This window comes from Pedobacter nutrimenti, from assembly GCF_003208655.1.
GTDB lineage: Bacteria > Bacteroidota > Bacteroidia > Sphingobacteriales > Sphingobacteriaceae > Pedobacter > Pedobacter nutrimenti.
Window position 1 is genome coordinate 115,343 of sequence record NZ_QKLU01000006.1, and the last position, 230,686, is coordinate 346,028.

General features: G+C 42.2%; 198 protein-coding genes and 6 tRNA genes (2 of these 204 cut by a window edge). 129 read left to right on the plus strand and 75 right to left on the minus strand.

Translation table 11 applies throughout. The annotated features are described in order from the left end of the window. Positions 1 to 1,260, minus strand: the 5' portion of a protein-coding gene (locus tag B0O44_RS17175) for a DNA polymerase III subunit gamma/tau (RefSeq protein WP_110833242.1). It extends 540 nt beyond the left edge of the window; only the first 1,260 of its 1,800 coding nucleotides appear in the window; the start codon lies at positions 1,258 to 1,260; its stop codon lies beyond the left edge, outside the window. A 147-nt stretch (positions 1,261 to 1,407) separates the two neighbouring features. Here B0O44_RS17175 and B0O44_RS17180 point away from each other — a divergent pair, with 147 nt between their 5' ends. The 4 genes from B0O44_RS17180 (at position 1,408) to rplI (ending at position 3,827) form a co-directional block, all read left to right on the plus strand. After that, a complete protein-coding gene (locus B0O44_RS17180; protein WP_110833245.1) occupies positions 1,408 to 2,658 on the plus strand; it encodes an outer membrane beta-barrel protein in 1,251 nt (416 codons plus the stop codon). A 92-nt stretch (positions 2,659 to 2,750) separates the two neighbouring features. Further along, the gene (gene rpsF, locus B0O44_RS17185) at positions 2,751 to 3,110 is read left to right on the plus strand and encodes a 30S ribosomal protein S6 (RefSeq protein WP_110833247.1); all 360 of its coding nucleotides are present in this window, start codon (positions 2,751 to 2,753) and stop codon (positions 3,108 to 3,110) included. Next, positions 3,110 to 3,373 carry a 30S ribosomal protein S18 gene (rpsR, locus tag B0O44_RS17190; RefSeq protein ID WP_110833249.1) on the plus strand — a complete coding sequence of 88 codons (264 nt, stop codon included), beginning with the start codon at positions 3,110 to 3,112 and terminating at the stop codon, positions 3,371 to 3,373. The genes rpsF and rpsR overlap by 1 nt, the downstream gene beginning before the upstream one ends. 10 nt (positions 3,374 to 3,383) lie before the next feature. Beyond that, the gene (gene rplI, locus B0O44_RS17195; protein WP_110833252.1) at positions 3,384 to 3,827 is read left to right on the plus strand and encodes a 50S ribosomal protein L9; all 444 of its coding nucleotides are present in this window, start codon (positions 3,384 to 3,386) and stop codon (positions 3,825 to 3,827) included. Positions 3,828 to 3,894: 67 nt separating this feature from the next. Here the strand turns inward: rplI and B0O44_RS17200 are convergent, their stop codons facing one another. After that, on the minus strand, positions 3,895 to 4,188 hold the full coding sequence (locus B0O44_RS17200; RefSeq protein WP_110833254.1) for a hypothetical protein: 294 nt from the start codon (positions 4,186 to 4,188) through the stop codon (positions 3,895 to 3,897). Positions 4,189 to 4,292: 104 nt separating this feature from the next. Here B0O44_RS17200 and mtgA point away from each other — a divergent pair, with 104 nt between their 5' ends. Continuing rightward, positions 4,293 to 5,015, plus strand: a complete 723-nt coding sequence (gene mtgA, locus B0O44_RS17205; RefSeq protein ID WP_110833257.1) for a monofunctional biosynthetic peptidoglycan transglycosylase — start codon at positions 4,293 to 4,295, stop codon at positions 5,013 to 5,015. Between the two features lie 2 nt (positions 5,016 to 5,017). On the opposite strand, the gene B0O44_RS17210 is transcribed toward mtgA, so the two are convergent. After that, on the minus strand, positions 5,018 to 5,497 hold the full coding sequence (locus tag B0O44_RS17210) for an ABC transporter ATPase (RefSeq protein ID WP_110833259.1): 480 nt from the start codon (positions 5,495 to 5,497) through the stop codon (positions 5,018 to 5,020). Positions 5,498 to 5,548: 51 nt separating this feature from the next. Here B0O44_RS17210 and B0O44_RS17215 point away from each other — a divergent pair, with 51 nt between their 5' ends. Further along, entirely contained in the window at positions 5,549 to 6,025 is a 477-nt protein-coding gene (locus tag B0O44_RS17215) for a hypothetical protein (RefSeq protein ID WP_110833261.1), read from the plus strand. On the opposite strand, the gene B0O44_RS17220 is transcribed toward B0O44_RS17215, so the two are convergent. Genes B0O44_RS17220 through B0O44_RS17230 form a run of 3 tightly spaced genes read right to left on the minus strand, consistent with a single transcriptional unit; the run spans position 5,937 to position 8,894 of the window. Further along, positions 5,937 to 6,788 (minus strand): MBL fold metallo-hydrolase, encoded by an 852-nt coding sequence (locus B0O44_RS17220; RefSeq protein WP_110833263.1) that lies wholly within the window; start codon positions 6,786 to 6,788, stop codon positions 5,937 to 5,939. The two genes, B0O44_RS17215 and B0O44_RS17220, sit on opposite strands and share 89 nt — an antisense overlap. Further along, positions 6,778 to 7,578: a (Fe-S)-binding protein gene (locus B0O44_RS17225; RefSeq protein WP_110833265.1), complete on the minus strand. Its 801-nt coding sequence runs from the start codon at positions 7,576 to 7,578 to the stop codon at positions 6,778 to 6,780. Before B0O44_RS17225 ends, B0O44_RS17220 begins: the two co-directional genes overlap by 11 nt. A gap of 20 nt (positions 7,579 to 7,598) precedes the next feature. After that, positions 7,599 to 8,894, minus strand: coding sequence for a 4Fe-4S dicluster domain-containing protein (locus B0O44_RS17230; protein ID WP_110833267.1), 1,296 nt, complete (start codon positions 8,892 to 8,894; stop codon positions 7,599 to 7,601). Positions 8,895 to 9,128: 234 nt separating this feature from the next. Here B0O44_RS17230 and B0O44_RS17235 point away from each other — a divergent pair. Further along, positions 9,129 to 9,201, plus strand: a tRNA-Phe gene (locus B0O44_RS17235). Positions 9,202 to 9,261: 60 nt separating this feature from the next. Here the strand turns inward: B0O44_RS17235 and B0O44_RS17240 are convergent. Then, positions 9,262 to 10,737 (minus strand): aminotransferase-like domain-containing protein, encoded by a 1,476-nt coding sequence (locus B0O44_RS17240; protein WP_110833270.1) that lies wholly within the window; start codon positions 10,735 to 10,737, stop codon positions 9,262 to 9,264. 79 nt (positions 10,738 to 10,816) lie between these two features. Here B0O44_RS17240 and B0O44_RS17245 point away from each other — a divergent pair, with 79 nt between their 5' ends. Then, the gene (locus B0O44_RS17245; RefSeq protein WP_110833272.1) at positions 10,817 to 11,254 is read left to right on the plus strand and encodes a carboxymuconolactone decarboxylase family protein; all 438 of its coding nucleotides are present in this window, start codon (positions 10,817 to 10,819) and stop codon (positions 11,252 to 11,254) included. A gap of 63 nt (positions 11,255 to 11,317) precedes the next feature. On the opposite strand, the gene B0O44_RS17250 is transcribed toward B0O44_RS17245, so the two are convergent. Continuing rightward, entirely contained in the window at positions 11,318 to 13,054 is a 1,737-nt protein-coding gene (locus tag B0O44_RS17250; RefSeq protein ID WP_110833275.1) for a thiamine pyrophosphate-dependent enzyme, read from the minus strand. A gap of 174 nt (positions 13,055 to 13,228) precedes the next feature. Between B0O44_RS17250 and B0O44_RS17255 the strand changes: the two genes are divergently transcribed. After that, a complete protein-coding gene (locus tag B0O44_RS17255) occupies positions 13,229 to 14,569 on the plus strand; it encodes a PepSY-associated TM helix domain-containing protein (protein WP_110833277.1) in 1,341 nt (446 codons plus the stop codon). Here the strand turns inward: B0O44_RS17255 and B0O44_RS17260 are convergent. Continuing rightward, entirely contained in the window at positions 14,562 to 15,800 is a 1,239-nt protein-coding gene (locus B0O44_RS17260; protein WP_110833280.1) for an MFS transporter, read from the minus strand. The genes B0O44_RS17255 and B0O44_RS17260 overlap by 8 nt on opposite strands. Positions 15,801 to 15,899: 99 nt before the next feature. On the opposite strand from B0O44_RS17260, the gene B0O44_RS17265 reads away from it, so the two are divergent. Further along, the gene (locus tag B0O44_RS17265) at positions 15,900 to 16,772 is read left to right on the plus strand and encodes a LysR substrate-binding domain-containing protein (protein ID WP_110833283.1); all 873 of its coding nucleotides are present in this window, start codon (positions 15,900 to 15,902) and stop codon (positions 16,770 to 16,772) included. Here B0O44_RS17265 and B0O44_RS17270 read toward each other — a convergent pair. Continuing rightward, positions 16,767 to 17,357 (minus strand): thymidine kinase, encoded by a 591-nt coding sequence (locus tag B0O44_RS17270; RefSeq protein WP_110833287.1) that lies wholly within the window; start codon positions 17,355 to 17,357, stop codon positions 16,767 to 16,769. The genes B0O44_RS17265 and B0O44_RS17270 overlap by 6 nt on opposite strands. 101 nt (positions 17,358 to 17,458) lie before the next feature. On the opposite strand from B0O44_RS17270, the gene B0O44_RS17275 reads away from it, so the two are divergent. After that, positions 17,459 to 18,553, plus strand: coding sequence for a hypothetical protein (locus B0O44_RS17275; RefSeq protein WP_146229864.1), 1,095 nt, complete (start codon positions 17,459 to 17,461; stop codon positions 18,551 to 18,553). On the opposite strand, the gene rodA is transcribed toward B0O44_RS17275, so the two are convergent. The 8 genes from rodA to B0O44_RS17315 form a co-directional block, all read right to left on the minus strand. After that, the gene (rodA, locus tag B0O44_RS17280; protein ID WP_110833294.1) at positions 18,546 to 19,811 is read right to left on the minus strand and encodes a rod shape-determining protein RodA; all 1,266 of its coding nucleotides are present in this window, start codon (positions 19,809 to 19,811) and stop codon (positions 18,546 to 18,548) included. The two genes, B0O44_RS17275 and rodA, sit on opposite strands and share 8 nt — an antisense overlap. Then, positions 19,808 to 21,760 (minus strand): penicillin-binding protein 2, encoded by a 1,953-nt coding sequence (gene mrdA, locus B0O44_RS17285; protein ID WP_110833295.1) that lies wholly within the window; start codon positions 21,758 to 21,760, stop codon positions 19,808 to 19,810. Before mrdA ends, rodA begins: the two co-directional genes overlap by 4 nt. Further along, on the minus strand, positions 21,760 to 22,275 hold the full coding sequence (locus B0O44_RS17290; RefSeq protein ID WP_110833296.1) for a rod shape-determining protein MreD: 516 nt from the start codon (positions 22,273 to 22,275) through the stop codon (positions 21,760 to 21,762). Before B0O44_RS17290 ends, mrdA begins: the two co-directional genes overlap by 1 nt. Continuing rightward, positions 22,268 to 23,107: a rod shape-determining protein MreC gene (mreC, locus tag B0O44_RS17295; RefSeq protein WP_110833297.1), complete on the minus strand. Its 840-nt coding sequence runs from the start codon at positions 23,105 to 23,107 to the stop codon at positions 22,268 to 22,270. The genes B0O44_RS17290 and mreC overlap by 8 nt, the downstream gene beginning before the upstream one ends. A gap of 78 nt (positions 23,108 to 23,185) precedes the next feature. Continuing rightward, positions 23,186 to 24,208, minus strand: coding sequence for a rod shape-determining protein (locus B0O44_RS17300; protein ID WP_048907325.1), 1,023 nt, complete (start codon positions 24,206 to 24,208; stop codon positions 23,186 to 23,188). Between the two features lie 97 nt (positions 24,209 to 24,305). Then, positions 24,306 to 25,832, minus strand: a complete 1,527-nt coding sequence (purH, locus tag B0O44_RS17305; RefSeq protein ID WP_110833304.1) for a bifunctional phosphoribosylaminoimidazolecarboxamide formyltransferase/IMP cyclohydrolase — start codon at positions 25,830 to 25,832, stop codon at positions 24,306 to 24,308. A gap of 60 nt (positions 25,833 to 25,892) precedes the next feature. Next, positions 25,893 to 26,471, minus strand: coding sequence for a phosphoribosylglycinamide formyltransferase (gene purN, locus B0O44_RS17310; RefSeq protein ID WP_110833306.1), 579 nt, complete (start codon positions 26,469 to 26,471; stop codon positions 25,893 to 25,895). Between the two features lie 273 nt (positions 26,472 to 26,744). Beyond that, positions 26,745 to 27,332 (minus strand): LURP-one-related/scramblase family protein, encoded by a 588-nt coding sequence (locus tag B0O44_RS17315; protein ID WP_110833308.1) that lies wholly within the window; start codon positions 27,330 to 27,332, stop codon positions 26,745 to 26,747. Positions 27,333 to 27,676: 344 nt separating this feature from the next. On the opposite strand from B0O44_RS17315, the gene rpsT reads away from it, so the two are divergent. The 15 genes from rpsT (at position 27,677) to B0O44_RS17395 (ending at position 48,364) form a co-directional block, all read left to right on the plus strand. Then, positions 27,677 to 27,931, plus strand: coding sequence for a 30S ribosomal protein S20 (gene rpsT / locus B0O44_RS17320; protein WP_110833310.1), 255 nt, complete (start codon positions 27,677 to 27,679; stop codon positions 27,929 to 27,931). 60 nt (positions 27,932 to 27,991) lie between these two features. Next, a complete protein-coding gene (radC, locus tag B0O44_RS17325) occupies positions 27,992 to 28,690 on the plus strand; it encodes a RadC family protein (RefSeq protein ID WP_110833312.1) in 699 nt (232 codons plus the stop codon). Positions 28,691 to 28,727: 37 nt separating this feature from the next. Further along, entirely contained in the window at positions 28,728 to 31,127 is a 2,400-nt protein-coding gene (gene pheT / locus B0O44_RS17330) for a phenylalanine--tRNA ligase subunit beta (RefSeq protein WP_110833314.1), read from the plus strand. 42 nt (positions 31,128 to 31,169) lie between these two features. Then, positions 31,170 to 31,460, plus strand: a complete 291-nt coding sequence (locus tag B0O44_RS17335) for a hypothetical protein (RefSeq protein WP_110833317.1) — start codon at positions 31,170 to 31,172, stop codon at positions 31,458 to 31,460. A 32-nt stretch (positions 31,461 to 31,492) separates the two neighbouring features. Beyond that, entirely contained in the window at positions 31,493 to 31,783 is a 291-nt protein-coding gene (locus B0O44_RS17340) for a cell division protein ZapA (RefSeq protein ID WP_110833320.1), read from the plus strand. A gap of 288 nt (positions 31,784 to 32,071) precedes the next feature. After that, the gene (gene rny / locus B0O44_RS17345; protein WP_110833321.1) at positions 32,072 to 33,625 is read left to right on the plus strand and encodes a ribonuclease Y; all 1,554 of its coding nucleotides are present in this window, start codon (positions 32,072 to 32,074) and stop codon (positions 33,623 to 33,625) included. A gap of 114 nt (positions 33,626 to 33,739) precedes the next feature. Next, positions 33,740 to 34,240: an Mpo1 family 2-hydroxy fatty acid dioxygenase gene (locus tag B0O44_RS17350; protein WP_110833323.1), complete on the plus strand. Its 501-nt coding sequence runs from the start codon at positions 33,740 to 33,742 to the stop codon at positions 34,238 to 34,240. A gap of 287 nt (positions 34,241 to 34,527) precedes the next feature. After that, the gene (locus B0O44_RS17355; protein ID WP_110833325.1) at positions 34,528 to 37,827 is read left to right on the plus strand and encodes a TonB-dependent receptor; all 3,300 of its coding nucleotides are present in this window, start codon (positions 34,528 to 34,530) and stop codon (positions 37,825 to 37,827) included. Positions 37,828 to 38,019: 192 nt separating this feature from the next. Next, positions 38,020 to 39,273, plus strand: a complete 1,254-nt coding sequence (locus B0O44_RS17360) for a C40 family peptidase (RefSeq protein WP_110833327.1) — start codon at positions 38,020 to 38,022, stop codon at positions 39,271 to 39,273. Beyond that, a complete protein-coding gene (locus B0O44_RS17365; RefSeq protein WP_110833329.1) occupies positions 39,270 to 40,409 on the plus strand; it encodes a dipeptide epimerase in 1,140 nt (379 codons plus the stop codon). The genes B0O44_RS17360 and B0O44_RS17365 overlap by 4 nt, the downstream gene beginning before the upstream one ends. Before the next feature lie 50 nt (positions 40,410 to 40,459). Beyond that, positions 40,460 to 43,654, plus strand: a complete 3,195-nt coding sequence (locus B0O44_RS17370) for a SusC/RagA family TonB-linked outer membrane protein (protein WP_110833331.1) — start codon at positions 40,460 to 40,462, stop codon at positions 43,652 to 43,654. A gap of 9 nt (positions 43,655 to 43,663) precedes the next feature. Then, on the plus strand, positions 43,664 to 45,082 hold the full coding sequence (locus B0O44_RS17375; protein WP_110833333.1) for a SusD/RagB family nutrient-binding outer membrane lipoprotein: 1,419 nt from the start codon (positions 43,664 to 43,666) through the stop codon (positions 45,080 to 45,082). A gap of 429 nt (positions 45,083 to 45,511) precedes the next feature. Next, positions 45,512 to 46,222 carry a hypothetical protein gene (locus B0O44_RS17385; protein ID WP_110833340.1) on the plus strand — a complete coding sequence of 237 codons (711 nt, stop codon included), beginning with the start codon at positions 45,512 to 45,514 and terminating at the stop codon, positions 46,220 to 46,222. A gap of 9 nt (positions 46,223 to 46,231) precedes the next feature. Beyond that, positions 46,232 to 47,341 (plus strand): hypothetical protein, encoded by a 1,110-nt coding sequence (locus B0O44_RS17390; protein ID WP_110833342.1) that lies wholly within the window; start codon positions 46,232 to 46,234, stop codon positions 47,339 to 47,341. Positions 47,342 to 47,368: 27 nt separating this feature from the next. Beyond that, positions 47,369 to 48,364, plus strand: a complete 996-nt coding sequence (locus B0O44_RS17395; protein ID WP_110833344.1) for a hypothetical protein — start codon at positions 47,369 to 47,371, stop codon at positions 48,362 to 48,364. Positions 48,365 to 48,602: 238 nt separating this feature from the next. Here the strand turns inward: B0O44_RS17395 and B0O44_RS17400 are convergent, their stop codons facing one another. Further along, entirely contained in the window at positions 48,603 to 50,354 is a 1,752-nt protein-coding gene (locus tag B0O44_RS17400) for a lysophospholipid acyltransferase family protein (protein WP_110833346.1), read from the minus strand. A gap of 181 nt (positions 50,355 to 50,535) precedes the next feature. Here B0O44_RS17400 and B0O44_RS17405 point away from each other — a divergent pair, with 181 nt between their 5' ends. The 4 genes from B0O44_RS17405 to B0O44_RS17420 all read left to right on the plus strand — a co-directional run bounded on the left by B0O44_RS17405 (position 50,536) and on the right by B0O44_RS17420 (position 54,215). After that, complete coding sequence (locus B0O44_RS17405; protein WP_110833348.1) at positions 50,536 to 51,429, plus strand: ComEA family DNA-binding protein; 894 nt, start codon at positions 50,536 to 50,538, stop codon at positions 51,427 to 51,429. A 2-nt stretch (positions 51,430 to 51,431) separates the two neighbouring features. Then, positions 51,432 to 51,959, plus strand: coding sequence for an adenine phosphoribosyltransferase (locus B0O44_RS17410; protein ID WP_110833350.1), 528 nt, complete (start codon positions 51,432 to 51,434; stop codon positions 51,957 to 51,959). Between the two features lie 189 nt (positions 51,960 to 52,148). Next, positions 52,149 to 53,321 carry an acyl-CoA dehydrogenase gene (locus B0O44_RS17415; protein ID WP_110833352.1) on the plus strand — a complete coding sequence of 391 codons (1,173 nt, stop codon included), beginning with the start codon at positions 52,149 to 52,151 and terminating at the stop codon, positions 53,319 to 53,321. Between the two features lie 276 nt (positions 53,322 to 53,597). Continuing rightward, positions 53,598 to 54,215, plus strand: a complete 618-nt coding sequence (locus B0O44_RS17420; protein WP_110833355.1) for a porin family protein — start codon at positions 53,598 to 53,600, stop codon at positions 54,213 to 54,215. Positions 54,216 to 54,277: 62 nt separating this feature from the next. Here B0O44_RS17420 and B0O44_RS17425 read toward each other — a convergent pair whose 3' ends face one another. Further along, positions 54,278 to 54,667, minus strand: coding sequence for a hypothetical protein (locus B0O44_RS17425; RefSeq protein ID WP_110833357.1), 390 nt, complete (start codon positions 54,665 to 54,667; stop codon positions 54,278 to 54,280). Between the two features lie 192 nt (positions 54,668 to 54,859). Between B0O44_RS17425 and rpsU the strand changes: the two genes are divergently transcribed. The 18 genes from rpsU (at position 54,860) to B0O44_RS17515 (ending at position 70,290) form a co-directional block, all read left to right on the plus strand. Beyond that, positions 54,860 to 55,054, plus strand: coding sequence for a 30S ribosomal protein S21 (rpsU, locus tag B0O44_RS17430; protein WP_110833360.1), 195 nt, complete (start codon positions 54,860 to 54,862; stop codon positions 55,052 to 55,054). Between the two features lie 146 nt (positions 55,055 to 55,200). Beyond that, positions 55,201 to 56,085 carry a tyrosine-type recombinase/integrase gene (locus tag B0O44_RS17435; RefSeq protein ID WP_110833363.1) on the plus strand — a complete coding sequence of 295 codons (885 nt, stop codon included), beginning with the start codon at positions 55,201 to 55,203 and terminating at the stop codon, positions 56,083 to 56,085. A 14-nt stretch (positions 56,086 to 56,099) separates the two neighbouring features. After that, complete coding sequence (hpf, locus tag B0O44_RS17440) at positions 56,100 to 56,447, plus strand: ribosome hibernation-promoting factor, HPF/YfiA family (protein WP_110833366.1); 348 nt, start codon at positions 56,100 to 56,102, stop codon at positions 56,445 to 56,447. 200 nt (positions 56,448 to 56,647) lie between these two features. After that, positions 56,648 to 56,720 (plus strand) — tRNA-Thr (locus B0O44_RS17445). Positions 56,721 to 56,759: 39 nt separating this feature from the next. Further along, positions 56,760 to 56,842: transfer RNA gene (locus B0O44_RS17450), tRNA-Tyr, on the plus strand. Between the two features lie 11 nt (positions 56,843 to 56,853). After that, a tRNA-Gly gene (locus B0O44_RS17455) sits at positions 56,854 to 56,926 on the plus strand. 82 nt (positions 56,927 to 57,008) lie between these two features. Next, positions 57,009 to 57,080: transfer RNA gene (locus B0O44_RS17460), tRNA-Thr, on the plus strand. A gap of 120 nt (positions 57,081 to 57,200) precedes the next feature. Beyond that, complete coding sequence (tuf, locus tag B0O44_RS17465; RefSeq protein WP_086545150.1) at positions 57,201 to 58,388, plus strand: elongation factor Tu; 1,188 nt, start codon at positions 57,201 to 57,203, stop codon at positions 58,386 to 58,388. A 102-nt stretch (positions 58,389 to 58,490) separates the two neighbouring features. Continuing rightward, positions 58,491 to 58,561: transfer RNA gene (locus B0O44_RS17470), tRNA-Trp, on the plus strand. Positions 58,562 to 58,574: 13 nt separating this feature from the next. Beyond that, the gene (gene secE, locus B0O44_RS17475; RefSeq protein WP_110833369.1) at positions 58,575 to 58,772 is read left to right on the plus strand and encodes a preprotein translocase subunit SecE; all 198 of its coding nucleotides are present in this window, start codon (positions 58,575 to 58,577) and stop codon (positions 58,770 to 58,772) included. Positions 58,773 to 58,785: 13 nt separating this feature from the next. Continuing rightward, the gene (gene nusG / locus B0O44_RS17480; RefSeq protein WP_110833371.1) at positions 58,786 to 59,328 is read left to right on the plus strand and encodes a transcription termination/antitermination protein NusG; all 543 of its coding nucleotides are present in this window, start codon (positions 58,786 to 58,788) and stop codon (positions 59,326 to 59,328) included. Between the two features lie 101 nt (positions 59,329 to 59,429). Further along, complete coding sequence (gene rplK / locus B0O44_RS17485) at positions 59,430 to 59,873, plus strand: 50S ribosomal protein L11 (RefSeq protein WP_110833373.1); 444 nt, start codon at positions 59,430 to 59,432, stop codon at positions 59,871 to 59,873. Between the two features lie 23 nt (positions 59,874 to 59,896). Next, on the plus strand, positions 59,897 to 60,595 hold the full coding sequence (rplA, locus tag B0O44_RS17490) for a 50S ribosomal protein L1 (protein WP_110833375.1): 699 nt from the start codon (positions 59,897 to 59,899) through the stop codon (positions 60,593 to 60,595). 2 nt (positions 60,596 to 60,597) lie between these two features. Next, complete coding sequence (gene rplJ / locus B0O44_RS17495) at positions 60,598 to 61,119, plus strand: 50S ribosomal protein L10 (protein ID WP_110833378.1); 522 nt, start codon at positions 60,598 to 60,600, stop codon at positions 61,117 to 61,119. 61 nt (positions 61,120 to 61,180) lie between these two features. Further along, positions 61,181 to 61,555 carry a 50S ribosomal protein L7/L12 gene (rplL, locus tag B0O44_RS17500; protein ID WP_110833381.1) on the plus strand — a complete coding sequence of 125 codons (375 nt, stop codon included), beginning with the start codon at positions 61,181 to 61,183 and terminating at the stop codon, positions 61,553 to 61,555. 155 nt (positions 61,556 to 61,710) lie between these two features. After that, on the plus strand, positions 61,711 to 65,514 hold the full coding sequence (rpoB, locus tag B0O44_RS17505; protein WP_110833383.1) for a DNA-directed RNA polymerase subunit beta: 3,804 nt from the start codon (positions 61,711 to 61,713) through the stop codon (positions 65,512 to 65,514). Positions 65,515 to 65,586: 72 nt separating this feature from the next. After that, positions 65,587 to 69,873 carry a DNA-directed RNA polymerase subunit beta' gene (gene rpoC / locus B0O44_RS17510; protein ID WP_110833385.1) on the plus strand — a complete coding sequence of 1,429 codons (4,287 nt, stop codon included), beginning with the start codon at positions 65,587 to 65,589 and terminating at the stop codon, positions 69,871 to 69,873. Positions 69,874 to 69,975: 102 nt separating this feature from the next. Then, complete coding sequence (locus B0O44_RS17515) at positions 69,976 to 70,290, plus strand: DUF3467 domain-containing protein (protein ID WP_110833388.1); 315 nt, start codon at positions 69,976 to 69,978, stop codon at positions 70,288 to 70,290. Between the two features lie 6 nt (positions 70,291 to 70,296). Here B0O44_RS17515 and miaA read toward each other — a convergent pair whose 3' ends face one another. The 6 genes from miaA to B0O44_RS17545 all read right to left on the minus strand — a co-directional run bounded on the left by miaA (position 70,297) and on the right by B0O44_RS17545 (position 75,954). Next, entirely contained in the window at positions 70,297 to 71,208 is a 912-nt protein-coding gene (gene miaA / locus B0O44_RS17520; protein ID WP_110833390.1) for a tRNA (adenosine(37)-N6)-dimethylallyltransferase MiaA, read from the minus strand. A 9-nt stretch (positions 71,209 to 71,217) separates the two neighbouring features. Further along, a complete protein-coding gene (locus B0O44_RS17525; RefSeq protein ID WP_110833393.1) occupies positions 71,218 to 71,880 on the minus strand; it encodes an IS1096 element passenger TnpR family protein in 663 nt (220 codons plus the stop codon). A 60-nt stretch (positions 71,881 to 71,940) separates the two neighbouring features. Further along, a complete protein-coding gene (locus B0O44_RS17530) occupies positions 71,941 to 73,344 on the minus strand; it encodes a CCA tRNA nucleotidyltransferase (RefSeq protein WP_110833395.1) in 1,404 nt (467 codons plus the stop codon). A gap of 91 nt (positions 73,345 to 73,435) precedes the next feature. Next, complete coding sequence (locus tag B0O44_RS17535) at positions 73,436 to 74,002, minus strand: L-threonylcarbamoyladenylate synthase (RefSeq protein ID WP_110833398.1); 567 nt, start codon at positions 74,000 to 74,002, stop codon at positions 73,436 to 73,438. Beyond that, a complete protein-coding gene (locus tag B0O44_RS17540; RefSeq protein WP_110833401.1) occupies positions 73,996 to 75,135 on the minus strand; it encodes a glycosyltransferase family 4 protein in 1,140 nt (379 codons plus the stop codon). Before B0O44_RS17540 ends, B0O44_RS17535 begins: the two co-directional genes overlap by 7 nt. Continuing rightward, on the minus strand, positions 75,136 to 75,954 hold the full coding sequence (locus tag B0O44_RS17545) for a 2,3,4,5-tetrahydropyridine-2,6-dicarboxylate N-succinyltransferase (protein WP_211321403.1): 819 nt from the start codon (positions 75,952 to 75,954) through the stop codon (positions 75,136 to 75,138). Positions 75,955 to 76,110: 156 nt separating this feature from the next. Here B0O44_RS17545 and B0O44_RS17550 point away from each other — a divergent pair, with 156 nt between their 5' ends. Continuing rightward, positions 76,111 to 76,512, plus strand: coding sequence for an RNA-binding S4 domain-containing protein (locus B0O44_RS17550; protein ID WP_110833403.1), 402 nt, complete (start codon positions 76,111 to 76,113; stop codon positions 76,510 to 76,512). A 46-nt stretch (positions 76,513 to 76,558) separates the two neighbouring features. Here B0O44_RS17550 and B0O44_RS17555 read toward each other — a convergent pair whose 3' ends face one another. Beyond that, the gene (locus tag B0O44_RS17555) at positions 76,559 to 77,041 is read right to left on the minus strand and encodes a nucleoside deaminase (protein ID WP_110833405.1); all 483 of its coding nucleotides are present in this window, start codon (positions 77,039 to 77,041) and stop codon (positions 76,559 to 76,561) included. 77 nt (positions 77,042 to 77,118) lie between these two features. Continuing rightward, positions 77,119 to 77,724, minus strand: a complete 606-nt coding sequence (locus tag B0O44_RS17560) for an OmpH family outer membrane protein (RefSeq protein WP_110833407.1) — start codon at positions 77,722 to 77,724, stop codon at positions 77,119 to 77,121. A gap of 222 nt (positions 77,725 to 77,946) precedes the next feature. Here B0O44_RS17560 and gyrB point away from each other — a divergent pair, with 222 nt between their 5' ends. Then, positions 77,947 to 79,905, plus strand: a complete 1,959-nt coding sequence (gene gyrB / locus B0O44_RS17565) for a DNA topoisomerase (ATP-hydrolyzing) subunit B (RefSeq protein WP_110833409.1) — start codon at positions 77,947 to 77,949, stop codon at positions 79,903 to 79,905. Positions 79,906 to 79,959: 54 nt separating this feature from the next. On the opposite strand, the gene B0O44_RS17570 is transcribed toward gyrB, so the two are convergent. Both B0O44_RS17570 and B0O44_RS17575 read right to left on the minus strand, forming a co-directional pair. After that, on the minus strand, positions 79,960 to 80,397 hold the full coding sequence (locus B0O44_RS17570) for an aspartyl protease family protein (RefSeq protein ID WP_110833411.1): 438 nt from the start codon (positions 80,395 to 80,397) through the stop codon (positions 79,960 to 79,962). A 5-nt stretch (positions 80,398 to 80,402) separates the two neighbouring features. Next, positions 80,403 to 81,341: a malate dehydrogenase gene (locus tag B0O44_RS17575; protein WP_110833413.1), complete on the minus strand. Its 939-nt coding sequence runs from the start codon at positions 81,339 to 81,341 to the stop codon at positions 80,403 to 80,405. Between the two features lie 152 nt (positions 81,342 to 81,493). On the opposite strand from B0O44_RS17575, the gene B0O44_RS17580 reads away from it, so the two are divergent. The 4 genes from B0O44_RS17580 to B0O44_RS17595 all read left to right on the plus strand — a co-directional run bounded on the left by B0O44_RS17580 (position 81,494) and on the right by B0O44_RS17595 (position 87,961). Then, entirely contained in the window at positions 81,494 to 81,976 is a 483-nt protein-coding gene (locus B0O44_RS17580; protein WP_110833415.1) for a lipocalin family protein, read from the plus strand. 90 nt (positions 81,977 to 82,066) lie between these two features. Next, positions 82,067 to 86,500 carry a DNA polymerase III subunit alpha gene (gene dnaE, locus B0O44_RS17585; protein WP_110833417.1) on the plus strand — a complete coding sequence of 1,478 codons (4,434 nt, stop codon included), beginning with the start codon at positions 82,067 to 82,069 and terminating at the stop codon, positions 86,498 to 86,500. Between the two features lie 139 nt (positions 86,501 to 86,639). Further along, positions 86,640 to 86,957 (plus strand): thioredoxin, encoded by a 318-nt coding sequence (gene trxA / locus B0O44_RS17590; RefSeq protein WP_110833419.1) that lies wholly within the window; start codon positions 86,640 to 86,642, stop codon positions 86,955 to 86,957. A gap of 83 nt (positions 86,958 to 87,040) precedes the next feature. Then, positions 87,041 to 87,961, plus strand: coding sequence for a DUF58 domain-containing protein (locus B0O44_RS17595; protein WP_110833422.1), 921 nt, complete (start codon positions 87,041 to 87,043; stop codon positions 87,959 to 87,961). Here the strand turns inward: B0O44_RS17595 and B0O44_RS17600 are convergent. From B0O44_RS17600 to B0O44_RS17650, 11 genes are all read right to left on the minus strand, one after another. Further along, entirely contained in the window at positions 87,958 to 88,407 is a 450-nt protein-coding gene (locus B0O44_RS17600) for a hypothetical protein (RefSeq protein WP_110833425.1), read from the minus strand. The two genes, B0O44_RS17595 and B0O44_RS17600, sit on opposite strands and share 4 nt — an antisense overlap. A gap of 43 nt (positions 88,408 to 88,450) precedes the next feature. Further along, entirely contained in the window at positions 88,451 to 88,969 is a 519-nt protein-coding gene (locus B0O44_RS17605; protein WP_110833427.1) for a hypothetical protein, read from the minus strand. A 34-nt stretch (positions 88,970 to 89,003) separates the two neighbouring features. Continuing rightward, a complete protein-coding gene (locus B0O44_RS17610) occupies positions 89,004 to 89,564 on the minus strand; it encodes an RNA polymerase sigma factor (RefSeq protein ID WP_110833430.1) in 561 nt (186 codons plus the stop codon). A 6-nt stretch (positions 89,565 to 89,570) separates the two neighbouring features. Then, positions 89,571 to 90,524: a transketolase family protein gene (locus B0O44_RS17615; protein ID WP_110833432.1), complete on the minus strand. Its 954-nt coding sequence runs from the start codon at positions 90,522 to 90,524 to the stop codon at positions 89,571 to 89,573. Positions 90,525 to 90,575: 51 nt separating this feature from the next. Continuing rightward, the gene (locus tag B0O44_RS17620) at positions 90,576 to 91,421 is read right to left on the minus strand and encodes a transketolase (protein ID WP_110833434.1); all 846 of its coding nucleotides are present in this window, start codon (positions 91,419 to 91,421) and stop codon (positions 90,576 to 90,578) included. Between the two features lie 160 nt (positions 91,422 to 91,581). Next, the gene (locus tag B0O44_RS17625; RefSeq protein WP_110833436.1) at positions 91,582 to 91,836 is read right to left on the minus strand and encodes a hypothetical protein; all 255 of its coding nucleotides are present in this window, start codon (positions 91,834 to 91,836) and stop codon (positions 91,582 to 91,584) included. Between the two features lie 4 nt (positions 91,837 to 91,840). Then, positions 91,841 to 92,584 (minus strand): ParA family protein, encoded by a 744-nt coding sequence (locus B0O44_RS17630; protein WP_110833438.1) that lies wholly within the window; start codon positions 92,582 to 92,584, stop codon positions 91,841 to 91,843. Between the two features lie 361 nt (positions 92,585 to 92,945). Next, positions 92,946 to 93,407, minus strand: a complete 462-nt coding sequence (bcp, locus tag B0O44_RS17635) for a thioredoxin-dependent thiol peroxidase (RefSeq protein WP_110833442.1) — start codon at positions 93,405 to 93,407, stop codon at positions 92,946 to 92,948. A gap of 11 nt (positions 93,408 to 93,418) precedes the next feature. Continuing rightward, on the minus strand, positions 93,419 to 95,140 hold the full coding sequence (locus B0O44_RS17640; protein WP_110833446.1) for a M23 family metallopeptidase: 1,722 nt from the start codon (positions 95,138 to 95,140) through the stop codon (positions 93,419 to 93,421). Positions 95,141 to 95,145: 5 nt separating this feature from the next. Next, positions 95,146 to 95,757, minus strand: a complete 612-nt coding sequence (locus B0O44_RS17645) for a fumarylacetoacetate hydrolase family protein (protein WP_110833448.1) — start codon at positions 95,755 to 95,757, stop codon at positions 95,146 to 95,148. Positions 95,758 to 95,804: 47 nt separating this feature from the next. Next, positions 95,805 to 96,314 (minus strand): T9SS type A sorting domain-containing protein, encoded by a 510-nt coding sequence (locus B0O44_RS17650; RefSeq protein ID WP_245943693.1) that lies wholly within the window; start codon positions 96,312 to 96,314, stop codon positions 95,805 to 95,807. A gap of 198 nt (positions 96,315 to 96,512) precedes the next feature. On the opposite strand from B0O44_RS17650, the gene B0O44_RS17655 reads away from it, so the two are divergent. Beyond that, on the plus strand, positions 96,513 to 98,465 hold the full coding sequence (locus B0O44_RS17655) for a KUP/HAK/KT family potassium transporter (RefSeq protein WP_110833452.1): 1,953 nt from the start codon (positions 96,513 to 96,515) through the stop codon (positions 98,463 to 98,465). 34 nt (positions 98,466 to 98,499) lie between these two features. Here B0O44_RS17655 and B0O44_RS17660 read toward each other — a convergent pair whose 3' ends face one another. From B0O44_RS17660 to yihA, 6 genes are all read right to left on the minus strand, one after another. Then, positions 98,500 to 98,868, minus strand: coding sequence for an HMG-box domain-containing protein (locus B0O44_RS17660; RefSeq protein ID WP_211321404.1), 369 nt, complete (start codon positions 98,866 to 98,868; stop codon positions 98,500 to 98,502). A gap of 11 nt (positions 98,869 to 98,879) precedes the next feature. Then, positions 98,880 to 99,431, minus strand: coding sequence for an RNA polymerase sigma factor (locus B0O44_RS17665; protein WP_110833454.1), 552 nt, complete (start codon positions 99,429 to 99,431; stop codon positions 98,880 to 98,882). A 311-nt stretch (positions 99,432 to 99,742) separates the two neighbouring features. Then, positions 99,743 to 101,698 (minus strand): amino acid permease, encoded by a 1,956-nt coding sequence (locus B0O44_RS17670; RefSeq protein WP_110833456.1) that lies wholly within the window; start codon positions 101,696 to 101,698, stop codon positions 99,743 to 99,745. Between the two features lie 103 nt (positions 101,699 to 101,801). Beyond that, positions 101,802 to 103,517, minus strand: coding sequence for a M3 family oligoendopeptidase (locus tag B0O44_RS17675; protein WP_110833459.1), 1,716 nt, complete (start codon positions 103,515 to 103,517; stop codon positions 101,802 to 101,804). Between the two features lie 11 nt (positions 103,518 to 103,528). Next, positions 103,529 to 104,389, minus strand: coding sequence for a 4-hydroxybenzoate octaprenyltransferase (locus B0O44_RS17680; RefSeq protein WP_110833461.1), 861 nt, complete (start codon positions 104,387 to 104,389; stop codon positions 103,529 to 103,531). Positions 104,390 to 104,411: 22 nt separating this feature from the next. After that, positions 104,412 to 105,047, minus strand: a complete 636-nt coding sequence (gene yihA, locus B0O44_RS17685; protein WP_110833464.1) for a ribosome biogenesis GTP-binding protein YihA/YsxC — start codon at positions 105,045 to 105,047, stop codon at positions 104,412 to 104,414. Between the two features lie 53 nt (positions 105,048 to 105,100). Between yihA and ubiE the strand changes: the two genes are divergently transcribed. The 14 genes from ubiE (at position 105,101) to B0O44_RS17755 (ending at position 118,835) form a co-directional block, all read left to right on the plus strand. Further along, positions 105,101 to 105,832 (plus strand): bifunctional demethylmenaquinone methyltransferase/2-methoxy-6-polyprenyl-1,4-benzoquinol methylase UbiE, encoded by a 732-nt coding sequence (ubiE, locus tag B0O44_RS17690; RefSeq protein WP_110833465.1) that lies wholly within the window; start codon positions 105,101 to 105,103, stop codon positions 105,830 to 105,832. Positions 105,833 to 105,853: 21 nt separating this feature from the next. Beyond that, positions 105,854 to 106,618 carry a type IX secretion/gliding motility protein PorT/SprT gene (gene porT, locus B0O44_RS17695; RefSeq protein WP_110833468.1) on the plus strand — a complete coding sequence of 255 codons (765 nt, stop codon included), beginning with the start codon at positions 105,854 to 105,856 and terminating at the stop codon, positions 106,616 to 106,618. A 47-nt stretch (positions 106,619 to 106,665) separates the two neighbouring features. Continuing rightward, positions 106,666 to 107,430, plus strand: a complete 765-nt coding sequence (locus tag B0O44_RS17700) for an SDR family NAD(P)-dependent oxidoreductase (protein WP_110833471.1) — start codon at positions 106,666 to 106,668, stop codon at positions 107,428 to 107,430. Then, positions 107,430 to 107,876 carry a GatB/YqeY domain-containing protein gene (locus tag B0O44_RS17705; protein WP_110833605.1) on the plus strand — a complete coding sequence of 149 codons (447 nt, stop codon included), beginning with the start codon at positions 107,430 to 107,432 and terminating at the stop codon, positions 107,874 to 107,876. Before B0O44_RS17700 ends, B0O44_RS17705 begins: the two co-directional genes overlap by 1 nt. Positions 107,877 to 107,984: 108 nt before the next feature. After that, positions 107,985 to 108,749: an alpha/beta fold hydrolase gene (locus tag B0O44_RS17710; protein WP_110833474.1), complete on the plus strand. Its 765-nt coding sequence runs from the start codon at positions 107,985 to 107,987 to the stop codon at positions 108,747 to 108,749. Continuing rightward, complete coding sequence (locus tag B0O44_RS17715; RefSeq protein ID WP_110833476.1) at positions 108,749 to 109,411, plus strand: CBS domain-containing protein; 663 nt, start codon at positions 108,749 to 108,751, stop codon at positions 109,409 to 109,411. Before B0O44_RS17710 ends, B0O44_RS17715 begins: the two co-directional genes overlap by 1 nt. Positions 109,412 to 109,632: 221 nt before the next feature. Then, the gene (locus B0O44_RS17720; RefSeq protein ID WP_110833478.1) at positions 109,633 to 110,514 is read left to right on the plus strand and encodes an NAD kinase; all 882 of its coding nucleotides are present in this window, start codon (positions 109,633 to 109,635) and stop codon (positions 110,512 to 110,514) included. A 1-nt stretch (position 110,515) separates the two neighbouring features. Continuing rightward, positions 110,516 to 111,298, plus strand: a complete 783-nt coding sequence (porG, locus tag B0O44_RS17725) for a type IX secretion system protein PorG (RefSeq protein WP_110833480.1) — start codon at positions 110,516 to 110,518, stop codon at positions 111,296 to 111,298. A gap of 95 nt (positions 111,299 to 111,393) precedes the next feature. After that, on the plus strand, positions 111,394 to 112,134 hold the full coding sequence (locus B0O44_RS17730) for an isoprenyl transferase (protein WP_110833482.1): 741 nt from the start codon (positions 111,394 to 111,396) through the stop codon (positions 112,132 to 112,134). Between the two features lie 62 nt (positions 112,135 to 112,196). After that, positions 112,197 to 114,764: an outer membrane protein assembly factor BamA gene (gene bamA, locus B0O44_RS17735; RefSeq protein ID WP_394340875.1), complete on the plus strand. Its 2,568-nt coding sequence runs from the start codon at positions 112,197 to 112,199 to the stop codon at positions 114,762 to 114,764. An 8-nt stretch (positions 114,765 to 114,772) separates the two neighbouring features. Then, on the plus strand, positions 114,773 to 115,303 hold the full coding sequence (locus B0O44_RS17740) for an OmpH family outer membrane protein (protein ID WP_110833486.1): 531 nt from the start codon (positions 114,773 to 114,775) through the stop codon (positions 115,301 to 115,303). Between the two features lie 43 nt (positions 115,304 to 115,346). Then, positions 115,347 to 115,916: an OmpH family outer membrane protein gene (locus tag B0O44_RS17745; RefSeq protein WP_110833488.1), complete on the plus strand. Its 570-nt coding sequence runs from the start codon at positions 115,347 to 115,349 to the stop codon at positions 115,914 to 115,916. 63 nt (positions 115,917 to 115,979) lie between these two features. Next, positions 115,980 to 116,810 (plus strand): glutamate racemase, encoded by an 831-nt coding sequence (gene murI, locus B0O44_RS17750; RefSeq protein WP_110833490.1) that lies wholly within the window; start codon positions 115,980 to 115,982, stop codon positions 116,808 to 116,810. 123 nt (positions 116,811 to 116,933) lie between these two features. Next, positions 116,934 to 118,835: an amidophosphoribosyltransferase gene (locus B0O44_RS17755; protein ID WP_110833492.1), complete on the plus strand. Its 1,902-nt coding sequence runs from the start codon at positions 116,934 to 116,936 to the stop codon at positions 118,833 to 118,835. Between the two features lie 83 nt (positions 118,836 to 118,918). On the opposite strand, the gene B0O44_RS17760 is transcribed toward B0O44_RS17755, so the two are convergent. After that, a complete protein-coding gene (locus B0O44_RS17760) occupies positions 118,919 to 119,545 on the minus strand; it encodes a LysE family translocator (RefSeq protein WP_110833494.1) in 627 nt (208 codons plus the stop codon). A 149-nt stretch (positions 119,546 to 119,694) separates the two neighbouring features. Between B0O44_RS17760 and B0O44_RS17765 the strand changes: the two genes are divergently transcribed. The 5 genes from B0O44_RS17765 to B0O44_RS17785 all read left to right on the plus strand — a co-directional run bounded on the left by B0O44_RS17765 (position 119,695) and on the right by B0O44_RS17785 (position 125,732). Further along, entirely contained in the window at positions 119,695 to 121,302 is a 1,608-nt protein-coding gene (locus B0O44_RS17765; RefSeq protein ID WP_110833496.1) for an MFS transporter, read from the plus strand. A 100-nt stretch (positions 121,303 to 121,402) separates the two neighbouring features. After that, the gene (locus B0O44_RS17770) at positions 121,403 to 121,849 is read left to right on the plus strand and encodes a deoxycytidylate deaminase (RefSeq protein WP_170123364.1); all 447 of its coding nucleotides are present in this window, start codon (positions 121,403 to 121,405) and stop codon (positions 121,847 to 121,849) included. Positions 121,850 to 121,859: 10 nt separating this feature from the next. Then, complete coding sequence (gene guaA / locus B0O44_RS17775) at positions 121,860 to 123,389, plus strand: glutamine-hydrolyzing GMP synthase (RefSeq protein WP_110833499.1); 1,530 nt, start codon at positions 121,860 to 121,862, stop codon at positions 123,387 to 123,389. Continuing rightward, positions 123,346 to 124,572 carry an ABC transporter substrate-binding protein gene (locus B0O44_RS17780; protein WP_110833501.1) on the plus strand — a complete coding sequence of 409 codons (1,227 nt, stop codon included), beginning with the start codon at positions 123,346 to 123,348 and terminating at the stop codon, positions 124,570 to 124,572. Before guaA ends, B0O44_RS17780 begins: the two co-directional genes overlap by 44 nt. Next, positions 124,569 to 125,732: an RsmB/NOP family class I SAM-dependent RNA methyltransferase gene (locus B0O44_RS17785; protein WP_110833503.1), complete on the plus strand. Its 1,164-nt coding sequence runs from the start codon at positions 124,569 to 124,571 to the stop codon at positions 125,730 to 125,732. Before B0O44_RS17780 ends, B0O44_RS17785 begins: the two co-directional genes overlap by 4 nt. A gap of 157 nt (positions 125,733 to 125,889) precedes the next feature. On the opposite strand, the gene B0O44_RS17790 is transcribed toward B0O44_RS17785, so the two are convergent. The 4 genes from B0O44_RS17790 to B0O44_RS17805 form a co-directional block, all read right to left on the minus strand. After that, positions 125,890 to 126,459, minus strand: coding sequence for a MarC family protein (locus B0O44_RS17790; protein ID WP_110833607.1), 570 nt, complete (start codon positions 126,457 to 126,459; stop codon positions 125,890 to 125,892). A 105-nt stretch (positions 126,460 to 126,564) separates the two neighbouring features. Beyond that, on the minus strand, positions 126,565 to 128,040 hold the full coding sequence (locus B0O44_RS17795; RefSeq protein WP_110833505.1) for an amino acid permease: 1,476 nt from the start codon (positions 128,038 to 128,040) through the stop codon (positions 126,565 to 126,567). Between the two features lie 52 nt (positions 128,041 to 128,092). Continuing rightward, on the minus strand, positions 128,093 to 129,568 hold the full coding sequence (locus B0O44_RS17800; protein WP_110833506.1) for an amino acid permease: 1,476 nt from the start codon (positions 129,566 to 129,568) through the stop codon (positions 128,093 to 128,095). Positions 129,569 to 129,713: 145 nt separating this feature from the next. Further along, complete coding sequence (locus B0O44_RS17805; protein WP_110833507.1) at positions 129,714 to 131,960, minus strand: sodium-translocating pyrophosphatase; 2,247 nt, start codon at positions 131,958 to 131,960, stop codon at positions 129,714 to 129,716. Between the two features lie 204 nt (positions 131,961 to 132,164). Between B0O44_RS17805 and B0O44_RS17810 the strand changes: the two genes are divergently transcribed. Beyond that, positions 132,165 to 133,613, plus strand: a complete 1,449-nt coding sequence (locus B0O44_RS17810; protein ID WP_110833510.1) for an APC family permease — start codon at positions 132,165 to 132,167, stop codon at positions 133,611 to 133,613. Between the two features lie 77 nt (positions 133,614 to 133,690). Here B0O44_RS17810 and B0O44_RS17815 read toward each other — a convergent pair whose 3' ends face one another. Both B0O44_RS17815 and B0O44_RS17820 read right to left on the minus strand, forming a co-directional pair. Beyond that, a complete protein-coding gene (locus B0O44_RS17815; RefSeq protein ID WP_110833512.1) occupies positions 133,691 to 136,132 on the minus strand; it encodes a TonB-dependent receptor in 2,442 nt (813 codons plus the stop codon). Positions 136,133 to 136,222: 90 nt separating this feature from the next. Further along, positions 136,223 to 137,044, minus strand: a complete 822-nt coding sequence (locus tag B0O44_RS17820; protein ID WP_110833515.1) for an NHL repeat-containing protein — start codon at positions 137,042 to 137,044, stop codon at positions 136,223 to 136,225. Between the two features lie 351 nt (positions 137,045 to 137,395). Here B0O44_RS17820 and B0O44_RS17825 point away from each other — a divergent pair, with 351 nt between their 5' ends. The 6 genes from B0O44_RS17825 (at position 137,396) to B0O44_RS17850 (ending at position 141,223) form a co-directional block, all read left to right on the plus strand. Beyond that, positions 137,396 to 138,028 carry an NAD(P)H-dependent oxidoreductase gene (locus tag B0O44_RS17825; RefSeq protein ID WP_110833517.1) on the plus strand — a complete coding sequence of 211 codons (633 nt, stop codon included), beginning with the start codon at positions 137,396 to 137,398 and terminating at the stop codon, positions 138,026 to 138,028. 25 nt (positions 138,029 to 138,053) lie between these two features. Then, on the plus strand, positions 138,054 to 138,293 hold the full coding sequence (locus B0O44_RS17830; protein WP_245943694.1) for a putative quinol monooxygenase: 240 nt from the start codon (positions 138,054 to 138,056) through the stop codon (positions 138,291 to 138,293). A 157-nt stretch (positions 138,294 to 138,450) separates the two neighbouring features. Further along, positions 138,451 to 139,044: a hypothetical protein gene (locus B0O44_RS17835; RefSeq protein WP_110833522.1), complete on the plus strand. Its 594-nt coding sequence runs from the start codon at positions 138,451 to 138,453 to the stop codon at positions 139,042 to 139,044. Between the two features lie 5 nt (positions 139,045 to 139,049). Continuing rightward, entirely contained in the window at positions 139,050 to 139,577 is a 528-nt protein-coding gene (locus tag B0O44_RS17840; RefSeq protein WP_110833524.1) for a hypothetical protein, read from the plus strand. Positions 139,578 to 139,650: 73 nt separating this feature from the next. Next, positions 139,651 to 140,391: a hypothetical protein gene (locus tag B0O44_RS17845; RefSeq protein WP_110833526.1), complete on the plus strand. Its 741-nt coding sequence runs from the start codon at positions 139,651 to 139,653 to the stop codon at positions 140,389 to 140,391. Then, entirely contained in the window at positions 140,339 to 141,223 is an 885-nt protein-coding gene (locus tag B0O44_RS17850) for a formylglycine-generating enzyme family protein (protein ID WP_211321405.1), read from the plus strand. The genes B0O44_RS17845 and B0O44_RS17850 overlap by 53 nt, the downstream gene beginning before the upstream one ends. Before the next feature lie 108 nt (positions 141,224 to 141,331). On the opposite strand, the gene B0O44_RS17855 is transcribed toward B0O44_RS17850, so the two are convergent. Both B0O44_RS17855 and B0O44_RS17860 read right to left on the minus strand, forming a co-directional pair. Then, positions 141,332 to 142,222: a DMT family transporter gene (locus B0O44_RS17855; protein WP_110833530.1), complete on the minus strand. Its 891-nt coding sequence runs from the start codon at positions 142,220 to 142,222 to the stop codon at positions 141,332 to 141,334. Between the two features lie 4 nt (positions 142,223 to 142,226). Then, the gene (locus B0O44_RS17860) at positions 142,227 to 143,120 is read right to left on the minus strand and encodes an ATP-grasp domain-containing protein (protein ID WP_110833532.1); all 894 of its coding nucleotides are present in this window, start codon (positions 143,118 to 143,120) and stop codon (positions 142,227 to 142,229) included. 98 nt (positions 143,121 to 143,218) lie between these two features. Between B0O44_RS17860 and pdxR the strand changes: the two genes are divergently transcribed. The 4 genes from pdxR to creD all read left to right on the plus strand — a co-directional run bounded on the left by pdxR (position 143,219) and on the right by creD (position 147,201). Further along, a complete protein-coding gene (pdxR, locus tag B0O44_RS17865; RefSeq protein ID WP_110833534.1) occupies positions 143,219 to 144,700 on the plus strand; it encodes a MocR-like pyridoxine biosynthesis transcription factor PdxR in 1,482 nt (493 codons plus the stop codon). 133 nt (positions 144,701 to 144,833) lie between these two features. Further along, on the plus strand, positions 144,834 to 145,454 hold the full coding sequence (locus tag B0O44_RS17870) for a hypothetical protein (RefSeq protein WP_110833535.1): 621 nt from the start codon (positions 144,834 to 144,836) through the stop codon (positions 145,452 to 145,454). Next, positions 145,451 to 145,753 (plus strand): winged helix-turn-helix domain-containing protein, encoded by a 303-nt coding sequence (locus tag B0O44_RS17875; RefSeq protein ID WP_262512048.1) that lies wholly within the window; start codon positions 145,451 to 145,453, stop codon positions 145,751 to 145,753. Before B0O44_RS17870 ends, B0O44_RS17875 begins: the two co-directional genes overlap by 4 nt. 53 nt (positions 145,754 to 145,806) lie before the next feature. After that, positions 145,807 to 147,201, plus strand: coding sequence for a cell envelope integrity protein CreD (gene creD, locus B0O44_RS17880; protein ID WP_110833536.1), 1,395 nt, complete (start codon positions 145,807 to 145,809; stop codon positions 147,199 to 147,201). Between the two features lie 41 nt (positions 147,202 to 147,242). Here the strand turns inward: creD and B0O44_RS17885 are convergent, their stop codons facing one another. Next, positions 147,243 to 147,797 (minus strand): GNAT family N-acetyltransferase, encoded by a 555-nt coding sequence (locus B0O44_RS17885; RefSeq protein WP_110833537.1) that lies wholly within the window; start codon positions 147,795 to 147,797, stop codon positions 147,243 to 147,245. Between the two features lie 93 nt (positions 147,798 to 147,890). Here B0O44_RS17885 and B0O44_RS17890 point away from each other — a divergent pair, with 93 nt between their 5' ends. The 4 genes from B0O44_RS17890 (at position 147,891) to B0O44_RS17905 (ending at position 152,745) form a co-directional block, all read left to right on the plus strand. Then, positions 147,891 to 149,315 carry an aminotransferase-like domain-containing protein gene (locus B0O44_RS17890; protein WP_110833538.1) on the plus strand — a complete coding sequence of 475 codons (1,425 nt, stop codon included), beginning with the start codon at positions 147,891 to 147,893 and terminating at the stop codon, positions 149,313 to 149,315. Between the two features lie 192 nt (positions 149,316 to 149,507). Then, complete coding sequence (locus B0O44_RS17895) at positions 149,508 to 150,671, plus strand: retroviral-like aspartic protease family protein (protein ID WP_110833539.1); 1,164 nt, start codon at positions 149,508 to 149,510, stop codon at positions 150,669 to 150,671. An 8-nt stretch (positions 150,672 to 150,679) separates the two neighbouring features. Next, positions 150,680 to 151,744: a serine hydrolase domain-containing protein gene (locus B0O44_RS17900; protein WP_110833540.1), complete on the plus strand. Its 1,065-nt coding sequence runs from the start codon at positions 150,680 to 150,682 to the stop codon at positions 151,742 to 151,744. A gap of 122 nt (positions 151,745 to 151,866) precedes the next feature. Next, positions 151,867 to 152,745: a hypothetical protein gene (locus B0O44_RS17905; protein WP_110833541.1), complete on the plus strand. Its 879-nt coding sequence runs from the start codon at positions 151,867 to 151,869 to the stop codon at positions 152,743 to 152,745. Between the two features lie 13 nt (positions 152,746 to 152,758). On the opposite strand, the gene B0O44_RS17910 is transcribed toward B0O44_RS17905, so the two are convergent. The 3 genes from B0O44_RS17910 to B0O44_RS17920 all read right to left on the minus strand — a co-directional run bounded on the left by B0O44_RS17910 (position 152,759) and on the right by B0O44_RS17920 (position 154,304). Beyond that, positions 152,759 to 153,226: a tetratricopeptide repeat protein gene (locus tag B0O44_RS17910; RefSeq protein ID WP_110833542.1), complete on the minus strand. Its 468-nt coding sequence runs from the start codon at positions 153,224 to 153,226 to the stop codon at positions 152,759 to 152,761. Between the two features lie 53 nt (positions 153,227 to 153,279). Next, a complete protein-coding gene (locus B0O44_RS17915) occupies positions 153,280 to 153,618 on the minus strand; it encodes an FEKKY domain-containing protein (RefSeq protein ID WP_211321406.1) in 339 nt (112 codons plus the stop codon). Positions 153,619 to 153,722: 104 nt separating this feature from the next. After that, on the minus strand, positions 153,723 to 154,304 hold the full coding sequence (locus B0O44_RS17920; RefSeq protein WP_110833544.1) for a hypothetical protein: 582 nt from the start codon (positions 154,302 to 154,304) through the stop codon (positions 153,723 to 153,725). A 560-nt stretch (positions 154,305 to 154,864) separates the two neighbouring features. Here B0O44_RS17920 and B0O44_RS17925 point away from each other — a divergent pair. The 6 genes from B0O44_RS17925 (at position 154,865) to B0O44_RS17950 (ending at position 163,785) form a co-directional block, all read left to right on the plus strand. Further along, positions 154,865 to 155,326, plus strand: a complete 462-nt coding sequence (locus B0O44_RS17925; protein ID WP_110833545.1) for a hypothetical protein — start codon at positions 154,865 to 154,867, stop codon at positions 155,324 to 155,326. 20 nt (positions 155,327 to 155,346) lie between these two features. Continuing rightward, entirely contained in the window at positions 155,347 to 157,794 is a 2,448-nt protein-coding gene (locus B0O44_RS17930; RefSeq protein WP_110833546.1) for an outer membrane beta-barrel family protein, read from the plus strand. 157 nt (positions 157,795 to 157,951) lie between these two features. Continuing rightward, positions 157,952 to 159,409, plus strand: coding sequence for an aminoacyl-histidine dipeptidase (locus B0O44_RS17935; RefSeq protein WP_110833547.1), 1,458 nt, complete (start codon positions 157,952 to 157,954; stop codon positions 159,407 to 159,409). A 5-nt stretch (positions 159,410 to 159,414) separates the two neighbouring features. Beyond that, positions 159,415 to 160,350, plus strand: coding sequence for a ketopantoate reductase family protein (locus B0O44_RS17940; protein ID WP_211321407.1), 936 nt, complete (start codon positions 159,415 to 159,417; stop codon positions 160,348 to 160,350). Positions 160,351 to 160,387: 37 nt separating this feature from the next. After that, positions 160,388 to 161,263 (plus strand): hypothetical protein, encoded by an 876-nt coding sequence (locus tag B0O44_RS17945; RefSeq protein WP_110833548.1) that lies wholly within the window; start codon positions 160,388 to 160,390, stop codon positions 161,261 to 161,263. A gap of 146 nt (positions 161,264 to 161,409) precedes the next feature. Next, on the plus strand, positions 161,410 to 163,785 hold the full coding sequence (locus tag B0O44_RS17950) for an ABC transporter permease (protein ID WP_110833610.1): 2,376 nt from the start codon (positions 161,410 to 161,412) through the stop codon (positions 163,783 to 163,785). 2 nt (positions 163,786 to 163,787) lie between these two features. Here the strand turns inward: B0O44_RS17950 and B0O44_RS17955 are convergent, their stop codons facing one another. Next, positions 163,788 to 165,002: a dipeptidase gene (locus tag B0O44_RS17955; RefSeq protein ID WP_110833549.1), complete on the minus strand. Its 1,215-nt coding sequence runs from the start codon at positions 165,000 to 165,002 to the stop codon at positions 163,788 to 163,790. A 139-nt stretch (positions 165,003 to 165,141) separates the two neighbouring features. On the opposite strand from B0O44_RS17955, the gene B0O44_RS17960 reads away from it, so the two are divergent. The 3 genes from B0O44_RS17960 (at position 165,142) to B0O44_RS17970 (ending at position 172,378) form a co-directional block, all read left to right on the plus strand. Beyond that, a complete protein-coding gene (locus B0O44_RS17960) occupies positions 165,142 to 171,531 on the plus strand; it encodes an alpha-2-macroglobulin family protein (RefSeq protein WP_110833550.1) in 6,390 nt (2,129 codons plus the stop codon). Between the two features lie 76 nt (positions 171,532 to 171,607). Beyond that, positions 171,608 to 172,006: a hypothetical protein gene (locus B0O44_RS17965; protein WP_146229866.1), complete on the plus strand. Its 399-nt coding sequence runs from the start codon at positions 171,608 to 171,610 to the stop codon at positions 172,004 to 172,006. A gap of 75 nt (positions 172,007 to 172,081) precedes the next feature. Continuing rightward, positions 172,082 to 172,378: a Dabb family protein gene (locus B0O44_RS17970; RefSeq protein WP_110833552.1), complete on the plus strand. Its 297-nt coding sequence runs from the start codon at positions 172,082 to 172,084 to the stop codon at positions 172,376 to 172,378. Between the two features lies 1 nt (position 172,379). Here the strand turns inward: B0O44_RS17970 and B0O44_RS17975 are convergent, their stop codons facing one another. Then, positions 172,380 to 173,807: an aminotransferase-like domain-containing protein gene (locus tag B0O44_RS17975; RefSeq protein ID WP_110833553.1), complete on the minus strand. Its 1,428-nt coding sequence runs from the start codon at positions 173,805 to 173,807 to the stop codon at positions 172,380 to 172,382. 110 nt (positions 173,808 to 173,917) lie between these two features. On the opposite strand from B0O44_RS17975, the gene B0O44_RS17980 reads away from it, so the two are divergent. The 4 genes from B0O44_RS17980 (at position 173,918) to B0O44_RS18000 (ending at position 182,204) form a co-directional block, all read left to right on the plus strand. Continuing rightward, complete coding sequence (locus tag B0O44_RS17980) at positions 173,918 to 174,433, plus strand: GNAT family N-acetyltransferase (protein WP_110833554.1); 516 nt, start codon at positions 173,918 to 173,920, stop codon at positions 174,431 to 174,433. Between the two features lie 65 nt (positions 174,434 to 174,498). Continuing rightward, on the plus strand, positions 174,499 to 174,951 hold the full coding sequence (locus B0O44_RS17985) for a DinB family protein (protein ID WP_110833555.1): 453 nt from the start codon (positions 174,499 to 174,501) through the stop codon (positions 174,949 to 174,951). Positions 174,952 to 176,076: 1,125 nt separating this feature from the next. Continuing rightward, positions 176,077 to 181,272 (plus strand): T9SS type B sorting domain-containing protein, encoded by a 5,196-nt coding sequence (locus tag B0O44_RS17995; RefSeq protein WP_110833557.1) that lies wholly within the window; start codon positions 176,077 to 176,079, stop codon positions 181,270 to 181,272. An 11-nt stretch (positions 181,273 to 181,283) separates the two neighbouring features. Next, the gene (locus B0O44_RS18000; protein ID WP_170123366.1) at positions 181,284 to 182,204 is read left to right on the plus strand and encodes a PorP/SprF family type IX secretion system membrane protein; all 921 of its coding nucleotides are present in this window, start codon (positions 181,284 to 181,286) and stop codon (positions 182,202 to 182,204) included. A gap of 55 nt (positions 182,205 to 182,259) precedes the next feature. Here B0O44_RS18000 and B0O44_RS18005 read toward each other — a convergent pair whose 3' ends face one another. After that, positions 182,260 to 183,582: a S41 family peptidase gene (locus B0O44_RS18005; RefSeq protein ID WP_110833559.1), complete on the minus strand. Its 1,323-nt coding sequence runs from the start codon at positions 183,580 to 183,582 to the stop codon at positions 182,260 to 182,262. 90 nt (positions 183,583 to 183,672) lie between these two features. On the opposite strand from B0O44_RS18005, the gene B0O44_RS18010 reads away from it, so the two are divergent. Next, positions 183,673 to 184,494 (plus strand): helix-turn-helix domain-containing protein, encoded by an 822-nt coding sequence (locus tag B0O44_RS18010; protein WP_110833560.1) that lies wholly within the window; start codon positions 183,673 to 183,675, stop codon positions 184,492 to 184,494. Between the two features lie 8 nt (positions 184,495 to 184,502). Here the strand turns inward: B0O44_RS18010 and B0O44_RS18015 are convergent, their stop codons facing one another. Beyond that, the gene (locus B0O44_RS18015; protein ID WP_110833561.1) at positions 184,503 to 185,147 is read right to left on the minus strand and encodes an START domain-containing protein; all 645 of its coding nucleotides are present in this window, start codon (positions 185,145 to 185,147) and stop codon (positions 184,503 to 184,505) included. Between the two features lie 234 nt (positions 185,148 to 185,381). Between B0O44_RS18015 and B0O44_RS18020 the strand changes: the two genes are divergently transcribed. The 14 genes from B0O44_RS18020 (at position 185,382) to B0O44_RS18085 (ending at position 201,644) form a co-directional block, all read left to right on the plus strand. Continuing rightward, positions 185,382 to 186,629, plus strand: a complete 1,248-nt coding sequence (locus B0O44_RS18020; RefSeq protein ID WP_110833562.1) for an efflux RND transporter periplasmic adaptor subunit — start codon at positions 185,382 to 185,384, stop codon at positions 186,627 to 186,629. Between the two features lie 11 nt (positions 186,630 to 186,640). After that, entirely contained in the window at positions 186,641 to 188,110 is a 1,470-nt protein-coding gene (locus tag B0O44_RS18025; RefSeq protein ID WP_211321408.1) for a TolC family protein, read from the plus strand. A gap of 23 nt (positions 188,111 to 188,133) precedes the next feature. Beyond that, positions 188,134 to 188,799: an ABC transporter ATP-binding protein gene (locus B0O44_RS18030; protein ID WP_110833563.1), complete on the plus strand. Its 666-nt coding sequence runs from the start codon at positions 188,134 to 188,136 to the stop codon at positions 188,797 to 188,799. A gap of 9 nt (positions 188,800 to 188,808) precedes the next feature. Further along, a complete protein-coding gene (locus B0O44_RS18035) occupies positions 188,809 to 190,044 on the plus strand; it encodes an ABC transporter permease (protein WP_110833564.1) in 1,236 nt (411 codons plus the stop codon). Between the two features lie 23 nt (positions 190,045 to 190,067). Then, a complete protein-coding gene (locus B0O44_RS18040; protein ID WP_110833565.1) occupies positions 190,068 to 191,252 on the plus strand; it encodes an ABC transporter permease in 1,185 nt (394 codons plus the stop codon). Between the two features lie 45 nt (positions 191,253 to 191,297). Continuing rightward, on the plus strand, positions 191,298 to 192,671 hold the full coding sequence (locus B0O44_RS18045; RefSeq protein ID WP_110833566.1) for a sigma-54-dependent transcriptional regulator: 1,374 nt from the start codon (positions 191,298 to 191,300) through the stop codon (positions 192,669 to 192,671). Continuing rightward, a complete protein-coding gene (locus B0O44_RS18050; RefSeq protein WP_110833567.1) occupies positions 192,655 to 193,920 on the plus strand; it encodes a sensor histidine kinase in 1,266 nt (421 codons plus the stop codon). The genes B0O44_RS18045 and B0O44_RS18050 overlap by 17 nt, the downstream gene beginning before the upstream one ends. 124 nt (positions 193,921 to 194,044) lie before the next feature. Then, a complete protein-coding gene (locus B0O44_RS18055) occupies positions 194,045 to 195,355 on the plus strand; it encodes a TolC family protein (RefSeq protein ID WP_110833568.1) in 1,311 nt (436 codons plus the stop codon). Between the two features lie 232 nt (positions 195,356 to 195,587). Next, complete coding sequence (locus tag B0O44_RS18060; protein ID WP_110833569.1) at positions 195,588 to 196,790, plus strand: efflux RND transporter periplasmic adaptor subunit; 1,203 nt, start codon at positions 195,588 to 195,590, stop codon at positions 196,788 to 196,790. After that, the gene (locus B0O44_RS18065; RefSeq protein ID WP_110833570.1) at positions 196,790 to 197,536 is read left to right on the plus strand and encodes an ABC transporter ATP-binding protein; all 747 of its coding nucleotides are present in this window, start codon (positions 196,790 to 196,792) and stop codon (positions 197,534 to 197,536) included. Before B0O44_RS18060 ends, B0O44_RS18065 begins: the two co-directional genes overlap by 1 nt. Before the next feature lie 12 nt (positions 197,537 to 197,548). Beyond that, entirely contained in the window at positions 197,549 to 198,772 is a 1,224-nt protein-coding gene (locus tag B0O44_RS18070; RefSeq protein WP_110833571.1) for an ABC transporter permease, read from the plus strand. Positions 198,773 to 198,812: 40 nt separating this feature from the next. Further along, on the plus strand, positions 198,813 to 199,880 hold the full coding sequence (locus B0O44_RS18075; RefSeq protein ID WP_110833572.1) for a sensor histidine kinase: 1,068 nt from the start codon (positions 198,813 to 198,815) through the stop codon (positions 199,878 to 199,880). Further along, positions 199,859 to 200,587: a LytR/AlgR family response regulator transcription factor gene (locus tag B0O44_RS18080; protein ID WP_245943696.1), complete on the plus strand. Its 729-nt coding sequence runs from the start codon at positions 199,859 to 199,861 to the stop codon at positions 200,585 to 200,587. Before B0O44_RS18075 ends, B0O44_RS18080 begins: the two co-directional genes overlap by 22 nt. Before the next feature lie 103 nt (positions 200,588 to 200,690). Further along, complete coding sequence (locus B0O44_RS18085; RefSeq protein ID WP_110833612.1) at positions 200,691 to 201,644, plus strand: TIGR01212 family radical SAM protein; 954 nt, start codon at positions 200,691 to 200,693, stop codon at positions 201,642 to 201,644. Here the strand turns inward: B0O44_RS18085 and B0O44_RS18090 are convergent. Next, positions 201,626 to 202,105, minus strand: coding sequence for an SRPBCC family protein (locus tag B0O44_RS18090; protein ID WP_110833574.1), 480 nt, complete (start codon positions 202,103 to 202,105; stop codon positions 201,626 to 201,628). The two genes, B0O44_RS18085 and B0O44_RS18090, sit on opposite strands and share 19 nt — an antisense overlap. A 361-nt stretch (positions 202,106 to 202,466) precedes the next feature. Here B0O44_RS18090 and B0O44_RS18095 point away from each other — a divergent pair, with 361 nt between their 5' ends. Beyond that, entirely contained in the window at positions 202,467 to 203,840 is a 1,374-nt protein-coding gene (locus tag B0O44_RS18095; protein ID WP_110833575.1) for an ammonium transporter, read from the plus strand. A gap of 51 nt (positions 203,841 to 203,891) precedes the next feature. After that, a complete protein-coding gene (locus B0O44_RS18100) occupies positions 203,892 to 204,929 on the plus strand; it encodes an outer membrane beta-barrel protein (protein WP_110833576.1) in 1,038 nt (345 codons plus the stop codon). Between the two features lie 65 nt (positions 204,930 to 204,994). Here B0O44_RS18100 and B0O44_RS18105 read toward each other — a convergent pair whose 3' ends face one another. Both B0O44_RS18105 and B0O44_RS18110 read right to left on the minus strand, forming a co-directional pair. Further along, positions 204,995 to 205,522: a TlpA family protein disulfide reductase gene (locus B0O44_RS18105; protein ID WP_110833577.1), complete on the minus strand. Its 528-nt coding sequence runs from the start codon at positions 205,520 to 205,522 to the stop codon at positions 204,995 to 204,997. A gap of 35 nt (positions 205,523 to 205,557) precedes the next feature. After that, a complete protein-coding gene (locus B0O44_RS18110) occupies positions 205,558 to 206,031 on the minus strand; it encodes a ribonuclease H-like YkuK family protein (protein WP_110833578.1) in 474 nt (157 codons plus the stop codon). Positions 206,032 to 206,293: 262 nt separating this feature from the next. Here B0O44_RS18110 and B0O44_RS18115 point away from each other — a divergent pair, with 262 nt between their 5' ends. The 9 genes from B0O44_RS18115 to B0O44_RS18155 all read left to right on the plus strand — a co-directional run bounded on the left by B0O44_RS18115 (position 206,294) and on the right by B0O44_RS18155 (position 218,032). Further along, a complete protein-coding gene (locus B0O44_RS18115) occupies positions 206,294 to 207,715 on the plus strand; it encodes a DUF3943 domain-containing protein (RefSeq protein WP_146229867.1) in 1,422 nt (473 codons plus the stop codon). A 191-nt stretch (positions 207,716 to 207,906) separates the two neighbouring features. Continuing rightward, positions 207,907 to 208,125, plus strand: a complete 219-nt coding sequence (locus B0O44_RS18120) for a hypothetical protein (protein WP_110833580.1) — start codon at positions 207,907 to 207,909, stop codon at positions 208,123 to 208,125. 86 nt (positions 208,126 to 208,211) lie between these two features. Further along, positions 208,212 to 209,519 (plus strand): DEAD/DEAH box helicase, encoded by a 1,308-nt coding sequence (locus tag B0O44_RS18125; protein WP_110833581.1) that lies wholly within the window; start codon positions 208,212 to 208,214, stop codon positions 209,517 to 209,519. Next, positions 209,519 to 209,755 carry a DUF1456 family protein gene (locus B0O44_RS18130; RefSeq protein WP_110833582.1) on the plus strand — a complete coding sequence of 79 codons (237 nt, stop codon included), beginning with the start codon at positions 209,519 to 209,521 and terminating at the stop codon, positions 209,753 to 209,755. The genes B0O44_RS18125 and B0O44_RS18130 overlap by 1 nt, the downstream gene beginning before the upstream one ends. 108 nt (positions 209,756 to 209,863) lie before the next feature. Next, positions 209,864 to 210,469 (plus strand): RNA polymerase sigma factor, encoded by a 606-nt coding sequence (locus B0O44_RS18135; protein WP_110833583.1) that lies wholly within the window; start codon positions 209,864 to 209,866, stop codon positions 210,467 to 210,469. A 70-nt stretch (positions 210,470 to 210,539) separates the two neighbouring features. Beyond that, entirely contained in the window at positions 210,540 to 211,532 is a 993-nt protein-coding gene (locus B0O44_RS18140) for a FecR family protein (protein WP_110833584.1), read from the plus strand. A gap of 93 nt (positions 211,533 to 211,625) precedes the next feature. Beyond that, positions 211,626 to 214,259, plus strand: coding sequence for a TonB-dependent receptor (locus tag B0O44_RS18145; RefSeq protein WP_110833585.1), 2,634 nt, complete (start codon positions 211,626 to 211,628; stop codon positions 214,257 to 214,259). A gap of 40 nt (positions 214,260 to 214,299) precedes the next feature. After that, the gene (locus tag B0O44_RS18150; protein ID WP_110833586.1) at positions 214,300 to 215,100 is read left to right on the plus strand and encodes a DUF4249 domain-containing protein; all 801 of its coding nucleotides are present in this window, start codon (positions 214,300 to 214,302) and stop codon (positions 215,098 to 215,100) included. Between the two features lie 253 nt (positions 215,101 to 215,353). After that, entirely contained in the window at positions 215,354 to 218,032 is a 2,679-nt protein-coding gene (locus tag B0O44_RS18155; RefSeq protein WP_170123367.1) for a TonB-dependent receptor, read from the plus strand. Positions 218,033 to 218,087: 55 nt separating this feature from the next. Here the strand turns inward: B0O44_RS18155 and ettA are convergent, their stop codons facing one another. Further along, the gene (gene ettA, locus B0O44_RS18160) at positions 218,088 to 219,767 is read right to left on the minus strand and encodes an energy-dependent translational throttle protein EttA (RefSeq protein WP_110833588.1); all 1,680 of its coding nucleotides are present in this window, start codon (positions 219,765 to 219,767) and stop codon (positions 218,088 to 218,090) included. Positions 219,768 to 219,952: 185 nt separating this feature from the next. Here ettA and B0O44_RS18165 point away from each other — a divergent pair, with 185 nt between their 5' ends. Then, on the plus strand, positions 219,953 to 222,487 hold the full coding sequence (locus B0O44_RS18165) for an ATP-dependent Clp protease ATP-binding subunit (protein ID WP_110833589.1): 2,535 nt from the start codon (positions 219,953 to 219,955) through the stop codon (positions 222,485 to 222,487). Positions 222,488 to 222,537: 50 nt separating this feature from the next. Here B0O44_RS18165 and B0O44_RS18170 read toward each other — a convergent pair whose 3' ends face one another. From B0O44_RS18170 to coaBC, 7 genes are all read right to left on the minus strand, one after another. Then, positions 222,538 to 223,611, minus strand: a complete 1,074-nt coding sequence (locus B0O44_RS18170; protein ID WP_110833590.1) for a PA0069 family radical SAM protein — start codon at positions 223,609 to 223,611, stop codon at positions 222,538 to 222,540. Positions 223,612 to 223,649: 38 nt separating this feature from the next. Further along, a complete protein-coding gene (locus B0O44_RS18175) occupies positions 223,650 to 224,879 on the minus strand; it encodes a carboxypeptidase-like regulatory domain-containing protein (protein WP_110833591.1) in 1,230 nt (409 codons plus the stop codon). 40 nt (positions 224,880 to 224,919) lie between these two features. Beyond that, positions 224,920 to 226,584: a DNA repair protein RecN gene (gene recN / locus B0O44_RS18180; protein WP_110833592.1), complete on the minus strand. Its 1,665-nt coding sequence runs from the start codon at positions 226,582 to 226,584 to the stop codon at positions 224,920 to 224,922. Between the two features lie 108 nt (positions 226,585 to 226,692). Continuing rightward, entirely contained in the window at positions 226,693 to 228,696 is a 2,004-nt protein-coding gene (locus B0O44_RS18185) for a M56 family metallopeptidase (protein ID WP_110833593.1), read from the minus strand. Positions 228,697 to 228,700: 4 nt separating this feature from the next. Beyond that, a complete protein-coding gene (locus tag B0O44_RS18190) occupies positions 228,701 to 229,084 on the minus strand; it encodes a BlaI/MecI/CopY family transcriptional regulator (protein WP_110833594.1) in 384 nt (127 codons plus the stop codon). Between the two features lie 89 nt (positions 229,085 to 229,173). After that, positions 229,174 to 230,073, minus strand: coding sequence for a type IX secretion system protein PorD (gene porD, locus B0O44_RS18195; RefSeq protein WP_110833595.1), 900 nt, complete (start codon positions 230,071 to 230,073; stop codon positions 229,174 to 229,176). Positions 230,074 to 230,165: 92 nt separating this feature from the next. After that, positions 230,166 to 230,686: the 3' portion of a bifunctional phosphopantothenoylcysteine decarboxylase/phosphopantothenate--cysteine ligase CoaBC gene (gene coaBC / locus B0O44_RS18200; protein WP_110833596.1), read on the minus strand. 679 nt of this gene lie beyond the right edge of the window; 521 of the gene's 1,200 nt are visible here — the last part of the coding sequence; its start codon lies off the right edge, out of view; the stop codon is at positions 230,166 to 230,168.

Genomic DNA, 230,686 nt, shown 5'->3' on the forward strand with positions numbered 1-230,686 from the left:
GGGTTGTACAGGGGCTGCGGGCTTTTCCACTGGTTTTTCAGCCGGTTTTTCAACGATCGGCTGTGCGGCTTTAGGGGCCGGCTCAGCGGTTTTTACATCAGTTTTTTTTTTAATCTGATCTTGGTCAGTTAAGGAATTGGAAGCTGGTAATTGGGCCAGTTGCAAAACTGAAGGGATATGGCACATTTTCAGCAGGGCCAGCTCCACTTGCAGGCGTTGGTTTTTGCTGTTTTTGTAAACCAGGTCACATTGATTGGCCAGGTTCAGCGCGGTTAGCAAAAAGGAGGCAGAGGTCTGCTGGCTTTGGCTAATGTATTTTTGCCGGATGTTTTCGCTTACTTCCAGCAGTTTTAAAGTCTGCGGGTCTTTTCCAACCAACAGGTTGCGCAGGTGACTGGCAAGTCCGTTGATAAAGTTGTTGCCATCGAAGCCATTGTTCAAAATTTCATCAAAAAGGATCAGGGTCTGGCTGACATTGGAGGCGCAAAGGTATTCTACCAGTTTAAAATAGTAATCGTAATCCAGAATGTTCAGGTTGTCGATTACAGATTTATAGGTTAAATTTTTATTGGTATAGCTGACAATCTGGTCAAACATTGAGAGCGCATCCCGGAGTCCGCCATCGGCCTTTTGGGCAATAATGTGCAGGCCGTCGGCTTCCACATTGATGTTTTCCCTTTGGGCAATTTTGTTCAGGTGCGAGGCAATGTCTTCCACCTGGATCCTGTTGAAGTCAAAGATTTGACAACGGGATAAAATAGTGGGAAGAATTTTATGTTTTTCTGTTGTTGCCAGAATAAAAATGGCATAAGAAGGGGGTTCTTCCAGGGTTTTCAGAAAGGCATTGAAGGCATTTGCAGAAAGCATGTGCACCTCATCTATAATATAGATTTTATATTTTCCGGCCTGGGGCGGGATCCTTACCTGTTCAATAAGGCTCCTGATGTCGTCTACAGAGTTGTTGGAGGCCGCATCGAGCTCATGAAAGTTAAAGGAATGACCCGTCTGAAAGGAAACACAGGAATCGCAGGTACCACAGGCCTCCTGATCGGGGGTCAGATTGGTACAGTTAATGGTTTTGGCCAGAATTCTGGCGCAGGTGGTTTTACCAACACCCCTGGGGCCGCAAAACAGGAAGGCCTGGGCAAGCTGGTTGTTTTTAATGGCGTTTTTTAAGGTGCCGGTAATGTGATGCTGGCCAACAACGGTTTCAAACGTTGCAGGACGGTATTTACGGGCCGATACAATAAAGTTTTCCATTCGCCAACGAAATTATAAATTTTTTACCGAGCAGAGGTGCTTTGTTGGAAAATAAATGCTCAAAAAAAATAACAACCCTATTTTCGCAATGAAAATGTGTTTTTTTTTAGTTTTGAGCTCAAATAATTATAATCTAAAATAAACTAAATGAAACGTTTTCTTTTTGTCCTTATCCTGGGACTTCCTATGCTCTGTTTTTCACAATCTAATTTTAAGGAAGGTTATATCGTAAAGAATAATCAAGATACTTTAAAAGGATACATTAATTTTAAAGAATTGAACCTCAATCCCGTTTCTCTGGAGTTTAGGTCTTCTAAAAGTGCTCAAACCCAAATGTTTGATCTGGAAAGTTGCAGCGCCTTTGGCATAGACAGAGAAGAAGTTTATCGAAGGTTTACAGTGAATGTGAGTCAAAGTAGTACACATACTGAAGGCTTATCCCTTGTAGAAGATACAACTTCATTAAGAAAAAAAGTTTTTTTAAAAGTATTGGTCCTTGGAAAAAATGTAAATCTATTTACCTATGAAGATGAGATCAAAAGAAGATTTTATCTGCTTGAAAACGGTCAAAATGAACCCTATGAATTAATCAAAAATGTTTATTTAGATTCCCGGAAAGCGAATACAATCGTTAACGATAAGAGGTATATACAACAATTATGGTCCGCCAGCCAACGCTATGATGTGAATAATGTCCGGGGAGTAGGAAGATTCAAATCTCTGGACTACAATGCGGGTGATCTGGCAAAAATAGTGGCATTGATTAATGAAGAGACAATCGTTAAGTTCAAAGATAAAAAAGATTTAAGATTTTTTATTGGAACTGGATTGAGTATAAGTAAAGCGGCATATAAGGAAAATAGTGAAGTTCCAAAAGTATCAACTGACGGGAAAAGTTCTTTAATGCCCTTTTTGACAATAGGGGCTGATCTTTTTGCAAATTCCGTAATGAAAAAAATAGTATTCAGAGCCGAGATGTCATTTTTTATAAGCAAGTATGACATTTCTGCCAATACACCTTTGCCATCTAAAACCTTTGTCAGTAATACATTTAACCAATATTCCGTTGCTTTAAGCCCCCAGTTGATTTATAGCTTTTACAAAAGCCCGGAATTTCAGGCTTTTGCTGGTGCAGGATTGAGGTTTAGCATTTCTAAGTATAGCAACAGTGTATCTGGTCGTGTGTCCTACCCTTTGCCGATTAAGTATACCGAGAATGAAGCCAGACTGGATCCATTTAACTTTTCTTTACCCTTTAAAGCTGGAGTGATTTTAAAAAACAGATTTGAGATTTCAGCTGGATATGTTTTGCCTTCAGTTGTGGGAAACTCTGCAAGCTTTCATCTTACTACACAACGAATTACTGCAGGAGTTAATTACCTGTTTGATAAGAAATAAGTCTTTTGATTATCTGTTTGATTAATAGAAAATTATTGCTAGATTTGCAGCCCCGTATTTATGCGGAAAATAAATTAAAAAAATAAATAACAATGAATCAGTACGAAACTGTTATCGTTCTAACCCCGTTGTTGTCAGAAGAGATTGCTAAAGAGGCTATTGCCAAATACAGCAAAATTTTATCTGATAGCGGAGCCGAAATTGTTCAAGAGGACAATTGGGGTTTGAGAAAATTAGCGTATCCGATTGAAAAAAAAGCAAGCGGATTTTTTCACCTTACAGAGTACAAATCTTCAGGTGAAGTTATTAGTAAATTGGAGTTGGAGCTTAAACGCGATGAGCGTGTTTTGCGTTTCTTAACTGTAAGATTAGACCGTCACGCGGTGGCTTACAACGAGAAAAAACGTAGCGGAGCTTTTAACAAAAAACCTAAACAGGAGGCTGCAGTATAATGGCAAAAGATCAAATACAATATGTTACCGCTCCAAAAGTGGACGATAACAGAAAAAAATATTGCCGTTTCAGAAAAAATGGTATTAAATATATCGATTACAAAGACGCAAACTTTTTGTTGAAATTCATTAATGATCAAGGTAAAATTTTACCTCGCCGTTTAACTGGTACTTCATTGAAATTCCAACGTAAAGTGTCTCAGGCTGTAAAACGTGCCCGTCACATCGGTTTGTTACCTTTTGTTGCTGACCAATTAAAATAGGAACTGAGAGATGGAAATTATTTTAAAACAAGATATCAAATCCCTAGGGGAAAAAGATGATATCGTAACAGTAAAGCCAGGTTATGGCCGTAACTACCTGATCCCTCAAGGATTTGGTCAGTTGGCTACGCCTTCAGCAAAAAAAGTATTGGCTGAAAACCTGAAGCAAGCTGCTTTTAAACAAGATAAAATTAAGAAAGATGCTGAAGGTATCGCAGAACGTTTAACTGAAGTTAAATTGACTATCGGTGCTAAAGCTGGCGAGACAGGCAAAATTTTTGGTGCTGTAAACACTATTATGATTGCTGATGCATTAAAACAACAAGGTTTTGATGTTGACCGTCGCCGTATTACTTTCGAAACTGAACCTAAATTTGTTGGTGAGTATATTGCCAACTTAAACTTACACAAAGAAGTGAAAGTTAAAGTTCCTTTCGAAGTTGTTGCTGAGTAATCTTTCAACACACATAAAAAAAGCGGCCTGAATTTCAGGCCGCTTTTTTTATGGCATTTTTTGAGGTTTAACGACCTCTTCTTTTGCTCCGGGCCTCGTCAATAATTTTTCTGATCTGCTTGATGTCGCTTTTGGAAAAACCATGAACTTCAATTTTATTGCCGTTCAGGAACAACCTCAGCGTTGAAAAACCGATCATTGGGGAGTCGACCTCTATGGATGTAATGTCTTCGTATTGAAGATATTTGGAGTCTCCGCTAAACAGGCCCGGTGATTTAATTTCTATACTGTTTTCCTCCAGGTAAATTTCTGTAGGGAAAACTTTATTGCCTTCAGATAGTCTTGATGCTGTAAATTTCATTTTTTGTGTATTTCTATGCGAATGTAGAGAATTTATTTAATTCTTTTAAAATGGAGGTGTCAACAGATGTTAAGGTAAATTAATGTTTTTATTACCTTTGGCTAATGGCAAAGAGAAAGCGCTCGGTAAGCAGATCAAAACAGCCCCTGCTGAAAAAAATTACTTCTTTATTGGGAAGGATCCTGATCTGGTTTTTAGCAGTAAGTATTTTATGGGTACTGGCTTATCGTTTTATCAATCCTCCGATTACCCTTTTAATGATCGAAAGGAACATAGAGCGTAAATCGGATGGAAAGTCTTTTAAAACGGCAAAAAAATGGGTGGCTTTTGATGACATCTCTGACAACATGAAAAGGGCTGCGGTATCGGCCGAAGACCAGCTTTTTTTAAAACATATGGGCTTTGACATTAAGGCCATAGAAAAGGCTTATGAAAGCAATGAAAAGGGCAAAAAAGTAAAAGGAGGAAGCACCATTTCCCAGCAAACAGCCAAAAATGTGTTTTTATGGCCGGGACGTTCCTGGATCCGTAAAGGCTTTGAGGCATATTTTACTTTGCTGATCGAAATGCTCTGGAGCAAGGAGCGCATTCTGGAGGTTTACCTGAATGTGATTGAAATGGGCGATGGCATTTATGGTGCCGAAGCCGCTTCGCAGGAATATTACGGTAAATCCTGCTCTTCGCTCAGCAGGGCAGAGGCTGCGCTGATTGCTGCCTGTTTTCCAAATCCCTTACGCTGGACGCCTAAAAACCCGACCAGGTACATACAACACCGCCAGTACCTGATTATGCGCAACATGCGCCGTCTGGGGCCTTTGGATTTTTAAGGTTATAAAAGGTGCGAAAATAGGGTATTGTGCCAGCTTTTTTCAAACGGAATTTCCCATTTGGTGTTGAATTCCTCGAGGTTTTGGACCAGGTTGTTGAACACAATGGTTTTAGGACCTATCTTTTTAATGTTTACCAGGGTTTCAAAATCTTCTTTATTGCTGACAATCACCTGCCCGTCGATTTTATAGGCCATATTGAACCTGTTGAACAGGTCTACATGATAGGTTTGTTCAATGTCTTTAAGGATGCGCACAGATGCATCAATTGAACAGCCTGTTACCCCTGACGCAGTTTCATCTACGGTAAGGACAATAAAAAAATTATAAAGGACTTCGGCTTTGGCTTTCAGCTGATGTCCGTGCGCCTTCCATTGCTCTGTAAAGGCATTCAATTGTTCTTGAATTGCTGCAACCTCTGTGCTGCTGAATTCACGGTCGCTCTGGTAAACCCAGACTTTAGATTGTGGAGAAAAACTCATATCACAAATTTAACATTTTATTTAAATTAGGTTGAGTAAATGACAAGCGCAATGAAAAAGTTTACAAAAAACTTAAGATCCTTGTTATTGGCCGCTTCAGGGCTTGTTTTATGTGCGTTTAGTCTGGAAGGCCTCTTGAATGAGGATGCAGTATATGTTCAGAAAAAGTTAAGTGACCATTATGATGTCGCTGCTCAGGGCGCTGACATTAAGCGTTATGAGCTGAATGTTACCAACACTGGCTTTTGCCGGTACAAGCGGCATTTTGCAAATGGCAAGGTCGAATATTTTTCTTTCAACTTCAGCAAGTTCAAAGACCTGGACTATTATGGAACAGTTAAAAACGGCAGGCTTTTTTTACGTACCAAAGGGGAAGATGTGATTGTGCAAACCTATAACGATAAGAAAGGCGACATCGACAGCATGTCTTCTTATCTGTCTATCCCATTGAGGGATATGGAGCCTGAAGACCTGACTGATTTTTTGGAGAAATTTCGCCGGATAAATGTTCAGCTGGCTGCCCGATAGTAAATACCGCACTTTCTTCTTGCCTGGAGGCGACCACCACATGAACATTGGTTTCCTGAGCTTCAAAAAGATCCAGAACCAGCTGAGGGTCGTTGTTGTCCCTGGAAAGGTGGGAGAGCAGCAAATGGGTCATGTGTGCCGGCCGGTGGGTCAAAAACAAGTCCAGGGCCTGCTTGTTGGATAAGTGTCCCTGGCCGCCGCTGATGCGTCTTTTCAGGTAAAAAGGGTAGGCGCCTTTAAACAACATTTCCTCATCGTAATTGGCTTCCAGAAAAGCGGCGTCACATTGTTTAAAGTGATGGATCAGTTGATCACAGACAGCGCCCAGATCAGTAAATATGCCCACTTTTGTAGGACCGCAGGAAACGGTAAAACTATGTGGTTCTGCAGCATCGTGAATTTTTAAAAAGGAACGTACACACAGATTGCCTATACAAATGTCCTGCTCCTGGCTTAGTGGCCGGATGAGCTCTTCTTTTAATTTAGCGCTGCAGTTTAACAGGGTGCCTGGTGTAATGTACACCGGCAGCTGGTATTTTTTTGCCAGAACGGCCAGTCCGCGGATGTGGTCGGAATGTTCGTGGGAAATGAAAATGGCTTTTACACTGTGCATGGACAAACCTATTCTGGCCATACGGATTTCGGTTTCTTTACAGGAAATTCCGGCATCAATGAGTACTGCTTCCTGCTGGTTGCCCACATAATAGCAGTTCCCGTTGCTCCCGGAATTTAAAGAAGCGATAAACAGGGTATTACAATCCATTTGCCCTTGCAGTGATCTCGGCAATATCCAGTACTTTCACCTTGTCCGACTGGTCCTTTAACTTCACGCCATCGTTGAGCATGGTCATGCAAAACGGGCAGGATGCGGCAACAATCTGGGGGCTGGTTTCCAGGGCCTCTTCAATGCGTTCTATATTGATGTCTTTGTTTCCTTTTTCGGGCTCTTTAAACATCTGTGCGCCGCCGGCTCCACAGCAAAGGCCATTTGATTTGCAGCGTTTCATTTCCACCAGCTGGGCATCGAGTATTTCCAGTGCCCTGCGGGGAGCTTCATACACATCATTTCCACGGCCCAGGTAACAAGGATCGTGATAGGTGATCTTTTTGCCTTTAAAACTCTCTCCGCCTTCGGCCTTGAGTTTTCCCTGGTCAATTAACTGCTGGATCAATTGGGTATGGTGGATGACCTCATAGGTTCCGCCCAGGCCCGGATATTCATTTTTTATGGTATTGAAGCAATGCGGGCAGCCGGTTACAATTTTTTTGATGTTGTAGGCGTTCAGGACCTCTATATTGGTCATGGCCTGCATCTGGAACAGGAATTCGTTACCGGCCCTTTTGGCAGGGTCTCCGGTACAGCTTTCTTCTGTGCCCAAAACTGCATATTTTAAACCAACATGGTGCAGGATTTTACAAATGTCCCTGGTGGTTTTTTGTGCACGTTCGTCGTAACTTCCGGCACAGCCCACCCAGAATAAGATTTCAGGTTCTTCGCCCCTGGCGATCATTTCTGCCATGGTTGGCACTTCAAAATTTAGTTGCTCGCTCATCTTTCAGCTCAAATTTTTTATTAGTTTTCTTTTGCCCAGTTGAAACGGTCTGCAGGAGAATATTTCCATGGTGCACCATTGTTTTCTATATTGCCCATCATGGCGTTCAGACTGGCTGGGGACTGGGATTCTTCCATTACAGCATATCTTCTCAGTTCGGTGATAATGGCCAGGGGATCTATATTGATCGGGCAGGCATTGGTACAGGCATTACAGCTGGTACAGGCCCAGATTTCTTCCCGGCTGATGTAGGTGTCAATTAAGGACTTTCCATCGTCAAAACCATTGCCCGTTTTGTCTATATTTTTTCCAACCTCTGTGAGCCTGTCGCGGGTATCCATCATAATTTTACGCGGAGAAAGCAGCTTACCGGTCAGGTTTGCAGGGCATACGGAGGTGCAGCGCCCGCATTCGGTACAGGTATAGGCATTCATCAGATTTACCCAGCTCAGGTCATTGACATCTTTGGCCCCAAAACGTCCTGGCTCGGCAGGCTCGGGTGTAAAGGATGGGTCCAACATGGCTTTAACCTCATTGGTTACACTTTTCATGTTGCTGAATTCCCCTTTAGGTTCCAGGTTTGAAAAATAGGTATTTGGAAAAGCAAACAGGATGTGAAAATGTTTGGAGTAGGGCAGGTAGTTCAGGAAGGCAAATATACCGACAATGTGGAACCACCAGCAGCCTCTTTCGATCATCACCAGCGCCGTAGCACTGTCAGGTAAAAGGTTTTGAAGGAACTGGCTGACCGGAAAGGCACCTGCAGAAATATAATGTCCGTAACCCATGGCCTGTAATTTGGCATCTGCGGCATTCATGATCAAAAATGCGCTCATGAGCAGGATTTCGGTGATCAGGATATAATTGGCATCGGATTTTGGCCAGGAAGTCATTTCCACCCCACTGAAGCGTTTTAATTTTAAGATGTTCCTGCGGACCAGGAACAGGGCACAGGATACCCATACGCCCAGGGCCAGGATTTCAAAGGATCCGATCAGTACATTGTACAGGGCGCCCAGACCGCCAAAAATACGGTGGGTACCAAAAATACCGTCGATCATAATTTCCAGCACTTCGAGGTTGATGATCACAAAACCTGCGTAAACCAACAGGTGCAGGAAAGCGGGAATAGGACGGAAAAACATTTTTGTTTGTCCGAAAGCCACCTTGAGCATGGTCATCAGTCTTTTTTGTGGCTGATCTGTGCGGTCTGCTGCCTTACCCAAACGGATATTGCGTATAACTTTCTTTGCATTATAGCTGAAAAGGGCTACGGCCGCAAGGCATAAGGCTATAAACAGGATTTGTGCTATCATTCTTTAAATTATCTTTAGAGTAACGCTAAGTTAAGTTAATTCGGGCAAAACCATATTATTATGCATGCATAAAATATAAAATTTAGAAAAGTTTTAAATAACTTATTCTGATTATCAATGGCTTATTAAAGATGCTAAAAAGTATTTTAATTTTTTTTGAAATATAATTTGGAGTTCAAAAAAAAGAAACTACATTTGCACTCCCAACCGAAAGGAACGGCACAAAAATAAGATGGTGCGGTAGCTCAGTCGGTAGAGCAAAGGACTGAAAATCCTTGTGTCGCCGGTTCGATCCCGGCCCACACCACTGCAAAAAGCCTTAGATTTCTCTAAGGCTTTTTTGTTTTAAATCATTTGTTGTTTTTGCTCAACCAAAAATAGCCTGCTTTAAAATTTGTACAGCTTCTTCCATTTCTTTTGTATTCAGGGAGGCAAAGCCAATCCTCACGGCATTGTAACTGGTCTGCTCGGTATTGTAAATTTCTCCGTTGCTCAGGTACAGGCCTTTGGCCGAGGCTCGGACGGAAATGTCTTTTAAAGGATATTCCGGGTTAAACTTTACCCATACGGCCATTCCGCCATCTGGTTTTTTATAATTAACTGCGCCTTTTAGCTGCTGGTCCATGAGCTCGCAGAGTTTGTCCCTGCGATGGTGATAAATTTTATTGGCTTTTTTAACATACCTGGCCAGGTCGCCATTATTGATCAGGGCGGCCAGGGAGTCGCCGAGCAGGTGGTCACTTCTAAGGTCTATCAATACTCTTAAGCGCAATACCTGGTCAATAAAATCCTTGTGGGCAATCATAAAGCCTGCCCTGACGCTGGTCGAGAGTAATTTAGAAAAAGAGCCCAGGTAAATGATCCGTCCATTGTGTTTACTGCCGGCCAGCGGCAGATAGGGGGTAGAGCTGTAGTGGAAATCATAATCATAATCGTCTTCCAGGATGGCAAAATTGTATTTGGCGGAAAGCTCCAGCAATTGCATTCTGCGTTCGGGACTTAAGGTTACCGTTGTGGGGTGGTGATGGTGCGGAATAACATACATCATGCTGATCCGGTGTTTTTTGCAGCAGATTTCTGCGGCCTGAAGGTCTATACCCTGGTCATCGGCCGGAATTTTTAACAGTTTGGCCCCCAGTTGTTCAAAAACCTTGTTGGCCAGAAAGTAATTGGGTTCTGCGACCAACACATAATCTCCGGGACGGATCAGCAGGCTGGCGGCAAGGTAAATGCTCATCTGGGCCCCCTGGGTAATCAGGATATTGGAAGGCTGGATCGATAAGCCCCTGGTTTCTCCGAAATAGGGGACAAGACTTTCCCTGAGTAAGGGAGAGCCTGCGGCCAGGGCACCCTGTACAGTCCGGTTGGTATAGGAATGTTTAAGCCTGCTCCTATATTCCCGGAACAATAAGTCCAGCGGGGCCAGCCTGTTGTCGGCAATGCCTTCATCGAGAATCAGGTGCGGCGTAATGACCGGATGCATGGGCGTAAAGGGACTGGGCGGGGGCATTTTGTAAAAAGGGACGGTTATGGTGCCTTCAAAACTGGAATCGGGTTCTTTGCTCCAGGTTTTTGCTTTGATTTCCGGAAGGTTTCTGGCCACCCGGGTGCCTTTCTGTGGTAAAACTTCTGTCCAGCTCTGTGCGTAAAGTTCGTTGTAGGCTGCAATAACCGTTTTGCGGTGTACTTTAAGCTGTTTGGCCAGTTCCCGGGTCCCGGGCAGCTTTGAGCCAGGTAATAGATGGCCCGAGCGGATGGCACTAACCAGGCTGTTGGCAATTTGTAAATACAGTGGGCTGCTGGTATCCCTTTGGGGCGCTAAGAGTGAAATGAATGGCTGCATCTGGACTATTTACTTTTTAGAAACTGGATGCTAATTTAGTCCATAAGAGCCTTAATTTTGTAGGGTAAATTTTAATAAAATGTCAAAAAGAAAAACACTACCTGAAGCAGATCCTAAAGCCTACAGGACTATGCAGGCTTTTGAAAAATACCTGGCCGAAAGTTCGTTGGATAAAATCCACGTTGAACTGATTAAAATCAGGGTATCTCAAATTAATGGCTGTGCCTTTTGTTTAAATATGCATACGGCCGATGCCCGTAAACTGGGGGAAACCGAACAACGTATTTATTTACTGGATGCCTGGCGTGAGGCTACTTTTTATTCTAAAGAAGAACGTGCTATTTTGGCTTTGGCTGAAGAAATGACCGTACTTTCAAAACACGGTATTGCTGATGCGGTATATGACCATGCCCTGGAGGTTTTAGGCCAGCAATACCTGACAGAAGTGATTATGGCGATTGTGACCATGAATTCCTGGAACAGGATCGGAATTGTAACCGGACTGCATGCAGAATAAATTTAAGCGGTAAATTTGTGAAAAGGGACAACATTTTTTATATGTTGTCCCTTTTTTATTGGACTAAAATAACTCTTTGAGGTGTTTGTAATTGGATTTTACAGTTTCCAGTACTTCATCCATTTTGCCGCCCAGGATCATTTTTCCCATGGTAATGGCATAACCTTTCATTTGTTCAAATTCTATTTTGGGTGGCATGGCCAATGCCTCGGGATCGGTCATTACATTCACCAGTACCGGGCCCGGCTGTGCCAGGGCTTGGGTTAAAGCGTTCCGGACTTCTTCAGGATGGTTAACGGTGATCCCCGGGAAACCCATGGCCTGTGCGACCAGGGCAAAATCGGGGTTGATCATATCGGTTTCATTGTCGGGCAAACCGGCAACTTCCATTTCCAGCTTCACCATGCCCAGGGTCCTGTTGTTAAAAACAACAAGTTTTACCGGCAGGTTGTATTGTTTTATGGTGGCTAAATCACCCAGCAGCATGGAAAGGCCCCCATCACCGCAAAGGGCAATGACTTGTTTTTCAGGGTGGGCCAGGGCTGCCCCAATGGCCATAGGCATTGCATTGGCCATAGAGCCGTGGTTAAAAGAACCCAGTAGTTTGCGCTGGCCGGTCGCATCAATATAACGTGCCCCCCAAACGCAGCACATACCGGTGTCTACAGTAAATATCGCATCCCTGGTGGCCAGTTCATTGAGTACCGAAGCCACAAATTCGGGGTGTATGGCATCTTTTTTACCAGCGTCATGAACATAGGTGAGCAGGTTTTCCTTCACTTTTGCATAGAGCTGCAGGTGGGCTTTTAAAAAACTTTCGTCGGTTTTAGCTTTCAGCAGGGGGAGCAGTGCTGTAACACTGTCTTCGATTTTTCCGCATAAACCCATTTCCAGTTTTGCCCTGCGTCCCAGTTTCTCGGGTTTTTCATCGATCTGGATAATTTTTTTATCATCAGGAATAAAAGGGGCATATGGAAAATCTGTGCCCAGCAGCAACAGCACATCGGCTTCGTGCATGCTGTGGTAAGCTGCAGGTAAACCGAGCAGACCGGTCATGCCAACTTCATAGGGGTTATCGTATTGCATGCCCATTTTTCCCCGAAAAGAATAACCAACGGGAGCTTTGAGTAAGGCCGCAAGCTGAACGACTTGATCGTGGGCTTTTTCGGCGCCAATGCCGCAAAAGATGGTGATTTTGTGGTGGTCGTTCAAAAGTGCAGCCAGATTGCTCAGTTCTGTGTCCGAGGGCCTGAGTACGGGATTGTTGTAATAGTTTTTTGAAGTGTATATATCCTGCTGGGCATCAAGTGCAGCCACATCGCCCGGAAGTCCAAAGACTGCTACTCCTTTGCGGTGAACGGCATGCTGGATAGCGGCCTGCAGCATTCTTGTGGCCTGTTTTGGGGTGGTGGCAATTTGATTGTAATGACTGCAGTCGTCAAATAATTTAATGGTATTGGTTTCCTGAAAGTAATCTGTGCCAAATTCGTAAGTTCCGCAGGTGGAGGCAATGGCCAAAACAGGGACGCCCGACCGGTGTGCATCGTAAAGGCCGTTGATCAGGTGTACATGACCTGGGCCGCTGCTTCCTGCGCAACAGGCCAGACCATCGAGCTCTCCTTCTGCTGCTGCTGCAAAGGCACCGGCTTCTTCATTACGGACATGGATCCAGCGGATGTTTCCATTTCTGCGTACTGCATCATTTAATTCGTTCAGGCTGTCTCCTGTAACGGCATATATTCTTTTAACGCCATTATCTACCAGTGTTTCTACAATTTGGTCTGCTACCTTTTTGCTCATAACCCTATTTTTAAGGTGAAAGTTCTTTGAATAGAAACGGTATTTTGGGGCATATTGTTTGCCTTTGATGCGGGCTAAAACGGAAATCCTGCACTGTATTTTAAATTAAGTTTATTTATTTTGATTCCAAATAGTATTTTTGCCCTTTAATCACTTATACACCAGGCAAACACAATGAAGAAAAATCTTAGCGGATGGGCCAAAACCCGTGAATTTATAAATCAGATGCATTTATGGGTAGGACTTGGAATAGGATTAATTGTGATTTTGGTATGCCTTAGTGGTACCATTTATGTTTTTAATGATGAAATCAGGGAAGCCGCAACACCCGAACTGTTTAAGGTAAAAGCCGAAGGAAATCAAAAGGCTTTGTCTGCCGAACAGTTAATTGCCCTGGTGCAAAAGGAAAGTGGCGGAAAGGTGGTTTCGGTCAGGGTGCCTGGGGATGCAGACCGTTCCTGGCAGTTTGGTGTAAAAAAGAAAAAAAGCAAAGAAGAAAAAGCAATGTCCGCAAAGCATGACCAGGGCTCGGGGGCCGGGCATGGGGAAAAGAAAAAAGAAGGCAAGGACAAAAAAGATAAAAAAGAGGGGAAAGCGGTTGTTTATTACGTGAACCCTTATACCGGCCAGATATTGGGTAACTCCAAAGACCTTAAGTCTGCAACGGTTCAATTTATGACCACGATGTTTAGCCTGCACCGCTGGCTATTGCTGGACAAAATAGAAAAGCCAATTTTCGGTGAATTGGAAAACAGAACACTGGGTGGCTACATTACCGGTGCTTCTGCCATTCTTTTTACTTTTGGTGTACTTTCGGGGGTGGCACTTTGGTTTCCGCGAAAATGGAAATCCTGGAAACAAGGTTTGAAAATTAAAACCGGAGGGAGCTGGAAACGGACCAATCATGACCTGCACAACAGCCTGGGTTTTTATGCCTGTATTTTTCTGTTTTGCATGAGCGCTACCGGACCACAGTGGTCTTTTGACTGGTACCGGACCGGTTTGCGAAAAACATTGGGAACCTATAAACCCGAAGAAAAGGGAGAAGAGAAAAAAGGACCTTTTTCTGAAATACCTGCCCAAAAAGGACCAAAGCTTTTGATTGCAGATTATGTGGCCGCGAGTGATAAAGTTTTGAATTATAAAGGAGATTGCCAAATCAGCTTGGCGGCAGATTCTGCAGGGACGGTCAATGTGAGTAAGTTTAAGGCAGGCTTTTTTGATGCTCCTTCTGCCGACCGTTTGGTGCTGGACCAGTATTCTGCCAGGGTGATCCAGGCGACTGTTTTTGCTCAGTTGCCCTTCAATGAGCGGGTTAGCGGATCCATCAAGGCGATCCATACAGGGGGCGTGTATGGTCTTCTGACCAAAATCCTTTATTTTATGGCCTGTCTGATCGCCACCAGTTTACCGGTTACCGGAACGCTGATCTGGATCAATAAAATGAAAAAGAAAAAGACAAAGCCTGCAAAAGCATTAAAGCTGGAAAAACTTCAGCCTGCCGCTGTTATCTGAGGTGCAGTAATTTGAGCATGCTGAGGTGACCGCGAGGGCTTTTGGTTTTGTAAGCCACAAATGCGGCAGTTGCACAAAGGCCTATTATTCCGGCCAGACAAACCGCCAGTCTTGGTCCGAAAGCCTGGGCGGTCCAGCCGATAATTAAACTTCCGATTGGGATCATGCCCTGATAAGCCATAATGTAATAACTGATTGCCCTTGCCCTCATGGCCGGAATGGTATGGGTTTGGATATAGGTATTAATGGCTGAAGTTTGGGCCATCATGCCCAGGCCGCTAAAGGTCATGAAAACAAGGGCCAGGGAAAGGATTCCTGAATAGGCCAGAAAGATCAGGCTCAAACCGAAAATGGTACTGGCAATGATCATAATGCGCAGAAGCGGTTTTGCCGAGCGGAGGTTGGCCAGGTACATGGCGCTGATCACAGAACCCAGTCCGGCTGCGCTTTCAAACCAGCTGAAGGTACCTGCATTTCCATGAAAAAGGTCCTTGGCAAAAATAGGCATAAGGGTATTAAATGGGATCACAAACAAACTGCTGATGCCGATCATCAGGATCATACTGCTCAGCTCCCGGTCCCGGGACACGTATTTAAAGCCTTCTTCCAGCTCCAGCCAAATGCTTTTTTGTGGTTTTTCCAGTACAGTGAGGTTTAGTTTCATTAAAAACAAACAGGCCAGTACAGGAATGTAGCTTAAAAAGTTGCCGATAAAACAGAAATCCTCCCCAAAGGTGCTCAGTATGACCCCTGCAAATGCCGGCCCCACTATTCTGGCCATATTGGCCATGGTGGAGTTGAGGGCAATGGCGTTGGGCAGGTCTTCCTTATGATCGACCATTTCTACCATGAGCGATTGTCTGCAGGTTACATCAAAAGCATTGATGATGCCCTGGATGAGGCTTAAAAAAATAATGCAGGGAATGTTGTAGAATTTAAAAAAGATAATGGCTGCAAGTGCACCGGCCTGTAGCATGGAAATCACCTGGGTGATCATCAGGATTTTGTAACGGTTGTGGCGGTCAATTAAGCTGCCTGCATATGGAGAGAGGATCAGTGAAGGGATCAGACTGGCGAAGGCCACCAGGCCCAATAGCATTGCTGAGCCTGTAAGGCGGTATACGAGCCAGCTGACCGCTGTTTTTTGCATCCATGTCCCAATCAGGGAAATGCTTTGTCCGTAAAAGAAAAGTTTGAAATTGCGGTATTTTAAAGATCTGAATATGTTCATTGTGGTAGATGCCCTGAAGGACTGCACAAATTTCGGTATAAAGAATTGAGTTGTAAAATTGATTGTTTTAATGATATTGATTAATTTTAACGATTAATTATGGAGCTTAGACAACTAAATTATTTTGTGAAAGCAGCCGAACATCTTCATTTTACAGAAGCTGCGGGCGCCTGTTTCGTTACCCAATCGACCCTTTCCCAGCAAATCAAACAGCTGGAAGAAGAGCTGGGGATGCTGTTGTTTGACCGGATCGGGAAACATGTAAGGCTCACCGAAGCAGGCAATGTTTTTTTGAAACATGCCCGGCAGATCCTCAGGGATGTTGCCAAGTCCAAAGAGGCGATATCTGAGCTGAACAGCCTTGCGGCCGGTGATTTGAAAATTGGGGTAACTTATGCTTTCAGTTCTATGGTCCTGCCGGCACTGACGCCCTTTTCTTTCAAGTATCCCGGTATTAAAATTTATGTGGAATATGGTCCGCCAGAGGTGCTGGAATTGAAGCTCAAAGGAGCAGAGCTGGACATCATTCTGACTTTTCATGAAGAATCGGATAATGAGGGTTTGGAAATGCAGCCGCTGTTTTCTTCCCGGATTATGATGGTGGTCTCCAAAAAGCATCCCCTGGCTGCTTTAAAGAAAATTACCGTCAATGAACTGGGGGCCCTGGATTTGATCCTTCCCGGGAAGGGTTTTAGTTCCAGGGATTATGTAAACGAAATTTTCAGAAAGAAAAACATTTTGCCCCGGGTCCGGATAGAAATGAACGAGGTCAATTCTTTGCTGAGCCTGGTAGAAAATACGTCCTGGGTGACCGTGTTGAACGAAAAGGCAATTATGACCTGGGACAGCCTGGTGGCCATTCCTATTGCCGGAAAAGAAAGGTACAAAAGGGCCTTTATTTTATGGCAAAAAGGCGTGTATAAAAAGAAGGCCGCAACCCTTTTTATAGAAGAACTGAGTAAGGTTTTATAAACAGGCTTTGTCTTTCAGGTTATAACAGTACCTGCAACGGGGCTCATAACTTTCTTTTTCACCCAACAGTACTTTGGCTTCGCTGGCCACCTTACGGAAAGAATACATGGCTGGGCTGCCACAGCATACACAAACGGCATTGACTTTGGTGACCAGTTCGGCAATGGCCATCAGGGCGGGCATAGGCCCAAAGGGTTTTCCGCTAAAGTCCATGTCCAGTCCGGCCACAATGACCCGGATGCCTTTTGCGGCCAGTTTATTGCAAACCTCTGGCAGGTCTTCATCAAAGAACTGGGCTTCATCAATACCCACCACCTGGGTTTCGGCTTTCAGGAACAGAATGGCCGAGGAATTTTCAACAGGGGTAGAAGAGACCGAATTCTGATCATGGGAAACCACAGCAGTTTCATCGTAACGGATGTCTGTTTTGGGTTTGAAGATCTCGACATTTAATTTGGCAATTTCTGCCCTTTTTAGCCTTCTGATCAATTCTTCTGTCTTTCCGGAGAACATAGAGCCGCAAATCACCTCAATGCTTCCGCGATAGGCGGTTCCCTGTCTGTAATTTTGTTCGCTGAATAACATCCTGTATGCTGAATCTTTAGAGCCCGCTAATATCGAAATTTTGTAGTACTTTTGAGTGTCAAGTTACCAACATAAAACACCCATTTTTCCGTTATTAGTTTATGATGAACCAAGAGGATCTTTTTAAAAAAATCGGACTGATACTTTCAGAACTTCAGGATCAATATCAATTTCTTTCGCAAAACCCTCAAAACCTCAATGAGTTAGAGCTGGAGTTGTTTCTTGCCAATGCAAACTTTTTAACGGATCATGTGCAGATTGTTAAAAAGGCAAACAGTGGTCCTGCGGCTAAAGCTGTACCTGACTTGCAGGAAACGAAAAAGCCGGATGTGGTAGCGTTGGCTGAAGAAGCTGGGGCACCTGTGCCCGAGGAAAAAACAACTGAACCTGAGCTTCCTGCGGTGAAGGAACCTGAAGAAACAGAAGTTCCGGCCGCAGTTCTAAATGAAGAAATTTTTAAACTGGACAAAGAGCCGCCTGCCTTTGAGTTTATCCTTAAAGACCATGCGATAACCGATAAATTTGAGTTTGAAGAAAAAGAAGTCGGGGAAATATTTGACCGCCCGCTGAGCAAGGAAGAAGAGCAGATTATAGCGCAGAAACAAAAACTAAAAGCCCAGCAGGAAAACACGGACCAGGAGATAGAAAAAGAAGAGGACGATGAGATAGGGCCAGAACCTTTTCTGGTTTCAGCAGAGCAGGAGCAAGAAATTGCTGCTGTGGAAGCGTTTAGTCCGGAAATACATCCGGTTAAAGAGGAAATGGTACAGCAAAGGGATTTGTTTGAAGAAAAAACAATAACGCCTCCCCAGCCGCTTAAACCAGAGCCTGTTCAGATTCCGGAAGCACCTGCCACGCCTGCTGCTATTGCTGATCAGCCTTTAAAACCGACGCTTAACGAGCTTTTGGGGAATCACTTGGGGGCAAACCTGAATACAGAATCTTACCGTACAGAGATCACAGACCTGAAGAGCAGCATTAGCCTGAACGACAAATTGTTGTACATTAAGGATCTTTTTAACGGTTATAACCTTGCTTATGCAGAGGTGATCGACCTGATCAATAAAATGCCTGATTTTAAGACGGTTGATGCTTTTCTTCAAAAGAACTATGCTGGTAAAAATGACTGGGCTTCCAAACAGGCCACCGCAGATCGCTTTTATGAACTTTTAAACAGACGTTTTCCGGCTAAATAAAGCCCATCCGGTTAGAATCCAGTTTTAGAAAAATAAACAGCAGGACCGTAAAACTCCATAGGGAGGATCCACCGTAACTGATAAAGGGCAGGGGGATGCCAATAACCGGAATGATGCCTATGGTCATACCGATGTTGATAAAGACGTGGAAAAAGATAATGCTGGCCACGCAGTAACCATAAACCCTGGAAAAGGTAGAGCGCTGCCGCTCTGCCAGGTTGATGACCCGGAGTAAAAGAAAAACATAGAGTCCAATTACCACGGTACAACCCGCAAAACCCCATTCTTCGCCGATCGTGGAAAAGATGAAATCGGTACTTTGTGCGGGTACATAACCATATTTGGTTTGTGTGCCGAGCAGAAAACCGCGGCCCAGGGCCTGACCGGAACCGATGGCAATCATAGACTGGTTTACGTTGTAACCTGCTCCTTTCGGGTCTGTTTTTAGCCCTAGCATGATCTCAATCCTGGTCCTTTGGTGCGGTTCGAGCACTTTATTGTAAATCAGCTTCACCATAAACAGGTAACAGATGGCCAGAATGGTTGCAATGGTGATGGAAAACATCATTTTTTGCTTTCGCTTGTTCTGGTAAATGAAAAAGCAGCCCACCAGGATGATTGCAGGAATGGTGATATATAGTGGCAACAGGAAATGGGCAATAAAAAGTACAATCAACCCCAGAAAAATGACCAGGAAATAACCGGAAAGCCCTTCTCTGTACAATGGGAACATAAAAGAAAGGAACACCAGGGCAGAACCGGTATCGGGCTGCAGCATAATAAACAACAGGGGCAAACCGACAATCAGCCCTGCAAACATAATCGATTTAAAGTCTTTGAATTTGGGGTTAAAGGTCGCTACATACCTGGACAGGAGCAGTGCGGTTCCAAATTTGGCCAGCTCAGAGGGCTGGAGCCTGAAGCTGCCTATGGCAATCCAGGCCTGGTTTCCGGCCACCTTTCGGCCTATAACCAGTACGGCGAGCAGCAGCAGTAAGGTGAGCCCATACACAATAGGAGAAAAGACACTGAAAAACTTCGCGTCCAGTAATAAAATGGAAAGGCCTAAAATTAAGCCCAAAATAATATAAATGAGCTGTTTCCCGTAATTGCTGCCAAAGTTAAAGAGGTCACTTTTTTCGGGATTATAAATCGAGGCATAGATGTTTACAAAGCCAATGGTACACAAAGCCATATAGATCAGTACGGTGATCCAGTCTACATTAAAAAAGAAACGGTTGCTTTGTGTGTTGCTCATTTTGTTGTTTCTCCGCTTTTAAGGTGGTTAGCTGCTGTATTTTTTTTAGGGTCTGCTGCTGTAGGTGCGGCCTCTTTGGCTACTGAATCTGTCGTTTTAGGGGCCAGTTTTATTTTTGGCTTTGGGACCTCCGGTAAAACGCTTTGTTTTTTCATCCATTCTACCTGGGCCATTCTGCCACCGCTGATGTTTCCGGTCAGGTATTTTTCGGTCAGGTAACTGGCAATAGGTGCGGCATAAGCACCTCCATAACCTGCATTTTCCACGACCACGGCAATGGCAATTTTCGGATTGTCCCTTGGTGCAAAACCAATAAACACAGAGTGGTTTTTGCCGTGCGGGTTTTGTACCGTACCTGTTTTTCCGCACATCAATACATTCGGAATCCGGGAGGCATTGGCCGTTCCCCATGGGCTGTTCACCGCATCCTGCATCCCGTCAATAACAGGTTCAAAATGTGCTGCATCTATGTCTACATAGTTTTTTTGAACATAATCCTTTTTGATGATCTTTTTATCCCCTATGGATTTGATCAGGTGGGGTTTAATATAATACCCTTTATTGGCAATAATGGCCATAATATTGGCCATTTGTAAAGGGGTGGCGCTCATTTCACCTTGCCCGATGGCCAGGGAAATAACGGTGGTATAGCGCCAGTATTTGCCAAATCTTTTGGTGTATTCGTCGGAAGTAAATAAAATGCCTTTACGTTCGTAAGGCATGTCGATGTCCAGCTTTTGTCCAATGCCAAATTTGCGGACTTTGCTTTCCCATTCGTCATAAGCCAGTTTTTGGTTTTTAAACCGGGTCTGGGTCATCAGTTTCTGAAACACGTAACAGGCATAGGTGTTGCAGGATCGGGCCAGGCCCCTGCGCAGACTGATGGTTCCGTCCACGTGTTCGCACCGTACAAAGTGGTTTCCGGCCCAGTAACCGCCCGGACAATTAAAAGTCATGTCGGGCGTAATCACCCCTTCCTGTAAGCCGATCAGGGCATCCAGGGGTTTAAAAGATGAACCCGGAGAATAATATCCGGATATGGGTCTCACCAGAAAAGGGCGGTTGGCTTGTCCAAAAATATCCATGTAGTTGTTTCCCTGTTGGCGCCCGACCATTCTGTTCGGGTCGTAACCAGGGCTGCTCACAAAAGCAAGGACTTCACCCGTGGCGGGTTCTATGGCCACAATACTGCCTACTTTGTTTTGCATCAGCTGTTCACCCAGTTTCTGGATTTCCATGTCCAGCGAGGAGACTACTTTTTCTCCGGACCTGGCCAGGGTATCGAATTTTCCTTCCTGGTAACTGCCCTGGGGAACATTCCTGGCATCGTAAAGCATATTCTTTACCCCTCGTTCCCCTCTTAAAATATCGTTGTACTGCTTTTCTACACCAGATTTCCCAATATAGTCACCGGGGCGGTAATAGCCCTCGCTGTCCTCTATGTCTTTTGGGGAGACCTCTTTAACATAACCAAAAAATTGTCCCGCTACGCTGTCCGGATAATGGCGGACGGTCCGTCCCTGAACCAGAAAACCCGGAAAGTTGGAAAGCTTTTCCTGTAATGCGGCATAGGTTTGTACCGAAAGCTGCTTTTCAAACGTAGAAGGCTGGTACCGGGATTGCACTACGGCTTTGTGAAAACGTTTTCTGAAACCTGCGGTGTCAATTCCAATCGTGTTACAAAGGTCCAGTGTGTCAAATTCTTTCACCTGATTGGGGATCACCATCAGGTCGTACACCGGTTCGTTTTGTACCAGCACCCTTCCCTTACGGTCAAATATCACCCCACGGGCCGGAAAAGTATAAATTTTGCGAAGGACGTTACTGTTGGACAAAAGGAAATATTTGTCACTGACAATTTGCATGTAAAACAATTTGCCGACAAGGATCAGGCACACGATCAGGAAAAGTCCCTGAACTGTATATTTCCGGTTAAACAGATTGTCCATTAGCGAAGCCTCCTGTTGTAAAATATAAACTCTGTAAGCAGGATGACCAGCCAGGTCGCTGCACCGCTCATCAAACAGCGCAGCAGGGTATAGGAAAGTTCGCTGAACTTAAATGCTTCCAGCAGGAAGAACACCAGATGATGCGCAAAAATACAAAGCAGGGCATAAAGAGAAAACCATTTGAAGCCCATATTGCCCAGGGTAGGTTCGGGCTCATCAAATCCATCGCGGTTTACCGTAACGGATATAAACAGGATCCTCACAAAAACCAGGGCTACACAAGCCGCGGTATGAACCCCCAGGGTGTCATAAAAAGCATCGAGGGTTAAGCCTGTCCCGAAAGCAAGCAAATAAAGCAAAATGTTGGGAATTCCAAATGGGAGCAACAGCAGAAACAGCACGTATACAAAAGGTGTGGCCAGGTTGTAAAAGCTCAGGTTCCTGAGCAGCAGGATCTGGACAAACAGTAGTATGAACCACCGGAGGATATTGATCAGGATTAGTCTGCTATTCATGGGGCGATTTTGACTCTAAAGCTTCTTGTTCCTTGGCAAATTTATTTTTAACTACATAAACATATTGCAAGGCACTGAAGTCATTAAACAAGCTAATTTCTATGGTCAGGAAATTGTCTCCTGTTGCGACTCCGGCATTACTGATGCGGCCTACCGGAATACCGGAAGGAAAAGCGCCTAAACCGGAGGTGACAATGGTGTCTTTTAGTTTGACCTTAAAGTGGTTAGGGATGTCTTTGACATAGGCCTTCTGATAATCGTAATTTTTTTCTCCCCAAACCAGCGAGCCAAAAGCTGTCGGTATATTTTTAACAATTACACTGACTTTGGTGTCTTTATTGAGCAGGGAGCGGACCGTTGCCAGGTGTTCAGAAACATTGTGCACAAAACCAACTACACCATATTGAGGAGAAATGACCGGCATTTTTTCCTCTATGCCGTCTGCACTTCCTTTATTGATGGTGATAAAGTTGTTGCGCAGTGTGATGGAGTTTTTGATCACCCTTGCCGCAAGGTAAGTGTATTGCTGTTTGTTCAGCGTGTCTTTAACCAGTACATTTTTTGCACTGTCAATATTTTTAAGGTTCAGCAGCTGGGTATAGAGCTTTGCATTTTCTGCAGCTAAGCTGTCATTCACCTGGCCCAAATTGAGGTATTTTTTTAGAACATTCAAGTCCTCATACGCGCGGCCAACCACCTGGTTGGTTGAATTTAGGGTAACACTGCGCTGGTAATCATTGTTTTTTACGGTGAGGATAATACCCAGCGTAAAAAAAATGATAAATAGAAAAAATGCGTTGTATCTGTTTATAAATATCCAAAGGTTACGCATAATTTTCGTTTGTCCTGTTTTGAGCTGCTGACGGTGCCTGGAATTTGTAGCCTTGCAAAGTCAGCAGCTGAAAGCTAATTATTGCATTAAAAATTTAAAACCGCCAATGTTTTTAAGTGCGATACCTGTACCGCGTACAACAGCCCTAAGCGGATCTTCTGCAACGTGCACCGGTAATTTTGTTTTTGCGGCAACACGTTTATCCAGGCCACGCAGCAAGGCACCTCCACCGGTTAAATAAATACCAGTCTGGTAAATATCGGCCGAAAGCTCAGGAGGGGTAATCTCCAGGGCTTTGAGGATGGCTTCTTCAATTTTAGAAATGGATTTGTCCAGACAGTGCGCGATCTCTGTATAGGAAACTGTAATTTGTTTTGGTACGCCGGTCATCAGGTCCCTTCCCTGTACGGCAAAGTCCGCAGGTGGGTCTTGTAATTCAGGCAAAGCCGCACCAACTTCAATTTTGATCTTTTCTGCGGTACGGTCACCGATCATAATGTTGTGCTGACGGCGAATGTAGTTGACAATGTCGGAATCGAAGTTGTCTCCGGCAACGCGGATCGACTGGTCGCAAACAATACCGGATAAAGCGATAACGGCAATTTCGGTTGTACCACCACCGATATCGATGATCATATTCCCCATAGGCTCTTCCACATCGATACCAATACCGACTGCTGCAGCCATAGGTTCGTGGATCAGGTAAACCTCTTTTGCGCCTGCAATTTCTGCAGAGTCACGCACCGCACGTTTTTCAACCTCAGTAATCCCCGAAGGAATACAGATCACCATTCTTAAGGAAGGGAACATCCATCCTTTTCCACCGTTAAGCATTCTGATCATTCCTTTGATCATCGCTTCAGCGGCATTGAAATCGGCAATTACACCGTCTTTCAAAGGTCTTACTGTTCTTATGTTGTCGTGGGTTTTGCCTTCCATTTGCATGGCCTGCCTCCCTATTGCTATGATTTTGTTCGTTTGTCTGTCAAATGCCACGATAGAAGGTTCGTCAACAACCACTTTATCGTTATGTATAATCAGGGTATTAGCGGTGCCCAAATCGATGGCAACCTCTTGTGTAAACCAGTTAAATAAACCCATTTATAGGTGATAATTATTATATTAAAAAATCTGTGTATTATACTAATGTAAAACTACGTCTTTTTATTGTATTTGCAGATAAAAATAATTGTTTACACTAGTGTTTAAAATGTCTTACACCGGTGGTTACCATTGCAATGCCTTTCTCATTTGCCTTGTTGACAGAATCGGCATCTTTAATAGAACCGCCTGGCTGAAGTACGGCAGTTATTCCTGCTTCAGCAGCGATTTCCACGCAGTCCGGGAATGGGAAAAATGCATCTGAAGCCATTACTGCGCCTTCTAAACTAAAGTTAAAAGCATGGGCCTTTACAATAGCTTGTTTCAGGGCATCTACTCTTGAAGTTTGTCCTACACCGCTTGCAATTAAACAATTATTTTTCACAAAAACGATAGTATTGGACTTGGTATGTTTAACAATTTTATTAGCGAAGAACAAATCCTGCAATTCTGCCGGAGTTGGTGCTTTTTCTGTAACGGTTTTCATTTGCTCAGGACCTTCTACAATCAGGTCTTTATCTTGTTCTATCACGCCGTTCAATAAAGTTTTAAATTGTTTTTTAGATAATTCTACTTCATTTCTTTGCAGAATTACCCTATTCTTTTTGGCCTTAAAAAGCTCAACTGCCTCGGCCTGGTAGGATGGGGCAATCAGGACTTCAAAAAACAGTTTGTTGATCTCTTCTGCAGTCTGCAGGTCAATTTCACGGTTGGCAATCAGTACACCGCCGAAAGCAGATACCGGATCACAGGCCAGTGCATCGTTCCAGGCATCCAGGATCGTCGCCCTGGAAGCCAGGCCGCAGGCATTGGTGTGTTTCAGAATGGCAAAAGTTGGCTCCTGGAATTCATCAATTAAGGCTACTGCTGCATCCACATCGACCAGGTTGTTGTATGAAAGTTCTTTGCCATTCAATTTGCTGAACATTTCTTCCAGGTTGCCATAAAATACACCTTGCTGGTGCGGGTTTTCTCCGTAACGCAGGCTTTGTGCCACCGGGATACTTTGTTTGAAAACGTTTAAAGGCTCTTCTGTATTGAAGTAATTGAAAATCGCTGTATCGTAATGGGAAGAAGTATGGAAGGCCTTTTTGGCATAGGCTTTACGCTGGGCCAGGGTCGTTGTTCCGTTTTGTTCTTCGAGTTGCTGCTGAAGGGTGCTGTAGTCATCTTTGGAAGCCAAAATCACCACATCGTTAAAGTTTTTGGCAGCTGCCCGGATCAGGGAAATACCACCGATATCTATTTTCTCTATGATTTCGGCCTCTGAACCATCAGCTTTAAGGGTTTCTTCAAAAGGGTAAAGGTCAACGATCACCAGATCTATTTCCGGGATCTCATACTGGCCGATCTGTGCTTTGTCTTCTTCCAGGCTCCTGCGGTTTAAAATACCTCCAAATACTTTCGGGTGAAGCGTTTTTACACGGCCACCTAAAATAGATGGATATCCGGTCAGGTCTTCCACGGCGGTAACAGGCAGGTTTAAGTCTTTTATAAACTGTTCTGTTCCTCCGGTAGAGAATAACTGAACACCCTGTTGTGCAAGCAGGCGAACCAAAGGTTCTAAACCGTCTTTGTAATAAACTGAAATTAAAGCGTTTTTGATCTTTATTGAATGGCCCATTAGAGAAAAATTTTGAGCCGCAAAATTAGGGTTTTTAAGCGATAATTTTTATGTAGAATATTACTTTTTTATCTTTTTTAAAATACCCTCTACAATACGGGGATAATGCTGGTGTTCGAGCTGTTGTCCTTTGAATTTCAGCATCTCCAGGTTATCCTCTTTATCTACACGGTACCGCGCCTGGTAAATGTACTCGCCTTCATCATAATTTTCGTTCACATAATGAATGGTAATACCACCTTCGCTTTCCCCGGCTTCCAGTACGGCCAGATGGACATGGTCACCGTACATGCCTTTGCCGCCAAACTTTGGCAATATGGCCGGGTGGATGTTAATGATCCGGCCCGGATATTCGTGGATAAGGTTTTTAGGGATCAGCCATAAAAAACCGGCCAGCACGACCAGGTCAATGTCGAGATTTTTCAACAGGTCTGTAATATGATCTGTATGATAAAATTCCTTCCTGTCAAAAACATGGCTGGGAATTTCAAAATTATCTGCGCGCTGCAATACGTAAGCATCTGGGTTATTGGTCAGTACCAAAGCGATTTCTACCTCAGCACTGTTTTTAAAGTGCTCCATGATTTTCTGGGCATTAGATCCTGATCCTGAGGCAAATATTGCAATGCGTTTTTTCATGCTATAATTATTTTGTTTTGGTATTCAAGCAGGCTTCGCCGGTTTTCATGCTATGTCTAATTTTGTTTTGGTATTCAAGCAGGCTTCGCCAGTTTTCATGAGTGTCTATTTTGTTTTGGTATTCAAGCAGGCTTCGCCGGTTTGTTGGTATTCCCCTATATACGTCAATCTAGCTTCAAAAATAGCATTTTATGTGTTGAGATACAAAAACAGGAGTAGCTCTGCAGGAAAAATGATCAGGTATTTTAGCTATACCTGATCATTATGAGGGGTTTAGCTTTCCTTTAAAACCATATCTATGGTAATGGCAGAAGAAAGAATGGCTACTTTATGCTGGTTTTGGCTATAGTTTGGATCTATATGAACATTGTATTTATCGGCGGTGGTAAAGATTTCTTTTAAAGCACCCGCCCATTTTTTGCTGATAGAGCCAATTTCAATCTGGTTGCTGTCTTTGATGACAAAATTCCAGGCCTTCCAGTCGCCGGTAATTTCTGCGATCGGGTTTCCATCGGGGTCTTCAATTTTAAAAGTCGGTTTAAAGAACTTGAATTTTTGTTTAATGGTGGCCAGTGGATTCCCGTAAGCGTCGTTGATGAGTATTTTCGACATAAAAAAGGTAAAACCCCGTGAAATGCTGGCCTGAATTTCATCGTCGTTGTTGACAATGTTAAGCTTAAAGGGCAGCATTCTTTTGTCGACCAGAAGTCTTAGCATTTTTTGTCCAAAGGTCAGGACCTGTTTAACTGCGCCAATGTTTTCGCCTTTTTCGTCAAAAACTTTGTAAGCATTTTCAAATTTGAACATATTTACTTTTTCATCGATAAAGTAATCTTGTCCGTCAAAAAAATTGGAATTCATATGTAGGTTTTATTGTTTTTTCAATTGTCATATGGATCCTTTGAGGTTTAAAATAATCTTGTACTATGTTTTTAATGATTATTTTAAACCTGTTGGATTCATAGTTGTAGGTGTGATGTTTGTTTGATGTTTAAGGGGGCCGAAGATAATAAAATCAGCGAAGTTTAAGCACCCAAGGAAAGCATGGCCAGAGGAAGTGGGCTTAACAAATTGATTAATAGGCTTATGGTTACAGCAGGAAAATAACATAAAGATGAAAAATAATTGCGTAATGATTTTGCAATTAAAAACATAAGTTCTATATTTGCAGTCCGAAAAAAATAGAAAACAAAGGCTAAAGAACAATGGCAAATCATAAATCAGCTTTAAAAAGAATAAGAGCAAACGCAACTAAACGTCTACGTAACAGATATCAGGCAAAAACTACACGTACTTTTATCAAAAGACTACGTGCTGCTGAAGATAAAAAAACTGGACTTGAATTACTTCCTAAAGTAGTTTCAATGTTAGATCGTTTAGCTAAGAAAAACGTTATTCATAAAAACAAAGCTGCAAACAACAAGTCAAAATTGACTAAATTTGTTAATGGCTTAAAATAGATATAGCTTTACGATACTGAAACGGGACAAGGTCATACTTGTCCCGTTTTTTTTGTTTCTATGATTACATATAAACAAAAAAAAGGTATAAAGTTATGGGCGGCAGAAGATCGCCCCAGAGAAAAACTCCTTTTGCAAGGCAGAAGGTTTTTGACGGATGCAGAGCTCCTGGCGGTACTGATTGCTTCGGGCAACAAAGAAGAGACGGCGGTGGATCTGGCCAAACGTATTCTTGATTTTTTCAAAAATGATCTGGATGCGTTGGGCAAGACCGGAGTAGCAGAACTTTCTGGTTTTAAAGGCATAGGGCAGGCAAAAGCAATAACCATCATGGCTGCCCTGGAGCTGGGTCGAAGGCGTAAAGAAAGCCCGCAGCCAAAAGTGTATAAAATTAAAACGGCCAGAGATGTCATTGGAACCCTGAGGCCTCTTTTGTCCGATCTGGACCAGGAAGAACTCTGGTTGCTGGTCCTGAATGGGGCCAGTCACCTGAAGGCCAAGTATCTGGTCAGTAAAGGAGGGCAATCGGATGTCACTGTGGATGTTCGGGTTATTTTCAGGGTGGCCCTGGAGCATAGGGCGGCAAAGCTAATCCTGGCACACAACCATCCTTCCGGAGAGGTGACTCCAAGTCCTAGTGATAAGGCATTGACCAAAAAAGTTGTTGAGCTGGGAAAAATGCTGAATATTCCCCTTTTGGATCATATAATTGTAACAGACCGCTCATTCTTTAGTTTTGCAGATGGGGGATTGATTTGATATTTTATATCTTTGCGTTTTATACGGATAATAGAATATGAAGATCTCTTATAGCTGGCTTAAACAATTCATTCAAACAGATAAAACACCACAGGAACTTTCTTTGATCTTAACCAATATTGGTTTGGAGGTTGAAAGCCTTGAAAAAGTACAGCCTGTTGCTGGCGGACTGGAAGGTCTGGTGATCGGGGAGGTGCTGACCTGTGTTCAGCATCCCAATGCAGATCGTCTGAGGGTAACCACGGTGAATGTTGGCGGGGCTGAAACCCTGCAGATTGTTTGCGGGGCACCTAATGTTGCTGCAGGACAGAAAGTGGTGGTGGCAACCGTGGGTACAACCGTATACCCGAATGAAGGCGAGCCTTTTAAGATCAACAAATCAAAAATAAGGGGAGAGGTGTCTGAAGGCATGATCTGTGCAGAGGACGAAATTGGCCTGGGTGGATCACATGCAGGAATTATGGTTTTGGCCGAGGATACTGTAATTGGTGTTGCCGCAAAAGACCATTTTAAAATGGAAGACGATTACCTTTATGAAATTGGTCTGACCCCTAACCGTGCAGATGCGGCTTCTCATTTGGGTGTGGCGAGGGATCTTGCCGCGTATTTTCGGTTGAACTTAACGATGCCCGATGTATCCGCTTTTAAAGCGGATAACGAAAATTTAAACATAGAGGTTGAAGTACAGGATCAGGAAGCCTGTCCAAGATACAGCAGCGTGAGCATTAGCGGTGTAACTGTAAAAAGTTCACCAGACTGGCTGCAGGATAAATTGAAAGTAATCGGTATCCGTCCGATCAATAATATTGTGGACATTACCAATTATGTTCTTCATGAGCTGGGCCAGCCTTTACATGCTTTTGATGCAGATCAGATTAGCGGTAAAAAGGTCCTGGTAAAAAAATGTGCAGAAGGAACGCCTTTTGTAACCCTTGATGGTGTAGAGCGTAAACTGTCTGCAGAAGACCTGATGATTTGTAATGCTGAAAGCCCAATGTGTATTGCAGGGGTTTTTGGTGGTAAAAATTCGGGCGTAAGTGAACAAACGACCAATGTCTTTCTGGAAAGTGCCTATTTCAATTCGGTTTCCGTTCGTAAAACGTCTAAAAGACATGGTTTAAAAACAGATGCCTCCTTCCGCTATGAACGTGGAACAGATCCTGAAATTACAGTATATGCTTTGAAAAGAGCAGCCTTATTGATTCAGGAACTGGCTGGTGGTACCATTTCATCTTCTGTTTCAGACCTGTACCCTGTGCCGGTAAAAGCATTTGATGTGGAAGTTTCTTATGTGAACATCAATAAGCTGATCGGTGCAAATATCCCTGAAGACGAAATTAAGTCCATTATTACTGCTCTTGGAATTAAAGTGGTCAAAGAGCAGCAGGGACAGTTGTCTCTGGAGGTTCCGACTTTTAAAGTGGATGTGACCAGGGAATGCGATGTGACCGAAGAGGTATTGCGGATTTACGGATACAACAATATTGAAATACCTTCAAAAATCAATGCATCCCTGTCTTATAGCGCCAAGCCAGACAAAGAGCAGACCCAGCATGTGATTGCTGATATGCTTACTGCAAACGGCTTTTTGGAAATCTGGTGCAATTCACTGACCAAAAGCAGTTATTCAAAAAATATAGAAGAGGCCGTACACTTGCTGAACCCTTTAAGCTCTGATCTGAATGTCATGCGTCAAAGCTTGCTGATGCCGGCCCTTGAAAGTGTGGTGTACAACCAGAACCGGAAAAGTGCGGACATTAAGTTTTATGAATTTGGTAAAACCTACCACCTGATCGGCTCTGGTTATGTTGAGCGTCCGCGTTTACTGATCCTGTTGTCGGGGGCAAAACAAAGCGAACAATGGAACCATAAAGACAGTCAGGTGAATTTTTATAACCTGAAGGCTGCTGTGGATGCGGTGATGGGCAGATTGGGCATTGCGAACTTCCAGACCGAAGAGCTGAATAATGAAGATTTTGCTTATGGGCTGAAATATTTCAGGGGCGCGCAGACCCTGGTCAGTTTCGGTGCGGCTACAGCGGCAGATAAAAAGAAGGCCGATGTGGACAAGGAAGTCTATTATGCAGATTTTGACTGGGCATTGTTGCTGGATATTGTGAAAAAGAACAAAATCGTCAACAAGGAAGTTCCAAAGTATCCGGCCGTAAGAAGAGACTTGTCCATGCTGGTGGATACAGCGGTTACTTTTGAGGAATTAAAAGGTATTGCTTTTAAAACAGAAAAGAAACTGATTAAAAATGTACAGATCTTTGATGTTTATGTAGGGGATAAGCTTCCTGCCGGCAAAAAGTCCTATGCATTGAATTTTACCCTGCAGGATGAGGAGCAGACCCTAACCGATAAGCAGATTGATGCGGTTATGCAAAAGATTATAGCTAACTTAGCGCAAACTGCCAAAGCAGAGATTAGAAAATAACTTAATTGAGTAGAATTTTAGATAAAATAAAGGTTTAATAACATGTCTTCCGTTGCAGAACAATTAAATTCAGTACTCCATAAAACCGCTCGTTTAATCGAGTTGTGCAATGCGTTACAGGAAGAAAATGAGTTGTTAAAGGTTGAAAATCAATCTATAAAGGCTACTTTAGATGCTTCTAAAGTAAAGAACACAGACTTGGAAGAAAAGCTCAGAGTACTTAAATTAGCAAAAAGTATTGAGGGTACTAGTGAAAAGACTCTTGATATAAAGCAAAAAATTAACGATTTTGTGCGTGAAATAGATAAGTGTGTTGTGTTGCTTAAGAAATAAGGAATACTGGAATAGTGAAACAAAGCTAAGAAATGGGAGAAATCTCGATAAAAATAACTATCTCGGACCGGATTTATCCCTTAAAGGTAAATACAGAAGAGGAAGAAATTGTAAGGCGGGCAGCCAAGATTATTAACGAACGCATAAAGGACTATCAGGAAAATTATGCGGTAAGAGATAAGCAGGACTTACTCTCTATGGCAGTATTGCATTATGCAACAGCTGTATTGAGGGTAGAAAACAAGGTCCAGGATCAGGATACTGCCGTAGCCGATAAGGTGGAAGAGCTGGATAGTTTATTAAACGATTTTTTTTCAAAATAAGTACGTTCTTTATATTATATATATTAGCAAAAAGTATAGCCGCAGCTAGATTTTAAGTTTCATTATTTTTTAAACTTAACACTTCAATATCCATAGGGTTAAGAGCGTACATTTCATTTGCATCCGCACCTGAAAACAACGTAAATCCTAATTATAATTCGTTGAAGTTTTTAACATATGGAACGAAAAAATTAGCTGCGGTTTTTTTATGGCAATTGGATAAGAATTGCACATGACCTTATAACCCGGAACGTTTTTGAAGGTCATGTGTACTTAATATATATATAAATGGAAATAGTTGGATATGTACTTACCGGCCTGGTTGTCGGTATATTAATAGGGAGATACCTGCTGCGCAGTTTACTAAAGAAACAGGAAATTGCAGCGCAGACGAAAGTTAAAAAAATCCTCAAAGATGCAGAGAGCAATGCAGAGATCCTGAAAAAGGACAGAATGCTGGAAGCCAAAGAGAAGTTCCTGCAAATGAAAGCAGAACACGAACAAGAGGTAAATAATAAAAACAACCAGGTCAACCAGCGTGAAAACGCCATCAAACAAAAAGAACAAAGCCTGAACCAGCGTATGGAAAACCTGAACCGTAAGGAACAGGAGCTCGATGGTCAGAAAAAGAACCTGGAAAAACAAACCGATATAGCCGTTAAGAAACAGGAAGAAGTTGATGTGCTGAAAAACCAGCATGTGAAACAACTGGAAGCGATTGCCGGATTAAGCGCAGAAGAGGCGAAAAATCAATTGGTAGAAAACATGAAAGAGGACGCCCGGTCCCAGGCCATGATCCAGGTTAAAGACATTGTAGACGAAGCCAAACTGACTGCAGGTAAAGAAGCGAAAAAAGTGGTGATCCAAACCATTCAGCGTACTGCGGTGGAAGCTGCTATAGAAAATACGGTATCTATATTTCATATTGAAAGTGATGAGATTAAAGGCCGTGTAATTGGTCGTGAAGGACGGAACATCCGTGCACTGGAAGCGGCAACAGGCATTGAAATTATTGTAGACGATACACCGGAAGCCATTATCTTATCGGGTTTTGACCCGGTTAGAAGGGAAATTGCCCGCCTGGCCCTGCACCGTCTGGTTACCGATGGTCGTATTCACCCGGCCCGTATTGAAGAGGTTGTAGCCAAAACCAAAAAACAAATTGAAGAAGAGATTGTAGAAATCGGTGAGCGTACGGTTATTGACCTGGGCATCCACGGCCTGCACCCTGAACTGATCAGAATGGTTGGGCGTATGCGTTACCGTTCTTCTTACGGACAAAACTTATTGCATCACTCTCGTGAGGTGGCCAATTTCTGTGCAACCATGGCCGCTGAACTGGGCCTGAATGCTAAAATGGCAAAAAGGGCTGGATTGCTGCATGATATAGGAAAAGTTCCTGATGACAACCCGGAATTGCCACACGCCATTTTGGGGATGCAGCTTGCAGAAAAGTATAAAGAACATCCTGAAATCTGTAATGCCATCGGTGCGCACCACGATGAAATTGAAATGACCTCTATGATTTCACCGATTGTACAGGCTTGTGATGCGATTTCCGGTGCCCGTCCAGGTGCAAGACGTGAAGTCGTGGAAAGCTATATCAAGCGCTTAAAAGAACTGGAAGAACTTGCACTTTCTTATCCTGGGGTAGAGAAAACTTTTGCCATCCAGGCCGGTAGAGAGTTAAGGGTTGTGGTTGAAAGTGAAAGGGTAACTGATCAGCAAGCGGAATTGCTGGCAGCGGATATCTCTAACCGCATCCAAACGGAAATGACCTATCCGGGTCAGATCAAAGTAACGGTAATCAGGGAAACCAGGTCCGTTGCTTTTGCAAAATAAAACCTAAGGCCCCAGGGGGCCTAAACAGAATACAAAAAGCGGTAGTTTATTCTGCCGCTTTTTTTTTATTTTTACATGGCGTAAAGCAATGCCCTCTAACTAAACCACCCGGTCATGAAAGCAGAAGAAAAGAAACAGGTTGATGTACTTTTTGACAAGTATGCAGAAAGCCACCAGAACCACTCCAATGAAATTATCCATTGGATCTGTGTGCCTTTGATTGTATTCAGTTTGCTTGGGCTGGTTTGGGCCATTCCTTTTCCGCACCTGGAATTTATGGGCCGTTATAACGGTTACCTGAACTGGGCCTCTTTTCTAATTGCTTTTTCTGTGTATTATTATTACCGGCTTTCACCGGTGATGTCTTACCTGATGCTGATTATCATTTTCCTGATGTGTATGGTGGTGGTGAAAATTGAACAGGCAGCTGCAAACGGTGGGCCGGCTTTATGGCTGGTTTGTGCAGTGATCTTTGTGCTGGCCTGGATCGGGCAATTTATCGGACATAAAATAGAGGGTAAAAAGCCATCTTTTCTCGACGATGTCAAATTTCTGCTCATTGGGCCCATCTGGTTGCTGCATTTTATCTGCAAGAAAGTCGGCATAAGATATTAGGCATTTTATTGCTTTTTAATGCAGTTTATTTCTACAGGTTTCATAAATTCTCTTTTAGGGACTGTTAACATAAACATAACATTTGTTTAATGTATTTGTAGCCTTTTCTATAAAGAATTTCCCGCTTGTCTTTCCATTTGAAAGCCCTTAGATGTTGTCAGAACCTATATTTTCGAAAACGTGGGGGATGCCATTTGCTTAATGTTAATTACATTCTGCATTAATCAATTCTTAACATTAAGATCATGTTGCCTGTTTAGCTTTGCCAAAAAAATAAACAGTAAACGATGAAAAGACAGTTACTAACCAATCCTATTTCTTACGTTGTCATGCTGATGTTCCTCCTTTTTGGAATTGGAGCACAGGCCCAGGTGACAACATCAAGCGTTAACGGAAAAGTCCGGGATGCAAAGGGCATCGCCATTCCCGGAGCCAGTGTGCTGATCGTACATGTACCAACTGGTACCAAGTATGGCGCAATGACTACTGCCGAAGGTTCTTACCGGGTCAATAACTTAAACCCAGGCGGACCTTATAAAATTACCGTTACCTATATAGGTTACAACAAACAGGAAAAAGACAATTTGAACCTGAGCCTTGGCGCAGACCAGCGTATGGACTTTACCCTGTTGGATGAAGGACAGCAGCTGTCTGAAGTGGTTGTAGCAGGTACCAGAGGCGGAACCAAAATGGGAACAGGAACCCGTATTGGCGAAGAGCAAATCAAAAACTTGCCTACAGTGAGCCGCAGTTTAACGGATGTAACCCGTTTAACCCCTCAGGGCAGCAAAGACAACTCTTTTGTAGGAACCAACTTCAGGTACAATAACGTTACTATTGATGGTGCCATCAATAACGATGCGATCGGTTTTAGCCCTTCTTTAGGTGGACAGAGCGGTAGTTCAGGTATGCCTGGAAGCAGTACAAGGACCAACCCGGTTTCTTTGGATGCGATTCAGGATGTAACTGTGTTATTGGCCCCTTACGACGTAAAAATCGGTAACTTTACCGGTGGTAGTGTCAACGCAGTAACCCGTTCCGGTACAAATGATGTAACCGGATCGATTTATGGTTACGGACGTAATGCAGCCTTAATTGGAAGAAATAAAATTGGAGACAATTCTAAAGAGCCTTCTGCTTTCCACGATTATCAGACTGGGGTAAGGGTAGGTTTCCCAATTATTAAAAATAAATTATTCTTCTTCACCAACGAAGAGATTACCCGTCGTCAGGATCCGGTAATCCTTGGAGCAGGTTCAGCAGATATGAAAATCATTACTGCAGATGAGGCCAACTCCATTACCAACTACATGAAAAACAGTTATGGCATTGATCCGGGATCTTCAGGTGATTATAACATCTACGCAAAATCCAATAAATTCTTTAACCGTTTGGACTGGAACATCAACGACAACAACCAGTTGACCATTCGTAACAACACCATCACTTCTACAGCGACAAACTTAGAGCGTGATCAGGCCAACTTCAGGTTTGGTGGTATTGACTTTAAACAAACCAATAACCAGAGTTCTACAGTTGCCGAATTGAAAAGCCGTTTGTCAAACTCTGCTTCCAATAGTTTGGTCATTGGTTATTCCAATATCCACGATTACAGGGATCCGACATCCAACCCGGCAATTCCTCAAATTGAGATTTCTTCCCGTGGGGGTACCATCTTTTTGGGTACAGACAGGGAGGCGAGTATCTTCAACATGAAGCAAAAAACCTTCGAGTTTACAGATAACTTTACCCTGACCAAAGGAAAACATACTTTTACATTTGGTACACATAATGAGTTGTACAACATTACTTATGGTTTTGTAAACTCATGGAACGGCCGTGTGGCTTATGGAAGTATTGATGATTTCTTGAAAAATCAACCAAAACGTGTCCGGACCAATTATAACTATACCAATAATACCAGGGATTATATTTTGGATAACCCTCCGGCACAGTTCAGGGTAAATATGTTCAGCTTGTATGGAGAAGATCAGTTTCAGATTACTGACCGTTTTAAACTGACTTATGGTGTGCGTTTTGATTTGGCCGATTTGCCAAACAAACAACCTTTAAGTGATAAAACCACCAATGCACCGGTGGATCCGAATTATGGTAATACCTTTACCTACACCAAACCAAAAGACATTAAAAATGATTTCTTAGGTCAGGTACAGGTATCCCCACGCATTGGTTTCAACTATGACATCAATGGTGATCAGAAAATGATCTTGCGTGGTGGTAGCGGCTTGTTTACTGGCCGTGTTCCCTTTGCCTGGTTGGGTTATGCATATTACAACAATGGGGTAACTTATGGTTCTCAGGACTTTAATAAATATAGTTACGATCCAACTAAGCCTATTGTAGGTCCTGTTGCTGGATCAGATCCAATCAGGGATGCTTTAAATGGAAATGGAGAAGCAGGTTATGCCGCTAAACAAGGCGTGAATGTAAACGATGCTAAAGGTGCAACCCAGGTCGATTTAATTGACAACAATTTCAAAATGCCAAAAACCTGGAGAACCAGCTTAGCGTTTGATTATAAAACAGATGATCAGTGGAAATTTACGGTAGAAGGTATTTATACAAAAGTAATCCATGATTTGAAATTCCAACAAGTAAACTATGTGGATAATGCCTTTTATTATCCTTATGATGTAAACCATCAGCAACCTATCTACACTAAAGCGGCGATCAATCCTCTTTATAGTAATGCTTATTTGCTGTCCAATACCAATCAGGGATATCGTTACAGCATTACTGGTCAGGTAAGCAAATCTTTCCCGTTTGGCTTGGATGTAATGGCAGCCTATACTTATGGACAGTCTAAAGACATCACCAATGGTATCCGTAACTCTATGGAATCCAATTGGCAGTTGAACCAGGCTTTAAATCCAAATAACCCTGGACTGGCTTATTCTAACTTTGACATCCGTAACCGTATTGTGTCTACCATCAACTACAGACATGCCTGGGATAAAGACAATAAATATGTATCTAACTTCTCTTTATTCTTCAGTGCACAATCTGGTTCTCCATATTCTTATGGTATGTTAAATGGAACAATCAACGGAACAGGTCAAAATGTAAGTTTAATGTATGTTCCTAATGTTGGTGAAACTTCTAAATTTATTGTTGCTGACTTGAAAGATAGCAAAGGTGCTGTTGTTGCAACCGTGGCACAACAAATTGCAGCATTTGATGCATTCATTGATGGTGATAAATATCTGAAAAATAGAAGGGGTCAGTTTACTGAGCGTAACGGAGCACGTACACCATGGAATGTTCAGGCAGACTTCCGTTTTAGCCAGGATATTGTGGTTACAGGCAACGGTCCTAAAAAACAAACGCTTACTTTCACTTATGATATCGTGAACTTAACAAACCTGTTGAACAAAAACTGGGGTGTACAGTATTTCTCTCCAAACACTTACAACTCTATGGCAAGTATTGGTCTGATCAATGCTAAAGCAGGTTCCGCAACTGCATATCCTACCTATAACTTCGATAACAACAGTACTTCAACTTATTCAAAAGACTTCTTTGCATCACGTTTCCAAATGCAGTTTGGTCTGAGATACACTTTTTAATAAATAGAATACATTCATAATTTTTTTTAAGCCTGAGACGATTGTCTCAGGCTTTTTTGTGTTAAAAGTGGTTTAGTTTGTGTTTTGCGGGTTTATGCGGTTTTGATTGCAATAAAACTGCGTGAATTTGCAATATTTAGGAATAAAAATTACATTTAGGTTCGCTTAAACTTTATTTTTCAGACCAACCAAATGAAATTAGTATCTCCTAAACCAAAAAAACACCTCTTTTTTTTTCTGCTGCTGTTTTCTGTTCAAGGATTATATGCAGCCCTTCCCAGCGACAGTACTTTAATCTATAAAATTAAAGCCATTGCAGAGGGAATCCGGAAAAAAGAAGCCCCCGATAAAAGAACAGATATTTTTCAGCTGGACGTGCAGGGTGAAAATAACCCTGTACTTGAACTGGAAACCACCTTGCCGCTGGCAGCAGAACAGTTTAAAAAAGAGCTATTGCAGGCAGGCCTGGGCACAGCTGTGCAGGTTAAAATATTACCTGATGCACAGGAACTGAAAGGGGCGGTATATGGCGTGGTTAGAATTTCTGTATCCAACAACCGGAAAAATCCGGAGCATGCCGCCGAAATGGTCACGCAAATGATTCTGGGAACACCGGTGCAGATTTTAAAAAAACAAAAGGGCTATGCCCTGGTCCGCTCTCCGGACAGGTACATCTCCTGGGTAGATAACGCTGCGCTGGCCGAAATGAACCAAAACGATTTTGAAGCCTGGAAAAAAGCAGACAAACTGGTGTACACCGAAGATTACGGATCGGCCTATACCAGTCCGGACGTTAAATCTTTAAGGGTATCTGATCTGGTTAAAGGGGACATTGTCCGATTACTGGAAAAACAGAAAGGCTTTTATAAAATTGCTTATCCCGATGGAAGAACAGCCTATATTCCCCTTGCCTGTGCGCAGGACTATAAAAGCTGGGTATCCAGGCCAAATCCGGATGCACAGCAAATTCTCAGTACGGCAAAAACGTTATTGGGGACCCCTTATTTATGGGGAGGAACTTCTATGAAAGGGGTCGATTGCAGTGGTTTTACCAAAACCAGTTATTTTCTGAACGGGATCATTTTGCCAAGAGACGCCTCCCAGCAAGCCCTGGTTGGGGAGGCTGTAGACATTTACCAGGCCGATACGGTGAACCTGGACAAATGCCTGAAAAACCTGAAAGCCGGAGACCTTTTGTTTTTTGCTGCTGCAAAAGGCAAAAGACCCGATCCTAAAATTACCCATACTGCCATTTATATGGGCGATGGTGAATTTATCCAGTCGGCAGGAATGGTGCGCATCAACAGCATGGTGCCAGGCGCACCTGGTTATGCCGATTTCGAATCCAGGACCCTGGTGAGTGCACGCAGAATGCTCAACTCTATTGGCAAAGCCCAAATTACACGTATTGATCAACACGAATTTTATACCATAACCAAACCATGAACAACAGGAGAGACTTTATCAAATCATCTACCTTACTCGCCGGAAGTACCCTTGTTTTAGGTACTTCGCCTCTTTTAAGTACTGCAAGCCAGAAATTCGGGGGCAAAGGAAAGCTCAAGCTGCGCTTTAAGCCTTATACCCTTCAGCTGAAACATGTTTTTACCCTGGCCACCAGTTCCAGGTCTACCACGCCGGTAGTACTCACCGAAATTGAATACGATGGGGTAATTGGTTATGGAGAAGCCTCCATGCCGCCTTATCTTGGGGAATCACATGAAACGGTCCTTAAGTTTCTGGCTAAAGTAGACCTGTCGAAATTTGACGATCCTTTTGAAATGGAAAACATTCTCAATTATGTGGACCATCTGGAGGCGGGTAATAAAGCAGCCAAAGCATCGGTAGACATTGCCCTGCATGACCTGGTCGGCAAAATCATGAAACAACCCTGGTACAAAATATGGGGTTATGATCCTTCAAAAACACCCAATACCTCCTATACCATAGGGATAGATACGCCCGAGGTAGTCCGTCAGAAAGTAAAAGAAGCCGATCCCTACAAAATCCTTAAAGTAAAGCTGGGCCGGGAAACCGATAAAATGATGATCGAAACCATTCGTCAGGTAACGGATAAACCCTTATGTGTAGACATTAACCAGGGCTGGAAAGACAGGGCATTTGCATTGGATATGGCGCATTGGTTAAAAGAAAAGGGTGTTGTTTTTCTGGAACAGGCCATGCCTAAAGAACAGGTAGATGATAATGCCTGGCTGACCGAACACAGCCCTATTCCAACTATTGGTGATGAGGCGGTGCAGCGCTTGGATGATGTTTTAAAAGCCCATAAAGTGTATAGCGGCATCAACATCAAGCTGATGAAATGTACCGGAATGCGGGAAGCGCATAAAATGCTGGAGCTTGGCCGTGCGTTGGGCATGAAAATGATGATTGGTTGTATGACCGAAACTTCCTGTGCCATTTCCGCTGCTTCACAGCTGGCCCCAATGGTCGACTGGGCAGACCTGGATGGTGCGCTGCTGATTGCCAATGATGTATATAAAGGTATGGAAGTACTAGATGGTAAAGTAACCTTAAATGCCCTTCCGGGGCTTGGCCTTAAAAAGATCCGTTCTTACTGATCAAAAGCTTAAATTCAAAACTCAATTAAACCTAACCTAACCCAACAACTATGAAAAAAACCATTACCTTACTCATTTTACTGCTGATCTCCACGCTCACCTTATGGGCACAGGAGAAAACCATCAGCGGTAAAATCACTTCAACCGAGGACGGACTGCCCATTCCCGGTGTGAGTGTAACCGTAAAAGGAACAAACAAAGGGACCTCAACAGACGGAAACGGAAGTTATTCCATTCAGGCCGCTCCCGGAGCGGTACTCTGGATCAGGTCCATCGGCTTCCAGCCGAAAGAAATTACCGTTGGCAGCGGGGCTGTGATCAATGTAAGCCTTTCTCCCGACAGCCAGAACCTCAATGAAATTGTGGTGACGGCTTTGGGCATTAAACGAAGTGAGAAATCACTGGGTTATTCTGCTCAGCAGGTTAAAGGAGATGACCTGACCTTAACCAAACAACAAAACGTATTGGGTACCCTGGCAGGGAAAATTGCCGGTGTGCAGGTGGTGGGTTCCTCGGGGGCAAGTATGGGCGGGACCCAGAAAATTAAAATCCGTGGGGCCAATTCCCTGACAGGAAAAGACCAGCCTTTAATGGTGGTTGATGGTACACCGATTTCCAATCAGAATTTTTCCAACAGTACCTCTAATGGTGCGGATTATGGAAATGTGGGACAGGACATCAACCCTGACGATATTGAATCTGTGAGTGTGCTCAAAGGTCCGGCCGCCTCTGCCTTGTATGGCCTTCGTGGGCAGTATGGGGTGATTATGATTACCACCAAAAAGGGTAAGAAAGGACCTAAAGAATTGACCGTGCAACTGAGTTCAGCTTTTGCCATTGAAAAAACGGGAAACTTTATGCCTTTGCAGAATATTTATGGGGTGGGGAATGCGCAGACTTTCCTGACTTTACCTAATGGACAAAAATACCTGGATGGAAATGACGAAAGCTGGGGACCAAAAATGGATGGTACACCCGTAAGGATGTATTATAGTTTTTACAAGCAGGACCCGCGTTATGGGCAATTGACCCCTTTTGTTCCGCAGCCTGATAACATCAAAAATTTATATCAGACCGGGTATAACCTGAACAACAATATATCTGTTGCAGGTGGTAATGAAAACTCGGCCCTGCGCTTCAGCTACAACAATGGTTATATTGGTGGGGTACTGCCAAATACCTGGCTGAAAAGGAACAATCTTGCGGTAAACGGATCTCTCGACCTGACTAAAAAACTCAGCGTAGGTGCCAATATCAATTATGCCAACAACAGTGCCCAACGGCCAACAGAGGGCTATCAGGGCTCTGGAACTGGATCGGTTCAGTGGTTTCAACGAAACATTGACATGAACGAACTTCGTAATTACAAATACCCTGATGGGACGATCAAAAACTGGAACGTGAACCCGGACAAAACCCTGGCGACCATTACGCCTGATGGCAATAAACCCAGTGACTGGAACAATCCGTTCTTTGACTTGTATGAAAATCTGAACAAAGACAGCAGGGACCGTTTTTTTGGAGATGTGAACATCAGCTATCAGGTCCTGCCAGAGTTGAAGCTGAGTGCTTTTGCCAGGTCAGACCGCTTTACCCAGAACATTTCACATCAGGAAGCCCTGGGTGGGAGAAATTTGGACGGTTACTGGGTAGGTAAATACCAGAATACGGAAAACAACTACGAATTTTTAGGCCAGTTCAACAAAACCTGGGGCGAGCTTTCCCTGAACGGAAATTTTGGGGCAAATTTACTGACACAAAATTATAGCTACCTCAGACAGGAAACACAGGGTGGGTTGTCGAGCCCGGCATTTTATAATATCGAAGGCTCAGTAGACCGTCCGCTGGTGACCTCATACCTGCGGCGAAAAGAGGTACGGAGTATGTATGCAACGGCTTCTTTTGGTTATAAAGACACCTATTTCCTGGAGGGAACCATTCGGAATGACAATTCTTCAGCCCTGCCAAAAAATAATAACTCTTATTGGTATCCTTCGGTATCCGGAAGTTTTGTTTTTAATGAACTGCTTAAGTGGGAGCCGCTGAGTTATGGTAAGGTCAGATTGGGTTATGCTATTGCCGGATCAGATTTATCTCCTTATCAGACAGGGTACTATTACGAGATCGGAAACACCTATAAAAATGACCTGGTTAACATTAATACTCAATATGTACCTGACCAGCTGAACAATCCGGCTATAAAGCCCTCTTTTGCCCATTCTATGGAGGCCGGGATTGACCTGAGGTTTTTAAAGAACAGGGTAGGTCTGGAGTTTACCTATTACAATCAGGAAAATCAGAATGAGATCATTCCTTTAACCGTTCCGGGAGCAACAGGTTATTCCAGTTTTATTGTAAATGCCGGAAAAATCCAGAACAAAGGAATAGAAGTCACCCTTACGGGAAAACCAGTAGTGTCCAAATTTTTTAGCTGGGATGCTACACTGAACTTCAGCCGGAACCGGAGCATGATCAAAGAACTTTACCCGGATGTAAACACGTACAGACTGGATTACAATACCTATTCAAAAGTCGATATTTTCCTGAATGCCGAAGTTGGCAAACCTTTTGGAAACCTGGTCGGTCAGGCTTATCAGCGTGATGCGGCAACGGGCAAAATTCTTCTGGATAAGAATAATCTGCCAATGTATGAAGCCAATCATGATTTCGGCACGGTACTGCCTAAATTTACAGGTGGTTTTGTGAATAATTTTCACATTGGTTCTTTTGACCTGAGTGCAATGATTGATTTCCAGTCAGGGGGTAAATTCTTTAGCTGGACCAAAATGCTTGCCGTGAAATCTGGTCAGGCTGCAGAAACTGCTGCTTTAAACGATAAAGGTTTTAATGTGCGTGATGCAGTGGCGAACGGTGGTGGTGTAAAAGTAAGCGGAATTTCTTCGGTAACCGGGCAGGAAGTAACGGCATACGTAGAAGCAAGGAATTATTACCGCAACCTTTTAGGAACACAGGTTTATGAAGAATGGCTGATGGATGCTTCCTATGTAAAATTGCGTGAAATCAGTTTGGGCTATAACCTGAGCCAAAAAACCTTGAAAAAACTGCCTTTCAGATCGGCTAAAATTGCATTGGTGGCGAGAAATCCATTAATGATCTGGCAGAAAGCGCCTAAGGGGCTGGATCCCTCAGATCTTTCGGCAGGAAGTGCTTCCATTAGCTGGATTGAAAAAGGACAGTTGCCAACTGTTCGTTCTTATGGGATCAATCTAAACTTAACCTTTTAACTACAAGTCATGAAAAGAATACATACATTAACGGGATTGCTGGCAATGGGCTTGTTTTTTAGCTCCTGTTCGAAATTTAATGACGACATTAACACCAACCCCAATAAACCCACTGTGGCCTCTGGAACGAAATTGATTGCCAATGCAGAGTTTTATCTGCAGGACATGAGCTCCAATGCCTATGGTAACCTTTATCCGCAGTATTTATCCAACACCACATTTACGGAAGATGCGCGCTATTCGACCGTATATTTTAATTATTATACCTGGTATACGGGCCCAATGATGAACCTGGAAACGGTGATCAACTCTGGTTCTCTGGATATAAAAGAGGGACCGATTGTCAATCAGATTGCGGTGGCTAAAATTTTAAAGGCTTATTTTTTATGGCATGTGACCGATCGCTGGGGGAACCTTCCGTTTTCTCAGGCGCTAAAAGGTAAGGACCTGGTCAATCCGGTTTATGATAAGCAGCAGGATATTTATACCGGCATTTTTAAATTATTGGACGAGGCCAACGCAAGTATTGTGGTTGCAGGAGGTAACATTAAAAATGACTTTATGTACAACGGGGATATGACCAGCTGGAAAAAATTTGGGAATACCATTCATATGCTCGCAGCATTGCGTTTGTCTAAAGTCGATCCTCAACTGGGTAAGACAGAATTTAACAAAGCGCTAGCAGCTGGGGTAATAGACAATAATAACCTGAATTTTACTTATCGTAACCTTTCAGATGCGGTTAATCAGAATTACTGGTACAATTCCTTTTCCATACTTAAAAGAAAATGGTATGCGGTGAGTAAAACCCTGGTGGATAGAATGAAACCCTTTAATGACCCGCGCTTGGCGATTTATGCAGATAAAAACCTTGCAGGAAATTATGTCGGACTGGATTATGGTTTAAACAGTTCGGTTGTGGTGGATAATTACTCTCTACTTGGTGCGGCCATTCGTCAACAAAATTCACCAGTGTATCTGGTGACTTATGCACAGGCTTTGTTTGCGCAGGCAGAAGCGGCAAAAATTACCTGGATTCCCGGGGGAGATGCAACCGCCCAAAGCAATTATGATTTGGCCATTGAACAGTCTATCCGTCAATGGAACAACAATGATGTGAGTGGTTTGGCGGCATTTAAAGCCAATCCGGAAATTGCCTATGATGCGACAAACGGTTTGGCTAAAATTGCAACCCAGCGCTGGGTGCATTTGTTTATGAATGGTTATGAGTCCTGGGCAGAATGGCGCCGGACAGGCCTTCCTGTTTTAAATCCTCCGGCCGATCTGGGTAAGCCGATTCCAAGAAGAGAAGCTTATCCAACCCTGGAGCGCTCCGTAAATACTGCCAATTACAACGCAGCTGTTGCTGCTTTTCCATATGGCGGGGCAGATGACCTGAACGCCAGGGTCTGGTGGGATAAACCTTAATTTTTAATTTGTTTGTTTTGATTTGGGAAGCCCGGCTGAAAAGCCGGGCTTTTTTGCAAAAAAAAACGAGGTGAAAATTTCCAAAACCCCTCAATTAGCCGGGAAGTGATTTTGTGCTTCCAGAGCAGATGAGTCCGGTATGAGTCCGGTATGAATCCGACATGCGTCCGGATTTCTGATAAAAAATCCGGATACATATCGGAAAGATTATGTACTGATAACAGATTCATTATAACCTTTTTTCAGCTACCGGTTGAAAATTCAATTTCCTGAAGTTTTTCATTTTCCTGTTGACGGACTGAAAAAGCCTCCTGTCCCGCTGGGGGAAAAGAAATGAAAAAAAATCCTGTTTTAATCGGGAACTAGCGCAAACAAGTGGGGGCGATCTAGCTGTTTTTTTATTATTTTAGCAACAGATAATAGTCAGACATGAGCGAGGAACCTGTAAACAACTCTTTTGGAATTTTAAAAAGTCTTAAAAAATTAATTTTTGAGGATAGCCCGGAACCAGCTGTGCCTGAGCCTAAAACAAGTGTTGCCCAAGCTGCACCTGAAGTTAAGGCCGCAACACCTGTAACGAAAAACCCGCAAACGAATCTAACCCAAAATACTTCGGATCTTCCTGTGGGGGACGTAAAGCAAATGAAGCTGAAAGTACTGGAAATCCTGGAAAGGATCAATGAACCAGGTGTTGATTTTTTTGAGGTTTGGAATGCCGCTGCGGCAATGGGCGCAGTAGATGCCGGATCGCTTAAAGCAGCCTTTACTTCTTTGAAATATGCAGATAAGACACTGGATAAGGACAAGCTGATCCGCACCGGAGAAAGTTATGCGGCTGAACTGAAAAGAGTCATTGACAAAGAAACTGCTCAGAAACAGGCGCAAAAGGAAAGCATTGAACAAAGCCAGGTGGCCGAAAAAGCGAACCTGAGTACAGAAGTAGAAAAACTGCAGCAGGACATTGAGGCCCTGAAGGAAAAGTTAAGTGCCAGACAAAAAGAGCTCAAAGAGATCAACAGTAAATATGAACCCCAATTGAAAGATATCGATGCTAAAATTGCACTTGGCAATACTGCAGTCACCGAAGTGATTACAGATATTGAAAATGCACTTCAAATAATTGAAACCAATATAAACTAAAACCCCGCTATGGAAAACAAGAACCAATTTGTAAACATACCTTCAGAACTGAAGAGCCAGCTGCCGATTTTCCAGGTGCTGGGTGACCACCTGCCGAGTCAGCTTCAGACACCAGAAGCTAAAAAAACCATTTCAAGCATTTTCTTTTGGGCGCTTATTTTGGGCGGTGCCTTTGCCTTTTTCAAGTTCCTGCCCATTATGCTGGAATATGCAGCCAAAAGCATTTTATTGGTTGTTTTTAGTATTGTCCTGATTGTCTTGCTGTTGCTTGCACCAAAAATTATTGCCATGCTGCACAGGCTTGGGACCATTTTGATTTTTAAAGGAGAGAAAGCCATTATCCGCAACAACCCCATTGAAACGCTTCAGTTGTTGTCCAAAGATGCCAAGGACACTTTAAAAAGGGTCAAAGATAAAATTGCCAATGTGGACGGTGTTCGCATTGATATGATCCAAAGTGGTGAAACGGCACAAAAAACTGCCGAAGAAAAATATACTTATGCCAAACGTTTTACCGTGGAGGCTGCAAACCTGGATGAAAAATCGAAGCAGGAAAGTGCGAATAACAATCCTGAAAAAGCAAATGATTATACCCGGGATGCGAAAGAAACCCGTACCAAGGCTTTCCTGCTGGGGAAAGAAGGAGAAGCCGAAGAGCAGAACGCCAGAAGCTATGTGCAGTATGCAAATCAGTTTGCCAAAGTATTGGAGGTGCTCAAGGACAATGAAAGTGCTGCCCGTATTTATGTGAGTACGCTCGACAGCAGCATTTCCATTATTTCCAAAAAACTGGAAGCCACTCAGAAAATGAAAAATGCAACCGAGGGCCTGGCCGAAGTGTTTAACATCAAAGACGGATGGGTATTTCAGGAAGCCATGGATGCAGCAACTGGAGCCATCAGCCAGAATATTGCTTCTATCCGTTCCAATCTTGATTTTCTGGATCAGAACAACAACATCACCGTGGGCGGTGCTCCTTCACAGGGCGAACTGGAAGAGTTTATCAAAAAAGTGGATGAGCGCAATCTAAAAATGCTTAATGTCAGTAAAATGGCCGACTCTTATTATGAACTGAAACCGGAAGAAAAAGTAGATAAAGGTTTCTCTTTACTGGACTAATCAATAACATCAAATAGATCAATACTTATGGAAGAAAAATCAACATGGGCCCGCTTACGCTGGCCGATAAAAGCAATTATCATTGCCATTCCCATTATCGGAATCGGTTACTGGGGTTTTGAAAGTGGAAAATTTGAAGGCATTTCGACTAAAAATGATGCTGCCAAAGAGGCAGCCGCTGCGGTAGATGCCAGTCCTGCGGTAAAAAGCAGCGATGACAAAAGGGTGTTTAACTATACACCGGAAAAACCGGTTAATGGTGAATATAAAGGTGTCGTGGAGGTGGGTGCTTCTGGTTTTAACTCTTTTGTGGTAAACATTGACAAGGAAAAACGCTGGGAGATCATTTCCAAAGATTTTGGTAAATCCTTTGTATACGAAGGGATGGCCAGTACTGAGGACATCCGTAAAGGCCTTAAAGATTATATCGGAGCCATGTTTGACAAAGGTGTGAAATCTAAAAACATTCACTTTGTGATCAGCTCGGGTGCGCAAAAAGAACCAAAAACAGCGGCCATTACTTCTGAACTAAAAAAAATGGGTTATGTGGTGAACCTGGTGACTGCAGAACAGGAAGGCAAACTGGCCCTGAAATGTGTATTGCCTGCCAGTTATTATGACAATTCTTTTGTAGTGGATATCGGCTCAGGTAATACGAAAATTTCCTGGATGGACGGTGAGGTGAAATCGGCTGAAGCACCAGGCGCAAAATATTACGAAAAAGACCTGAAAGACCAGCTGGTATATGACCTGGTTAAAAAATTAGCCGGAAAGATCCCTGCGGCCAAACGTGAAATTTGCTTCATCATTGGCGGGGTACCTTTTGAACTGGCCAAACAAGGCCGTACAGGTGAAGAAAGGTTTACCGTGCTGCAAAATCCGGATAAATATGCAACAGATAAAGTGAAAATTAAAAGTGGGGTAAACATTTATAAGGCCATTAAAGACGCCACCAATTGTGATACTTTTGTATTCGACTGGGATGCGAATTTTACCATCGGCTTTTTACTGGCCATGAAATAATTTTTTAAAAGAAACAACCAAGGCAGCCGTTTTCCGATCAGGGGAGCGGCTGCTGTCGTTTACTGACCTTTTAACCCTGAAAGTTAAAAGCTGTGTTAATTTTATTCATTTATAACGCCTAATTAACCTACCCTTAACAATGCACCTGTACATTTGTGGTGTAAATATTTGGTTAGTATTTATAAGTTTAGGTTTAGTTGATAACAAAAAGCCACGATGGATGTCGTGGCTTTTCGTTTTAAAAGTTTTTTCCGATTTTTTCCAGCATTTCCGGCGGAATATTTTGGGTATCCACCAGCAGGAAGCCATCCAGGCAATCTGAAAACTTGGGATCTATATTGAAGCAAATGATTTTTGCATTCAGGTTCATATACTGCCGGAGCAAAACCGGTATTTTGATATGGGTGTTTTCTATATCCGAAATCAGGCTGTCCAGGTCTTTCAAAGATTCACTGCTTTCAATAAGCAGGTCTTTATCAATAGGGGTCAGGTCGGCCTTAAATTTATTTTTTGGTTTTACATAATGCGCCAGCTCGTAGTCGAAATGATTTTTGGTAATGTAATCCACAATCAGCGACTTGGAAAACTTGGAGAAATTATTACTAATGCTCACCGGGCCGAACATGTACCTGTATTGCGGGTTGTCCAGCAGATATTTCAGGATCCCTTTCCACAATAAAAACAGGGGCAACGGTTTTTGCTGGTATTCTTTGCGGATCCAGGAACGTCCCAGTTCAATACCTTTACGTAAAATAGGGTAAAATGGCTCCTTAATTTTAAACAATTCAGAAAGGTAAAACCCCCTGCGGCCCATGGTGTTCAGGATTTCATCCCCTTTACCGATCCGGTAAGCCCCTACAATATTCTGCTGTTCTTTATCCCAGATGAATAAATGATGATAATAGATGTCATAATTGTCCAGGTCAATCTTTTTATTGGTCCCTTCTCCGACTTCCCTGAAGGTAATCTCACGCAGGCGGCCGATTTCTTTCAGGATATTGGGAATAATGGCTGTCGGGGTAATATACACCTCATAATTTTTTTCGGCCCATACCCGGAAACTTTCCAATTGCTCTACTTCTTCTACAATCAGTTCCCTTGGGGTTTCCTCAATAACTGGTTCTGGTTTTTTCTTGATCTTGAACAGGTTAATCGGATTGAACAGTTTACGTTCCTGTTCAAGTCCTGTACCCAGTGCATAGGTGCGCGCCCTTAAAAAGTCAAGCAATTTATTGGTGTTGTTCCGGTAAGAAATATCTTCTATTTGTATGGGTTTACCAATGCGGACTTTCATTTTAAGCCCTTGTTTGTTCAGGAACTCAGAAGGCAGCTTGGCTGTACGCAGGGTCGGGTGTATAAAACTCAGGATGTTAAACAATATTCCGTTATTTCCGTGAAAATAAATCGGTACCACGGGAACTTTGGCCCGGGCAATGAGTTTCCCTACTACAGGATGCCATATGCGGTCCGTAATTTCCTGTTTGTCCAGACTGAAGGTAGATACTTCGCCTGCAGGAAAGATTCCGATAGGGGTGCCGCTTTGCAGCAGGTCGAAGGTGGCTTTTAAGCCACTGATGCTGGAAGAATGCTGTACATTTTCAAAAGGGTTAACGGCTACAAAAAACTCATCCAGGTTTGGAATCTTTTTTAAGATGAAATTGACCATCACTTTGGCCTCAGGTCTTACTGTGCACAGTAATTTGACCAGGGCAAGCCCTTCCACACCACCATAAGGATGGTTGGCAATGGCAATAAAACCCCCTGTTTTAGGGATGTTTTTCAGGTCATCTTCATCAAAATCTATGCTGACGCCAATTGTCTCCAGTATCTTGTCAACGAATTCCAGCCCGCTGAAATGTTTGTTCTGAGAGAAAACTTTATTGATGTCGTTGAGCTTCATCACTTCCATAAGCAGTGCCGCCAGGCCAGGTACACCTAATTTGTCTATTTTGGTGGCCTTGGCGAATTCTTTGGTGGTTATGATCTTCATTTAAAAATTGGTTTTTGGATTTATTACTGCCTCCGGGAACAAGCAGTAAACGCAACACCAAAAATATGATTTATATTTCTAACAAGTGTTCAAAATTTAAATACAGATGTCCTGCTTATTTAAACAGGGGTTTAAAAGTTTTTTAACCAGTTTTTGAAAGGACTGAACGACATTGGCTGCAATGAAAAATCGTTTAATTGCCCGTTTTAACTTTAGTAAAAAAGAATTCAACGGTTTGGTCCTTTTGCTGGGCTTGCTGCTGGCCCTGATGTTTTTTCCTTATGCCTTTAAATGGTGCTTTCCGGTAAAGGACAATCCCCGGGAAGATGAACTTGCCCTGTTGGAACTGAGGGCCAGGCTGGAAAAACAAAGCTTTTCCCGGCAGACAAAAGAAAAGCTGTTCTTCAAAAAACCAAAACCGGGAGCGCTGTTTTCTTTTGATCCGAACGCTATTGGACTTGAACAATGGCAACAGTTGGGTTTTTCCGAAAAGCAGGCCTTATCTATCTTAAACTACCGGAGCAAGGGAGGCCGGTTCAAAAGAGCGGAAGACCTGCAGAAAATATATGTGGTCTCTGCCGGTCAGTACCAGCGGCTTTATCCTTATATAAAAATCTCATCCGCGCCTGCAGACAGTTCCCCAGGGCAAACAAAGCGGGGCTACACTGCTCCGGTGAAAGTATGGATAGAGCTCAATGCGGCCGACAGTATGGAACTGGACAGGGTCAGGGGAATAGGGCCTGCCTTTGCCAGACGAATTGTGAAGTACCGGGACCGTTTGGGTGGTTTTTATAAAAAGGAACAGTTGTTGGAGGTTTTTGGCCTGGACTCGGCTAAGTTTATGGAAATCAGGGACCAGGTTTGGGCAGACAGTACAGCCGTCAAAAAACTGAATATCAATACCGCGGTTATGGAAGATTTTAAATACCATCCCTACCTGAGGTACAAACAAGCAAATGCGATTATAGAATATCGGAAACAACACGGAAATTATGTTAATATTGCAGACTTAAAAAAGGTTGCTATTCTTACACCCCCGCTGGTGGAGATACTAAGCCATTATATTTCTTTTTAATCATGATTGAATCAAAAATAAAGCAGACGGTAAGAGATGTTGCCGATTTTCCAAAACCGGGAATCGTTTTTAAAGACATTACCCCGATTTTAAAAGATGCGGAACTTTGTAAAGAGATTACGGCCGCTCTGGCCGCCCAGGTGGAAAATTTACAGGTTGATGTGGTGGCAGGTATTGAAAGCCGTGGCTTTTTGTTTGGAATGCTGTTGGCGCAGGCCCTTAAAATTCCTTTTGTTCCCATTAGGAAGGCCGGAAAACTGCCTTTTAAAACGATACAGCAGGCTTGTAACCTGGAGTACGGGAGCGCGATACTGGAATTGCACGAAGATGCCCTTCAAGCTGGCCAGCGGGTACTGATCCATGATGATCTTCTGGCTACAGGGGGTACAGTGGTTGCCGCTTCCAAACTGGTCGGTCAACTGCAGGCAGAAGTGGTTGGCTGTTCTTTTATTATTGCACTGGACTTTTTAAAGGGTAGGGAGCGTCTGGCAGAATATAGCCCGGCCGTGTTTTCCCTGGCTTCTTATTAATTTTGTTTCTTCCGGCAGGAAAAAAATATTAAAATATTTTTGGCTTGCCGGAACTGTGATTTTATAGCTTGAAACTGACATCATCAGGTTAATGAACTAAATACCATTTTGTTCTGTTTTAAGGAGAATATTTTTCTGCATATGCTGTTGAATTATTTGCCTATAATTGCTCAAATTCAATAGAAAAACATGCATGAAGTACTAGATAATCCGCTGGGATACAATTTCACAGTTTCCGAAAATCAGGAGATGGTGAGGAAGATGGTGAAAGATTTTGCGGAAAAAAATATCCGGCCAAATGTAATGGAATGGGATGAATCACAATATTTTCCGGTAGAGGTTTTTAAGAAATTAGGTGAGCTGGGTTTAATGGGCGTTTTGGTCCCTGAAGAATTCGGTGGTTCGGGTTTCGGCTATCAGGAATATGTTGATGTGATTGTGGAAGTTGCAAAGGTCTGCGGTTCTGTGGGCCTGTCTGTTGCCGCACACAATTCGTTGTGTACAGGACACATTATGACCTTCGCCAATGAAGAACAGAAAAGAAAATGGCTTCCAAAACTGGCCACTGCCGAATGGATCGGTGCCTGGGGATTAACAGAAGCCAACACCGGATCTGATGCCATGCGAATGATGACCACAGCTGTGCGTGAGGGAGATGAGTATGTGATCAACGGGGCAAAAAACTGGATTACCCATGGTAAATCAGGTGATGTTGCCGTGGTTATGGTCCGTACAGGTGAAAAAGGCGATTCTAAAGGAATTTCTGCTATTGTGGTAGAGCGCGGCACACCGGGTTTCTCTGCTGGCAAAAAGGAAAATAAACTGGGCATGCGTGCTTCGGAAACAACTGAAATGATTTTTGACAACTGCCGGGTTCCTGTAGCGAACCTGCTGGGTAAGGAAGGGGAAGGTTTCAAACAAGCCATGAAGGTACTTGATGGTGGCCGGATTTCCATTGCTGCTTTATCTTTGGGAATTGCAAAAGGCGCTTATGAAGCAGCAGTGGCTTATTCTAAAGAACGTCACCAATTTGGTCAGCCGATTTCCAGCTTTCAGGGCATTAGTTTTAAACTGGCGGATATGGCCACCGAAATTGAAGCGGCAGAATTGCTGATCCGTCAGGCTGCCGATATGAAGAACCGTGGGGTGAAAATGACAAAAGAATCTGCGATGGCAAAATATTTTGCCTCTGAGGTTGCTGTCAGGGCGTCTACCGAAGCGGTCCAGATTTTTGGTGGTTATGGCTATACAAAGGATTTTCCGGTAGAGAAATTTTACAGGGATAGTAAATTATGTACTATTGGTGAGGGAACTTCCGAAATTCAGAAAATAGTTATTGCAAGAGAAGTTTTAAATGCTTAACTTGTAACCACTTTAATTCAAAACAAGCATATTCTAACCAAATATAAAACTAGAGCCGCCGGTGACCTCAGTCACCGGCTTTTTTATGTTTCATCCATTTCAGGACAGCTGGATAATGATTTAAATATAGGTTGAAGCCGGTCAAGTCGTCTAAACGCCCCGCATATGGCCTCGTTGTAACTGCTCCTGCAAAATTACAACAATGTTGTTTGTTTTCTGGCTGCTTTTTGATCCGGATTTATATCTTTGCCGCCTTCTAATTAACAATCAAAAAACATGAAAAAATTATTTACAATTTTACTCTTTACCCTATGCAGTTTCGCGGCCTTTTCACAACAAAAGGGCAGTTTTGAATTTGGATTTAATGTGGGTTATAACATTGCAACAGTGCAAAGCGGCTCCCTAACCAATACTGAATTTAGGAGCGGGGTGAACATTGGGGCCTCTGGTGATTACTTTTTTTCTGACAGGTGGAGTCTTAAAGCAAAACTAAGTTATGATCAGAAAGGCTGGAACAAAGGATTTATTACCGATTTAGATAAAAATCAAAGTGCTGTGACCAATTATCATTTTGATTATTTGACCATTCCTGTAATGGCCAACTGGCATTTTGGTAAGACCAGAAACTGGTACCTGAATTTCGGTCCTTATGCCGGAGTTTTACTTAGTGCAAAAGAGACTGCTTTTCATAAAGATTTAAAAGACTTTTCAAATGGCCTTGATCTGGGCTTTGCCTTGGGTATCGGTGTAAAAATACCTGTTGCAGATAAAATTAAAATTGTACTGGAAGCCGATGGACAAGGTGGTTTGACAGACATCCTGAAAAACAACCAGGGCTCTAGTCTCAGGAATTCCAGGACCAGTTTGAATGCCGGTGTGGCTTTTGCACTTTAGGATTTAAATTACAGTAATAAAAAGAGGGCATCATAAAGATTGCCCTCTTTTTATTTTTTAAGCTATGGCTGCGGCGCGTTGCGGGAAGATACAATGCTATCGACCACAAAAGTGCTGAAACCCCGCCAGGGCAGTTTGGCATTGTATTCCTTATAATGAAGTTCGTACACCTTTCCGCTATTGGACATGAGCTGCTGGGCGAGCTTTTCATCGGCAATAGAAAATTCAAATTCATTGGATTGTATACTGCCGGCCTGCTTGGACTGAACACCCGACTGGATCAATTTCCCTTCATAAGTTTTGAACAGATATCCTTTTTTGACTACATAATTGAGTTCTCCGGATTTAACCCCTTCCCCGAAAACAAAATAGTACCGGTAATACACCAGTCCTGCAAGGATTACAACGGCAGCAAGGATGCCATAGGTAAGTGCTTTTTTTCCTGTTGTCATATTTTAGATGATATTAAGTAATTAGCCTCTATGTAAGTAAAACTGTGCCAGATATTTAAATGTCTTTCTGCCCGGCCAAAGCAAACCGCTAATATTTTAAAATATATTTTATAGTTGCTGGAATTATACTTACATTTGCATCCCCTGATAATAAGGGAATTAAAAAGAACCGAGAGGAGGTATTTTAACGTTATGATTATAATTAATATTAAAGACGGCGAATCATTAGATAAAGCGCTGAAACGTTTCAAAAAGAAATTTGAAAAAACAGGAGTGTTGAGAGAACTACGTAGCCGTCAAGCATACGAGAAAAAATCCGTTACTCGCCGCACGCAAGTTAAACACGCTATTTACAAGCAAAATATGCAACTGGAAGGCACAGTTTAAGCCCGATAGTTCTACCATAAAAAAAACGCAGCTGAAGAATTCGGCTGCGTTTTTTTTATGGTCATTTTTGTCATTATTTCAAATAAAACTTGTTTGTTTCCTTCGTTTTTGTATATTCAACTTATCGGTTTTTATAAGCAGCATCTATGGCAATAGAAACATTTTTAGCCCATTTGACCAACGAGAAACGTTATTCGCCTTATACGGTCACTTCCTATCAGACAGACCTGCTGCAATTCAGTGATTACCTGCAGGAAACATTTGAAATGGGATTGCTGGAGGCCGAGCACCTGCACATCAGAAATTACATTGTGTACCTGATGGAGCACCAGATCGGGGCAAGCTCGGTGAACCGGAAACTTTCTGCGCTACGGAGTTTTTATAAATATAACCAGCGCATGGGCCTGCTGTCTGCCAACCCTGCAGCCAGAATCAAAGCACCCAAAGCCGCAAAACATTTACCCGTATTTATTGACGATCAGAAACTGGATGAACTGCTGGATTCTGACGTATATTTTAATGACAGTTTCCCTTCGGTAAGAGATAAAATGATCATAGAAGTGTTTTTTGGTACAGGGATGAGGTTATCTGAGCTCCTGGGGCTTAAAGAAGCAGATCTGGATCATTATAACCAGACCGTTAAAGTGCTGGGCAAGGGAGGAAAGGAACGGATCATTCCGATAGCAAGGCCTCTGGCCGGACAGCTGAAAGATTATATTATGTTAAAATCATTACAAAATTTTAATAACAAAACAGAGGTCTTATTCGTTAATGATACAGGTAAGCCTGCAAGCCGGAACTTTATTTATGGACAGGTCAGAAACTACCTGGCATTTATCTCTACGCAGGATAAAAAAAGCCCGCATGTACTGCGGCATTCCTACGCCACCAGCCTGCTGAACAGGGGAGCGGATTTAAATGCAATAAAAGAATTACTGGGGCATGCCAGCTTGGCGGCCACCCAGGTGTATACGCACAATTCAATTGAAAGATTAAAAACTATATATAAACAAGCCCATCCAAAGGCATAAAAAAGGAGGACAACATGAAAATCACAGTTCAATCGATCCATTTCAGTGCAGACAAGAAGTTGTTGGATTTTATTCAAAGAAAGGTTGATAAACTGGACCAGTTTTTTGACCAGATCATCAGTGGGGAAGTTTACCTGAAACTGGAAAATGTGGATGACGAGGCGAATAAAATCAGCGAAATTAAGCTGATGGTTCCCGGAGGAACTTTGTTTGCAAAAGAGCAGTGCAAAACATTTGAAGAAGCGACAGATTTGTCGATTGAATCCTTAAAAAAACAAATTACGAAACATAAAGATAAGACCAGAACAAAATTAAGCGAACATAAAGCAATTTTAACCGCGAATGAAGTGTCTGATTATTAGATACATCGTTTTAAAAGAAGATTGACGGCCCAAAAGCCGTCAATTTTTTTTTAAAAATAATTTTGCATAGAAGATTTATTCTTGTAGATTTGCATTCCATTTCGGAACAGGCGTTAAGCTTTTAAGATTTGGAAAGGTTCTGTGAAAGTTTTAGAATAACATAAAATACATTAGTTTTGCAACACAAAATGTATGTATAAGCCTCCTTAGCTCAGCTGGTAGAGCAACTGACTTGTAATCAGTAGGTCATTGGTTCGATCCCGATAGGAGGCTCTTTTAATAGAGCGCAGCAATGTGTTATGGTTAAAAGATGGGGAGATACCAGAGTGGCCAAATGGGACAGACTGTAACTCTGTTGTCGCAAGACTTCGAAGGTTCGAATCCTTCTCTCCCCACAATAAAAGAAGCGGAAGTAGCTCAGTTGGTAGAGCGATAGCCTTCCAAGCTATAGGTCGCGAGTTCGAACCTCGTCTTCCGCTCTTAAATGGAAAAGTTGGGCTTCGGCAGGAATTGTGTTTTTTAGATCTTTAAGGTCTAACGATTACGCTGCTGAGATTAAAAGCCGAAGTAGCTCAGCGGTAGAGCACTTCCTTGGTAAGGAAGAGGTCGTGGGTTCAAGTCCCATCTTTGGCTCAGGAAATAAGAAACTTTGTTAAATCTGTAATAGAACAGAGTGAACAAGGTTTTTTGTATTGAAATAGTATCAAAACAACAAATTAAAATAAAAGTTAACCTACTAATAAGTATAAAAACATGGCAAAAGAAAAGTTTGACCGCAGTAAGCCGCACTTAAACATCGGTACAATCGGTCACGTTGACCACGGTAAAACAACCTTAACAGCAGCTATCACTAAGGTCTTGGCTGATGCTGGTTTAACTGAGGCTCGTTCATTTGATTCGATTGACTCAGCTCCTGAGGAAAAAGAAAGAGGTATCACCATTAATACAGCACACGTTGAGTATTCAACTGCTAACCGTCACTATGCTCACGTTGACTGTCCAGGTCACGCGGATTACGTGAAAAACATGGTTACTGGTGCTGCGCAAATGGATGGAGCTATCATCGTAGTAGCTGCTACAGATGGTCCAATGCCACAAACTCGCGAGCACATCCTATTGGCTCGTCAGGTAGGTGTTCCTTCATTAGTTGTATTCATGAATAAAGTGGATATGGTTGATGATCCTGAATTATTGGAATTAGTAGAAATGGAAGTTCGTGAATTGTTATCATTCTATGAATTCCCTGGTGATGATATTCCTGTTATCCAAGGTTCTGCTTTGGGTGGTTTGAATGGCGATCCGAAATGGGTTGGTAAAATCATGGAATTAATGGATGCTGTTGATAGCTATATTCCAATTCCTCCACGTTTGACTGATCTTCCATTCTTAATGCCTGTTGAGGACGTATTCTCGATCACTGGTCGTGGTACTGTTGCAACTGGTCGTATTGAGCGTGGTGTAATCAACTCTGGTGATCCTGTTGAGATCCTGGGTATGGGTGCTGAAAATCTTAAATCAACTGTAACAGGTGTTGAGATGTTCCGTAAGATCCTTGATTATGGTGAAGCTGGTGATAACGTAGGTTTATTGTTACGTGGTATTGAGAAAACTGATATCCGTCGTGGTATGGTTATCTGCAAACCAGGTTCTGTAACTCCTCACACTGATTTCAAAGCTGAGATCTATGTATTGTCAAAAGCAGAAGGTGGTCGTCACACTCCGTTCTTTAACAAATACCGTCCTCAATTCTATTTCCGTACCACAGACGTAACAGGTGAAATTTCACTTGCTGAAGGAACTGAAATGGTTATGCCAGGTGATAACGTTACCATCACTGTAAAGTTGATCAACGCTATCGCAATGGAAAAAGGTCTTCGTTTCGCTATCCGTGAAGGTGGTAGAACTGTAGGAGCTGGTCAGGTAACTGAAATCCTGAAATAGTAAAAACGTCCTAAGTACATCGTATTTAGACAGTATACGACTTAGTACTTAAACAAAGAAGTTTAATTTAACCGAAGGTTTAAGTACTAAGTTATTTTATACACGGGCATAGTTCAATGGTAGAATAGAGGTCTCCAAAACCTTTGATCAGGGTTCGAATCCTTGTGCCCGTGCAAAAACTTAAATATGGCTAGCGTAGTTCAATTTATTAAAGAATCATATGAAGAAATGACCCAGAAGGTTACCTGGCCGGCATGGGGAGAATTGTTGAATTCTGCAGTGTTGGTTCTTGTAGCTTCTCTGATTATTGCAGTCGTTGTATTTGCAATGGATAAGGGCTCTACTTTTGTTTTAGATACTTTTTATAAATCACTTTCTAATTAATATATAAAGCTAAATGAACGATCAGTTAAAGTGGTATGTAGTTAGAGCTGTTAGCGGAAAAGAGAAGAAGGTTAAACAGTATATCGATTCTGAAATTAGTCGTTTAGGTTTTTCACATCTTGTTCCTCAGGTATTGATCCCAATGGAAAAATACTACCAGATGAAAGATGGCAAGAAAATTGCTAAAGAACGTAACTTCTATCCTGGTTATGTTTTGATTGAAGCAATACTTGACGGAGAATTGGAGCACATTATTAAAAATGTTAATAGTGTGATTGGTTTTTTAGGGGATAAAGGTGGAAACCCGGTACCTATGCGTCAGGCAGAGGTTAATCGTATTTTGGGTAAAGTTGATGAGATGAGCCAGCAAGGCGAAACCATGAACGTTGCTTATTATGTTGGAGAGAACGTTAAAGTAATGGATGGACCTTTTAATGGTTTCACCGGCGTGATCGAAGAGGTAAATGAAGAGAAAAAGAAACTAAAAGTTATGGTTAAGATCTTTGGACGTAAAACGCCATTGGAACTTAACTACATGCAAGTAGAAAAAGAATAAAATAATGGTCAGTATTGACCGTTATTTATATCTATATAAGAGCTTAAATGTTACATGCTTCCAATATTTAACATTGAGTATTACAATTAACAAAACAAAAAATGGCAAAAGAAGTCAGTGCGCTTGTTAAATTACAAATCAAAGGTGGAGCTGCAAACCCATCGCCTCCGGTAGGACCTGCATTAGGTGCTAAAGGGGTGAACATTATGGAGTTTTGCAAGCAATTCAATGCTCGTACCCAAGATAAGCCAGGTAAAGTATTACCAGTTGTAATTACTGTTTATGCTGACAAGTCTTTCGAATTTATCATCAAAACCCCTCCGGTAGCTATCCAGTTAAAAGATGCTACTAAATTACAGAGTGGTTCTGCTGAGCCCAACCGTAAAAAAGTTGGTTCGGTGACTTGGGATCAGGTTAAATCGATTGCTGAAGATAAGATGACTGACTTAAACGCTTTCACTATCGAATCAGCAATGAGTATGGTTGCCGGTACAGCACGCAGTATGGGAATCACCGTTAGCGGTGACGCACCCTGGAAAAATTAATTAACAAAAAACAGTTTACAACAGTGGCTAAATTAACAAAAAATCAAAAAAAGGCACATGCTAAACTAGAAGCCGGTAAATCGTATTCTTTAAAGGATGCGGCTGCTTTGGTAAAAGAGATTACTACAACTAAATTTGACGCTTCGGTTGATATCGACGTTGCTTTAGGTGTAGATCCACGTAAAGCCAATCAAATGGTACGTGGTATCGCAACTTTACCTCACGGCACTGGTAAAACTGTACGCGTTTTAGTTCTTTGTACTCCTGATAAGGAAGAAGAAGCTAAAGCTGCAGGTGCAGATTTCGTAGGTTTAGACGAATATGTAGCCAAGATTGAAGGTGGATGGACTGATGTTGACATTATTATCACTACTCCTGCTTGTATGGCAAAAGTAGGTAAGCTAGGACGTGTTTTAGGTCCTCGTAACCTTATGCCAAACCCGAAATCAGGTACTGTAACCAACGAAGTTGGTAAAGCGGTAACTGACGTAAAAGGCGGAAAAATTGATTTTAAAGTTGACAAAACAGGTATCATACACGCTTCAGTAGGAAAAGTATCATTCCCAGCAGATAAAATATATGAAAATGCATTAGAAGTACTTCAGGTAATTTCTAAGCTAAAACCATCTGCTGCAAAAGGAACTTATTTTAAGAGCATTCATGTTTCTTCAACAATGAGTCCTGGAATAGCAGTCGAAACTAAATCAGTAGCGGGGATCTAATTATGAACAGAGAAGAAAAACACGAACTAGTTTCAGCTCTTCAAGAGAAAATGCAGGAGTTTGGCAACTTTTATATTGCTGATACTTCAAGCTTATCTGTTGAGAAAGTTAATAATATCCGTCGCAAATGTTTCGAAAGCGGAATCGAAATGCAGGTAGCTAAAAATACTTTGATCAAAAAAGCGATCGAAGGATTAGAAGGCGATGCATCAGAGATCTTTGCTGCCCTTAAAGGTCAATCAGCCTTATTATTCTCTGCAACTGGTAATGCTCCGGCAAAACTGATTAAAGCACTGAGAAAAGGATCTGATAAACCAGTACTTAAAGCGGCTTATATTGATTCATCAGTTTATGTTGGTGATAACCATTTAGATGCATTGGTAAGCTTGAAATCAAGAGAAGAGCTTATTGGAGACATCATTGGATTATTACAATCGCCAGCTAAAAATGTTGTTTCTGCCCTTAAGTCGAGCGGTGGTAAAATTGCAGGAATTGTTAAAACTCTTCAAGAAAGAGAAGGTTAAGGAACACCTTATAAGTTCATATTATTAAATTATTTTACGTAAATTTTTAAAAATCTATAAAATGGCAGATTTAAAAGCGTTTGCTGAGCAATTGGTAAACTTAACAGTTAAAGAAGTTAACGAATTAGCTCAAATCTTAAAAGACGAGTATGGTATTGAACCAGCTGCTGCTGCAGTTGCTGTTGCAGGTCCTGCTGCTGATGCTGCTCCTGCAGCTGAAGAGAAATCAACTTTTGATGTAATCTTAAAAGAAGCTGGTGGTCAGAAATTAGCAGTTGTTAAATTGGTAAAAGACTTAACTGGTCTAGGTTTGAAAGAAGCTAAAGATTTAGTTGACGGTGCACCAAAAGAATTAAAAGCTGGTGTTGCTAAAGACGAAGCTGAAGCTCTTAAAAAACAATTAGAAGAAGCTGGAGCTGTAGTTGAAATTAAGTAATCACTTAATTTTAATATAACTTTAACATAGACTCCGACTATTACAGTCGGAGTCTATACCTGTTTATAAACATTTCATTTAGTTTGATTGATGAAATGCATTTAACGGCAAATCAAACAAATAGTTTATTCTTAAAGTAAATTAACTTTAGTCCATTGGCAAATAAAGTCGACCAAAGAGTAAATTTTGCACGTAGTAAGCACATTATAGATTACCCTGATTTTCTTGATGTACAGTTGCAATCATTCAGAGAGTTTTTTCAGATAGAGACCACTTCAGATAACCGTCACACAGAGGGTTTGTTTAAAGTATTTGCTGAAAATTTCCCAATCACTGATTCCAGGAACATTTTTGTTCTGGAGTTCCTTGATTATTTTATTGACCCGCCGCGTTATGATATACCAGAGTGTATTGACCGTGGGTTAACTTATAGTGTTCCGTTAAAAGCGAAGCTGAAACTTTCCTGTAACGATGCAGAACACGAAGATTTTGAAACCATCATTCAGGATGTGTATTTAGGAACCATACCATATATGACGCCTAAAGGTACATTCGTGATCAATGGGGCAGAGCGTGTTATCGTTTCACAGCTGCACAGGTCGCCTGGTGTATTCTTCGGTCAGAGCCGTCACACCAATGGTACTAAACTTTATTCTGCGAGGGTAATTCCTTTCAAAGGATCATGGATCGAATTTGCAACGGACGTGAACAACGTCATGTATGCTTACATCGACCGTAAGAAAAAATTCCCGGTAACCACTTTATTGCGTGCAATCGGTTACGATTCTGATAAAGACATCCTGGAACTGTTTGACCTGGCTGATGAAGTGAAGGTAAGCAAGTCCGGTCTGAAAAAGTATATCGGCCGTAAATTAGCAGCAAGAGTCCTGAGAAAATGGGTTGAGGATTTTGTAGACGAAGATACTGGTGAGGTAGTGTCTATAGATCGTAACGAAGTGATCCTGGACAGGGATACTGTTTTAGAAGACGAACACATTGATATGATCATTGATGCCGGTGTTAAAACCATTATTCTTTCTAAAGATGATGGAGCAAGCCAGGCAGATTATACCATTATATATAATACATTACAGAAAGATACTTCTAACTCTGAAAAAGAGGCTGTTGAAAACATCTACCGTGCTTTGCGTAATGCAGAACCACCTGATGAGGAAACTGCAAGAGGTATCATTGAGCGTTTGTTCTTCTCGGATAAACGTTATGACTTGGGTGATGTTGGTCGTTACCGCATCAACCGTAAGTTGAAAATGGATACACCGGACGATGTAAAAGTATTGACAAAGGCAGATATTATTGCAATTGTTAAATACCTGATCAAGTTAATCAACTCTAAAGAAGAGGTGGATGATATCGATCACTTGTCCAACCGTCGTGTACGTACTGTAGGTGAGCAGCTTTACGCCCAGTTTGGTGTAGGTCTGGCACGTATGGCCCGTACCATCCGTGAACGTATGAACATCCGTGACAACGAGGTGTTTACACCAACAGATTTGATTAATGCCCGTACTTTATCCTCGGTGATTAATTCCTTCTTTGGAACCAACCAGCTTTCGCAGTTTATGGACCAGACCAACCCTCTGGCAGAGATTACGCACAAGCGTCGTCTTTCAGCTTTAGGTCCAGGTGGTCTTTCCCGCGAACGTGCAGGTTTCGAGGTGCGTGACGTTCACTATACACACTACGGTCGTTTGTGTACGATTGAAACACCAGAGGGACCAAACATCGGTTTGATTTCTTCTCTGTGTGTCCATGCGAAGATCAATAACTTAGGTTTTATTGAAACACCATATAAGAGGGTAGAAAATGGGGTCGTTGTTGTAGATGAGCCTGTTATTTATCTTTCTGCAGAAGATGAGGATGGTAAAACCATTGCTCAGGCAAATGCTGAATATGACGATAAAGGTAATTTCAATACGCCGCGTGTAAAAGCACGTTACGAAGGTGACTTCCCGATTATTGAACCAGAAAAACTGGATTTAATGGACGTAGCACCAAATCAGATTACCTCTATTGCAGCTTCACTGATTCCTTTCCTGGAGCATGATGATGCGAACAGGGCCCTGATGGGATCTAACATGCAACGCCAGGCCGTACCTTTGTTACGTCCTGAGGCGCCAATTGTTGGTACTGGTCTGGAAGGCCGTGTTGCACGTGACTCCAGAACACTGATCAATGCAGAAGGAAACGGTGTGGTTGAATATGTAGATGCCAATGAAATCACCATTAAATACGAAAGAAATGACGGTGACCGTTTAGTTTCTTTTGAAGGTGACAGCAAAACATATAAATTAATTAAGTTCAAAAAAACCAACCAGAATACCTGTATCAACTTAAAACCAATCGTTAAGAAAGGACAAAAAGTTGTAAAAGGACAGGTATTGTGCGAAGGTTATGCTACTGAAAATGGAGAGCTGGCTTTAGGAAGAAACTTAAAAGTGGCCTTCATGCCTTGGCAAGGATATAACTTTGAGGATGCGATTGTAATTAACGAACGTATTGTCAGGGAAGATATCTTTACTTCACTGCACATTGAAGAGTTTGAACTTGAAGTGCGTGATACCAAACGCGGAGAAGAAGAACTGACACCAGATATTCCTAACGTTTCTGAAGAGGCTACAAAAGATCTGGACGAAAACGGTATCATCCGCATCGGTGCTGAAGTGAAAGAAGGAGATATCCTGATTGGTAAAATCACACCTAAAGGAGAGTCTGATCCTTCACCAGAAGAAAAACTGCTTCGTGCGATCTTTGGTGATAAAGCAGGTGATGTAAAAGATGCTTCTTTGAAAACACCTCCTTCCATTAAAGGGGTGGTTATTGACACTAAATTATTCTCAAGAGCTAAGAAAACGACCAAAGCGGAAGAAAAATCTGCAATCGAAAAATTAGACAAGAAATACAATTTAGCAGTTGAGAACCTTAAAAACGAACTGGTAGATAAATTGTTCCAGATTGTAAACGGCAAAACATCTCAGGGTGTATTTAACGTCTACAAAGAACTGTTGTTCCCTAAAGGTGCCAAGTTTACACAGAAAAGTTTAGCTGAACTGGAGTATGCACACATCAATCCATACAAATGGACTACTGATGATGATAAAAACGAACAGATCAAAATGTTGTTGCACAACTATGGTATTCGTGTGAACGAAGAACTGGGTGCTTACAAACGTGATAAGTTTGCCATCAGTGTAGGAGATGAGCTTCCTTCAGGTATCGTTCAGATGGCTAAAGTTTATGTGGCTAAAAAACGTAAGCTGAAAGTAGGGGATAAGATGGCTGGACGTCACGGTAATAAGGGTATTGTTGCCCGTATCGTTCGTGATGAAGATATGCCGTTCCTGGATGATGGAACACCGGTTGATATCGTGTTGAACCCACTGGGTGTACCTTCACGTATGAACCTTGGTCAGATCTATGAAACTGTATTGGCATGGGCCGGTAAAGAACTGGGAGTGAAATTTGCAACCCCGATTTTTGATGGTGCCAAGCATGATGAAGTGGAAGAGTGGATCGCTAAAGCAGGTGTACCGGCTTCAGGAAGAACCTATCTGCACAACGGTTTGACTGGTGAGCGTTTTGACCAGCCAACAACAGTAGGTATTATCTATATGCTGAAATTAGGTCACATGGTTGATGATAAGATGCACGCCCGTTCAATCGGACCGTACTCTTTAATTACGCAACAACCATTGGGTGGTAAAGCTCAGTTCGGTGGTCAGCGTTTTGGTGAGATGGAGGTTTGGGCATTGGAAGCATTTGGTGCAGCCAATATCCTTCAGGAAATCTTAACCGTGAAATCTGATGATGTAATCGGTAGAGCAAAAACCTATGAGGCAATTGTAAAAGGTGAAAACCTTCCTACACCAGGTGTACCGGAATCATTCAATGTATTGGTTCACGAGTTACGCGGATTAGGTTTGGATATTACGTTAGACTAAAAGTTTTAAGTTATATGTGCTGCACTTTTAGTGCAGCACTCTATTACTTATCACTTACAACTCAAAAAAGATATGTCTTACAAAAAGGATAATAAATTAAAAAGCAACTTCACTTCAATTACCATTAGCCTGGCCTCTCCTGAAGCAATTCTGGAGCGTTCAAGTGGTGAAGTGTTGAAACCGGAAACCATTAACTACCGTACTTACAAACCTGAACGTGATGGTTTGTTCTGTGAGCGTATTTTTGGTCCTGTTAAAGATTACGAATGCCATTGCGGTAAATACAAACGCATCCGTTATAAAGGAATCGTTTGTGACCGTTGCGGTGTGGAGGTAACAGAGAAAAAAGTACGTAGAGAGCGTATGGGTCACATCAATTTGGTGGTTCCTGTTGCGCACATCTGGTATTTCCGTTCTTTACCAAATAAAATCGGATACTTACTGGGCTTGCCTACAAAAAGACTGGACCTGATCATTTACTACGAGCGTTATGTAGTGATCCAGGCTGGTTTAATGGCAGAACAGGGTATTCAGTATATGGATTTTCTGACTGAAGAAGAGTATCTGGATATTCTGGATAAATTACCGAAAGAGAACCAATACCTGGATGATAAAGATCCTAACAAGTTTGTCGCCAAAATGGGGGCTGAAGCTTTAGAGGACCTTTTAAAACGTATTGATTTGGATACTTTATCCTATAACTTACGTCACCAGGCTGCAAACGAAACTTCTCAGCAACGTAAAAACGAGGCCTTAAAACGCCTGCAGGTTGTAGAGGCTTTCCGTGGTTCAAGAACACGCATTGAGAACAATCCGGAATGGATGATCATTAAGATCGTTCCCGTGATTCCTCCTGAATTGCGTCCGTTAGTGCCTTTGGAAGGTGGTCGTTTTGCAACTTCAGATTTAAATGATCTTTACCGTCGTGTAATTATCAGGAACAACCGTTTAAAACGTTTGATCGAGATTAAAGCACCAGAGGTTATTTTACGTAACGAAAAAAGGATGCTTCAGGAAGCTGTAGATTCTTTATTTGACAATTCACGTAAAGTAAATGCGGTAAAAACTGAAGGTAACCGTGCCCTGAAATCCCTTTCTGACATTCTGAAAGGTAAACAAGGTCGTTTCCGTCAGAACTTATTGGGTAAACGTGTGGATTATTCTGCCCGTTCGGTAATTGTCGTAGGTCCTAACCTGAAATTACACGAGTGCGGTTTACCTAAGGATATGGCAGCCGAGCTGTTCAAACCATTCATCATTCGTAAAATGATTGAAAGGGGTATTGTGAAAACGGTTAAATCTGCAAAGAAAATCGTGGACAGAAAAGATCCCCTGGTTTGGGACATCCTGGAAAATGTATTAAAGGGTCACCCTGTATTGCTTAACCGTGCACCTACGTTGCACAGATTGGGTATCCAGTCTTTCCAACCAAAATTGGTTGAAGGTAAAGCGATCCAGTTGCACCCCTTAGTTTGTACGGCCTTCAACGCGGATTTTGACGGTGACCAGATGGCAGTCCACTTACCTTTAGGTAATGCTGCAATTTTGGAAGCCCAGGTTCTGATGTTGGCTGCACACAATATTTTAAACCCGGCGAACGGTACGCCAATCACAGTACCTTCGCAGGATATGGTTTTGGGTCTTTACTATATTACTAAAGGCCGCAGAACGGATGCAACCAGAGTGGTTAAAGGACAAGATTCTACTTTCTATTCTCCTGAAGAGGTAATTATTGCTTACAATGAGAAGCAAATTGACCTTCACGCCTTTATTAAAGTTAAAGTAAATGTAAAAGAGAACGATGGCAGTATTGTCAATAAACTGATCGAAACTACTGTAGGACGTGTATTGTTCAACCAGATGGTTCCTGAAGAGGTAGGGTATATCAATGAACTGCTGACCAAAAAATCTTTAAGAGATATTATTGGTGAGGTGGTAAAAATCACTGGTATGGCGCGTTCTTCAAGGTTCCTGGATGACATTAAGGAATTAGGTTTCCAAATGGCCTTCAGAGGTGGTCTGTCCTTTAATTTACAGGATGTGAACATCCCTGTGGAAAAACATGCTTTACTGGAGCAGGCTTCCGCAGAGGTAGAAGAGGTAAAGAATAACTATAACATGGGATTCATTACCTTCAATGAGCGTTACAATCAGATCATCGATATCTGGACCCGTATCAATAACCGTCTGACCTCTTATGTAATGACGCAGTTATCGAGCGATAACCAGGGCTTTAACTCTGTGTACATGATGCTTGATTCAGGGGCACGTGGTTCCAAAGAGCAGATTCGTCAGCTTTGCGGTATGCGTGGTCTGATGGCGAAACCTCAGAAATCAGGTTCAGGTGGTGAGATTATTGAAAACCCGATCTTGTCGAACTTTAAAGAAGGATTGTCGGTATTAGAGTACTTTATCTCTACACACGGTGCCCGTAAAGGTTTGGCGGATACGGCTTTGAAAACGGCCGATGCTGGTTACCTGACCCGTCGTTTACACGATGTGGCCCAGGATATGATCGTGAACTCCGAAGATTGCGGTACTTTAAGAGGTATGTATACTACAGCCCTTAAAGATAATGAGGACATCGTTGAGCCATTATACGACAGGGTTCTTGGACGTATTTCTCTGCATGACGTATTTAACCCGCTTGACGGTTCTCTTTTAGTAGGTGCCGGACAGGATATTGATGAGGATATTGCCAGGGCGATTGAAGAATCTCCTTTGGAAGGTATCGAGATCCGTTCTGTACTGACCTGTGAGAACAAAAGAGGTGTTTGTGCATTGTGCTACGGACGTAACCTTGCGACAGGTAAACGTGTTCAGAAAGGGGAGGCAGTTGGTGTAATTGCTGCACAGTCTATCGGTGAGCCGGGTACACAGCTGACTTTACGTACTTTCCACGTGGGTGGTACGGCATCTAACATTGCTGCTGAATCTCAGATCATTGCTAAATTTGATGGTATCATTGAATTTGAAAATGTACGTACTGTAGAGAATGTAACAGAAGAAGGTGTGAACCAGATTGTTCTTGGCCGTTCAGGTGAATTCAAAATTGTTGAGCCTGGAACTGGTAAGATCATCATGACCAATAACATTCCTTACGGTTCATTCTTATATGTTGAAGATGGTGCTAAAATTGCCAAAGGAGACAGAATTTGTTCATGGGATCCATATAACGCGGTAATTATCTCTGAGTTTGCCGGTAAAATTGAATTTGATGCGATTGTTGAAGGGGTTACCTTCCGTGAAGAATCAGATGAGCAGACCGGTCACCGCGAGAAAGTAATTATCGATACACGTGATAAAACTAAAAACCCTTCTGTAAGGGTAGTAGATAAAAAAGGTGAACTGATCAGATCTTACAACATCCCTGTTGGTGCACACATTGCCATCGATGAAGGTGATGCTGTAAAAACAGGACAGATCCTGGTTAAGATTCCTCGTGCAACTGGTAAAACCAGGGATATCACGGGTGGTTTACCTCGTGTAACGGAGCTTTTTGAGGCACGTAACCCTTCTAACCCGGCTGTAGTAACCGAGATTGATGGTGTGGTGACTTTAGGCGGTGTGAAACGTGGTAACCGTGAAATGACCATTGAATCTAAAGATGGTGAAGTTAAAAAGTACTTGGTTCCATTGTCTAAACACATCCTGGTACAGGATAATGACTTTGTAAAAGCAGGTATGCCTTTATCCGATGGTTCAATTTCTCCTGCTGACATCCTTGCCATTAAAGGACCTGCAGCAGTTCAGGAATACCTGGTAAATGGTATCCAGGAAGTGTACCGTTTACAAGGGGTGAAAATTAATGATAAGCACTTTGAAGTGATTGTTCACCAGATGATGCAGAAAGTTCATATTGAAGATCCGGGAGATACGATTTTCTTAGAGAACAACTCTGTTGACCGTTGGGACTTTATGGTAGAGAATGACGAGATCTATGACAAAAAAGTTGTTGTAGAAGCTGGTGATTCGGCAACCATGAAACCTGGTCAGATCGTTTCTTTACGTAAATTAAGAGATGAAAATTCTCAGTTGAAACGTAAAGATCTGAAACAGGTGGAAGTTCGTGATGCAAGACCTGCAACTGCAAGCTCTATCCTTCAGGGTATTACCCGTGCTTCATTAGGAACCAAATCATTTATTTCGGCAGCTTCCTTCCAGGAAACGACCAAAGTATTAAACGAAGCGGCCATTGCCGGTAAACGTGATGAAATGCTTGGACTGAAAGAAAACGTTATTGTGGGGCACCTGATTCCTTCAGGTACCGGAGTACGTGGTTACGAAAGAATCATTGTGGGTTCTCAGGAAGAGTACGATAAATTACTGGCTTCTAAACAAGAAGAAATAGAAGCTTAGTATTTTATATAAATTCATAAAAGTCCCTCTGGCGTTTTGTCCGGAGGGACTTTTTTTTTGCCAGATGATACAGGGTTAAAATTAAAAAACTAGTTTTGCTGTATGGAAGAAACAAACCACGAAAACCAATTGAATATAGAGCTTTCTGAGGATGTGGCAGAAGGGATATTTTCTAATCTGGCCATCATTACGCACTCTAACACAGAGTTTGTCCTGGATTTTATCAGGGTGATGCCAGGCGTACCAAAAGCAAGAGTGAAATCAAGGATCATATTGACACCTGAGCATGCCAAAAGACTGATGAAGGCCATGCAGGAAAATATAGAAAAATATGAAGCTTTGAACGGACGCATCAAAACCCAGGAAGAGCCTCCGGGTTTCCCGATGAACTTTGGTGGCCCTACTGCACAGGCTTAATACAAATTACCCGAAAATTCTTTCTTTGAGATAAGCAAGGATTTTTGGGTAATCATCTGGTTCAAACCATTTGGTGTCCTGGTCTTTACGAAACCAGGTGAGTTGGCGCTTGGCAAAGCGGCGTGTATTTTGTTTGATGGAGCTAATGGCATGTTCCAATGTGCTGTGGCCATCCAGGTAATCAAATATTTCTGAATAACCGACTGTACGCAAGGCATTGAGCGTTCTGTGAGGAAGAAGATTTTTGACTTCTTCAACAAGTCCCGCTCCGATCATTTGATCCACACGGAGGTTAATTCTTTCATATAGTTTTTCTCTTTCTGTATGAAGACCAATTTTTATGATGTTGAAGGGCCTCTGTTTTCTGCTGTTGGTTAAGTGGGCAGAAAGTTTTGAACCTGTAGAGAGAAAAAACTCCAGTCCTCTGACCATGCGTTGGGGGTTGGCCTGATCTACTTTTGCAAAATATTCAGGATCGGCCTGCTGAAGTTGTCTTTTGATTTCTTCAATTCCCTGGTGCTGCAGAATTTCATTCAATTTGGCCCTTATGGCCAGGTCTGTATCAGGAAGATCGTCCAGGCCGTAACAAACGGCATTTATGTACAATCCGGACCCGCCTACCATAATCACCTGATCGTGTTGTTTGAAAAGTAAATCCAGGGTATTGATGGCCTCATTTTCAAAATCTCCGGTGCTGAAAAACGTATTTATGCTATGGGAATTAATGAAATGATGTTTTGCGGCCTGAAGTTCTTCGGGGGAAGGTTTTGCGGTTCCGATTTCCATTTCTTTAAAAAACTGTCTGGAATCGGCAGAGATAATTTCGGTGGAGAATTGCCGGGCCAGCTGTATGGCTAAAGAAGTCTTGCCAATAGCAGTTGGTCCGACAATTACAATAAGGTCTTTTTTAAGACGCATTACAGGCTATTAATAGTCCTCTTCTTTGTGACCATAATCTTCATCACTGTAATTTTCATTATCTGAAAATTCGTCTTCTTCATCTTCCTGGTGGTGGTCATCACTTTCGCTTTCCTCGTCCTCTTCTTTGGCATTGATCCCACTGCCACCCATGGCCTCGAGCTCATCGGTATCTTCGGGAACAAAGTCCATTTCATTTAGAAAATCGAATTCATCTGAAACCGGATTAGAAGAGACCGCAACCGGATTGCTGTTCTTATCAATGATTTTTGGTGCCTCTCCTGTACTTTTAAACAGAAAGGGATATTCTATGCCCGGATCGGTTTCCAGGATAATACGAATCAGCTCTACATGAAAGTCAAAGGGACGTTCAAAATTGTAGGTATAATAGAATTTCTGATGCGGGTCTTCAATAAAGCTGCTCAATTTTGAGGTTTCCATTAAAGCGACCCCACGGTCTGTTTTCCGCTGGTTCGGTAAATAGGCAATTTCGTCTCCTTTTATCCAATTGTCTGCGCTCACATAAAATGAAGAAGATTTCTCGGCATTGTAGCCGGTAGAGCGATGAATTGCACGGTGTAAATCTTCGAAATTCTGGGTAGATTTGATGTCTATTTCCCTAACGACTTCGTCGAAATCTTCAAAACTTATTCTAAATCTATAAATTGCCATTTGAGCCTTATATTTCTCTATAAAATTAAAAAATAAAAATATATTAATTCTGTAAATGTCTTATTTAACGGGTTCAAGTCCGTATTCTTTTGCCTTGGTCAGCATAAACTGTAACGCTTCTTCGTAAGTATTTCTTATCTCCCCTTCCAGTATGGCCTCACGGATCGCATTTTTGATCAAACCAACTTCTTTTCCTGCACCCAGACCGAAAATGCGCATAATGTCATTGCCGGTAACCGGGGGCTGCCAGTTCCTGATCTTATCCCGCTCTTCCACATCTTTGAGCTTCTGTTTAACGAGCTCGAAGTTATTGCGGTATTTTTTTACTTTATATTCATTTTTGGTCGTTACATCTGCATTACACAGCATCATCAGGCTTTCAATATCTTCTCCGGCATCAAAGAGTAACCTCCGCACCGCCGAATCAGTCACCACTTCCTGCGCAAGGACGATAGGACGAAGATGGAGCTGCACCAGTTTTTGCACATATTTCATTTTCTCATTAAGAGGGAGTTTGAGTTGTGCAAAAATCTGTGGGACCATCCGGGCACCCCGGTCTTCATGGCCATGAAAGGTCCAGCCATGGTGTTCGTCAAAACGCTTGGTTGGGGGTTTGGCAATGTCATGCAAAATTGCTGCCCACCTTAACCAGAGGTCAGTGGTGTGCACGCAAATGTTGTCCAGCACCTGTAGGGTATGGTAGAAATTATCCTTATGACCCTTTCCGTTGATGATTTCCACGCCATAGAGGTTGGCCATTTGCGGAAAGATGATTTTAAGCAGGCCTGTATCGAAAAGATATTTGAAACCAACAGAAGGTACTGGGGAGAGGATAATTTTATTCAGTTCATCCGTAATCCTTTCTTTGGACACAATACTGATCCTTTCTTTTTGTTTTTGTATGGCCTTTAAAGCTTTTTCATCGATGCTAAATCCCAGCTGGGAAGCAAAGCGAATGGCCCGCATCATTCTCAGCGGATCATCTGAAAAGGTAATTTCAGGATCAAGCGGGGTGCGGATGAGTTTCTGCTGAAGATCTGTTATCCCGGCAAAAGGATCAACCAGTGTACCGTAGTTTTGCTGGTTTAAAGAAATGGCAAGGGCATTGATGGTAAAGTCCCTTCTCAGCTGATCGTCTTGTATGGTCCCGTTCTCGACAATAGGTTTACGGGAATCGGCCCGGTAGGATTCTTTTCGGGCCCCAACGAATTCTATTTCAAGGTCCTGAAATTTAAGCATGGCCGTACCGAAATTTTTAAAAACAGCTACTTTGGTTTTCAATTGCTGACCAGCCAGTTCTGCAAATTGAATTCCATTGCCCAGTACAACAATGTCAATGTCCTTTGAGGGACGATTTAAAAAAATATCACGAACATATCCTCCAATTACATAGGCTTCAATCTGATGTTGAACCGCAATATCCGCCAGCACCTTGAAAACGGGATGTTTTAAGTGTTCTTTCATTCGTGTTTTTATATTAATCGCTATGAAGCCGGCCTGGAAACTGGTTTCTTAGACAGAAGTACGGGTTTGAGTTTGTGCAAAAGTAATAAATTTACCTTCTAATAAAGGAAAATTGACCACCAGAACCTAATTTCATTATGGTTGATGGCGTTTTGACTGTTCTTAATTCCTGTTCCCAGTCTACTACATAGTCTACCTGCGAAAGGATTTCAGGATCGATTTCATCGAAATACCTGGGGGCGGCTTGTCCGGACAGGTTTGCTGAAGTAGAGGTGATGGGTTTGCGGAAACGCTGGATCAGCTGCTGACAAAAATCATGCTTTGCAATCCTGATGCCGACACTTCCGTCTTCGTTAATGACATTTTTTGCCAGGTTTTTTGCCCCGTCAAAAATAAGGGTCAGCGGTTTTTCTGCATACTCGATCAGATCATAAGCAATTTCAGGAACTTCTGAAACGTAACTTTGAAGCTTGGCATCTGTATCCAGCAAAATGATAAAGCTTTTATCGGCCGGCCGGCCTTTGATCTGATTGATCCTGGCTGCTGCGGCTTCATTGGTGGCATCACAGCCCAAGCCCCAGATGGTATCTGTAGGATAGAGGATAACGCCTCCTTCTTTAAGGACAGCAAGTGCTTTTTCTATTTCAGTTTTTAGCATGGGGCAAAGTTACCATTTAGTGTCTTTAAATAACAATCCATCATGGTTTTTGCCAATAAATGATTTTCAAATTTCTGCACATAATTCAGGCCTTTTTCCCTCATTTGCTGTCCAAGTAAGGGATTTGTCAGGATTTTATTCGCAGCAGCTGCCAGGGAAGCAGGATCCTGGGGATGAACATACATGCTGTCTGGTCCTCCCGCTTCTTCCAGACAGGAACCTGTGGCGGCAATCACCGGAATGCCCGAATATAAAGCCTCTATGATAGGAATTCCAAAACCTTCATAAAAAGAGGGGTAAAGAAAAAGGGCTGCCATCTGATAAACAGAAGGTAAATCTGCAAAGGGCAGGCCCTGCAAAAAGATAACCCTGTCGTTAAGTCTTAGGGTCTCTATTTCCTGCCAGACTTCTTTGATATAAGGCTGGTGTTTTCCTACGGCAACTAGTTTATAATCTGCAGGGATATCTTTTAATGCCCGGATAATTTGCAGCAGGTTTTTACGGGGCTCTATGGTGCCTACGTTAAGGAGGTATTTTTCTGGAAGTTTATATTTTTTGCGGACAGTTTCATTGTGTACCTGTGTTCTGGGTTGTTTGAAGGAATCGTCACAACTTTGATAAACCACATCTATTTTTTTTTCATCCACCTGGTACAGCGAAATAAGGTCTCTTTTGGTACATTCACTAATGGCAATAATGCGATCGCTGTTTTTGCAGGCATACTTACCTTTAAGATCATAGATGTAACGGTCTATGGGCTTGTAATACTGAGGATAACGAAGGTAGATGAGGTCATGAATGGTCACCAGGGATTTGATGTCTTCTTTTTTCAAACCAACAGGGATTTCATGACTCAGGCCATGGAACAAATCAATTGCATCTTTTTTGATCTGTTTTTTTACGCCCATAGTTCTCCACATCAATTTAAGACTGCCTTGTTCAGGCAGTTTCAAAAAGACCTGTTTTTGCTTGAAAAAAGAAAGAATTTGTAGGTGCTCCTTTATTTTTGGAGTATAGACAAAATATTGGTTTTGAGGGAAAGCTTCTGCAAGTTGCGCAATTAAAGAACGGCTATAATTTCCAAGGCCGGTCAGGTTATTTGCTGCTCTCTTTCCATCAAAACCAATTTTCATTTAAACAGCAACGTTATTTTCTCTCAAAGCGTCGTTAAGAGAAGTCTTTTTATCTGTTGATTCTTTACGTTTACCAATGATTAGTGCGCAGGGTACCTGATACTCACCAGCAGGGAATTTTTTTGTATAGCTGCCTGGAATAACTACTGAACGTGCAGGAACAATGCCTTTATGTTCAACTGGGGTACTACCGGTTACATCTATGATTTTTGTAGAAGCCGTAAGCACAACATTTGCGCCTAGAACAGCTTCACGTTCTACACGGACGCCTTCTACCACAATTGCCCTTGAGCCCAAAAAACAATTGTCTTCGATAATTACAGGAGCAGCCTGGATGGGTTCTAAAACACCTCCGATGCCTACACCGCCACTCAAATGAACATGTTTTCCAATCTGTGCGCAGGAGCCTACTGTAGCCCAGGTATCCACCATAGTACCTTCATCAACATAAGCACCAATATTTACATAAGAAGGCATCAGGATTACACCTTTAGCCAGGAAGGCACCATATCTTGCGATACCATGAGGGACCATTCTTACACCTTGTTCTTTGTAATTGGTTTTTAATTTCATCTTATCATGAAATACAAAAGGGCCAACTTCGATTTCCTTCATTTCCCGGATCGGAAAATAAAGGATTACGGCTTTTTTCAGCCATTCATTTATTCCCCAGGAATTCAGCACAGGTTCTGCGACGCGGAGTTCACCACGGTCCAGCATCATAATTGTGGTTTCTATGGCTTCACAATACTGGCTGTACTCCAGTAAGGTTCTGTCTTCCCAGGCGGCTTCTATCAGCTTTTTTAATTCTGCGATCATGATTAAATTTAATTTTTGACAAAATAAATGAAAATTATGTATTGAGCGATGTTTTTCAATAGATATTTGTTGTTTTTTGTATGGAAAGGACCCTGGATTTGTGTTTTTTACCCCCTGATGTGAATTCTTCTCTGTTCTTGTGTATTTTTGCTTTTTATGGCAGAACAAGAAAAACTTAGGATCGATAAATATCTATGGTCAATACGTTTGTTTAAGACCAGAAGCCTGGCCACAGAGGCTTGTAAGGCAGGCAGGGTTAAATTAAACGGACAGAACATCAAACCTTCGGCTATCGTTAAGCCAGGGGATGTTTACCAGGTATCAAAAGGAATTGAGAAAAAGGTAATTGAAGTGTTGGAACTGCTATACAACCGGGTAGAATCAAAAATTGCCGTCACAAAGTATAAAGATATTACTCCCCTGGAGGAAACACATGCTTTTAAATCTATGTTTCATGCACCTGTGCTCAAAAGAGACAGAGGGGCAGGCCGGCCGACCAAAAGGGACCGCAGAGAAATTGATGATCTTACTGAAGGTCTTTTTGAGGAAGATAAATAAAGCAGCAATTCCGGCAAAAGAAATACTTTACCGGAATTGTGGTTTTTTAGTAATCTGTACGCATTTCCGATTGTTCCCACAGCCTGAAAGCTTGTGCGGCTTCATCCCTCATGAGCTGATGAACAGGTAAACTTCTTTTTTCCATGGGCTTGTCCAGTTCATCATAAATAAATTGATCGTCAAAGCCTATATGGCCTGCGTCGGCTTTGGTATTTCCATAATAAATGGTGCTGATTCTTGCCCAATAAATGGCACTCAGACACATTGGGCAGGGTTCACAACTGGTGTACACCACGCAGCCACTCAGATCGAATGTATTCAATGCTGTACAGGCCAACCGGATGGCAGAAACTTCTGCATGAGCAGTTGGGTCGTTGGTAGAGGTTACTTTATTCCCGCTTTGGGCAATAATTTGTCCGTCTTTTACAATAACGGCTCCGAAAGGACCTCCTATATTTTCCTGAACATTTTTTTCGGACAGTTCGATGGCAATGCGCATGAACTTTTCGTGTTGTGCTGAGTTTTCCATATCAGATGATTTAAATTATTAACTGCAAAAAAAATGCCCCGAAATTCAGGGCATTTCAATGATGCTGAATAAAATGATTATTTCTTTTCTGCTTTATAACCTTCGTTAAGACCTTTGATCACTTCGCTGGTTACATCCAGGCTTTCATCTGCAAAAAGAATTGCACTGTTGCCTTTTGAATAGGTAAGAACCATTTTGAAGCCTTTTTTCTTGGCATACACTTTTAAATAGTCTGCTACTTTATCGTAAAGTTTTTCCTGTTCTGCAGCCTGATCACGTTGCAATGCAGAACCTGCATTTTGTTGGTAAGCTTGTAATTCCTGTTGTTTACGGGCCAGTCTTTGTTCAGTTGCCGCACGCTGATCTGCAGGAAGTGTGTTTTGCTGTTGTTGGTACTGGGCAACTTCTCTTTGGAAAGCTTGTGTTTTTGCGCCCATATCACCTTGTGCAGCTTTGGTTTTGGTTTCCATTTTTGCTTGCAGATCTTTGAAATACTGGTATTTGGTAAGTAAAGAGTCAGAGTTTACATAAACGATCTGATCTTTGCCTGCAACGGCTGCGGTCTCTGTTTTTGCAGTAGTGGCAGTGTTCGTTGCGCCTTCTTTGTTACTGCAAGAAGCCATAACGGAAACTAAGGCAACAGCAGTGGCCAGGCCGCCTAGTTTTAGTGTGTTCATTTTCATGTATCTTAATTAATTGTCTGTTCTTATTTGTACGCTTTTTCGCAGCTTTTGTATAAAGCAGGGCTGCTAAAGTTCAGCAAATATAAAATTTCAAATTTAGTATCCTAAATAAAGTGATTTTAAGGCCGTTTTTATGTCATTTTCAGCTTAAATAGTTATCCACATTTACGGTAAATTGGCCATAAATCGTTATTTTTGTATTTATATTTTTTATTAAAATTTATGAGCGAAGAAAAAGATCCAAAGTCAAATTATTCGGCAGATAATATACAGGTATTAGAAGGTTTAGAAGCGGTGCGTAAGCGCCCTTCGATGTATATAGGAGATACCGGAGTTAAAGGTTTGCACCATTTGGTTTATGAGGTAGTCGACAACTCAATTGATGAGGCATTGGCAGGACATGCTGATACCATCTATGTAAATATTCTAAAAGACAACTCGATCCGGGTTGAAGATAATGGACGTGGTATTCCAACAGGAATCAATACTAAAGAGCAAAAATCAGCACTGGAAATTGTAATGACCGTTTTACATGCCGGTGGTAAATTCGATAAAGATACCTATAAAGTTTCCGGAGGTCTGCACGGGGTAGGGGTAAGTTGTGTGAACGCTTTATCCACACACCTGAAAGCCGAGGTACACCGTGAAGGCAAAATCTGGGTACAGGAATACAACATTGGTAAGCCTTTGTATGATGTAAAATCAATTGGCGAAACGGATAAAAGAGGTACAATTGTAACTTTTACACCCGATGCAAGTATTTTTACCCAAACAACGGAATATCGTTATGATACCCTGGCTTCGAGGTTAAGAGAACTTGCTTTTTTAAATAAAGGAATTAAACTGACTTTAACAGATGAGCGCGAAACAGGAGAAAACGGAGAGTTTCTTTCGGAAGTATTCCATTCTGAAGGTGGCTTGAAGGAGTTTGTTCAGTTTCTGGATGGTAACCGCCCTTCACTAATTGAAGAACCAATTTATGTAGAAGGCATTAAAAGCGGTATCCCGGTAGAACTTGCTCTTCAGTATAATGACAGTTATACAGAAAATGTACATTCCTATGTGAATAACATTAATACGCATGAGGGGGGTACGCATATCGCCGGTTTCAGAAGGGGGCTTACCCGTACGCTGAAGGCTTATGCAGATAAATCTGGTTTGTTGAAAAACGTAAAGTTTGAGATTACCGGAGATGATTTTCGTGAAGGATTAACCGCTGTTGTTTCTGTGAAGGTACAGGAACCTCAGTTTGAGGGGCAGACCAAAACCAAATTGGGTAACTCAGAGGTAATGGGTGCGGTAGATGTCGCTGTGGGCGAGGCCTTAAATAATTATCTGGAGGAAAATCCAAGGGAAGCTAAACTGATCATCAACAAGGTGATTCTTGCTGCAACTGCACGCGCAGCAGCACGTAAAGCCCGTGAGATGGTTCAGCGCAAGAGTGTAATGGGTGGTTCAGGACTTCCTGGTAAACTGGCTGATTGTTCAGACAGCGATCCGGAAAAATGTGAAATATACCTGGTGGAGGGAGACTCTGCGGGTGGTACGGCGAAACAAGGCCGTGACCGTAATTTCCAGGCGATCCTTCCTTTAAAAGGAAAAATCCTGAATGTGGAAAAAGCAATGGAACATAAGATCTATGAAAATGATGAGATCAAAAATATGTTTACGGCTATTGGAGTAAGTATCGGTACCCCTGAGGATGATAAGGCTTTAAACTTAACCAAATTGCGTTACCATAAGATTGTGATCATGACCGATGCGGATATCGACGGATCTCACATTACTACCCTGATTTTAACTTTCTTTTTCAGGTATATGAAAGCCCTGATTGAAGCGGGCTATGTATATATTGCAGCTCCGCCACTATATATGGTTAAAAAAGGGAAAGAGTTTGAATACTGCTGGAATGATCAGCAGCGTGATGCCGCCGTTCAGCGTTTAAAAGGTGCTGGTAAAGAGGAAAGCGTACATATTCAGCGCTATAAAGGTTTGGGCGAGATGAACGCAGAACAATTGTGGGATACCACATTAAATCCTGCAACACGTACCTTATTACAGGCTACTATTGAAAATGCTGCAGAGTGTGACCATACTTTCTCTATGTTAATGGGGGATGAAGTGGCACCAAGACGTGATTTTATTGAGCGTAATGCAAAATATGCTAAAATTGATGCTTAATCGTAAAGACGATTAGACTAAGATAAAAAGGCTGGTGATCATCACCGGCCTTTTTTATTTATACAATTTGAGTGTAAGTTTTTTGTAATTGATCACACCGCGGTACTGTACCAGAATATCCCCTCCAATAATTCCGGCAATAACCGGATGTCCAAGTTGCTGATAGGTTTCGTTGACGCTTTGCAGGTCCAGTCCGACAGCCGCATATTTTTTTAGTTTCAGGCTGCCCAGTTTTAAAACCGGAACAGTTGCAGTTAAAGTATTGGAGGTACTGAATAGCGTGGTTGCATAACTCTCATCGGTACTAGGCTCCTCAGCGGAAGGGTTTTCTGTAAGGTGTTGCTCCAAAAGGGTTTTGTCAAATACAGATCTGGAAGCTCCTGTATCCAGAACAGCTAAATGACTTTGCTTAAAAATGACAATTTCCACCAGGAGGTGGAAACCGTCATCTTGTAAGTTGATCAATTTTAAAGGGATGGTGATGCTGCTCATTACAATCAGATCAGTTTCATCTCTGTCAGTACGCTGTTCATGTTGCGGACTGCATCTGCACTTTTGTTGAATGCAGCCTGTTCGGTTTCATTTAGTTTATAATCAATAATGGATTCCCAGCCATTGCGGCCAATCACTACAGGGACGCCAAGACAGATGTCTTTTTGACCATATTCACCATCTAAAGCTACAGAACAGGTAAATAATTTTTTCTCATCGCGCACAATGCTCTCCACCAGGGCGGCTCCGGCAGCTCCGGGAGCATACCATGCTGACGTACCGATTAAGCCTGTCAGAGTGGCCCCGCCCACCATGGTGGCTGCTGCAACTTTAGCCAGGGCAGCCTCATCGAGAAGATTGCTGACCGGTAAACTTTGATAAGTGGCAAAGCGGGTCAGTGGAATCATGGTGGTGTCTCCGTGGCCTCCAATGACAAATGCCTGAAGGTCATTGGCACTACAGTTTAATGCTTCGCTGAGGTAATATTTAAAACGGGAATTATCAAGGGCGCCGCCCATTCCGATAATTTTGTTTTTAGGCAATCCAAGAGATTTTAAGGCCAGATAGGTCATCGTGTCCATTGGGTTGCTGATCACGATAATGATGGCATCCGGAGAGTACTTAAGGATGTTTTCTGCAACACCTTTGACAATGCCTGCATTGATCCCAATGAGCTCTTCCCTGGTCATTCCAGGTTTACGTGGCAGGCCCGAGGTAATTACGGCGACTGCAGAACCGGCTGTTTTACTATAATCAGCAGTTACACCGGTAATTTTGGTGTCAAAGCCTAAAAGAGCGGCAGTCTGCATCATGTCAATCGCTTTGCCTTCTGCAAAACCTTCTTTAATATCTAATAGAACAAGTTCCTGTGCTAATTCTTTTCTGGCAATATTATCAGCGCATGTGGCGCCAACGGCTCCTGCCCCTACAACAGTTATCTTCATATCGTATATGTTTTATTGGAATTCCATTAATATGTGAACAAGTTAGAAATTTACTCCTTTATAAAAAATGCTTTTTAAAACTTTATGTTTGCTTGCTGGTTTTATGATAAAGAATTTACATTTGCTTAATACTAAATAAATAAGCCCTGGATATGGATAATATACCCGTTGAAAAAGTCGATGTGCTCTCCTATGCCGGAAAATGGTACTCACTTTATTCCATACCAACTTTTATGGATAAACATTGGCGTCAAACCACGGAAACCTATGTGATACATCCCGATGGATATTACGCTGTATTTACAACCTATAAGGTAATTGGAGAGAACAAACAAAAGTATTTCAGATCAAAGCTGTTCACAGTACGCAAAACAGGGAATGCCAGATATAAAGCGCAGCTGGTCTGGCCATTTAAGGTTGATTATTGGGTAATAGAGCTGGCCGACGATTATTCTTACGTCGTGGTAGGACATCCAAAGCATAAATATCTTTTTATTATGGCCAGAAAGCCTTTCATGGAAAAAGAACTGCTCGACAGTATTATTTTCCGTTGCCATCAAAAGGGTTATGCCACTTCAAAGCTGGTTTCACAGGAACATAAACAGACTGCAAAACAAAAAATGATGGCGCATTAAAAAATCTAAATTACAAGCATGGGATTTAAAAAATCCGTAATTTTGAAAGGTCTTATCGTTTTTTAGAGCAAGGAGTCTTAATTATCCCATATGTATTTGATTTTTGATACCGAAACTACTGGTTTACCAGGTAATTTTAATGCGCCTATAACCAATACGGATAACTGGCCGCGTTGTATACAAATTGCCTGGCAGCTTCATGATGAGTTTGGGGTATTGGTCGAACACCAGGATTATTTGGTTAAGCCAAATGGCTTTAATATTCCTTATGATGCGGAACGTATACACGGGATTTCTACTGAACTTGCACTGGAACAGGGAATAGAGCTGCAGGAAGTTTTGGCAAAGTTCAATATTGCTTTGTCAAAGGCCGATTACATAGTCGGACAGAACATTGGTTTCGATGTGAACATCATGGGCTGCGAATTTTATCGCTACAGCGTAGACAACCGCCTGGCAGATATGCCAGTCCTGGATACCTGTACCGAGCTGACAGCAGACCTTTTAAAACTTCCGGGAGGTAGGGGTGGTCGTTTTAAACTGCCAAATTTAACAGAACTTCACCAGTATTTATTTGGTGAGCCTTTTGCCGAAGCGCATAATGCGACTGCCGATGTGGAGGCCACTACAAGATGTTTTTTGCAGTTGCTCAAAATCGATGCGTTTAAACCAGAGCAACTACAGAAATCCCCGGATTATTTAAAGGAATTTAAAGAACGGAATCCGGGTGTCATTCAAAGGGCAGGACTGAAGCATGTTAACCTCAAAGCAGCCTCTGATGACATCAGGGCGAGACTAAAAAAAGCAGAGGGCGACGGGCCATCGAAACAAACTTTAAAGGAAAACCAGCAGGAACTTAAAGAGGCTACTTTTGTTCATTTGCACAACCATACCCAATTTTCTGTATTACAGTCAACAATCAACATTCCTGATCTTATTAAAGCTACGGCCGCAGATAAAATGCCTGCTGTAGCCATGACCGATCATGCGAATATGATGGGGGCTTTTCACTTTGTGAACCAGGTACTCAATTACAATAAAGGTGCCGAGGCCAGAAATCAGGCCGCTGTGGAAAAGGGAGAGGAACCATCGGATGTCATTATTAAGCCCATAGTAGGTTGTGAATTCTACGTTTGCGAAGACCACCAGGACAAGAGCAGGAAAGATAATGGTTTCCAGATTGTTTTAATGGCCAAGAATAAAAATGGCTACCATAACCTGGCTAAAATGTCCTCTATCGCCTATACAAAAGGTTTTTACTATGTTCCACGGATTGACAGAAGGGTGATAGAACAATACAAGGAAGATATTCTGGTCCTTTCTGGTAATTTATACGGAGAGATACCAAGTAAACTTTTAAATATTGGAGAGAAACAGGCCGAAGAAGCTTTACTTTGGTGGAAGGAGCAGTTTAAAGACGATTTTTATATAGAATTGCTTCGTCATAACCAGGACGATGAAAATATTGTAAACAAATCACTGATCAGCCTTGCTAAAAAACATGAAGTTAAGCTGGTCGCCACCAATAATACCTATTACATTAATAAGAAGGATGCCAATGCACACGACATTCTGCTTTGTGTAAAAGATGGTGAAAAACAGGCTACGCCAATAGGCCGGGGGCGTGGCTACCGTTATGGCTTACCTAATCAGGAGTATTATTTCAAATCTGCTGAAGAAATGAAGGCACTCTTTGCAGACCTTCCGGAAGCCATTGTGAACATTCAGGAAATTGTAGATAAATTCGAAAGCTATAAGTTGGCCAGAGAAGTCCTGTTGCCCAAATTTGATATTCCTGAGGAATTTTTGGTTGCCGAAGATGAACAGGATGGCGGAAAAAGAGGAGAGAATAAATACCTGGCCCATTTGACTTATGTGGGGGCCGGAAAACGGTATGGGGAAATTACGCCGGATATCCGGGAGCGTTTGGATTTTGAATTACAAACCATAGAAAAAACAGGTTATCCGGGCTATTTTCTTATCGTACAGGATTTTATCGCTGAAGCGAGAAACCTGGATGTTTCTGTGGGGCCGGGAAGGGGCTCTGCGGCTGGCTCTGCGGTTGCCTATTGTCTGGGTATTACCAATATAGATCCAATTAAGTACGATTTGCTATTTGAGCGTTTTCTTAATCCGGATCGGGTATCCATGCCCGATATTGATATAGATTTTGATGACGAGGGCCGTGGAAGGGTGATGGATTATGTGATTAAGAAATACGGTTCTAATCAGGTTGCCCAGATCATCACCTATGGTACTATGGCTGCCAAATCTTCTATTAGGGATACAGCAAGGGTTTTGGACTTGCCACTGTTTGAAGCAGATAAAATTGCCAAGCTGATTCCGAACATGAAGCTGGCAAAGATCTTTAACCTGGATGAAAAAAACCTGAAAGAAGCTTTAAGGGCAGACGAGTACGAAAAGGTGGTAGAGTTAAAGGCGATGGCGGGGTCTAAAGACCTTAGTGCCGAAACGATACAACAGGCTAAAATTCTGGAAGGCTCTCTTAGAAATACCGGTATTCATGCCTGCGGGGTAATTATTACACCCGACGACATTACCAATTTTGTGCCTGTAGCTACGGCGAAAGACTCCGATCTGTATGTTACCCAGTTTGACAACTCTGTGGTGGAAAGTGCCGGATTACTTAAAATGGACTTTCTGGGTTTAAAGACTTTAACCCTAATTAAAGATACGGTAAAACTGGTCAAGCTAAGAAGTGGGATAGAGATAGATCCAGATCAGATTCCTATTGATGATGTGAAAACTTATGAATTGTTCCAGAGGGGAGAGACCATAGGTATTTTTCAGTACGAATCCAGTGGGATGCAGAAGTACATGAAAGAACTGAAACCAACGGTTTTTGGGGACTTGATTGCGATGAATGCCTTGTACCGTCCCGGACCACTGGAGTATATCCCAAGCTTTGTCAGGAGGAAAAATGGTGAAGAGGAAATTCAGTATGACCTGGACGCCTGTGAGGAATACCTTAAAGAAACGTATGGAATTACTGTTTATCAGGAACAGGTGATGCTTTTGTCCCAGAAACTGGCTGGCTTTACCAAAGGTGAGGCAGACGTTTTGCGTAAAGCGATGGGTAAAAAACAAAAGGACGTTCTGGATAAGATGAAACCTAAATTTGTTTCCCAGGCGGCGGAAAAAGGACATGCCGCCCAGACTTTAGAGAAAATCTGGAAGGATTGGGAGGCTTTTGCCTCCTATGCGTTTAACAAATCGCACTCGACTTGTTATGCCTGGATTGCGTATCAGACGGCCTATTTGAAAGCACACTATCCTGCCGAATATATGGCAGCTGTTCTTTCAAATAATATGAGTGATATTAAGCAGGTGGCTTTTTTTATGGAAGAATGCAGACAGATGAACGTGCAGGTACTAGGTCCAGATGTCAATGAGTCGGATATTAAATTCTCTGTAAACGACAGGGGAGAAGTGCGTTTTGGCTTGTCAGGTGTTAAGGGGGTAGGAGAAAAAGCGGTAGAAAGTATTATTGAAGAGCGTAGTGAAAAAGGTCACTTTGCAACGGTATATGATTTTGCCAAACGTTCCAATACCCGTACAGTAAATAAAAAAGCATACGAAAGCTTTGTCTACAGCGGAGCTTTTGACAGTTTCGGATTTCACAGGGCACAATATTTCCACGTCGGAATTAACGATAAACTGAATGGAATTGAGAAGCTGATTAAGTATGCGAATGATTTCCAGAATAATGAATCTTCTTCGCAATCCTCCCTTTTTGGAGGAACGGTAGCTGATCTTATTCTTGAACCAGCATTGCCCGTCGCTCCGGAATGGGGATTGATCGATAAACTTAAATACGAGAAAGATGCGATTGGTATCTTTTTAAGCGGTCATCCGCTGGACAATTATAAGTTTGAGCTGGATAATTTTTGTATTCATAAGGTGAAGCACATGAGCATCATCAATAAAATACGGACCGGTGACACCAACGAAGAAGTCCTTGCCGAGTTTGAAAGCCTCAAGAACCGGGAACTGGTGATTGGAGGTTTGGTGGTGATGGCTGCCCAGCGTATGACTAAAACCGGTAAACCCTTTGGTACTGTGGTTTTCGAAGATTACGATGACAGTAGTGAACTGGCTTTGTTTGGTGAAGACTTTATTAAATTTAAACAATTTCTCACTGAGGGTTACTTTTTACAGATTCGCGGCCGGGTAGGTGAACGGTTCAGGAAAGAAGGAGATTGGGAGTTTAAAATTACATCGATCGCTTTGTTGTCCGACCTGAGGGATAAACTGGCCAAATGCCTGACCATTCAAATTCCCATAGAAGGGATTAATGAAAACTTTTTACGAAATATGGATGCAATTCTGGAAGAAAACAGGGCCAGTACGGAGCAGCAGAATTGTAAACTCCATTTTGCGGTTTATGACCGGGAGCAGAATATTTTGTTGGACCTTCCGTCAAAGTCTTTAAAGATCAATCCAAGTAATCAGTTTTTGGAACAATTGACTGCTTTGAATGTTGTCAATTATAAGTTGAACTAATGTCATTTTGGCATTGTATGTAGGATGGCATTAGTATTGATTATATATATTTGTAATGAAAAAAGGCACAACAGATTAAAATCCTGCTCATTCTGCCTTGTATAAGCATTAAGAACCAATTAAATAAAAATAAAAAATTATGGCTTTAGAAATCACAGATGCAAACTTCGAGGAAGTTGTATTAAAATCAGATAAACCCGTTTTAGTTGACTTTTGGGCAGAGTGGTGTGGTCCGTGTCGTATGGTTGGCCCGGTAGTAGATGAAATTTCAAGAGAATACGAAGGAAAAGCAATCGTAGGAAAAGTAAATGTAGACAACAACCCTCAAATTTCCACTCAGTTTGGTATTCGTAATATCCCTGCTTTATTGTATTTCAAAGGCGGTGAGGTTGTAGACAAACAAGTTGGGGCAGTGCCTAAATCTGTTCTTGCAGGTAAATTGGATAAGCAATTGTAATCCATTATATACATTAAACAAAAAGCGCCATCCTTTTAGGATGGCGCTTTTTGTTTAATGTAATTCTTTCTTAGATTTACAGTATGCAGCCACCCATAGATCATCAGTACCTGAGTGCCCTGGACAACCTGGAATTATTGGCCAGACAGGTGGTAGAGGGGTTTATAACTGGACTTCATAAAAGCCCGTTTCATGGTTTTTCAGTAGAGTTCGCTGAGCACCGGCCTTATAATGCAGGGGACAATGTAAAAAATATTGACTGGAAGCTTTTTGCCAAAACAGACAAATTGTATAGTCGGAGGTATGAAGAAGAAACTAATTTACGCTGTCAGTTTGTGGTGGACATCTCTTCCTCTATGTACTTTCCCGATCAGAAGTATAACAAGTTAAGGTTTTCTGTTCAGGCTGTGGCGGCTTTAATTTTCCTGCTAAAAAGACAGAGAGATGCTTTTGGACTGACTCTTTTTTCGGATCATGTGGTGTTAAATACAGCAGCCAAATCAACCGGTGCACATCAAAAATATCTGTTCTCCCATCTGGAAGAAGTATTGAAAACAGAAAGTCTCAAAATTCAGACAGATCTTTCGTATGCCTTGCACGAGGTAGCGGAATTGATCCATAAAAGGTCATTGGTCGTGGTGTTCAGTGATTTGATGGATACAGTACGGAGTGAAGAAAAGACCACAAAATTATTTTCAGCTTTACAGCACCTGAAGTTTAACAAGCATGAGGTGATCTTGTTTAATGTGACAGATAAAGCGAAGGAAGTTAATTTTGAATTTGACCATAAACCTTATTTGTTTGTGGATATGGAAACAGGGGAGTCTTTAAAAGTACACCCCTCGAAAATTAAAGAAACCTATCAGGAACAAATGCGGGCATACAGACGCTCGGTAGAGCTCAAATGTGCACAGTATAAAATTGACATCATAGATGCGGATATGGCGGCAGGTTTTGTACCTGTGCTGCAATCCTATCTGCTCAAGCGTGAAAAAATGAATTAATCCTTTTTCCTACCGTCCCGGTAACGGTTCAGAAGTTCCTTTTTAAAGGTTTCCTGTGCCCTGTAGTATTTTCCCACCACTTTAATCGGTAGACTCGATTTAAGTTGGGCATAGTATTTTTTTTCTATATTTAGTGCTTTCTGTTTGAAATTCAGTTCATTGGAAATCAGACTTTCAACTTGACTGTCTGACAAATCTTCTATTTCAGTTATTTTTCTGAAGCTGATCATTTTCTGCGCACGTTCTAAACGAAGGGCCGCCTGTTCTTTTTGCCAGTTTTCATAAATGGGCCAGAAAATCTTTGATTCCTCGGGCGTAAGTTCCAATTTATTGGTTAAGTAGGCGACTTTATAGGATTCAATTTCTTTGTTACCTTCCTGATGGCGTTGTCCTGAAGCAAACTGACTGAGACAAATAAGTAAGGCTGATATCAATAGATTTTTCATTGGAATGAGATTTTATATTTACTTGCAGGGCTTTGCTTATCCATTAAAAATTGGAAGCAATATCGTTCTGTGAGTAATTGTTTAAAATATAATCTTCCAGTTCCTTTTGGGTGGCACTGGTTGTTGTTTTTGAGTCCTCGGTCTGAACGTGGTCAATAATAGCCTGTTCATCTATGTCGAATAGAATTTGCTCATTGGCCAGATCAGGATTGGTGTTGGCAGATACAGACGGGTGATTATTCAAATACAGGCCCAGGGCGGTTACGACAACAAAACAAGCCGCGGTTGAATATTTAAGCAGATCTGAATTCCACCATCTGACCATCTTTACCTTCTTTGCAACAGAAACCTGAGGTGATATCCTGGAAAGAATTTGGGCATTAAGCTGTTCAAAATAAAGATCAGGAACCTTAAACCCATGATGATCTGAATGGTTGACCATTTGCTCTAAACTCAAACGGGTTTGTATTCTCTCGCTGAGGTCATTAAAATAACTTTCCGGAACAGTGAAGTTTGCGCCGCTTAGTTTATTTTTTAACTTATCTTCTAGTTCGTCATTCATAACAGTTATATGGATAGGTTAAATTGCAAAAGGTTTAAAAGGATATGTCATCATTTAACAAGAAAGTTTCAATTTTTTTTGCTGCAATATGAAAGGAGGCTTTTAATGCCCCTACGCTGGTTCCCAGGATTTCTGAGATCTCTTCATATTTTAAGTCATCAAAGTATTTCATGTTAAAAACAAGCCTTTGTTTTTCAGGAAGGGTCAGTAAAGCCTGCTGAAGTTTCATTTGTAATTTATCTCCGTCGAAATAAGCCGAGGCCACAAGATTCTCGGCAAGCTCCGGTGAAACTTCGTCCAAAGGGGTGTTGTTTTTTTGTTTTTGCTTGTTCAGAAAGGTTATCGATTCATTGGTTGCGATTCTGTAAATCCAGGTATATAGCTGTGAATCGTTTCTGAATTTTTCCAGGTTCTTCCAGACTTTAATGAAAACTTCCTGCACCAGGTCATCGGTGTCATCATGGTCGATAACCAGACGCCTGATGTGCCAGTATATTTTTTGCTGGTATTTTTGAAGAAGCAGGTTAAAGGCTTCGTTCCGAGTTTTCTCTACGGAGAACTTCTCTAATATTTCTTCATCTTCAACCTGCTTCATGTAAGCTTATTTCCTTTTAATCACTTTTTGAACAGCCTTGACAATATCTATGGTATCTAAACCATATTTAGTCATGAGCTGATCTGGTGTTCCGCTCTCTCCAAAACTATCATTAACCGCAACAAATTCCTGAGGGCTTGGTAATTCTGTAGACAATAAACGAGCCACACTTTCTCCCAGACCACCAAATTTATTATGCTCTTCAGCAGTCACAATGCAGCCTGTCTTTTTTACAGATTTCAGAATGGCTTCTTCATCCAAGGGCTTAATGGTATGTATGTTAATGATTTCGGCATCAATGCCTAATTCTGCAAGTTGTTCTCCTGCTTCAATCGCTTTCCAAACCATATGACCTGTAGCAACAATAGTCACATCGGTGCCTTCGTTCACCATCCAGGCTTTACCAATTTCAAATTTTTGGTCCGGATCTGTAAATACAGGGATTACTGGTCGGCCAAAACGCAGATAGACTGGTCCCTCATGTTCCGCAATCGCTATTGTAGCCGCTTTGGTTTGGTTATAATCGCAGGTATTGATTACGGTCATACCTGGTAACATTTTCATCAGGCCGATGTCTTCCAGAATTTGGTGAGTTGCACCATCTTCACCCAGGGTTAAGCCTGCGTGGGAAGCACATATTTTTACGTTTTTGTTGGAATAGGCAACAGACTGACGGATTTGATCGTAAACCCGGCCTGTTGAGAAATTAGCAAAAGTTCCGGTAAAAGGAATTTTTCCACCAATAGTCAGACCTGCAGCGATTCCGATCATGTTGGCTTCTGCAATACCAATTTGGAAGAAACGTTCTGGGAATTCCTTAATAAAGGCGTCCATTTTTAAGGAGCCAACAAGGTCTGCACAAAGAGCAACAACTTCGGGGTTATTTTTTCCAGCTTCCAGAAGTCCGGCTCCAAATCCGGAACGGGTATCTTTCTTTTCTGTATATGTATATTTTTTCACGTTCTTATTTGTTTTTAAAGGTGTTCAAGCTTGAGCTTGCGGGCTTTCTTTTTAGTAATCTTGAAGGCTACTGTGTAACTGTCCAAGCGCATTAGCAAGTTGCTCATCGTTAGGAGCAACACCATGCCATTTGTGGGAACCCATCATGAAATCAACACCAGCACCCATTTGAGTACTCATTAAATTTAAGATAGGTTTGCCTTTACCGGTTAAGGTCTTTGCATAATGAAGTGCTTTTACAATAGATTCCATATCATTGCCACCAGACTCAATGACATGCCATCCAAAAGCTTCAAATTTAGCTTGCAGGCTCTCCAGAGATAATACTTTCTCTGTTGGACCGTCGATTTGCTGTCCGTTGTAATCTACAGAAGCAATCAGGTTATCCACTTTGTTGAACGGGGCATACATAATGGCCTCCCAGTTCTGGCCTTCCTGTAATTCTCCGTCACCATGTAAAGAATATACAATAGAATGATCTTTATTCAGTTTTTTCGCCTGTGCAGCACCAATAGCCACAGACATCCCCTGACCCAGTGATCCAGAAGCAATTCTAATTCCAGGTAAATGTTCGTGGGTCGTCGGATGTCCCTGCAATCTTGAATTTAATTTTCTGAAAGTTGCAAGTTCAGCAACTTCAAAAAAGCCTGCGCGAGCCAGGACGCTATAGAAAACAGGAGAGATATGGCCGTTAGAAAGGAAAAACAGATCTTCTCCCTTACCGTCCATTGTAAAATCAGTGGAATAATTCATGATCTCAAAATACAGTGCGGTCATATAATCTGCGCATCCTAAAGATCCTCCCGGATGTCCGGATTGACACCCGTGAACCATTCTTACAATATCCCTTCTTACCTGAGAAGCAATATCTTCTAATTCATTGATTGTATGTTTCATTAAATTGTAAAAGTGTTAATACTGGTAAATGTAATTACTTACCTGTTTAACACGGTAGTTAGCCAAAAATACATCTTCATTTGAATTTCAAGGCATCTTTTTATGAAAATAAAAAGGTCATAGCGAAAGCCATGACCTTTTCAATATTTACCGGCCCTGTTTACAGGTTGTATTCTTTCTCAATGACAGACAAAATCAGATCTTTGACTGTAATTCCCTTTTGTGCGCCAAGAATTTTTAATGCTTTCAGTGCACTTTTTTTCATACGTAAAGGGTAGGTAACGGTTTCTTCTCCTGCTTTTAAAGTGGTTTTATCTTCCTTTACATTCTCTTTTACCGGGGAATTAAATAAAGCAGAGACTCCACCCAGGTTTTTATTGTTGTCTTCTATATCACCAAAGCTTTTCTTTGCCATAATTTTATAATTTTAGTAAAATTTCATCTGTCAGACTTTCATAATCCATTGCCCCGTTTGAGGTGGGCGCATATTCGAAAACGTCTACTCCTTTGAGCTGGGCTTCTACCAAAGCGACATTGATCCGGATGGAAGTATCAAATAGTTTATCATTGAAGTACTTTTTGATGCTTTCAGTGATTTGTTCGGTAATCACTCTTCTTGGATTGATTTTGGTAATAAATACGCCACCGATGGTAAGATGTTCATTGTAATGTGTTCTTACGTCAGAAATAATAGATACGAGACGGTCAATTCCCCTGTACGCGAAATACTCAGCTTCTAGAGGGATAAGTACAGTATCTGCAGCAACCAAAGCATTCACGGTAAGCATTCCCAGGGCAGGTGCGCAATCAATCAATACATAGTCATATTTTTCTGCTATGTTTTTTAAGAGCCTTTTTAAAATAGTTTCCCTTCCAAGTCTGGAAACCAGTTCTATTTCTGCCCCCAGCAAGTCCAGGGAAGATGGGACAAGGTCTAAATATTCTGAAACGGGCTCAATTGGCAGAGGAGCGTCCTCTTTTATGCTATCGTAAATGGATACTTTAACATCCCTGAAGCCAAGCCCTTCTGTCAGATTGGATTGAGGGTCGATGTCAATGAGTAACGTTTTTTTCTTTGCACGTGCCAGTCCTGCACCAATATTAAGGGTTGAAGTTGTTTTTCCTGTGCCACCCTTATGATTTATAACGGCTATAATCTTCATATCAATATATCTTTATACAAGTACACAATGATACAAAGATATATTGATATGTATATGTAATGAGGTCTTCTTATTTGTTGGTCTGAAGGTAAACTGCTTATTTTTAAGGATATATTTTAGTTGTAAATGTATATTGATGTTAAGATATGTAGATGTCAATATGTATAGGTATGTTGATTTTTGAGGTATAAATAGATGTAAAGATATCTGGATATATAGATGTCTTTTGACTATTGCTTCTTTGGTTTAAGCAGAAACTTTTAACGGTGGACAAAAAGGATTGTAATAAAAAATGACCTCGAGATTGAGGTCATTTTAAAAGGGTATTTTTTGCCGTAACCAATTGTGGGGGCGATGGAAATTATTTTAAGAGCTCCAATACCTGCGCCGTGGAATTTTTGGTGTCCACTTTTTCTATGATATGAGAAATGATGCCTTTCTCATCAATCAGGAAAGTTTTGCGGGCAATGCCCATGTATTTTTTACCGTACATGTTTTTTTCAACCCACACGCCATAGGCCTCCACAATTTTTTTATCCGTATCGGCCACAAGGGTAAAGGGAAGATTGTGCTTGGTTGCAAATTTCTGATGTGATTTTTCGTCATCTACGCTCACACCCAGGACAACAATACCTTTAGCGGTGAGGCCCTGGTAATTATCTCTGAAATCACAGGCTTCAGCAGTACAGCCCGGTGTATCATCTTTTGGATAAAAATACAGGACGATTTTTTTTCCTGCAAACTGGTCAAGGGATATGGCATGGCCATTCTGATCTGTAGAACTGAAACCTGGAGCCTGTTGGCCTTCTTTAATTTCTGTCATATGATTAAGGGTTATTTATAAAAATCAATGGATAAGGACCGTGAATTGTTTTTTACATCATCAACAATCAATTTTAAACTATGTTTTCCCGGGCTCAGTTGAGGGTCAAAGCTATGCCATAAAGTGGCAGTTTTAGCATCAAATTCCATCAATACCCATTTCCCATCAATATAGCCGTTAAAACTTTTAATACCCGATAAATTATCCCGGATTTTAAAGATCATTTTACTGATCCCTTTCATGCTTTTTCCCTGACTAATATTTACGGGGCTAATTGTAGGAGCAATCGTATCTATTGAAATAAAATAGCTACCGAAGGTTCTGGGCTTGGCTTTTACATAACCATTTTCAAAATAGCCGCCCTGAGAGCCTCTTCCCGTGTTTACAATCACTGCTTTGTCTTTGTATTTCAATAGGGCAGAATCTGCTTTTATCCACAATTCAAAGCCAGTATGTAAAGGGGTCTGTGCATTGTGGATCTGATGAACAGCAGAAAATGCATTTACGGCAGGTTTGGGGTGCTGTGCATAAGTGAAGTTCAGGTCATTGTATAGATTTCCTGGAGGAATAATGACTTTAACTTCATTATTGCTGAATTCATTGTTTTGATTGTAAGGAAAAAGTATTCCGGCTGGCTGCTCTTTACTTGCGATGATGGCTTTAGCATCCCCTTTGACATTAAATTCAAGGGTACTTTGATTTCCCTTTGCATCCGATATGATGTATTTAACTGCATAGGTCTTCCCATCCTGGAATTCGATCCTTCCGTTGTTTACCAGGTTGAAGTAAATCTGTAGCGGGTTTCCGGGATCTACAAAACTCTTTTGTATCACTCTTTTGGTATTCAGATAAGCTGGATAATCAATATGAGAATTTACCGCTTTACTGTTCTCAAACTTAAATTTTTCCAGGGCGGAAGTATAAACTGATTTTCCGTCAACTTCAAGTTCAATGGAATAAACCCCATTGGTTCCCGAGGCACCATTATGTTTATCTGTTACGGTAATCCCAAAACCGACTTCTCCACCAAGGTGTATGGTTGTGACCTGATTGAGGTGATATTTACCCGCAGATCCGCTGACCTGGAAATATTGTTTGGGGGTAAATTCATTAAAGGCTTTGTTGTTTAGACGATATACATACATCGCATAAATTACCGGCGGAATGTTATCCGGTATTTCGAGTCCGAAAAGCTGAGGATTAATCGTCGCTTCTGTTTTGGTGTCCCTGACTTCAAAGTGAAGGTGAGGACCACCTGAGCTTCCTCTGTTGCCCGACCATGCAATCAGGTCTCCTTTATGGACCGGAATAGTTAATGCAGAAGGAAATTCATCTATCTCAAAAGACTTTTTTGCATACTCTGCTTTTTCTGCGAACTGGGCAATTTTAGGATTAAAGCGCTGTAGGTGACCGTAAACAGTGGTGTAGCCGTTCGGATGATTGATATAAAGGGCAAGACCAAAACCGCTGTTTTGAATTCTGACCCTTGAGATATAGCCGTCTGCAACAGCATATACAGGGTAGCCTTCCTGCTGATTGGTGCGGTAATCTATTCCTGAATGAAAGTGATTTGGCCTGATTTCTCCGAAGGATCCGGCCAGGGCAGGGGGACTGATATCCAGGGGAGGCCTGAAATCTACAAGAGGGTATTTATTTGTACTGAATATTTGCTGTGCGCCGGCTGAAAGAGAAAAACAGGTAAGACAAAACAGTAAAGTGTAAGATCTAAACATCAAAATTATTTTATATTAAAATTAAGCAGTTGCTCTCCACATAACCAAGCTTCCAAATGATCACCTTTATGAATTTGTCCAACACCTTCGGGTGTCCCTGTAAAAATCAGGTCTCCTTTTTTTAAGGTGATGTAGCTGGATACAAAGGAGATTATTTTCTCAAACGGGAACAGTATATTTTTAGTATTGCCACGCTGACGAGGTTCTTTGTTGATATCGAGTTCAAAGGAAAGGTCATAGAGGTCTGCAAATTTCCCTTTGGGAACAAATGAACTGACCACAGCAGAATTGTCAAAAGCTTTAGCCAGTTCCCATGGCAGGCCTTTTTCCTTATGGATACTTTGAATATCCCTTGCTGTAAAATCGATGCCCAGGCCAATTTCTTCAAAATAATTCGAAGCAAATTTTTCCTGTATATGTTTTCCTTCCTTACTGATTTTTAGGATAACTTCAAGCTCATAATGTATATCAGAGGAGAAATCCGGAATATAAAAGGGTTTATTGTCTTTTAATACCGCTGTGTCGGGTTTCATAAAAATAACAGGGACTTCCGGGACGGGATTGTTTAATTCTTTAGCATGCGCGGCATAATTGCGGCCAATAGCAATAATCTTCATAAGGAATCAAGTTAAAGAGGTAAAAGTACTAAAGAAATAGCTGTTTTTTATAAAACAGAAATCCGTTTTACAATGGTTTCCGGACCTGCAACGATCCGTAAAAAATATATTCCACTGTTTAGACGGTTAGGTATAGTAAAGCTTTTGGTGAGTTCTCCGGAGGATGTACGTTCATTACTTAAAGAAATAACCTCATTTCCTAAAAGATCCATGATTTTAATGGATAAATTGGTTTCCCTTTCCAGTTTCAGTGTCACATTGATCTGATCGTCAACAGGATTAGGGTATACTTTAAGAACAGTAAGCAATTTTTCTTGTTTGGAAGAGGTACCCTTATTGCCGGATGATAAAAAATTATTGTAAGGAATCAGACCAAAAAGCGGTTTGTAAGAAGGAACATTTGCTTTGATTTGAGGGGTCTTGCTGTATTTTTTTGCACGGGTACTGTAATAGATACTATCTGACTTTTGTGCCAAAACATCCAGGCTGCACAAAACACTCATGCAAAAGATGCAAATGGTGTATAAAATGAGCGCTATTTTGGATTGTTTATTCATTTCGATTATCAGCAAAAGTATAAATTATAAAACAAAAAAATCAAACTTTTTGTTTATAAAAGTAAGTTTTAACAATATTTAACAATATTTAGCGTATATCAAAATTAAAATATTTTAATGTGTTGACTTACAGCTTTTTATTTATTTTGTTTAGATTGTGACTTTTACATTATTTAAATTTATTTCTGATCTGAAGGCGTGTCAAACCATAAAAGTATTAATAATTTATCCTTCGCAGGACTTCTGATCAGTTTAGGGATAGTTTATGGTGATATCGGGACCTCACCCTTGTATACCCTCCGGGCTATTTTTAACACCGTGGATGAAGCCGGACAAGCAATTACACCAGCTGTTGTCCTGGGTGCTTTATCCTGTATCATCTGGACATTAACACTTCAAACCACCATAAAATACGTGGTCATTACCCTTCGGGCAGACAACAAAGGGGAGGGAGGGATTTTTTCTTTATACTCTCTTGTGCGCAAAAAGGCAAAATGGCTGGTGATTCCTGCAATGCTTGGTGGTTGCGCTTTGTTGGCGGATGGGATCATTACCCCTAGTATAACGGTAACTACAGCGATAGAAGGTCTACAGGTTAAGTTTCCCTGGTTTCAGGTGATCCCTGTGGTCCTGACCATCATTGTAGCTTTGTTTATTATACAGCAATTTGGAACAAGTTTGGTGGGGAAATTGTTCGGGCCGATTATGTTTCTTTGGTTTGCGACACTCGGGGGGCTTGGAATTGTGTATGTCTTTCAGGATTTTACCATTGTCAGAGCGTTAAACCCATATTATGCGGTTCATCTCATCGCAACAAACCCCAAGGCCCTGGTGATACTTGGTGGCGTATTTTTATGTACAACGGGTGCCGAGGCTTTATACTCCGATCTGGGACATTGCGGTAAACAGAACATCCGGGTAAGCTGGATGTTCGTGAAAAGTACATTGATTTTAAATTACCTTGGACAAGGGGTATGGTTGCTCCAGCACCCCAGTTATAACGGCGAATTGAATCCTTTTTATCAGATTGTACCAGAATCGTATTTACTGCCCATGGTGGCCCTTGCAACTATTGCTGCGGTCATAGCCAGTCAGGCGATGATTACGGGATCTTTCACTTTAATTGCAGAAGCAGTTCGCCTGAACCTCTGGCCCAAAGTCAGAATTAATTATCCGAGTAATCAAAAGGGACAAATTTATGTTCCATCCATCAATTGGCTTTTATGCGCTGGCTGTATTGCTATTGTGCTTGTTTTTAGAAAATCCATCAATATGGAAGGTGCGTATGGACTGGCCATTAACCTGACCTTCCTGGCCACTACAATTCTGGTTGCGGTTTATATGCGAATGAAAAAGGTCCCCTTGTACCTTATTGCCATTTTCCTGGTGATATATGGTTTACTTGAACTGGCATTTCTGGCAGGGAATATGACTAAGTTTTTCCATGGTGGATTTGTCACTTTATTTATTGGTGCGGCCCTATTCACTGTGATGTGGAGCTGGTTTGCTGCACGCCGGATCAAAAACCGATTTGTGAAATATGTGGAAATTGAAGATTATTTTCAGATTATTGATGAACTGAGCAGAGACGATTCTGTCCCTAAATATTCTTCCCAGCTGGTTTACCTGACCAGTGCAAATTTTAAAACAGAAATAGAATCCAAAATTATATATTCCATTATCCAGAAAGAACCCAAAAGAGCCGATATTTACTGGCTTGTCCATGTAGACGTGGTAGATGAGCCATTTACGAGCGATTATAAAGTAGAGTTTCTTATTCCTGGAAAACTGATCCGGATTGATTTTAAGTTGGGCTTCAGGGTAGAGCAGAAAGTTAATCTTTTATATAGAAAAGTGGTTGAAGAACTGGTGAAAAATGGAGAGGTTGACATTACCAGTCAGTATACCTCTCTTAAGAAACATAAAATTGCCGGTGATTTCCGTTTTGTCCTGCTGGAAAAACATTTGTCAAAGTTTACATCTTTGAGCTTGTACGAGCGATCAGTTTTACATTATTATTTTATTTTAAAGAGACTTAGTCTCTCTGAAGAACAAGGTTTTGGACTTGATTCCAGCTACGTTGATGTAGAAAAAGTCCCTTTAATTTTTGTAACACCAGATGATATCGAATTGAACAGACTATCCGTTTGATGCGACTGGATTCGATGTCTTGGACAGCAGGGGCTTAGCGATTGCCATCATCTGGTGCTTTGTTTCCCCCTCGCCGGCTATGTTCTTTCCATTTGGACCGGAACTCAGTGCGTTCTTCCTCATTCATGTTTTGCCATTTTTCACTGATTTCCCTACTGCGGCCAAATCCGGGCCGACCTCTGAAACGGTTACCGGGACCAAAATTGCCAAACAAAATCCTGCATAGGACGAGCAGGCCTAGGGCCTGCCAAAAATTTAGCTTTCCAGCGGAACTGACTTCAGGTAAAATGGAATTCCATAGCTGCATAACCGCATAACTTAATAAGATACTAAAGAGGATTATTGCCGGTAGGACGAATAACCATTTTTTATCGGGACGCTTTCTAAAATCTCTGTTGCGCATAATTGAAAATTTTAATAGTTTATAAATTCCTGATATAAGTTGAACAAACGGTAGCGCAGGTGTTTTACTGCATAACCTTTTCGTGATATTAGCGTTTTAATGTTTTCACCTGTTGCCTTCGCCAGGTCCTGAAAGGTTTTTTCTTCAAGTTCATTTTGAATAAATACATTGCGCTGGTTTTCCGGCAGTTCATCCAATGCCGTAAAAAGCTGTTCCCAAAACAGTTTTTTTAGCTCTTCAGCTTCCGGAGTGCTGCTGTCAGTCATTAAGATCTCCCTGAAGTTAATTTCCCCTTCGTTATCTTCATAGGCAAAGTCTTCAAGAAATTCATGATGTTGCTTTCGGTATTTATCTGTTATTTTATTTCGTGCAACCCTATGTAGCCAGCCACTAATTTGTTCAATAGCATTGGCTTCAGGTTGATTACTTAACTGGTACCAGACTTCCTGCAAAATATCTTCTGCATCTTCTTCTGTGTTTACCCTGCTGCGGATAAAGCTGAATAGGCGTTTACCATATTTTGTAACCGTTTGAATTATATTTTGAGACTTTTCTGCAGGCAATTTCTTTTAAATTTAATAGGGTAGACGATTTAAGTTTCAATTTACTTTAAATGGGGCCAATTTTTTTTAAAAAAAAGAAGGCTCCGGGGAGGAGCCTTGGTGCCGGGAATCGCTCCGGGCAACTATAGGGATAATTAGGAGGGCAAATCAAAAGCTTTCGCTTATCTTCTATCTAATATAAGTTTTTAATATTGTATTTCATATGTTTAGGTCTGTTTTATTTGCCGATGGGTTTTTAAAGTTTTTGATCCTACCTGCTTATAACTAAAAGAGGCCAGCCTGTTTGGGCTGGCCTCTTTTAGTTTCATATTTTATACCTGTGCTTGTTCCCTGCCGAGTTTACTGTGCTTAAATCCATACATGAAATAAACGACAAGCCCAACAATGAGCCAGATCCCGAAACCGATCCAATTGGAGATTCCAAGTTCGCACATCATGTACAGACAGCTGATTAGCCCTAAAACAGGAATTAAGGAAAGGTTTTTAGTAATACAATAGTAATTGATGACCAGACAGAGCAATAAAAAAATCCACATTGGAATTTTATGTTTAAATAAACTCCAGCCACTTTCATATTTCTTTGTATCTGCTACAGATGACTTATCTATAAAAGTTTGATAATCTGCGGCGCTAAGGTTGCCCAGGTAGGCTTCAGCATCGGGATTTTTTTCAATAATGTTCCTGGCCCCTTGATTTGCAATAATTTGATCCTGAACAGATTTTAGTTCCCCTGGGTTTAAAGAGGTGATAAAAGGAATTGGATCGTAAACTTTTTGAGTGTTGTACACAAAATTTGTGCTTTCCGTTTTGTAACGGGTAAATGCAAAAACAACTAGGACTATGCATGCCAGTGGAACAATATATTTCGAATTGGCATATGGAATTTTAAATTTTCCCCTCTGGATACCTGGCTTATTTTGCAGGACAAGTACCCCGGTACAGACCAGAACAAATGCAAATAAAGTTCCTATTGAACACAGGTCGGTGACAATGGTCAGGTTCATGAAAAGTGATGGGACAGCGACCACAAATCCAACAACAATGGTTGCAAAAGAAGGTGTTTTATATTTGGGATGTATCCTGGAAAAAGATTTAGGAAGCAACCCATCGCGGCTCATGCTCATCCATATACGCGGTTGTCCCATTTGGAACACCAACAAGACACTGGCCATGGCAAAAACAGCACTTACAGCAATAATTCCACTCATCAGTTTCAGGTTAATGTGGTCAAATACATAGGCTAGGGGATCACCAACAGCCAATTGACTATAGTTTACAATTCCTGTTAAAACCAGCGCGATGGCAACATACAAAATTGTACATATGATAATGGCCCACATCATTCCCCTGGGAAGGTCACGCTGGGGGTTTTTACATTCTTCAGCAGTGGTGGAAATGGCGTCAAAACCTATATAAGCAAAAAATACAGCTGAAACGCCTTTCAATACACCGCTTACACCATTGGGCGCGAAGGGGTTCCAGTTTTTAGTATCCACATAAAAAACACCAACTGCAAGAACCAATAGTATAACAGCCAGCTTAACCACAACCATCGCATTACTGGCATTTTTTGACTCCTTCATCCCTTTATAGACGAGCCAGGTAATGAAAATAATAATGCCCAGGGCAGGAAGATCTGCAACCAAGTGAAAGTTACCGATTTTCGGTGCAGTAATCCAGGCGTTATTGGCAAGTCTGGTGGCTTCATCAAGATTTGCATAACTTTTCCCCGCATTAATTAATGCCTCAGCATGTTTGTGGCCATTAAATGCGGTCAAATAATCCATCGTCATCCAGTCTGGCAAATGGATGCCATTGATATTTAACGCCGGGATGTGTATGGAGGAAAGCAAACTTGTGAAATAATCCGACCAGGATATGGCCACAGTAATGTTTCCAATAGCGTATTCCATAATTAAAGACCAACCAATGATCCAGGCAACCAGTTCCCCAAAGGCAACATAGGAATAGGTATAGGCACTTCCGGACACAGGGACCATAGAGGCGAACTCTGCATAGGCAAATGCTGCAAAACTACAGGCTACGGCAGTAAAAATAAACAGAAAAATGACTGCAGGCCCACCGTCGGCACTTGCTTTGCCAATTGTGCTGAAAATACCTGCTCCTATAATAGCTGCAATTCCGAAAGCTGTCAGATCCCTTACACTTAAGGTTTTGTGAAGTGCAGCTCCGTGATCTCCGTAACCCTTTTCTGCATCTTCCATTATTTTGGTGATGGATTTTTTTCTGAATAGCTTTTCAAACATATGTTATTGGTTAGTCTGGTTGTTTCATCAAACTTATAAATTAGATTGATAAAAACGCTTAAAATTTATCCAATGATTTGTTTTCTGCTCATTTTATACATTTCTAAGCTAATTTCTCCAGTTCAGCTTTAATAAAGGAAGCAAGTTCATTAATGTATTTTGGACTAAAATCAAATTTTATCCCTGCGGTCTCATAGATCTTGTTGATGGGCTTGGTATAACCTAAAGACAAGGCCTCAGTATATTGTTCCAGTGCTTTTTCGGGATTTTCCTTGAAATTTTTCCAAATGGCAATTGCACCCAATTGTGCTATGGCGTATTCAATGTAATAAAAAGGAACTTCGAACAGGTGCAGTTGTTTTTGCCACAGGTTGCCGAATTCGGTTTCCTGACCTTCCCAATTTGCAAAACCCGCTCCAAACCGGGTATAAATTTGTTTAAAAGCTTCTTCCCGGTCAGCGGCGTTATGACTTGGGTTTGTATAAATCCAGTGCTGGAACTGATCAATGACCGCAACCCAGGGAAGGGTTTTTAATACATCGTGTAATTGCTCTTTTTTTGCCCGGATCAGGTCTTCTTCTTTGTCAAAATAAATTCCCCAATGATCCATGGATAAAAGCTCCATGCTCATCGAAGCCAGTTCGGCTACTTCTGATGGACAATGTTTAAAATCATTTAACTCCAGATTTGCAGTGAGAAAAGTATGGACAGCGTGCCCTCCTTCATGGACCATCGTTGTCAGGTCTCTAAAGGAATTCGCTGAGTTCATGAAAATAAAAGGCGCGCCGGTTTCTGCAAGCGGATAGTTATAACCTCCTGGTGCCTTTCCTTTTCTGCTCTCTACATCAAACAGGTTATTGGCTTTCATAACAGAAAGCATATGTCCCAGTTTTGGGTTAATTGCATTAAAACAGGTAATGGTTTTATCAATGAGCTCCTGTCCATTTTTAAAAGGTTTCAGGGCTGGTTTTCCGGTCGTGCTCACTTCCATGTCCCATGGTTTAAGGACATCAAGCCCCAGCAAGGTGGCACGTTGTTCTGCTTGCTCTTTTAATATGGGAACAATTTCTTTTTCAATGGCCTGATGAAAATCATAGCAGTCCTTTGGGGTATAATCAAATCTTCCAAGAGCCTGAAACATATAGTCCCTATAGTTCTCAAAACCAGCATTTAAAGCAACCTGGTTCCTCATCACAAGAAGTTCGTCAAAAAGAATGTTTAATTCATCTTTATCTACCAGACGGCGCTGTTGAATCGTCTCCCAGGCATTCTGGCGTACAGACCGGTTGGTTTCCTTTAAAAAATTAGCGGCTTGTTCAAGTGTGTATTCTTTGCCTTCAATTTCAACAGTCATCGCACCTGTAAGGGCCTGGTATTTTTGCTGGCTGACCTGTAAACTGGTAAACAGCTCTATGTTCTGTTCCCTGTAAATTTCCAATGCTTTTTTTACCGCACGCAGATAAACAAAGTATTTGTCTTTGTCAAGCTGGTCTAAGTAAATGCTGGAAACTAGCTTCTGGTTGAGCTGGTTGGTAAAAGGAGCAATTCTGGGTTCTATTTCAGTAGCAAAATATTGAAAGTCTTTAACCAGATCCTCATTTGCAGTATCACAACTCATTTTAATATATCTCCAGGCAAAGTCTTCTTCAAGAGCAGCTTCCAGTTCGCTTTTATCCTGAAGCCATTTCTCCAGTTCTTCAGCGTTATCAATTTGTCTTGCAAGTAGTTCCTCCAGTACAGGGGCTAAATTGTCCCATTTTATCTCCAGGTTTTGGGGGATATAATTTCTTTTCTTTTTTTGTATAGTTAAGTCGCTCATGGATTTGAATGTTAAAAATGAGTCCTGATAAAAGTATCCAGTAAAAAGCAAACAGCAAAAATGACCGATGCAAACCCATTGGTTGTTGCAAAAGCCTTATTGACTTTGCTGATGTCGTTTGGTTTGACCAATAGGTGCTGATAAATGAGCATAAAGCAAAAGAAAGCAACACCCAGATAATATATCCAGCCAAAAGGAGCAAAGTACAATGGTATAATAACGCAAAGCGCAGAAAAAATGTGTAGGACTATGGATAAATTTAAAGCATTCCGGATGCCCAGGGCAGCCGGAATAGAATGTAATTTTTCATTCTTGTCAAAATCTTCATCCTGCAGTGCATAAATAATATCGAAACCACTGACCCAGAAAATGACCGCAAAAGAGTAAAATAAGGGTACCAGGTTAAAATGTCCGGTTACTGCGATATATGCACCAATGGGGGCCAGGGATAAACCCAGACCAAGAACCAGATGGCAAAGAGCAGTAAACCGTTTTGTATAACTGTAAAACAAAACGACAAAAAGGGCTACAGGAGAGAGGTACAAACAAAGCCGGTTGATAAAGGCTGTCGTTGCAATAAACAATACACAATTGATGATCACAAAAATAAGGGCTTCATTGGGAGATATCTTTCCCGAGGGAATATCACGCATTTTTGTCCTTGGATTTTTTGCATCGATATTTCTGTCCAGATATCTGTTGAATGCCATGGCCGAATTTCTGGCAAATACCATACACAGCAGTACCAGTATCAGCAAGGGCCATTGAAAAGTTGCCCCGCTGCTACTCAGCCCCAGAAAGAACCCAATGAAGGCAAATGGAAGGGCAAAAATGGAATGTGCAAAAAGCACCAGCGAAAAATATTTTTTCATTTATATATATGTAATGACAATTTTAAACTTCCGGGTCCTGTTTCGGAGCAAGGACCGGCATAACAAAATCCAAATTAACCTGCTCTATAAAATTAAGGACTTCGTCTTTACCCTGTCCTTTTTCTGCTGAAGTAATCACATAGGGCGGGATTTCTTCAAACCAACCTTTCAATGCTTTTTTAAACGAAGCAACGTTCTGATCTGTTTTTACCGCCGACTGCTTATCTGCTTTAGTAAAGATCAGTGCAAAGGGGATCTGGCATTCACCAAGCCAGCAACAGAATTCGAGGTCAATTTTTTGAGGTTCAAGCCGGCTATCGATAAGCACAAATACACACTGAAGGCTTTCCCTTTTTGTCAGATAGTTGCGGATAAATTTTTCCCATTTTTCCCTACTGCTTTTGGATACTTTTGCGTAACCATAACCAGGTAAATCGACGATATACCACTTTTCATTGACTAAAAAATGATTAATCAATTGGGTTTTACCCGGTTTTTGGGAAGTCTTTGCCAATCCATGCTGGTTAACCAGCATATTAATTAACGAGGATTTTCCTACATTAGAGCGCCCTATAAAGGCATATTCCGGCATATTTGCTTCAGGCAGTGCCGAAACCTTTGTATTGCTGCAAATGAATGTTGCTGATTTTATAATCATTTGACAAAGGTAGAAAATTAGTTTTCAACAATACTTATCTTTGCCGCATAACCATGAATGAAAAGATAACACCATACCAGTCCGCCTCAGCGACCAAAAGTGAACAGGTCGCAGACATGTTTAATAATATTTCAGGAACTTATGATTTTTTGAATCATTTCCTTTCTTTAGGAATTGACATCATTTGGCGAAAAAGGGCAATTCGTGAGCTGAAGACAATTCAGCCTAAAACAATGCTGGATGTTGCTACAGGTACAGGAGATTTTGCTTTTGAAGCAATTAAAATACTTAAACCTGAAAAAATTATTGGTGTGGATATTTCTTCTGGTATGTTGGAGGTGGCAAAAAAGAAAATAAACGAAAGAAACCTGGAGGCTGTTTATTCCGTTCAGATTGGTGATTCTGAGAAACTGAACTTTAAAGACGATTGTTTTGATGCCATTACAGTTGCTTATGGTGTAAGGAATTATGAGCATCTGGAAAAAGGGCTTTCGGATATGTACCGGGTATTAAGGCCTGGTGGTAAAATGGTGGTTCTGGAGTTCTCAAAACCACAGGCATTTCCAGTTAAACAACTATATAATTTTTATTTCAGACATATTTTGCCAGTATTTGGAAAACTTTTTTCAAAAGATTCCAGGGCTTATACTTATCTTCCGGAATCTGTAGCTGCTTTCCCGGACGGAAAGGCATTTACGGAATTAATGGATAAAATTGGTTTCAAAGAAACAAAACATATTTCTTTAACTTTTGGAATAAGTGCCGTATATACCGGAGTGAAGTAAAAATAAGCAGCTGATTTATTGATGAAAAAACACCTTGGGCTATTCTTCTTTTTTCTGCTTTCCCTTTGTACTGCAAAAGCGCAGAACTGGGGTGGTGGGGTAGATGACAGCAATATCCATTTTGGTTTTACTTTTCAGTACTTGTCCTCAGATTTTAAAGTATTCAAAAAACCGGATTGGCAGGCTCCTTTTTATGAAACAGATAAAACCGATCCGAACCACATTACCACCACACAAATTACTTCCGGTTTGAAATCAATTATGGCCAAATCTTCTCCGGGCTTTGGGATTGGTTTTGTCGTGAACTCTAGGATCAGTGATCATGTCGATGTGCGTTTGACTCCTTCATTGGTTTTTAATGACCGTCTTTTACAATATACCTATCAAACACCGGTGCCCCAGTTTGCTTATGAATTTAAAGAACAAAAAGTTCAGGCAACTATGGTGGATATTCCTTTAGGGATAAAATTGAAGTCGGACAGAAGGAATAATTTCAGGGCTTACCTTATTGGAAATATAAAATATTCCATGGACATTTCTTCAGCCAAAAAGACAAATGATGAAGCAAATGCAGCGATAGAGAAGCTCCTAAAGAATCAAAAAAGCTTTTGGTCCTATGAAACCGGAATTGGCTTTGATCTTTATTTTGAGTATTTCAAAATGTCTCCTGAAATTAAATACTCTTCTTCTTTTAATAGCATTTTAAAGCAGGACCATAATGCTTATTCAAGCCCTTTGGATAAATTAATGTTGCGTCATGTAACATTCAGTTTATACTTCGAGTAGTGTTTTGGGACTAAAAAATTATATTTTTGTTCCATAATCATAAAGTGATGACTTCAAAAATTGCATTAATAACAGGAGCAACCTCCGGGATAGGAGAGGCTTGTGCAACGTTATTTGCCCAGCAGGGCTATAGATTAATATTGGTCGCAAGAAGGGCAGAAGTTTTAAAAAAGCTGGCTGTCGATCTTGAAGACAAGTATGCGGTTAAGGTCTTCACTTTGGTGAGGGATGTTAGAGAAAAACAGGCACTGACTGAAGGACTGGAAGCTTTACCGGAAGAATGGAAAAAAGTTGACGTACTTATTAACAATGCAGGACTGAGCCAGGGACTTGATCCTATAGATAAGGGAAACACCGATGACTGGGACGTAATGATCGATACCAATGTGAAAGGTCTTTTGTATGTTTCAAAAATTGTGTCCAACTGGATGATTGCTTCCAAAAGCGGACATATTATTAATATAGGTTCTATAGCAGGTAAAGAGGTATATCCCAATGGAAATGTATATTGTGCAACCAAACATGCGGTAGATGCCTTGAACAAAGGAATGAGAATTGATCTTCTTCCTCATGGAATTAAAGTGACTGCCATTCATCCCGGAATGGTGGAAACTGAATTTTCCCTGGTCCGTTTTAAAGGAGATGAGCAAAGGGCCAAGAAGGTATACGAAGGGTTTGAACCTTTGCTCGCGCAGGACATTGCAGATGCCATCTGGTTTGCAGTAAGCCGGCCGGCCCATGTGAATATAAATGATATGTTGATTATGCCTGCAGCCCAGGCAACAGGAACAATTACAAGAAGAAAAGAATGATGATATCAAATACAATTGATCAGGAAATAAAGCAGGCAATGCTTGCAAAAGATCAGGCAAAACTCAGAGGCCTGAGGGCAATTAAGGCCGCACTTCTATTAGCAAAAACTGAAAAGGGGTCTTCTGAAGAAATTACAGAGGAGGGAGAATTGAAAATTCTTCAAAAATTGATCAAACAGCGTAAGGAGTCTTCAGATATCTATAAACAGCAGGGACGTGAAGATCTTGCGCAGGTGGAGGATGAAGAGATCGACGTAATTGGGGGTTTTCTGCCAAAACAGTTGGACAGAGCTGAAGTTGAACAGATCATTGCCCGTATTGTTAAAGATGCTGGTGCTGCATCCATGAAAGATATGGGAAAGGTAGTCGGTTTGGCCAATAAAGAATTGGCCGGAAAAGCCGATGGTAAACTCATTGCTGAAGTGGTTAAAGCACAATTGGCATAAATTGTGTTAAAAAATAATATTGATTGCCTTTTAAAAAAATTAATCCTTTATTATTGCCATAAATTAACTTATGTCTACTAACTTAGTAGCACATCGACGAATAGAAATATGAATTACGAAGTAATAGAAGATAACGGATTTAAATACATTGAGGCGGGCGAGGGAGAACCTCTTATATTACTTCACGGTTTGATGGGAGAACTGAGCAACTGGGAACATACCATAGATCATTTTAAAGATCGCTACCATGTTTTGGTGCCAATTTTGCCGATATATGAATTGCCTATTCTGACTTTAGGGGTTAAAAGTTTAGCCAAACACTTGTACCGTTTTCTAAAGCATAAAAAACTGGAACAAATAGTTTTAATAGGAAATTCTCTTGGAGGACATGTTGGATTGGTTTTTACAACCATGCATCAGGAACATGTTAAAGCAATGGTATTGACAGGAAGCTCAGGTTTGTATGAGAATTCCTTTGGTGGCTCTTTTCCAAGACGGGAAAGTTATGATTACATCCGGGAGAAAGTAGAATTTACTTTTTATTCTCCGGTAACAGCAACAAAGGAATTGGTTGATGATGTTTTTAAAACAGTAAATGACCGGTCAAAAGTTATCCGGATTCTGGCTTTGGCAAAATCAGCCATCCGCCATAATATGGCAAAGGAGCTTGGCAAAATAACCATACCCGTGTCGCTGATTTGGGGAAAACAGGATAAGGTTACTCCGCCTGATGTTGCCGAGGAATTTCATGAACTTCTTCCCAACTCAGAATTGAACTGGGTTGAGGAGTGCGGGCATGCACCTATGATGGAACAACCTGAAATTTTTAATAAATATTTAAATTCATTTTTAGATAGAATATTGCTCAAATAATGCTGGCTTCAGAACTCATATCAAATGCTATACCTCCACTAAAAACTTCGGACTCTGTTCAGAAGGCTTTGGACAGGCTATCTGAGTTCAAGCTTTACCACATGCCGATTGTAAATGAAACCCAATTTTTAGGCCTGGTTGCAGAAGAGGAGTTAATCGAGATAAGAGATCAGGAGCAAGCCATTGGTAGTCTGGCACTCACCATCCTGAATCCTTTTGTTTATCAGGATGCACATGTTTATGATGTCATCCGTTTATTTGATCAGTTGCATCTTTCTGTTGTACCTGTTTTGGACTATAAAAAAAATTACCTGGGCATCATATCAATTCATAGTCTTATTGGCTTTACTGCGGAAATCTATGCGGTTAAAGAGCCGGGTGGAATTATAGTCCTGGAAATCAGCAACAGAAATAATTCTTTGTCCCATATGGCACAGATTGTAGAAGGTGACAATGCGCAGATATTGTCCTCTTATGTGCAGTCTTTCCCGGACTCTACGAAACTTGAGGTGACTTTAAAAATAAACAAAACTGAATTATCTGGTATTATTGCTTCTTTTGAGCGTTACAATTACCAGGTAAAAGCTGTCTTTAATAGCACCTCAACAGATCATGGAACTGAAGACCGTTATAATTCGCTGATGAATTACCTGAATGTATAGAAAATAGCTTTGCGATTTTGAATATACCACGATAGAATTTCTGGCTGAGTGAACGTGATCATCATCTCTTTACCATGATGACAAAGCCATGCTGAGCACTGCTGAAAATATCAACAATACAAAAAACAATAGACGCTGATGAAACCTGCAGAAACAAATAAAAATTAAGATAAAAGAAGGTTTCTGCACGCTTCATAACCGATGATAAACAATAGACGCTGATGAAAATCGCAATTTACGGAAGGGAATTTAACAATACGGTTTTACCTTATGTGCAGGATGTCTTCGATGCCCTGGAATTTTATAAGATTGAAACCCTGGTCTTTAAAAAATATTACGATTTTATTGGAGACAAGGTTAAAATGAACCCCGGCACAACTACTTTTGCTGAAAGTACTGAATTGATTAATCATGCGGATCTTTTGATTAGTTTGGGAGGTGACGGGACTTTATTGGATACACTCGCCCTTGTAAGGGATTCGGGTCTTCCGGTCATAGGAATTAATTTTGGCCGCCTGGGTTTTCTGGCCAGCGTCAATAAAGATGAAATAAAACTGGCTATAGAGGCGCTTTTAAACAATCAGTATTCTTTAGATAAAAGGAGTTTAATCAGCCTGGATTCGAAACTTCAGCTCTTTGGAGAAGAGAACTTTGCTTTGAATGACATTACAATTCACCGGCGGGACAATTCTGCCATGATGATCATTCATGCCTACATGAACCAGGAATTTATCAATTCTTACTGGGCAGATGGTTTGATTATTGCAACCCCAACGGGCTCTACAGCTTATTCTTTAAGTTGCGGCGGGCCGATTATTTTTCCTGGCTCGCAAAACTTTGTAATTACACCAATTGCACCCCATAATTTAAATGTAAGACCTTTAATTGTTCCCGATAATGTATCTTTAACTTTTGAGGTCGAGGCAAGAAGCGCTAAATTTCTGGTATCTTGTGATTCTCGTACGGTCACTGTGGACAGATCGGTGAAGCTGACACTTCAGAAAGCATCTTTTGATGTTCATCTTATCCGGTTAAATGAAGAAAGCTATTTGACCACGTTAAGAAATAAACTACTTTGGGGGATAGACACGCGCAATTATTAATATGAAGTTTAAAATCCTTCTCTTAAACCTTGTTTTTATTTTACTTTCAGGACGGGTGGTCTATGGACAAGCCTGGGAGATTGGGCTTGGTGCAGGAGCTGCAGGTTATATGGGAGACCTTAATCCGGTTAATCCCTTAAAAATAAGCGGTATCTCCGGAGGTGTTTTTGCAAAATATAATTTTAATCCTTATTGGGCATTTGGGCTACATTATAATTATGGAAGGATCGCAGGAGATGATTCTAAATCTGATAATGAAGATTTTCGTAACAGAAACCTGAAGTTTTTTACGCCACTTCATGAGCTTAGCCTGCAGGTTGATTTTAATTTTTTAGAGTATTTTGCAGGAGGAGGAACCAAAAGGTTCAGCCCGTACATCTATACGGGAATTGGCGGTGTTATTTTTAATCCCAAGGTGAACTATAAAGGAGAAACAAGGGAACTTCGGTTGTACCGCACCGAAGACCAGTCCAGCCCTTATAAAAACTATGCGATCAGTATACCCTATGGGGCTGGAGTGAAATACAATTTAAAATCAAACTGGAGTATATTTAGTCAGATTGGCTATAGGACAGCTTATACAGATTATCTGGATGATGTGAGTGGCGTGTATAAGATGCCTGACCCCAATGGTGATCCAGTCAGAGAATATCTCTCCAATCCGGCTTTAGACGCCCGTACTTTTGGTGATCAAAGGGGCGATTCCAGAAAGCGGGATACTTATCTGTTCATTCAGATTGGCATCTCTTATACATTTTTATCGGAAAAATGTTTTACCTTTTAGGATCATTTACATATTAATTGACTTATAATCACAGAAAATTTTACCTTTGTGTCCCGAAAATATTAGACTTTTTAGGATCATTTTCATATAGTTAGATGGGATTTAAAGAACAAATTGACCTTACACGCTTACCTGAACATATAGCAATTATTATGGATGGTAATGGTAGATGGGCAAAAAATCAGGGTAAATTCAGAGTTTTCGGTCATGAAAATGGAGTTTTATCTGTAAAAGATATTGTCGAAGGCTGTGCCGATATTGGTGTTAAATACCTGACCATTTATACTTTTTCAATGGAAAACTGGAACCGTCCAGTGGAGGAGGTTAATGCCTTGATGGAAATATTTATTTCTACCATCAACCAGGAAACACCCAGACTTACAGCAAATAACATCAGGCTGAATGCCATTGGGGATATTGATTCCTTGCCACCAAAATGTATTGAAGACCTTAAGAGTGCCATGGAAAAAACAGCCCAAAATACCCGCTGCACTTTAACATTGGCTTTGAGTTACAGTGCAAAATGGGAGATTGTGGAGGCAGCAAAAAAACTGGCAAAAGAAGTGCTCGATCAGAACATTAAGATAGAAGATATTAAGGAAGAGGACTTTTCTGCCCGGTTGACCACCAAAAATATTCCCGATCCGGAATTGATGATCAGGACCAGTGGCGAACACAGAATAAGTAATTTTTTATTGTGGCAGCTGGCCTATACCGAATTATATTTTACAGAAACCTTATGGCCCGACTTCAGGCGGGAAGACCTGTTTGAAGCGATAGTAGACTACCAGAAACGTGAAAGACGCTTTGGAAAAATTAGTGAACAATTGAACTAATTTTACTTTTAACACTTTTTAACATGTGTTTAAATTAACTTAGCGACGATTTTAGATTGTAAATGAAAAGAATATACCAACTTATATTATTGTTGTTGTTCGGGTTGCCAACAATGGCACAGATCACGCGCCCCCCTTCAAATCCTGCCGCTCCTACTTTGAAAGTCAATGGCTTAAATATGGATTATTTTAGTCCTAAAGAGTACATCATTGGAGGTACAACGTTAACGGGAGCCAAATATCTGGATAAAGAGGTGATCATCACCTTATCCAAGCTGATCAAGGGAGAGCACATCACCCTTCCTGGTGAAGCGACCGGAAATGCCATTAAAAATTTATGGGCCCAGGGCCTTTTTGATGACATCAAACTTGATGTGGCCAAATTGGATCAGGACACGGTATATTTTGAAATTGAAGTGGTAGAGCGTCCGCGTTTAAGTTCTTTTGAAATAACAGGCGTAAGCAAATCTCAGAAAACGGACATTACCGAAAAATTAAATGCCAAAACAGGTAAAACCATTATCAATGAGAATCTGTACAATACCACTACAGGAACGATAAAAAAATATCTTTCTGAAAAGGGGTATTTTTTCACTAAAGTAAATTATAAAACCAGACCAGATGCCAATCAGGAGAACGGGGTGGTTTTAGAAATTATGGTGGACAAAGGCAGGAAGGTAAAGGTCCATGAGATTAATTTCACTGGTAATAAAGTGTTCACTTCTGCTAAGTTGCGTAAGTTCCTGAAAAAAACGAAACAGCAGGCATTTTATAAGATTTTTGGATCTGGTAAATTTAATAAAGAGAAATACGAGGAAGATAAAACAAAGCTGATTGCCAAAATGCAGGAACGGGGTTATCGTGATGCTGCAATTGTAAAAGATAGTATTTACCAATACAGTGATAAAGCAGTTGGTATTAAAATCGAAGTGTTTGAAGGACCTAAATATTATTTTGGCGACATCAGCTGGTCTGGTAATGCAAAATATGCAACTAATGTTTTGCAGAAAGTTTTAGGAATTGAAAAAGGAGAGGTATTCAGTGAGGAACGTCTGGAGAAAAAACTCAGAGGTTCTGCCAGTAGTGACGATGTATCGAGTATCTATCTGAATGATGGTTACCTGACTTTTAATATTGACCCGGTTCAGACTAAAATTCATGGAGATACTGTGGACCTGGAAATGCGTATTTACGAGGGACCTCAGTATACCAATAACCGCATCACAATTAAAGGAAATACCATTACTAACGACAGGGTAGTCAGAAGAGAGATCCGGACCAAACCAGGAGAGAAATTTTCTAAAGAATTGCTCGTTCGTACAGTTCGTGAAATTGGACAGCTTGGTAACTTCGATGAGTCTAAAACAGTTCCTACACCAAAACCGAATCCTGCGGATGGAACTGTAGATATTGAATATGCGGTAGAGGAAAAACCTTCGGACCAGGTAGAGTTGTCAGGTGGTTTTGGCGGTGGCCGGATTATCGGTACATTGGGTTTAACCTTTAATAACTTTTCATTAAGGAACCTGTTTAACCTGAAAGCTTATAAACCTCTTCCAAAAGGAGATGGCCAGAAATTAAGTTTACGCGGGCAAACCAATGGTAAACAATACCAGAGTTACAGCTTCTCTTTTTCAGAGCCATGGTTAGGTGGTAAGAAACCTTTAAGTTTTGGAATCAGTGCTTTTACCTCCTTGTCTTCCAATGCAGGAAATACAGTTTATGGTGGAGTGGATGAAAGTGATTCCAGGTTTCAGAAAATTCGTTTGAATGGTGTAACTGTAAGTTTGGGAAGAAGATTGAACTGGCCGGATAACTATTTCCAGCTGACCCACTCTGTAAACATTCAGCAGTATATCTTAAATAATTATCCTGGCTATAAGTTTAGCACAGGTACATCTTATAACTTTAACCTTACCCAGGAATTTAGCCGTGATTCCAGAGATTCCCCGATCTTTCCAACAGGCGGTTCTTATTTCCGGTTTACTGTTCAGGCTACGCCACCTTACTCTTTGTTGAATAACATTAACTATGCAACTGCATCAGATAAGCAACGTTATAAATTTACAGAGTACCATAAGTGGAAACTTGAAGGGCAGTGGTTTAACCGCATAGCTGGTAAATTGGTACTGATGTCACAAGCTCAATTTGGTTTCCTGGGCACTTATAACAAAGCTGTAGGTGAAGCTGCATTTGAGCGCTTTAAACTGGGGGGTGATGGTATGCAAGGTTTTGATTTCCTTCAGGGATCTGAGATCATAAAAATGCGTGGTTATGCAAATAATGCAGTAATTCCGGTAGGATCCACTCCATATATTGCACAGAATTCAGGTAGCCCGATTTTTACCAAATATGTTCTGGAATTAAGATATCCGGTTATTGCAAGCCAGCAGGCCACAGCTTACATAGTAGGTTTCGCAGAGGGTGGTAATACCTGGAATACTTTTAAAGAATACAATCCTTTTAACATTAGAAGGTCTGCAGGTATTGGAGCTAGAATATTTTTACCGATATTTGGAATGTTAGGTATTGATTATGGCCATGCGTTTGACAGAATTCCTGGAATACAAGATGGCGGTAAACAGAACTTTACATTTAGTATTGCACAACAATTGGGAGGATTTCAATAAGAAAATTTATGAAGAAATATGTTTTATTATGCTTCTTGCTATTCACGGGTATCGGCGCTTTTGCACAGAAGTTTGCTTATGTAGATACAGAATATATATTAAAGCATTTGCCGGAATATAAGTCTGCTTTAAATCAATTGAATGTTTTGTCACAACAGTGGCAACAGCAGGTAGACAACAACTTTTCCCAAATTGATAAGATGTATAAGTCTTATCAGGCAGATCAGGTTCTGTTAACCGATGATATGCGTAAGAGAAGGGAAAATGATATTATAGAAAAGGAAAAACAAGCAAAGGATTTTCAACGTCAAAAATTCGGACCTGACGGAGATCTTTTCCAGTCAAGGACAAAATTGCTGAAACCTATTCAGGAGAAAGTGACTAAAACGGTTGCTGAACTTGCGAAAAGCAAATACATTGACTTTGTTTTTGATAAAAGCAGTGAAGCAACGATGATGATCTATGCGAGCAGCAGTTATGACCTGAGCAACGACATTATTATAAAACTGGGTTATAAACCAGGGACAGTGAACAAATAACACACAGATATAAAATTTAAAACAATTATTAAGAAAAATAGAAATGAGAAAGTTAATTAATGTATTCTTTGTAGCGGCGGGATTGTTGTTCACTGCTAATGTAGCAAATGCACAGCAAAAGATAGGTCACTTAAATTCAGAGGAAATTTTCTCTGTGATGCCAGAGGCAAAAACCGCTTCAACTGCATTGGAAACTTTAGCCAAAGCAAAACAGGCTGAGATTACTAAAATGCAAACAGAGTACCAGACAAAGTATGAAGGAGCTGTTGCAAAACAAAAAACGCTTAGTGAGGCCAACAAAGATGTTGTGACTAAAGAATTACAAGCTTTAGGTGAAGAGTTACAGAATATGCAAAAACGTATTGATGATGCACGTACTAAAGCACAACAAGATGTTGCTACAAAACAAAGCGAATTATATGTTCCAATTAACCAAAAATTTGAAACTGCAGTGAAAGCGGTTGCTAAAGAAAAAGGATTGGCTTATGTATTTGATATCGCTTCTCAACAAGGTGCAAACAATTTGTTGTATTCTGAAGGTGGTGACGATATTACCGCAGCAGTAAAATCTAAATTAGGAATTTCTGCAGCAGCAGTAGCTCCAAAAAAATAATTCGAATAAAAATATTTAAATTGGCGGAATAGAGCATTAAAGCTCTGTTCCGCTTTTTTTTTAATGAATAAAATGAAATCTATAGGTGTATTTGATTCTGGTTATGGGGGCTTAACTGTATTTAAATCTATTATAAAAGAACTCCCTGATTACAATTATATTTACATGGGAGACAATGCCCGGGCACCCTATGGTGATCATTCTTTTGAAACTGTTTATCAGTATACACTGGAATGTGTAGAATGGTTGTTTTCTCAGAACTGTCAGCTGGTTATATTAGCCTGTAATACCGCTTCTTCAAAAGCACTTCGTACCATACAACAGAAAGTTTTGCCTGTTAAATACCCCAATCACCGGGTTCTGGGCGTAATCCGGCCAACAGCCGAAGTGATTGGTGCGCATACCAAAACGAAAACTATAGGTGTAATGGGGACCCGGGGAACTGTAAATTCAGAATCCTATCCAATTGAAATTGAAAAGTTTTTCCCGGAAGTAAAGGTGGTGCAGCAAAGCTGCCCAATGCTGGTGCCACTGATCGAAAATAATGAACATTTGACCACAGGGGCAGATCATTTTATAAAGAAGTACCTGGAAGAGCTGATGGCGAAAGCTCCGGACCTGGATTGTATTTTGCTGGCTTGCACGCATTATCCTTTGCTTATTCCTAAGCTGGAGCTGTTTGTCCCCCCAAATATTGAATTGCTGTCCCAGGGGGAAATTGTGTCCTCCAGTTTAAAAAAATATTTAAGCAATCACCCCGAAATTGAAAGTGAAATCGGAAAGACAGGAGAAAGAATATTTTATACCTCCGGAGATACGGAGACTTTTGATGTGAGCGCTTCGCTGTTTTTTGGGAAAGTGGTCAAGTCAAAACACATTCACCTTCAATGTTAAGTTTTTTGCATAGATGGACCGAAAAGCTGTATTTGAGCTGATGGTCAGAAGAATGAAAGATTCCAATTCTTTCTAGGTTCTGAATTTTATAAACGGTAAATTTGCGGCTCAAAACACACCTCAATGAGCGACCAGATAAAACACGAGTGCGGAATTGCTTTTATCCGTCTTCTGAAGCCCCTTTCTTACTATCAGGAAAAATATGGAACAGCCCTTTATGGCTTGAACAAATTGTACCTGTTGATGGAAAAACAACACAACCGCGGACAGGATGGAGCAGGTATTGCCACCATCAAATTGGATGTGAAACCAGGAAACCGTTACATTAGCCGTTACCGTTCTATGGCTCAGAACGCCGTTGCAGATATCTTTGGATATGTGCAGAGTAAATTTGTAGACATTCAGAATGAAACTCCGGATCTGATGAAGGATACCGAGTGGCTGAAAGCAAATGTGAGTTTTATAGGAGAGGTATTGTTGGGGCATCTCCGCTATGGGACACATGGTCAAAATAGTATAGAAAACTGTCATCCCTTTTTGCGTCAAAACAACTGGATGACCAGAAACCTGGTTATTGCTGGAAACTTTAACATGACCAATGTGGATGAGTTGCTGGAACAATTATATGAACTTGGGCAGCATCCAAAAGAAAAAGCAGATACCGTTACTGTTCTGGAAAAAATAGGTCACTTTCTGGATGATGAAAATCAGGAGCTTTTTGATGCCTATAAGAAGGAAGGTTATGACAATGTAGAAATCACGCATAAAATTTCCGAAGGTCTGAATGTTGCCAATATACTTCGACGTTCAGCAAAAACCTGGGACGGAGGATATACCATATCCGGAATTGTCGGAAATGGAGATGCTTTTGTAATGAGGGACCCATCTGGTATCCGTCCGGCATTTTATTATGCAGATGATGAGATTGTGGTTGCCGCTTCTGAAAGACCTGCAATACAGACCGCTTTTAACATTCCGTTTAAAGATGTTAAAGAAATTGAACCTGGTCATGCGCTGATCGTCAAGAAAAATGGTAAGGTCACCCAGGAAGTTTTCAGGGAGCCTCAGGAAAAAAGGGCCTGCTCTTTTGAAAGAATTTATTTTTCCAGAGGAAGTGATGCTGAAATCTATAAAGAAAGGAAACACCTTGGTCAGCTGTTGTGCAAACAGATTCTGAAATCAGTTAATGGAGATCTAAAAAACACGGTATTTTCTTTTATACCGAATACAGCTGAAGTCTCTTTTTATGGTATGGTGGAAGGTATTCACCAGCACATCCGTAACCTTCAGAAAGATGCTCTACTTCACCGTAAAGAAGTTTTAAACGACCAGGAGCTGGACGAACTTTTGTCCTTAAGCCCAAGGGTGGAAAAACTGGCCATAAAGGATGTTAAATTAAGAACCTTTATCACCCAGGATGCAGATCGTTCGGATATGGTTGCCCATGTTTATGACACAACTTATGGTGTCATAAAAAATGACGTGGATACCCTTGTGGCTGTTGATGATTCGATTGTCCGGGGAACAACGTTGAAACAAAGTATCATTAAAATCATTGACAGGTTACATCCTAAAAAAATTGTTATTGTTTCTTCTGCACCTCAGATCCGCTATCCTGACTGTTATGGTATAGATATGTCGAAGATGGGGCAGTTTGTTGCTTTTGAAGCTGCTATACAATTGTTAAAATCCCGTGGAATGGCGCATATTATTGAAGAAGTGTATGAAAAATGCAAAGCTTCCCTGTTGTTGCCTAAGGAACAGATTGTAAACCACGTAAAAGACATTTACAGACCCTTTACGCAAGAGGAAATCTCTGCGCAAATTACAAAGATCATTACCCCTAAGGATACTGTTGCAGAAGTAGAAGTAATTTACCAAACGCTGGATAACCTGCATGTAGCATGTCCTAATCATACTGGAGACTGGTACTTTTCGGGAAATTATCCTACAGCTGGAGGAAATAAAGTGGTAAACAAGGCTTTTGTAAACTGGAAGGAAGGCAATAACCAAAGAGCTTATTAAGCCATTTTAATTTACAATATCAAAATAGAAATGCCCTGCCTTTTTACAAGGCAGGGCATTTTTTTATATCGGATATGAATTTATTAACGGTGGTATTTCAGGATAACTTCAACAAACAATCTGATGGCGAAGATCAGGATAACCGCACCTGCAATGCGGTTTAAAGTCTGTATGGATTTCTCCTTGATTTTGTAACGAAGTTTTGCGGCATAATAAGTTTTAACGGAGTCTACAGAAAGCTGGGTGGCCATAGCAATAACAAAAAAAACAACTTTTTCTGCCATCTCGTAATGGAGTTGCACCGAAACAATCCCGCCAACCATAATCCAGAACATTAATGTAGTGGGAGATAACAGGCACATCAAAAAACCTTTTATAATGTATCCTCTTTTTCTGATCTTGATCTTTTCGTCAATCTGGTAATTGACCTTGACTTTTTTGATGAGGTAGTACAAGCCTATGCCCAGTAAAAACAGCCCGCCAATAATTCCTATGTATTGATTGTATTTGGAGTTGTAATCTACAAACTGAGAACTGAATATGGTTGCACTGATGAATATGATGTCACTTAGTATTACGCCTACCGCTAAAGAAAATCCCGCTTTAAATCCTTTCTCAATACTTGTTTTGATCATGGAGAAGAATACAGGTCCCGTTAAAAACGAAAATAAAATCCCTGCACCTATCCCTTGTAATATTGCTTCAAACATCTAACCTAAACGTATTTTTATGCAATATGCAATTTTAAACCCTAAAAACTCCTATTTTTTTCACTAGTTTTAGCGTGTAAACATTACACTTTGGCAAACAATAATTTTTATTTAAGTTTAGAACCTAAAACTATTCACTAACCAGACACATGGAACAACAATCACAAAAAAATTATGGAACGGCGCTGTATACGATCATTACAGTGTTTTTCTTTTGGGGATTTGTGGCGGCTTCAAATGGTATCTTTATCCCATTTTGTAAAACCCATTTCAGTTTAACCCAGTTTGAATCCCAACTGATCGATTTTACTTTCTACGGGGGATATTTTATTGGCTCGCTGATCCTGTATTTTGCTTCTCAGGCGAGTAAAGTAGATATTTTAAACAAAATTGGGTATAAAAAAGGCATTATAGCCGGTCTGGTCATTTCCGCGGCAGGCGCACTGCTGATGATCCCTGCAGTCCATTCTGGGTTGTTCGGATTTATTTTACTGGCATTTTTTGTGATTGCAGTTGGTTTTTCACTGCAGCAAACTGCAGCCCAGCCATTTGTGGTTGCTTTGGGTGCTCCGGAAAGCGGAACGCACCGTTTAAATCTGGCCGGAGGTATCAATAATTTCGGTGGCCTGATGGGACCTGTGATTGTGAGTGTTGTTTTGTTTGGAACTGCAAATGACGCAGTGGCCAAAGAAGTTGACATTACTTCTATTAATAATCTGTATTATATATTGGCCGGTCTTTTCTTTGCTGTAGCCGTATTCTTCGGGATATCCAAGCTGCCAGAAGTAACCAGCAATGAGAAACTGGAATCAAGTTCTAAATCCAATGGTCCTCTTTTGATTATGATCCTTGGATTTTTAATGATGCTTGCTGCAGACCCACTGGTTAAATTAACGGGTTGGAATAAAGAAATTTTTGTTTATTCTTCTCTTGGTATTATTGTTTTGGCCTTGCTTTATGTATACAGCACTAAAAAATCAAATCCAGGACAATGGGGAGCAATGCAATATCCTCAGTTGATTTTAGGTATGCTGGCTATTTTTATTTATGTAGGTACCGAAGTGACCATTCAAAGTAATCTTGGGGCATTACTTAACCTTAAAGACTTTGGCGGTTTGGCAGAATCCGATATTAAACAATATATCTCTTTGTATTGGGGCAGTATGATGATTGGCCGTTGGACGGGCGCGGTTAGTGCTTTTAACATTTCTAAAACAACCAGAAATACACTGACCGTTATAGTACCTTTTATTGCATTTGCAATTGTTTTACTGGTCAACCACTTTACAGGTACAAACGTGGGTAATTTATACGTATATGCCATATCTATTGCAGTGATGATTGTAGCCTTTTTTATTGGTCAGGAAAAACCAGCAAAAACCCTGGCTATTTTTGGTACACTGGGCGTCATTGCGATGGTTGTTGGTCTGTTGACCAAAGGTGATGTTGCTGTATTTGCCTTTATCAGCGGCGGTTTGTGCTGCTCAATTATGTGGCCTTCAATTTTTGCATTGTCAATTACTGGTCTTGGAAAATATACAAGTCAGGGCTCCTCTTTCCTGATTATGATGATTCTTGGTGGGGCAATTATTCCTCCGGTACAAGGCTTCCTTGCCGATACAAGTGGAATACACAACTCTTATATTGTGCCTGCCCTGGGCTTTGCCTATCTGATTTTCTTTGCCTGGAAGGTTAGTGGAGAATTAAAAAAACAAGGAATTAATGTAGAACAGATTGAGGCCGAAGGAGGTCATTAGAATAAATCATTTTAAACAAAAAACTCTCTCCCTGCATAAAGGAGGGAGTTTTTTTTTAATCTATATTTGCCTGATAAAGGACATTTAATCAGCATAGGAGATGAAAAAGAGTTTTAAAGAGATATTTATGCACCTGGCGTCTGACCTTTCGGTGAGGTCACATTGTGTTAGGGCCCAGGTTGGGGCAGTTTTGACCAAGGATACCAGAATCATATCTATCGGGTATAATGGTCCGCCTTCGGGTACGCACAATTGCGATGAAGAATGGCCGGAAACCGGTTGTGAAAGAGATTCGAGAGGCAGCTGTTCACTTGCTTTACATGCTGAGGAAAATGCCATTCTGTTTGCCACAAAAAATGGTTCCAATATTGAAGGTGCAACTTTGTACACTACGCTTTCTCCATGTATAGCCTGCGCGAGACTGATTCTTTCCTCGGGAATTAAAACAGTAATTTATAAAGACTCTTATGCGGCTTACAAAGGACTGGCTAGTGATGAAGGTGTTGATTTCTTAAAAAGATTCGGTGTAGAAGTGAATAAATACTAACTTTGTGTCCATGCTAGAAAAAATCATAATTCTCGATTTTGGATCTCAATATACACAGTTAATTGCACGCAGGGTTCGCGAATTAAACGTTTATTGCGAAATATATCCTTTCAACAACATCCCTGAATTTTCTTCCGATGTAAAAGGTGTTATCTTCTCCGGTAGTCCTTACTCTGTCCGGCAGGAAGATGCCCCTCAAATTGACCTGAGCAGGTTCCATAAAAAATATCCGGTACTTGCGGTCTGCTACGGGGCGCAATATATTGCACAGCAATCAGGTGGGGATGTACAAGCTTCATCCACCAGGGAGTATGGAAGGGCAAATCTGAATTATGTAGCTGCCGATAATAAACTTTTTAAAGGTATTGCCTCAGACTCCCAGGTTTGGATGTCACACGGGGATACCATTACAACTATTCCTGAAGATTTTGAACTGATTGCAAGTACAGATAGCGTCAGAGTAGCTGCTTTTCAGGTTAAAAATACAGAAACTTATGCGATACAATTCCATCCCGAAGTTACCCATAGCCTGGATGGAAAACAATTGCTTCAAAATTTCCTGGTAGATGTCTGCGGCTGTCACCAGCAATGGACCCCTGATGCTTTTGTGGAAACCACCATTGCAGCACTTCAGGAAAAATTGGGTAATGATAAAGTTGTTCTTGCCCTTTCGGGTGGGGTCGATTCCAGTGTTGCGGCCATCCTGTTGCACAAAGCTATAGGTAAAAACCTTCATTGTATTTTTGTAGACAACGGATTACTTCGTAAAGATGAATATGAAGCCGTTTTGGAACAATATAAACACCTTGGTCTGAACATTAAAGGGGTAGATGCAAAAGATCGCTTCTTGAGCCAGCTGGCGGGTGTAAAAGACCCGGAATTGAAAAGAAAAGCGATTGGAAGGGTTTTTATTGAGGTATTTGACGATGAGGCGCACCTGGTACAAGACGTAAAGTGGTTGGCCCAGGGAACTATTTATCCGGATGTGATCGAATCTGTTTCGGTTAAAGGACCTTCGGCAACAATAAAATCACATCATAATGTTGGAGGGTTGCCCGATTTTATGAAGCTTCAGGTTGTTGAGCCACTAAATACCCTGTTCAAGGATGAGGTCAGAAGAGTAGGCCGTTCTTTAGGTCTGGAAGACTTCATTATAGGACGCCATCCTTTCCCGGGACCGGGACTGGCCATCAGGATTCTTGGAGAAGTAACCGCCGACAAGGTGGCTATTTTGCAGGAAGCAGATGCCATTTACATCAACAATCTTAAAGAAGCCGGTCTCTATGATAAAGTATGGCAGGCAGGGGCGATTTTTCTGCCGGTACAATCTGTTGGAGTAATGGGCGATGAGCGTACTTACGAAAATGTAATTTGCCTCAGGGCTGTAGAATCTGTGGATGGAATGACCGCCGACTGGTGCCATTTGCCATATAATATACTCGCTAAAATTTCTAATGAAATTATAAACAAAGTAAAAGGAATAAACCGGGTAGTATATGATATCAGTTCTAAACCACCTGCGACGATTGAGTGGGAATAAATATATAATACTTGTTCTTGCCGGATTGTGCCTGACGGCTTGTTCCCGTAAGGTACGGCCCGGCAAGACTAAAGTTACAGAAGAAGTCAAGAAAGAAGAGGTAAAACCTGTAAAGAAATTTACCCAGGCTTCTGTGGCTTTACTTGTCCCTTTCAAACTGAATGAATTCAAAGCTACTCCTGCAAATAAATTAAGTATAGAGCGGTATTCCATGGCGATTGATTTTTATCAGGGCTTTAAAATGGGAATTGACTCTGCAGCCTCGGCTGGCCTGAACTTTAAACTGCAGGTGTTTGATACCCGGGACGACAATACCCGAATTGAAAACCTGATCAGGAACAATAGCTTGCTGCAAAGTAATCTTATTGTTGGACCGGTATTCCCGGACGGACAAAAATATATTGCAGCCTACGCAGCAAAAAATGATTTGACCATCGTGTCCCCCTTAGCGGCCAGCCAGCCTTCTGAATTTGGGAATCCAAATCTGGTGTCTATTGTGAATAATATTGATTTGCATGCCGGTAAAATTGGGAACTACATCAGCAGGAGGTATAATCCTGAAAATACAGTCGTGGTGTTAATCAGTACAAAAAAAGAGGCCGATGAAATACTGGGTGCTCCTTTAAGAACATATTTTCAATCAGAGAAAGGCAAAAAATTTAAGTTCGAAGAGTATGCTTCTGCTTTCAGCCTGGAGACAAAAGCCTCAAAAGCAAAAAAGTATGCCATTTTGCTGAGTTCTTCGGACAGGCCCTTTGTTGCGGCAACCATTGATAAACTGCTGAAAATGCAAAAGGCTGGTTTTAATATTGATCTTTTTGGTCATCCGGACTGGGTAAAGCAAAATTATACAACTGAAAAACTACAGGCTTTAAATACAATTGTCACCTCTTCGTACAAGGTTAATTATAAGAGTCCTGCTGTTATTGACTTTATCAGAAAGTACAGAACAGCTTATAATTTTGAACCAAGTGAATACGCCTTCAAAGGGTTTGATATTGGTTATTTCTTTGGTCATCTTCTTGGGGAGCACGGAGAAAGCTATCGTAAATATTTGACAAAGGAAAAATATAAAGGTCTTCACAATTCTTTTAGTTTTATATATGATGACCAAAATGGCTACATCAATACCAGCTTAATGTTACTTAAGTATAAAGACTATACCTTAAACAGCATAGAATGAGAATAGAACACCAAATAAGGGCTTTTGAGCAGCTATTGAAAAGCTATGATGCCCAATTGCCCCTTCACCGGTTTTTGGTGGCTTATTTTAAAAAAAACAAACAGATGGGCTCATCGGACAGACGTTGGGCCAGCCGTTATTTATATAGTTTTTTTCGTTTAGGCAAGGCGTTGCCAAAGGAGCAACCTGTTCATCGACTCGCTGTTGCCGACTTTTTATGTAATGGACAAAGCAGTATGGTCATTGATACCTATCTGCCACACTTTTCTCAGCAGGTTGATCTTCCGCTAAATGCGAAAATTACTTTAATAAAAGATCTTTACCCATCCTTTGACCATAAGGATATCTTCCCATTTCCTGAATCACTTTCACAGAGCATAGATCAGGAAGCGTTTTGTTTATCCTTTTTGATTCAGCCGGATCTGTTTATCCGGGTACCCCAGGCCTATTCCCTGGCTGCGTTAAATACACTAAAGGAGGCAGGTATTGTTGTACGTGACCTGAATGAAACAACCTTTGCCTTACCAAACGGAACAAAACTGGAGCAGGTTTTGCCCGAAAATATAAATTATCAGGTTCAAGACCTTTCTTCGCAAAAGACAGGAAATATTTTTGAGCCCAAAAAATATGATTACTGGTGGGATTGTTGTGCCGCTTCAGGTGGAAAGTCCTTACTTCTATACGATTTGGAACCAAAAATAGAGCTTCTGGTCAGTGATGTTCGTGCAAGCAGCCTGCAGAACCTGGAAGAACGTTTTAGGTTGGCCGGTTTGAAAAAATATCAAAAGAAAGTACTTGATCTGCTTGTGAACAACGATCAGGAACTTCATCATTATTCTTTTGACGGAATTATTCTGGATGCCCCTTGTTCGGGCTCGGGGACCTGGGGACGGACACCCGAAATGCTGAGTTATTTTGAAGCACACAGGATCAGCTATTTTAGCAAATTGCAAAAAAGTATTGCCGCAAATGTGATTAAATACCTTAAACCCGGTAAGCCTTTAATTTACATCACCTGCTCTGTGTTTAAGGCAGAAAATGAAGAAGTCGTTGCATGGTTGCAGCAGGAGTATGGCCTGAGGCTGGAAAAAATGGAGGTCATTAAAGGCTATCAGGAAAAAGCAGATACGATGTTTGCTGCCAGACTGATTAAAAACTAGCTATTTTTTGTGGTGCAGGCCAAACCAATCCAGTACCTTTCGTTTAAGGTATTGGAAAGCTTCGATGCCCACGGCAAGGAGGCCTATGATCAGGGTAAATTGTTCAAAGCTGTTCATGAGCTTTTTTTTGTAATTAGACGCAGCCGAGGCTAAAAAGTTACAGCCCCGTATTGTTTCTGAACAACTTAATTGCAATCGCGAGGAGAATAATACCAAAAGCCTTCCTCAATACATTAAGCCCCGATTTGCCAAAAAGTTTTTCAAGACGTTCTGTGTTTTTTAGAACAAAATATACGAATATCATATTAATGATGATGCCCACAATAATGTTTTGGGTCGCATATTCTGTTTTTAAAGAAAGTAAGGTCGTCATGGTTCCTGCACCGGCTATAAGTGGAAAAGCAAGGGGGACGATAGATACCGTTTCCGGTGCATCACCCTCTTTGAATATGGTCAGTCCAAGGACCATTTCCATAGCAATAAAGAAAATAACAAAAGATCCGGCAATGGCAAATGATTCTACGTCAAGGCCAATAACTTTGAGTAGTGTCTCTCCTGCAAACAAAAAAATGATCATGAGTACAGTGGCCACAATACTGGCTTTTTCGGATTGAATATGGCCGGCTTTCCTGCGAAGTTCGATGACTACCGGAATGGCGCCTAAAATATCGATGATGGCAAAAAGCACCATTGAAGTCGAGAGGATCTGTCTGAAATTAAATTCCATAACCATTAATTTAAAATACAAAGCTACATAATAATTGCTGATAAAAAATAAGAGGCAGACCCTAAGGCCTGCCTCTTATTTTTTATCTCTTAATGGAAATGGATTTTAACCTGCGTTATGTTCATTTCTGATCTTACTGTGTTTTTTACTGTAGGCAAAATAAATAACTACCCCCAGGGCCATCCATATGGCTAAACGCTCCCAGCTGACAATAGGTAAAGAAGCCATCATCAACACGCAAACAAGTATACCCAGAATCGGAATTAAAGGTACCCATGGTGTGCGGAATGGTCTTTCCAGTCCTGGATTGGTTTTTCTTAAAATCAATACCCCGATACAAACCAGTGAGAAGGCAAATAGAGTACCAATGCTCACCATATGTCCTAAGTCAGATACCGGTACGAAACCTGTAAATATGCTTACGAAGACCATAAAGACCAGGTTGGTTTTCCATGGGGTCTGGTTTTTCTTATGTAAGTCAGAAAAGATCTTTGGCAACAGGCCATCTTTACTCATGCTGTAAAACACACGGCTTTGACCTAATAACATCACCAGGATCACAGAGGTGTAACCTGCTAGAATGGCAATCATCAGAAAGCGGTTTAGGAAAGTGTAACCGGTTTGGGCAAAAGCAGTAGCAACCGGTTTGGCATCACCTGCGAATTTGGTGTAGTTTTCCAATCCTGTCATTACATAAGCAAACAATACATAAAGTATGGTACAAACCACCAGTGAACCGATAATCCCAACGGGCATGCCTTTTTGAGGGTTTTTGGCTTCCTGCGCGGCAGTACTGACGGCATCAAAGCCAATAAAAGCAAAGAAAACCACACCGGCGCCCCTAAGTACCCCGCTGATGCCAAAACGTCCAAAATCCGGACTGGTGAAGAAATCAAGAAAACCTTTTGTTCCGGCCTTTACCGCTTCTTCTCCGGCATTAGGCGGAATAAATGGATGATGATTGGCTGCATTGATAAAGCCCCATCCCAAAGCAATAAAAATCAATACCACGGCTACTTTTACAATCACCAGGATATTGTTCACAAAAGAAGAATCTTTGGTCCCCTTCATTAACAATAGGGAAAGGAGGCAAACAATAATAATTGCCGGAAGATTGACTACCCCACCTTCCCAGGGGCCATGCAGTAAATGGTCTGGAAATTTAATCCCAAACTCCAGCAAAAACTGCGAGAAATATTGTGACCAGCTGGAGGCCACCGTAGCTGCACTCAATGCATATTCAAGGACAAGGTCCCAGCCAATAATCCAGGCCATAAATTCACCCATAGTCGCATAAGAATAGGTATAAGCACTTCCCGCAACAGGAATCATAGATGCAAATTCAGCATAACAAAGCCCGGCAAATCCACAACCTACAGCAGCAATAATAAAGGAAAGGATCACTGCCGGACCGGCATTGTCTGCAGCAGCAATTCCTGTAAGGGAAAACAGGCCTGCTCCAATAATAGCGCCAACTCCTAAAGCCACCAGGTTGAAACTGGTTAAAGAGCGTTTTAAGGTACCCTCACCACTTTCGTTAGCCTCAGCAAGCAGTTGTGGAATAGATTTTTTAAATAACATATATGGTTTGATGGTTAAATTGTTCTTTTAAATGATCTGATTGGCCTGAAATTTAGGCATTTTTATGCTCATTTCTGATCTTACTGTGCTTTTTACTGTAAGTATAGTAAATAACAATGCCTAAGGCCATCCAGATGGCCAGACGTTCCCAGCTGACAATAGGTAAAGAAGCCATCATCAATACGCAAACCAGGATTCCCAGGATCGGAACCAAAGGCACCCAGGGTGTCCGGAAAGGTCTTACCTGGGATGGATCGGTTTTTCTTAAAATCAAAACACCTATACAAACCAGAGAGAAAGCAAACAGGGTACCGATGCTCACCATATGGCCAAGATCTGAAACGGGAACAAAGCCAGCGAAAATGCTCACAAAAATCATAAACACGAGATTTGTTTTCCATGGTGTCTGGTTCTTTTTGTGCAGGTCCGAAAATACTTTAGGCAATAAACCATCTTTACTCATACTATAGAAAACCCGGCTTTGTCCCAACAAGAGCACCAGGATGACCGAAGTATAACCGGCAAGGATTGCAATCATCAGAAAGCGGTTAAGGAAAGTATAACCGGTTTGTGCAAAAGCTGTGGCAACCGGCTTGGCGTCCCCAACAAATTTGGTGTAATTTTCCAATCCTGTCATGACATAAGAGAACAGGACATATAGTAATGTACAAACCACCAGTGAACCTATAATACCAACAGGCATACCTTTCTGTGGATTTTTGGCTTCCTGAGCTGCAGTACTTACGGCATCGAAACCAATAAAAGCAAAAAATACAACACCTGCCCCCCTGAGTACACCACTAATACCGAAGTGACCAAAATCGGCACTGGTAAAAAATTCTAAGAATCCTTTGGTGCCTGCTTTTACGGCCTCTTCACCCGCATTTGGCGGAATAAATGGATGATGATTCGCAGGATTGATAAAACTCCATCCCAAGACAATAAAAATTAAAACCACAGAAACCTTTACAATAACCAGAATATTATTGACAAAAGAAGAATCTTTGGTTCCTTTCATCAGCAATAGAGAAAGAAGACAGACGATAATAATCGCAGGCAGGTTCACTATACCACCTTCCCAGGGGCCGTGCAAAAGGTTTGTTGGAAACTGAATTCCAAATTCCAATAAGAACTGCGAAAAATACTGTGACCAGCTCGAAGCGACAGTTGCAGAACCCAGGGCATATTCCAGGACAAGGTCCCATCCGATGATCCAGGCCATAAACTCACCCATAGTGGCATAGGAATAAGTATAGGCACTTCCAGCGACAGGAATCATAGAAGCAAACTCGGCATAACAAAGTCCGGCGAAACCGCAACCTACAGCTGCAATGATGAAGGAAAGTATAACTGCAGGCCCGGCATTGTCTGCTGCGGCTATACCTGTAAGAGAGAATAGCCCTGCACCAATAATGGCACCCACACCTAAAGCCACCAGATTGAAGCTCGACAGCGTACGCTTCAGGGTGCCTTCACCACTCTCATTAGCCTCCTGAATCAGAGAAGCTATAGATTTTTTAAATAACATAGTTTGAGGTTTAGTTTAAGTTTTTTTTATGAATGTTTGTTTAATGTAAAATCTTCAGGCCCAAACCTAATTAAAAAATCTTTAAAAAGAAAAGGGATTCTTATACAAGAATCCCTTTTAACAGTAACAATAATAGTGATTTAGCTTAGTCCGGTTTGATGCCGGTTTCAGTTTTTATCGCATCGGCCCTGGCAATAGCAGATTGACCTGATGCATTGATTTTAATTTCTTTGGGGGTTATTGCTTTCGCATTTCCATGCACACCAACAGCAATATGAGGGGCAATAATTAAAGATACAATAGACATCAGCTTAATGAGAATGTTCATGGAAGGACCGGAAGTATCTTTAAAAGGATCCCCTACAGTATCCCCGGTTACAGAGGCCTTATGCGGATCAGATCCTTTATATTCCATTTTACCATTGATCATTACTCCTTTTTCAAAGGATTTTTTTGCATTGTCCCAGGCACCACCTGCGTTGGACTGAAATATCCCCATCAAAACTCCGGATACGGTTACCCCGGCCAGTAGTCCTCCTAAAACCTCCGGTCCGAAGGTGAAACCAACAATCAATGGAACAATCAGGGCAATGGCACCTGGTAGCATCATTTCGCGGATGGATGCATTGGTAGAAATGGCAACACATTTTTCGTATTCAGGTTTCGCTTTGTATTCCATAATCCCCGGAATTTCCCGGAACTGTCTGCGGACCTCCTGAACCATAGCCATTGCGGCACGTCCAACAGCAGAAATACATAAAGATGAAAATATAAAAGGAATCATGCCCCCTACAAATAAACCGGCAAGGACATTGGCTTTATAGATATCTATTGCCGTTATTCCGGAAATTCCTGCAAAGGCGGCAAACAAGGCCAGAGAGGTTAAGGCTGCAGAAGCAATCGCAAATCCCTTACCTGTTGCAGCAGTGGTATTTCCCACAGCGTCCAGGTTATCGGTCCTTTCCCTAACTTCTTTGGGTAAACCACTCATTTCAGCAATACCCCCTGCATTATCTGCAATCGGACCAAAAGCATCAATGGCCAATTGCATTGCCGTAGTGGCCATCATACCTGCTGCTGCAATGGCTACGCCGTAAAACCCGGCAAAATGATAAGAACCATAAATTCCGGCGGCGAGGACAAGAATAGGAAGTACTGTTGATTCCATTCCAACAGAAAGCCCCCCGATAATATTGGTGGCATGACCAGTAGAAGACTGGTTGATGATGGAACGGACAGGGCGTTTGCCCATTGCCGTATAATATTCTGTAATCAGGCTCATTAAGGTTCCAACAACCAGCCCAACCAGGATGGAGCAAAACACGGCCATAGAAGTAAATTCAAAACCCCTGATGGACATGGTTGCAGGCAACATCCACTGTACGGCAAAATAAGAAGCGATACCAGTCAGAACAATTGAGAGCCAGTTTCCGATGTTTAAAGCATTTTGTACACTGTCAGTTTCTTTACTGATTTTTACAAACCAGGAAGAAACGATAGAAAAAATGAGACCCAGACCGGCAATGAGCATCGGGAGTAGGATGGGCGCCATACCGCCAAACTGGTCTGTTGATTTAATCTCCTGTCCCAGTACCATCGTGGCAAGAATAGTTGCAACATAGGATCCGAAAAGATCGGCACCCATGCCTGCGACATCACCCACGTTGTCCCCCACATTATCTGCAATTGTTGCCGGGTTGCGCACATCATCTTCCGGAATACCTGCCTCTACTTTACCCACCAGATCGGCGCCCACGTCGGCCGCTTTGGTGTAAATACCTCCGCCTACACGGGCAAAAAGGGCAATACTTTCTGCGCCCAGGGAGAATCCGGCCAGAACCTCAATGGTTTTTTTCATATCAACCCCCGAAGCAAGTGAACCGGCCGGAACAAAGCTGTAATACAAAACAATAAAAAGACCGCCCAGTCCAAAGATGGCAAGGCCGGCGACTCCGAAACCCATTACGGTTCCACCTGTAAACGAAACTTTAAGTGCTTTGGCTAAACTGGTTCTAGCAGCTTGCGTGGTCCTTACGTTGGCTTTTGTGGCGATTCGCATACCCAGGTATCCGGCAAATGCGGAAAAAACAGCCCCGATCAGAAAAGCAACCGCAATAATAGGGCTGGAGTGGATTGGAGTTTCGGTTGAACCCTCCATTGTTCCTGACCAGGCCAGTAAAGCACCGGCTATGATCACGAAATAGGTGAGTACTTTCCATTCTGCTTTCAAAAAGGCCATTGCTCCATCGGCAATGTGTCCGGCAAGCTCAGACATGTTGGCATCGCCAGCATCCTGTCTGCTTACCCAGGCACTTTGTATGGCCATGACCAGGATTCCTACCAGTCCGAAGACTGGTATCATGTAAATTAAATTGTTTTGTAAAAACTCCATAAATTAATTGTATTTGGTTAGATTGGTTGTATTTGCATGGAAAACTGACCCGCTGGTTCATGCTAATATATACAAAAATAAAAGTGTTTAGCACATAAGCAAATTTTTAATCCCCAGAAGAACAGGTACCTATTTTATTATTCATTTTTTTAAATACCTTAGCGGGGACCAAAAAAATAAACAACCAAACCAACCAAAAAACAAATGGAAAAAGACAACCAAGGCGACTCTTTTAAAAGGGAATTGGGCCTTCTCGACGGAACCATGCTGGTCGTGGGCTCCATGATCGGTTCCGGAATTTTTATTGTAAGTGCCGATATTGCAAGGCAGGTCGGTTCAGCCGGCTGGCTCATTCTGATCTGGGTGGCAACAGCCCTGATCACCATGACCGCGGCCATAAGTTATGGTGAACTTAGTGCGATGTTCCCAAAAGCAGGCGGACAATATGTCTATTTAAAGGAAGCCTACAATAAACTGATCGCATTTTTATATGGCTGGAGTCTTTTTGGTGTCATTCAAACAGGTACGATCGCGGCAGTAGGCGTCGCTTTTTCCAAATTTGCGGCCTATCTGTATGAACCTTTTAGTGAAAACAACCTGCTTTGGCAAATGCAAATTGGAACCGATGGTAAAGGCTTGCCTGAGTATTATTCTATTAGTGCAGCACAACTGGTTTCCATTGTCACGATTGTTTTTCTAACCTATATCAACAGCAGAGGGGTAAAAGACAGTAAAATCCTTCAAACTGTATTGACCATTATTAAAATTCTTTCCCTTTTTGGTCTGATCATTTTTGGTTTTACCCTTGGGGCGAAGGCTGAAGTATGGAACGCCAACTGGGCCGATGCCTGGCCTTCACGTTCATTCAATATGGAAAGCATGACTTGGGCACCCATTAGCGGGACTTTGCTGGTTTCAGGTATTTCAGCTGCAATGGTGGGTTCTCTCTTTTCAAGTGATGCCTGGGCAGGGGTAACTTTTATTGCCGGAGAAATAAAAAATCCGCAAAGAAACGTAGGTTTAAGCTTATTTCTGGGGACGCTTATTGTGAGCATCATTTATATTCTGGCCAATGTCATGTATGTATCGGTTCTTCCTTTAAACGAGATTGCAACAGCCAAATCAGACCGGGTAGCAGTTGCCGCAGCCCAGTATATCTTTGGGCAGGCCGGGACCATCATTATTGCAGTAATGATTATGATTTCTACTTTTGCCTGTAACAATGGTTTGATTATGGCAGGAGCGAGGGTTTATTACACCATGGCAAAAGATGGTCTGTTCTTCAAAAGGGCAGCCAGTTTAAACCGCTCAGATGTGCCTGCCTGGGCCTTATGGATTCAGGGGATCTGGGCTTCAGCCTTATGCTTAACAGGTAAGTATGGTGCCTTGCTTGATTTTGTGGTCATTATTGTACTGATTTTTTATATCCTGACCATTTATGGTATTTTCATATTGAGAAGAAAAATGCCCAATGCAGACCGCCCTTATAAAGCTTTTGGTTATCCTGTTTTACCCTTTTTGTATATCCTGGTGGCCTCTGCACTTTGTATTGCCCTGCTCGTTTACAAAACAAATACCTGTGGATGGGGGGTACTGATTATGTTACTGGGTATCCCGGTGTATTATTTAACAAAATCCAAAGAAGAAGTTTAAGGCATAAATTTTAAGCAAAAACGGCGGTGTCTGGAAAGACACCGCCGTTTTTGCTTATTTTAATAATTGATCTTAACCTAGTAATTGATGGTATAGGTTAAATTATAAGTTCTGCCCCTGCCCAAATAAGAAAAGGTTTCCGGTGTTGCAAGTCCTTTATAAAGCACTTGTGAACGTTGGCTCCAGATGCTTTGGTAATCTTTGTTCAGCAGGTTCTGAACCCCAAAATTAAGAGTGCCTAATGGTAATTTGATATTGCCAAGTAAGTCCAGCGTCGTATATCCTTTAATTTGGTTTGTTAAACCATCTTTAGGTTCTTCTTTTAAGTCAAAAGAGCGGAAAGCCTGTACTTTGAGACCAAAAGCCTGGTTTCTCCAACCCAGGTAAGCCGCCGCTTTAGATGGGCTTGCGTCGCTAATGTCCTGAAGTTTCCACGAATCGGCTGGTTTGTTTTGTGATTTGATGTACATGCCGTTTCCGCCAATTTCAAAACCATTGTTCAGGTTCACCGAAACAGAAGCCTCTGCACCGTAATTTCTGCGTTTCTGGTCAATCACATCTACTGCAAGGGTAATCGGTATGGTTTTCAGGTTTTTGTCCGACCAGGAATAAAAGGCTGCAAATTGTGCATTTACAACCTTACTGCGGTGACGCCAGCCCGCTTCGAGCTGCTGGGTTTTGATTCCGGTTAAAGGAGAAGTACCCACACTTGTTCCGTTAAGTAATTTCCAGTTCAAGCCATTCAGTTGATAACTGCCCTGGCCATAATATTTGGCCGGATCTGCGAGTGAAAATCCCTGGGCAAAGTTTAACCACACCTGCTCTGGGGCAGTGATTTTGTAAACCAGACCCGCATTGAACAGGTTGACATCATAATGGTTTTTGCCACCGGGAATAACATCAGCCGTTTTTCCCAAACCATAAGCAATTAAAGATTGTACATCTGCTCCGGCGAAATCATTTACTTTTACATACATCCTTTGCTGTCTTAGCCCAGCTGATAAACTCAGTTTGCTGCTCAGATTCCATTGCGCCTGGAAAAATCCGGACAAACCATTTACGTTAAAGCCAGGATAGCGGCCTACAGTCGCAATTCCGTTATTGACCAGTCCGCCACTGCTTGCTGAAAGTGCCCGGTCAAATAAAACCTGCTGGGCATCAAATTTCTCATTGTCTGCATCAATGCCGTAAGTAAAATTCAAGGCAGTCCATTGTTTGGATAAAACCAGTTTCAATGCGCTGTACCGTGTGTTTTGTATGGATGAGCCACTATAGAGTAACCCTCCTCCTGGTATCGATGCGTTTCGGATGGAGTTGGGAAATGGATGGAAACTGAATTTCTCGTTCCTGCTCAGGGCCTGTACATACAAATCCTGGCCACCCAGTATATCTGCCGCATGATAATCAGCAGAAATAGATGCCCTTGACGTTTTCGGCACTACAGAAGAACTAAAGCCATCGCGCAATTCCAAGAGCTTGGGATTGCTGAGTAATCCTGCCAGGTTGGCCCCCAGGTATAAATCTTTGGTCCCGTCATAAGCAGAGTTATAATACTGGGCGTTAAAACGAAGGCTTTGTTTTTCTGTAAGTTTAAACTCTGTATTTGCAAAGATGTCAAAAGTACGGTTGTACTGAAGGTCTGTTTGGGTGATGTCTGTAAAGATCTGTTTGTTACTGGCATCAAAAGCAGCATTGTTTTTTTGAAAAGCAATGCCTATACGACCTTTAAAGTCATTATTGCCACCTGATATGGCCTGGGCAAAACGAATGTCATGATCACTTTTGTTTCTAAGCCCACTGCGTGCACCGGCCTCAGAAGTAAATGCAGCAGGACCACTCTGGCCTTTTTTGGTAATAATGTTAACAATACCTCCGGTTGCACCACCTCCATAAATTGCGCTAGCTCCGGAAAGGACTTCAATGCGTTCTATATTAAAAGGATCTACGGAGTCAAACTGCCTGCTGATCCCACGGGTACTGTTTAAAGAAACCCCATCAATCATAACCAGTACATTTCTGCCCCTTAAATTCTGTCCATAATTGGTCCTTCCCTGCGGGCCTGCATCCAGACCAGGGATTAACTGGGCCAATGCTTCTTTTAAAGGTACTCCGGCCCGAATTTGTTCTTGCAGTTTTTGATTGTCCACTACCCAAACCGTTCCTGGAATATCACTGATTTTACTTGGTTTACGTGAAGAAACAACCACCAGTTCATCCATATCTGTACTTGGCCGCAATACAACATCGAGGTTTAAAGTCTGCCCCTGCTGTAAACTGATCTTTTGGATAAATTTGGCATAACCAATATAGCTGGCCATCAGGTTATAGGTTCCCGGCTCGATTTTCAGGGTATACTCGCCTTTTTCGTTGGTGCTGGTCTGGGCTTTTTTACCCTCTATCTTTATATTGGCTCCCGAGAGCGGGTTGTTGCCATCGTTTACCCTTCCGGTGATGGTTTGCGCCCGAAGTCCTCCGGCTAATGTTAAAAAGCATAAAATTAGGTGTAAATTTTTCTTCATAATGCTGTCTTGAATGTTTCGACTGCAAAACAAAGGCTTATTTAGATTAAATACAAATAATATTGATTATATTATTTTAACACAAAAAACTTACTTCAACTGATAAGCCATTACACTTTTTTTCCAGAATGTAGGAATGTAAAGAATGCGTTTTATCGGATCGTAACCCAGATCAGCAGTGTTTTTCTTTTCCTGGTGGGTGTCCAGCAAAAGCTCGTACTTGCCATCCGCATGAACATAATAAACATAACCCGCCCAGCAAGTGAAAAGAAAATCACCATTGCCAACAGGCTCGAGTCCATCGCCCCCATAAGGAAGCTCTGCTATTTTTGTTAGTTTTTTAGAGGGGTCAGCCTTGAGAATATGTCTGCCGCCGACAATGTATAAATCTTCTCCGATGGCCTTCAGGCCATTTACACCGGCAATGCTGTCCAGGTAAAGTACCGGAACATCATTCTGAATTTCATAAATTCTTTTTGTTTTGGAATCCGAAACATAAACAATGCCCTTACTGCTAACGGTAATATCGTTTAGAAATTTAGTCCCTTCAATAGGGATTTTACGAAGTACTTTACCTTTGGCAATGTCAATAACCACCACATCTGTTAAGTCTGCTGCATACATGGTGTTTCCATATCTGGTCAGTCCTTTTGGTGCGTTCAGTCCCTGGATCCAATTGAGGTCAATCACTTTACCATCCATCCCTATTTTTGCGACCCCGCCAATACCATCTTTATCATTTGGATTATTGCCCATTACCGAAGTATAAAGCAATTTTGCTTTTGCATCTGGTAAAACAGACTCTGGTAGGTTGACAACAGTGTCTGTTTCCCATAATTTGGTTAAACTGTGTTGCGCTTTAAGTTGTATAGATGATCCTATAAGGAAGGCCAGGAATAAATACTTGTTCATACGGGGAATTTTTGCACCAATCTAAGATAGTATATAAAAGAACAGTAAAGAAAAAAGGGGCTGTAAAACCATTCTATTTGCTGAGCTAAATATGCAGCAATTTTGACATAAAAGAAACGGGGATACCGTCCTTGAACTGTATCCCCGCCATCTAAATTAACGCTCTCATATACTAAAGCGTACAATTTGATCTTTTATTGTGCCTGAATAAAAAAAAGTGAATTTTTTTTTGGAGCAAGGTAAAATAAATCTTCTTATGTATTATAATTATAATGGATTGATATGATTTATGTTATTTTGATAATGATTTAGACTGCGGTAATTTTGTGCTGTTTTAAAAGAAAATACGAAATGAAAAAGATATTTGTAATTAACGGAGGGCAAATTTTTGAACACTCCGGCGGGAAATTTAACAAAACGATTTTTGAGGCGAGCCTGAAATTTTTTAGCGCAGAACAGGACTTTGAAGTCAGGTCAACTGATATTAATGAAAGTTACGATCCGGCGCAAGAGGTCGAAAATTATGTATGGGCTGATGTAGTCATCTATCACACCCCCATCTGGTGGTTTCATGTTCCTTATGGGCTTAAAAAATATATTGATGTCGTCTTTACTGAAGGTCATCAGAAGGGTATTTACACCAGCGATGGCCGAAGTTCAGAAAACCCTGCCATTAATTATGGTACCGGAGGGAGTTTGCATGGAAAACAATATATGGTGACTTCCTCCTGGAATGCACCCGAGACTGCCTTTACCCTGCCAGGAGAGTTTTTCAATGAGCGTAGCGTTGATGAAGGGGTCTTATTTGGTTTTCACAGAATGAATGCATTTACCGGAATGAAGGCCCTTGAAGGAATTCATTTTCATGATGTGGAAAAGAATGCCGATATGGTTCGTGATCTGGACAGATATACGGCACATTTAAATAAAATTTTTATACCTGAAGTTTACGAAAATGAGCCTGTATTTGACCGCAATAATTAAAGCCAAGCCGGGGCAAGCCGAAAGGATGAAGTCTTTGCTTCTGGAACTGACAACTGCTTCCAGAGAAGAAGAAGCCTGTTTACAGTACGATTTGCACCAGTCTGCAACTGCTGCTGAACTTTTCATTTTTCATGAAGAATGGGCGGATCGGGAAGGATTTGATCTGCACAATAGCCAGGCCCATATCGCGAAATTTATAAAAGCTTCACAGGATATTATAGATGGGCAGGTACTCCTCCACCAGACAGAAAAAATAAGCTCCTGAAGCTGGGCATTGTCTTAAATAGAAACGGGGATACGGTTAAGATTAACCATATCCCCATCATCTAATTAACGCTCTCAATATATTAAGCGTTGAAGTTTTCTTTTTATTGTGCGCCGGGGAAAAAATAATTTCTTATTTTGGATAAAGAATCTGTCAAATGGAAGGAGCCTATACTTTATCCACTGGTGGTAAAATCATCTATATGATTTTGGTCCTGATGCTGGCCGGATTTGCCCTTTTTATCCTCTTTATCCCTTCCTACGGTTTTCCTTTCCTCAAATTATTTTCTCTGCTTGTCATGGGTATTTGTGTTGTGGTTACCCTAAACCTGTTTAAGCTTAAAATAGAAATTTCTGAATACAGCATTACTTATAGCCGGCTTTTCAGTACAAAAGAACTGCCTAGAGTAGAAATAAAAGGGGTAAGGATAGAAGCGAAAAGGCTTATTCTCGAGTCCCTCTCCAATCCTTCAGCCAATATCACCATTAACAATTATTCCAGTTTTGAGCAGGCCGAACAACTGATCGTCTGGCTCAGGGAAACTTTTCCGGATTTAAATGAAAAGGATTATAAACAAGAACTGACTGAGATCCTTCAGGATGATCGCCTGGGACTTAGCCAGGAAGAAAGAAATGCAACCCTTCAAAGGGCAAAATATGCTTCCACAGTTTATAACGTCATGGGTGGGGCTATGTTTTTTACGCTTTTTGCGCATAAAAATTCCGAGTTAAAAGCCATTATCCTTTTATAGGCTGTATGGTTATTCTAAGCAGTAAAGGACTCATTAAACTTGTTGCAAAAGCCAGCAGTGCCTACAGGAGTGTTTTTATTGGATTGGTTATTCCCTGTATGGTTTTAATGTTTACCTCCCTTTCCGAATTTAACCTGCTGCAGCACCAGCCATTCTGGCTGCCCTTTTTGGGGATTAGTCTGTTGCTGGGTCTGATCCTCTTTCTGATCCAAAGTAAAAAGGAAAAATTAAAGACGAGGCTTTTGTCTGCTGTCTGTATTGCACTGGTGTATGGCGCGGGCTCAACTTTACAGCTTAACTGTACATTTGATCATTCTGCGGGTGAAGAATATTCCGCAACAGTCATGGGCAGAAAAATCTCAAAAGGGAAAAACGACACCTATTATCTCGTTTTGAGTCCCTGGGGACCAGAAAAAACAGAAACAGAAGTAGCAGTGTCAAGAATCAGATATGAATATTCTTTAGAAAAGTCCGTTTTAAAAATTCGACTCAAGAAAGGGCTGCTGGACATTCCCTGGTTTTATATTGAATAAGGACTTGCAGTGCCGGGCTTTTAGAGGAGATAGAAAATCGCTAGCTTTAGCCTACACATTTACCCATACAAAAATGAAAATGTTAACCAGATCAGCTCTTTTTTTTCTGAGCATTTGCCTTCCCCTATCTCTTTTGGCACAGGAGGGCGCCTTCAAAGAAGCAAGTACAAGTAGCCAGGCCTATCACAAATACCGTTTAAAAAATACGGTCCCTCCTTACGGATTAGTGAAGGTGAAGGCCTTGGTTGCGGCAATTAAACCTTCCGGGGATGATTACAGTGCGCCCCTGAACCAGAAAGCCTATCTTGAGCTGTCGTTGAGGGAGAAATTTACTTATCATATGCTCCATGCAGAAAGCTCCAGTCAAAATTGTGACGTAATGCCCCCAATTCTGGATGAAGATCAAAAGATTTTTGCGCAACTTCCGGATGCTTTTGATGAATACAGCTGGAGTGAAAGGCAAAGGAATTTTCTCAACAGCAAAAGGGATTCTGTCCTGGCTTTAATTAAGGAGTCCGTTACCCGCAGTAAAAGAGTGGGACTGAATTATAAAACCGCTATTGTAGAAGTTAACGGACGTGAACTCATTCCTTTTTTAATCCAGGTCTATAAACAAGACCACAAAGACTATGACATCCTCACAGTGCTCATGTTATTGATGAAAAAAAACGAGTACGGACCTTTTATGAACTCTGCGTCTTTTGTTAAATTGTATGGGCTAAAGAGTGACTATCAGAGTTTTATTAACTTCAATGCGGCAAATGAAGCGCTCATCCTTAGCCGTGCAAGTGCATTTTATGCTGGGGGTCATTAAAGTTTACGGTCTTTTTTGTTGTGGCCTTTTGGGTTTCGCCGGAAAAATGTATGGCCAGCAGGCTGGCGGTGGGTTTGTCAAAATACCCGCGGGTGCTTATACCATAGGAGGGGCAACACAACAACTCAATCCCTTAAGGAAGGTCCGGACAATCGGTTTTTACATTGCCACGATGGAGACCACCAATACAGAATTCGAACATTTTGTAAAAGCAACAGGTTATGTTACCGATGCCGAACGCCTGAAAAATGCAATGGTTTTTGAACCGGGTCTGGAAGAATTCCGTTGGATGAGCGACAGTACAGCTTATTGGAGGTACCCCAATGGAAAAAGCAGGGGAGGAATTGAACAAAAAATGAACCACCCGGTCACCACTATAAGTTATGCAGATGCACTTGCTTATTGTCAGTGGTCAAAGCTCCGCCTGCCCACCTTGGAAGAATGGGAAATTGCTTCCAGGGCAGGTTCCAGAAGCAGGTATTTTTGGGGGGATGATGTGGAACAGGTCAGTAGGTATGCCAACATATGGAAAGGACGTGATCATCTTACAATAGATTCTTCTGAGGATTATGTATACACGTCACCTGTTGGAAGTTTTAAGCCTAATGCGTATGGTTTATACGATGTTTATGGGAATGTATTCGAGTTTTGTGAAGGAAAGCTAAAGACAGATCCCAAAAACAGAAAGGTGGCCCATGCACGGGGAGGATCCTGGTGGTGCAGTAAAAATGCCTGTGGTTTTTTCAATTCGCTTGATATTGGCAGAATAGCTCCACATGCTTCATTTAGCAACCAGGGCTTAAGGGTAGCCAAAGACCTAAAAAGCTTATAAAAGAAGCGGGGATACAGTTTTGGAAACCATATCCCCGCCATCTAAATTAACGCTCTCACATATATAGACGCTCCTGAACTTGTTTTATTGTATAGGGAGCTAAATAAATCACTTTTTTTTTCTGGTCAGCAGTATAATGGTAACCAGAATACATATCGTGCCCGCCCAATCCATTAGACCAAAAGATACTTTTAACCACATCACAGCCATTAGGGCAGCCGATAAAGGTTCCGCGCAAGCCAAAAGGCTTGCTGTTTCTGCCCCAATCAATTTTACAGCAGTCAGATAGGCATAAAAGGCAAATAAGGTAGCAAACAAAATAATAAACGCTGTAAACAAAAATGTTTTTTCATCCCAGGTGCCCGGAACAAGCCAGGGGCGGTGGATAAAACTTAAACCTGTACCACCGATGAGCATACCCCAGCCAATTACATCCGTGGCCTGGTATTTTTGGAGGAGCCGAATGGGATTAATGGAATAATAAGCATAGGTAATGGCCGAGGTTATTCCCCAGAAAAGCGCAGCACCCGATATGGATAAGGAATGAAAACTTCCGTGGGTAACCAGTAAAAAAGCTCCGCCTATGGCCAGAAGTATGGCTAAACATTCGTAGGCGGCAGGAAACCGCTTTTTCAAAACTGCATAATAAGCAACAATAATTCCTGGGCCAAGGTATTGAAGTACGGTGGCCGTTGCCGCATTGGAATGTTCAATAGCGGCAAAGTACGTATACTGCACCCCCATGGTGCCTAAAATCCCAAACAAGATCAGGTGGAGCACATCTTTTTTATCCTTCCATATGTCCCATATGCTTTGTTTTTTTTTGGTTAAGGACAAAGCGAGCAGCAACAAACCGGAAATGAGTAGTCGTATGGTCACCAGCCAGCCAATCTGTATGGCCCTGTACTGGATCAGGTATTGTACCAATGTACCTGAAACTCCCCAGAGCAGTGCCGCAGAAAAAGCCAGAAAATAACCCTTTAAATGATGGTCCTTCATTTGCCTATGCAGATTTGTTTTCGCAAGGCCCGATCAGCTGGGTAAGGGCCTGGTAGTAATGTTCATAAGCATCGTTTTGGGTATCCAGAAACAGATAAGGCTCTATGAGCTCCAATTCCATCAGGTAAAGTTCACCCTTGTGAATTAAACCATCTACTCTGGCATAAAGTGCATTTTTTGCAAAGTGTTCTACATAAGCGGCTGCAGCTTCAATATGTTCGGACGCCGAAGTCACAGGCTTGATGCTTCCCCCATGATAATGCTGTACCCTAAAGTCATCTTTTCCAGGGGTTTTTAATAAACTATGGCTAAACTTTCCGTTAAAAAATAAATAAGACCATTCTCCGGTCAGGACTTCTTCCATAAAAGGCTGAACTAGGAAACTTTCCCTTTTTAATAAATTCAGCACCACATCTTTTTTTTCAGAAAGCTCCTGTTTATGAATTTTTATGGTGTTTTTTGCTCCGGCACTGATGCATGGTTTAACAATGATGGTTTCCGTGCCAAGCTTTTCAAAAAGGGCAATAAAATCAGGTTGTTCTCCTTTTTCAAGAAAAAGGGAAGGAATGGTTTTGAATCCGGCAGCCGCAATTTCCTTCAGGTAGTGCTTGTCGCTGTTCCATCGGATCAGCGGATCTGGGTTTAATAGCCGGATGTCCAGGTGCAGCAGCAGGTCCAGCCAGCGCAGAAAATCTTTCATGTTTTCGTGGTAGTCCCAAGGTGATTTCAGCACGGCAATCTGAAAGTCCGTCCAATTGACCGTAGGATCATTCCAAATGACCCTTTCCACATCCAGGCCTTTGCGACCAAGAAAGTCAAGCAACAAGCTGTCCTCATCTTTGGCAATACCCAGGGTATATTTTTCCTGGACCTGGTAACTTATTAATGCAATTTTCATCCCTTATTCTTTTTTTCAAAAGTATTCCTAATTTGGTTCCCTTAAAAGAGCCATTATGATAAATAAGGCAGAACCATTATTGAATAAAAAGCAACGTTATGGCAAAAACAGCACCGGAAATTTCCATGCCCTTTATACAGTTAAATAAGCAAAGCAGAAAAGCGCTTTATGTACAGTTGTATGAAGAAATCAGAACAGCTGTTTTAAATGGGATCCTTAAACCGGGCGACAGGATGCCTGCAACAAGAATGCTTTCCAAAGAACTCAGCATAGCAAGGAACTCCGTCATCCTGGCTTATGAACAATTGATCCTGGAAGGCTATCTGGGAGGTAAAACTGGAGCAGGAACCTATGTTGCCGGGATCCCGGACCAGCCGGAATTCCTCCAAAACCATAAAAGTGTTTTGGAAACTCAAACGGGTGGATTTCTTTCCGGAAACAGTTTGGCCGGCAAAAGTAATCTTCTTTTCAGGGATTGTGATTTCGAATCGATCCGGACTTTTCAGATTTCAGTCCCTTCTTTTGCGGATTTTCCCTTTAAAACCTGGGCAAAAATAGCAGCGGCGATTTACAAGGATATTGGTGCCCTGCATCTGGGTTATGATCATGGACAAGGTTATGAGCCTCTAAGGGCCGCTATTGCAGCGCATTTAAGGATTAACCGGTCCATAAATTGCACTGCAGAGCAAGTAGTGGTTGTTAATGGCTCCCGGCAGGCCATTCACCTGATTGCAGAGCTGTTTTTAAAACAGGGAGATCAATGCTGGATGGAAGACCCTGGCTATACTGGTGCAAAGTCTGCGATGCAGCGCTTTGGTGCAGAAGTTTGCCCGGTACCTATAGGGGAAAACGGATTGGATATAGATTATGCCATAGAACAGTTTCCCAATGCGAAACTTGCTTATATTACACCATCTCACCAATATCCCATGGGCATTACCATGCCTTTGCAGGAAAGGCTCAAATTATTGGCTTATGCCCGTAGGCAAAATATGATCATTATAGAAGATGATTACGATAGTGAATTCAGGTACAACGGGCGTCCACTTGCAGCCCTTAAAGGTATAGACACCCATGGAAATGTATTGTATGTCGGTACATTTAGCAAGATACTGTTTCCTGCACTCCGGATTGGTTATATGGTCTTGCCTTCGGCGGCCCTGGCGCAGGAATTTACTTATGCCAAGGCCTTAACTGATCGGCAAAACCCCGTTATTGATCAGGCTATTTTAAATGAATTCATCCGTTCAGGCCATTTCCAGCGGCACCTGAGAAAAATGCGAACTTTATATAAAAAAGCACAGGACGACCTCAGTGGTATCCTGCTCAAAGAACTCGGCAAAAACGTTAAAGTCTATCCGGCCGAAGCAGGAATGCATTTTGTCTTGCAGTTTAAGCAGCAGCATGCCGCAGACCTGATTAAGCAAGATGCTGGTCAATCTGGTCTGATTTTAACACCTCTGGATAAGCTTTCTGTGAAGTTTCATCATCATTCCGGGTTTTTAATGGGTTTTACAGGTTATAGCCTGGAAGAAATGGAGAAAGGTGTACAATTGATTAAAAAGATCACCAGGCTTTAAAAAAATGCACGCCATTTGCCAGACCCTTTATAGAGGATAAAGCGATTTTAAAGCATAAAATAAATAATAAATGAGAGTTGCTCTTGCAGCTCTCATTTATTATTTATTACTTTGTATTTCAAAGTACTTTCACATGGAAGAAAAAGATGCCTATGCAGAACTGGCGTCCATCAGAAACCTGATGGAACGTTCAGCTAAATTCATATCCTTAAGCGGCCTTTCTGGTATTATGGCTGGCATTTATGCCTTATTGGGGGCGGGGATGGCTTATAAAATAGTCTATGGCAGGCGTCTGGACTTTCAATTTCGTGACTTTTACATCAACGATCCTGCAGTCATCTGGAAACTGGTCTGGCTGGCCCTGGCAGTACTGGTCCTGTCTTTGGGAACAGGGATTTACCTGACCATCCGAAAAGCAACCAAAAAAGGCGAAAACTATTGGAACCCGGGCAGTAAGAGAATGCTCAGAAGTATGCTTTTTCCACTGGTGAGTGGAGGATTACTCATTTTAATTTTACTTTCCAGAGGATTGTATGAGATCATTTCTCCTGTTAGCCTTATTTTTTATGGTTTGGCCATAGTCGCTGCAAGCCATTATACCTATACCGATGTAAAATGGCTAGGTATTTTTGAAGTAATTCTGGGGTTGATTGCAGCTTGGTTTCCGGGTTATGGCTTGATTTTCTGGACCATAGGCTTTGGAGTGTTGCATATCATTTATGGAACTATTATGCATTTTAAATACGACAGGTGAAAAATCCACTGCTGCACTTTGATAAAGCATTTGAAAACCGTGTGCGCCTGCAAGTCATGAGCGTGCTGGTGGCCAATGAGCACTATGACTTTAACTCCTTAAAGGATTTATTGCAAGTGACCGATGGCAACCTGGCCTCTCATTTAAAAGCATTGGAAAAGGAAGCCTATATCCAGGTTCATAAAACTTTTGTGGGCAGAAAACCAAATACCCAATATACCGCCTCTGAGCTGGGCCGTAATGCCTTCAAAAGACACCTTTCGGCACTTGAAAATTTAATAAAACAACAAAAGCAATAATTTTTTTATCTAATCACTTTGTAATGCAAAGTACTTTCTAAACTAAAATAACTATGATTCCTCAAGAACAAGTCCCTAAACAATCCTTTAAAGACTGGCTGAAGCAATCTTTGGCCGTTAAGGTAAGCCTCATTGGTTTTTTTGTCTTACTGCTGCTGATTCCTTCGGGAATGATCCAAAGCCTGATCCGCGAAAGACAAGAGCGGAGCGAAGAAGTCGGTACAGAAATTTCAGACAAATGGTCCGGCAGTCAGCTGGTACAGGGACCAGCCCTGGTGATTCCCTATAAAACCACTGCACTGGAAAAGGATAAAAACGGTAAGTACAGCAGTTATGAACAAATCATAAATGTTTACCTGATGCCCGAAGTGCTGGATATTCAGGGACAGGTCAAACCGCAAAAACTTCACCGTGGCATATTTGATGCCGTTGTTTATGATTCTAAAATCCATGTAAAAGGTAAATTCAATGAGCTGGAACTCAAAAAGTCTGGAATAAATCCTCAAATGCTGCTCTGGGACAAAGCGAAGATCGTTATTGGTCTGAGCGACCTTAAAGGCCTTAAAAACGATCCGCTGATCAAACTCGGTGATCAGTCTTATACCGTAGAGCCCGATAATATTTCAACGATGATCAAAGAAGATGCAGTAGCTGCGGATGCATATGACATACAAAACCTTTTTGATCATTCCCTGACAGGTCGTCCGGATCTCTCCCTGACAAAAAGTACAGCTTTAAATTTTGATTTTGAACTGGATATCCGTGGAAGTGCCGAACTCAACTTTATGCATTTGGGCAGAACAACAAATGTACAAATGCAGGGGAATTGGAACGATCCAAGTTTTACGGGCCGCTACTTACCTGAAAACAGAAAAATTTCCAAAGACGCTTTCAGCGCGAACTGGAAAATGACCTATTTCAACAGACCTTTTCCTCAGCAATGGACTGGGGCAAAGGCAAATTTAACCACTAAAAATAACGAAGCTGTTTTTGGGGTTAAATTTAAGTTACCGGTCGATCAGTATCAGAAAACCATGCGTACAGCCAAATATGCCATACTGATTATCCTGTTAACCTTCATTTCTTTATTGTGCACGGAATTTATCATTAAACACGAGGTCAGCTTATTACAATACATACTGATCGCAGCTGCCATGATTATTTATTATATCCTCTTGCTTTCCTTCAGCGAGCAGGTTGGTTTCAATCTGGCTTACCTGATTGCTTCTGTTGCAACGATCACTCTGATCAGTACTTTTATTGCCGCCTTACTCAAAAACAGGAAAGCGGCACTGATCTATGCCCTGATCATTACCATCTTTTACAGTTTTGTCTACGTACTCATCCAGCTGCAGGACCTGGCCTTATTGTTTGGCAGCATTGGCCTGTTCATTACCATTGCTGTGCTGATGCAATTGTCGGCAAGGTTAAGCTGGACAAAAAATTAAACAATGCGCTCTTTGCTGCGGGGACTGATGCCCCGCAGCATTTATTTAAATGCCCAGACCACAACATTCCATAACTCTTTGGTGTCTTGATAAGAGCCGCTCAACTCAAAGCCCATTTTCTCATGTGCCCTCAGAGATTTGGGATTTCGTGTGGAAATTTCTGTTACACAAAGTTCATAACCAGCGGGTAGCCTGTCGCGGCTTTGCTGATAAAGTTTTTCCAGTAAACCCTTACCCCTAAACAAAGGATGCACGCAAACTTGTCCACCCACCATAAAACGGTACGCTGATAGTGGTTTTCCTTTATAATCCATACGCTCAAATTGTTCAAACATAGGGATAAGGCTTGGCAATATATACTTCATTCCTGCGGTCATGGCCAGGCTATAACCAATGACCTGGTCCTGATGTAAAGCAATCACCTGGGGAAGGTGCGAAGCCATTGTTTTTAACAAGTCAAGTGTATGCTCTGCAAAGACAAAGCCTTGTTCTCCCTGCTGTTCTGTGCTTAATCTGCTGTACAGGTTCTGCTGCTGTAATTGCAGGATCTGCTGAAAATGCTGGTCTGTGGTTGCGGTTTCAAAAGTAATCTCCATTCTTATTTCTTTAATTTCATTTCAAATTTCCTACATTTAAGCTATAGAGTACAGATACAGTTTTTGTTTTTTGTACCAGAACAGATTGAGCTTATGACAATACCGGATTCACAGAAAAATGAGTATCTGTATGAAAGAATTGCTGCAGAACTGGAACAACAAATCCAGTCGGGCCTGCTACTGCGGGCGGATAAAATGCCATCCATCCGCAACATTTGTACAGATTATAAGGTCAGTATGAGTACGGCCTTGCAGGCCTACTACCGGCTGGAAAGTAAAGGTCTGATCAGGCCTGTTTCAAAATCAGGTTATTACGTGAGTTATGTGAAAAAATTCCCGGCCCTCCCCAGTCAAAGCAGCCCATCTTACCTCATGGGGAAAGAAGATAATTCCAGTCTGGTCAGCAAGGTCTATGATGGCATCAGTTCTGATCATATGATGTTGTCGCTGGGCTGTCCTTCAGCTGAACTTTTACCGGTGGCCAAACTGAATAAATCGACAGTCCAGGCCATTCATCACTTTCGGGAATCTGGCACAGGTTATGAACACATACAGGGCAATACAAAACTGCGGCGGCAGATTGCAAAACGATCTTATGTTTGGGGTGGACGCCTGGAAGAAGATGATGTCCTGACAACAGCCGGGTGCAGTAGTGCAATGACCCACTGTCTGATGGCCCTGACCAAACACGGAGACAGTATCGTTGTTGAAAGCCCTGTATATTTTGGAATCCTGCAACTGGCCAAAAGCTTTGGATTGAATGTGATTGAGCTGCCCTCAGACCCCAGAACAGGCATTGATCTGGATGCCCTAAAAGCCATTTTGAAAAAAGGTAACATCAAATTGTGCCTGCTGATCAGTAATTTCAGTAATCCAATGGGAGGGACCATGCCTGTCGAACATAAAAAAGAAACAGTGCGTTTAATGGAGTTCTACAACATACCCCTTTTGGAAAATGATATGTATGGTGATCTTTATTTCGGGACCCAGCGGCCTGTAAACTGTAAAGCCTTTGACCAGAGTGGGCTGGTTTTGCTGTGCAGTTCGGTTTCCAAAACCCTGGCCCCTGGTTACCGGGTAGGCTGGCTCACACCAGGCCGGTTTGCTGAAGAGATCCGAAGAATAAAATTTGCAACCAGTATCTCTTCAAACGCGCTCAGTCAGGAAGCTGTTGCAGGTTTTTTGGAAAAGGACCGTTATGAAAACCACCTTCGAAAACTACGGACAACCCTGCAGGCCAACAGCCTGCATTACATGGATGCGATCATGAAGTATTTTCCCGAAGGAACAAAAGTAAGCCAGCCTCCAGGAGGATTTATGTTGTGGGTGGAACTGGCTCCGAAGGTCAATACTGCACTACTGTATGAGCAGGCCATCAAAAAGAAAATCAGTATTGCACCCGGAAAAATGTTTACCCTTCAGGACCAGTACAACCATTGCATGCGTTTGAGCTATGGACATGTTTGGAATAAAGAGGTCGAACAAGCCATTAAAACCTTGGGTAAACTCGCAGGATAAGCACCTGATTTATATATAAAGATATCAAGATTTATAGATATAAATATGTTTTGATGTCTTTAAGCTTAGCTGTTGAGGTCAAAACCCAGTACAAACAAGAGGCTGACTGTCATGGGTTTTCTACCGTAAAAAATAGGTAGATGTATTTTTTTACATTACATTTATGGAGGTCATTTTAAAACTTGAAGCCTAATGAAATTAAATAAATCAGTCTTTGCTTTCCTGATTCTTTTATGGACAATAATGCTTGCTTTGCCGGGCCATGCACAACAAGGGAAGATAGACACGATCCCTTTTTCACTTGAAACCAAACTATTGGTATTTAAGGGAATGTTAAATGGAAAAGAAGCCTTTTTTGCTTTCGATACCGGTGCGGCTGAAAGTATGGCCAATAGTACAAATGTAGAAAGCGGACAGGTAGAAGTTCTCGATAAAACCCTCAATGTCAAGGATGCCAATCAGAAAAGCCTCCGCTTAAAAAAGGGAATGGTAGCAGAACTTGGCATTGGTTCATTCCGGTTTAAAAAGCAAAATTGTTTTGTGCAGGATATGCAATACCTGCAATGTAACCGTTTGTTTCTGCTTGGTGGTGATGTGATCCGTCAGCTCAACTGGATGATCGATTTTGAGAAAAAATTAATCTATGTTTCCAGTTCCTCTTTTCCAAAACAAAATGATATGATCTCCTTAAAGGTAAATTATAAACAGAATACCTCTTATACCGATTTGGTGTTCAATGGAACTGCCTATAAAAATATACTTGTAGACATGGGCTATACCGGAAAATTGACCTTACCTGTGGCAGATCGGAAGGTTTCAGCTTTACTGAAGGAAAAACAACAAAAAAACCTGCTGAACTATAGTCTTGGCGCGCACATGACAATTAATGGCACACCAGCACCAGATACCATTCGGACTTTCCTACTGGACAGCATATCTATAGAAGGGCGGCAATTTAAACAGGTAACAACGGTTTGTAAAAACAATACAGAGCCAAAACTGGGCCTTGGTTTTTTTGCTGATTTTTGTTCCCTGATGATTCTGGACCATACAAAAAATGTATTTGAACTTTTGCCCTCTGCGACAGTAAAGCCGCTTGGGTTGGCCAGTTATGAAATTGTTGTCGCTTTAAGAGAAGGAAAATTAAAGGTGATTGGAATGGACCTGAGTTCGGGCAATCGGAGCAATGGCTTTGAAATAGATGAGGTTTTGGAGGCCATAGAGGAAAGGAATGCGGCTTCTTTTGAAGGAGAATGCGATTTTCTAAAATGGTATATGACCAAAAAGGATGGCTTTACCGTGAAAAGGTTAAACGGACAGACGGTTAGAATCAATAAAGTCAAACCCCTGGAATAAATTCCGAAATGAAAAAATACGGATTTTTGCTATTTCTGTTTCAAACGCTGTTGGTGAATGCCCAGAGCCCTGCTAAGCGCGAAAAACTACTGGAACAAATGACCCTGGCCATTGACAGTGGCAAGTATCCAGGTATGCACAGCATACTGATTTCAAAAAATGGTCATTTGAACTATGAACAGTATTTTAACGGTTTTAACCGGGATTCCCTTCACGATTCCCGGTCGGCCTTTAAATCTGTGACCAGTCTGCTCACCGGTATTGCACTGGATAAAGGTTTTTTGAAGAGCGTCCATCAGAAAGTCTATTCTTTTTTCCCTGATTACCCTTCTGGTAAAGAGGCTGGTTTTCGTCAATCGATGACCATTAAAAACCTTCTGGAAATGAAATCTGGTTTTGATTGTGAAGAATTTAATGGAACAAAAGATTGTGAGCAAGCTATGGAAACCAGTAAAGACTGGTTAAAATTTTCGCTGGGCCTGCCGCTGAAAGACCGGCCGGGAACAGTATGGTCTTATACTTCCATTAACCCAATGATTATCAGTGGGATCATTCATAAGGCCAGTCATATTCGGGTGGCAGATTTTGCAAAGAAGTACCTGTTTGGTCCTTTAGGGATAAAAAAGTACCGATGGTCCTATGATCCCAGTGGAAATGCAATGACGGGCGGTTCTTTTTTTATCCGGCCTGTGGATATGGTCAAATTGGGTCAGCTCGTTTTAAACGAGGGCAAATGGGAACAGCGGCAGCTGATTTCCAAAAAATGGCTGCAGGAATCCACCAAAGGAAACATCCCTATTCCCGATTTTTCTTTTGCAAAGAGCAGCAGAAGTAAAATGCTGCTCCCTCAACCTACCTATTATGGTTACTATTGGTACCATGAGTTGTTAAAAACCAATGCTATAGAACAGGATTTGCTATTTGCCTCTGGCAATGGCGGACAATATATTTTTATCAGTAGGAAACTTCAACTGGTGGTCGTTTTTACCCAGGGAAATTATGGAAACTGGAAAGCCAAACAAGCTTTTGAAATCCTGGCGAAATACATTCTTCCTGGTTTAACCCCGGAATAGGACGTTTTAGGGACTGCTTGTCAATAAACCGCTATTCGTTAAATAATGTTAATTTGTTAAAAATCAGCTTTTAATCAGATAGCTTTGTTTTGCAGCGTGGCTAATCTGCTGTCACCCAGACTATGAAAAGGAAATTTTTAATCCTATTTTATTGCAGTACCTTAATTGGTTTTTCAGGAACTGCCGCCTATGCCCAAAAATTGGATGATCCCGACCGGGAGGTGAACATATGGGCTGTTAAACCCTTTAAAATTGATGGTAATTCGGAAGAATGGCATGAGCCGCTGAACAATTTTAATGATGCGACCCACCTGGCTTTTGCTTTGGCGAATGATGAACAGAACCTTTACCTGATCATAGAATCCCTCGATGAGGTCACCACCGGAAGACTGCTTCGTGGTGGCTTGACCTTAAACATCAATACCGCAGGTAAAAAGAAAGATGGAATAAAACTTAACTTTTTGGGTATGCAGCAACCGCCTGTACCTGGGCAAGCACCCAGAGACAGTTTGGGTGTGGAGCATGAAAAAAACAGCGTTCAAAGAGATGCGGGAGTAAGGGTCATTACCGTGTCCGGGTTTAAACAAATTCCGGACGGTGCTTTGGCCATTCCAAATGAAAAAGGCATTCAGGTCGCAGCAGCCTTTAACAGCCGCAGGGATTACATCTGTGAACTGGCCATTCCACTTGCACAACTGGACCTGAAAGGAACTGAAGTCAAAGGGATTGCTTATCAAATTAAAATGAACAGCAGTGCAGCCCGTGCAGAACATCGTCCGGAAGCTAAAGGCGGGGAAAGCAGTGGTATGGGCCGTGGCGGAGCAGGAATGGGCGGAATGGGTGGTATGAAAGGCGGACGTGGCGGCGGCGGCGGACACAGGGGAGGTGGAATGAACGAAAGACGTCCGGATGGCAGAAATGAAAGTGCAGCTGCTGCAGATTTCTGGATCAAATACGAACTGGCAAAACCTTCAGATGCTTACCGGAACAATTCCCAGTAAGTGATGGGCTCGTTTATCTCATAGATTCCGTCGCCCGGATCCGGTCTCTGACGATGTCTTTGTTTCTTGGATCCAGTTTAAGCCCTTTGTTGTATTGGGCAATCGCATTTTTATAATCCTGAAAACTGAAATACACTGATCCAAAGCCCCAATAAGCCCCTGCATTTTGAGGGTTGAGCAACCAAGCCTGGTTAAAGCGGTACATGGCCGTTTGACGGTCCCCCTGGTTTAAATGTTTAAAACCCAACTGTACCATCATTTCGGAAGCTTTTTCTGCGGTTTCCTCTTTGGTTGCTTCTTTCAAAAAGGCACTGTCAGCGGCCAGTTGCTGCTTGTTTTTTTGTACGTTTCCATATTCCGGTAAAAGCCGGATATTGGTTTTGGCCTGTTCTCTCCAAACCTGATAAGGTGATGGGGTATTACAGGAAACCATCATAAAGGTCAGAAGGATGACAAAAACGGTGTGTACTTTATGGTTCATAAGCAGGTCGGAAATTTTACTTTCCGGGCAAAGCTAATAAAGATCAGGTGTTTTTATATTCCCATGATGTCTTTTCTTACTTCTTTTCTCCAGGAGCTGCCATATTTTTTGTCCAGGTATTTTGCAATTTCAGCGTTGTAAACATCCAGGCAAAGGTCTTTGGGAATCACACAACCAAAATCCAGGTATTTTAGCTGATACTTCCGCTCAAAAAGTTCCTGCCCTTTAACATGGCGGGACACGATACCACCCTGAACGAGGAAGTTAATTTTTCCCTTGCGGATATCCAGGGCCGCTTTTTCTTTGCTGCCGTTACATTTGGTCTGGCCATAAACCATCGTGCCAGGCAAAAACAACAAAGTAAAAACAAATAAGTAGCCCGTTTTCATCATAAAACTTTTAAAAAAGATGCCAGGAAAAAGGAAATTCCATATTTTTTGAAAAACAAAAAAGCCTGCTGTATTTATACAGCAGGCCCTGATGTTCAACAGATAAATTATCTGATGTCACTTTTAACTTTATTGGCCGTGTGCTGACCAGGCAGGTAAATCTGGAAACCAAAAGACAAGTGCAGTGAATGCTGATAGCCATTGTTTCCAAACCCGGTTAAACCCTGGTATTTAAGTAAAGTTTCCAGACCGATATTTGGGGTAATGAAATAAGCAAAACCAGGTCCTACGCCAAAATCAATACCGTTGGTATTGCTTCCGCCCTGACTCGTATTGCTTCCTCCAAAACCAAAAGTTGCTTCACCAAAAAAACGTCCATGTTTCAAAACTTCCACGTCTTTACCAGTATAATAGCGTCCAAGGGCACCAATTCCATAAGTGGTGGTGGTTGCAGCACCTTTTGCAGTACTGATTCCCAGTTTGGCATAGCCCCCCAATGCAACATTATCCTGAATAAACCAGGCCGCTTTGGGCGTAATTTCAAAACTGAAAACTTTTGCGCCGTTTAAACCTAAATTCATATCGGCCAAATCACCGCCGATGAGTACATTGCCCTTTTGAATCTGGGCATTTGCTGTAAGGCCTACTCCAAGTAGAACGATTAGCAAACCTAAAGTAAAATTTTTCATAAGATGTTGTTTTTAAATGTTAATCAATATAGCCTGTACTACAAGCATGATGCCATAATAACTCACCAAAACCCTTAATTGTTTGTTTTTTTACGTTTTTGGTGCAGCAGCAGCAAACAGAACAGGGACTTAAGGGGGAAATAAAATCACTTAAATAGTTTTCATGTAAAGAAATTTATACAAAAATAATACAGCCTGCAGCAGCCTGGAATTTAAAGGAATTTATATTTTTTTGAAACCGACCGCTTAGCTGAAAAAAAATACCAGGCGTATCATGATCCGGGTCGAAAGCAGCTGTATGTATTTGTTAATCGTTGATAATCAGGGTTTAATGCTTTGTTTTTTTCTGGGTTGAAACGTATTGGTTTGGGTGTAATTGGTTGACTTTCAGTAAATTAATTTACATTTTTTTTGCTTTATATGAATTTGATTCTAACTTTGGAGCAAAGAACAAGCCTCCCCGATTTGTTCAAAAACCAATTGTAAAACCCTGAAACCTTTATCCCAGTGGGTGATCTGTGTATAAGATTTGATAAGGGCCGGAACCAATTAAACCTATAATGAATTATTTTAAACAGTTGTGGCCACTGTTGCTGCTATTGGCTGCCTGCAACGGAAAACAACCGGCCGAAAAAGAAAAGACAAAGTCACTCTTGTCTGGTACCTGGAAACTGATTTCAGCTCAAACCATCAAAGGAAAAGATACCCTGCTTACTTATCCTGTTCCAGGTCAGCAGATGATCAAGATGTTTAATGAAAGTCATTTCTCATTTGTTAAACATGATCTGAATAAAGGAAAAGGTCCAAATGCTGTATTTGATTCCGGTGCGGGTACCTATACTTTATCCGGAGAAGATTATCAGGAACATCTGACTTTTTGCAGCTATCGGGATTGGGAAAACCGGGATTTCAAATTTAAACTCCAATTTAAAAATGATACCCTGATCCAAAAGGGTATAGAAAAGATCGACAGTCTTAAGGTCAATCATGAAATTATAGAAGTATATACCCGGATCCGTTGATCTTTAATTCCAGTTCTTTAATGCATCGAAGCAAGTTAAGCCTTTTCCTTTTTTTATCCGTGCTGATCCATTTTTTTACAAGTACTTGTCTCTTTGCACAGAGCCGTTCCTACACTGTTCAGGGGAAGCTACAGGACAGACAGCAACAGGCAGTCGAACATGCACTGCTGAGCCTGCTCCGCTTACCCGATAGTAGCGTGCTGAGCAAAAGCTCTTCCCGCAGGGACGGCTCTTTTTCTTTATCTGCACCCTTTCAAGGGAAGTTTTTTATCCGGATCAGCAGCCTGGAATTTAAAACGGTTCAAAGTGCCTCCTTTTACCTGGATAAAGACACCATCCTTGCCCGGCCTTTTATTATGGACAGCGATGCCAAACAATTGGCTGAAGTGAACATTAAGGCCCAGGAACCAGCGCTGTTACAGGCCAGTGGCAATAAACTCATTTACAATGTTGGCGAAAGTATTAATGCTAAAGGAACAAATACGCTGGAAGTTCTTAAAAAAACACCGGGTGTAATTGTCGAAAGAGATAACTCCATTGATCTGAATGGCAGAAAAGGCGTACTGGTTCTGATCAATGGAAAAAACAGCTACCTGCAGGGCGAAGAACTAACCAGTTATTTAAGGTCACTGCCTTCCTCGAATGTAAAGTCCATTGAAATTATGAGCAATGGTTCTGCACAGTACGACGCGGCCGGAACAGCTGGCATTATTAACATTAAACTGGCAAAACCAGCGGGCAATGGTTTTAACCTGAACCTTAGTACTGGTCTTTCTTATGGCCTGACACTAAAACAGAATACAGAACTCTCTTTTAATTCCAGACAGGACAAACTGAATGTTTTTGGAAATTACAGCCATGCCTTTGGAAATAATGCCTACCGGTATGGAATGACAAGGACCCAGGACGATAAGGTTTTCCAGAGCCCAACCCTAGATACAGACTATAGAAAAACAATGGGGGGGACCATTGGTGCAGATTATGAACTCGATAGCCGGCAGACCATTGGTGCAGTGTTCAATTTAAATGCGGTGTTTGGGCCGGGCATTACCGATACCAGGACCACCATAAGGGATGCTGCCAGTGGCCTTTTGCTCAATACCCTGATTGCGCAAAACGATTATTACCAGCAAAATGCCAGTCGTTACAATGCCAATGTGAATTACCGTTTCCAGGACAGTCTGGGCAGGGCCTTTAGTTTTGATGCCGACTACGGCTATTTTGACGGGGGCTCCAAAAACCTGCAGCCAAATACCTATTACAAGGCCGACGGTAGTCTGGAAAGCAGCAGTACCTACCGGTCCCTGAACAAAAGAGACATCTATCTATATGCACTGGCCAGCACCTATCAGTTTAATGTGGCGAAAGGAAAAGTAAATGTAGGGCTTAAACTCTCGGGTGTTTCGGCAGATAATGGTTTCATCAACCGCCTGGTGAAGGGGACAGAAGAAAGTATAGATTACGGCCGTTCAAACCAGTTCGATTACAAAGAACGCATTGCTGCGGCATTTGCACAATATCAGGTGCCCCTGAGCGCCAAACTGAAACTCGAGGCCGGTTTGCGTTTGGAACACACCTATTCGTTGGGACAATTAGTTCCGCTGGCCCCGGGCGGTCAGGCCCCGGAAGATATAAAAAGGGACTATACCAATATCTTTCCGGCCTTAAGTTTAAACTACCAGATCCATCCGGAGCAGGCCCTTTCCTTAAGTTACGGGAAAAGGATCGACCGGCCTTCCTATCAGAATTTAAATCCTTTTGAATACCTGCTGGATGAACTTTCTTTCTGGAAAGGAAATCCCTTTCTGCAGCCGCAGATCAACCATAAGGCAGAACTGATGTATAGTTTTCACCAGACCGTGATCAGCTTTGCTTATTCGCTGACCAATAATTATGCAGCGCAAATTACAGATACCCTGCAAGTCAATAAAGTGGTCATGATGCCAAAAAACCTTGGTAAACAGTACCATGCAAGTCTTAGCATCGCCCAGCAGTTTAAAATAAAAGAAGGGTGGAACCTGAGCCTGAGCGCCACAGGTTACCATGTGCGGAACAAAATTGCTTTTGGGCTTTACCGAGATTTTGACCTGAGCCGTTATGCGGCAACCCTTAATGTACAACAGACTTTCCGCATGCCTTTAAAGATCAAAGGAGAGCTTTCCGCTTTGTACAACAGTCCCAGATTGGGTGGTTCAAATGAAATCATGAAAAACAGCAGCCAGATTGACCTGGGTTTTCAACGGAACTTTTTTCAGGACAGGGCCTCCCTAAAACTGGCTTTTACCGATATTTTCCGGGGCAACAACTGGGATTCCAAAAGCCGGATGAACGGGCTTTACCTGGACAGTTACGGAAATGCAGAAAGCAGACAGGTACGGCTTAATTTCAGTTACCGTTTTGGAGGAGCAAAAGTCAAGGAAAGACAGCAACGGGACAATGGTCTTAAAAATGAAACCCAACGTCTGTAAGGTCTGCATCAGGTCAAATCCCAGCTGCCACCAAACTGGAAATCATTAAAAATCACAGGGGTAGGGGCAGAAAAGAAAATTGATGTAAGGAAGGCTTCACAATAGCTTGTTTTATGAGGGCAATAATTGTTAAATTGCTGCCCTCATAAATCGCATCATGGAAGTTAGAAATTTAGAACCCAAAGCACTCTGGAACCATTTTTCAGATTTAAATGCAGTGCCCCGTGCCTCCAAAAAAGAAGCCCGGGTCATTACATTTATGCTTGAATTTGGTCAGCAGCTTGGACTGGAAACCCTTAAAGACCAGGTGGGCAATGTGGTGATCAAAAAACCGGCAAGCCCAGGTATGGAAAACCGCCAAACGGTCATTATCCAATCGCACCTGGATATGGTCCACCAGAAAAACGGTGATACGGTTTTCGATTTTGATCATCAGGGCATTGAAATGTTTGTGGACCAGGATTGGGTGAAAGCAAAAGGCACCACCCTTGGCGCCGATAACGGAATCGGTGTGGCGACCATCATGAGTTTACTGGCGGCCACTGACCTGGTGCACCCTCCACTGGAAGCCATGTTTACCATTGATGAAGAAACAGGAATGACCGGTGCCAAACAACTCGATCCGCTGAACTTCAGCGGAAAAATTTTGCTGAACCTGGATACAGAAGAAGATGATGAACTGACCATCGGTTGCGCTGGTGGCCTGGATACCAACAGCCTTTATACCTATACCGAAGAAAACCTGCAGCCGGGCAGTATTGCCTGTGAAATTACCATCAAGGGACTGCTGGGCGGACACTCCGGTATGGACATTCATAAAGGCAGGGGAAATGCGAACAAACTCATGAACCGCTTGCTGTACACCTTGTTTGGATCGTTGAATTACCATTTGGCATCTATTGATGGGGGCAGCTTAAGAAATGCCATTCCAAGAGAGTCCAGGGCTGTTGTCGTGCTGGCAGGTACAGATCGGGCCGCCTTTTTATCCGCCGTGGAAAACATTGGGGCCCTGCTCAAAGAAGAGTACAAAACGGTAGAACCAGGTATGCAGGTATTGGTCAGTGAAAGCACTCTTCCCGAAAAAGTGATGGGAAAAACAGATTTGAAGAAACTGTTAAACGCTGTTTATGCTTTACCAAACGGAGTTTTCAGGATGAGCCCGGATATAGAAGATTTGGTAGAGGCCTCGTCGAATTTGGCCAGGCTAATTGTCAAAGACGGACAGTTTATCACCCAGTCCCTGCAGCGCAGCAGTGTGGAAAGCACCAAACTGGATGTGGCCACCGCTGTAAAAGCAGGTCTGGAAAATATGGGCTGTGAAATTAGCCAAAGCGGGGATTACCCGGGCTGGAAACCAGACCCCGATTCAGATATTTTAAGATTAATGGTTAAACTTTATCAGGATACTTTTGGTAAAGAACCAAAAGTAGAAGCTTGTCATGCCGGTCTGGAATGCGGTATTTTGGGATCTCATTTACCGGGCCTGGATATGATCTCTTTCGGACCAACCATTCGCGGGGCCCATTCGCCCGACGAAAGGGTACAGATTTCTTCGGTTCAAAAGTTCTGGGCTTACCTTTTGGCCGTGCTGAAAGAAATTCCTGCAGCCGGATAAGAAAGATGAAAATTACCATTGTCGGATTGGGCGGGGTTGGCGGCTATTTTGGCTTTAAACTCGCCAAAACGTACAGGCAAAGCCAGCAGGCGCAGGTTCATTTTGTAGCCAGGGGAGCAACCTATGACCTGGTACAGAAAAGGGGACTGGAGCTGATTTCTGAGGAAGAAAAAAACAGCCTGGTCCACCCTGAAAAACTATGGAAAGATGTAGCGGAGGTAACAGAAAGCGATGTCTGGCTGCTTTGTACCAAGGAATATGACCTGGAGCAGCTTTGCCTGCAGCTGAAGGAAAAAATAAAACCACAAACCGTTATTTTACCCCTGATGAACGGTGCAGATATTTACGAAAGGGTCCGCAGGATGATACCAGGTGGCATTGTTCTGCCGGCCTGCGTATATGTAGCCTCGCACCTGAAAGAAAAGGGCATAGTGGAGCACAAGGGCAATCCTGGAAAAATTATGATGGGCAAAGACCCGGAGCATCCGGAATATGTGCCTATGCAGGTCCTGGACTTGTTCCTGCAGGCAGGAATAGATATACAATATAAAGAAAATGCTTTCGGGGAGATCTGGACGAAGTATTTTTTTATTGCCAGTTTTGGTTTGCTCTCTGCACGTTATAACCAGCCCCTGGGTGCAATTTGTGCCGATCCCGCATTAAGGGCAAGGGCGGGGGCGGTAATGGAAGAAATCAAAGCCATAGCCTTGAAAAAAAACATTGATGTGCCTGAAAACATCATTGAACTGACTTTTCAAAAGGCGGCATCTTTTCCTTACGCAACACCTACTTCCTTGCAGCTGGATGTGCAAAACAAAAAAGTGCATACAGAACTGGAACTGTTTTCTGGGGCCATTATTTCCTATGGCCGTATGCTGGATATAGCCGTACCCGAAACCACACAAATCGACGCAGAAATTAAAGCAGGTTTATTAAACTGATGCTGAATTCAGTATCTTAGAACGAGTTTTATTGGTTATGAATAAAAAATTAATCCCGGTCCTTGGCTTGTTGTTCCTTGGACCATTGCTAAAAGCGCAGGACCGTTATACAGGTAGTTTTGTCGGAAAAGATCCTGAAGGAACCTCGACCACTTTATTTCTGGACCAGGCTTCCGGTTATTTTTCCACTTATGTGGAATCTAAAGAAAAAGAAAAGCTGTTTTTTGCCTCGGGAAGTTTCAAAGTCAAAAATGACAAAGCCTTTCTGACCACTGCCCCGGAATATGATGCCATTAAAGTGTATGGACGTTACAATCCCTCGCTGGATAAGGATTCTGTTCGATGTATTGTGGCCAGCCGCAAAGGTAAAACGGTTTTAGAACCCATCTCGGTGGCCATTGGTAAGGATCCTTCTAAAAAACAGTGGAAAGGGGTAACCAGCGAAGGCCTGGTACAGGAAAGCGGCGGTTACCGTTTGGACTTTAAAAAATCCGACAGCCTTTGGGTCGATTATGCCCTGTTTGACCACATCAGCTATGGCTTTCAGTTAAATGCCGGATCAGGTAAAAAGTATAATGAATTTTTTATTGATGCCGATGATTACCTGAGTTCCCTGATGCTGATTGCAGAAGGGCTGAGCCGGGCAAAAAATGACGTATTGTCCTTCAGTCCTATGGATAAAAATGCTTATGCCAAGCATCCGCCCCATGTCGTAGTGCTGCACATGACCGGTTTGTGGCTTAGAAAAGGACTGGTGCCGGTAACCGCCGAGCCCCCGGTGCTAAAAAAAATCACCTTTGATGAGCAGGCTTATGAACCCCTGGAACGGGCTACCCTGACCAGGACAAAGGTCAAACGTCTGGTCCAGCCGCCATTGTCCAAGAAGGCAGTTCCGGTGAAAAAAAAGCCCTGAAGCCAATGTTTTAAAGGTGTTCATATTTGAACGTAAAACTGTTCGGATATGGACAGGCTGAAATGTAAAGCCGATTCCAGAAGGTCTGAAGCAGGCTTTGTGCGATGGCATACGAATTGGAAACAGAACAAAAAAAGAATAGGATTATGTTTCAGCACCACCTTTTATTGATCTACAGGAATTTAAAAAAATATAAAAGTTCCTTTTTCATTAACCTGATTGGCCTTTCTGCCGGGCTTTCCTGTGCAGTGCTGATTTACCTGTGGGTAAATGATGAAGTCCGTATGGATAAGTTTCATGCCAAAGGGGAACGTTTATACCAGATCATGGAAAATGAGGTGACCACAGAAGGCATTCATACCGTTGACGGGACCTCTGCCATTCTTTCAGAAGCTTTACTCAAAGAGATGCCCGAAGTAGAAGATGCGGTAACCGCATCTCCAAGCGTCTGGCTCAAAGAATCTAAAGTGCTGCCCAAAGGCAGTACCCCCATAAAAGCAGGAGGTAAATTTGCGGGGAAGAACTTTTTTAAAGTGTTTTCCTACCCTTTACTGACAGGAAATCCTTCCAGTGTGCTTTCGGGAAAGACTAATGTGGTGGTCTCTGAAGATCTGGCCAGAAAATTATACCACAGCACCGAGGTGATCGGAAAAGATTTTACCTGGAGCAATTCAGAGATGGATCAGGTCAATCATGGCCAGATTTCCGGTGTATTTAAAAATACACCCGGCAATTCTTCCGACCAGTTTGATTTTCTGGTTTCCCTGGAATCCTTTTTCCAGACCGCCCCGCAATACCTCAGATGGTCCAACCGCGGGCCTAACACTTTTGTCATTTTAAAAAAGGGGGCCAGCGCAGCGCAATTTAATGCCAAGCTCAAAGGCTTTATGAAGGCGAAAGGAGAACATCACCGGGAACTGTTTAGCAGGCCTTTTGCAGATGGTTATTTATACAGCAGGTACGAAAATGGTGTACAAGCCGGGGGAAGGATTGCTTATGTAAAACTATTTTCCTTGATTGCCATTTTTATCCTGCTGATCGCCTGCATCAATTTCATGAATTTATCCACAGCCAGGGCTTCCAGGCGGATGAAGGAAGTAGGGGTAAAAAAAGTATTGGGTGCCCACCGGTCTGACCTGGTGATCCAGTACCTGACCGAGTCTTTGTTGCTGGCCATATTGTCCTTGTTTGTTGCCCTGCTTTGTGTTGAACTGATTTTGCCAGCCTTTAACCGCTTAACCGATAAAAGCTTAAGCCTGCATTTTGATTTAAAACTCAGTATGGCCCTGCTGGGCATCACCCTGTTTACAGGGCTGGTCTCGGGAAGTTATCCGGCCTTATATCTTTCGGGCTTTAAACCTGTTTTTGCTTTAAAAGGCCGGCTTAGAGCAAGCTTTGGGGAAATGCTGATCCGCAAAGGCCTGGTCGTTTTTCAATTTACTTTATCGGTGATGCTCATTGTGGCCGTGCTGGTGATTTATAAACAAGTCCAGTTTGTGCAGACGCAAGACCAGGGCTATCAGAAAGACAATGTAATCAGTTTGCCTGCTGAAGGAAAACTGTCGGGGAATGTGGAGGCGTTTTTAGCCGAAGTGAAACGGTTACCGGGTGTATTGAATGCTTCGGGTATGAACAGGAACCTTTTGGGTGACCTGCAAGCGACCAATGGGGAGTTCAGCTGGGAAGGCAGGGACCCAAAAGAACCCATTAGATTCCAAACGGCCGGGATCAATTCAGGGCTAATCGAGACCCTTGGAATGAAAATGGCAGCAGGCCGCAGTTTTTCCGAAAAATTTGGTTCCGACAGCTCAAAGATCATCATCAATGAGGCCGGGATTAAAGTCATGAGGTTAAAAGATCCCATTGGAAAGAAGTTTATCCTTTGGGGCAAGGAACTGGAAATTGTCGGCGTGCTGAAAGATTTTCATTTTGAGTCCCTCCATGAGGCCGTAAAACCCATGTTTATGCTTTTTGATGCGAAACACACCAACAAGGTGATGATCCGTCTGGAAGGCGGGAAAATTAAGGAAACCATCACGGCCCTTCAAAATTTTTATGAACATTTTAATCCGGGTTATAATTTTGATTATCACTTTCTGGATCAGGACTTTCAGGCGCAGTACGCAGCCGAAAACAGGGTTTCTGCTTTATCCAGGTATTTTGCCATACTGGCCATTGTGATTTCCTGTCTGGGCCTTTTTGGGCTGGCCGCCTTTACGGCAGAGCGCCGGGTCAAAGAAGTGGGCATCAGAAAGGTGCTGGGGGCCACAGAAATGAACATCCTGTACCTGCTGTCCAAAGACTTTACCAGGCCGGTGCTGATTGCCATTGCGATAGCCCTGCCCATAAGTTACATTGCATCCAGGGACTGGCTCAGTACTTTTGCTTACCGCATAGATTTACCGCTCTGGTATTTTGCAGCAGCGGGTTTGCTGGTGTTGGGTGTCGCCTGGCTCACGGTTTCGGTGCAGGCTTTAAAGGCTGCAGCGGCAGAGCCGGTCAAATCTTTAAAATCGGAATAAACTTAGTCCTTATTCGCTTTAAGGACCCTTAAAAAGTTTCCACCGGTAATCAGGTCTATGTTTTTCTGGCTATAACCGAGTTTCTCCAGGGCAGCAACAATTTTTGGATAATCGGCCACAGAGTCCATACCCTTTGGATAAGACTCTGAACCATCGAAATCGGCACCGATGCCCACATGCTCAGGGCCGATCAGTTTCACCAGGTAATCGATGTGTTTAATGAGCATGCTCAAAGGGGGCCGGCGCAGTTCGGCCTCTTTTTTATAAATCCTGTTCAGCTGGTCTTCTGCGAAATCCTTATAAATGGGGCGAAGGGAATCCAGTTCTTTGCGGTGTGCGGCCAGAAAGGCCTGTTCTTTTTCCTCATAAGCCGGGTCGATGAAACCACTGTAAAAATTCACGAATACCACCCCTCCGTTTTTTGCAAGGGCTTTTAGCTGTGCATCTTTAAGGTTTCTGCGGTGCGGGTTTAGGCTGTACACACTACTGTGGGAAGCAATAACAGGCTTAGTACTGGTGGCCAGTACATCATTGAAGGTTTGTTCGCCTACGTGCGAAACATCGACCATTACCCCCAGCTCATTTAAATGGCGGACTATTTTTTTGCCCTGCTCATTCAAGCCCAAAAATGGAAGTTTTTCCTTTTGGATACTTTCATCCCGGGCAGAAGTGGCCCAGGAGGTGCTGTTGTTCCAGGTGAGGGTCAGGTAACACATCCCCCTTGCGGCCAGGCTGTCGATATAGTCCAAACGGTCTTCCACCATATGGCCACCCTCTACACCAATCATTGCGGCAAAACGTTGTTGCCTGTAAGCATTTTCGAGTTGCCAGGCATTGTGCACCAGTACCATTTTTCCGGGATTGCGCCGAATGAGCGCATACAAAGAATCTATTTCCCGGTTGGCCTGGGCAAAGGCGCTACCCTTTCCATAATCTTCACCGCACCAAACCGAAAAAACCTGGGCACTCAGGCCGCCCCGGCGGGCACGGACCAGGTCAAAGTTTCCGGTTTGCTGTAATTTGCCCAAATCGGCATCACTGAGCTGCTGGGAAGATAAAATGTCATTGTGTGTATCTATAAAAAAGCGGGGCAGAACAGCTTTGGTGTTGCGGTTTTTACGATAGGCACTCACCGGGTAAGAGGTCGTATCCTGGGCAGGGGCAGAACTATATATAAATACTAAAGATAAACAGCCTGTAAAGAATGATTTAATCATAAATAAAGCTTAGAATTTTAAATCTAATTTACAATAATGTAATGCTTTAACCCAGCGGCTTCATTAAATTAAAATAATTGTATTTTAGAAAAGCTTTATGGAATTTTCCACGGAAGCACATCTTCTTTAAAACGGACTTATGAAGGCTACCTTTACCCTCTCTTTATTTTTCATTGCGCTATTTTTGTTTCCCGGAAAAATATTTTCACAACAAACGCTCAAAAAATACGAGCAGGGTTTTAAAGCGGTAGATTCTTTAGCCGCCGCTGCAAAACCTAAAGATGCCCTGGAGCGGATCAATCAGATCAACGCATGGGCCAGAAAAGAAAAAGAACCCGTAATGCTAATTAAATCGGTGCTTTACCGGATGCTTTTTCAAAGTTACCTCCAGGAAGATGCTTTTGTGAAAATCCTGAGCGACCTCCAGGAAGACATCCGTCTGGCCGCCCAGCCGCAAAAGAGTGTTTTACAGTCTCTGCTGGCGGAAACCTATTGGAAGTATTTTCAGCAGAACCTGTACCGGATCCGCCAGCGAACAAGTCTGGAGGCCGATACTTCGCAGGACATCCGGACCTGGTCGGTTAAAAAACTGGCCCAGCAGACAGTTAAAAATTATATGGCCTCCCTTGCAGAACAAAAACAGTTGAAGGCTTTAAAAACAGGTAGTTTAAAAGAGGTTCTTTCCGGGGACAGCAGCAACAGGTTCCTGCGTCCGACCCTGTACGACCTGCTGGCCCATCGTGCCCTGGATGCCATGATGAATACCCAGATGGAACTGGGAACGACCGGTGAACTGGATTTTAATTTTAACCAGCAGGCCTGCTTTGCACCGGCAAAAGAGTTTAGCCTTTTGCCCCTTGCTGGGACAGACAGTACCTCTTTTGCCAGATCGGCCATAGAAGTTTTCCAGGGTCTGTTGCAGTTTCATTTAAATGATCAGGACCAATCCGCGCTGGCCGATGCCGATTTAAAGCGTTTAAAGTTTATGTACAACCGAAGCTTGGACGATCAGAAAGAAAAATGGTATATGGATGCCCTGGAACAGCTGGCAGAGCAATGCAAAAGCAATGAAATTTATGCCGATGTATTGACAGAACAGGCTTTACTGTTGAAAAACAAACGAAGCCCCACAGGCGCAGAAGACCATTTGGTCCGGGCGGTAGAGCTGGCCCGGAAGGCCATTTCGGCCTGGCCGGGTAGCATTGGAGCCAGGAATGCCCAAAGCCTTGTTGCAGAAATAGAACAAAGGAACATCCAGCTGGAGCTGAAGGAATTTATACTGCCCGCGCAGCCGGCACAGCTGCTGCTGAAATCAAAAAATGTAGACACCATTTGGTTAAAATTGTATAAAGTCCCTGTTGCCGAAAACGATTTTGGCCTCAATTATAAGGAAGGTTATCAAAAGTTTTTGAAAAGATACAGGATCATGAAAACATGGTCTGTAATCCTTCCTGTATCAAAAGATTACCGGGAGCATAGTTATCTGGATAAAATGGATGCGCTGCCTCTTGGGCATTATGTGCTGATTGCACAAAACCGTGCAGATACTTCATTTAAAGATCTTACTGCAGGTTTTACAACGTTTAAAGTGACCAGGCTGTCGGTGGAACACCGGGTAAATGAACAGGATTCCGTTGAATACCTGGTCAGGGACAGTAAAAACGGACAGGCACTTAAAAATGTAAATATTCAGGAAACAGCAGTGCGTTATTCCGGTACTAAAAGGATAGAAGAAGTCATACCGCGGTTTTCTACCAATACAGGTGGCTATGCCCTTTCCACAACACGTTTAAATGTGAGTAAAACCCTGGTGACTTTGGGCAAAGATTCGGTTTTGCTGGAGGTTAATAATTATCGTTATACAGACAACCAGGAGGAAGAACGGGTGCTTCTTTTTACAGACCGGCCTATTTATCGTCCGGGCCAGACCCTTTATTATAAAGGGCTTTTTATCGAGAATGAAAATGGCAAGCGAAAAATCAGAACTGCTGAAAGCCTCGAGCTGGTGTTTAAGGATGCCAATAACAAAGAAATTGAAAAGGTTTCCCTGAAAACGAACGACTACGGGACTTTTCAAGGCTCTTTTACCATACCCCAGGGCAAAATGAATGGACGGATGTCGCTGAATACAGAGTATGGGTCGGTCGATGTACAGGTCGAAGAGTACAAGCGCCCAGGCTTTGAAATCACTTTTGAGCCTGCAGGCCAAAAATATAAACTTGGTGACAGCATCAGGGTGGATGGAAAAGCCACCGCCTTTTCAGGTTATGCCATTGGGGCTGCAGCCGTAAAATATGTGGTTTATCGGAGCCCTTTTAACAGAGATTACACGATGACCGCAGTTTACGGATCCAGGGCCGTACCAAAACAGGTGGCCATAGGTAAGGCACAGACCGATCAGGACGGGAAATTCCATGTTTCTTTTCTGGCTGCTGCAGAAGGAGAGGCCCAGGAGCGTTACAGTTACCAGGTTAAGGTAGAGGTAACGGACCCTAATGGGGAAACCATCAGCGGGGCAAAAACCATTAATGCCGGTAAAAAAGATATGGTTTTATACGCAAACCTGCAGGATAGGTTGTTTTTGCGCGGCACAGCCGACAGCATTTCCTTTATGGTCAGCAACCTGAACGGAGGTCCTGTTAAAGCTGTGGTGAAAATGGAATGGACTGAACTCCTGGCGCCCGGAAAAGTAATCGTTCCCAACCCTTTTTCCCTGCAGCCCAAAACCTATAGCCTGGATAAAGCGGCTTTTCAGACTGCTTTTCCGGGAGCAGAATATAAAGGGGATGCTAATCCTATGAACTGGGAAAAGGGTAAAATGGTCCTTTCCCGGAGCGTGGCAGCAGCGCAGGGAACCGGCAACTTTGTAATCGATGCCCGAACGCTTCGGACGGGTTATTATAAAGTCCGCTTTGTGGCAGAAAACATGGAAAGGGATACCCTGTTGCAAGAACAATTTGTCCGGGTCCAGACGCAGGAACTGGAAAATATACAGCTGGCCCAGGAGTGGCTTACGGACGAAAAAACAAGCATTGCACCAAATGAAACTGCGGTGTTCCGGCTCGCCGGCCTTTCTGGGGATGCAAAGGTGTATTATGAAGTGTATCATAAGGGAACAATTAGTGAAAAAGTCTGGCTGAATGTTTCTCCAAAACAAAGCCGGGTGGTCATCCGGCCAAAGCCCAACCAGGAAGGGGATTTTTCCGTACAGTTCAGTATGGTCCAGAATGGAAAGATCTTTCAGGCCCTTAAAAATGTAGAGGTTATAGACCCCTCCAGACTGCTGGACATTCATTTTTTAAGCTTCAGGGATAAACTGCAGCCTGGTGAAAAAGAAAGCTGGACATTAAAGATCACCAGCCGTTCGGGTGAAAAACAAATGGCCGAACTGCTTGCCACCTTATACGATGCCTCTCTGGATCAACTTAAAGCCATGGCCTGGCCTTCCTTAAATAAACAGGACTACGATTATGATTCCTACACCTGGCAATCCAGGCTGAATACCATTCAAAGTGGGAACGGGCTTTGGTTTTTAGGAAATTACGGGAACTATTACCGGGCCACAGAACGGAGTTATGAGCAGGTCAACCTGTTTGGTTACAATTATTATGGCGGCTATAATTCCGGTTACCAGGATTACCTGGCCCGGGTACAAAAAACAATGCTCACCGAACAGGCTGTAGCAAAACTGGAAAAGTTAAAAAAAGAAGGCAAATTATGGTATGGGGTGGTGACAGATGAACAAGGTTATGGAATGCCGGGCGTAGCATTGAAATCTGGTAACAAGCGAACCACAACAGATGCTTCGGGGATCTATGTCCTGGATGGGAAAGCCGGCGAGACCATCGAATTTCGTTTTATAGGTTACTTGCTTCAGACCGTCAAAACCGGTAAGGAAAAAAGATTGGATGTCCGGATGAAACCTGATGGGTCAGGTTTGAACGAGGTTGTGGTTACAGGCTATGGTGCGCAGAAAAAAGCTTTGCTAACCGGGTCTGTAATTAAAATTCGCGGCCTCACTACGCTGCCTGCGGCTCCGGGTGGCTCGGTGGATGGGATGCTTATGGGGAGTGCTGCGGGCGTAGCCATAACACCCTCTGGTGGGAGCGCACGTGTCGTTCGAAGAGAGATCAGGGGGACCAAAAACGAAGTTTATGATATGGCAGCTAACCCGGGCGAAAATGATTTGTTCAATATAGCCCCCCGGACAAATTTTAACGAAACTGCTTTCTTTTATCCGCAGCTGCGGACCAATGACCAGGGGGAAATCCAAATTGACTTTACCATTCCCCAATCCCTGACCCGTTATAAAATGATGGGCTTTGCCCATACCAAAGACCTGAAAACCGGTTTTGTTAGCCGGGAACTGATTACCCAAAAAGAGCTGGCCATTGCCATTCATGCACCCCGTTTTTTCAGGGAGGGCGATACCATTGTGCTGGCCGGTAAGCTGAATAATTTATCGGGAAAAAAATTAACAGGCAATGCCGTACTGGAAATCAAAGATGCCCTAAGTGGAAAACCTTTGGAACTGTTTTTACCTGAAACAAAGGCCAGTCAGCGGTTTAATGTAGAAAGCAATGGGAATGAGGTTTTAAAATGGACCCTTAAAATTCCTGCAGGGATCAGTGCCCTGAGCTATAAGGTACTGGCCAGTTCGGGCAGCTACAGCGACGGAGAAGAAATGACCATTCCTGTATTGCCCAATGCCATGTTGGTGACCGAAAGTATGCCGATAAATGTACGCGGGAATACAGACAAAACTTTTACCATGGATAAACTCCTGCAGTCGGGTAAATCTAAAACCCTGCGTCACCAGCAGCTGACCTTGGAGTTTACTTCCAATCCGGTCTGGTATGCGGTACAGGCGCTGCCTTACCTGATGGAATACCCTTATGAATGTGCAGAGCAAACCTTTAGCCGTTTTTACGCCAATAGTTTTGCAAGCGGGATCATCAACAGTTCTCCCAAAATCAAAGCCGTTTTCCAGAGCTGGCAGCAGAGCAAAGGCGGAACGGCCTTGCTGTCGAATCTGGAAAAAAACCAGGAACTCAAATCCATTTTACTCGAAGAAAGCCCCTGGGTAAGAGAGGCAAACAATGAAACGGAACGTAAAAAGAGACTTGCGGTTTTGTTTGACCTGAACCGGATGAGTTACGAATTGAAAAATAATTTCAGTAAGCTGGAAAAAATGCAGCTGAACGATGGTTCTTTTCCCTGGTTTAACGGAATGCGGGGAGACCGTTACATTACCCAGCATATCGTGTTGGGACTGGGTCAGCTGATGCATTTAAAACTGCTTAATGAAAAAGAAAACCCTGAGGCAAAAAATGTACTGAATAAAGCCATCATTTACCTGGACGGACAATTAAAACAGGATTACCAGCGGGAAATGAAAACTAAAATGAAGGCCTATTTGCCTTTGCATTACCTGTATGCCAGAAGTTACAGCAAACAAAAAAATACAGACCCTGCTTTTGAAAAAGCAAAAACCTATTACCTTAAAGAAATTGTGAGCGGCTGGAAAATGATGGAGCCTTATCAGCTTGGGCAGGCCGCATTGGTTCTGCAGCGCAATGGAAACCCTAGCGAGGCCATGAAAATTATAGAACTGCTGAGACAAAGGGCGCAGCAGCATGAAGAAATGGGCATGTACTGGGCAAATAACCGTGATGGCTGGTGGTGGTATCAGAATTCAACAGAAACCCAGGCTTTGCTGATTGAAGCTTTTGATGAAGTGGCTTCGGACAAAAAAGCGGTAGAAGAGATGAAAATCTGGTTGCTGAAAAATAAACAGGGAACCGACTGGAAAACCACCAAAGCAACGGCTGCGGCCTGTTATGCCTTGCTCAGCAGGGGCTATAACTTGTTGGATGAAGCAAAGGAACCTGAAATAAAAATTGGTGGCAAAAGCTTAATGGAACTGGGGGCCACAGAGGGGGACAAAGAAGCGGGCACCGGCTACCGGAAGTTGAGCATCCCAGGGCCTCAGATAGCGGCCGGAATGGGAAAAGTCAGCATTCATAATCCAGGCAAACAACTGAGCTGGGGAGCGTTGTACTGGCAGTATTTTGAACAACTGGATAAAATCACTTCAGCAGAAACGGGTGTAAAAATTAATAAACAGTTATTTGTACAGGAGCAAGGGGCAAAAGGGCCGTTGTTAAAGGCCATTAGCCCCCAACAGCCCCTTAAAGTGGGCGATTTGTTAAAGGTACGTGTAGAGATCCGCACAGACCGGGATATGGAATATGTACACCTGAAGGACATGCGATCTGCAGGCTTTGAGCCGGTGAATGTAATTTCGGCTTATAAATATCAGGATGGTTTGGGCTATTATGAAAGCACCAAGGATGCATCCACCAACTTCTTTATCGCTTACCTGCGAAAAGGGGTGTACGTATTTGAATATGCACTGCGGGTGAGCCAGGCCGGACAATTCTCTAATGGGATCACGAGCCTGCAATGTATGTATGCACCTGAATTTACGGCGCATTCCCAGGGGGTCCGTTTGAGTGTAAAACCTTAATGTGAAATAAATTTCTGTTCGTGGAGCGCTTTGAGTATCTTGTTTTAATTAATCATTTCTCAACCTAACCAAAATTATGATGAAAAAAACTGCCCTTACCCTTTGTTCTCTTGTTTTCATTTGTGCCCTGTCGGGTTTCAGCCCTGCAGAAAAATCCGTACTTAAGCCCACTGCCCTTAAGGCCGCAAAAGTGGTGTTCGGTAGCATCTCTGGTCCAACAATGATCAGTGCAGCCGGTGGACCTTATACCTATACTGCTACTGGTTTGACTTATAACAGCAGCGACCCTTATGTACTGTGGATTTGTGGTGATCCGGTTAAAAACGAACAAATTTTTGCCGAGGTAAACCCCGATGGCAGTTGTACACTGGATATTTATGGCTCTTCCTTCACCACCAGAGGTTCCATGACCCTAACCATTCAGGATTCCAATGGCAATACAGTTGCGAGTTATCCGATATACGTGACCAATTAGTTTTTTTAAATAAAAAGGAAAGAGTGCCCCGGTGGCACTCTTTTTTTGTGCTTATATTCGTGGAAAAATATAAAAATGATTGCACACCATGTATTGTTCTGGCTGCAGGCCGGTACCACAGAAGCCCAAAAGGCCGCTTTCCGCGGGGGCCTTCAAAGCCTTGAGAAAATAGAAAGCATTAAATCTTTTCACGTGGGTGTTCCTGCACCTATTGAAAGGGCAGTAGTAGATACCACTTACACTTTTTCACTGGTCCTGTTTTTCGAAGACCTGGCCGCCCACGATGCCTATCAGGTCGACCCGGTCCACAAAGCATTTTTGGATGAATTCCGTGTGCTTTTTGAAAAAGTGATCATTTACGACGCCATTTAAATCAGCTCAGGGTGCCTGCCAAAAGTCCCAGACGCTGAAGGGCGCCCTCTAATTTATCATTCCAGGGCATGCCATAATTCAGGCGCATGCAATTGGAAAACTGGTCCTGAAGGCTAAACATTCTGCCGGGTGCAATACTGACCCCCTGCCGGATGGCCAGTTCGTAGAGTTGGGTCGTGTCTATTTTTTTGCCGAACTCCACCCACAGCACGAAACCGCCCTGCGGCCGGCTGATTTTTGTATGTTCGGGGAAATAGTCCATAATGGCCCTGCTGTAATGGCGGCAATTGATTTCCAGGGCACGTCTTAATTTTCTTAAATGGTGCTCATAACGGCCTGTTTCCAGAAAATCTCCAATTACCTGCTGGGTAATGTTTGTGCTGGAAATGGCATGGAACAATTTTAACCTCGAAATTTCTTTTTTGAAAAGGCCCGGGGCGATCCAGCCTACCCGGTACCCGGGGGCCAGTGTTTTGGAAACCGAACCTGCCCAAAGCACCAGGCCGCTCTCATCAAAACCTTTGCAGGTGGAAGGCCTGTTTTCTCCAAAATAGACATCACCATAAATGTCATCCTCTATTAAAGGGACGTGGTGTTTCTGAATGAGCCGCACGACTTCTTTTTTATGCTCATCGGGCATCAGGCTGCCCAGGGGGTTGCTGAAATTGCTCACCAGCAGACAGGCACTGATTTTATGTTTTTCCAGGGCCTTGCCAAGGGCCTGGGTTTCTATGCCGGTTTGAGGATGGGTAGGCAGTTCCAATACTTTCAGGCCAAGGCTTTTGGCCAGTTGCAGGATGCCAAAATAAACAGGGCTTTCTACTGCAATGGTGTCACCGGGCTTTGTCAAAGCCATCATGGCATAAGACAGGGCGCCGATACAGCCATTGGTGGTCACCAGGTCCTGGTGGCTGAGCCCCGGGATCATAAAGGCATGCCTGGCAATTTGTTTTCGCAGCTTTTCGTTGCCCTGGCTTTCACCATAAGCCGTTCCGCTGCCCGGAAGGTCCCTTAAGGCCTGCACCATGGCTTTATTGAGTTTGGCAATGGGCAGCAGTTCATTGGCCGGAACACTGTTGGACAACATAATACTGCCTGGGTTTGGAATGCTGAAAACCCTTTCGATGATTTCTTCAGCATCGATATTGCTGTGCTGTCCGCTAGGGGTACTGGTTTGGGGCAATTGCGGATGTCTTTGCATGCTGACCGAAACAAAATAACCGGACTGGGGCCTGGACAAGGCCAGTCCTTTGGCTTCGAGTTCATAATAGACTTTCATGGCGGTGCTTTGGCTAATGCCGTGCATTTCACACAGCAGGCGCAGGGAGGGGAGCTTATCACCGGGGACGAGCACTTTGCTGCGGATCTGTTGCTCGAAACCTTCTGCAATTTGCTGATACAAGTGTTTTTTCAGGACCAGGGTTTTCATTTAAAATTAACTGCTATGCTCAAATATACAAAAACTGTATCTGCTTTGGTGTTGGTGATTTACTGAAATTTGCATTAGCGGAAAAAATAAAAGCATTAAAATCTATAAAGATGAAAACACTTCAAATTACGAGCAGTACCACAGCAGATATCGATGCCATTTTTGATTTATATGATCAGGGCACAGCCCATCAGGCGAAGGTGGCCACCAAAGTCTGGAAAGGTTTTGAAAGAAGCCTGGTGGAAGAAGAAATCAAAGAAAAAAAACAGTGGAAAATCCTGATGGAAGGTGAAATTGTCTGTGTCTTTGCCACCACGTTTAGCGATCCGCTGATCTGGGGAGAAAAAAATGAAGAGCCGGCCATATACATCCACCGAATTGCCACCAGTGCCGCCCATAGGGGAAATTCTTTTGTAAAGCACATTGTAGAATGGGCAAAGCAATACGCCATCGGGCATGGAAAGCAATTTGTCAGGCTGGATACGGGCAGCGGAAACGAAAAACTCAATAACTATTATGTGAGCTGCGGTTTTACTTATCTGGGCGTGAACCTGTTGTCCAATACAGAGGGCTTGCCTGAGCATTATAAAACAGGTTCCTTCAGTATTTTTGAAATTAAACTCTGATTCCGGGCTGCTTAGGAATGCGGTTAAAAACTTATATTTGAATAAACCTCCTAATACGAAAGCACATGATGACCGAAAGCCTGAAATCTATTTTTGAGCGTGACCTTAAACAATTGAAACTGGAGATCGGCCTGTACCAGCAGGAATCCAATTTGTGGCTTACCAAAAAAGGTATTTCCAATGCTGCCGGTAACCTTTGCCTGCACCTGATCGGGAACCTGAGCCATTTTATTGGCGCTCAGCTGGGCCATATAGGTTATGTGCGCAACCGCCCCCTGGAGTTTTCGGACAAAGATGTTCCCCGGGCTGCGCTTTTGGAAAGCATAGATCAGGTCATAGCCATGATCGGAAAAACCCTGGACGGTTTAGATGATGCAGAACTGGAAAAAAATTACCCCCTGGTTGTTTTCGAAAAGGAAATGACCACGGGCTATTTTCTGATCCACCTGAGCACCCACTTGTCTTATCATCTGGGACAAATCAATTACCACAGAAGGTTAATTGATGTGGAAGGATAAATGTAAAATTATGAGTTTTTGAACTGTCTTTCAGTTGAATAGATAAAAGTATCAAGATATCTATATATCTTGATACTTTTGTGTCTTTATGCTTTTTTTGAATATCTAATAAGATGAAGAAAGGATGTTTTCAGATAAAAAACTCCAAAAATGAAATGTTTTTCGCTGAAAATTGCGATCTTGTATAAGCCATCAAACTGGATTTTACCAGGGCTCAAAAAACAGGCGAAAAGGGCTTAGGGTTTGCTTTATAACTAAGCCGTTTCTAGGCTGGGTCTGCTCCGGGTTTGGCCTGTATATTGTTCGGTGAAAACCAAACAAAAAACAATGCAGAGATAGATGATCCAGAGCCCAGACTGAAGGCGTCTGTCCGGCCTGCTTCCGGTTCCATTTCAGATCTTAAAAATCAAACTGCAGAATTATTTTTGGGCAGCCTTTCTTTTGAGCAAGTACCTACCTTCTTTTGGACTTCTTTTGAAAAAAGACCCAAATTCAAAACAAGTCCCGAAGGAGCTCAAAAGAAAGTGTATCTTTTTTAACTGTTGTCACAACTTTCGTCATAACGGGGAAAGCACAGCGACTAAGGATCTGTGGGGTTGGCTTACAGATCCCTCAATCGTTCCTCATTTCGGGATGACGAATGAGTTGGGATGCTGAATGAGTAGGGATGACGGATGAGTTGGGATGACGAATGAGCAGGGATGACGGATGAGTAGGGATGATGAATGAGTAGGGATTAGAATAATGAGATTCCGGGCTAACACTCTCGTCAGGTCGAGGGAAGCGCAGCGACGAGAGCTCTGTGCCTTTTGTACCTGTAAGCTACATATTCCTAACAATTTAGGACTAAAGATGCCGGGCATGCACCGCTTGTTAACCTTTTCTGTAGCTTTAATCCATGTGGAAAGAAATTAAATTTTTGACATTTTTTCTTTTTAAGTGGATAAATTGTTAATTTATTTTTCCACAAACACAATAATTAACAGCATCTTAACGTAGCGACTTGTTTTTGAACTTACATTTGTCCTCCCAAATTAGTTTTGGGAAGACCATTCAGACGATATTCTTAAAATTAACGCAAATAATATTCGGTAATGGATTGTGAATTAACTAAATAAATAATATATGAAAAAACCTCTACTATTATTACTTCTTCTGTATGCTATGTTTTGTCTCCCGGCAAAACTGTATGCACAAATTGCTGCCTGGGATTTTACCGGGCAGAACCAGCTGCCCACCTCAACGGCAAATACTTTTGATCCGGGTTTGACAGCAGCACCTGTGCTGACCAGGGGAGCGGGTGCCGCGGCAAGCGCAGGAGGTAACTCTTTCCGTACCACCGGGTTTAAAAATGATGGGATCGCTGTGAGCAACACTGATTATTTTCAGGTCACACTAACAGCTGCCGCAGGTAAAAAAATCTCTTTAAGCTCTATAGATGCAGCTTTTCAGGGAACTGCGACCTACTATGCAGGGGCTGGAGCAAGTAATCAGTTTGCTTATAGCCTCAATGGTACAGATTTTATCTTAATCGGTACACCTTCAGTGATTACCACAGTGAGCAGTAACCCCTCCCTGATGCCGACAATTAGTCTTTCTGGTATCAGTAGTCTTCAAAATGTTGATGCAACCACAACCATTACACTTCGGTTTTATGCCAGTGGACAGACCGGTACAGGCGGATGGGGCTTTTTTTCTTCTGCACCTGGTAAACTGGGCTTTTCCATAGGCGGTACGGTAAGCACAGCTGGTGCCGATGTTACCCCTCCAACCAATACTGCCGGTTACCCAAAAATCAATAACATTACTTCTACTTCTGTAGACCTGACCAGTAACATCAACGAGGCAGGTAAAACTTATTATATTCTTATTCCTGCCAGTGGTGTTGCACCAACTACAGCAGCACAAATCAAAGCGGGGACAGATGGTAATGGTACAGCTGCATTTAAATCCGGATCTTTTGCCAATACAGCCAATACCGATGCTTCAGCAACCATCGGCGGCTTGACACTTTCCACCAGTTATAAAATATATTCCGTTTCAGAGGATGTGGCCACACCGGCTAATCTTCAAAGCACCTTCTCCAGTCTATCTGCAACTACGCTGGGTGCTACAGATGTAACCCCTCCGGTAAATACTGCCGGTTATCCTAAAACAACCAATCTGACGACCACTTCTGTTGACCTGATCAGTAACATCAATGAAGCAGGAACCACTTATTACGTGTTGAGCCTAGCCGGCGGAGCAGCACCAACAGCGGTTCAGGTTAAAGCCGGACTGGACGGAAGCGGTGCTGCAGCCTTTAAAGCGGGTTCTTTTGCAAACCCGGCAAATACAGATGCCAGTGCAACAATCAATGGCTTAAGCCCTGGTACGGCTTATACAATTTACAGTGTCTCTGCGGATGCGGCTGCTACGCCCAATCTTCAAACGGCTGTAAGTACACTGAACATCACCACGATCAACCTTCCCCTGGTGAATGCACCGGTGATCATCAGTCAGTATTACGAGGGTACAAGTACCAATAAATGGATCGAGCTAACCAATTTAAGCGATAGCCCGGTCAATACGGCTTCTCCTCAATTAAAACTGGGCTTATACAATATTTCAGGTGATGCAGGCCCGATCAACATCAGTGGAAACCCTACCCAGATCATGAACCTGAATGTGATTATTCCTCCAAAAGGAACGGTCCTGATCGGAAATACAGGAAACGGAAATGAAGTCCCGTATATTACTGCTGCAAGTGCAGCCCAAACCAGCAATACGGTCATTAACTTTAACGGAAATGACGGTATTGTGCTGATGGATGCCTCTAATAATATTATTGATGCTTTTGGCCATGGTGTAAATGCAAAAGACGTCTCTTATGTCAGGGACCTGACTGTAAATGCACCAAGTCCGGTATTTAACGAAAATGACTGGGAAAGAATCAGTCTTGCGGTGGTACAGAATGCGTTGGATGATGACGATCCTAACCGCTTGGGAGTTCATTTTCCGCCAAATCTGCCACCTTGCGCAGCGCCTTCGGCCCCGGCCACTGCTTTAAGTTTTACAGCTACAACTTCCAGCATTACCGGAACATTTACTGCAGCAGCTGATGCCAATGAATATCTGGTGATCCGCAGTTTAAACAGCACTTTAACTGCGCTGCCTGTTGACGGAACTGTGTATAATGTAGGTACTGCTATTGGAGGCGGAACAGTTTCCAGCCGCCTGGTGAATGGTAGCTTTACCGACAATAATTTAAATGACAATACAAAATATTATTATTTCATTTTTGCTTTAAATAATGTTTCCTGCACCGGGGGACCTAAATATTTAAGCACGGCTTACCTGAGTGGAAACCAGACGACGGTGGCGTTACAGCCTTGTACAACACCAGCTGCCCAGCCTTCGGCTTTCAGCATTACGGCTTCCAATTACAATTCTATTCAGGGCAGCTTTACCCCTGCAGCCAATGTTACCGAATACCTGGTGGTCATGAGCAGGGACAAGGCTTTAACAGCAAACCCGCAAAACCAAACGGTGTACAAAGCCGGTGACCAGTTGGGTGGCGGTACAGTTGTTAAGCGTGGAACGGGTGCTACTTTTACAGCCAGCGGCCTGGCCCAAAATGCGATGTATTATTTTTACATTTTTTCACTCAACAGCAATTGTACAGGTGGCCCATTATACTTAACCGGCAGCCCATTGACCGGCAGTCAGAAAACCGGAAAGCTGGATGCCAGCAACCTGAATTTTTATTATGGAAACCTGCACAGCCACAGCAGCTATTCAGACGGAAATAAAGACGACACCCGGAAAAAACCGGAAGACGATTATGCTTTTGCCAAAAACTCCATGAAAATGGATTTCCTCGGAATTTCTGAGCACAACCATACCCAGGCGGGAATGTCCCTGGCCAACTGGCAACCGGGTATCGACGCCGCCAAAAATGCAACTACTTCTACCTTCCTTGCCTTGCACGGTATGGAATGGGGTGTCATTAGCGGGGGTGGCCACGTGATTGTATACGGTATTGATTCACTGATTGGCTGGGAGCCAGGAGAATACCAGATTTTTGTGCCAAAAAGCACCTATACCGGACCTACTGGTTTATTCAAAATCATTAACCGCCATGGTTCAAACGCCATAGCCACACTTGCGCATCCAAATACGACCGACTTTAACAACATTTCGGCCACTTACGACCTGAGCGCCGACAGTGCTATAGTAGGTGCTGCCCTGGAAAGTGGTCCTGCATTTTCGACCAATATTACCTATGGCGATCCGGCCAGTCCAATGAGCTACCTGAGTTATTACAACCGGATGCTGGCCAAAGGCTATCACCTTGGAGCGACCATTGACCACGACAACCACAACATGACTTTTGGCCGTCATACCAAGGCACGTCTGGTGGTCATGGCACCGGCACTGACCGAAAGTGATTTATTGGGTTCGATCAAAAAAATGCGCTTTTATGCCTCAGAAGACTCTGCCGCGAAAGTAGTTTTCAGCATCAGCAAACAACCTGTGGGCAGTATTTTTACAGGCGTGGGCGGACCAGTGATTTCAGTCACTGCTGCCACAACCAGTCCGGTGAACAGTATTAAACTGATGTATGGTACACCCGGAAGCGGGGTAAACCCGGTGGTGGTCAACAGTACCGCTACGGGAAGCATGACCTATAGCCACGATGCGCTGAGCAATTTAAGTACAGGTTATTATTATGCAGATATTGTCGAAACTGACGGCAGCCGCATCATTACTTCACCGATCTGGTATACCCGCGACGACAGCTATGTGAAAAAGAACCAGGTGATTACCTTTAGCCCGGCTAAAACGGTTACCTATGGTGATCCGGATTTTGATCTGGATGCACGCAGTGACAATCCCGACATCAACATTACTTATGCCAGCAGTGATACCACTATTGTAAAGGTAATTGATGACCAGATTCATATCCTGAAGGCAGGTACAGTAACCATTACCGCCAGCCAGGAAGGCAATGCTTTATTTAATCCGGCCAGCGTACAGCAGGTGCTAACGGTTAAACCGGTACAAATTGTCGTGACCGCCGATGCCAAACAAAAACTGGAAGGTGATGCAGATCCGGCACTGACTTATACCAGCACCGGAACACTGATCGGCACAGATGCTTTCAGCGGAAACATCAACCGTGCAGCAGGGGAAACGCCTGGTACTTATGCCATTGTACAGGGCAGTCTGACCCTGGGTGCAAATTATGCGATCGATTATAGAACCGCTGCTTTCAAAATATTTGCCAAAGCGGCCGGTACCATTAGCGGTACAAAAACAGTGGCTTTAAATACAGCTGCACCTTTAATCACCTTTACCGCAAGCAAAGGGAATGCACCATTTACCTTCACCTACAACATTAATGGCGGGGCAGACAAAACCGTTACTGCAACAGGAACAACTGTAACCGTGGCTGCGCCAACCAATGCATTGGGTACTTTTGTATATACCTTAACCAAAATTGCCGATGTCAACAGCACGCAGGTACAAAATGCCTCGGCAACCATTACGGTAAATCCATTGCCGGTGGCCAGCATTTCGGGCTCGACCAGCCTTTGCATCAACAGTGCCGCCCCTGTGGTGACTTTTACCGGCGCGGTGGGAACGGCACCTTATACCTTTACCTATAGCTTAAACGGGGGCGCAAACCGCACCCTGGTCAGTACGGCTAATACCGCAACTTTAACTGCGCCAAGTAATGTGTCAGGTACTTTTACCTATACCTTAATCAGCGTTTCAGATGTGTATGGCAGCCAGAACCAAAGTGGAAATGCCGTGATTACGGTGAACCCTTTACCGGTTATCCAGATTTTGAGCACTAAAGGGACCAGTGTTTCCAAGGGAGATGTATTGCAGCTGAGTGCAACAGGAGGTACAAGCTACAGCTGGACAGGTACAGAAATCTTGAGTGGCCAAAACACGGCCATGATCAATATCCGTCCAAAACAAAGCGGTACGTATAAAGTGACAGTCACCAATGCGAACGGCTGTACAGCTGATCAAAGCATCAGTATTACGGTTGCAGATGATTACAAACTGGAAGCCGGTACCCTGCTGACACCAAACGGAGATGGGATCAACGATAAGTTTATCATCAAAAACGTCGATTATTATCCAAATAATACACTGAAAATTTTTGATAAGGCGGGTCGGATCTTGTATACTAAGAAATCCTATAACAACGATTGGGATGGTACCTTAAATGGTAGTCCGCTGGCAGAAGGAACCTATTACTACGTTCTGGACATGGGACCGGGTTTAGGAAATTTTAAAGGATTTATTAATATCATCAGAAATTAATGTACAGCGTAATGAAAGCAATTAAACAATATATAGGGCAAATGAAGGGGAAAACGGGCTTCTTATTTGCAGCAACAATTTTATTTTTAAATTCAGCATCGGCACAGATTCTTCCGCTCAATGCACAGTATTTTCAGAACAGGTATTTGATTAACCCTTCTATGGCCGGTATAGGGCCTGGTCTGAACATTAACGGAAGTTTGCGCAAGCAATGGACCAGTATCCCTGGTGCACCTTTAAGCCAGGGCCTCACCCTGGATCAGCAGCTGGATAAAGTGGGTCTTGGAATTAATGTCTACAATGAAAAAGCCGGAGGCATCCAAACCACCAAGGCGGTGGCTACTTTTGCCTATCACCTGCCATTAAACGACCAGGACCAGAAACTGAATTTTGGGGTTTCCTTTGGGGCCAGTAAAGACAGATTTGATGCCAGCGGTCTGGGCATCAGTGATCCGAATGATCCGGCGATAGGCCGTTTTAACGACAGGGGCTATTATTTTGACGGGGACTTTGGGGTTTCCTATACTTCTGAGGGCCTGAACATTGAGGCTGCCCTTCCAAATATGCGATCGGTATTGAGAAAAGAGGACGTGAACTATGCTGATAAACCCACTTTTTATTCGGCCCTGGGCTATAAGTTTAAATTGGGTACCGATCTGGATGGGGTAAGCTTAGAGCCTAAAGCGGTATTCCGTGGGGTTAAGAACTACGATAACCTATGGGATGCAGGGGTAAATGCGGCCTTTGCCGGCGACAAACTGTACCTGATGGGCATGTACCACAGCACCAAAAATGTAACTGCCGGCTTTGGGATCAATTATAAATCCAGCCTGTACATTATGGCATACTACAATACCGAAACCTCTGCTTTAAGGGGAAATACGGGCGGCGATTTTGAGATCAACCTCCGTTTAAACATCAGTAAAAAGTAGGGCCTTTAAAGGGTTCAAAAAAGGGCTGGCCTTTGGCCGGCCCTTTTTTGTATCATTAAGGTTTCAAAAGATCAGTAAAAATTCCCCCGTCATCGTATAACCTGGTCATACTGACAATCTGATTGTTTTTACGGTTAAACCTCATCTCAAAATAAGGGAAATTTTCAATGTGGAACCGGTCGGATCCCACCGGGCTCAATACTTGTATAACCCGGTTTGGACGTTCGAAATTCAGGTGCCCGTTTTCGAAGGTAATTTTGCCTTCTCCATAAGTTCCGGTATAGGATTTTAAAAGCTGGGCATCGGTTTGCTCAGGCTGCATCTCTGCTTTCAGGGACAGCAGGGCCCAGTTGAGCAGGTAATTGTTTGGTTCTTTGCTCAGGAGCTGCTCCAGGGCATGTCGCCGCGCAGTGGTAAGGGCCTCTTTTTGTTGAACTTCCAGATCGGGTTTTACGCCTGTTCCTTCCCAATCGGTTTTTGTAACCGAACTGATGGATCTGCCTACCGGTATATTGAGCAGAAACCGTTCTGCTATCGGCACGGGCATAACAGGGTGGGCACCTCCTCCGGTAGTTTCGCCCACCAGGGTAATCCTTTTCAGGTTTTTCAGTGCATAACAGAAATCTTCAGCAGCCGAAAAAGTACTTTTACTCACCAGTACATATACCGGACAGTCAGGCATTCGTTTTCCTTCCAAAGCAGCCAGCGTTTTCATGGAAAAGGTTTCATTTGTCGGTCGCCAGTAAATGTCATTAAGGGGCCTTGGATTGCTGTCAAAAAAGTAACTGGCCAGCAGGCTGACCATGTTTGCAGAACCGCCCCCATTGTTTCTCAGGTCAATAATTAAGGCAGATGCATGGCCAAAGAAGTTCATCGTGGCAGCAGCGGTAGTTCCGGCTTCTGTCGGATCGGCGAAACGGCTTAAATTCAGATACCCAATATTTCCATCCAGGATCCGGGCTTCTTTAAAACCGTAGTTTTGGATTTTTTCCAAGGCCCGTCTTTTTTGCATTTCTGAATCTTTATCTTTTGCAGGCTTTTCTTTTTTGCTTTCTTTAACCCACTGCGGATCGTAACGCATGGTGAAATGTTTATCCTTGCAAACGGCAAAAAGATCTTTTGAAAGTTTGTCTGCGAATTCCCTGGGATCCTTCAGTAGGTCGTAATCTCCTTTTTTTGCATTTATTTTCAACTGATCTGCCATTTTTTTTCCTGTTTCCGGGTAAACGTACAGCTCCATGAGGTTTTTGGAAACCGCATTCAGCACTTCAGTCTTTTCTGTTGTGGTTAATCCAGGCGAGGCATCCTGCGCTGAAACGGTTTGTATTGAACAACAGTATAATAGGATTAAAAAGAAGAGGCTTAAGTTTTTTTTCATTATTGGTGATTTATCTAAGGGGGAATTTCTTTTTTGTCAATGTTATGAAATTAAATCTATCTTTAATTTGTACAAAACGGCCAATTTTTTATGATGCAGTTTGTTAAAACCAGTCCAGTGTCCATGGGTAAATTCATCCGGTGTTTTTACTCTGTTTTTAATGCTGTTGCCGGTGAGCAAATCATGCATCACCGGCTTCCGGATGGTACCCTCGACCTGGTTTTTAACCTGGGGGACCCGGTGGCCATATCTGGCAATGGATCGGACTTTTACAACATGCCAGGCGTTTCTCTTACGGGTTTGTACAGGGACAGGCGTTTTCTTTCTTATCAGGGCCGCGTACATTTGGTTGGTGTGGTTTTTCAGCCTGGTGCAGCAAATTTGTTTGTACAGCAGGCATTGGCAGATTGGAGTGCTTCTACGGCAGATGCATCAGGGGCCCTGGGGACTGATGTTTACCTGTGGCGCGAACAAATGGCAGAGTTGTCTTCGGAAAGTGAAAAACACAGGTTACTGGAAAGCCATTTGATGAAAATACTATCCAAAAGCTTTGGCCGGGACCGGGATATGGAAAAGGTTTTGCATGCGGTACAGAAGATCCATGATTTGAAGGGCCATATACAAATCGAAAACCTGCAACGGGAATGCCTGATGAGCCCAAGAAGTTTCAGAAGGATGTTTTCAGAACGGGTGGGCATGGGGGCCAAACAATATGCCGAGATCATCCGGGTGAAAGCATTTTGCGCTAATCCGCACAGTTTGTCTGAAGGGTATTCAGAACAATTGTATGATCTGGGTTTTACCGATCATGCCCATTTTAACCGGGCATTCCGTAAAATTACCGGAACTTCCCCAACGGCCTATTTGCAGGGATTACAGCCTCTTGCGGCCCGGTTTACCCGGCTGATCTGAGTTTTGGTCTAGTCTTTAATGAAAGCGAGCTTTATGTTTTTATAAGCTGGTTTTTGCAGTTGTACCCGAAGCTGCTTGAAAATCTGCAAGGGACCCTCTGTGGCAAAAAGATTGATGAGCCAGGCCGGTATGGAGCCTCCCGGGTCCAGATGAAGCGTATATTCCACCTGGATTTGGTCGTTTTCAAGGGGCATAATGAGCCATTTTCCAATAGAATGTTCTACCCGGACCACACCAGGTTTGAGTGGAACAAAACCCGAAACGGCAGGGCCGTCTACGGTGATCAGTTTGGTGCCCGGATGCTGGCTAACAGTTAAATGGGCCACAAAGTCCCGGTTTTGCACCGGCCAGGGGACACTGACTTCCGAATAGTAATACAATTCCGAAGGGGAAACCTGCTTGATCAGTTTGCAGGATTTGGTATGGTAAACCCATTCTTTTGCGGATTCCACATCCAGCAACAGGGCGACAAATTCAGAAGCCTTTGCCTTGAACGCACATTCGACCTTAACGGCTTTGATTTTTGAATGCGGCAAAATGCTGGTGTATATTTTAATGCCTTCTTTTTCTTTGCTTAGTTTCCATTCTTTCTGGGCAAAAACGGTATTAAAGTTTAAGGCGATAAGAAAAATGGCAGATAGTGTTTTGTACATGAAAGGAATAAATCTCGGCTACAAATTTATCCATGTTTTGGAAAATATATGTAGGCTGAATCCCATAATATGCTTTCCTGATCATCATCAGCAGGTCATCTTCATGTCCGGTAACAGATCGTTTGTTCGATATCGGGCATTTTTTTAAAAGACGAATTTATGTAACTGTTTGTTTGTTAGTTGTTTGCGTTTGGTATTCGGCTTGCCTATCCATTGCCAAAGAATTTTACATCCATGGACAAACTGATTGCCGAAGAGATCACGGTAAAAAAGAAAAGAAAAACATACATAGGGATCCTTATCGGTATCCTGGTGGCCGGTGTATGTTTCTGGGCTTTCCGTTATTTTTTTAAACCCAGCCTGCACAGAGCAGAAATTAATACAGCGGTTGCCGAAAAGGGCAATATCGAGAATACGATTAATGCAACCGGAGAAATCCTGCCGGAATTTGAAGAGGTCTTGAGCAGCCCGATTTCGGCTTCCATCAGGAGTGTGCTGATGGAAGCCGGCCATCCGATTCAAAAAGGCCAGTCTATTTTAACACTTGATAAATCCATTGCACAAACAGACTATGATAAACTGAGGTTCCAGATCGAATCTAAAGAAAACGAAATCCGGAAATTGAAACTCGACCTGGAAAAAAGCTTTTACGACATCAAATCCAACAACAGCATCAAACAGTTAAAAATCAGTAACCTCAGGGATGCAGTGTCCAGTGCAAAAAGGTTGTTCAAAGCGGGAGGCGGAACAAGGGAGGGCATAGAACAGGCCGAGCTGAACCTGAAAGTCGCGGAACTTGAAAAACAGCAGCTGGAAAATGAGATCAAAAGCAAACAGCAGACCATGAAAATAGAAATCAAAGAAGCTGAAATTGCCCTTTCTATACAAAAAAATGACCTGGCGGCTTCCCGTCGGAAACTGGACCTGGCCAATATTCTGGCCACCAGGGATGGAGTAGTCACCTGGGTGAACAAAAACATCGGATCGGCCATCAAAGAAGGGGAGCCACTGGCAAGAATTGCCGATCTGGCTGCTTTTAAACTTTCCTGCACCATGTCCGATAACCTGCTGTCCCAGCTGCATATGAATATGCCGCTGATTGTACGGCTCAATGATTCCCTGCTCCGTGGAAAGGTGGTGAACATTTCTCCTTCGGTGAACAATGGGATTGTTTCCTTTGAAGCGCAGCTGGAGGACAAAAGCAACAAACAGCTTCGTCCGAATATGAAAGTTGATGTTTTTCTGGTGACCGCTACCCGTAATGGTGTGGTCCGGATAAGTAACGGACCGGCATTTAAAGGTTCTAATTTGCAGGAAGTTTTTGTGCTCAATGGAAATAAGGCCGAAAGGAGAACGGTCACCACAGGTCTGGCAAATTTTGATTACGTCGAAATTCTCAAAGGGATTAAGCCTGGCGAGGTGGTCGTGATCTCGGACCTGAGCAATTATAAAAACTCAAAAGAACTTTCTATTGTCAACTGATCCGGCCGGCTATGCAAACCTATTTTAAATATTTTATGTTAAACGGGATGCTTTTGCTGGGATTACAGGTCTTCGGGCATTCTTTAAATGATACCTTGAAGCTTTCCCTGTCACAGGTGGTTGAAATGGCAAAAGCAAATTCTATTGCAGCCAAACAGGCCGCTACTGTAAAAGAAACCAGGTATTGGGAATGGAGAACCTACAGGTCAAATTATCAGCCCCAACTGGGCCTAAGTGGTATTTTACCTGGCTACAGTAAAACGTACAGTCCTGTTTTACAACCCAATGGTACGATCCTGTTCCAGCCGGTACACAATGACAATTCCTCCCTGAGTATGGATTTTAGCCAGAGCATTGCAGCTACCGGGGGAACCATTTACGGGACCACACAATTACAGCGTTTTGATGATTTTGACCGCAATACCGTGCTGTACAACGGCATCCCTTATGGGATTGGGATTACCCAGCCCCTGTTCCAGTTTAACAAACTCAAATGGGATAAAAAAATCGAACCACTCAAATACAACGAAAGCAAGCAGGCCTTCATTGAGTCACAGGAACAGATTTCGGTCACCGTGACCGGTTATTTTTTTGACCTGTTATTGGCCCAGGTGAACCTGCACATTGCAGAAACCAATTACATCAATACGGTAAAAATCCTGGACATTGCCAATGTAAAGTTTGAACTGGGCAAAATTGCTAAAAATGAAATCCTGCAACTGCAGCTGGAACAGCTCAATGCCCAAAAATCTGTGGGGACTGCAAAAAGGGATATGGAAATCGCCACCCTGAATTTAAAAAGTTATTCGGGGATAGAAAGTGCCGAGCGCATTGTACTGGATGTGCCGGAAAAGATCAGTGCCATGAGTGTTTCTTCGGATAAAGTTCTACAACAGGCTTATGAAAACCGGTCGGATGCCATTGCCTTTGTCAGAAGGCTGGCGGAGGCAAAAAGAGATGTGGCCAAAGCCAAAGGGGAAAGTGGCCTGAATGCGACATTAACCGCCAACCTTGGTTTTTCAAATACGGCAGGTAGCGTTGGGGATATTTACCGCTCTCCTAAAAACCAGCAATCGGTACAACTCCAGTTAAAGGTTCCGGTACTGGACTGGGGAAGGTCTAAATCCAGGACCAAAACCGCGCTGGCCAATGAGCAGTTTACCGCTTATGCCGTAGAGCAGGACAAACAGGTGTTTAAGCAGCAGATTGTAACCCAGGTGACTTTGTTCAATATGATGAAAGACCAGTTGCTGCTGACGGCAAAAGCAGACCATATTGCTTCGGAGAAATACCAGATTGCCCGGGAACGTTATGTGCTGGGTGACCTGAGCATTACCGATCTGAGTATTGCTTTTCAGGAAAATGACCGGGCAAAGCGGGATTACATTGCTTCCTTAAGGGATTTTTGGAGTGCCTATTATGAACTCCGGCACCTTTCTCTTTACGATTTCGAAAAAAATGAAAAAATAGCTTACAAATAAATCTTAATTACTTAATATACGATATGATACGTTTGCAGAATATTGAAAAAGTATACCGGACTGATACGGTAGAAACCCTCGCGGTAAATGGCATCAGCCTGGACATCGCCCAGGGTGAATTTTTATCGATTATGGGCCCGTCGGGTTGCGGAAAAAGCACCTTGCTGAACATTATGGGGCTTTTAGATGAACCTTCAAAAGGCAGTGTCCGCATTGACAACCAGGACATCAGCCATTTTTCAGACCGGAAGCTGGCGAGCTTCCGAAACCAGAAACTGGGTTTTATTTTCCAGAGTTATCATTTGATCAACGACCTGCAGGTGGTGGACAATGTAGAGCTTCCTTTGCTGTATAGAAATTCCACAGCCAAAGAAAGGCGCAGACTGGCAGAGGCTGCCCTGGAAAAAGTGGGCCTAAGCAACAGGTTAAAGCATTTTCCGACACAGTTGTCGGGAGGACAGCGGCAGCGCGTGGCGATTGCACGGGCCATTGTAGGCAGTCCGCAGATCATTCTTGCCGATGAACCGACCGGAAACCTCGATAGTGTGATGGGCAATGAGATTATGGACATTCTAATCAACCTGAACCAGCGGGAAGGGACAACGATTGTCATGGTTACGCACGATGAAAATATGGCACATAAGACCCATCGTCTGGTGCGTTTGTTTGATGGTTCTCAGGTTCAATAATTAAGGATTATGTTTAAAAACTATTTTAAAATCGCCATAGCAGTCTTAAAGCGGAGAAAGTTTTTCACTTTTATCAGTTTGTTTGGCATCAGCTTTACCCTAACGGTTCTGATGGTAGCCACTGCTTTTGTCAATAAGGTGGTCAGTTCGGATTATCCTGACCTTAAAAGGGACCGTTGTTTGTACGTCAACCGGGTGGAAATGAGAAATACCAAAGAGGGCTGGTACAACCAGAGCTCTCCTTCTTATTATCTCGCCGAACACTATATTTCCACACTTAAAGTACCACAAAAGATTTCCATATCTTCTTTTTCCAGGCGGACCAATGCCTATGTGAACGATAAAAAAATCTTTATTGAATATCAGTTTACCAACGCCGATTACTGGACTGTAGGGGATTTTATTTTTTTAGAGGGCAAGCCGTATACACAGCAGCAGATCAGTAATGCAGAGAGGGTTGCGGTGATTTCCGAAAGTACCAAAAAGGCTTATTTTGGGGATGTCCCGGTGGCCGTTGGGAAATATATTGAAGCCGACAATGTCAGTTACCGGGTTATTGGGGTGGTGAAAGGGGTTTCTAAAACCATGCAGGTTTATTACGCAGACTTGTACCTGCCCTATACGGTATCCAAAACAGATTACAAACGTAAATCCTTAATGGGAGACTATAAAGTGATATTGCTGGCCGGAACAAAGGCCGATGTATCCAGGATGAAACAGGAGTTTAATGCCATGATTGCCAAGGTGCCCATAGACAACAAACAGTATGATAAAATGTACATTCATGCCGATGGGGCTTTTGAGGATTTATGCCGCAGAATGGTTGGAGATGGTTTGAATTCGGGTGTCTTTAAGCTGGTTTCTTTGGTGGGCCTGGTTGTTTTTCTGTTTTTGTTGCTTCCGACAATTAACCTGGTGAACATTAACATTACCCGGATTATGGAAAGGTCTTCTGAAATCGGGGTCCGCAAGGCTTTTGGTGCTTCTTCCAGGACCCTGGTGTATCAGTTTATTGTCGAAAACCTGATCCTGACCTTTATTGGCGGTGGTATTGGCTTAATATTTTCCATTTTGGTGATCTACCAGATCAATGCCCTGGAACTGATCCCTAACCTGGACCTGCGCTTAAATGTGAGTGTTTTGTTGTATTCTTTGCTGGCCTGTTTGTTTTTTGGCCTGCTTTCCGGTGTGTATCCGGCCTGGCGCATGTCCAGGCTAAATGTGGTCAGGGCCCTGAAATCCTGATTTTATATTTAATTTAAGAAATTATGTTTAAGCATTTATTTAAACTGATGTGGAACAAAAGGAAACACAACTTCCTGTTCCTTTCGGAGATCCTGGTCTCCTTTATGGTCATTTTTGCCATCAGCTCTTTTCTGATTTATTATTTTCAGAACTACAGTAAGGAAAGAGGACTGGACTATGAAAAGGTCTGGTCGGTAAGTTATGATGAGAGTTATAAAACCAAAAATTCAGATTCTCTGACCATGTATTATGAGAACCTGAAAAATGTAATAAAAGCGCTGCCAGAAGTAGAGGAAGTGAGTTTTTCCTCAAACAATATCCCTTACGCCAATAGTATTTCTACCACATCAATTACCTTTAAGGGGAAAAGTTTTGATGGTATAAACCAATACCTGGTTGGAGAGGGCTATAAGAAAGTCTGGAACATGAACCTTGAGGAGGGACGTTGGTTTACCAAAGAGGATGAAGTTGCCAAAGACAGGCCTATTGTAATCAATGAGACTTTAAAGCGCGATCTTTTTGGTGACCAGAGCGCAGTTGGAAAATCAACGGCCGATTATGAAGGCAATAAAAAACTAAAGATAATTGGCGTGGTGCAGGATTTTAAAGCGAATGGTGATTTTCAACCCTCTGGCAGGGCCATGTTCTGGAAAGTGGATACGGCCGCTTTCAGGTGGCTGAACAGTCTGCTGATTAAAGTGGGGCCAAAGGCTGATGCGGCATTTGAAAGCCGTTTATACAAGCTGATCTCCAATACCATGAAAAATTCAAGCATAGAAATTACACATGTTTCGGAGCTGCGGATATCCAAAAATGAAGCAACGGTAATGCCGATGATCATATTCAGCATCATTGCCGGTTTTCTGATCCTGAATGTGGCTTTGGGTTTATTTGGGGTGTTGTGGTACAACATCAATAAACGCAAAGGCGAAATTGGGCTCCGGCGTGCCATAGGGGCCAGCGGCAGTTCGGTTTCTCTGCAGCTGGTGGCCGAATCTTTTGTACTGGCCAGCATGTCGCTGATTGTAGGGGTCTTTTTTGCACTGCAGTTCCCATTACTTGGGGTGTACAATGTGCCTTCGGCGGTTTACCTGACGGCCATACTGCTTTCTGTGGGTTTTATTTACGTCCTGGTGATTTTATGTGCACTTTATCCGGGTAAACAAGCTGCAGCTATTCTGCCTGCGGTTGCCCTGCATGAAGAATAATTGATATTGTATAGACACTAAGGCCTTTCTATATTAACTTTGTTTATGATCTTGATTGTTGACGACGATATTGCGGTAAGAACCTCCTTGTCCCTGCTATTGGAAAGTGAGGGCTGGAAAACTTTGCAGGCAGACCGGGCCGGTGATGCTTTGGATATTATACAGGGCCAGCTGCCGGAACTGATCATTCTGGACCTTAATTTTTCAATGAGTACCTCGGGAAAGGAGGGGATGGATCTGTTGGCACAAATCCGTAAAATCAATTCCAGGGTTCCGGTGATCCTGATTACAGGCTGGGCAAGTATAGAACTGGCCGTACAGGGAATGAAACTGGGGGCCAACGATTTTATCAATAAACCCTGGAACAACACCCATATCCTGCAATCGGTAAAAACCCTATTGCAGCTTGGAACAGAAAAGAAGGAAAACCGGACACGTAAGCAATTGGATGCCCGGTATGAGTTCAAACAGATTATAGGGGAGGACCCCCGGATGCTGGAAATTATGGATACCATAGGCCGGGTGGCCGCCACAGGGGCTTCAGTGTTGATTATGGGAGAAAGCGGAACGGGAAAAGAGCTGATCGCAGAAGCGGTCCATGAAAACAGCAGCCGCAGCAATAAGGCTTTTATAAAAGTGAACCTTGGGGGCATTTCTTCTTCTTTGTTTGAAAGTGAAATGTTTGGCCATGCTAAAGGTGCTTTTACCGACGCCCGTTTTGACCGGACCGGCCGTTTTGAAATGGCCGATAAAGGAACTATTTTTCTCGATGAGATCGGTGATCTGGAAGCCGGCAGTCAGGTGAAACTGCTGCGGGTATTGCAGGACCGGAGCTATGAAGTGCTGGGCAGCAGTAAAGCCAAAACAGTGGATACCCGGGTGGTTTGTGCAACGAACAAAAACTTAAATGAAATGGTCCAGCAGGGCTTGTTCCGTGAAGACCTGTTGTACCGGATTAATCTGATTACCATCCAGCTTCCCCCTTTAAGGGAAAGGCCTGGTGACATTCCTTTGCTGGTCAATTTTTTTATTGGTAACCTGAAAGAAATTTATCACCGCCCGGGGCTTTCGGTGTCGGCCGGTGCAATGAAATGGCTGCAAAAACTACAGCTTCCCGGAAACATCAGGCAGCTGAAAAACCTGGTGGAACGCTCTATTCTGGTGAGTAAAAAGGATGAGCTGGAAATTGAAGATTTTATGGCACAGCTGGATACCGTACCCGGAAAAAGAGAAACCGGGCAATTGCCTGAAGTTGGGGCAATGACATTGGAACAGGTGGAAACAGAGATGGTAAAAAGGGCAATGGCTTTTCATAAAAACAGGATCACCAAAGCTGCGGCTTCCCTGGGGATAACCCGCAATGCCTTATACCGCCGACTGGAGAAATATCAAATCCCATTTAATGAACCTGAAGACTAAATATATTCTTTTCCTTGTCCTGATTCATCTGCTGTGTCTGGTGCTGAGTTATGTTGTTTTCCGGGACAATAAACTACTCTTTATTCTCTCGGAGCTGCTGGTTTTGATTTCTGTTCTCCTTTCCATGAGTATTTACAGGCAGCTGATCCGTCCTTTTGTTTACCTGAAAGAGGGGGTCAATGCCATTAAAGACCGGGACTTTAATGTGAAGTTCCGGCCAACTGGAAAGCCGGAAATGGATGAGCTGATTGGGGTTTATAACCAGATGATGGATGAGCTGAGGATAGAAAGGACCAAACAGGAAGAACAACATTTTTTTTTGGAGAAGCTGATCCATACTTCTCCAACAGGAATCGTTATCCTGGATTATGACCACCAGATTAAACAAATCAACCCTAAAGCAGCTTCGCTGATCGGGGCAGAGCCCGATTTGTTCATCCGCCAGTTCAATGACTTAAAACCCGGACATTCCAGGGTGCTGAAAACCCCTGGTCTGGCTACCTATAAAATTCAGAAATCGCATTTTATAGACCGGGGTTTTTCCAGGGTGTTTATTCTGATCGAGGAGCTGACCGCCGAGATTTTTGAGGCAGAAAAAAAGGTTTATGATAAGGTGATCCGCATGATGGCCCATGAGGTGAACAATACCATAGGGCCGGTCAATTCTATTTTAAGCCTAACCCTGGACCATCGAGATTTATGGAAAACAGGGGACAAAAGCGCATTGAAAAATGCATTGCAGGTTGCCCTGGAGCGGAACCAGAACCTAAACCTGTTTGTAAGGAATTTTGCCGACCTGGTTAAATTGTCTCCGGTGAACAAGCAACAGTTTGATGTGCTGGTGCTGCTGCGTTCAGTGGCCGATTTTATGCAGATACCCGCAGAGAAAAAGGGGGTGGTTTTTGAATTTGACTTTCCCGCAGCGCCTTTTTACCTATCGGCAGATCTGCAGCAAATGGAACAGGTGCTGATCAATATTCTTAAAAACAGCATGGAGGCCATGGATGGGGCAGGAGTAATTTCTTTTTTGGCAGATCAAAAAGAAAGGAAGCTGGTGATTTCGGACAATGGCCGGGGAATTTCTACGCAGACCGGAGAACAATTGTTCGTGCCTTTTTTTACGACAAAGAAGGACGGACAAGGCATTGGACTTACGCTGGTCAGGGAGGTTTTGTTGAACCATGGTTTTGAATTCTCCTTATCCAGCCCCGTCCCGGGCCGGACAGATTTTGTGATTTTCCTTCATTAAGCTTTTTTCTACATTCTTCTTGTCTCTTTTTTTATAGGATTGGTCCCTTTTGGCCAGTGCTTCATCTCATTTAAAATTTAAAATGTTCGCTTATAGGTAGTTTTAGGTCATAAATAAAAAGACTATGAGCGTTTTGTTTAAACATATAATTCTGTTCATTTTTCTTGCCGCTGGTTTTAGTGTTCAGGCACAAGACTCCCTTTACCGGGACCTTCCAAAAACCTGGGACCTTAAAAGCTGTCTCGGCTATGCCAAAAAGAACAACATTACCATTAACAACTTAAGGTTAAGTGCCAGCAGTGCCCAGCAGGACCTGATTGCCTCTAAAGCGGCCAGGCTCCCTAATTTATCGGCCAATGTATCCCAGGACCTGACCAATTACAATTCAGGTTTGCAGTCTTCCAGTGGCTATGGCCTGAGCTCCGGACTGACCCTTTTAAACGGGGGCTACCTGAGCAATAACATCAAGTCCAAAACCTTAAGTGAACAGATTGCCAATCTTTCGGTTCAGGCAGCAGAAAATGACATCAGCCTTCAGATTACACAGGCCTATCTGAATATTTTACTCAGCCGGGAAAACATTACTTATCTGAATGATCTGCTGACAACCAGTACCGCACAGGTCACCCAGGCCAACCAGCAGTTCTCTGCAGGTACCATTGCACAGAAAGACTTGTTGCAGTTAAAGGCAACTTTTGCAAACGATAAATACACCTTAGTTACTGCACAGAACCAGTTGCAGCAAAATGTGCTGACGCTGAAACAATTGTTGCAATTGCCGACCCGTATTCCTTTTGAGGTGGCCGTTACCGATACCACAAAAATAAATGAACCTTTAATGGACCTGGGGACTGCCCAGGAAAAAGCCCTGCAGCAACGACCGGAAATTAAAGGTGCAGCGCTCACTGTACAAATGCAGTCTGCCGAACTGGAAAAGGCAAAAGCCAGCATCAGGCCTTTACTTAGCCTGAACGGTTCCCTGGGCGCTGGCTACAACAGCAGTAATTTTGGAAGTTACCCCAATCAGCTGAACAGTACTTTTAACCAGGCTTTAGGCTTAACCCTTGCCATTCCGATCTTCGACAGAAAGGTCACCAAAACCAATGTGGCCAAAGCAAATATAGGGATCCGGCAAGCGCAGCTGTCATTAATGGATGCGAAAACCACCTTGACGCAGTCTGTGGAAAAGGCCTACCTGAATGTCCAGAATGCGAACAGCCAGTACCAGGCTGCCAAAGAGCAGTTTACCTATACAAGCGAGGCCTTGCGGATTTCCGAGGCACAGCTGCGGCTGGGCACGAACAATATTGTGGATTACCTGCAGCAAAAGAATTTGTATGTACAGGCCTTGCAGTCTTTTGTGCAGGCAAAATATACGGCAAACCTCTACACTAAAATTTATGATTTCTATACAGGTATTCCAATAACAGAATAAGAAAAGCAATAAATAAACGCAAATGAAACCGACAGCATTAAAGGAAATATTAAAATCGCACCGAGGAATATTTGCTTTAATGCTCAAAGGTTCCATCTGACAAAAGAAAAGCAATAAATAAACGCAAATGAAACCGACAGTATTAAAGGAAATATTAAAATCGCACCGAGGAATATTTGCTTTAATGCTCAAAGGTTCCATCTGACAAAAGAAAAGAAATAAATATATACAGATGAAAACGAAGAAAATTATATTCATCCTGGCTGGTATCATCGTACTGGGCCTTGGTTATTGGTACTTCGGGATCCGTGAAAAAGCACAGGTGGTCAGGCTGGAAACAGAAAAACCTAAAATGGGCTATATTTCAGAGAACGTAACAGCAACAGGTAAGGTACAGCCGGTGGACACCGTGGCTGTCGGTACACAGGTATCGGGTACGATTGCCAAGCTTTATGCAGACTTTAACTCTACAGTGAAAAAGGGCCAATTGCTGGCAGAACTGGATAAAACCCTGTTTGTTGCTTCTGTAGACCAGTATAAAGCAAATTTGGCCAGTGCACAAAGCCAATTGGTTTTTCAGCAGGGAAATTATGGCCGGCAAAGCCAGCTGTATAAAGTGGGGGCCATCAGCAAAGCCGATTATGACAATGCGCTTTATACCTACAATGCGGCAAAAGCATCTGTAAATAGTATTGCGGCGCAACTGATGTCTGCACAGAAGAACCTGTCCCTGGCCAGTATTTATTCGCCAATTGATGGTACGGTGTTATCCAGAACGGTTAGCGAGGGCCAGACAGTGGCTGCAAGTTTCAGTACGCCAACACTTTTTAGTATTGCCAGGGACCTGACCAAAATGCAGGTGCAGGCTTCGGTAGATGAAGCCGATGTGGGTGACATTAAGGTTGGAGAGCGGGCAGACTTTACCGTGGATGCATTTTTGGACGATACGTTTAAGGGGACGGTACAGGAAATCAGGTTGAGCCCGAAAATTACGTCCAATGTGGTCACCTATACCACCCTGATCAATACCTCTAATGACGATAAAAAGCTAAAACCTGGTATGACGGCAAACATCACCATCTATGCAAAAGAGGTCAGTAATGCCATGCTGGTACCGGCTAAAGCATTAAAATTTCTGCCGGATACGACCCTGAAAGATTACAAACTGAACTGGATCAATAAGGAACGAAAGCCAACTTCTCCGGTTGAAGGTTATGTATGGGTGAAAACAGATGCGCATACCCTGGACCAGAAGAAAATAAAAATTGGAATCAACAACAATACCCAGGTGGAGGTTTTGAGTGGGATTAGCGGAAATGATGAGGTGGTTACCGGCAGTCAGGTGATGGGAAGGTCTGTGGCAGCTGCAGCAGGACAACCTGCATCGAGTCCCTTTATGCCGAAACGTCCGGGTGGCAACAACAGGAAAAGATAATGGCAAAGAAAATTTTAGAATTGCATGACCTGAAAAGGGAGTTTGTGATGGGCGATATGACTGTCAGGGCTTTGAAAGGCCTTTCTTTTGACATCAATGCCGGCGAGTTTGTGACCATTATGGGCAGCAGTGGTTCAGGTAAAACGACCCTGCTGAATATTCTGGGCTGCCTGGATAAGCCCTCCCAGGGCAGTTACCTGCTGGATGGTACCGATGTTAAAGGTTTGAACAGGGACCAGTTGGCCGGTCTGAGGAATAAAAAAATAGGCTTTGTTTTCCAGGCTTACAATTTATTGCCAAGGACCAATGCGCTGGAAAATGTGGAGCTCCCTTTGTTTTATAACAAAGAAGTTTCTGTGGAAGAACGTAAACAAAGGGCGATAAAAGCATTGGAAGCTGTAAAATTAAGTGACCGTTTTGACCATACGCCCAATCAGTTGTCTGGGGGCCAGCAGCAAAGGGTAGCCATTGCCAGGGCACTGGTTAATGAACCGGTGATGATTTTGGCAGATGAGGCAACAGGAAACCTGGACACCAGGACCTCTTATGAGATTATGGCCCTGATGCAGGAACTCAATGCCCAGGGTAAAACGATTGTATTTGTAACCCATGAACCGGACATTGCGGCTTTCAGCAGCAGGACCATTATGCTCCGGGACGGCAAGCTGCAAAAAGACAGTATAAATGAAAAGCCTCGTTCTGCTAAAGAAGCTTTGGCTTCTTTGCCGGAATCTGACGATTATTAAAGGAGTCATAAGATGAGCATTTTAAATTTATTAAGGATCGCTTTCCGGGCATTAAAACGGAACAAGCTGAGGGCTTTTCTAACCATGCTCGGTATTATTATCGGTGTGGCTGCGGTGATTGCCATGATGGCCATTGGACAGGGTTCCAAACAGAGTATACAGGCTTCATTGTCCAGTATGGGTTCTAATATGATTACGGTCATGCCGCAAAGCAATACCCAGGGCAGTGTAAGACTGGCCGGAAGCAGTATTCAAACTTTAAAACTGGAAGACATAGATGCCATTAAAAGGCTTCATTCCGACAATATAAATGGGTTGTCGCCGGTCGTCTCTTCCAGTGGCCAGGCCATCAAAGCAGGGAATAACTGGCCAACCAGCATTACAGGGGTGAGCCCGGATTACCTGAACATCAGACAGCTGAAACTGCTGGACGGGATTTTGTTTTCAGATAATGATGTGCGGAAATCGGCTAAGGTTTGCCTGCTTGGAAAAACGGTTATTGACAACCTGTTCCCCGATGGGAGCAATCCGATCGGACAGATTATCCGTTTTAAAAGTATTCCTTTCCAGGTCATCGGCACCCTGGTCCCAAAGGGACAGAGTAATTTTGGCCAGGACCAGGACGATATCATTATTGCCCCTTACACCACCGTTCAAAACCGGATTACCGCAACCAATTACCTTCAGTCTATTTATGCCTCTGCAGTGTCTGAAGCGGCCAGTGATGCAGCAACCCAGGAAATTACGAATGCAGTGCGGGAAAGTCATAAGTTGCTGCCCAATCAGGATAATGATTTTCAGGTCCGGACCCAGGCAGAACTCATTTCAACCATTTCTTCCACCAGCAGCATGCTAACCGTTTTACTGACCGCCATTGCGGGTATTTCTCTGTTGATCGGTGGTATTGGCATTATGAACATTATGTATGTATCGGTTACCGAAAGGACCAGGGAAATTGGTTTAAGGATGTCTATCGGTGCCAGGGGGAAAGATATTTTAATGCAGTTTTTGATAGAAGCCGTATTGATCAGTATTACTGGTGGGGTAATGGGGGTTTTGCTGGGGGTGACTTCGGCTTACCTGATTTCTTATTTTTTAAGCTGGCCGATATTAATTTCCCAGTCTTCTATTGTGATTTCCTTTGTGGTCTGCGGCATCACCGGGATTTTCTTTGGTTACTATCCGGCACAGAAAGCCAGCAGGCTGGATCCGATTGAGGCTTTGAGGTATGAATAGGGCAGGGCTTTCAAAGCCCGATTAAAATAATATCTTCGCTATGAGAAAATCATGGAAAAGAGAAATGGTGTTAAACTTTTCAAATAAGTACATCCGTGTAACGGTGCATATTCTGGTTTGGATGGTGCTGCTGGCTTTGCCTTATGTGATTAATTCCAACCGGAGTACACCTCCCCATCGGCTGGATCCTGGGGAACAGGGACAGTTTTTGAAATTGAACCTCATCAGTTATTTTTATCTGATTGGTGTTTTTTACCTGAATGGTTTTGTACTGATCCAGAAGCTGTTTTACCGGCACAGGTACTTTTATTATACTTTTAGTGTTGTTCTGGTGTATTTGTCTGTTTTGTTGCTGCATTACATTTTGTTTGGGATACTCATACACAGTGTTGATTTTGAATGGACCCGGGCGGCCTGGTTTAACCTGCCGGCGTTTTTGCTAACCATTGCAGCAAGCACAACTTACATTATGATTTATGATCGTATAAAAATGGAAAAGGTGGATATGGAACGGGAAAGGGAAACCATGAAAACCGAACTTTCTTTTTTGCGTTCGCAAATCAGCCCGCATTTTATTTTTAACATTCTGAACAATATTGTGGCGCTGGTCCGTTTAAAAAGTGCCGATCTGGAGCCTACGGTTATGAAGCTTTCGGGGCTGATGCAGTATATGCTTTATGAAACGGATGAAGAAAAGGTAAGTTTAAAAACAGAGCAGGAATACCTTAATTCTTATATTGATTTACAGAAACAACGGTTTGGGAAAAAAGTGAAGGTGGAGACCGAAATCGAGCTGGCGAATGAAAACCAGGAAATAGAGCCCATGTTGCTGATTCCTTTTGTGGAAAATGCATTTAAACATGGGGTAGGCTTGATTGAGCATCCGCAAATCCGTATTTTGTTAAAGACCGACCGGGATAGCCTTTCTTTTATGGTGTATAATAAATTCAGTTCTTATGAGCAGGAGGTTAAAGACCATTCTTCGGGGATCGGGCTGGCCAATGTGAGCAGGAGGTTAAAATTGTTGTACGGGAACGACCATCGCCTGAGTATTGAAAAGGATGGAGACTGGTTTAAGGTGGACTTATGGATAAAATTCAATGTATGATCAATTGTATTGCTGTAGACGATGAACCTCTGGCCTTAAACCTGCTGGCAGACAACATCAGTAAAATTCCTTACCTGAACCTGCTCGCTTTGTGTGATGATGCTTTTTCTGCAAATAAGGCATTGATGGAAAACCAGGTGGATCTGATTTTTATAGACATTCAGATGCCGGGTATTTCTGGTTTGCAGTTTATAGAAAGCCTGGTCAGAAAACCAATGGTGATCCTGATTACGGCCTATAAGCAATACGCTTTGGATGGTTTTGCCCTGGACGTGGTGGATTATCTGATGAAGCCGGTTTCTATGGACAGATTTATGAAAGCCTGTAATAAGGCAAAGGAGCTCTTTGAATTGCGGCACCCATCTGCATCTGATCCGGCTGCTTCACTGGAATATACTTTTGTCAATGTCGGTTACAGTCTGCTTAAAGTTGTGTTCGAGGATATCCTGTACATAGAAGGTCTAAAGGATTATGTCCAGATCCATTTGCAAAGCACTCCAAAGCCTGCCATTGTCCGCATCAGTTTTAAAAATCTGGAAAGTCAGCTCCCGTCTTTTTTTATCCGGGTACATAAATCTTTTATTGTCAATAGTAAAAGCATTACAGCGGTTAAAAAGAATGCGGTTTTTATTGGGGAAAAGGAATTGCCTTTGGGGGATACCTACCGTTTGTCTATTGAGCAATTGATTGCCAGCAGAAGGCTATAAATTTAAGGTATAGGGAAGGTCAGGCTTCTTGCCGGGTATTGTCCTTTTATCAGCGGAATGATGGTGTAAATTTTTTTGTGTATTTTTGCAGAAAAAAAAGAAATTGGGAACTCCACTGGACCTGGGTATAAAGGGATATAATAATTACGGTACACATCTGAAAGAGAAGTATGCCGGACAGCGTGTGTTTAAGGTGATTGTTGACGGAGGTTTTACCTGTCCCAACCGGGATGGCAGTAAAGGCTATGGTGGCTGTACATATTGTAATGTCGATTCTTTTACACCTGAGCTTTCGCGTAAACTTCCAACCATCCGTGAGCAGCTTGAGCAGGGTATGGACAGGGGTAAAGGTTTTTATAAAGCAGATAAATTTATCGTTTATTTTCAACCCAATACCAATACCTATGCGCCGGCACATTATTTAAAAATGATGTACGATGAAGCACTTTCCATTCGTCCTGAAGATGTGGTCGGTTTTGCGGTGGGTACCAGACCCGATTGTATTGATGCCGAGAAGGTAGCGCTGCTGGAAAGTTATACAGACCGCTTTGATGTCGACCTGGAGATGGGTATGGAGTCTATTTATGATGAAACCCTTGAACAGATCAACAGGGGCTGCAGTCATGGAGAGTTTGTAGAGGCGGTGAAATTACTGGAGGGAACAAAGCTGGACCTGTGTGTGCATACAATTTTTGGCTTTCCATGGGAAACAGAAGAAATGATGCTGAATTATATTCATGAGATCAACCGTTTTCCACAAATCAAATTTGTGAAATTTCATCACCTTCATATTGTGGAAGGTTCCATTATGGGGGTTAAATATAAAAAGAACCCCTTTAAGCTTTTTACCCTGGAAGAATATACAGATCTGTTGTGTAAACTTATTCCATTGCTACGGCCTGATGTAGTGATTCAGCGTTTGTTTGGGATTTCTGACTGGGACCTGTTGATTGCACCAAACTGGGGCTTGAATAAATCTGCCATTCAGACCTATATAGATAAGGAGATTGAAAGAAGAGGCGTGGTTCAGGGCTCCGCTTATTTTCCTGAAGGATAAACACCAAATATTTCTGTTATTTTCTTTTCCCTGTAACTAAAAATGTCGCGGAGTTTTCCGGCTACAAACAGGTGGTTAAGGCCTTGTCCCAAAAATCCCATGGGCAGCCCGTAGGTTAAAAGATCTGTCATTTCTACGCCGGTTTCTATGGCTTTAAAATGGTGTTGGTGGTGCCAGAAGCGGTAAGGGCCAAAACGTTGCTGGTCAATAAAATAATTATTTTCCTCCACATGGGTGATTTCTGTCACCCAATTGAGTTTTATGCCCCACAAAGGAGAGACTTTATAGGTAATGATCATGCCTGCATACATTTTTTGTTGTGGATCCAGGTCTGAGCTAACTTCAAATGCCATTTCTGTGGGGGTAATTTGCGCAAGGTTTAGTGGAGAAGAAAAGAAATCCCATGCCTGTTGCAAGGATACAGGTATCTGCTGTTTAAAATTTAATTGATAGGTTTTCATTTGCCAGATTTATCAGCCTCTGATGATGATTAAATGGATTTAAATATAACATTTAATTCTTTTTGAATGTTTTTTGATTTTTTTGTGGGATTTTAATGTTTTTTGGTGTTTTGTTTTGGTGTTTTTTTGATTTATTTCGGTGAAAATCTACGAAATCGTTTTTTATGTATGTTGTTTGTGATTTTTGTATGGTTTTATGATTTTTTTATTTGTTTTTATTAAATATTTCGTCTTTTTATTGATGAAATTTTAATAAAAAATGATTTTTAATATAAAATTATTTGTTTTTGTGTGTTTTTTATTGTTAAATTTATTTTAATTATGAAATAATTAGTTTTTAATCAATAAAAATAAACCGGAAATGACAAAAATTCTATTTAAACAGTTTGCTCCCTTCGCAATTTTGTTAATTATTGCAATTGCTGCACTTTTTGTTCCTCTTGCACCAAATTTTGATGCAGGCAAATACAATGCAGCCGATGTGGCCTGGATATTGGTTGCCACTGCGCTGGTATTTTTAATGACACCAGGACTTGCTTTTTTTTACGGGGGCATGGTGCACAGAAAAAATGTACTCTCTACCATGATTAAAAGCGTCGTTGCAGCTGGGGTAATTACCGTATTATGGGTTACCGTAGGTTTTAGCCTTGCTTTTGGCGAAAGTATAAAAGGGCTGATCGGAAATCCGGCTACCTTTGCGTTTTTTCAGCATGTGAATTCAGGAGGGCCATGGAGCCTGGCGCCGACCATCCCTTTAATGCTTTTTGCCTTGTTTCAGTTGATGTTTGCCATTATCACTCCGGGGCTGGTGGTTGGTGCAGTGGCAGAAAGGATCCGTTTCACTTCCTATATTTTGTTTATTGTTCTTTTTGCCATTTTTGTGTATTCGCCTCTGGCACACTGGACCTGGCATCCGGATGGGATACTTTTTAAAATGGGGGTATTGGATTTTGCAGGTGGAACTGTTGTCCATATTTCTGCCGGAATGGCGGCTCTTGCAGGTGCATTGGTGCTCAAAAGAAGAAAAGTACATCAGGAACATCAGGAAATCCCTCCTGCCAATATTCCCTATGTTTTAATTGGGACCGGTTTACTTTGGTTCGGATGGTTTGGCTTTAATGCAGGATCTGCCCTGGCTGCAAATGCGCTTGCAGTTTCGGCTTTTGCCACAACAAATATTGCTGCAGGTGCTGCCGGATTGTCCTGGATGTTTTTTGATGTGTTGAGGGGTAAAAAACCTTCTGTTTTGGGTTTTTGTATTGGTGCTGTTGTTGGCCTGGTGGCCATTACACCGGGAGCCGGCTTCGTTTCGATCCCGTCGAGTATTTTTATAGGTGCCATTGCTGCTGTGATTTCCAACCTGGCTGTGGTTTGGAAATCCAAAACAAGTCTGGACGATACGCTTGACGTTTTTCCATGCCATGGTGTGGGTGGTATTGTGGGCATGCTGCTAACGGGTGTTTTTGCAACAAAAACGGTAAATCCTGCAGGGGCCGACGGCTTGTTTTATGGAAATCCGGAATTCTTTTTGACGCAGCTTAAAGGGGTTTTAATTGTGATCCTGTTTAGCTTTATCATGGCGCTGGTCATTTTTAAACTGATCAACCTGATTCAACCTATTCGTGTAACTTCTGAAGAAGAAGAAGAAGGGCTTGATGCGAGTCAGCATGATGAAAAATATTTTCAGGGAACACTTATTGTCGCTTCCACGGGCCTGGAACTGGACCAGGACTAAGACCTTAAGCCGCCCCGCCATCTAAATTCTCAACCTCAAACCAAACCAAGCATGAAATTTAAGTCTATTCTTTCCATCTCCGCGATGGCCTTTACTTCTGTGTCTTATGCGCAGGATGCAGAAAAGAACCCGCTGCAGTTTTCAGGTTCAGCAGATACTTATTTTAAATACGATTTTCAAAAAAAACCGAACATCGGGACCAGCTTTGCCAGTGATCAGAATTCAATTTCCCTGGGAATGATTGATGTCGCTTTAAAAAAGACGACAGGTAAGGCTTCTTTTGTTGGAGAGGTGTCTTTTGGGCCAAGGGGACAGTACCAGTCTCTTTTAAACGGGGACGCAGCAGAGTCGAACGAAAAAAATTCCTTTCACATTCAGAACCTCTATGCAACTTATGCCGTGACAGAGCGGTTTTCAATGACAGCTGGTTTTATGGGGACCTTTATAGGTTACGAGGTGATTTCACCTACCGGGAATTTTAATTATTCAACCTCTTATCTCTTTTCCAGCGGGCCCTTTCAAAATGCGGGCATCAAAGGAACTTATACGTTTTCACCGGCTGTAAGTCTGATGCTGGGCTTGTTTAATGACTGGAATACCTATAAAGACATTAACGGGGTTTCTCATTTCGGCGCACAACTTAGCCTGGCGCCTGTTAAAGGATGGACGGCCTACCTGAATGTGCTGACCGGGAAAAATGCAGGTGCAGCAGGCGATGGTGCGCTTTTTGACCTGACCACGGCTTATCAGCTCACAGAAAAAGTAAAGCTGGGTTTGAATGCTGCCGATTATAATATTTCTGGTCACAATGGTGGATATAGTGGTGCCGCACTGTATGCTCAAAATGCTTTCACTACTGCTTTTTCTCTTGGACTGCGGGGAGAGTACTTCAGGGTAAAAGATGTCGGTCCGCTAAAGGGGGAGAACTTTATGGCAGTGACCTTGTCCGGAAATTTCAAGTCCGGTGGCCTGACTTTTATTCCGGAAGTCAGACTGGACCACCGCTCTCAGGATTTGTTTGTCAAATCGGATTTGACACCTACAAAGCTTGCCTCGCAGTTTTCACTTGCTGCGGTTTATGCTTTTTAAAAAAAAAACATCAACGCTAACCAAACCTGCCGCCGGAGCTTTTGTTCCGGCGGTTTTTTGGGAAATTATTTGCTTTTGACCATTTTCTGCAGATGGGTCTCAATCAGGTTGACCATTTGAGAAAATTCCTCGGGGCTATAGCCTATGGATTGATAAATGATTTTGCCATTTTCATCTACGATGATGTTTCTGGGGATGGATTGTGTTGCAAATTGTTTAAAGATGTTGCGGTCCAGATCCGGAAGTATTGGAAAGGTAAAGCCTTTTTTCTCTTTAAAAGGAAGGAGTTTATCCCAGCCTTCTTCACGTCCAAAAACAAGGAAGGCGAATTTAGGGTTATTCTGGTTTTTTTCCCAGATCTGTTTTTGAGCCAGGGGTAATTCTGTATTGCAAGGCGGGCACCAGGTGGCAAACAAATTGATCAGGACCAATTTGCCCTTATAATCCCCGATATTGACTTTTTTCCCCTTTGAGATTTCAAAACTAAAAGCAGGTACAGGATCGCCAATTTTAGTCAGTGTAGATTTGTCTTCCTGTGCGGAAGAAAAAAGAGGCAGTAGCAATAGCAGTGCGCAGAGGTATTTCAATTTCATGTCAGGTGTTTTAGGTTCCTGACAAATATAAGCAATTAGTGAACCATTTTATCTGCACAGGTGGAGCTGGCAAAAGCTTCTGGTTTGGCTTTGAAAATAAAGCCCATACTCAGGATATAACCCATCGCTTCGTTCAGTGCCTTGTTGGATTTGAACATCGGATTGGTGTTGATGTCTGCATGGACTTCCAGGTCAACATCATATACGTCCAGTAAGTCGCAAATGGAATAGGCTGTTTCAATGGATTTCTGAACTTCTACCAGCATTCTTTCCTTAATGCTCATCCGTTGGGGTGTTTTTTCCTGATGGATGTACATGAAGCCGCCATGATGCTCTCTGAGCAAAACAATCACTGTAGCGAAATCTGTTAAAGCGCCTTTTACCTGTGAATCTGTACCAATGCAAACTTTTAAACGATAGCCATTTTCCGTTTCTCTGATGATGGCTTTTTCAACTTCTTCTAAAATGGACGAGTGGATCACTTCGCCGCTGAATTTTTTCCAGGTCATAATTGTTTCGTGTTAGATGAACAACCTGTTTCAGGTTTTCTAAATTTAACTGGATAATATTAAAATCATGTTAATTGGGGATTGTTTATTTGCTAACAATTCTCTGTTTATCAACAGGTTTTGAATAAATATAAGCAAAATAGCAGGAATATTTTGCTTAAAGGGATGGTGCTGCTTTGAAAATTATTTTAGTATCTTGAAAATAGAAACAGGATTTAAACATTTTTATTCGAAAATCGTTTTAAAAACAGGATCCCCGCCTATGAAAAGAAAACGACTCCAATATGGCCTTGTTCTAGTATTAGCGATGAGCAACCTGGCGCTGTTTGCTCAGAATCCCTTTGATGCGGCCAGACTGCTTACCGACAGCAGTGCTAAAATCCATCCTTTAAAACAACCGGAAAAAGTTGTTGTACCCAAAAAGCGGTTTGGTCGTGCGATGATCCAGCTGGGGCTGGCTGAGCTGATCCCTTTTACCTTTGACCGCTATGTGACCAGAGTAGATTATGCAAAAATTTCCTTTAAAACAATCGGTCATAACCTTAAGTTGAGCAGCTGGACCTGGGATAATGATGAGTTTCAGACCAATCAGTTTGGGCATCCATATCATGGAAGCTTGTTTTTTAGTTCTTTCAGGACAAATGGGTATACCTTCTGGGAATCTGCCCCGGCCGTGGTGGTGGGCAGTTATCTATGGGAAACATTTGCCGAAAATCAGGAGCCTTCGCCAAATGATTTTATCAATACAAGTTTTGGAGGGATTGTATTGGGAGAAACTACTTATCGCCTTTCCAACAAAATTATAAACAACCGAAGCCGCGGATTTAAAAGGCAGGCCAGTGAGGTTTTGGCTTTTATTGTGAATCCCATGAACGGACTGACCCGGATCCTGGATGGAAAATGGGGCAAAGTGAATCATGATCCGCTGGCAAATGATTCTTCTAAAGTCAGTGCAGAATTTGATTTTGGGGTCCGGCGGTACAGCCAGAGTAATGAAAATCTTTCAACCAAAGGCAGATTTGGCTGGTATGGCCGTGTAAAATTGCTTTATGGAAATGCTTATGAAAATTATAGAACACCCTTTACCAATATTTACATCAATGCTGAATTTGGAAAGGATGACAGTTCAAGTGTGAACATTATCAATGTATATGGCTCCTTGGCAGGCTGGAGGATCCGTTCAGGAGAGCACATCCGGCACCTGGCTGTTTTATCGGCAAATTATGATTACATACGTAACCAGGCTTTCTTTTACGGGGCGCAGAGCGTGAAACTGAATCTGATGTCTGAGTATAAGTTGTCTTCGGGAGTTAAAATGAATACACTGATTGGATTAGGTCCGGTTGTTCTGGCAGCAGTTCCTGATAAATACAGGTTTCGTGGAAGGGATTATGATTATACTTCTGGTATTGGGGTTTCAGGTGCAGGTGGGTTTAGTATTGATGAAAAGCTTTTTTTTTCTGTTAATTACAGAGGAGGCTGGTTGAAAACCATAAACGGGAATTCCTCGCACTATTTTCTGCACACGGTATCGAGTGAAATCAGGTACGAGTTTCTCAGGGGATTGTCTTTTACTTTTGAGCCAGGTTATTTTAGGCTGGAAGGGAATTACAGGGACTATGAAGATGTGAATAAAAAATATCCATACCTGAGAACCTCTTTCCGTTATCAGGTGAACCTTTAACCGGGGGGCTATGGTTTTTAATTCTTTGAGGGTAAGAACTGGATCTAAAAAGCGTTATAATAATTATTGGTAATTATATTGAAAGATCTGATTTTTAAGTAAATTAGTGTTATAAAATGCAGTGAAAATAAGTAATGGATCTGGCCTTTTGGGGTCCTTCTACAGATAAATAACCATAAAACATAAGCAGGATGAACACGGAATTATTAAACGAGTTTTATTTGATGCAGCAAAGCAGGTCAAATGCAAAGTACCTGGAATTGCTGGATGAAAAGATGTATATGCCTGTAAGAAAGGTAAACAAAAAGGTTTCTTCCTGGATGAACCGCCGAGGATTGATGTTAATGAACCTGGAAAACAGGGTGAACCGTTCTGTAAGGAGACTGAGAAAAAAATATTTCCGGTTCTGACCTGGTTTTATGAAAAAGGATGCTTAAAGTAAAAGCCTCCATAATTTTAAACCAGTCCTTATGCCGAATAACATTATCTTTGTGCCATGACGGTAGAAAAGGTATTGGCAAATTTAAAAATTTCCTCTTTAAATGAGATGCAGAAAGCAACCATTTCCGCTGCGGATTTGCAGCGTGATGTGGTGTTGCTTGCCCCTACCGGCTCTGGAAAAACGCTGGCTTATCTGCTGCCTGTGTTCAAAAGTCTGGATGCTGCGGTAAAAGGAGTTCAGGTATTGATTATGGTGCCTTCCAGAGAACTTGCGCTTCAAATTGAACAGGTGTTCCGCCAAATGGGGACCGGATTTAAAGTAAACTGCTGTTATGGTGGCCATGCTGTCAGAACAGAACGCCATAATTTTGAAGAACCGCCAGCGGTCCTGGTGGGAACCCCGGGCAGAATTGCCTATCACCTCCGTCAGGAAAATTTTGACGAGTCCTGGGTGAAAACTTTGGTTCTTGATGAGTTTGATAAGGCGCTGGAATTTGGTTTTCAGGAGGATATGGCCTATATTATTGGTCAGCTGCATTCCCTGAAACAAAGATTTCTGATTTCAGCAACGGCAATGGAAGAAGTTCCGGCATTTACCGGAGTGGAACAAGCTGTTGAAATTGATTTTCTCAAAGATGTCAAATCAGTGCCCGATCTTAAACTGATAAAAGTACTTTCAAAAGCAGAAGATAAACTCGATGTCCTGTTTAAACTGATCTGTAAAACAGGGGCCCAAACCACACTGATCTTTTGCAACCATAGGGAAACTGTTGACCGCATTAGCGATCTTTTGATTGATAAGGATCTTGCCCATGATATTTTTCATGGCGGAATGCAGCAGGATGAAAGAGAGCGGGCTTTGCTGAAATTCAGAAACGGAAGCATCAGGATCCTGATCACAACGGATTTGGCCTCCAGAGGTTTGGATATTCCGGAAGTGGAATGTATTATCCATTATCAATTGCCTTATACTGCTGATGCTTTTATCCATCGCAATGGACGGACCGCCAGAATGAATGCAAGTGGAACGGCCTATGTGATGCTCACCTCTGAAGAAAAATATCCTTTTTTGGCAGATGATCTTGAAATTGAACCTCTTAATGGTCAATATGACCTGCCAGCCGATGGCATATGGAAAACGCTGTACATTGCCGCCGGCCGGAAAGATAAAGTGAACAAAGTGGATATTGTTGGGCTTTTGCTGAAAAAAGGCGGATTGGAGAAAGAAGACGTTGGCCTGATAGAGGTCAAAGACCAGTGTGCTTATGTTGCAATCAAAAGAAACATGGTTGGAAAGGTCCTTTCTTCACTTGCGAATGAAAGATTAAAAAATAAAAAGATAAAAATTGAAGCCGCACTATAATGAGCAATAACGATATTTTTAAAAAACTGCGCGTAGCGCTTCAGCTGACCAATGATGATATTATCGGAATTATGGAGCTGGTGAATTTTAAAATCACTAAAAGTGAACTGGGATCTTTTTTTCGCAGTGACGATCATCCAAACTTTAAACCTTGCGGAGATCAGATTCTGAGGAACTTTCTTAATGGTCTGGTGATCTATAAGAGGGGACCAAAGCCCGAATCTACAAAATCTTAAGTACCCCAGCAGAATAAACAGGGCGTTTATAAAGTTTAAAGAATAAAAAAACAGTATCTGGTGTAATAATTTATCTTTATACTGGTCTAAAGATTTGTTTTAAGATAAATGGATACCGGTAACCTACATAATCCCGAACACGAATTGCTATCCCGGTTGAGGGAGGGGGATGCTGCTTCCTTTAAAGAAATCTATGAACGGTACCGGCAAAGGGTATACCTTTATGCCCTGAAAATTTCTAAATCCGATGATGTTGCAGATGAAATTGCCCAGGAGGTGTTTATCCGTCTTTGGGAGAAAAGAATGCAGATTAATACGGAAATGAGTTTCGAAGGGTATATCAAAAAAATCACACTTCATCATGTCCTTAATCACCTTAAAAAAGTAGCGCGGGAAAGAACGCTGCAGGAACAGGTATTTGTCTACATTGATCAGATCAGGAACAGTACCGAAGAAGGGATTTATGAAAAAGAGCTGGTCCGGGTTTATCATGAGGCCGTGGAACAGTTGCCCCCTCAAAAAAAACTTATTTATAAAATGAGTAGAAATGAAGAACTGACTCATGACGAAATTGCAGAAAAACTGAATATATCTAAGAATACGGTAAAGAACCATATGGTAGAGGCCACTAAGTTTATACGTTCAAGCGTAAACAAGCATGGCAGTATCATTTGTTTTTTAATGGCCGCAACAAATTATTTTCACCGGAACTAGTCCTATCCCTTCTGAAGATTGTATTATATTTAAAGAAGCACCGAAAGGCTGTTTCTTATTTTAAAATATAATGGAAGAAAAAGAGCAATTAAAGTATTTATACCGTCTGTACCTGACAAATCTGTGTACAGAAGAGGAGTTGAAAAAATTCTTCTCATTGCTTAATGAACAAAAATATGATAAAGAGATGATGGCCCTGTTGTCCCACACCTGGGATAACCTGGAGGTACGACCTGAAGGAAACTTGAGTCCGGAATCTCTTTTAAAAGAAAATACTGATCCTAAAATAATTACTCTTAAACCTGAAAGGAAGCGTGGGTTTACCATCTGGAAAATAGCAGCAGCTATTTTGCTCGTAGTAGGTGCGGGTTATCTGTATAGAACGGAGGTTCTAAATATGGTAAGCCCTGTTCATGAACGGCAATTGTTGAGCGCAGCCGGGGAGCGCAGACAATTGCTGCTTCCTGACGGGACAAGAGTATGGTTAGGACCAGGATCCAGACTGGATTACCCTAACCGTTTTAACGGGGAAAAAAGAATGGTAAAACTGGAAGGTGAGGCGTTTTTTGATGTGGTACATGACAGCAATCAGCCTTTTATTATCCAAACAGATGAAGTCAGTACTACGGTGCTGGGAACCAGTTTTAATGTAAGGGCCTATAAAGGAAAAGAAAATGTTGAAGTGACATTGGTTACAGGTAAAGTTGCCGTAGCTTTAAAAAATAAGGGAAAAACCCTCCAAAATACGATCGAAAACAATCAGCAGATTATTGTAAATAAGGCAGATTTCAGTTTGGTGAAAAGAAATTATCCCAATGCTTCTTCGTACCTGAATAAACGTATAGGTGTTTTTGACTATAACGGAGAATCTCTTGAGTTTGTTGTAAATGATTTAAAAGCGCAATATGGGGTTGAAATAAATATTGAACCCGCTCTCTTGACCAGGTCATTTTATGGGGAACTAAAGATGACGGACTCTTTGGAGCATACATTGAATAAATTATCTACGGTTATGGAAACCAAATGGTCCAAAAGTGAAGGTAAATATGTCATTAAAGAATAAAGTATAGCTTATGTGCTAAGCAGTTATAAAAATCAATTTCCGAACTGTCAAGTGCAGTGACAGTCACCTAATAAAGATATTAAACATTAAACTATGGATAAACCTGAACCTAAATGGTTCTTCTATTTAATTCTATGTATATGCCTGGGCTTACAGTTGAAGGCCCAGGCGCAGGGCCCACTCGAGAAAAAGATTAGTATTAACTTAAACAACGAAAATCTGAAGACTGCTTTGGATAAGATCACGGCATTAAGCGGAGTGAAATTTACCTACAATGAGCAGGTCGCCAAAAGCAATGTAAAAACAACAATAAATGCGAACAATAAAAAATTAAAGGAAATTTTAACCGAACTGTTTGCTGATAAACCTTATTCGTTTACGGTTTTGGATAAAGAGATTTTTATACGTTTTGATCCCTCAAAAGTAAAAAAGTCGGAGGCCGGTTCAGCGGCAGATCGAGATTCAGGCCATGGGAATTTTACCTTAAGTGGTTTTATTAAATCCCAGAAAACAGGTGAGACACTAATTGCTGCAACCATGAAAGTGGCGGGGTCATCCCAATCTACCTGGAGCAATGAATATGGTTTTTATTCACTTACACTGCCTTCAGGAAGTTATTACGTTGAGGTAAAAGCCGTAGGTTTTAAAAAATACCATGCACAAATCGATTTGGTTAACAATACAAACCTGAGCATCAACATGGAAGAAGATGTGCAAGAACTTGAAACTGTAAATATCACTTCTTCCTCTCAAAGGAGGGAAATAGAAAATACACAGATGGGAACAGACCGGTTGAGCATGAATGACACGAAAGATGTGCCTGTTGTTTTTGGAGAAAGAGATCTGATCAAAACGATTCAATTGCTCCCAGGGGTAAAAACCGGAGGAGAAGGGGATGGCGGATTTTATGTTCGTGGCGGATCTATGGATCAAAATATGATTCTTTTGGATGAAGCTCCGGTTTACAATACCAGCCATTTGTTTGGATTCTTTTCTACTTTTAATACGGATGCCGTGAAAAATGTGACCCTTTATAAAGGGGATATTCCTGCCCAGTATGGTGGGGGCCTGTCATCGGTCCTGGATGTCAAATTGAATGATGGGAATAATCAGAAATTTGGTGTCAGTGGCGGCATCGGTTTAATTGCAGGAAGATTAAATGTGGAAGGTCCCATTCAAAAGGGTAAATCTTCTTTTCTGATTTCTGCCCGAAGGACCTATATTGATATGTTTCTCCGGCTTTCCGACGATCCGGATGTTAAAAATTCATCGGTCTATTTTTTTGATGTTAACGCAAAGATGAATTACATACTTGGTGAAAAGGACAGGATTTTTATCTCCGGTTATTTAGGTAAGGATTTACTGGATGTTCAGGGTTTAAATGGAATCAGATGGGGAAACCGAACGGGTACATTTAGGTGGAACCATATCTGGAATCGTAAGCTTTTTTCCAATACATCATTCATCTATAGCAATTATGATTACATCATTAAGTCAGGGGGCAGGGAAAGCTCCCTTTCGGTTTTTTCACAGATCAGGGATTTTAGTCTTAAAGAGGATTTACAATGGTACCTTAACGAACGCAACAGTCTGAGTTTTGGATTCAGTTCTACTTATCACCAGATTAAGCCTGGTGAGGTGCGTGCAGATGGGGACAATGGATATATCCCTCGTAAATTACAAAGTAGGTATGCATTGGAAAATGCAGTTTATGCTTCCAATATCTGGAAAGTAAGTGATGTGCTGACGGTGAATTACGGACTGCGGGTATCGGCATTCAGTATATTTGGCAAAGGTGATTATTCAAGGGTAGATCAGGGTAAAGTTATCGAAACACTTTCTTATAAATCGGGGTCGCTGGTCAAAACCTATTTTAATTTTGAACCCAGGATTTCGGCTGCCACGCAGCTTGATGAAACCTCCTCTGTTAAACTTTCTTATACCAGGAATGCGCAGAACCTTCATTTAATTTCCAACTCGGCATCTACTATGCCTACCGACAGGTGGATCGCTAGTACAGTGTCTATCAAACCTGAAATCAGCAATCAGTTTTCTTTGGGTTATTATAAAAGTTTAATGGAAAATGAACTGGATTTTACGGTGGAGGCTTATTATAAAAATCTTAAAAACCAGATTGATTACAAAAATGGCGCGGATGTATTCACAACCCAACCTATTGAAAGTATGTTGCTTTTTGGAGTTGGACGTGCTTATGGTCTGGAGTTTTCATTGAAAAAGAAAATAGGACGCCTCAGCGGATGGTTGTCCTATACTTTGTCCAAGTCTGAAAGAAAAATTGACGGAATTAATAACAACCTGTGGTATAATTCAAGACAGGATAAAACCCACGATCTTTCTTTGGTCACAACATATCAGTTAAGTCCAAAATGGAAATTATCTGCCAACTGGGTCTTTTCTACCGGTAATGCGGTGACCTTCCCGGTTGGGAAGTATAATATAATTGATCAGAATTATTTTTATTATGTGAATCGTAATGCAGACCGCATGCCGAATTATCATCGCCTGGATGTTGGAGCTTTGTGGCTCTTAAAACAAAGTAAAAAATTCTCTTCAGAGCTGAGTTTTAGTGTCTATAATGTTTATGGCAGACAGAACGCTTATCAGATTTTATTTAAAGAGCAGGAAAATGATCCTACAAAGACCGAGGTCATCAGAAGATCTGTTTTTGGATTTATACCTTCTGTTTCTTATAATTTTAAATTTTAGTTGAAAAGAATGCAATAGTGGCTTTTAAGACATTTGTTAAATGAAAAAAGTATCCCGGTTTAGTGTTTTGTTTATGTTTTCAATATTAATATGGTCCTGCGAAAAAAAAGTGGACTTTGATTTTAAGGAGAATGAGCTCAGGTATGTCATAGAAGGCAGGATTAGTAACGAACCGGGCATGTGTAAGGTAATGGTCAGTAAAACCAAAGAGATTGGTGATGGCAATGAATTCAAAGGACTTAGCGGGGCGGTCGTGAAAGTGGAAAATGATGGGCAAATTACGACGCTTGCTGAAACAGCAAAAGGAGTATATTCGGTAAGTACAATAAACGGGCAGCCTGGACAAACCTACAAGTTGACCGTTGTGGTGGAGGGTCAAACTTTTACGGCCTCGAGCACAATGCCTGAACCTGTTCCTTTTTTGGATCTTTATATTAAAGAAGGAGATTTTAACAGGAAAAGTACATTTGTTACGGCCAAATTTAAAGATCCTCTTGCGGTAAGAAATTACTATTGGTTTAGAAAGTACATTAATGACCAGAACCAAAAGGATTATGATGTACTGGATGACGAACTGATTGCCGGGCAGGAAGTCAATCAAAGGCTCAACTTTAGCAATGAAACAAACAACGACGCTAATGATATTAAAAAGGGAGATCAGCTCAGGGTGGATTTGTATTGCATTGACGTTTCGGTATACAATTACTTGTTTAGTTTGTATGGTGCAAATGGTAATGGTGGTTCTACCGCACCGACCAATCCACTGAGCAACATAAGCGGAGGAGCGCTTGGTTTCTTTAGTGCGTATGCCATACAGTCCAGAAAGGTTACTGTGCCTTAGGGTGCTGTTAAAGATATTTTTAGTTTCCTTTATACCGCATGGCATTGTTTAGGCATTGCCATGCTTTTTAACCTTAGTCAAGTAATCCGGATATCGAAAAAACAGGAATATTAATTTATGACCCAGGCTGAATTTTTAAAGCTACTAAAAATTAAAGTTTTTTATTATGTTCGCATAGCAGCTTAATTGCCTGGAGTATCATCGGGATTCCAAAACAATTGTAACTTTATATGAATTAACAGTGCTGATGCCGATGAACAGGTTTTTAAAGTTTTCAGGAATCCCAAGTCATTGCAAAGGACTGTTTTTTCTTATTGCAGCCCTAAATCTTTTGGTGATTTCAACTGCTTTGGGCCAGTCTGGTTACAGAATATCAGGCACGGTTAAAGATTCATTAAACAAAGCAATTCCAGGCGCCGCTATAGAGGTCATTACAGGGAAGGACACGGTGAAAGGCAATACGGATTACCGGGGAAGATTTGCTGTTATAGGAATTGTGACCTCGGAAATTCTGTTGACCATAAAAGCTATGGGCTATTTGTCAATCAGCAGGAGATATAAATTTACACCGGAACACCGCAGTTTGATTATCCAGCCAGTGATGGACCGGGATGTCAATACACTTAAAGAAGTTGTGATTAAGGCAAAGGTTATACCGATCCGCTTAATGAAAGATACGGTAGAGTACAATGCTGCAGCTTATATGGTCAGGGAAACAGATCGGGTAGAAGAGTTGCTCAGGCAGTTGCCCGGAATAGAAATTGATAATGAGGGAAAGGTTTCTGCTATGGGCAGGCCAATGACCAAGCTCAGAATTAATGGGGAGGATTTTTTCACGAATAACGTTAAAGACTTTATTTCTCAGCTTCCGGCAGATATGGTTGCCAAAATACAGGTGATTAACGATTATGGCGATGAGGCAAATTTCACAGGTATAAAAACCGGGGCATCTGAAAAAATGCTTAACCTGGTTACAAAGCCCGGCAGGAACAAGGGGAATTTTGGAAACACCTCTGTTAGCGGGGGAACCAATGAACGTTACGGATTACAGACAAATGCAAATTTGTGGCGCGAAAAAAAGCAAATTGGTGTAAAAGGGAGCGTCATCAGTACCAATAATGCGGCCGGTATTAACCGGGGGATAAGTACAGGAATAAATTATCGGGATAAACTCAGTAAAGAGTTAACCACAAGTATTGCCTATTCATTTGATAATGTCAAAAATAAGAACCATCAGATTGACTTTATTGAAACTTTAAATACGATTGGTACGATATATACTTCAGACGAAAGTCAGCGGAATTCAAAAAACAATAAACATAATGTAAACTGGAGCCTTCAGTCTGTTGGTGACAAAAGTTATGTTCAGGCTGGGGTAGTCGGGACATTTTTAGATAACAACGATCTGTTTATGGGGAAGTCCAATCAAAGGGGGGTTATTAAGCAGGACCAGTTTAACAATTCAACCACCAAGGATTTTAGTCCTGACCTGAATGCAAATGTCGCCTGGGCTTACAGACTAAAAAAACCGGGAAGAAATATTTCAGTTGGGGTGTCGGCAAAAAATGGGACAAGTGATACACAGGAAGACCTGAACAGTCAGATTAGTTATTATGGTCCTGGCCAGGCATCGGTTGTTAAAGATTCTGTGCTGAACCGTATTGTAAATACCCGGACCTTATCCAGGAGTGTCGGTGCCAGTTTTAGGTTTAGCGAGCCGATTGGCCACCGGACAGATTCTCTGATCAGCAGAAACCTGGATGTATATTATAATTTTCAGTTGGAGGTGAACAACAATGACCTGTTGACCAGGGTAAATAACAATAGTTCGGTTGGACGGGTGATTGATTCTTTAAGTACCGTGTATTCTTCCAGATTTATTTCGCATCTGATTGGCTTAAGTTATCGTTTTGGCGCTGAGAATTTAAGTTATAGTCTGGGAATGACTGCCCAGCCCAATCTTCTGGTGGTGGAAAACGAACATCCTGTTAGCCGGATCACCAGGGCTGGGTTTAATATGGCCCCGGTAGCAAATATGAGTCTGATCCTTTCTCAGAATACCAGCGTGACTTTTACCTATAATGGAAATAGTATCGCGCCGAACCTGAGTCAGCTGCAACCGGTGCCCAATACCAGAAATTTGCAAAATATTGTTATCGGGAATCCAAATCTTAAGTCTACGTTTAATCATAATGCCAGTTTTACTTATCAGAATAGCAATTTGGTCAATGGCAGGGCCTTAATGCTCGGAATTAATTCTACTTTGGTTAAAGACCAGATTGTGAGTAACATTATTTTAAAACGGGATACCCTGAATAGTTTAAAGCAGCAAACACGATTTGAAAATGCAGATGGCACTTATAGCCTGGATGCTTTGTATTCCTGGTCTAAACCTTTTGTAGAGAATAAATTTAATGTTGAATTCCGTGGAAGCATAGGGGTTGCAAATACAGTCTCTTATACGGACAGTATACTCAATACCAACAGAGGTTTTAATTTCGCGCAGGCTGTTTCTTTAAGGATGAACCAAAAAGGCCTGAGCCTGAGCGCTGCTGCAAATTATACCTACAGCAGTAACCGGTATTCGCTGGCTTTGGGTAACCTGAAAGACATACAGATTTATGAGTTAAATGTAAATGCAAAAGCTTTTATTACGCCCACAATTTCGATAGGTTTTGACGCTTCCAAACGAATAAATAAAGGATATTCTCTTGATGCGAAAAACCCATTTTTAATGAATGCGAGCATTCAGAAGACTTTTTTCAAAAAACAACAGGCAACCTTGAAGCTGCAGGCTTATGATTTGTTGAATCAGGGGAATTATTTGATGCGCAGTGTGTCCGACAACTCGATTATTGATAGTAAAAACAGTCAGATCACCAGATATTTTCAATTGAGTTTTAACATTAACCTTCAGCAATTCGGAGGTTAATGTTAAAAGGCCTGCTTAATTTTATCAATGATAAAATTGAGCAGGCCTAAGGGTTTTAAACCAGTTTTTTGTATTTGATGCGGTGAGGGGTAACATCACCTAATCTTTTCTTCCTGTTCTCTTCGTACTCGCTATAATTTCCTTCAAAGAAGTAAACCTGTGACTCTCCTTCAAAAGCCAAAATATGGGTACAAATTCTGTCCAGGAACCAGCGGTCGTGGCTAATGACAACCGCGCAGCCTCCAAAGTTCTCCAGGGCTTCTTCCAGTGCCCGAAGTGTATTGACATCTATATCATTGGTTGGCTCATCGAGTAAAAGTACATTTGCTCCCTTTTTTAAGGTAATGGCCAGGTGCACGCGGTTTCTTTCTCCACCGGAAAGGATTCCTACTTTTTTCTGCTGGTCGCCCCCATTAAAATTAAACTTGGAAACGTAGGCCCTGCCATTAACCGCTTTGTTGCCAAGCTGAATGTTGTCCAGGCCGTCGGTGATGTTTTCATAAACTGTTTTATTCGGGTCCAGGTCATTGTGCATCTGATCAACATAACCCAGGGCAACGGTTTCACCAACGCGGAAAGTACCTGTATCTGGTGTTTCCTGTTCAGTGATTAACCTGAATAATGTTGTTTTTCCGGCCCCGTTTGGTCCGATGATCCCAACAATACCCGCTGGTGGCAGGGAAAAGCTCAGGTTTTCGAACAGGATTTTATCCCCATAAGCTTTAGTGACGTTATTGGCTTCGATAACTACATTCCCGAGTCTTGGTCCGGCCGGGATAAAGAGTTCCAGTTTGTCTTCACGTTCTTTTGAGTCTTCCGACGCCAGCTTGTCATAATTTGAAAGACGGGCTTTCGATTTTGCATGTCTTGCCTTTGGGGCCATACGTACCCATTCCAACTCCCGTTCCAATGTTTTTTGACGTTTGCTCTCTGTTTTCTCTTCCTGTGCCAGACGTTTTGCTTTTTGGTCCAGCCATGAAGAATAATTTCCTTTCCATGGAATGCCTTCTCCTCTGTCGAGCTCAAGGATCCAGCCGGCAACGTTATCCAGAAAATACCTGTCGTGGGTTACTGCAATAACGGTTCCTTTATAATTTTGAAGGAATTGTTCCAGCCAGTCAATACTTTCTGCATCCAGGTGGTTGGTTGGCTCATCGAGCAGCAACACATCTGGTTCCTGGAGTAGCAAACGGCACATGGCCACCCTGCGTCGCTCTCCTCCAGACAATACAGCTATTTTGGTTTCAGGATCAGGACAGCGTAAAGCATCCATGGCCCTTTCCAGTTTGTTGTCCAGCTCCCAGGCATTTACAGCATCAATTTTATCCTGAAGTTCTCCCTGTTTGGTCATGAGTTTATCCATCTCGTCCGGATTCTCATAGACCTCAGGTAAACCGAAGCGTTCATTAATGTCTTCATATTCTTTCAAAATGGCGGTGATCTCCGCAACACCTTCTTCTACAACTTCCCGGACTGTTTTATTTTCGTCCAGTTCGGGCTCTTGTGCAAGATAACCGACAGAGTATCCTGGTGAAAAAACAACTTCTCCCTGAAAGGATTTGTCCAGGCCGGCAATGATTTTTAAAAGGGAAGATTTTCCTGAACCATTTAAACCAATAACCCCTATTTTTGCTCCATAGAAAAAGGAGAGATATATATTTTTTAAAACTTGCTTTTGGGGAGGATAAATCTTATTTACCCCCGCCATGGAAAAGATTATTTTTTCGTCTGACATAATTGCTTCTAATTATTACAAATATCGCCAATAAAGTCAGAACTTAGTAAGTTTTATGAAATAACGGCAGTTGTAACATCTTTTTCCACTGATATGGCGTAATTGTTGATAAAATAATAAAACCGGTAAGCTTTATTTATAAAACAATTTTATAGTTTAGAGCATTCCGGTTTAGAAAGGTATATATGGAAGCTAAATTTTCACCACAAGTCAAAGACGTGATTTCGTTTAGCAGGGAAGAAGCCCTGAGATTAGGTCACGATTATATCGGCGCAGAACATCTTTTATTAGGCTTGATTCGCGAAGGCGATGGTATGGCTATTAAAATATTAAAATCACTTGGCGTTGATACAGCCAAATTACGCCGCTCTATCGAAGATGCGGTTAGAGGTACTTCCAGTGTGACGGTTAATCTGGGGAACATCCCTTTAACTAAACAGGCTGAGAAGGTACTGAAAATAACCTATCTGGAAGCTAAAATATTTAAAAGCGACCTGATCGGAACAGAACATTTGTTGTTGTCTATTTTAAGGGATGATGACAATATTGCTTCTCAGATTTTATTGCAGTACAGCATTAATTATGAGATTTTCAAAAAAGAAGTAGAAGAGAATAAAGGTGGTTTCAGAGATGATCCACAGGGAAGTGCTTCAACGGGAGGGGATGATGATTACAGGGAAGAAGAAAGCTTTAGCAGCCCTAAAAAGGTGTCTGACATCAAATCTAAAACGCCTGTTCTGGATAACTTTGGAAGGGACCTGACCAAAGCTGCAGAAGAAGGCCGTTTGGACCCAATTGTCGGCAGGGAAAAAGAAATTGAGCGTGTTTCTCAAATTTTGTCTCGTCGTAAAAAAAACAACCCAATTTTAATTGGTGAGCCGGGCGTGGGTAAATCTGCGATAGCTGAAGGTCTTGCCTTAAGAATTATTCAGCGTAAGGTTTCCAGGGTATTGTTTAATAAAAGAGTGGTTACGCTCGACCTGGCCTCATTGGTTGCCGGAACAAAGTATCGCGGTCAATTTGAAGAACGGATGAAGGCGGTAATGAATGAACTGGAAAAATCGACCGATGTCATCTTGTTTATTGATGAGATTCATACCATTGTTGGTGCAGGCGGTGCATCTGGATCTTTGGATGCTTCCAATATGTTCAAACCTGCCCTGGCCCGTGGTGAAATTCAATGCATTGGTGCCACCACCCTGGATGAATACCGTCAGTATATAGAAAAAGACGGGGCTTTGGATCGTCGTTTCCAGAAAGTGATGATTGAGCCGGCTACTCCGGACGAAACCATAGAGATCCTGAACCGCATTAAGGAAAAATACGAAGACCATCATGGGGTAACCTATACAGAGGATGCGATTAAAGCCTGCGTGGCTTTGACTTCCCGTTATATTACCGACCGGTTTTTACCGGATAAGGCAATCGATGCTTTAGACGAAGCCGGATCAAGGGTTCACCTGACCAATATCCATGTTCCTGAAAACATCATCGAGATTGAAACCAAAATCGAAGATATTAAGGTTGAAAAGAATAAAGTGGTTAAAAGCCAGAAATATGAAGAGGCTGCCAAGCTGAGGGATACGGAGAAAAATCTTTTAGAAGATCTGGAACGTGCCAAAGCGGAATGGGAAGCCGAAACGAAAACCAAACGTTATGTGGTCTCTGAGGAGAACGTAGCAGAGGTCGTTTCTATGATGACTGGTATACCATTGCAAAGGGTTGGACAGACCGACAGTCAGAAACTGTTGAATATGTACGATACGGTTGCAACGAAAATTATTGGCCAGGACGATGCGATTAAAAAACTGACTAAGGCCATTCAAAGAACCCGGGCAGGATTGAAAGATCCTAAAAAACCTATTGGATCGTTTATTTTCCTTGGGCCTACCGGCGTAGGTAAAACTGAACTCGCGAAAGAGCTGGCCCGTTTTATGTTTGACAGTGATGATGCATTGATCCAGATTGACATGAGCGAGTATATGGAGAAATTTGCGGTTTCCCGTTTAGTGGGAGCGCCTCCGGGTTATGTTGGTTATGAAGAAGGTGGTCAGCTTACTGAAAAGGTACGTCGTAAACCTTATGCTGTGATTCTTTTGGATGAGATTGAAAAAGCACATCCGGATGTTTTCAATATCCTTTTACAGGTACTGGACGAAGGTCAGCTTACTGACAGTCTGGGACGTAAGGTGGATTTTAGAAATACCATTATCATCATGACTTCTAATATTGGTGCGCGTCAGTTGAAAGATTTTGGACAAGGAGTAGGTTTCTCTACTACGGCCAAAACAAATCAGGTAGATGCTCATTCCAGAGGGGTTATTGAAAATGCGCTAAAACGTGCTTTTGCACCTGAATTTTTAAACAGGGTAGACGATGTGGTTGTTTTCAACACCCTTGGAAGAGAGGAAATTTTCAAAATCATTGACATTGAATTGAAATCTTTGTTTGGAAGGGTTCATAACCTGGGTTATGAAGTTAAACTTACAGAACGTGCAAAAGATTTTATCGCGGATAAAGGTTTTGATATTAATTTCGGAGCAAGGCCGTTAAAACGTGCCATCCAAAAATATCTTGAAGATCCAATTGCAGAGGAAATCCTGAAAGGAGAGATCCACGATGGGGATGTTTTGGAAATTGACTATGATAAAGAGAGCGATCAGATCGTTGTGGTCAATAAAAATTCAGGTAAGAAAAAAAGAAAAGAAGAGGGGGCTTAACCCGATAGAATAATAAAAAAAGCCGGTACTGTAAGTGCCGGCTTTTTTTATTAGAATAAATTGAGCTGTGCGCCTGGAACACAGAAAAGGCTCGAGTCGAGTTGGGTTTTAAGCACATTAAGTTTATTGATCCTGCAATGCAGTTTGAAGTTGTCCCTGATGATTTGTGCAATATTTCCTTCGCCCCGCATTCTTTGTCCGTACCTGCTGTCATTGACTTGTCCTCCGTGACAGGACTGGATCATATGCCAGACCTTTTCAAACCTATCAGGATAATTTTTTCTCAACCAGTCCTCAAATATAATTCCTATCGCACCGTTTAATCGGACAATGGTATAACCCGCATGTTTTGCTCCATGGCCAGCAATGGTTTTCAGAATTTTTGGAACTTCATGATCACTCAGGCCAGGTACCAGCGGTGCAACCATTACGCCAACCGGAATGCCCGCTTTGCTCAAGTCTTCCACAATTTTAAGCCTTTGCTTTGCTGTGGTTGTCCTGGGTTCCATTTTTGAACGAAGTTCTTCATTTAAACTGTTTATAGATACATAAACAAGGCAAAGATTCAATTTTGCCATTTCCTGAAGTAAATCTATGTCTCTGAGTATTAAAGCATTCTTGGTGATCATGCCAATAGGCTGTTTGTAGTCAAGGGCAATTTCGAGAAGTTTTCGGGTAATCCTGTATTTTCTTTCCGCCGGTTGGTAACAGTCCGTATTTCCGGAAAGCGAGATGACACTGGCATCCCAGTTTTTTCTTTCCAGAAAAGCCTTGAACAATTCAGGGGCATCTGTTTTTACAATAATTTTTCTTTCGAAATCCAGTCCCGCACTAAAACCCCAATATTCATGGGCATTTCTGGCATAACAATAGGTACAGCCATGCTCGCAACCCTGATAGGGGTTCAGGGAATACAACATGCCCACATCAGGACTATCTACTTTATTTACAATAGATTTGGACTTTCCCAGTATGAACGTCGTTTTGCTGTTCTCTACTTCCCAGTCGTCAATGCCTTCAACATGTTCTTTCACATAATCGTTTTTTAAAAAATGATTGTGTGGGTTAACCTGGGATCCACGGCCTTTCAGGTAATTGTCCGGGTTTTCTTGCTCGCTTGTCATAAAGTAAAAATACTAAAAATATTAGTATTTTTACTTATTTATTTAGCACCTGTGATTTCGTAATCCATGGGTACCATATCTGCAATTTTTTCATAAGCCCAGAAACCTTCATACAGCAGGGACTTTGGGTTATAGATGCCACCAGAAGCATAAAAGCTTACGGGGGCCTGGAGCATATGAACCACTGAGATTTGGTAATTGGGAACGTCCAGGGGTCTGCTTATAGAATGTCCTGAGTAATTGGTATAGTCGACGGTTTCCCTTTCTTTGGTATAGATGATGTAAAGCTCATCTTTGTAGTTCATTGTCTTCAGGTCCTTATAATATTGTCTGACCAGGGTATCTGTCAAAACATCTCCCCGGTTTAGCATACTGATTTCTTTGGGTTGTTGTTTGACTTTGGACCAATAACCCAATGAGTCACTGGTGGAGGAACCAATACGGATCACTCCATGTTGTGCTTTCATCAATCTGTTTATATTGGCATCTATGAGGCTGTCGGAGGGGCGGCCTGGATTTTTGATTTTGCTCAGTTTATTGATGATATAACCTTCTTCTTTTGTCCTGTTCTGATACAGGGATTTGAAAAAATGCTGGGAAGAACCGTAGTAGGCGATTTCCCGGTTTTTCGCCCAGGTTCTTTTTTTTGAGGAAGAGCCTTTGAGTTCTTCAAAATTTGGCAGGCCGGCGTAATAAATGGTCCTGGTGTTGTAGTTGTATTCAAAATATTGAAGCAGGTATTTCAAACGGTACCCTAGTGCCTTGTTTTCGATAACGAGAAATTCATTTGATTTCACCGTGAGTAGTCTGGCATTGTTGTCATAATCGACATCTAAAACCTGTGGATTGAGCAATTTACACTTTTCAGCGTTTGGTGTTTTACCAATAAAAAATTCTTTGAACAGATTGATATAATGTTCCCTGTTTGGGTCTGTCCGGATAACCACTTCATTTAACTGGATGGTGTTTTCTTCCAGTTTGATGTCAATGGATACCGATTTATCTGACAGGATGACATTTTTTGTAAAGGGAAGGAAACCCATCATTTGGACCAGCACATCGTAATTGCCTGGTTTTAGTCCGGTTAAAACAAATCTGCCCTCATTGTTGGTTACAGTTGCCATTTTATAGCCACTGAGGTATATACCCGCACCAGGCAGGGTTTCTCCTTTTTTGTCTTTGACTTCTCCTGAGATGGAAAGATTTTGACTATAGGCAGAAGTTGAAAAAAGGAGTAAAATAAAAAAGATACAAAAATGTCTGGCCATAGGTCTAATGTAACTAAATTTTAAGTTACAATATAGGGGGTTAACTAATTTTATAGTCAAGAAGTTCCTTGGCATTATCAAGGGCAGATTTTCCAGGATCTTTTCCACTTAACATTTCCGCGATGGCAAATATGCGGTCTTTTTTATCAAGTCTTTTGATGCCCGTACTGGTCTTATTTTCTTGTTCCTGTTTGTAGACAAAGAAGTGGGCATTTCCTCTTGCTGCAATCTGAGGCAAATGTGTAATGCAAACGACCTGCATGTTTTGCTCCAGGGCGCCAATAACCTGACCTACCCTGAGTGCTGTTTCCCCCGAAATACCCGTGTCAATTTCATCAAAAATCAAAGTAGGGAGGTCACTATGCTTAGCCAGAATAGATTTGATGGCCAGCATAATCCTTGATAATTCCCCACCAGATGCGATTTTGGCAACCGGGGCAGGATCCTGTCCGCTATTTGCCGAAAACAGGAGGGAAATGCTGTCTTTCCCATCTTTATTCAAGTCTGTAAGGACAAGCTGGTTGATTTTAATTTTTGCATTGGGCATTCCGGCCTGTTCCAGAATTTGATCCACCTGATTTTCGGTTGCTTTTATAGACTTGCTGCGGTTTGAAGAAAGAACAAGGGCCTTACTTTCCAGTACTTCTTTCAGTCGCATTGTTTCCCTGGTCAGACGTTCAATTTCTTCTTCTCCGCTGATCAGTAAAATCAGGTTTTCGGATAACTGGTCCTTTATGGCCAGAAGCAGGGAAATGGTATTTACCCTGTGTTTTTGTTCGAGTGTATAAATAAGGTCCAGACGCTGGTTGATTTCTTCTATTCTGGATGGATTGAAAATTACATTTTCTTCCAGAGCGGATAATTCATTGCTGATGTCTTTAAGTTCTATCAGTGTGGATTTTAACCTTTCGTTTAATTCGGAATAGGTCTCTTTAAACTGTTCTATAGACTGGAGCTGGATGCTTGCTTCCTTTAAAATAGAAACAGCTGCAGTCTGTTCCCCGCTGAGCAAATGATAGGCATTGAGCAGGCTTCGTTTAATGGATTCTGCATTATTAAGTGTTTTTAATTCGTTTTCGAGGTTTTCCTGTTCCTCTGGTTTTAAATCTGCAGCTTCCAGTTCGTTAAATAAAAACTGCTCATAGTCCTGTTTGTTTTTCGCTTCGGTGGCTTTGAGTTGTAATTCCTGTAACTTCTGCTGGTTTTTTTTGTATTGTTTATAGTCGTTTCTGTAGTCTTCCAGAAGACCATCGTGATTGGCCAGTCCGTCAACAATGGCGAGCTGGAAGGCCGGGTCATTCAACTCGAGTGTGGCATGTTGAGAATGGATATCTATCAGTTTTTCCCCTAGTTGTTTCATCAGGGAAAGGGTTACAGGTGTATCGTTTACAAATGCCCGGGATTTTCCGTCAATTGATATTTCACGGCGTAATGTGCTCTCGGAATAAAAATCCAGGTCATTTTCTTCGAAGAGCGGTTTCAGGTGGTTTCCTTTTAATTTAAATACGCCTTCAATAATACATTTCTTTTCCTGGTTAAAGAAGTATTTGGTTTCTGCCCGCTGTCCGAGTATTAAAGACAAGGCACCCAGCATAATTGATTTTCCTGCTCCTGTTTCACCTGTAATAATGTTGAGTCCTTTATCGAACTCTATTTCAACATTATCAATTAGGGCATAATTCCGTATAGAAAGTTTCTGTAGCATATCCTTTGCTAAATTATAAAAAACTCTCTCTCGATTCTATTAATTCTTTATAAAGAACAAAGGGCATGAATTTTCTTCTGCCCTTTGTCTGTTGGTTGGATATTTGGTTTAGCTTTTTTTATCTGAGCCTTCTGCTTTTTTCTTAATCAGCTGGTCCATTTCCTTTTGATACCTGGATTGCAATTCTTTATATTCAGGAGAATTATAAAGTTCTTTCATTTCCTCAACATGTTTTTTCCATTCCGGGGAGTTGAACTGTTTTCTGAGTTCTTCTGCATTTTTTCTTAGGCTTTCCTGTTGCGTTTTCCATTCCGGAGAGTTGAACTGTTTGTTAATGGCCAGACTTTGCTTTTGAATATCTTCCATTTGTTTCTTCCACTCCGGTGAATTGAAGCGTTTTTTGATTTCTTCGGCGTTCTTTTGAATATCTTCCTGTTGCTTTTTCCATTCCGGAGAGTTGAACTGTTTGTTAATGGCCAGACTTTGTTTCTGGATGTCTTCCATTTGTTTCTTCCACTCTGGTGAATTGAAACGTTTTCTGATTTCTTCGGCATTCTTTTGAATATCTTCCTGCTGTTTTTTCCATTCCGGGGAGTTGAACTGCTTGTTAATGGTCAGACTTTGCTTTTGAATGTCTTCTATTTGTTTCTTCCACTCTGGTGAATTGAAACGTTTTCTGATTTCTTCTGCATTCTTTTGGATCTCTTCCTGCTGCTTTTTCCATTCCGGGGAGTTGAACTGAGTGGAAATACGGAGGCTTTGTTTTTGAACGTTTTCCATTAGTTTTTTCAATTCCGGAGAGCTGTTGACATTGTAATTTAATTGATAGCTCATAGGATAGGACAGGCTATACAAACTGTCTTTTTTTAATCTTTCATCTGCGTAGGAAAGATCAAAGATGGCCTCTTTCCTTAAACTGTCCGGAAGTTCTTTTATTGAATTGTATGTTCTTTTTTGTCCATCAGAATCTATGATGATGACCTTGGTCGCTTTTGTTTTCTTGGTCGTATCCTGGGGTAGAGCGGTTCTTGTTTTAGTAGGGACTGCAGCAAACTGATCGAGGAAAATTTCTTTGGTTGCAGAAGAAAGATCCTTTGATACGGTGCTTGCTTTTTTGATCACCTTTGAAGGGTTGATCCAGGCCAGTGAACTTGCGCAGGCTATGGTTAGGCAAATGGCGAAGATTTTCTGTTTTGCACTCATGTAATTGGTTTTCATATCTGTAATTCTTTTAATGCGTTGATACAAATGTTGATTATGCTCTCCTGTTGCGGCAAGAGAAAATGCGGGTATTTGTTTTTCTTTTAGCAATTCTATTTTAAGAAGCGCATGTGCATAGGTCAGTGGGGTCCCACTTATGCTTAGTACTTTATCGTCGCAGGCATGTTCCCTTTCTATCTGGATGAGCCTGCTGCACAACCAAACAAATGGGTTAAAGAAAAGCATGGTTTCAATAACCGTCTTAATCAGGTTCAGCAGGTAGTCATTCCTTCTGATGTGCGATAATTCATGAATAAGAATGGCTTCCACATGTTGAATGTCCAGTTGAGTGGCAAAAGCAAAGGGAAAAAGAACAATTGGTTTAAAATAACCAATGACCAGGGGAACATTTACCTGGGCAGAAAGGTAAAAGCCTACGCTTTTTTGAATGTTTAATTTTGCCTTTATAGTATTAAAAGTCATGTGCCATCCGTCAGGGACATCAAAACGTGAAGCTTTTTTGAGTGTAATTAGTTTGGCATAACCTGAAAACAACAAAGTCAATTGAAGGAGTACACCTATAGTATAAACTGTAACCAGCATTGGAAAGTATTGTTCAGCTTTGCCGCTTAAGGATAAATTACTGATGTAATGGTAATAGTTAACGGTGAGGGGAGAGCCTGAATTTGCAGGATGATCCGGTAGCTGAAAGAAATGAAAGAAGGTGATAAAGAAGCCTGTAAAAATTAAGCAAATACTTGTGTAGGCCAGATTGTGTTTGGTTTTTGCATTTAACCTGGGAAACGACTGCATAACAATAAACAAGACCAGATATGCGATGGCACCTTGCCATAAAGAATGAAATATACTCCAGCCTGTCGCTTTAATAAAGGTATTTAAGAATGCTTCCATGGTTTTATTTTTTGCTTAGTTCATCCAAATATTTTTTTATAGAATCTATCTCGTCTTTGCTGGCCTCGTGGTTACCCAGGGCCTGCATCACCAAACGGGCCGCAGATCCATTGAATACCCCATCAATCATTTTGTTGAGCATTTGTTCCTGAGTTTTCTGCTCATTTACCAAGGAACGGTAAATATGTGTCTTGGAAGAAGTATCTCTGGACAGCAGACCTTTTTCATGCATGATTTGCATCAGTTTTAAAGTGGTTGTATAACCTGCATCTTTATTCTTTTCCAGGATTTCGTGGACTTCTCTGACCGTGCAATCTCCTTTTCTCCAAAGGATCTGGAGAATTTCTAATTCACTTTCAGTAGGCTTATGGATGGGGGCAGTATTCATATGTATGTTTGTACGAATGTTTTCGTATATAAATGTACGAATGTTTTCGTATAAACAAAATATTTTTTAAAAAAAATGCGCTTTATAGACTAAAGTGATTTCTTGAGCTGTTCGTATTTGTTAATATTTGCCGGATCAATTTCTACCAGCAAATTGTAAGCCGTCATTTTGTCGGAGGTATTTGCCAGAGAGAATACATTGCTGATCTCTTCGCCCTTGCTGGCAAAGTAGACATTTGGAAAAATAGAACCCAATTTTTGTTTGTCCATTTGCTGTAAGTCTGGTAAAAAAGCAAGGATATTTTTAATGGCTTTTGTTTGATCGTCTTGTAATATATCCAGGCCATTTCTGTGGTAATTATAAATGAAGGTCCTCAGGGGCTCAAAACTTTTGTTCAGCAGATTCTCATTAAGCCAATACCTGTTTCGCAAGCCATCAAAAGCTTTCCAGCCCGTATTCCCTGCATTTTGGGCCAGGTTTAAAATGTTCTGTGCTTTAATGTAAAAAGGAGTGCCGCCCATTTTGCTGAAACTGTCTTTATCCAAACCAATAATGGTAAAGGCATAGTAAGAAAGTAATGAGCCAATATTTGAGAGAAAAGTCTGATCCGAGAAATCTACAGGTTGTCCTTCATTGTAGTTAAAATCAAAGTCCTTGTCGCTCATGTTCAAAAGAGTACTGTTGTAAGATGATCCGAACACAGCTCTTCTTGATTGGATCTGTGCTTCTGCTTTATAGGAAGAACCCCCATCCCAGTTGGTGATGGTGATTACAAAATTGCAGTCAATCCTTTCTGGCTGCAAATAGGTTTCATTTGTCCATTTGTTGTTGTTCAGAAAGTCTCTTATGGTTGTTTGAAGCAGTTCCAGGTTTCTTTTATTGATGTTAGGGACCGTAGGGGCCAGCATTTGAACCTTTGCATTCAGTTCTTGTGCGCCGGCTTTAAAAAAGGCAGTGGAAAGGAGGGCGATAATCAGAAGTTTTTTCATCTGTTTGTATTTAACTTTTTTTTATCAGATGGGGTTTTGATGATGTTTCAACAGCACCCTATTTGTTGCGATGAATATAAAGCCTGTCCGATTTATTTACCAATAAGCTTTAATATTTCATTGCTGATGTCCTTTGCAACTTCCTGTTTAGATTTTACTTCAAAAACAGTTTGCTCAAAAGACTTATTAAAGATAGTTATTTTATTGGTATCTGTTTGAAATCCGGCACCTTTATCATTTAGTGAATTCAGGACAATCAGATCAAGGTTCTTTTTTAGCAATTTTGCTTTGGCATGCTCTTCTTCGTGTTCTGTCTCCAGTGCGAAACCGACCAGGATCTGGCCCGCCTTTTTCTCTTTACCCAGTGTCGCTAAAATATCTGTTGTCTTTTTTAGTTCAATAGAAAGGTCATTGTCTTTCTTTTTTATTTTCTGACTGGCTACATGTACAGGCGTATAATCGGCAACGGCAGCACTCATAACAACAATGTCAGAGGTTGAAAAATGCAATTGGCAGGCTTTGAGCATTTCGGCTGCACTGACCACATCAATTCTTTCCACCGGATAATTGTTGTGTTGGGTTGTCGGACCGCTAACCAGCGTGACTTCTGCAC

Coding starts and splice junctions, on each gene's coding strand:
- purH (WP_110833304.1), bottom strand. CDS start 25,832: ATGGGCCATTCAATAAAGATCAAAAACGCTTTAATTTCAGTTTATTAC.
- B0O44_RS17255 (WP_110833277.1), top strand. CDS start 13,229: ATGAAGAAAAATCTTAGCGGATGGGCCAAAACCCGTGAATTTATAAAT.
- B0O44_RS17220 (WP_110833263.1), bottom strand. CDS start 6,788: ATGGATTGTAATACCCTGTTTATCGCTTCTTTAAATTCCGGGAGCAAC.
- B0O44_RS17240 (WP_110833270.1), bottom strand. CDS start 10,737: ATGCAGCCATTCATTTCACTCTTAGCGCCCCAAAGGGATACCAGCAGC.
- ubiE (WP_110833465.1), top strand. CDS start 105,101: ATGAATGAAAAGATAACACCATACCAGTCCGCCTCAGCGACCAAAAGT.
- purN (WP_110833306.1), bottom strand. CDS start 26,471: ATGAAAAAACGCATTGCAATATTTGCCTCAGGATCAGGATCTAATGCC.
- B0O44_RS17960 (WP_110833550.1), top strand. CDS start 165,142: ATGAAGGCTACCTTTACCCTCTCTTTATTTTTCATTGCGCTATTTTTG.
- mreC (WP_110833297.1), bottom strand. CDS start 23,107: ATGCGTAACCTTTGGATATTTATAAACAGATACAACGCATTTTTTCTA.
- B0O44_RS17560 (WP_110833407.1), bottom strand. CDS start 77,724: ATGAAAATGAACACACTAAAACTAGGCGGCCTGGCCACTGCTGTTGCC.
- rpsF (WP_110833247.1), top strand. CDS start 2,751: ATGAATCAGTACGAAACTGTTATCGTTCTAACCCCGTTGTTGTCAGAA.
- B0O44_RS17955 (WP_110833549.1), bottom strand. CDS start 165,002: ATGATTAAATCATTCTTTACAGGCTGTTTATCTTTAGTATTTATATAT.
- B0O44_RS17640 (WP_110833446.1), bottom strand. CDS start 95,140: ATGTTTAGATCTTACACTTTACTGTTTTGTCTTACCTGTTTTTCTCTT.
- bcp (WP_110833442.1), bottom strand. CDS start 93,407: ATGACAGAAATTAAAGAAGGCCAACAGGCTCCAGGTTTCAGTTCTACA.
- B0O44_RS17815 (WP_110833512.1), bottom strand. CDS start 136,132: ATGAAGAAAAATTTACACCTAATTTTATGCTTTTTAACATTAGCCGGA.
- B0O44_RS17335 (WP_110833317.1), top strand. CDS start 31,170: ATGTCTTCCGTTGCAGAACAATTAAATTCAGTACTCCATAAAACCGCT.
- B0O44_RS17605 (WP_110833427.1), bottom strand. CDS start 88,969: ATGAATGACGAACTAGAAGATAAGTTAAAAAATAAACTAAGCGGCGCA.
- rplK (WP_110833373.1), top strand. CDS start 59,430: ATGGCAAAAGAAGTCAGTGCGCTTGTTAAATTACAAATCAAAGGTGGA.
- B0O44_RS18125 (WP_110833581.1), top strand. CDS start 208,212: ATGACGGTAGAAAAGGTATTGGCAAATTTAAAAATTTCCTCTTTAAAT.
- B0O44_RS18075 (WP_110833572.1), top strand. CDS start 198,813: ATGAGAAAATCATGGAAAAGAGAAATGGTGTTAAACTTTTCAAATAAG.
- bamA (WP_394340875.1), top strand. CDS start 112,197: ATGAAAAGAATATACCAACTTATATTATTGTTGTTGTTCGGGTTGCCA.
- ettA (WP_110833588.1), bottom strand. CDS start 219,767: ATGTCAGACGAAAAAATAATCTTTTCCATGGCGGGGGTAAATAAGATT.
- B0O44_RS17705 (WP_110833605.1), top strand. CDS start 107,430: ATGATATCAAATACAATTGATCAGGAAATAAAGCAGGCAATGCTTGCA.
- B0O44_RS17250 (WP_110833275.1), bottom strand. CDS start 13,054: ATGAGCAAAAAGGTAGCAGACCAAATTGTAGAAACACTGGTAGATAAT.
- B0O44_RS17600 (WP_110833425.1), bottom strand. CDS start 88,407: ATGAAAAATCTATTGATATCAGCCTTACTTATTTGTCTCAGTCAGTTT.
- B0O44_RS17340 (WP_110833320.1), top strand. CDS start 31,493: ATGGGAGAAATCTCGATAAAAATAACTATCTCGGACCGGATTTATCCC.
- rplL (WP_110833381.1), top strand. CDS start 61,181: ATGGCAGATTTAAAAGCGTTTGCTGAGCAATTGGTAAACTTAACAGTT.
- B0O44_RS17410 (WP_110833350.1), top strand. CDS start 51,432: ATGATTGAATCAAAAATAAAGCAGACGGTAAGAGATGTTGCCGATTTT.
- B0O44_RS17800 (WP_110833506.1), bottom strand. CDS start 129,568: ATGTTATTTAAAAAATCTATAGCTTCTCTGATTCAGGAGGCTAATGAG.
- B0O44_RS17885 (WP_110833537.1), bottom strand. CDS start 147,797: ATGGAGATTACTTTTGAAACCGCAACCACAGACCAGCATTTTCAGCAG.
- B0O44_RS17525 (WP_110833393.1), bottom strand. CDS start 71,880: ATGGCAATTTATAGATTTAGAATAAGTTTTGAAGATTTCGACGAAGTC.
- B0O44_RS17970 (WP_110833552.1), top strand. CDS start 172,082: ATGATTGCACACCATGTATTGTTCTGGCTGCAGGCCGGTACCACAGAA.
- rpsU (WP_110833360.1), top strand. CDS start 54,860: ATGATTATAATTAATATTAAAGACGGCGAATCATTAGATAAAGCGCTG.
- B0O44_RS17620 (WP_110833434.1), bottom strand. CDS start 91,421: ATGAAACATACAATCAATGAATTAGAAGATATTGCTTCTCAGGTAAGA.
- B0O44_RS17925 (WP_110833545.1), top strand. CDS start 154,865: ATGAATTATTTTAAACAGTTGTGGCCACTGTTGCTGCTATTGGCTGCC.
- B0O44_RS18050 (WP_110833567.1), top strand. CDS start 192,655: ATGAACCTGAAGACTAAATATATTCTTTTCCTTGTCCTGATTCATCTG.
- guaA (WP_110833499.1), top strand. CDS start 121,860: ATGCTAGAAAAAATCATAATTCTCGATTTTGGATCTCAATATACACAG.
- B0O44_RS18190 (WP_110833594.1), bottom strand. CDS start 229,084: ATGAATACTGCCCCCATCCATAAGCCTACTGAAAGTGAATTAGAAATT.
- B0O44_RS18065 (WP_110833570.1), top strand. CDS start 196,790: ATGGCAAAGAAAATTTTAGAATTGCATGACCTGAAAAGGGAGTTTGTG.
- B0O44_RS18025 (WP_211321408.1), top strand. CDS start 186,641: ATGCAAACCTATTTTAAATATTTTATGTTAAACGGGATGCTTTTGCTG.
- B0O44_RS17830 (WP_245943694.1), top strand. CDS start 138,054: ATGAAGTCTTTGCTTCTGGAACTGACAACTGCTTCCAGAGAAGAAGAA.
- porG (WP_110833480.1), top strand. CDS start 110,516: ATGAAGTTTAAAATCCTTCTCTTAAACCTTGTTTTTATTTTACTTTCA.
- B0O44_RS17360 (WP_110833327.1), top strand. CDS start 38,020: ATGAAATTAGTATCTCCTAAACCAAAAAAACACCTCTTTTTTTTTCTG.
- B0O44_RS17930 (WP_110833546.1), top strand. CDS start 155,347: ATGCATCGAAGCAAGTTAAGCCTTTTCCTTTTTTTATCCGTGCTGATC.
- B0O44_RS17625 (WP_110833436.1), bottom strand. CDS start 91,836: ATGGCAAAGAAAAGCTTTGGTGATATAGAAGACAACAATAAAAACCTG.
- B0O44_RS17610 (WP_110833430.1), bottom strand. CDS start 89,564: ATGAAGCAGGTTGAAGATGAAGAAATATTAGAGAAGTTCTCCGTAGAG.
- murI (WP_110833490.1), top strand. CDS start 115,980: ATGAATAAAATGAAATCTATAGGTGTATTTGATTCTGGTTATGGGGGC.
- B0O44_RS18020 (WP_110833562.1), top strand. CDS start 185,382: ATGGACAAACTGATTGCCGAAGAGATCACGGTAAAAAAGAAAAGAAAA.
- hpf (WP_110833366.1), top strand. CDS start 56,100: ATGAAAATCACAGTTCAATCGATCCATTTCAGTGCAGACAAGAAGTTG.
- B0O44_RS17810 (WP_110833510.1), top strand. CDS start 132,165: ATGGAAAAAGACAACCAAGGCGACTCTTTTAAAAGGGAATTGGGCCTT.
- B0O44_RS17975 (WP_110833553.1), bottom strand. CDS start 173,807: ATGAAAACCCTGGTCCTGAAAAAACACTTGTATCAGCAAATTGCAGAA.
- B0O44_RS17985 (WP_110833555.1), top strand. CDS start 174,499: ATGATGACCGAAAGCCTGAAATCTATTTTTGAGCGTGACCTTAAACAA.
- B0O44_RS17200 (WP_110833254.1), bottom strand. CDS start 4,188: ATGAAATTTACAGCATCAAGACTATCTGAAGGCAATAAAGTTTTCCCT.
- B0O44_RS18170 (WP_110833590.1), bottom strand. CDS start 223,611: ATGACAAGCGAGCAAGAAAACCCGGACAATTACCTGAAAGGCCGTGGA.
- B0O44_RS17720 (WP_110833478.1), top strand. CDS start 109,633: ATGAAAATCGCAATTTACGGAAGGGAATTTAACAATACGGTTTTACCT.
- B0O44_RS18080 (WP_245943696.1), top strand. CDS start 199,859: ATGGATAAAATTCAATGTATGATCAATTGTATTGCTGTAGACGATGAA.
- B0O44_RS18145 (WP_110833585.1), top strand. CDS start 211,626: ATGGATAAACCTGAACCTAAATGGTTCTTCTATTTAATTCTATGTATA.
- B0O44_RS17755 (WP_110833492.1), top strand. CDS start 116,934: ATGAGCGACCAGATAAAACACGAGTGCGGAATTGCTTTTATCCGTCTT.
- B0O44_RS17570 (WP_110833411.1), bottom strand. CDS start 80,397: ATGAGCAGCATCACCATCCCTTTAAAATTGATCAACTTACAAGATGAC.
- yihA (WP_110833464.1), bottom strand. CDS start 105,047: ATGATTATAAAATCAGCAACATTCATTTGCAGCAATACAAAGGTTTCG.
- B0O44_RS18175 (WP_110833591.1), bottom strand. CDS start 224,879: ATGGCCAGACATTTTTGTATCTTTTTTATTTTACTCCTTTTTTCAACT.
- B0O44_RS17290 (WP_110833296.1), bottom strand. CDS start 22,275: ATGAATAGCAGACTAATCCTGATCAATATCCTCCGGTGGTTCATACTA.
- B0O44_RS17300 (WP_048907325.1), bottom strand. CDS start 24,208: ATGGGTTTATTTAACTGGTTTACACAAGAGGTTGCCATCGATTTGGGC.
- mtgA (WP_110833257.1), top strand. CDS start 4,293: ATGGCAAAGAGAAAGCGCTCGGTAAGCAGATCAAAACAGCCCCTGCTG.
- B0O44_RS17265 (WP_110833283.1), top strand. CDS start 15,900: ATGGAGCTTAGACAACTAAATTATTTTGTGAAAGCAGCCGAACATCTT.
- B0O44_RS17370 (WP_110833331.1), top strand. CDS start 40,460: ATGAAAAAAACCATTACCTTACTCATTTTACTGCTGATCTCCACGCTC.
- B0O44_RS18005 (WP_110833559.1), bottom strand. CDS start 183,582: ATGAAAAAAAACTTAAGCCTCTTCTTTTTAATCCTATTATACTGTTGT.
- B0O44_RS17405 (WP_110833348.1), top strand. CDS start 50,536: ATGAAAAATCGTTTAATTGCCCGTTTTAACTTTAGTAAAAAAGAATTC.
- B0O44_RS18100 (WP_110833576.1), top strand. CDS start 203,892: ATGAAATTTAAGTCTATTCTTTCCATCTCCGCGATGGCCTTTACTTCT.
- B0O44_RS17425 (WP_110833357.1), bottom strand. CDS start 54,667: ATGACAACAGGAAAAAAAGCACTTACCTATGGCATCCTTGCTGCCGTT.
- B0O44_RS17315 (WP_110833308.1), bottom strand. CDS start 27,332: ATGAATTCCAATTTTTTTGACGGACAAGATTACTTTATCGATGAAAAA.
- B0O44_RS18140 (WP_110833584.1), top strand. CDS start 210,540: ATGGAAGAAAAAGAGCAATTAAAGTATTTATACCGTCTGTACCTGACA.
- pheT (WP_110833314.1), top strand. CDS start 28,728: ATGAAGATCTCTTATAGCTGGCTTAAACAATTCATTCAAACAGATAAA.
- B0O44_RS17350 (WP_110833323.1), top strand. CDS start 33,740: ATGAAAGCAGAAGAAAAGAAACAGGTTGATGTACTTTTTGACAAGTAT.
- B0O44_RS17385 (WP_110833340.1), top strand. CDS start 45,512: ATGAGCGAGGAACCTGTAAACAACTCTTTTGGAATTTTAAAAAGTCTT.
- B0O44_RS17995 (WP_110833557.1), top strand. CDS start 176,077: ATGAAAAAACCTCTACTATTATTACTTCTTCTGTATGCTATGTTTTGT.
- dnaE (WP_110833417.1), top strand. CDS start 82,067: ATGTATTTGATTTTTGATACCGAAACTACTGGTTTACCAGGTAATTTT.
- miaA (WP_110833390.1), bottom strand. CDS start 71,208: ATGCGTCTTAAAAAAGACCTTATTGTAATTGTCGGACCAACTGCTATT.
- rplJ (WP_110833378.1), top strand. CDS start 60,598: ATGAACAGAGAAGAAAAACACGAACTAGTTTCAGCTCTTCAAGAGAAA.
- B0O44_RS17820 (WP_110833515.1), bottom strand. CDS start 137,044: ATGAACAAGTATTTATTCCTGGCCTTCCTTATAGGATCATCTATACAA.
- B0O44_RS17535 (WP_110833398.1), bottom strand. CDS start 74,002: ATGCTAAAAACTGAAATAGAAAAAGCACTTGCTGTCCTTAAAGAAGGA.
- B0O44_RS18185 (WP_110833593.1), bottom strand. CDS start 228,696: ATGGAAGCATTCTTAAATACCTTTATTAAAGCGACAGGCTGGAGTATA.
- B0O44_RS17580 (WP_110833415.1), top strand. CDS start 81,494: ATGGATAATATACCCGTTGAAAAAGTCGATGTGCTCTCCTATGCCGGA.
- B0O44_RS17355 (WP_110833325.1), top strand. CDS start 34,528: ATGAAAAGACAGTTACTAACCAATCCTATTTCTTACGTTGTCATGCTG.
- rodA (WP_110833294.1), bottom strand. CDS start 19,811: ATGAGCAACACACAAAGCAACCGTTTCTTTTTTAATGTAGACTGGATC.
- B0O44_RS17870 (WP_110833535.1), top strand. CDS start 144,834: ATGGAAGAAAAAGATGCCTATGCAGAACTGGCGTCCATCAGAAACCTG.
- B0O44_RS17545 (WP_211321403.1), bottom strand. CDS start 75,954: ATGATCGCAGAATTAAAAAAGCTGATAGAAGCCGCCTGGGAAGACAGA.
- B0O44_RS18105 (WP_110833577.1), bottom strand. CDS start 205,522: ATGAAATTGAAATACCTCTGCGCACTGCTATTGCTACTGCCTCTTTTT.
- gyrB (WP_110833409.1), top strand. CDS start 77,947: ATGAGCGAAGAAAAAGATCCAAAGTCAAATTATTCGGCAGATAATATA.
- B0O44_RS17715 (WP_110833476.1), top strand. CDS start 108,749: ATGCTGGCTTCAGAACTCATATCAAATGCTATACCTCCACTAAAAACT.
- B0O44_RS17660 (WP_211321404.1), bottom strand. CDS start 98,868: ATGCGCAACAGAGATTTTAGAAAGCGTCCCGATAAAAAATGGTTATTC.
- B0O44_RS18095 (WP_110833575.1), top strand. CDS start 202,467: ATGACAAAAATTCTATTTAAACAGTTTGCTCCCTTCGCAATTTTGTTA.
- B0O44_RS18155 (WP_170123367.1), top strand. CDS start 215,354: ATGAACAGGTTTTTAAAGTTTTCAGGAATCCCAAGTCATTGCAAAGGA.
- B0O44_RS17790 (WP_110833607.1), bottom strand. CDS start 126,459: ATGGAATTTAATTTCAGACAGATCCTCTCGACTTCAATGGTGCTTTTT.
- B0O44_RS18135 (WP_110833583.1), top strand. CDS start 209,864: ATGGATACCGGTAACCTACATAATCCCGAACACGAATTGCTATCCCGG.
- B0O44_RS17550 (WP_110833403.1), top strand. CDS start 76,111: ATGGCAGAACAAGAAAAACTTAGGATCGATAAATATCTATGGTCAATA.
- B0O44_RS17575 (WP_110833413.1), bottom strand. CDS start 81,341: ATGAAGATAACTGTTGTAGGGGCAGGAGCCGTTGGCGCCACATGCGCT.
- B0O44_RS17950 (WP_110833610.1), top strand. CDS start 161,410: ATGTTTCAGCACCACCTTTTATTGATCTACAGGAATTTAAAAAAATAT.
- B0O44_RS17595 (WP_110833422.1), top strand. CDS start 87,041: ATGCAGCCACCCATAGATCATCAGTACCTGAGTGCCCTGGACAACCTG.
- B0O44_RS17840 (WP_110833524.1), top strand. CDS start 139,050: ATGGTTATTCTAAGCAGTAAAGGACTCATTAAACTTGTTGCAAAAGCC.
- trxA (WP_110833419.1), top strand. CDS start 86,640: ATGGCTTTAGAAATCACAGATGCAAACTTCGAGGAAGTTGTATTAAAA.
- mrdA (WP_110833295.1), bottom strand. CDS start 21,760: ATGGACAATCTGTTTAACCGGAAATATACAGTTCAGGGACTTTTCCTG.
- B0O44_RS17630 (WP_110833438.1), bottom strand. CDS start 92,584: ATGAAGATTATAGCCGTTATAAATCATAAGGGTGGCACAGGAAAAACA.
- B0O44_RS17260 (WP_110833280.1), bottom strand. CDS start 15,800: ATGAACATATTCAGATCTTTAAAATACCGCAATTTCAAACTTTTCTTT.
- B0O44_RS17415 (WP_110833352.1), top strand. CDS start 52,149: ATGCATGAAGTACTAGATAATCCGCTGGGATACAATTTCACAGTTTCC.
- B0O44_RS17230 (WP_110833267.1), bottom strand. CDS start 8,894: ATGATAGCACAAATCCTGTTTATAGCCTTATGCCTTGCGGCCGTAGCC.
- B0O44_RS18165 (WP_110833589.1), top strand. CDS start 219,953: ATGGAAGCTAAATTTTCACCACAAGTCAAAGACGTGATTTCGTTTAGC.
- recN (WP_110833592.1), bottom strand. CDS start 226,584: ATGCTACAGAAACTTTCTATACGGAATTATGCCCTAATTGATAATGTT.
- porD (WP_110833595.1), bottom strand. CDS start 230,073: ATGAAAAAACTTCTGATTATCGCCCTCCTTTCCACTGCCTTTTTTAAA.
- B0O44_RS17760 (WP_110833494.1), bottom strand. CDS start 119,545: ATGTTTGAAGCAATATTACAAGGGATAGGTGCAGGGATTTTATTTTCG.
- B0O44_RS17215 (WP_110833261.1), top strand. CDS start 5,549: ATGAAAAAGTTTACAAAAAACTTAAGATCCTTGTTATTGGCCGCTTCA.
- rpsT (WP_110833310.1), top strand. CDS start 27,677: ATGGCAAATCATAAATCAGCTTTAAAAAGAATAAGAGCAAACGCAACT.
- B0O44_RS17770 (WP_170123364.1), top strand. CDS start 121,403: ATGAAAAAGAGTTTTAAAGAGATATTTATGCACCTGGCGTCTGACCTT.
- B0O44_RS17515 (WP_110833388.1), top strand. CDS start 69,976: ATGGAAGAAACAAACCACGAAAACCAATTGAATATAGAGCTTTCTGAG.
- B0O44_RS17895 (WP_110833539.1), top strand. CDS start 149,508: ATGAAATTAAATAAATCAGTCTTTGCTTTCCTGATTCTTTTATGGACA.
- B0O44_RS17710 (WP_110833474.1), top strand. CDS start 107,985: ATGAATTACGAAGTAATAGAAGATAACGGATTTAAATACATTGAGGCG.
- porT (WP_110833468.1), top strand. CDS start 105,854: ATGAAAAAACACCTTGGGCTATTCTTCTTTTTTCTGCTTTCCCTTTGT.
- B0O44_RS17745 (WP_110833488.1), top strand. CDS start 115,347: ATGAGAAAGTTAATTAATGTATTCTTTGTAGCGGCGGGATTGTTGTTC.
- B0O44_RS18000 (WP_170123366.1), top strand. CDS start 181,284: ATGAAAGCAATTAAACAATATATAGGGCAAATGAAGGGGAAAACGGGC.
- B0O44_RS17375 (WP_110833333.1), top strand. CDS start 43,664: ATGAAAAGAATACATACATTAACGGGATTGCTGGCAATGGGCTTGTTT.
- B0O44_RS18060 (WP_110833569.1), top strand. CDS start 195,588: ATGAAAACGAAGAAAATTATATTCATCCTGGCTGGTATCATCGTACTG.
- B0O44_RS17395 (WP_110833344.1), top strand. CDS start 47,369: ATGGAAGAAAAATCAACATGGGCCCGCTTACGCTGGCCGATAAAAGCA.
- B0O44_RS17935 (WP_110833547.1), top strand. CDS start 157,952: ATGGAAGTTAGAAATTTAGAACCCAAAGCACTCTGGAACCATTTTTCA.
- B0O44_RS17805 (WP_110833507.1), bottom strand. CDS start 131,960: ATGGAGTTTTTACAAAACAATTTAATTTACATGATACCAGTCTTCGGA.
- B0O44_RS17650 (WP_245943693.1), bottom strand. CDS start 96,314: ATGAATAAACAATCCAAAATAGCGCTCATTTTATACACCATTTGCATC.
- B0O44_RS17245 (WP_110833272.1), top strand. CDS start 10,817: ATGTCAAAAAGAAAAACACTACCTGAAGCAGATCCTAAAGCCTACAGG.
- B0O44_RS17435 (WP_110833363.1), top strand. CDS start 55,201: ATGGCAATAGAAACATTTTTAGCCCATTTGACCAACGAGAAACGTTAT.
- B0O44_RS17420 (WP_110833355.1), top strand. CDS start 53,598: ATGAAAAAATTATTTACAATTTTACTCTTTACCCTATGCAGTTTCGCG.
- B0O44_RS17965 (WP_146229866.1), top strand. CDS start 171,608: ATGATGAAAAAAACTGCCCTTACCCTTTGTTCTCTTGTTTTCATTTGT.
- B0O44_RS17945 (WP_110833548.1), top strand. CDS start 160,388: ATGAATAAAAAATTAATCCCGGTCCTTGGCTTGTTGTTCCTTGGACCA.
- B0O44_RS17700 (WP_110833471.1), top strand. CDS start 106,666: ATGACTTCAAAAATTGCATTAATAACAGGAGCAACCTCCGGGATAGGA.
- B0O44_RS17645 (WP_110833448.1), bottom strand. CDS start 95,757: ATGAAGATTATTGCTATTGGCCGCAATTATGCCGCGCATGCTAAAGAA.
- B0O44_RS18010 (WP_110833560.1), top strand. CDS start 183,673: ATGATGCAGTTTGTTAAAACCAGTCCAGTGTCCATGGGTAAATTCATC.
- B0O44_RS17270 (WP_110833287.1), bottom strand. CDS start 17,357: ATGTTATTCAGCGAACAAAATTACAGACAGGGAACCGCCTATCGCGGA.
- B0O44_RS18130 (WP_110833582.1), top strand. CDS start 209,519: ATGAGCAATAACGATATTTTTAAAAAACTGCGCGTAGCGCTTCAGCTG.
- B0O44_RS18150 (WP_110833586.1), top strand. CDS start 214,300: ATGAAAAAAGTATCCCGGTTTAGTGTTTTGTTTATGTTTTCAATATTA.
- B0O44_RS18120 (WP_110833580.1), top strand. CDS start 207,907: ATGAACACGGAATTATTAAACGAGTTTTATTTGATGCAGCAAAGCAGG.
- B0O44_RS17400 (WP_110833346.1), bottom strand. CDS start 50,354: ATGAAGATCATAACCACCAAAGAATTCGCCAAGGCCACCAAAATAGAC.
- B0O44_RS17780 (WP_110833501.1), top strand. CDS start 123,346: ATGATATCAGTTCTAAACCACCTGCGACGATTGAGTGGGAATAAATAT.
- B0O44_RS17530 (WP_110833395.1), bottom strand. CDS start 73,344: ATGAAAGAACACTTAAAACATCCCGTTTTCAAGGTGCTGGCGGATATT.
- B0O44_RS17210 (WP_110833259.1), bottom strand. CDS start 5,497: ATGAGTTTTTCTCCACAATCTAAAGTCTGGGTTTACCAGAGCGACCGT.
- pdxR (WP_110833534.1), top strand. CDS start 143,219: ATGGCAAAAACAGCACCGGAAATTTCCATGCCCTTTATACAGTTAAAT.
- B0O44_RS18110 (WP_110833578.1), bottom strand. CDS start 206,031: ATGACCTGGAAAAAATTCAGCGGCGAAGTGATCCACTCGTCCATTTTA.
- B0O44_RS17940 (WP_211321407.1), top strand. CDS start 159,415: ATGAAAATTACCATTGTCGGATTGGGCGGGGTTGGCGGCTATTTTGGC.
- rny (WP_110833321.1), top strand. CDS start 32,072: ATGGAAATAGTTGGATATGTACTTACCGGCCTGGTTGTCGGTATATTA.
- B0O44_RS17225 (WP_110833265.1), bottom strand. CDS start 7,578: ATGAGCGAGCAACTAAATTTTGAAGTGCCAACCATGGCAGAAATGATC.
- B0O44_RS17845 (WP_110833526.1), top strand. CDS start 139,651: ATGAAAATGTTAACCAGATCAGCTCTTTTTTTTCTGAGCATTTGCCTT.
- radC (WP_110833312.1), top strand. CDS start 27,992: ATGATTACATATAAACAAAAAAAAGGTATAAAGTTATGGGCGGCAGAA.
- B0O44_RS17765 (WP_110833496.1), top strand. CDS start 119,695: ATGGAACAACAATCACAAAAAAATTATGGAACGGCGCTGTATACGATC.
- B0O44_RS17980 (WP_110833554.1), top strand. CDS start 173,918: ATGAAAACACTTCAAATTACGAGCAGTACCACAGCAGATATCGATGCC.
- B0O44_RS18115 (WP_146229867.1), top strand. CDS start 206,294: ATGAAAAGAAAACGACTCCAATATGGCCTTGTTCTAGTATTAGCGATG.
- B0O44_RS18035 (WP_110833564.1), top strand. CDS start 188,809: ATGTTTAAAAACTATTTTAAAATCGCCATAGCAGTCTTAAAGCGGAGA.
- B0O44_RS18055 (WP_110833568.1), top strand. CDS start 194,045: ATGAGCGTTTTGTTTAAACATATAATTCTGTTCATTTTTCTTGCCGCT.
- B0O44_RS17390 (WP_110833342.1), top strand. CDS start 46,232: ATGGAAAACAAGAACCAATTTGTAAACATACCTTCAGAACTGAAGAGC.
- B0O44_RS17890 (WP_110833538.1), top strand. CDS start 147,891: ATGACAATACCGGATTCACAGAAAAATGAGTATCTGTATGAAAGAATT.
- B0O44_RS17900 (WP_110833540.1), top strand. CDS start 150,680: ATGAAAAAATACGGATTTTTGCTATTTCTGTTTCAAACGCTGTTGGTG.
- B0O44_RS18045 (WP_110833566.1), top strand. CDS start 191,298: ATGATCTTGATTGTTGACGACGATATTGCGGTAAGAACCTCCTTGTCC.
- B0O44_RS17910 (WP_110833542.1), bottom strand. CDS start 153,226: ATGAACCATAAAGTACACACCGTTTTTGTCATCCTTCTGACCTTTATG.
- B0O44_RS17730 (WP_110833482.1), top strand. CDS start 111,394: ATGGGATTTAAAGAACAAATTGACCTTACACGCTTACCTGAACATATA.
- tuf (WP_086545150.1), top strand. CDS start 57,201: ATGGCAAAAGAAAAGTTTGACCGCAGTAAGCCGCACTTAAACATCGGT.
- rpsR (WP_110833249.1), top strand. CDS start 3,110: ATGGCAAAAGATCAAATACAATATGTTACCGCTCCAAAAGTGGACGAT.
- B0O44_RS17670 (WP_110833456.1), bottom strand. CDS start 101,698: ATGTTTGAAAAGCTATTCAGAAAAAAATCCATCACCAAAATAATGGAA.
- B0O44_RS17785 (WP_110833503.1), top strand. CDS start 124,569: ATGAGAATAGAACACCAAATAAGGGCTTTTGAGCAGCTATTGAAAAGC.
- B0O44_RS17740 (WP_110833486.1), top strand. CDS start 114,773: ATGAAGAAATATGTTTTATTATGCTTCTTGCTATTCACGGGTATCGGC.
- B0O44_RS17915 (WP_211321406.1), bottom strand. CDS start 153,618: ATGATGAAAACGGGCTACTTATTTGTTTTTACTTTGTTGTTTTTGCCT.
- B0O44_RS17275 (WP_146229864.1), top strand. CDS start 17,459: ATGATGAACCAAGAGGATCTTTTTAAAAAAATCGGACTGATACTTTCA.
- B0O44_RS17365 (WP_110833329.1), top strand. CDS start 39,270: ATGAACAACAGGAGAGACTTTATCAAATCATCTACCTTACTCGCCGGA.
- rpoC (WP_110833385.1), top strand. CDS start 65,587: ATGTCTTACAAAAAGGATAATAAATTAAAAAGCAACTTCACTTCAATT.
- B0O44_RS17855 (WP_110833530.1), bottom strand. CDS start 142,222: ATGAAGGACCATCATTTAAAGGGTTATTTTCTGGCTTTTTCTGCGGCA.
- creD (WP_110833536.1), top strand. CDS start 145,807: ATGATTCCTCAAGAACAAGTCCCTAAACAATCCTTTAAAGACTGGCTG.
- B0O44_RS18090 (WP_110833574.1), bottom strand. CDS start 202,105: ATGAAAACCTATCAATTAAATTTTAAACAGCAGATACCTGTATCCTTG.
- B0O44_RS17540 (WP_110833401.1), bottom strand. CDS start 75,135: ATGAAAATTGGTTTTGATGGAAAGAGAGCAGCAAATAACCTGACCGGC.
- secE (WP_110833369.1), top strand. CDS start 58,575: ATGGCTAGCGTAGTTCAATTTATTAAAGAATCATATGAAGAAATGACC.
- B0O44_RS17860 (WP_110833532.1), bottom strand. CDS start 143,120: ATGAAAATTGCATTAATAAGTTACCAGGTCCAGGAAAAATATACCCTG.
- B0O44_RS17825 (WP_110833517.1), top strand. CDS start 137,396: ATGAAAAAGATATTTGTAATTAACGGAGGGCAAATTTTTGAACACTCC.
- B0O44_RS17795 (WP_110833505.1), bottom strand. CDS start 128,040: ATGTTATTTAAAAAATCTATTCCACAACTGCTTGCTGAGGCTAACGAA.
- B0O44_RS18040 (WP_110833565.1), top strand. CDS start 190,068: ATGTTTAAGCATTTATTTAAACTGATGTGGAACAAAAGGAAACACAAC.
- nusG (WP_110833371.1), top strand. CDS start 58,786: ATGAACGATCAGTTAAAGTGGTATGTAGTTAGAGCTGTTAGCGGAAAA.
- B0O44_RS17555 (WP_110833405.1), bottom strand. CDS start 77,041: ATGGAAAACTCAGCACAACACGAAAAGTTCATGCGCATTGCCATCGAA.
- B0O44_RS17835 (WP_110833522.1), top strand. CDS start 138,451: ATGGAAGGAGCCTATACTTTATCCACTGGTGGTAAAATCATCTATATG.
- B0O44_RS18070 (WP_110833571.1), top strand. CDS start 197,549: ATGAGCATTTTAAATTTATTAAGGATCGCTTTCCGGGCATTAAAACGG.
- rplI (WP_110833252.1), top strand. CDS start 3,384: ATGGAAATTATTTTAAAACAAGATATCAAATCCCTAGGGGAAAAAGAT.
- B0O44_RS17180 (WP_110833245.1), top strand. CDS start 1,408: ATGAAACGTTTTCTTTTTGTCCTTATCCTGGGACTTCCTATGCTCTGT.
- B0O44_RS18015 (WP_110833561.1), bottom strand. CDS start 185,147: ATGTACAAAACACTATCTGCCATTTTTCTTATCGCCTTAAACTTTAAT.
- B0O44_RS17680 (WP_110833461.1), bottom strand. CDS start 104,389: ATGAAAAAATATTTTTCGCTGGTGCTTTTTGCACATTCCATTTTTGCC.
- B0O44_RS17920 (WP_110833544.1), bottom strand. CDS start 154,304: ATGAAAAATTTTACTTTAGGTTTGCTAATCGTTCTACTTGGAGTAGGC.
- B0O44_RS17905 (WP_110833541.1), top strand. CDS start 151,867: ATGAAAAGGAAATTTTTAATCCTATTTTATTGCAGTACCTTAATTGGT.
- B0O44_RS18030 (WP_110833563.1), top strand. CDS start 188,134: ATGATACGTTTGCAGAATATTGAAAAAGTATACCGGACTGATACGGTA.
- B0O44_RS17850 (WP_211321405.1), top strand. CDS start 140,339: ATGAAGCGCTCATCCTTAGCCGTGCAAGTGCATTTTATGCTGGGGGTC.
- B0O44_RS17675 (WP_110833459.1), bottom strand. CDS start 103,517: ATGAGCGACTTAACTATACAAAAAAAGAAAAGAAATTATATCCCCCAA.